We start from the raw sequence: 230,686 nt of genomic DNA on the forward strand, positions 1-230,686 counted from the left end.
CGCGAGCACTAGGCTTAATAACAATTTCGGACTATGCAATGTTTTCATTGGCTTATCCTTTTCCTTAACGGGTTGGGCTAATTTGAGGTTTTAATCAGTATAGCGCTACATACAGGTTTTTAATCAGTTATAACTCTTTGAATATTTATGATTATTTAACTGCGCGTTCAATCTGGTTCTGTAAATTGTCACCTATCTGTAAACTTCTGAGCAACTGTATCATGTTCTCCTCTTGAGAGTAGTTGAAGTGGATAGGTCGTTCAATACCCTGGCTACGTCCTTTTACATTCACTTTCAATTTAGCATCGCCTTGAGCGTCCATATCGAAACTACTTGAGAGTTCTGAGTAGTTAAGGTGTTCTAGTGCTGAGAAAGCAAACTCTAGGTAGGGTTGGCTTTGGCGCATCTTCTCAACGGCGGGATTATTACCTATAGCGATATAGCCGCCTGGGGGGCGCGCAGCGAGTCTTCCTCCGCTGATACTGGCTTTACCTTTTTCGATGCTGACGGGGAGAACGCCATCAAAAATACCGTCAGCGGAAATACCGACTAAAGGGTGAATGGCTAATACCTTAGTTAAATCAATATGCTGTAAAACAAAATAGGCTGATGATGGTTTTCTAAGGTTTAATTGAAACTGTGGGATAAGCAGTTGGCCACCGAGTAAATCTCCTTGGGCAGTCAGCCTGACAGAGGCTTGCTTCACGCCTAAAAGTAGTTGTGCAAGCGCTAAATTTTGCTTGCTGTTTGTGCTTGTTGGCTGGGGGGCAACATCTGATCCAGTACTGAAAGAGACTGCGGCTTCAGCTTTGATATCGGTGATCATTACGCCAGGATTAAAGGCCAGCAGCGACAGTTTTATATTGTCGCAAGCAAATGAGCTTGCATGCTTTTTCGCGCTATTTTGTTGCCAACGATACTGGCATTGCGTATCCATATTGCCCCCATCGAAGGGCAGGTTGTAAAGGCTGCCTTTGATATCGTTAACCTTTGGGTCAATCACCATGTTGAACGCCAGCTGCTGGTTCTTTTTAAGCTGATAATGCATAACCAGCTCAGTATTACCTTGGATGTCTAGCGTGTCAGGTAAACTGTCTGTTTGGCTTAAAAAAGCCAGAATTGGGGCGAATTTACTACTAAATTGCCAATCTCCGCTTAAGTTAAAGCGAGTCAAATTGCTTAATTGCGGCACAAACTGATGCTGACTAGTGAAGAAAAGATCATTAATCTGCCAGTTTTCATCGCTACTTAACCGCTGCTGATTTAGTGTCAGCTGCTGGCTTAATTCAACGGTGTCGAGCTGAACCAATTTTTGCTTGATGCGGCGTTGATTAAGTTGGTTGGCATTGTTATTTTTTGTCTGACTGACAGGGCTATAGCCAGACTTGTCGAGACTAAGCTGTTTAAGGGTTAAGCTTATTTGATTATGTAGTTGCTGGGTTAGCAGCTCGCGAGTAAACGATAAATTTTTAGCGTTACTATTTTTATAGTTAGCACTTTCGTTATTACTGGCGTTAGCCGTTGTAAATGTTAGCGGCATAGGTTGTTTAAGTGCAAAATCAAGATGATCAAGTCGAAGCTTATATTGCTCTTCACGCGTATTGCTTAGCTGCAGGTCACCGTCAATACCAGTGACTTGATAGCTAAGCGCTGGAAAGGTGAAGTGGGTGACTCCCTGCTGATAACGGTATTCGATAGGGGAGTTAATTGAGAGTTTAGTTTGCTCAATATGGCTACTGAGCACTGCAGGCTTAGCTTGTGAAATAGCTTGTGGTGTAGCGTCTAATGCTGATCCAGCGTTAACAGCTAACTTTGGGCTGACTATTGTTATGCCATTGGTGATTTGTGCCGCGTTACTTGCGACCTTAATACTGTAACTAGTCTGTTGATTAGACTTAGCAGCGGTCATTTCCCCCTGCATTGTCAATGACGCCTTGCCTATCTTAATCTGGTAGGGGAGTTCTCTGAGCTTAGGCCACAATTGGTTAAGAGTAATGCTTTGGTCATGTTTAACATCAAGTTGCCAATCGGCGCTCAGTCGGTAATCACCAGCGGTAGAAGTAGCAGTTGATACCGAGTTAGAGCCAAGCAGTTGATAGCCGAGCTGCGAAACGAATATTTTCGCATCTAAGCGGCTGTCTTTTATCGATAGTGATAGTGCAGGTATTTTTAGCTGCGGCGCAGCTGGCGATGGTTGTCCTATCTGATAGCTCAAGCCTTCGTCAACGCTAAGTAACAGACTTGGACCTTTATGTTTGTTTAAGGTGTTATAGCTTAACTCTTGATACAAATTGCTCAGCGCTTGTTCGAACGGTTTGTCATTGAGCAGATGTAATAGCTGCTCATGTTGCTCCAGGCTAAGTGGCAGTTTAAAAGGCATGACCGTTAAAATCGGTGTGCCAATATGGCCAGTTATATCAAAGTTAAGTGTGCCTAAGCTTTCTTGGCTCTGTTGTTCAGCACTAAGGTTATAACTGACAGGTTGCAATGTGACATCAGCAAGATTATATAAAACTAATTTTGTGCCGCGCAGACTGTGCTCAGAGGTTAAGATTGCGGTTGTTAAATCCAGTTTCAGTGTTGAGTCCAAAGTGGCATCAAAGCTGATATTTTTGTCGTCTATTGACTGGGTCAGTCGATACAACGGCGATAATAGACTTGTAGGTTGCGCGCTATGGGGTGTTTTAGCTTGTTTTGCATAAAGCATTTTCTCTGTTGCTGCTAAGCGGCGACTAAATGATTGCAGCAGTGTTAAGTCAATACTAGAGGTCGCACGCCATTGCTCAGTGGTTAGCTTGGCTGACAGGCTAAGTAGAGGCTTATTATCTAGCACAATTTGGCTTTTAAGTTCGCCTTGCTTGTTTAAGCTCAGATTATTTAGCTCAATGATTGGGGCGTTAGCTTTTGCTCCTTGCAAAGCGATGCGTGTTTGTGTGAGCTCAATATCGGGAAAGGCGTCAAAGTTAAGGCCAATTGTCGGTCCTGCTTCATTATCAGTTTGTCTTGAGACTGATAAGGCATTTAGCGCAAGTTTTACATCTATTTCTTCTACAGATAATGCCAACAGATCGCTAACTTTCAAAGCCCAGGGTTTGGTTTTTTTATCAAATAAGATATTGAGGTCGGTAATTTTTATATCAGTGCTATCAACCGTCAATTCTGTGCTCGATACATGCCAATGAGTTAAGCTTTTTGGGTTAAAGCTAAGTTGATTTATTTGGGTGTTATAAGGCGCTAGAAACTGGTTTGCTAAATCTATGGTGACTCTTTCGTAATTGCACAATACGACCCCACCAAGGATAGCAGCAAGCGTAACTATGGTTAAGAGTAAGATACCTGTATATCGTGCGGCTTTATGTCGCCAGCTTTTCAGTCCTGCCTGTTGCACTTGAAAGGTTCCATCTGTCGTTGGCTAAAGGCGATATTTGCCTGCTCGCTTTCAGTATAGTCTGAGGATTCTAACATCTTAACTCTAGAGCTGAATAGGCGATGACTGAGAATTAAAAACACTCGCTTTTAGTTGTATAACCGACTTAAAACATAAGGGAGAGACTTATGCAGACAACTTATATCTGACCTAGTCATTTATAGATTTTAAAGGTCATGTGTAATGGTCACTGTGCAGTGTCTGAGTCTGAGGTGAATATGAACTCAATAGGCTTATTAACTCAGTGAGAGCTACGGACTCATTAAGAAGTATAAGTAAGAGAGAAGATCTGTGATTAGACCTTCTCATGCTAAACGTTTACGCTTTCCAAGCGATATGGGTTGTCAATGTATGGCTCTCGTTAGGCGCCAATATCACTTTATCTTCTAATACATTTGCCGCTTCTAGACACACCATCGTTAGGTAGTCATCACTATTGAAACGAGATAAACGCTCAGACTTCTCTATCCAAGGGTTCCAAAGCACGGCGCTCTTGCTGTTTTCGCGGCGCACTTCAATTACACCATCTGGTGTATGTAATTCTTGGCAATCACTTAAATCTGTATAAACCCGGTCAGTTTCACGGGTAAAATCAACGCTATCACCTTCTTGTGGGAAGGGGCCTTTAGCAAATTCAATATACTTAGACGCACTAAAGCCTGTCGCTTTTAATTGGTGAATATCGCTGATTGGAAAATAGCTGTGCAACGCCTGAGTTAGACTGACATCATAATCACTATGGTTGGTGTTGATGAGACTGACACTGAGCGTGTCGCTTAGGGTAAACAGCATCGTTACGTCAGTATCGTGAGGCCAAAACTGTTTATCCTCCTCGCTAATTTTCAAGGTGAACTTTAAATCAACGAGTTGATTTCGCATCTTAACTGACTCCAGAGACCAGATGCGGGTACGAGCAAACCCGTGCTGTGGAAAGTCTGGGTTATCACTCATACCAAACCAAGGCCAACACACTGGAATACCGCCCCTAATACCATTACCAGGTTCATAGTCGTCGGCGCTAGACACCCAAAGTAATGGCTTTTTGCCTACAGGCTCAAAGTAATCAATTTGCGCCCCTTGCATAAAAATCCTGGCCTTACACAAAGGCGTATTGACGTCGACATATTCTAGTCCGTTAGCATGTTTTTTGGTGGTGACCGAACCCATGGGGAGTTGTCCTTTCATAGCGTTAGCACGAATAATTGATTCAGCTTACCCGTTTTTCAATTTAGAGATAAGCCTTCTTTTGACTGTATTTACGGTAATGCTGTTCTCTTGTACAAACAAAGTCAGATTATTGCTGAGTTTTTGTGCAAACTTAGTTATGGTGGTCAGAGCACTGACCATTACTCATAACTATTAATAAGAGATGAAAGGGACGACATTATGCCTATTTATCAAGCGCCAATACGTGACTATCAGTTTGTTCTTGGCGAACTTCTCAATGTTTATCAACAAGAAAACCTAACTGGCTTTGATGAATTTGACCCGGAATTGATTGATGCCGTTCTGCAAGGCGTCGCAGACTTTACCACCGATATTATGCTTCCATTAAATGGCAGTGGGGATGTGGAAGGTTGCCGCTTAGTTGATGGTAAAGTGGTCACACCTAAAGGCTTTATTGATGCTTATCAGCAATATGTTGACAACGGTTGGGCAACTCTCACCTGTGATCCTGAGTATGGTGGCCAAGGTTTACCCGAGGTGGTTGGCGTTTTCGCCACTGAAATGAAAACGGCTACCAATATGGCATTTGCTATGTACCCAGGCCTTACTCATGGGGCTTATGCTGCGATACATGCTCATGGTAGTGAGGCGTTAAAAGCTAAATATTTAGAAAAACTAGTCAGTGGTGAATGGACCGGCACCATGAATCTAACTGAATCCCATGCTGGTACTGACTTAGCACTGCTGCGAACTAAAGCGTTGCCTGTTGGCAATGATAGCTACTCGATCACTGGTGAAAAGATATTTATCTCATCTGGCGATCATGATTTAACCGACAATATTGTGCATCTGGTATTAGCCAGGCTTCCCGATGCTCCTGAGGGGGTTAAAGGGATCTCCTTGTTTGTGGTGCCAAAAGTGCTAATTAATGATGACGGTAGCCTAGGTGAGAACAATAGCCTTTGCGCCGCCAGTTTAGAGCATAAAATGGGGATCCATGGTAACTCGACCTGTGTAATGAATTTTGATGGCGCTATTGGTGAACTCGTCGGCGAGCCGCACCAAGGGCTTCGCGCTATGTTCACCATGATGAATCAGGCAAGACTCGGAGTCGGTGTACAAGGTTTGGGCGTATCTGAAATCGCTTATCAAAATGCATTAGCTTATGCCAAAGATCGTATTCAAGGGCGAGCATTAAGTGGCCCTAACCAGCCAGAACAGGCAGCAGACTCTATCTTGGTGCATGGTGATGTACGTCGAATGTTATTGTCACAAAAAGCCTTTAACGAAGGCACTCGAGCATTGATGGGGCAGCAAGCACTTTGGCTTGATGAAGCCGAGAGACACCAAGACCCAGAGCAAGCTAAAGCGGCGTCAAAGCTTGCGGCATTGTTTACTCCAATAGTGAAAGGTTTTGTTACTGACCAAGGTTTTAAGGCGTGTGTTGACGCTCAACAAGTCTTTGGCGGGCACGGTTATATTCACGAATGGGGCATGGAGCAGTTTGTGCGTGATAGCCGTATTGCGATGATCTATGAAGGCACCAATGGTGTGCAGGCGCTTGATCTTGTCGGGCGAAAAATACTATCAGATAAAGGCGCCACCTTGCAGGCATGGTCTGAGCAGGTTAAAGGCCTTATTCAGCACAATATGTCTAATGATGCGATGAAGCCTTATATTACCGGCTTGATGGATGCAGCGGGCGATCTTGAAAAAGCCACGGGCTACATAGCCGCGAATGCGCCAAAAAATCCCGATATAATTGGCGCGGCGTCTATGGCTTATATGCAAATATTGGGTATAACAGCGTTAGCATGGATGTGGACTCGAACAGCCGATAAGGCGTTGCAAGCTTTAGCCAGTGGTACTGATGAAAGTATATTTTATCAAGATAAGTTGAGCACAGCGCAATTTTATATGAACTACTGGGCAGTGCAGACTCGGAGCTTACGTAAGCAGATTCAAGCGGCAAGTGAAGGTATTATGGCCTTTGATGACAGTGCTTTTTAACGCGTAAAATGGCTTTAACGGATCACTCCTGACTGCCATAGCGGGAAGGAGTGTTTCCAGCCATCAAGGTCTAGATTGAATAACCTCACAATAATACCAATCAGTATAATAAGTTGATCTACTCAGAACGTTTTTTGGCAAACTAATTCAAGGCGAATAACTGAAAGAATGGTTGCTCCCTTGTGAAGTTGTTCAACGCAGAAGTAGGCAGCCAAAAACGCTCCTGAATGGCGAGTTTTAGCGGCTCTGATACTGTGAATCTTATGGAACAAGAGGGAGCTTAAACGTAGAATTACTATGCTCTTCACTCGTTGCCTTGTCTCAGTGCCGCTAAACTCTCGCTGAGCGACCAAATCTTTATACTGATTGGTATAACCAATCCTCATCCCTTCGCCGTACATTAGTTTGTCAAAAAATACGCTAAGTCGATCACCTTTTATTGGGCTTGCGATAGAGATTGAGATAGTGACTGAGATTGTAACTGAGATAGTAACTGAGATTGTGATTGCGATAGTGACTGCGATTAGACAACAGCACCTCTACTGCGCTAATCTTGCCGCACTTTACCGACTGCACTTTTCAATTGATTGCAATATTCACAATTGATTGCAGTATTCACAACAGTATTTAGCAGCGATGGCTGTATTCATTTAATAGGATAAACATGCAGTATAAATGGGTACTTTTTGACGCAGACGAGACCTTGTTTCACTTTGATGCTTTTCAAGGCTTACAATTAATGTTCTCCCGTTTTGATGTGGATTTTACCCGTCAAGACTTCCTTCAGTATCAAACGGTAAATCAACCGCTTTGGGTTGACTATCAAGACGGTAAGTTAACCGCTCAAGAGTTGCAGAATATTCGTTTTGAATCATGGGCAGACAAGCTCACCGTTTCAACACAAAGACTCAATAATGATTTTCTTGCTGCAATGGCTGAAATTTGTCAGCTGCTACCAGGTGCTCAAGCGTTAATTGACTCGCTAACGGGGCGCGTCAATATGGGGATTATTACCAATGGATTTACCCAATTACAAACCATACGTTTAGAAAAAGTGGGCTTAGCTGATCGTTTTTCGCCTTTGGTGATCTCTGAAGAGGTTGGCGTAGCTAAACCGGATGTGGGGATCTTTAATCATGCATTGCAGTTGATGGGCAATCCCGATAAGGACTCTGTACTGATGGTGGGTGATAACCCGCATTCAGATATCTTAGGCGGCATTAATGCGGGTCTTCATACCTGTTGGCTTAATAGCAATGGAGCAGAGAAGCCTGACGGTATTAACCCGCATTATCAAGTGGGCTCTTTGTGCGAACTTCGCCAGATATTAGCGACAAAGCTGGTGGCTTAAAGCTTATTAACGCGTTAGCTTTGCTTTTCAAAATGCAGCAGACGGTTATTAGCAGGCATGGGGTAATCAGTGATTAACACTAGCCCCTGTTTTGCTGCGAGTTCAATAATCCACTCAATATCTCGAATTGCGCTTTGTGGGTTTTGCTCAAACAACCACTGATCGAAGTTGCGATTACTGTCGCTGCTGTATTGTCTGTGATAGTTAAACGGGCCATAAACGCAAAATTGTCCGTTAAGCGCCAAATGCTTCCCTAGTCCGTCAAATAAATCTTCGACCATAGACTTAGCCATAATATGCAAGGTATTAGCGGTAAACACCGCATCAATCTGGCCATTTTCGAGTTTATCTATTGGCCAATTTTCTGTGACATCAAGTACCAAGGGAGCGTGTAAATTGTCGCTTGGCTCTTGGGTTAACCAGGCATTGATCCCCGCGTGATAACAGAGTTGATCGCTGGTTTGCCAGGTGACATGGGGCAAGAGCTTGGCAAAGTAGACTGCATGCTGCCCCGTGCCACTACCAATTTCGAGTACTTGACTGGCTTGGCTAAAGCTATGCTCTAACACTGCACCTATAGCTGTTTTATTGTTTTCACAAGATTGAGAGTAAGGTAATGAGCTCACTGTTGATGCTTTGTTATCGAATTAGGCTTACTGTTTTACCGCGTCTATTAACTAAATTCAATGATTTGCTTAAGAAAGCGCTCTACTCAATAAATCATGCTGTTAACACGCAATATCCCCCGCAATAACCCTTAGGCGTTGTAGATAAAAAGCGTTAATATCTAAGCACAATTTTGAGGTTAACAGGCATTATTTTGGCTATAGAACAAAATGAGATCGTTTCACTCTTGAGTGAACTTGAGTGCAGAACTAATTTTTCAATCAAGAAAGTTACCGAGTACATGCTTCCTAAGTTGAAAGAACCGTTTTATCTGTATGTGGATGGCAAGCAAGCACAACTGGTGATCCGTCCCGCTTATGAAGTGTTTAAAGCTGACTTTAGCGCGATTGAAGGCGTGAATGTCAAAGACCAATATTGTCATTACTCTGAGATGACGCGATTTCCTAAACGAGTGCAAAAGAGCGTGAATGGTATTCACTACGGGTTAGCCTTTAGCTTCGGCTCTAAAGACGCTCTAAAAGCCTTTATTAAGAAACTGATAGCGATTAATCAAGGTCAGTAATCGTTAAAGCGGGAAAGGAGACTGCGTTGAGAAAAACCGATAAAAAAATTGATAACACTATTCGCATTATCCTGACTCAGGTTTGTGAGGCCGCTAAGGAGCAAGTTGCAGGGTTTATGTGGGTGACTCACCAAGTTAATTTTGCAAAAATGCCAGACAGCTTGATGATAAGCTTTATATTTGAGTCACAAAGCTTATTGGATAGGGCGATCCGCAGCGGTGAGACTGCACGAATACAGACATTGACCCAAAAGCTCTTGCAAGCAGAGGGTATAAGCTTGAACAAAGTCAATAAACAGTGCCGGTTTCACGTTGCGCCCGCTAAATAAAGCGTGCTTATTGCGTGTTAGCAGTCGTTCGTTGAAGTATTAGTAAACGTATTCGCAGTCGTTCGTTGAAGTATTAGTAAACGTATTCGCAGTCGTTCGTTAAAGTATTAGCAAACGTATGAACTGACGCATTAGCTTGGCTGCCCAACTTTGCATTCGCACTTATTTTAGCCGTTGCATTATCTTTTTTAGACCAGACACACCAATGGATGTTTGACTCCGTATGGAATGTTTAGAAACATTCTTATACTAAAATCTATATCTGCAGTTAACTTAATATGGTTTACACTGTTACATAATAAGTGATGAATAGGACAAGGAGTCGAATAGACATGGAGCCTAATAAGGTAAGGTCTCAAGAATCGATGCATGATTCTGATATTGAAGCGCTTTTATCTGACTTGAATCATAAGAGACTGAAGTTTTTTGCGTTAATGGTTGCAATTATCGCAGGCATTCCAGCAGGGTTTTATGGTGCACGCTGGGTCTACCAATTGTTTTTTCCCGCAAACTAGTGACTGGCTTAAGTTAAAAGCTTAAGCATTTGTTTCAGTCTAAAAGAAGCGCCCAGTTATTGAGTATAAAAAACCCTACTTATCGCTAAGTAGGGTTTTTAGTTTATTAGAGCTTTTATTTAAGTTTTAATTTAACCTACTTTAAAGGCGCCTTATTCACTTTGTGTTAGCTACTTTGTGTTAACTACTTGGCTTTAGCCGCGCAGTTGAACTCACCGCTGTAGTCAAAGTTAAAGTGGAACTTAGTAAAGCCTTCAGTACCCGCTTTAGTTTCTTGTTCTTTTTCTGTAGAAAGACCAGTGATGCCGTTGTCTACACAGCGGAACGCTTCATCTAGTGTTGCAGATGCAAACCAAACGCCACCTTTTGCTTGTGCTTCTGGTGCTACAAGCTTAAACACTTCAGCATTCGGGAATGCCAATGATGCATCACCTTGGTTGTCTGCTAGCGAGTCTTCTAGATAGTATTGCACTAACTCACGGTTATTAAATGCCGCTTCTTCTTTAACTAGAACGGCTTTATCAACACCTGGCATTTTCACGTTAGACGCGCGGTAGTTGTTAGTAATGACATAGATTTCTGCATCATCAGCAATTTCAACGCCGTTATAAGTTAGGCTGTCAATCTGCTCACTAGTGGTAGTCTCATACTCAAAGCCATTAATCTTGATGTACTTTGATTCGTTTTCTACGTTTACAGTGTACTTCAGTAGGCCTTCACCAGCTTGGCTGAAACCACCAAAGAATACGTCAAAGTTATAGCCTGGGAATGATTCATTTAGGAAGCGTTCATCAGCTGCTAAAGGTAGGCTGTTGTATGCGTTTGAGTTAACCCACTCAATCCAGTTCTTCATATCAGAACCCGTCATCTTCAATACAGCTGGTGTATTGTTATCAAATACATAGATATCAGCAACAGATGCGTTAGTTAGCTCGCCTTCTTGGATGTTGGTAAAGTCTTGTGGACCGTTACGGCCAGACTTGAAAGGTGCAGAAACTGACAAGAAGATAGCGTCGTCAGCAGCATCTTTAAACTCACCTTCAGCTTTCCACTTCATTAACTGGTGCAGTTGCGCTTCGTTAACAACCTGAATAGATAAATCAGGTACCACTTGTGGGAAGAAACTGTTCATGTTCACATCGATTGAAGCAATAGATGTAGACATGTAATCAATCGTGCCTTGGTGCTCTTTAGCCACTAAGTCTTCGATGATTGGGTCAGAGCTGTTTGGTACTAGTGAACGAAGCTCTGAAGTTGACTGAGTATGGTCAACGCTCCAGCTTTCGCCGTTATCTTTAGTTGTTAGGGTTAAGTCGATAACACCTAACTTAGCGCCCCAGAAACCAGGCATAACAGCTGGAACACCATTAATTAGACCAAGCTTAGCATCGACACCTTCGATTTCACCGTATTCACCCGTTGTATTTGGGAATTCACGGTGATCGTGGCCAAACATGATTGCATCAATATTATCGACATAGGCAAGGTGTAATGTTGCGTTTTCAGCAAACTCATTGTCATTGTCATTTAGACCTGAGTGAGGAATCGCAACAATAATGTCTGCGCCTTCAGCTTTCATCTTAGGCACATAATGTTCAGCAGTTTTCTTGATGTCAGACACCATCACATTACATTTTAGTAATGATGCATCCCAGCCCATAATGTTTGGCGGGGTAAAGCCAATTACACCCACTTTAATTAAGTAAGACTCGCCGTTACTGCTCTTAAATTCACGATCTAAGATCACATATGGCTCATACTTATGCTCAGCTTGGTCGTAGAACTCTTCAGTAATGCGAACTTCACACTCTTGTGCAGCATTGCTTACTTTCTCTAGCGAGTTATCAACTTTCCATACGTTAGCACTCACATAAGGGAAGTCTGAACCTTTAAGTGACTCATCAAGGAACTCTAGGCCGTAGTTAAACTCATGGTTACCCAAGTTAGCGGCATCGTATTGCAATTCATTCATTGCTTTGTAAACAGGGTGAGTATTTTCTTTAACGTGCTCAGTACCCAGCGACGCCATATAGTCGCCCATTGGGCTACCTTGGATTAAATCACCATTATCAAACAGCATGCTGTTTTGAACTTCATCACGCGTTGCTTCGATAACCAAAGATGTACGTGCTAAGCCCCATTCAGGTAACTTAGTTTCGTTGACTTCTTCGCTGACAAAGTAATTGTACGGCATCACGTTGGTGTGGATGTCAGTCGTCTCCATCAGGCGAACGCTGATGGTATTGTCTTTATTATTGTCATCATCATTATCGAGCCAATCACAGCCAGTGAGTCCCAGTGATGAAGCGATAACAACGGCTAGCACTTTCTTATTTAACATATCCATAACTCTTATATTTGTTTAGACCCCGAGAAGGAGTGCTCCTTCCCAAAAAACTAATAGGTTTATTTTTGGCATAACTCACTATTAGCGGGGTCAGAGTATAAAGATAATTGATGAGAGATTTGTGATCTTGACTGGGTTTCGCTTGTATCAATTTGTTGCGCTATGTTCTACTGGTTAGTTGGTTTAAGGGTGGTGTAAATGTCTATTTTTCCGAGTATTCTTAGATGTTGTAGCTGGCGTAAATAATGGCGAACGACATTTTTATGGCACAAAAAAAGACACGCTAAATACGTGTCTTTTTATTGAGCATTAACGCGTTACTTAGCTAAAAAACCACGGCTGCGTAGCAGTGGGTCAATGCCCGCTTCTTTACCACGGAACTGCTTGTACAGTTGCATCGGATCCTCGCTGCCACCTTGAGAAAGAATGTTATTTCTAAATGCATCGGCAGTGGCTTTATCGAAAATACCATTCTCTTTAAAGGCCTCAAACGCATCGGCGCCTAAAATATCAGACCAGATATAGCTATAGTAGCCAGCAGAGTAGCCGCCAGAGAAGATGTGTGAGAAATAAGTACTGCGATAGCGTGGTGCTATTTCAGTGATAAGTCCCATATTGTTTAGCGAATCGGCTTCAAACTTAGCCGCATCTTTTGGCGTGAAGTCAGTCACTGTGTGCCAATCTAAGTCAAGCTTAGTCGCAGCCATATATTCAACGGTGGCAAAGCCTTGGTTGAACTTGCTTGCGGCTTGAATTTTCTTTACGAGCTCTTGCGGGATCACTTCGCCTGTTTTGTAGTGTGTTGCAAATTGCGCAAGCACTTCAGGTTGCGTCATCCAGTTTTCCATCACCTGTGATGGGAACTCAACATAGTCACGTGGCACAGAGGTACCTGCTTGTGAACGATACTCAACGTTTGAGAGCATACCGTGCAGCGCATGACCAAATTCATGAAATAGCGTGCTAGCTTCATCGAATGTTAACAATGCAGGCTCATCACCCGCTGGGCGAGGGTAGTTAAGCACGTTGACGATGATTGGCGTAGAGTCAGTGCCATCCATGTTGTACTGTTGACGATAAGAGTTCATCCAAGCGCCGCCACGTTTGCTATCGCGAACAAAATAGTCGCCCATAAAGATAGCCAATAGCTCGCCATTTTTATCAAACACTTCCCAAGTGCGTACTTCATCATTGTACTTAGGTAGATCGGTACGCTCTTTTACCGTGATCCCGAATAAGCGGTTAGCGGTATAGAACACACCTTTAAGGGTATTTTCTAATGAGAAGTAAGGACGGGTTTGTTGCTCATTAAAGCTATATTTAGCCACGCGGATCTTATCTGAATAATACCACCAGTCCCAGGCCGCTAGCTTAAAGTCACCGCCTTCGTCGTTGATAAGCGCTTGCATGTCAGCCACTTCAGCTTCTGCTTGTGACAATGCCGCTGGCCATACTTTGTTAAGTAGCTCATACACATTTTCAGGTGTCTTTGCGGTGCGCTCTTCAAGCACAAAGTGTGCATGGGTCTTATATCCCATCAGTTGAGCACGTTCGGCGCGAAGTGCTGCCATCTCGGCTAAGATTTTCTTGTTGTCATTAGCATTGTTGTTATTACCACGCTCTACATACCCCTTGTAGAGGGCTTCACGCAGATCGCGATTGTCGGCATAGGTAAGAAACGGGGTAATAGATGGACGTGACGTGGTAAATACCCACTTACCTTCGTGACCACGTTTAGTTGCAGTTTGCGCAGCAGTATTAATCACGTCATCAGGTAGGCCGGCTAAGTCAGCTTTGTTATCAATGACTAACTCAAATGCGTTGGTTTCAGCAAGTAGGTTATCGCCAAACTCTAGGCTAAGTTTGCCAATCTGTTCGTTAAGCGCCCGAAGCTGAGTCTTATCCGCTTCGCTCAAGTTAGCGCCGCCACGGGTAAATGACTTGTATGTGTCTTCTAACAGTTTTGCTTGAGCAACATTAAGAGACAAGCTGTCGCGTTGGTTATAAACCGCTTTTACTTTTTGAAAGAGGGCATCATTAAGCAAGATATCGTCGCTAGCAGATGACAGCATTGGCGAAACGTCTTTAGAGATGGCTTGCAGTTGCTCGTTAGTGTCTGCGCCCGTTAGGTTGTAAAACACGCTAGCCACTTTAGTGGTTAAGTTACCAGAGAACTCCATTGCTTCAATCGTGTTAGCAAAGGTTGGCGCTTCAGGGTTATCAATAATGGCCTGAATTTCAGCCTGGTGTTGTGCAATCCCCGCCTTAAATGCAGGTAAATAATGTTCAGGTTTAATTTTGTCAAAATCAGGAATACCTAAATAGGTATCATACGGCTTGAAAAATGGGTTGCTGGCGTTATTGTCAATGATTTGCTGTGCAACAACATTAGGAGCGACTTGTATTTCAGCGCTGGTATTAGTGTTTGTATTTGAAGCGCCACATGCACTCAGTGCTAATGCGAGTGCGACGGCAGAAACGATTGGTTTGAGGGTTAATCCCTTCATATTTATATCCCCGAGTATGCTTGTTATCGTTTTTTGTCAATTGTATTGCATTGACGTTAACCCCTTTAAGTATCACGACTCAATGTGGTAAATCTATTGAAAATAGGTGTTGTTTGTAACAAATCGTGCGTTTAGCGATTTTTTACACGTTATTAGGCTTATTTATACTGTGCTATGTGAGTTTGATGAGAAAAAAGCAATCGAGTAACTTGAGAAAAACTGACTCTCGTATACCAAATATAGGGCTTAGCTGGAATAGGCTGATAAGCTAAGCGGCTAACCCGTAATAGGCCGCTTATGGGCTTACTTACAGAAAGTAAATTGAGCCTAACAGTATTTTCGTGATAGTAATCAATCCTTTCCTTGTAAATATTTGCAAGAATGGCGTACGTTTTTTTACGCGATAAGACTGATAACAATGCGAAATAACCAACCTGTGACCCAAACAGAAAAAAACCTCACCGATAACTGCATTTTGCTATCGACCACCAATCTCGATGGCAATATAAAATACGCGAATGAAGGCTTTATCAAGGTCAGTGGCTACAGTTTCGATGAGTTGCAACGCCAGCCCCATAATGTCGTTCGCCATCCTGATATGCCAGAGGCAGCATTTAAATCACTTTGGGAGCGAATTAAACAAGGTAAGCCATGGGTCGGTATTGTTAAAAATCGCACCAAAAACGGTGACCATTACTGGGTGAATGCATATATCGCCCCCGTCTATGAAAATGGCAAAATTCACGAGTACCAATCGGTGCGCCGTAAAGCCACGCCAGAGCAAATAAGCCGTGCCGAAGGGATCTATCAGGGGATTCAAGCGGGAAAAACACCTCAAGCATTACGTAAACCGCTGTTAGGTTTTGGCGTAAAACTATACGCATGGTTAATGTTGTCTGTTTTGTGTGCAGTGCTACTTGCTAGCTATTCACCAATAATGGCGGCTCTTGTGGTGGGCTCGGCTGCAGTTGTTGGACTTAAGCTGATCTTAAAACCCTTTAACCACTTGGTGGCACAGGCAACCAAAACGGTAGACGACCCATTAGCAACAGGGGTGTTTACTGGGCGACAAGATGAAATAGGTAAGGTGAGTTTTGCCCTGCAATTTCTACTCACCGAAACCGGTGGTGTGGTTGGACGTATGGCCGATTCTGCGGGTTCAATAGAGTCTCTTAGCGGCAGCTTAAACGACACGATCGCCAATACTCGCCAGCGTGCAGATAGCCAGAGCCAACAAACGAGCCAAGCAGCAACCGCAATGGAAGAGATGAGCGCTAGCTTTAATGAGGTGAGCCAAAACATTCATAATGCGGCTCGTGAAATGTCGATGAGTAACCAGTCGGCTGAAAAAGGCCATGAGTTACTCGTGCGCGTTATTGACTCTATCAATCAACTTAAAGATGAGGTGGGTAACTTTGCTTCAGTAGTCGCATCGATAGAGCAAGATAGCCAAGATATCAATAAGGTATTGGATGTGATTCGTGGTATTGCCGAGCAAACAAACCTGTTGGCATTAAATGCAGCCATTGAGGCCGCAAGAGCTGGAGAGTCGGGACGAGGCTTTGCCGTTGTTGCCGATGAAGTGCGTCAACTTTCAAGCCGAACTAGCGAGTCGACATCGCATATTGAAGCGATTGTGAGTAAATTTAGAGACAGCACTGAAAGGGCGGGTATAACAATGGCTGCAGGGCAACGTAAGGCTGAGCAGTCAGTGGAGCTTGCCAAGCAAGTCGATGAGTCTTTTGAAACGCTGCGTGAGTCTATCATTAAGATGAATCTAATGAGTGACGAAAATGCCTGTGCAATGACGCAGCAAACAACCGTAGCCAATGATATTAGCCACTCGATACAGGTGATAAGTGAGCTGTCGTTAGAGAGCTTGGAGCAAACAATGGATGCTACAGAGCGAGGCGAGCAGGTGTCGAGGCTATCGACCAAGACCCATAATTTGTCGAAGCAGTTTTGGGAGCAAAGCGTACAGAGAAAGATATGATTTAAAAGAAGGAAGAGCAGGTCATAGGTTCTAGGTCTTAGGTCTTAGGTTCTAGGACCTAGGTTCGAGGAAAAGTTTAAACGGTTAGGGCTAAGACGGATAATGCTGCTTTGTGTAGCTTGGGCTTTAGCCCATCGTTCCTGTGATTTAGATTAAGATGGTACAAGCTGGTGGGTGAACCGTAGTGCTAATCGCTACGGTTCACCCTAACGTGTATCACTAACTTGGATGTTTGCTGGCTCGATACTTGTGTCTTAGCGCAGGTAGAGCTTCAAGTGAACATAGCAGTAGTCCGGTCCATATCAAGGCGAAACTCACCGCTTTAACCTGATCAAAAACTTCATTAAATAAAATAACAGCAATAAGGAATTGTAAGCTAGGTTCGATATATTGCATTAGCCCTATCATTGACAAGCTTGTCGCCCTGATGGCCAGCGCAAAGAAGACTAGAGGCATTAACGTTACAGGAGCTGAGCCAATATACAGCAGCAATACCGATGTCTGTCCTGATAACGCAGAAGATATTGCCACACTTTGATCTGAACTCCACAACCAGACTAAATAGATCGCGGCAAATGGCATTAATAGAGCGGCTTCAACAGTGACAGAGGTCAGTGAGTCAAAGCGAATAAATTTTTTGCACAAGCCGTAGAGTGCAAAGAAACTGCCCATACTGAGTGCAAGCCATGGAAGTTCTCCATAGCTATAGACCATATAGCTGATACCGCAGAACCCCAAAAATACCGCCATTTTTTGTGCTGCAGTTAATTTATCTCCAAGAAACAGTACACCCAAGCCGATAGCAAAAAGTGGGTTAATAAAAAAACCTAAGCTGGCTGCAAGCACTTGTCCATGGGTGATAGCCCAGGTAAAGCTGTACCAAGAGACGCACATAATCAGTGATGCCAACCCACACAGCAGCACAGACTTTTTGTCGGCTTTAAGCTGTGAAATAGAAGGCATCTTGCGACCCATAAGTAGGAATACCACTATCATAAAAGGGACTGAGAACAAGATCCTAAACGCCAATAATTCATTAATATTGGCATTTGGCAAAAAATGATAATAGAGCGGCATCAAGCCCCATAATAGAAACGAGAAAGCAGCAAGTGCGTTGCCTTTAAATGTAGAGGCAGCGTTTTGTGAGGTTGTGGATTGCATATGAATTTGGCTAGAACGGATTAGGCTATGAAAGGCGCTATTTTCTCATTAGCTGAGCGCAAAGAGTGTGATTTATATCACTTTGTGCTGTTGATTCAGTAGTTAAGTAAGGTATCGATGTTGCTAAGGATTGAGCTTAGTCGAACTGTTTTATCGTTTAGGCCCCCAGTGTCAATGTCTTACGAGGAAACAATCTAAAGTCGCTATTTATCACCTGAAGTGCAGCAAATAAGTTAACGGTTACCGCTAGTCTTGGAGAATGTAGATGAATTAGTCGTCAAATTCATAAGCTTTAAGATTGATGCTTGAGCTGAGTCAATACAAACCATAAGTAAAATGAATACTGGAAATGAAAATTTACCCCAAGAAAATATATTTGCTTGAGTCGCATCAACACCTACGCTCTCTATTAATAAAATCGATAAAAATGTAGAAACTATACATACCAAAAAAATGCGAGTGATGTTTTTAATTTTGCTCATAGCGGTAAAGTACTCAGCTGATAAAGAATGATATCTGTAAGGGAACAGACGACAAGTGATAATTTATTACCGGGCGGTTGAAAATCCAGCTAATAATCATGGGTGTCACAGTTAATTCTCGTTGTGATTAACTTCTCGAATAACATGATGAATCCTCCTTGAAAACATCGAACAGCTTATTATCCTGCGTCTCGGATAAATATTAACCGCTGATTGATTTGCACTCAACATATCAATGTAACCTATTGATGTAAAGCGAGTATTTTTCAGTGTTTTGACGTTTGCAGCGAGCCTCTGTAACGTCTGCACATAAGCTCGTTTCTTCAGGTCTGACCCATAGGGAGTTGGGAGTGTCATTATGAGGTAAGGTTCATCTGTGACCATCTGAGCACATCATTCGATTATCCCTGCTGCCGCGTCGCTGAGCTTTTTACTCAAAGGTAAGCACTTTTTAGGCAATGCCTAAAGTGCAGCTGCTAAATCAAGCTATCATCTGCTAATTTTCGGGTTTTTATTTAGTACATTTGCTAGAATCCCTCATTATTTTTTTGGCTGCGTTTTTTGCTGCCACACTCTTTATAAACTGATGGCATTTACTGAAGCTATTTAGTGGCGGGTGTAACGGAAGCTTAGTGACCGTTTTCATTGATGGCTTTCATAGGCCAACTTTACGGACTTATCACTGTCCCGTCGTCACTGGTACGTTTTCCAATGGACTGTTGTATCAAACCGTTCAGTTTCTAACAGAGTATTCAAGTTTTACTATTTAAAGGCAGGCTATGACCGTTCTTCTAATGACTCCACCTATGACCCAGCTCAATACGCCTTATCCGGCAACAGCGTATTTAACGGGTTTTTTACGCTCTCGAGGTTATGAGGCGGTGCAGCGAGATCCTGCTATTGAGCTTTTCCTAGAGATGATGACAGCGCCTGCGCTGGAGGTTATTCGTCAGCATGTGGAAGAAAACTACGAGCATTTTGAAGATGATGAGCTGCCTGATGTTATTTTCAATTTTCTGGCCGAGTATGACCGCTATCACCTTGCCGTTGAACCTGCTATTCGCTTTTTACAAGGCAAAGATCCCAGTCTTGCACTGCGTATTAACTCGCGCCGCTTTTTACCTGAAGGCCCTGCGTTTGACACGATTGCCCAGATGGAAGCGGTATCTGGCGATGTGTTGCAAGCGGCTTTTGGTAATCTTGGTGTACAAGATAAAGCCAAATATTTAGCCACGCTGTTTATTAACGACTTATCGAACGTTATCACTCAAGGGGTTGATCCTTACTTTGAAGTCAGCCGTTATGGCGAGAAGCTTGCTGCGGCCAACCCAAGCTTTGATAACCTTTACGATACCTTGATGGACGAGCCAAGTTTTAGCTCAGAAATTCTAGAACAGTTAGTCGAGCAATATTTAGAAGAAACCCAGCCTAATGTGGTCGCATTAACCGTGCCTTTCCCTGGCAATATGTTGGGCGCGCTGCGTATTGCACAAACCTGTAAAGCCATCAATCCAGAGCTTCCTATTGTAATGGGCGGCGGTTTTATCAACACCGAGCTACGTGCGCTTAAAGATCCCCGTGTGTTTGAGTTTGTTGATTTTATCTGTCTTGATGATGGCGAGCGTCCATTTATTACCTTGCTTGAATATTTCCAAGGACAGCGTGAGATTGATGATTTGGTGCGTACCTATTTCCTTGCTGAGGATGAAAATGGCGAGCCTTACGTACACTTTAACGAAAACACTGAGCTGCACGATATTCCGCAAACCGATGTGGGTGCACCTGTGTATGACGGCCTGCCATTAGGTGAATATCTATCTTTGTGTGAAATGCTTAACCCAATGCACCGCATTTGGAGCGACGGACGCTGGAATAAACTTACCATCGCCCACGGCTGTTACTGGCGTAAATGTAGCTTTTGTGATGTCAGCTTAGATTATATCGACCGTTTTGATGCCGCTAGCGCCGATGTGTTGGTGGATAGAATAGAGCAATTGATTGAAGAAACTGGTGAAACAGGTTTCCACTTTGTCGATGAAGCGCTACCGCCAAAGCTTTTGTTTACACTCGCTAAGCGTTTAATTGAGCGCAATGTCGTGATCAGCTGGTGGGGCAACATTCGTTTTGAGAGAACCTTTAGCCAAGCGCGTTGCCAGTTACTCGCTGATTCTGGCTGTATCGCAGTGAGTGGTGGCCTTGAGGTGGCGTCAGATCGTCTGTTGAAACTGATGAAAAAAGGCGTGAGCGTTGAGCGCGTTGCCCAAGTCACCAAAGCCTTTAGTGATGCCGGCATATTGGTTCACGCTTATTTGATGTACGGTTTTCCGACTCAAACGGAGCAAGAAACGGTTGATTCGCTGGAAATGGTACGTCAGATGATGAGTCAGGGGTGTTTTCAGTCTGCATACTGGCACCGTTTTGTGGCGACTATCCATAGTCCTATCGGTATTAATCCTGAGCAGTTTGGTATTACGCTTTGCGAGCGCCCTGAGATTTTATTTGCTGAAAACGATGTCGACTTTACAGATCCAACGGGCACAGATCATGAAATGCTCGGCGAGGGGCTGCGTAAAGCGATTTACAACTATATGCACGGTATTGGTTTTGAGCAGCCGATGAGCTTTTGGTTTAACCAAAAAGTGGCTAAAACGCAGATGAAGAAAGATCTGATCTCAAAAGCGATTAATAATCTAATTGAAACTAGCGAAGACTAATCGTCATTCTCTAGCTAAATAGCGATAAGTTTTAATGCTAAAAGGCCACTTTCTGCTGCAGAAAGTGGCCTTTTCATTTTTATAAATAAACGCTTATGAAGTTATAACCATAAATCTAGTGCTATCAATCTAGTGCTATCAATCTAGTGCTATCAATCTAGTGCTATCAATCTAGTGCTATCAATCTAGTGCTATCAATTTAGTGCTATCAATATAGCGCTATCAATATAGCGCTATCAGTACAGCGTTAGCGATAACAGGCTAGCTGCAGCTCATTAGCTAAAAATCATTAGTTATATGCGTTTAAGCATTCAACGATTAAATCAACAAAACCTTGTCGATCGAGTTTACATAACACTTGAGTATTGTGAGGATTATTGGTCAATTGGTAACGATCCACTACCGTCATGCCTTGGGTGTATTCGCCCTTAGTCTCTACGCCAACCCAGCAGTCGTATGAGGTGAATAGCTCAGGTTTAAGTAGCCAAGCGATAGTACAAGGGTCGTGTAGTGGAGCGCCCTCAAAGCCCCACTTAGGATCTCTGTGGTAGATCATAAAGAAGTCGAGCAACTCTGCAACGCACTTGGCTACAGGGTTAGGTATTTTACGAATACGCTCAATATCTTCATCCATAATTTGTGCTTGGTGAGTTATATCAAGGCCACACATGGTGATAGGAATACCAGACTTAAACACCATGTCGGCGGCTTCTGGATCAACAAAGATATTGAACTCAGCTGCTGGTGTCCAGTTACCCGCTTCGGCAGCGCCGCCCATCAACACGATCCGCTCTACCTTGCAATGAAGTTCAGGGTAGGTCGCTAAAAACAGTGCGATATTGGTTAACGGCCCAGATGGCACTAGCGTTACCGCTTCGTCACTTTCACGTACTTTTTGCGCCATCAGCTCAATGCCTGATATCGATTGCGGTGCAAAAGCTGGATCGGGCAGTTTTGGGCCATCTAAGCCACTTTCACCATGCACATTGTCGGCAATAATCAGCTCACGAGCTAACGGCTTAGGTGCGCCTGCGGCAACGGGGATATCGTGACGCTCAAGTAAGGTTAAAATACGCAGCGCGTTGTTTAAGGTTTTATCGGGAGTTTGATTGCCTGCGCTGGTGGTTACCGCTAAAGGATTAAGCTTATTGCTGCTCATTGCTAAAATTAATGAAATGGCATCATCATGGCCAGGATCGCAGTCAAGAATAATCGGGGTAACTTTATGGGAGTGTTGGTTGTGTAGAGTAGGGCTCATTGTTAGGCTCCGCAAAATGAAGGTTTATTAAAATGTTATTTCGATTCTTGCTAAGCATCCTAGAGCGTTATTAAGCCAAATACTGTGACTGAGTAATCGCTTTTAAGCTGCTGATTCATAAGCTGCTGAATCAATAGTGCGGTTTTGCTCTATCCACAAAAAGGCCCTTAGCTATGCACTATGCTAAGGGCCGGTTTTGTATTAAACGGCTTAGTCTAAACGCCTATTGCAATGACGTTAATAGCCAGCGGTCTCGCTACCAGCTCGGCGAGGGTCGCTCGCGCCAAAAATACCTTGTTCAGTAACCATAATCGATTGCGTCGAACCCATGGCATTATTCACTTTGACCTCATGACCTTTGGCTTTAAGTAAGGTCTGTGTATCTCGATTGAGCGTATGCTCAACCCGCAGCACATCTGGCAGCCATTGGTGATGAACGCGCGGCGCATTGGTGGCCTCGGCAATATTTAAATCGTGGTCAATCACATTCATGATGATCTGCATCGTAGTGGTAATAATGCGTGATCCCCCTGGGCTACCAGTGACGATATAAGGTTTGCCATCTTTCATCACAATGGTTGGGCTCATCGAGCTTAAAGGACGCTTGTTTGCCTCTACCGCATTCGCTTCACCGCCAACCAGACCATAGCCGTTAGGCACGCCCGGTTTAGCCGAAAAGTCATCCATTTCATTATTGAGTAAAATCCCCGTGCCTTTAGCTACTAGGCCTGAGCCATAGCTAAAGTTGAGGGTATAAGTGTTTGATACAGCATTGCCCCATTTATCCACCACAGAGTAATGTGTGGTTTGATTGCTCTCATAGGGGGCAAGTTTGCCGGGCTTAATGTCAGTGCTTGGCGTAGCCTTATCTAATGAGATTTGCTTGGCTAATTGCTTAGCGTAATCCTTACTCACTAATGCGTTAACAGGCACATCATAAAAATCAGGGTCGCCTAAGTATTCGCTGCGGTCGGCATAGGCGCGTTTCATCGCCTCAGTCATCAAATGCAAGGTGGCTGCCGTGTTAAGGCCAAGCTCTTTTATGGGGTAGCCTTCTAGCATATTGAGCATTTCGATAATGTGAATGCCGCCCGATGAAGGCGGTGGCATAGAGACTACTTGATAACCTCGGTATTCACCGACAACGGGCTCACGCTCAATAACCTTATAGTGTTTAAGATCGCCTAAGGTCATGATCCCGCCGGCAGATTGGATGGCGTGAACCAGCTTTTCAGCAGTCTCGCCTTGATAAAACCCTTTACTGCCTGATTTAGCAATCAGTGACAGTGAGTGCGCTAATTCTGGCTGCTTTAATAGTTCTCCGGTTTGGTAGTCACTGCCATCGGCTTTGTAAAAAATCTCGGAAGAACTCGGCCATTGGGCGATGCGGCGTTTAAGGCCAGATAAAGAGGCATGCAGATCTGGGGTGACTTTAATTCCGTCTTTAGCCAGGTTAATCGCAGTTTGAGTCACCTGTTTCATGGTCATGGTGCCGTATTTTTCTAATGCAAGCTCCATGCCCATCACTGTGCCCGGTACGCCGACAGCTAAACCGTGTTCACGGCTTAACTTATTCACTGGGTTACCTTGTTCATCGAGGAAAGTATCACGATGGGCTTTAGCGGGCGCCATTTCGCGATAATCGATAGCGATGGTTTTATTAGGCTCGCTTAGGTGAACTAGCATAAAGCCACCGCCACCGATGTTACCCGCTCTTGGCAGTGTTACAGCCAAGCTAAAACCAACAGCCACCGCGGCATCAACCGCGTTGCCGCCTTGTTTTAAAATTTCAACCCCCGCCTGAGTCGCAAGCGCCTCCTGACTCGATACCATGCCATGCTGTGCCCAAATAGGTTGAGCGGTCGCCATATGGCTATAAATCGATGTTTCTTTAGCTGTTGCTTGTAATGGGAAACATGCAGCAAGCGTTAGAGTAGTCAAGGGGATAGCCATCGAAATGGTGAAGGCTAATACTTTAAAGCCAGATATTTTAGGGTAAGAAGTTTTAAAGTCTGAGGTTTTAAGGGCTAGGGTCTTGTCAGCTAGAGTCTTAAAAGCGCGCATTTTCAATCCTTTGTATTTATTGTTATTGCCCAAATATGATGATTAACGGTTATAAAAGCAAGGAAACGAGTGAGTCGTAGTCGTCACAGAAGTGGCGCTAAATGTTGTTGATTGAAACCTGTGTGGTTCAAATATCGTGACAGCAATGTGACGTTTATTGGTGTTAAATGCAAGTCGATGGGAAAAATCCTAGCGAGTTTGTATTATGAGCGGATTAACAAAGCAATGAGGCGGGTTATTATATGTTTGCAGATCTTTGGTTAATGGGTACTGCGCTGTTAGCTTACACTATTAAGTGCGCACTATAATTTCACAATAGTAAGTCCAAAATAGTAAGTCAAAATAGTAAGCCCACGATATTGTATGTTTACACCATAAGTAAAACTACTGAGGCAACGTGGTTAGCTTAAACGATGGGCAAATGTAACAGTAATAGCCATATTAACCATAACAGTAACGGCAAAGGGAGATGAGTTTGGATAAACATGCTGCAGCGACAAGTGAGGAGGGGACCGCCCTGTATGAGGTTGATCTCATCGATGCTATCGACAAGGTGCCTGCCAACACTTGGAATGCGCTCATGCACGATAGTAATCCATTTAATCAGCATCAATACTTGGCAGCGCTTGAGTCAAGCGGCTGTGTTGGCAGTCAAAGTGGCTGGACCCCGTTACATGTAATCATTAGGGAGACGACAACGGATGAGAGTCGCCGCGTTATAGCGGTGATGCCTTTATATATTAAAAGCCATTCTTATGGTGAATACGTTTTTGATTGGGCCTGGGCAGAGGCGTATGAACGCCACCAGTTGCCCTATTATCCCAAGTTAGTATCAGCCATTCCGTTTACGCCAGTAACAGGAATGCGCCTCGGAGTCGCTAAAGACGCTAGTATTGAGGCTCAGCAAGCCCTCTGGCAGCTTATTAACCAGACTCTGAATAACTGCTTATCTGAGTATGGTTTTTCTGGCTGGCATTGTTTGTTTCTACCTCAATCACAGTTTACTGATTTTTCAAAGCAGGACAACTTACAGCGTTTAGGCACTCAGTTTCATTGGTTTAATCGCGAGTACGATGACTTTCAAGCTTTTTTACAGTCACTTACGTCGCGTAAGCGAAAAGACATTAATAAAGAACGACAAAAGCTCTCGCCTTTAGGCCTGAGCTTTGAGTTTATTGAAGGAGAACAAATTTCTGCCGATCTGTGGAAGATGTTTTATCGCTGTTATCAGCAAACTTATGCTAAACGTTCTGGGCATTATGGTTATCTTAACCTGGCATTTTTTGAGGCGTTAGCTAAGACCATGCCCGAGTCAATCGTGCTTTTAGTGGTTCGTAATCAAGATAGAGAGTGTATTGCGTCTGCACTGTACTTTAAAACAGAGACTCATTTATATGGCCGTTATTGGGGCTGTTTAGTTGAAGTAGACGGCTTACATTTTGAAACCTGCTATTACCAAGGAATAGCGTATTGTATTGCCAATAAGCTACAGGTATTTGATGCGGGAGCTCAGGGAGAGCATAAAGTCCCAAGAGGGTTTGAGCCGGTGGAGACTTTCTCAAATCATGAAATCTGCCATGATGAGTTTAGACTGGCAATTGACAGTTTTACTCGTCAAGAAGCTGAGAATACAAAGATTTATATGCAGCAACTTAAGTCAAAACTGCCATACAAAAACAGAGCCTAACGAGGCTCTGTTTTATCACAATTGAATGCGACGGCTATGGCTATGGCTGAGTCTGCTATTGCTAATGGCGAACTAAGCATGAACTCAGCGCCAACTAATCATGAACTCACACCAGCTAAGCGCTAACTAATACCAACTAAGCATTAGCCAAGCGCTAACCAGAGGCCCACACCTATCATCAGGCTACCTGCAATACGGTTCATCCATTTTATGTTATCACCGCGGCTTAAGAATATTCTTAAGCTTTTTCCACCTGCGGCGTAAGCCATCATACTGGTTAATTCGGTAAATAGAATAATGCTGACTAGCGCCAAAAGTTGCGGCGCGACTTCACGCTCAACACTAATAAATGGCGGCAATAATGACACCATAAACGCCCAGCCCTTAGGATTAGCGATTGCGGTGAAAAAGCCTTGAGAGATAAGTTCAAGGTTACTGACGCTAGATGTTTGTTGACCTTCAACAATCGCCATCTTTCCCCTTGAACGCCACATATTAATGCCGATGTAGACCAAATAGAGTCCGCCAGCCCATTTAAGAATTGAAAACAGCTCAGGATAGTTAAGCATGATGCTGGCAACGCCCATGACTGCAGCGACGGCCACCAAGGCGACGCCAACGAGCTCACCAAGCATCATCCATAGCGTGCGGCGAAAGCCAATACTCATACCTAAAGTCATGGCAAGAGTCATGCACATTCCCGGGGTAATGGAGACAAAAAAGAAGGTCGGTAAAAACACGGCTAATAAAGTTAAATCTGGCATTATTTAATTCAAATCGAGATTAATCGAGCATGGATAGAAAAAGGTGGCACAGTGTAGAGAATAAACGCGAGTTAGGGTAGAGCTGAGAGCATAAAAACCAGTCGGTGAGCTAGTTTTTAGTCATATAAAATAGCGCTCCTAAGCACGTACGGTTTAGCCAGCATTAGCTGGCTCTTTTGAATTCAATCTGTCAGCGCCCAAAACAAAGATCTTTAGAACTGAGATTTTTTGGTTTGTGTTACCAAATAGCGAATTCTGGATCGTAGCTTTAGAGTTATCAATCGCCTGCAGCGGGTGCTGGACAGGACGTCCGAATATCGTGATCACATGGTCAATGATGTTCCCTACATCATAATGACATTTCCCATATCCCTATGGGTCAGATGTGAAGGAACGACCTTATGTGCAGACACTGCCGTGACACGCAACAAGTCCATCCTTGGAAGCTCGGCCATGACGAATAGCATCCCTGCTAAAAAGCCAGTTCGGCATCCTGCCTCTCGTTCGAAAACTTGATAACTCCGTTACCTCTCACCAAAACATGGACGGTCACGGCCGTATCTACACTTGATAATTGGCGCCTTCATTTAGCCATGGTGGTTCGATTTCTAAATTGAAAATGCCCCAAAACGTGTTTGCCTTTGCGTAAAGGTGGAACTAATCGCCTCCAGCGGGGGAATGTGCAGATACTGCTGAGGCTCGCTGCGAGCACGTCCTTGTGAGCTCAACGAAAACGTCCCTGTTTTCGACGGCCTCAGCCGCATCTACACTGGTAATTGGTGCCTTCATTTGGGCCGTATAGGTTTGAGTACTAGCTTGGAAATGCCCCAAAGCTTGTTAAAGCAAAATATTAATCACCGATTTTATTCTAGGGTTAACGATAGAAAAAATAATGAATGAGCAAAAACTATCTAATAATCCAACCTGTAGCGGACAAAGGTCACAATAACCCTTGCACTATCACTACGAAAACTAGCTTGCGCTTCAGTCGATTTAATGAAGCTAGGAAAGCGAACTATTTAATGGTAATCCTAACTTTTACATAGACAGTATGGTTGCTTTTTAGTAGAACTAAGTGCGACATTTTTAATGTAACTTATTAATATTAAATTAGGTTTCTGACTATTAGAAATCTTTGCTGGGGGCGAAATGATTAATCGAGGTTCAGAGTGGAATCGATGGGAACCGCATATACATACACCTGAAACTGTTTTCAATAATCAGTTTAAGGGAAACGACCCATGGGGGAATTATCTAGACGGACTTGAGAAGATATCTCCTAGAGTTAGAGTTCTGGCAATAACCGATTACTACTTGACTGACAAGTATGAAAAAATTGTTGAATATAAAAGGGGTGGCAGATTACCTGATGTTGATCTTATATTTCCAAACGTGGAGTTGAGACTTGATATATCAGCAAAATCAGGGTTTGTTAATATACATCTCCTCGTTTGCCCTGATGATACAGATCATGTTGAACAGCTAAGTAGATTTTTGTCACGGTTAACTTTTGAAGCACATCAAGATACATTTTCATGCACAGCGAATGACCTTACCCGACTTGGGAAGCTGTGTGATCCCAATATTAAAGATAACCGAAAGGCGCTTGAGCATGGAGCAACCCAATTTAAAGTAAATTTTTCTTCCCTTAAGACGAATTATGCAAAGAGTGATTGGGCAAAGAATAACATTCTATTAGCTGTTGCTGGTGCCCAGTCTGATGGAACTTCCGGTGTTCGAGAAAGCGCTGATGCCACTATAAGAAGGGAAATAGAGAGTTTTTCACATATTATCTTCTCTAGTAGTGCCGCTCAGAGAGATTTTTGGCTTGGAAAGAAAAAACTATCTCCGAGAGAAATTCGACAGCAGTATAGCGGACTCAAACCATGCCTTCATGGCAGTGACTCCCATGGGTTCAAGAACCTGGGTGTTCCAGCAGAGGAACGGTATTCATGGGTAAAAGGAGAGCTGATATTTGATTCACTACGTCAAGCATGTATTGACCCTGAAGGTCGAGCATATGTTGGTAGTGAACCACCTGTGTCAGCAAGTCCATCTCAAGTAATTTCCAGCGTATCTATTGTAAATGCTCCTTGGTTAAAAACGGCAGATATACCATTGAACCCGGGGCTCGTAGCCATAGTCGGTGCAAGAGGATCTGGCAAAACAGCTTTAGCAGATATGATTGCAGCGGGTTCAGACTCTATTCCTCTCGATGCGTGGGCTGCTGATGAAAACTCAAGTGCATCCTTTTTAACTCGAGCGAGACCGCTCCTAGCTGATGCACAAATAACTACCACTTGGGCTGGCTCTGATGAAAATACTAGATTTTTAAATGGAAAAGATGCGCAAACTAGTTGTTCATATCCCCGAGCTAGATACCTTTCTCAACAATTCGTGGAAGACCTGTGTTCTTCAAAAGGGGTTTCAGATGGGTTGATCGAGGAAATTGAAAGGGTGATTCTAGAATCTTATCCATGGGAAGATCGTGACGGTGCAGTAAGCTTTCCTGAGTTTAGGAGTATTAAAACCAGCCGTTTTCAAAAGGTTCGCGAACGAGAAGTCAATTCTATTGCTGATTTGTCAGATAGGATCGCAAATGAAATTGAGAAGGATAAAGAAATATCTAATTTGGAACTAGCTGAACGTCAAAAAAGAAAAACACTTGAAGGTTACAATTTTGATAAAGGTAAGTTAGTTGAAAAAGTAACCGAAGCCGAAAAAGCACATCATAAAAATATTAGTGAAGTAGCTGAAAGAAAGAGAGAAGTTGTAAATGACCTGAAAGCTTCCTTAAGAGCCTTAGAATCTCTTCAGGATGAGGTTGCAAGTACACGCGACCATTTAGCTCCAGAAAACCTTAGGGCTATCAAAGAAAAGTATGAAAGAAGTGGACTTAATCCCGAAGAGTGGGATGAGTTTCTTCTTATTTATAAAGGGAATGTAGATTCTGACTTGTCGCTTTATATATCAAACGTTAAAAAGAAGATAACTCGACTTGAAGGCCCTGAAGCCGAGATTGATAATCAACAAATACCACCAATAGCTGAAGGCATGGATTTAAACTCGCTTACTCTAAATGTACTTTCTGCAGAGGTGGGAAGACTAGAGAAGCTCTTTTGTGAAGATGAAGCAGTCGCAAAAAATTTCAAAGCTCTCACTACAAGAATCAGAAAAGTGACTGCAGAGGTTAAATCAATAGTAGTAAAGCTTGATGATGCAAAAGGTGCAAAGGCAAGATGGAAAGCATTGCAGGAAGATCGCGATGTTGCATATTTTAGAATATTTGAAGCAATCATTTCTGAACAAAATGAGTTAGCAAAGCTATATGCACCACTTATGGAAAGAATAGAGAATACGACTGGCACCCTGAAAAAATTAGGTTTCAATGTCAAAAGGGTGGTTGATATAGACATGTGGGCTGGTTTTGCAGAAGATAATCTCTTAGACCTACGAAAGTCAGGGAGTTTTAATGGTAAAGGTTCACTGAAAGCACTTGCTACTAATAAATTAAAAAGAGTTTGGGAATCTGGAACTGCAATTGAGGTACAGCAAGCGATATCAAGTTTTTTGAATGAAAATATGAAAACGTTGTTCGCTCATGCTCCATATGCTTCAAATCAAAAAGTAGAGTACCAAAACTGGCTCAAACAGTTTGCTCACTGGCTCTATGGTACTGAACATATCAGTGTTAAATATGAAATTGTCTATGATAATACAGATATTCGTAAGCTTTCTCCTGGAACCAGAGGAATTGTTCTCTTACTTTTGTATTTAGCGCTAGATGAAGATGATGATCGCCCTTTAATCATCGATCAGCCCGAAGAGAATCTTGACCCTAAGTCTGTCAATGATGAGCTTGTTCCTCTTTTTATAAAAGCTAAAAGTAAGCGGCAAGTAATCATGGTGACGCATAATGCAAATTTGGTTATAAATACAGATGCCGACCAGATTATTATTGCTGAGGTAGGAGCTCAACAAGTTGGAGAGTTACCTCCGATAACATATATAGCTGGCGGTTTAGAAAATAAGGACATCAGGAGAGGTGTTTGCGACATATTAGAAGGTGGAGATAGGGCATTTAAGGAACGAGCCAGGCGTTTACGTGTACGGTTAGAACGGTAATGAAACACTTCCCTATGGCATAAAACATACCAAATAATCTGGATTAGGCATCAGCCAAGTCCAACAAGCGATTTATGCCCTGCAAACAGCGAAACGCATAAATACTAAGACGTTAGATTTCCAAGGAGTACATACCGAGTGTTAGCATTTTTTCTAGGTGCAGGAGCCTCAGTAGAGTGTGGGATGCCACTTGTTTGGCCATTTACAGCCACATTTAGCGAGAATATTTTAAAGAGAATTAATACAGATCTATTCGATTTTTCAAATAATAAGGAAATTAAAGATCGGTTTGTGGCTATCATAGGCAACAAAGATATGCACTATGAGCAAATGGTAAGCGAGCTAGAGAAATGGAAACTATCTAAGGTTGGAAATGAGCAAGGAATTGTTGATGGTTTAATTAAGCAAACAACAGAATGCATCCAGTTATTGCTCTTTGAGTTACAGGAAAAATGTGATCCTAGAATGCACTTGAGATTTGATGACTATTTTGGTCTGAAAGAGATCATTAAACAATTTGGCAGTTTGGATATCTATTCACTCAACCATGATTTAATCGTAGAGGAGTTATGCTCCTTCTATGAAATTCCGTTGAAAGATGGCTTCTACGCTGATCGTGAACATGGATATAGTCGATTTGGCTCTTTCAAAGTTGTTACAAAATTGGAACTCCAGCAGCACTGTTTAGATTTCCATGATCAAAACGAGTATGGCGTTAATCTTATTAAATTACACGGATCATTTGATATTTTTGCAATAGAAGATAAAGGTAAATATCTGAAGTCTGTCGGAGATTCCGAGTTTGGATCTTACGTTAGAGCAGTTCGAAATATCGAAAGGCTTAGTTTGGAGGAAAGCCAAAAGTCTGGCACTCGATGCGTTAATGAGCTTTTTGTTACGGATGATTCCGGTGAGCAGCAATTTCTAAGGCGATCCCTACTTTCAGGTGGACACAAATTTTCAGATAAATTTGAACAAATTGCACCTAGAGAATTGTTTGAAGAGTTTAAGACCAGAATTAAGTCTATTCGTGAGCTTATTGTCATTGGTTATGGCTTCGGAGATGAGCATGTGAATTTGGTCTTTTGTGATTGGCTAAAGTTATCTGGTACAAAGTTAATAATTTGCGATCCATATAGAATCGAAGTTCCAGAATGCTTATCTGATAAAACAGAACAAATCGAAATTAGAAATGTTGGATTTACAGATCTGCTTTTAGCATTTGCCCCTGAAGGTGATACTGCGGATAAAAAGAAAAAAAGAGCGCTTATTAAACACCTTGAGTCATTGTCTCAATCAGAAATTGAAAACCTAACAAAGTTTTTAAATCTTATTAAAACAATTGGTTAAGCCAAGCTTCGCTACACATTGTAATCAACCATTTTAGTCCGCTTAATGCGGCGTTATATTTTTGTCTATTGAAAGGAATGCCTGTGGACTCTTCAAAAGGAACATTTGATACAGTTGAGAGAAACTATGTTTTTCATTACGATGAATCAAATAATGTTAGATCATTACTAATTAATGACGATAATTATAATATTGACAATGATTCAAACCAAAAAATATCTATGAACTTTATATTAGCTGGGATAGTTCATAAACCAAATGGCTCTGAAGTTGATTTTACCCAATTAGTAAGAGATTTGACCCTCCAAGATAATATCAAAGAAATAAAGTTCAAGCACATTGGTAAAGGGACATTCGAGAAAGTTTTGAAGTCTGAAAAAATCACTATTTTTCTGAATTGGATTTTGAAGAGCGACTGCTTTATTCACTACTTCAATCTTAATATGGAATACTGGTCTTTTGTTGACTTAATTGATGACGCATTTTCTTATGCTGTAGAAAAAAATCCTAGTTCATTTGATCACTCAATAAACGCTCGGAACTATTTAGATTATTACAAAGATGCTCTTTACAGGTTGATCAAACTAGAAAAAAATAAGTTTTTAAATTTGGTTAAAAGGTATGGTTACCCCAAAATTAAATCAGGATTTGAACGAAAACTCATAAGTGAGATAAACGCTCTTCTTAAAGAAAACTTGAGATATAGTCGGTTTATCCATACAGGTATTGATGAACAGACAAAAAGAGAATTTAGAGATTTGTCTGAGCTATTTCAGATGTGTAGAGACATTCCTAAACTCGAACTGACTTATGATTTAGATGAAGACTTACTGTTAAATGGTTTTGAAACTTTTTATCACAATCGAGGAGTTAGTTTTGGGAATTCGGTTCATAATTTTGATATTGAAAGTGTAATTGAAGAAAAATTTGAGGTTCTTAAAAGAGCTGGTGATAATAAATTAATACAACTCAATTATAGTTTTGTCGATTCAAAAGGTTCTCTATCAATTCAGTTTTCAGACGTAATAGCGGGGTTGTGCAATAAATATTTTAGTTATATTGAATCTGCAAGCCTTGAAGAGATAAAAACCATAAGAAACAAGCTAAGTAATAAGCAACTTGAAAACCTAAACCTATTTAGAGACGTCATCAATAAATCTGATGAGGAATGTCAACATTTCCTTTTTCAAGTTGCATCATTAAGTGAGCATGAGAAACATAATATGCTGTTGTATGAAAAATAAAAATATACACGTTGCTTAATCGGAAAAGAATAGTTGGCCATCGCTTCACGATTATATCCAACTATTCTTTTCCGCTTAGCAGCGGCGTTAATATCTGGTGACTTACATTTCCTAATCCAAATACCCAGATTTAGAGTCTTAGCACTAACGTATTTCTGTCCAAAAACGAGCTAGAGCTTTAGCCGTAACTCTAAACATTAAAGATTATGCTGTTCCAACTCGGTGTAGATACAGCTGAGACCGTCGAAAACATGGATGTTTTCGTTGAGCTCACATGGACGTGCTTGCAGCGAGTCTCAGAAGTGTCTGCACATGCGCTGGCCGCAGGCCATTGGAACCACTTTTGTTGGATGCCACTCTTAACCAAAATATATCGAGTCTTTTGGGGCTTTGTAATCAAACGAAGTTTGATATCGCTGTAAGGGCTAGTCGAGCTGTAAGCTCCAACTGACTTTTGTCCAGAAACGAGTTAGCGAACGCTGAAAGTATCGTATAAGCATAACTTTTTTAAAAGCATTAATCTCACCCCGTAGCGCTTCGCTTTCACGAAGAACACGGAGGTAAAGCTCAAGCGCTTAAACGGCTTGAGCAGTTACCTTTGTGCGTACTCTTAGCGTCTTTGATGGTGAGACGAGTGCTAAATCATTCTTCTATTTACAGCACGCCACGGCGTTTTTGGTCACGCTCTATCGACTCAAACAGTGCGGTAAAGTTGCCTTCACCAAATCCTAAATTGTTTTTACGCTGGATGATCTCGATAAAAATTGGCCCAAATAGGTTTTTAGTGAAAATTTGCAGTAGATAACCGTCTTCGTCACCGTCGACTAAAATCTGATGATGCTTAATTCGTTCACGATCCTCGGTAACCTGAGGCAATTTTTCAAAGATGGTATCGTAATATTCAGGAATGATATCTAAGGTCTGAATAGAGGAGCCTTCCATCGCGTCGAGTGAGCCCACAATATCACGGCTTCTAAAGGCAAGGTGTTGTACACCCGGGCCATCGTATTCACGTAGATACTCATCAATCTGGTTCTTGTCGCTGCCTTTACCTTCATTGATTGGAATACAGAAACTGCCATCTGGCGAACGCAGAGCATAAGAGATAAGCGCTGTTTGTGAGCCTTTAATGTCGAAGTAGCGTACTTCAGTAAAACCAAAAATGTCTTTATAGAAATTTGACCAGTGCTCCATGGTGCCTTTGTAGACATTATTGGTGAGGTGGTCGACTTCGATAAAGCCTTTCTCCTGAACAATGACTTGTTCGTCCAAATCCTCAAAATCGGTGGCATAGATATTGTCGGTTTCACCAAAGGTGTCGATGAAATAGATAAGGCTATCGCCAATGCCGTAAATTGCGGGATAAGGCATGTCTTTGGCTGCATCGTCAGCAGGTTTAGCGCCACGAGCAACCGCACCTTCAAAAGCTAATTGGGCGTCTTCAACGCGCCAGCCCATTGAGCAAATTGCTGGGCCATGGCTTTTAGCAAACTCGGCAGAAAAACCTTTACGTTCGGTATTCAACAGAAAGTTAATGTCATTTTGTTTGTAGTACAAAATCTCTTTAGATTTTGACTTTTTCAGCAATGAAAAACCGAAATCAATAAAGACCTGATGCATATAGTCTTGTTCAGGTGTGGCAAACTCGGTGAATTCGATGCCGAGTAAGCCTAGTGGGTTTTGTTCGCTTGCCATTGTAATGTCCTCTGTCAATTTGATGCTACATACCAGCCACTCTATTGGTGGCCTTAATTCATGAACTATCGCGTTAGCTTTCAATCCAAGAACGGTTGTAGTCGTTGCTCATGCAATGCTTTACATGTTCCGTTAGTTTGAGTGGGGCGAAGGTATCGACCATCACTGCGTATTCGTAGGTTTCGGTTTTACCAATAGAGGCTTCAGTACGGCCTGGTTGAGGTCCGTGAGGCACGCCTTTTTGGTGTAGTGTCATATAACCCGCTTCAATGCCTGTACGGCTCATAAAGTCGCCATCGACGTAATAGAGCACTTCATCACTGTCGATATTGCTGTGATAGTAAGGTGCAGGTATAGACTGCGGGTGAAAGTCGTACGGGCGTGGTACAAAATTGCAGATAACAAAGTTGTGCGCGGTAAATACGAGGTGGTCCGATGGTGGCAGGTGGATTTTACCCACTTTAGGGGCGTATTCCTGGATATTAAAGGCCCATGGGTACACACAGCCGTCCCAGCCGACTAAATCAAATGGGTGCCATTCAAGTGATGTCAGTTGATACTTATCACCAAATTTACACACTAACGGGAAGTCGCCTTGCTCTACGATGGCTTCTTGTAACTCGGGCGTGCGGATATCGCGCTCACAGTAGGGAGCCGATTCAAGCATCTGGCCGTATTCGTTACGAAAATGCTTTGGCACCTCAACCATGGTTGATGACTCAATAACAAACAGTCTTACATTGCTGTAATCATCGAATTTTAACTGATAAGTTGTGCCGCGAGGGATCACTAGGTAGTCCCACTTTTTAACGCTAAGCGCGCCATACTCACTATAGAGTGTACCTTCACCTTCATGAACAAATACCACTTCGTCTGCATAGGCATTACGATAAAACTCGCAGGTATCTTCAGTAACATTTGCCGTGTACATGGCCACATCATTATTAAAGAAGATTTTATTGCGGCTATTAAAAAAATTACCACAGCAGTCTGCTAACTTTGTGTCGAGTTTATAGTTCTGTACTAATGAGTCTTGCCAGTCTTCGCCATGAGATAGCATGTAAGGGCTAACAGCAAGCGCCTTGGTCGGCATATTGTGGTGATACTTATTCGAGTAGATATTGGAAAAGCCATGAGTGGAGAACAACTCTTCACGGTAGAGTTCTCCATTGTCTTTTTTGAATGTGATATGTCGCTTAGCGGGAATAGTTCCTTGCTTCACATAAAATGGCATAGTTGCTTTTCCTTCAGTGTGCTCACGCACTTATTGATAATGTGATCTAGCTTCAATTTAGTTGCTTAAACAAACAAAAAAAAGAATAATAATTGGCTCAACACTATCTAAATATTAGATGGTATATTTTGATTTACGCAAAGGAAGCAATATGCGAATCGATGTTGATGCGTTTAAAGTACTGCAGGTTTTAGTCGAAGAGGGCAGCTTTGCTAAGGCTGCAGAGCGTTTACATAAGGCTCAGTCTGCAGTGAGTTACCAGGTTAAAAAGCTTGAGCAACACCTTGGCGTAAATCTTTTTTGTCGCGACCAGTATCGAGCAGAATTAACACCTGAGGGCAAAGTTATCTTGGCTGAAGGGCAAAGGTTACTGCAGTACCTTGCCAATATTGAGCATTTAGCGAGTCGCTTTAGTGAAGGCTGGGAGCCTAAACTTGAGATTGTTATCGACGGCGCTTTGCCAATGAAACCTATTATGCGCGCGTTAAAACGTCTTGCTGAGTTACAGATCCCTACCAAAGTCCAGCTCAACATGGAGTTTCTAGGCGGTGTTCAAGATAGGTTTGAGCGCGACAGTGCCGATTTAATGTTGGTGAAAGATTATCGAACGGGGCCAAATTATCGGCCGCAAGCCTTACCTGATATTACTAGTGTTTTAGTTGTTGCTGCAGACCATCTATTGGCAAATGAGAAAAAACTGAGTCTGTTTGAGCTACAACAGCACGTAGAATTAACCATTGAAGACTCCTCATCAGATAAACACTATCGAGATGAACTGCAGTTTGGTGGCGATAAAGTGTTTTATCTCTCAGGGTTTATTATGAAAAAAAATGCACTGTTAATGGGCTTAGGTTTTGGCTGGATGCCTGACTTTTTGATTGAATCGGAGCTTAAAAGCGGTGAACTGGTAGAAGTGGATTTTAGCGGTGGCAATCGTTACAGCTTTACTCCTCAGCTAGTGTCGACCATGGAGCGACCGCTTGGCCGAGCAGGGCGCTTATTTACCGACCTGATTATGGAAGAGTTTGCTTGTGAAAAACATCACATCTAATGATTGGGATCACGTTAACTGACCTGATTGCAGAATGAATAGATAAATGCAGATTATCGGTAGCGTTTTGCACTCAACACACGTTTGTATTTGGCTGCAGTAAAAAGCTTTATTGGCTATCGAACTCATTCGCTAGTACATGCAGGTTAGGTTTGCTACAGATTAAGTTATTGATTTATTTTGGTATTTAAGTGGCATTTAAGCGGTTTTGTTGTGGTGTGACGTTAAGTTTGGGTTCAGTTTACTTAGATTAGAATAACCTTCATCGAACTTGGTACAGCATATGCAACGTTAAAGACATCGCCTTTCGGGCTGGTATTTAACGTAATGCCATGCAAGTAGCTATGCAAACATTTATGTAAAAATTTATGCAAATAGCTATGTTAGTTGGAGGTTTAAATGAAGAGCTCAATTTTGCAAGGTTACCTAGCGAGCCTATATTCCAAGTATGCAACGGATCTAAAACTCGGTGTTCACTATGTTTCCGATCTGCGTTTACAAGAGTTTGTGGCAGATCTCGAAGCCGACGGTATCTTGTTAACGTCATTTGATTGGGCTGAGTGGTATCAAAACAGCTATATGGTCGACAGGCCAGAGTGTATTGCTGACGCATCATTTTACGAATGCCAGCTATTGTTAACGGCAATGGCGCGTATCGATAGCTTTAGTCCTGGTATTTTAAGTAATATGCGTTGCCAAGGCGTATTAATTGCCATTGTAGAACGTTTCCAAAGTTTGAATTATCAAGCAGCGGTGTAATTCCAATTGCTAAAAGGATAAATCAAGATATTAAAAAAGCCGCATTAAGCGGCTCTTGTTATTTTAGTTACTCTTGTTGCTCTTAACAGAACAAGGGAGAAATTAGCCCTCGAAAGGCACAGGCCTTGGGGTGTTTTTATTCGATGGCGGTAAAATAGGTAGCACGATTTGTGGCTGCTCACCTGTCAGTGAATTTAAGAATGCCACCATCTCTTTAACTTCTTTATCAGACAGCTTTTGACCTAGTTGAATATCAGCCATGGTGTTAACTGCTTCTTCAAGTTCCCAAACACTGCCATCGTGGAAGTACGGGTAGGTAAGTTCGATATTACGTAGTGTTGGCACCTTAAATACAAACTTATCAGCTTCTTTGCCTGTTACAGCCTTTCTGCCTTCAGCTGGGTTATCGGTATGGAATGGTTTAACAAGACCCATTTTCATATACATAGTGCCGCCAACAGCAGGACCGTTGTGACAGCTTACACAGCCTTTATCTTTAAATAACTGGTAACCGGCTTTTGCTTGCTCGCTAATCGCGTCTTTATCACCCTGAAGGTATAGATCGAATGGCGCGTTTGGCGTGACTAAGGTTTTTTCAAATTCTGCTATCGCATCGGTGATCATATCCATGCTGATAGTTTTTGAGTCATAGACGGTTTCAAAGCGTGCTTGGTATGCAGGCATAGAGCGTACGGTATCGACTGCAAGTTCATGGGTAAAGCCCATCTCTTTAGGGTTAGCGATTGGGCCCGCAGCTTGCTCTTTAAGATCTTTCGCTCTGCCATCCCAAAATTGTGCTAGTCCATATTCGGCGTTTAGAACAGTAGGCGAGTTGATTGGACCTTCTTGCCAGTTGTGACCAATTGATGTTGGTAACGCATCAACGCCGCCAGTAGATAAGTTGTGGCATGAATTACATGAAATAAAGCCTGATTTAGATAATCTTGGTTCGAAGAATAACATCTTACCGAGCTCAACTTTTTCAGGGTTAGTAATAACCGCCGCAGGAATGATTTCAATGGGCTCACTAGATGCATTTGAGCTAACAGACAAAGTAGAAAGAAGAGCGATAGAGAGCAAACTAAGCTTATTCATTTTAGCCTCAATTAAACATTACAATTTATAGGGTTAATTTAAGAGACGATAATAATGTAGTTTTATAAAATAAGGTAACGCTTTGTTTCGATTAGGACTATCGTTGATTTGGATTGATAATTTGAGAGGTTGGTCGCAGACAGACTACCTAATGTTAGGTAGGTTTGGTAGTTCTTCATCTGATTGTGTTGATTTTAATTTTCGGGCGACCCTAATAACAGCTAAAACCGTTTAACCTTCACCACTGTTTTACGGCTTTTTATTTTAATTCCCCATTAAAACCTTTCTATCGCATCTGCGACGGCGCTGATTTCAATACGACTGACGCTGTTTTAGACTGACGCTGTTTGAGATAGGGTCTATTTTGATAGAGGCTGTGCTAGATAGGGCCTATTTTAGCCTGGAAGGCTAGATTTTTGGCGTTATTGTGGGGATTGACTAAAATCTTGGATAGGTTTAAAAACGCGGTCATCGGACTCTTAGCTTTGAAAAGTAGCTTTGAACAGCAGCTTTGAGTACAGGTGTGTGGCGTTGAATATAGAAAAGGCAAGGTGTGAAAACGAGTCTTTGCGTTTTGAGATACAAGAGCACGGCTTGGGCAGGCTTTTTTAAAAGGCAGGCTAAAGCTGCTGTGTGCCTATTGGCTTTATGCTGTGCCGGTGGAGCTTATGCCGATACCCTGTATTTGACTTCTGTTCATTGGCCCCCTTTCTCGGGAGGGCAATTAAAACATCAAGGCGCATGTATTGCTGTGACTCGAGCGGCGCTAAAAGCGGTAGGCCATAATGTTGTTGTAGATTTCTACCCATGGAGTCGAGCGGTGAGAATGGCATCACGTAATAATTCTAAGTACCTTGGTTACCTTCCTGAATATGCATATCCAACAGATAAGTTTGTTTTTTCTGAGTCTATGGGGCGAAGTGGCTTAGGTTTAGTAGAGCAAAAGTCCCATCCTATCAGCTGGACGCAGCAGAGCGACTTGAATCACTATACTATCGGAGTGGTTGAAGGTTATGTCAATACTCCAGAACTGGATGGGATGATGGCACAAGGAGTGCAGCCTTTTGAGGCGGTGGCATCGGATCAACATAATGTGAACAAGGTGGTTACTGGTCGAATCGACGGTGCGATAATTGATGAGCATGTTCTGCAGTATATTTTGGCGCAACCGAATATGAAGGCGCTAAAGCATAAACTGCAATTTAATAAGAAGCTTTTGACCTATAAAGAGTTATTTATCGCATTTAAAAATAATGAAGCGGGGCGTAAGTGGCGTGAGCGATTTAATCAAGGTCTTAGCAAAATTGATGTGAAGGCTATTCTAGAAAAAAATATGGTTCAGTGATGTTATTTATCTGAGTTAACCGGTATGAAACCTCAAGTCTTTTTCTCCCCAAATCGTCTTTATTAAAATACTTATTTATTAAAAACTGTCTTTATTAAAAGTCTTCTTTATCAAACTATCAATGAGAACAAATGAAATCAGCGACTTTTGGGCCACATCGCTGAGCAGTTAGCTCCTACATGATGAATGATATTGAGCGAAATCAAAGCCTGACAGGTTCGCCTTGAATGCGTAAAAGCTTGCTCAATATTATTGAGCAAGCTTAGTTAACTTTTTTCATTAGTTAACTGATTACACAAGATAAGCATTCAAGATAGATTTGAGTTTCGACTCGCCACAAAAACCTTGCTGCAATACCTATTACTTAACAAGATCATTAGGCCTTTGCCACTACGGTTTGGCCGATAGGGGTTAAACTCAATATCGCTAATTTGAGATGTTGCAAAGCAAATGGGATCCCGATAATCGTGACCGCACAAGCTAATGCATGAGCAATGTGCCCGATAGCTAGCCAGATCCCAAAAAATAGGAACCAGATAATATTACCCACCATGCCAAATGCGCCGGTACCTATATCTTCACTGCCCGTTAGTGTGCGTCTATTGATTGAATCTTGTCCAAATGGCCAGAATGTCATTTCACCTATTACAAAGCAGGCTCTACCGAAGGGAATGCCGATAATACTGATAAAACACAGTAGCCCTACAAACCACCATGCTAGACCCATAACAAAACCACCTAAAACAAACCAAGCAATATTAAACACTAAACGTAGTACTGCCATTAACGGCTCCTTAATTTTCATTCCCTCTTTAGGGTATGTTTTTATCTAAGCGATTTTCGTGCCAACATGTAAGGCATTGTATTTAAGTGTTTTTAATTGTAATTTGCTAGCGAGTAGAAAGTATCGGTAAGCCTTTTGACTAATAATTAGTGATTTTTACATTGAGTCTTCAGCAGGCTTACTTTGCGGCTATGAGCAAAAATTGAGTTGTTGCTACTTTTAACCCTGTGGATAGGTTATTAATTCTCTTACCTCAAATGGGGCAAAGGATTAGAATAGACTGGGAAAAATTATTAATTAACCGTCAGGGATCTGAGTGAGTACTTCTTTGTTAGCTAACACACCGGTAGAAACCATCTCTTTTAATGGCAATCATGTTTATGTGAAACGTGACGATCTGTTAAGTGAGGCATTTTCTGGAAATAAAGCGCGTAAATTTGCCTATTTTCTTGATAATGAATTTCCAGGTAAGTCTGGTTTAGTCGGCCATGGCTCGCCTGTAGCCAATTCTCTGTATTCGATGTCGGCATTAGCCAAAATTAAGGGATTAAGGCTCGATTTTTATGTCGACCATATTGCGGAACAGGTATTGAGCTCGACGGTTGGTAACTATGCCGCGGCCATCGCTAACGGTGCGAATGTCATTGATGTGTCAACGTTGTCGGATAGGCAAGATTTGAGCTGTATTGAGTATATTGAGCAACATGTTTTACCCCATCATGATGAACTACTGTTTGTTCCTGAAGGAGGGCGCTGTGAATATGCACGCTATGGGGTACATAAATTGGCACAAGAAGTGGTTGATTGGTGTGCGAGTGAGCAGCTAAGTGAGTTACGAGTGTTTCTCCCCTCGGGAACGGGCACAACGGCGGTATTTTTAAGTGAATATATGGCGTTATATGCGCCACACATCGAAGTATTAACGTGCGCCTGTGTCGGTGATAACGATTATCTAAAACAGCAGTTTAGGCTTCTGGTGAGTAATGAGCAATTACACCCTAGGATTGTTGATATAGGCAAAAAATATCATTTTGGTAAGCTGTATAAGCCTTTTTACGATATGTATAACAAGGTGTCAGAGTCAGGTATTGAGTTTGAACTACTTTACGATCCACTTGGCTGGATGTGTGTTGAAAAACTACTTGATACAGAGCCGTGCTTACCAATGCTTTATATTCACCAAGGCGGGTTACTCGGTAATGCAACTATGCTCCCCAGATATAAACGTAAATACAGCTTCTGAGATATAAACGTAAATATGACTGGTAAGATTTAAAGATTTAGCGGTAACAGACGCTTTGGAATATGAGTTAGGAAGAGATTATTCCATTTGGTTAGGCTAGATACCTTTCAGTTAAGTAAAGCAGTTAGGTAAAGCCTAAACCAAATGAATGTGACTAAATAGCTGAGTAGATGTGTCAGTCCTATTCGTTTGCCTATGAAGACAAACATTCGATACGAGTGAGAGGAGGTGTATCGAAGAGTCGTTTTTTACTATTTTAGCTTATTTATTGCTAGACAATAACCATTTCATAAATTGAAGCGCTTCAGTACGCTTAGAAAATGTTTGTCTATTTTTGCCTTGACTGTCAGTAAAGGCGATTGATGTTTTGTTGACTGAAATAGAATCAACTGGAAAGTTAACTGTAATTTCATGTCCATTTACTTGGTATGACATATGCCACACTCCTTTTATTTTAAGCTACCTAATCCAGGTAGTGCTTTTTAACAATAAGATATCCTTAGCATTTTTGCGAAAGATGAATTTTAAGTTCTATTCGAGATTACTCATCTTTTAATGCTTATACAAGTCGCTTGCGTTTAATTATGTATGTGAATGTGTTTGCGATGTCACAAATTTCACATATAAACAAGCTGCTTAGCAGTTAAGCATAATGTTATGACAGTAGCATGACTGTAATAAAGATGATTTTAACCAGTTGAGATAACGCTTATGTGGGGATCAAACGACGAGTCGTGGATTTTACAAAAAGGCGGTGATTTCTATCTAAAAGGGTCTATCTGAAAAACTGAGCGAATTATATTCAGTGTGGTTTTAATGTCAAGCCTTTAATTGAACAATTTCTGCTTTTTTTACACTCAATTGAGTGTTAACAGTGGGTTAAAGTTTGCTAAGGTGTGTAGCACTTGTTCTGCTAGCGCAAGGAATCGTCCTTCTAATGGAGTCTTCATGTTACGGTTTACCTCAGTTTTAGTCTTATTTATCGCACTTATCACTCCTTTTGTTGCACATAGTACGGGCGTTATCACGGCTGCGCAGCAACCAGCCAAGGATCCCCAGACACTACCTGCCAAAGAAGAGTTATACGATTATAAAGACAGCTTATTTCGAGATACCCCAAGGGGGACGCTGGCAGGATTTTTCGAAGCCGCATTTGAGCAAAATTATGATAAAGCGGCTAAGTATTTGGACTTACGATACTTACCTGATGGAATGAATGCCGAGCAGGGGCCTGAATATGCCAAGCAGCTGATAGCCATCATTGAACGAAATCTTTGGGTTAACCTGCAAGAGATAAACGATACCCCAAATGGTAGAAGTGGAGACCAACTGCCAAATTATCGTGATGCCTTTGGCAGAGTAGAGATTAAAGGCAGTGAGATAACGCTCTTGTTGCAAAAGGTACCAAGTAAGCAGCTTGGTTCTATTTGGAAAGTGTCTAATGCCACGGTTGCAAAAGTGCCGTTGCTTTATAGTGAACTCGGTTATGGCCCTGTCGTTGAGTGGTTTGTAACACATATTCCCGAGGGGCACCTGTTTAAGCTGAACCTGTGGGAGTGGGCATTACTGGTTTGTTATTTGATACTAGCCTTGCTGGTGGTCACTCCGATTACATGGATTGCTAAAAAGTTTATTTTACGCAGCGGTTATCAGTACAAAGAGGATGTTGCTTCTCTAGTCGTTGGTCCATTTAGGTTGTTAGCTGCATTACTGCTTGTTAGAGGCTGGATGTCGCACACAACACTTTCTGCAAATGTTATTGAGATAGTCAATACAGGCGTTTTGCTGCTTATTGCGGTCATCTGGTTTATCTGGTCTCTGACTGACGTGGTTCAAAATAGCTTACGGCTTCGATGGATTAACCGTGGTAATAGTGAAACGGCGTCATTATTAAGGCCGCTTGCCAATTTCACTCGAGTGATCCTCGTAATGCTATCGGTGCTTATTTGGCTTGAACATTTAGGCTTTGATGCTTCAACTATTCTTGCTGGTTTAGGCATTGGTGGTATTGCCGTTGCGTTAGCGTCTAAACAGACGATTGAAAACTTTATCGGTACTATCACCTTGTATTCCTCTGCGCCCATTAAGGTGGGTAACATAGGACGGTTTGGCAGTATTACTGGCACGGTTGAAGAGATAGGGCTCAGGTGCACTCGAATACGGACGATTGAACGCTCGGTGATTAATGTGCCGAATGCTCGATTATCTGAAATGGATATCGAGAATATCTCTGAGCGAGAAAAAATAAGACTAAAAACAGATATCCGTTTGGATTATCGCACCACAACCGAGCAGATCCATAATATTATTGATGATATCCGTACCTTGCTTGAGCAACATGAGAAAGTAGAGGAGAGCCCGCTCAGGGTTACGTTTAAAGGTTTTGGCTTGTATGGTTTGCAATTAAATGTATTTGCTTATATTGGCACCACTGACTTTGCCGAGTTTCAGTTAGTTTCAGAAGAACTTCATTTTGGCATTATGAATATTGTCGCTGAACATGGCTCAAGAATAGTGCCTGTGGTACCTGTTGCTGCGGCTCAGGGTTAGCTTAAGGTTCTACACTATTTTTCTAAACTTATCTAAGCTATATCTAAGCTATTTTTAAACAATGGTCCCGCTCTGCACTGTGATGCTCGCGCAATAAAAAAGGTCACTTAAAGTGACCTTTTTTATTGCTGATTGACAGTAAGCATCATTAATAAATGAGCTCTCCAATTGGATTGAGTATTTTGCTAATACCTTTAGTAAAATGCAGCGGAGCATCGACAACCGTGTAGCATAAACAGCCTGTCATTGATTTAGGCGAGTGTTGATGGTTAGCATCTAACTCAATAAAATCACCAGGTACATATTGACTAAACTCATCTTCAAAAGTCCCCTCAAGAAGCAAAGTTATCTCCTGACCTGTATGGGTGTGTTCAGGGATCTCACCGTCTGCATCGATATGCAATAAACTTGCTCTAGCACTGCCTTCATCAGCATCGAGTCGCATACGGCTTATCTTGCCAAATCCACTCCATGATTTCCCCGCTTGTTGCTTAAAAGCGCGCGGTAGTGCAAATTTAACCCCCTTAACTTCAACGACGGTTTTTGAATCATTACTTGTTTTGGTTGTGACATCTATGACTGGGGCTAATCTTGTAATTTGATTTAGCATGTCGCTAAAATCCATCGATGCAAAAGCTCCAGCTTCAGAGTTTGCAGACGAAGCTAAACTCATTTGAGCTTGTTGTTCGGTGTAGTTTTTTAGTTTTTTATTACACACAGCACATAGTTCACAATGAGCCGAAACGGCGGTTGCTAAGCCTAAATGTAGTTGTCCCTGTGCATGCAAGATCAACATTTCATCTTTGGGGTGGAATTTAATCATAGTGTTTCTCCAAGATACCTTTCAGCTTGACGAGGCCTAACCTAAGTCGTGACTTTACCGTTCCTAACGGTACGCTCAATTTACTCGCAAGTTCTTGTTGGCTTAGCTCTTGTAAATATATTCCCTTGACCACTTGTCTTTGAAGAGGTGGTAAGTCGTCTACGTGTTTTAATAACTTGGCAGTAAGTATGTGATCTTCATGCTCGCAGGCTTCAGCAGAGTCAAATACAGGCCAAATATCATCTGCAAAAGTGTCTTCTTTGTTGTGTTGAACTTTACGCAACATATCAAAGCAGCGATTTCGCATGATAGTAAATACCCAGGTGGTAATTGAACCTTTCTCAGCGTTAAAGAGGTGCGCTTTGGTCCATACGGTTGTCATTGTTTCTTGCACTAAATCCATGGCAAGACCTTGGGTTGAAAGCTTTTGGCTGCCAAAGTTTAAAATCTTGGGCGCAAAATAACTAAATAAGTGCGCATAGGCTTGCTTGTCACGATCAGTGGCAACGTTAACGAGATGTTCTGTGAGCTGAGCTAGCAGAGCGTCTGGGTTGGTATTATGCATAGTTTGCTTAGTTTGCTGAACATAAGCTTTATCATAACCACTTTGGTAACGTTGTGATTGAATATTTTGCATTATTCTCACTCTGTTATGAAAAGGGCACTATTAGTTAGTTGTTAATCAATAGTTGCCGAACAAGATGTTTTAGATAGATACGGAAAGGATTAAAAATAGGATCAATTTATTTTATGACATCGTTTATCATTGATAAGGCTAACAGGTGATCCTTGGCTGCAATACAGTACTGTTTGTCCGCTAGAGGCAGTGGCAAAATCTCGAGCCATCTCTGGCAGACCCATGTTAGGTCGTTAAAATTTTCATTTTTATAATGTCGCAAATGTTCTGGATATTCAGTTAATATCTCTTTTAATATTGTCGTGTACTTTTTTTGTTGCTCTTCTACAGGCTGCGAGTGCCATGAAGGCAGCAAGGTAGCCTGTCCTTTTTTTAGTCCGTCAGCCTCTATGACATAAGTGCCGAGCTCAAAGCGCTTAATGCCTTTTATGGTTACCCCTAGTAACCCCCCCTCTAAGGTTTCGAAGTCCACTATTTTGCAAAGGGTTCCCAAGGGGAGCAAGGTTTTGTTATCAATGTCTAACATACAAGCACCGAACCCAGAGTTATCTAGCAATGATTCTTTAACGAGCCGTAGGTATCTAGGTTCGAAAATTCGTAGCTGAGTAAAGCCACCGGGTAAAATACATATTTGGAGAGGGAAAAGTGGTAATTTCATGATAATTGATGCCTTAGGAAACTAATGTCCTATACGGCATTACCCATTTCTTCGATCAATTTTTTAGCAGACTTTCTGCGCTTTAAACATAAATAACTTAGCAGCGTTATCAGTTTGTCTGATGATGTTGATATTTAGATCGCTTTTCTGTGGCATAGACAAATGATTTAAGCGTATAAATCATTATAATCATAGGCAAAGAATTATAGATTAAGGGATGCTCATGGCTCAAATGTTGGCAAGTGTCGATCAACGAACCAAGCTGGTCGGTGAAAATCGTCTCGAGTTATTATTATTTCGAATAAGTGCGACTCAGCTGTTTGCCATTAACGTTTTTAAGGTCAAGGAAGTCGTTAAAGTACCACCTCTAAGTGCAATGCCTGGTAGCCACAGTAGTATTATTGGCGTCGCGAACCTTCGAGGTCTATCTATACCCGTTATTGATTTACGTAAGGCGATAGGGTTTCGTCCGTCAGTCATACAGCCTGAGAGTAATCTTATCGTTACTGAGTATAACCGCTCGGTACAAGGCTTTTTAGTGGATAAAGTCGAGCATATCGTTAATCTGACTTGGGGGGATATTATACCGCCACCAAAAACGGTTGGACGAGATAATTATTTAACTGCAATAACGCGAATTGAGTACCAAGATAAGCAAGAGTTGGTGTCAATAATCGATGTTGAAAAAGTGCTTGCTGAGATTATACATTACGACATTAGATTATCGGATGGTGTGCTCGATGAGCAGCTGTTGCCGTCAATGAGCGGGCGTAAAGTATTGATTGCCGATGACTCTGCTACGGCAAGAAGGCAGGTACGTGAGACGCTTGAGCAGCTAGGGATTGAAGTCATTGAGGCCACTGATGGCCTTGTGGCACTCAATCAGCTAAAAAAATGGTGTGACGAAGGCAAAGTGATAACCGATCACATTTTAATGCTGATCACCGATGCTGAAATGCCCGAAATGGATGGATATAAGCTCACTCATGAAGTGCGCAGCGATAAACGTATGGCAGACTTGTTTATTACGTTAAATACCTCATTGAGTGGTAGCTTTAATAATGCGATGGTCGAGAAAGTCGGTTGTAATCGATTTATTTCAAAATTTCAACCGGACTTACTCGTAGAAGTGGTACAGGATAAATTAAGAGAGACATTAATGGGCTAGTTTCAGCTAGTGCAATCGAGCACTAAGATTAACAAGTTTGCTTGTTAGTCTGCGTGCTCTTCTCTTAAGTCGCCCAATACTTGCTTTTTTAGCTCTGGTACGGCGGCGATATTAATTTGTGCGATACGAACGGCAAAACCGAATCTCTCTTTACCCACGATGGCGACAACATCTTCTAAAAACCGTTTATCTAAGGTGAATTGTTTGGCATAAAATGCGATGGCCTGGCTTACTGAGCGATAATTAACGCCATCGAAACTAAATGAGGCATCATAGCCGTAGTCATCAATTACTACACCGTTTAAACTTAACGGCCAGCCGCTATAATTGACTCTGTCTCGGGCGATTTCATACATCATCCAGCCGCTCTTTTTAAAGCCACCAAAGACTTTATCTTCAAACTCTGACTCTTCAAGTTCTTGCTTGGTCCAATTGACCCCAATGGCTAAGTGCTTCTCATAGATCCGCATTAACTCGTCTTTAACGGCCATTTTACAGTCCCAAATAGAGGTGAGCTTATGCTGTTTAGCCAGCCTTAAGCATTCGCTACAGCAAGGAACTGTTAGGGAAGGGTGCGGAGTATAGGTTTCTTTTAGATAGCCCCACTCTTGATTGCTTGGCTCGCCACAAAACCAGCAATGATGTCTGCGATCAAACGGGATATCGATTAATGGGGTTATCTGCGACACGGGATATTTTCCTTCATGATAAAACAAAGCGCACAATGGATTAGATTGTGCGCTTTGATGTAGCAATAACTTGGTCAGTACAAAAAGAGGTTGTTTATTACTCTTTTTCAACATCGACTAGCGATGTAGCCAATACGATTGGGTCGACTTCTTGACAGTCTTGATCGGCAATCCAGTCAACGCCAATTAATACACCATCGTCATTTAAATCACTCACCCAGAATTCTAAAAACTCTTCAAGAGTGATGGCTACTGCTTGGTAACCTTCCCATTCGTCAGTGCAGTGACTTTTGGCTTGAGCTTCTTCAGACCATAAAGGCATCACATCAGTGGCTTCGTATTCAGACGAGTCACAGACTACCCAACCTTCACCGGTTTCATCTTGAAGGCCCCAAACAACCTGGGATTGTTTTACGTTATTGATGAAACTTTCTACTGCTGGAGTCATTTCAGTCATGATTAATCTCTTGTTTGGTTAGGTGTAAATAAGCCATATTTCAATGTGTATTAGTCTGCAACTGGCTTAGCATTTTAGCAAGTCATTTAAGGTAATTATCTCTAGCTGAATATAGCAACAGTATCTTATATCAGCGACTTTAGGTCGCAATTTAAGCATTTGCTACACATTCGTCATTTCGGCGTAATATTAGCGTGAATTTAGTCTATATTATGCTGCTAGCATAGTATGCTATTTTACAAGGCTTGCTAAAACCTCGCGAAAACTCTTAAGAAGTCACTCAAGGCTCAATGCTTGAATGAATTTCAGCCAAGATGAAGCGAGTTTAAGGTAAGTTTAATCAAGCCACGTCATTTTGTACGTTACAGTCATTCATTTTGGGAGTCTTCTATTGTTTAAATCAATCCCCCTGGCTACAGCGCTTCTACTTACAAGTTCAGCTGTATACGCAACGTCTGAACAGCCTAATTGGGCAAGCTGTGTTGCTGAGCTACAACAAACCGCAAAAGCTCAAGGTATATCACAACACACTATCGATACGACGTTGGCAAACGTTAAATACGTGCCAAGAGTCATAGAGCTTGATCAAAAACAACCAGAGTTTAGCCAGTCGTTTGAGAACTACTTTACTAAACGTGTTACCGATTGGCGTGTGGAGCAAGGTCGCAAGCTCTATCAAGAACATAAGGTCTTGTTAGATAAACTGGCAAAAGAGTACGGCATTCCGCCTCAATATCTTTTAGCATTTTGGGGGCTAGAAACGAATTTTGGCTCCTATAAAGGCAAGATGTCAGTTCTTGATTCTTTAGCAACACTAGCCTGCGATCCTAGACGTAGTCAGTATTTCACTACCGAGTTAATGCAGGCGCTAAAGCTTAAAGAGCGCTATAACTTTGCTGAAACAGACATGGTCGGCTCGTGGGCTGGTGCTATGGGTCATACACAATTTATGCCTTCTGCTTATGCAAAATATGCGGTTGACGGTAATGGGGATGGTAAAGCTGACCTGTGGAATAGCACCGAAGATGCGTTGACCTCAGCTGCTAACTTTTTACAAAATCTTGGTTGGAAGCGCAATGAGCGTTGGGGGAGGGAAGTCACCTTGCCAGCCAACTTCTCTTATGCCCATTTGGGTAAGGCTGAAGCGCAGCCTCTTGTTCGATGGGCCGAACTGGGTATTACTCAAACTAACGGCTCGCCGCTGAGTACACCCGACATGCAAGCTGCACTTTATTTACCATCAGGTCATACCGGCCCTGCATTTCTCGGCTACGACAATTTTGATGTGATTATGCGCTGGAATCGTTCGACATTTTATGCGATAGCGGTAGGCCATCTTGCTGATAGAATTAATGGTGCCGTAGCGTTAAAGGTTGCACCACCTAAGATGCCAAGCTTAAGTCGATCTCGCGTTAAAGAGCTACAAGTTCAACTTAATAGTTTAGGTTATGATGTTGGTAAGCCTGATGGCATATTGGGCGCTAAGTCTGTAAAAGGGCTGCAGGCTTACCAAAAGAGTCAAGGGCTTGTCGCCGATGGTTATCCTGATGAAGCGACTTTTAAGGCGCTGAAGGTTAAGTAAATTATCCGTTAAGTCAGTTATCAGTTAAGTCAGATACCGATTAAGTAAGCCAAAACTAAGTAAAGTAACCCCAGTTCAAAGTGAGTGAATTTATTTAATTTTGACAAAGATGTATTCAAAACGAATGCATCTTTATTTTATCTAGTTAGATAACACTAGAGGCTTAAGGCGAGTTTTGCTAAGCTGCGGCCACAAAATTAGAGTTAAGGAATACCATGAGCATTAAAGATGATTCAGTCGTGCAGTTTAACTACACATTACGTGATTCGCAGGGCGAAGTATTAGAAACCAATGAAGGTTTAGACCCTATTGCATACCTTCATGGCCATGACAACATGATGCCTGGTGTTGAAGATGCTCTGACCGGTAAAGACGTTGGTGCTAAATTCTCTGTAACGCTGCCTGCGAGTGAAACTTATGGTGAGCGAAATGACGATGCTGAGCAGCGTGTTTCTGTTAAGCACCTTCAAGGTGCGTCGGTATGGAAGCCAGGTATGCGTGCACTGATCAATACCGATGAAGGTCAACGTCAAGTCACTATTATTAAAGTGGGCAAGTTCATGGCAACTGTGGATGTTAACCACCCACTAGCAGGCCGTGAATTGACTTTCGATCTTGAAGTGATCGACGTACGTGATGCGACCAATGAAGAGATTGCTCATGGTCATGCCCACGGTAAAGGTGGTCACCACCACTAAGCTAGAAGCTGGCGCAATCGCAATCAGCCGTTCTGAGCCCAACATTGGTTGGGCTTTTTTGTTATTTTAAACCGTGTAGTTTAAAACATATTGTTTTAAACCTGTAGTTTTTAGAGATGCTACCCCTTATGATTATTCACTTTAGCGCTGGGAAATTGGTTGTTTCACCTTTTGAAATTCAAGTGCGTTTAGAAAATGGCTGTCAGCTATATGCTATGGTTGATGACATTAAATTTCACCAGGATGCTTTGATACTTGTTGCTGATGCTGGCGCAGTGCGGTGGAATATCAAATTAGATTCAACTGAGCAATTGCAACAAATAATGCAGGAGCTGGGGATCGGCGAATAAACTCATTCGCCAGTTCCGTTGAGCTTTACATGACTCTTTTGTAATTTATTATCGTTTCGATATTAGCCTCGACCATGAGCAGACATTAAATCCAATTCAGGCCCGTTGGGCACAATTCGGCTTGGGTTTATCGTGTCATGGCTAAAGTAATAATGTTGTTTAATATGCTCAAAATTAACGGTTTCAGCTATTTTTGGTAGCTGATAGATGTCTTTTAAATATCCCTGAAGGTTGGGGTAATCAACAATGCGTGTTTTATTGGTTTTAAAATGGCCAACATAAACAGCATCGAACCTAATGAGCGTGGTAAACAGCCTGATATCGGCTTCGGTGAGCTCTGAGCCGGTTAAATAGCGTTTGTTTTCGAGTAACAATTCAATTTTATCTAGTGCATTAAACAGATCGTTATAAGCCTCATTGTAAGCCGTTTGCGTGGTAGCAAAACCTGCACGGTAAACGCCGTTATTAATTGCCGGGTAAATAAAGTCATTGAGCTCATTAATTTGTTGACGCAGATGTGCAGGGTAAAAATCTTTAGTGTTACCCGTTAAATGATCAAACTCGCTGTTTAACATGCGTATTATTTCTGATGATTCGTTACTGACAATCGTTTGGTTCTGTTTGTCCCATAATACGGGCACGGTAACGCGACCATTATAGTTGGCTTGGGCCTTTTGGTAGATCTGGTAAAGGTAGTCGGTTTGATTAAGTGTGTCTTTGTCTGCACCATCAATATGCAGGGCAAGCTGACTTTGTTTATCACCAGCAAATTCCCAGCCGTTACTGAGCATATGCGGTTCAACAATGCTCAGACTGATGATGTCTTCAAGACCTTTCAGTTTACGAAAAATGAGCGTTCTATGTGCCCAGGGGCAGGCCAGTGATACGTATAAATGATAACGATTCTTTTCGGCTTTAAAGGGGACAAGCCTTGAATCAATAGTCTGTTCATCGGCGGTGATCCAGTGACGAAAGCTTGACTCCTGGCGCTGAAATTGGCCATCGTTATCTTTAGTTGAGTACCATTGATCTACCCATCGTCCGTTTTGAAGAAGACCCATCTTGAATACTGCCTTATTTTTGATTATTCACCTAACAAGCTTATGTGCTAAATAGTGATAAATAAAGTCGATAAAATAGGATTAACCATTCTAAAACTGTGAACATAATTAAGGCTTTATGGTTTATGATTTTATCAGCTTGAGTTGTAAACTTGGGTCAGAGTCACTATAGGCTAACGGATTGTAGGCTGGTATTATCACTGCCTATTTAACAATTCTAATTGCAAAGGGACACTATGTCAGACTCCAAACTTGAGCGTATTACCATTGAACCCACCCGAGAAGCCAAAGCCTGTGTCATTTGGTTACATGGCTTAGGAGATTCAGGTGCAGGATTTGCTCCTGTTGTCCCCGCGCTGGGATTAGGTAATGATCATTGTATACGGTTTGTTTTTCCCCATGCACCAGAGCAAGCGGTGACAATTAACGGTGGTTATGTCATGCGTGCCTGGTATGACATTAAGAGTATGGATTTGCATGATCGGGCTGACATGGTTGGTGTAAAACAGAGTGAACAAGCGATCATCGGTTTAATTGAAGAACAGGTCGCATTGGGCATTTCAACAGACAATATTGTGTTAGCTGGGTTTAGCCAAGGTGGCGTAATGAGTTTATACACTGGCTTGAGGTTACCCCTGAAATTAGCCGGGATCATGGCTCTGTCTTGTTATTTACCCAGTGGTGACTCTTTGCCAGATGGGATCTCAGGTGTAAACCAAGAGACGCCAATTCTTCAGCATCACGGCATAGATGACGATGTCGTTCCCGTCACTGCAGGCGCAACAGCACATGAATTGTTGAATAAAGCAGGTTTTAACACCCAATGGAAAACCTACCCAATGGCGCATAATGTGTTGCCTGAGCAGTTACGTGACATCTCTATTTGGTTACAGCAAGTCCTACCAAACGCAAAATAAAATCTGTTCGATGCTTTTTTGAGCAGGTCTTGTCGATGTTTTATCGTTAGGCCTGTTCGCTATTGAGGATAATCCGATAATTTACGCCTTATGCATAATCTTATGTATTGTTTGACTTTATTTTACTATTTACTGCCAATATTTCTACCCGCTTGGTTTATTCCCCTTGTTGCTATCCCCCTTGTTTTTTGGTTAGAACTATCTCTGTCATAATTTGTATATAAAAGAGTCGCTTAGATCACGATGTGTAATAATTGTGACACAAATTACGCCTAAGCTTTGATAAGATGGCTTGGCGCAAAAGGAAATGATGCCTTTTGCTAGATAACGATAAAATTACAAAATATAAAAAATAATCAAGGGGTTGATTGTAATGAATAAGATTTTACTAAAAGGACTCGTCGCGACGGCTGTTGTTACAGCGTTAACGGCTTGTGGTAGTGATAATAACGATGACAACAAGTATATCTCAACTGCCTGTGCTGAAGCGGGTGATGCTTGTACTATTTTTACCGTGATTCATACCAATGATAACCATGGCCGTTTTTGGGCTAACAAAGATGGTGAATACGGTATGGCTGCACGTAAAACTGCTATTGACAATATTCGTGATGAAGTCGAGCGCGAGGGCGGCGAGACTATCCTGCTTTCTGGTGGGGATATTAATACAGGCGTACCAGAATCAGATATGCAAGATGCGGTACCTGATTTTATCGGTATGGGCATGCTAGGTTATGATGCGATGGCTGTTGGTAACCACGAGTTTGATAACCCACTAACAGTATTGGATATGCAGGCCAATATTGCTAAATTCCCAATGCTAGCTGCGAACATCTATAAAAAAGATAGCGAAGGAAACCCAACGCAAGAGCGTTATTTTGAACCATACCGAGTGTTTGACATTAACGGCCTAAAAGTCGCGATCATTGGTTTTACTACAGTTGATACACCAAAGGTTGTAAGCCCTGACAACGTAGAAAGCCTGCATTTCACCGATCCTAAAGCTGAACTTCAAACTGTTATGGCAGAAATTGAAGCTAATGAAACAGTCGATATGGTATTTGCGTTAACCCATATGGGTCATTACGCAAATGGTGAACATGGCACTGAAGCACCTGGCGACGTTAAATTAGCTCGTTCTTTAGCTGGCACTCCATTTGACGGTAAACTCCAAGCTATCATAGGTGGCCATTCACAAAATCCAGTTTGTATGGAAGGTGATGGTTATGCAGACTTCAAACCTGGTGATGAGTGTAAACCAGATCAGAAAAATGGTACTTACATCATGCAAGCCCACGAATGGGGCAAGTATGTTGGTCGTGCTGACTTTGAATACATCAATGGCGCATTGACATTAGCTAGCTATAAGTTGATCCCAATTAACCTAAAAGAAGAAAATGAGCAAGAAGAGCTTGTTTTCATTACTGAAGAGATTGAACAAGACCAGTTAGTTATTGATGCGCTGCAACACTATCAAGATCTTGGCCAGGAGTTACTTGATGTGGATATTTCAAGCACAGACGGTAAGCTTGAAGGTGATCGTGCGGTTGTTCGTGCAGAGCAAACTAACTTAGGTCAGCTGTTGACGCGTGCCTATGCGGATTGGGTTAGCGCAAACTTTGACGCTTCTGTCGATTTCGGTGTAATGAATTCTGGCGGGATCCGAGATTCTATTGCCGAAGGTACGATTTCATACCGCGATGTGCTAACTGTTCAACCATTTGCTAATGATGTTGCTTTTGTCACTATGACGGGGGCAGAGGTTCAAGATTACCTTGCCAACGTTGCTCTGAAAACAGGTGGCGGTATGGCTCAGCTATACCCTATGGAAATGAACGTTGCTTGTGATGCCATTGAAATTAACCCTGATGCAACTTCTGCTGATATCGTTAATATTTCATCTCTAGGCGGACGGGAGTTTAACCTAGCCGATAATTACACTTTCTCATTGATTAACTTCAGTGCAAAAGGTGGCGATGACTATCCAGTAGTGACTGCTCACGCTAACTACATAGATACTCAACGTAGTGATGCATCAGTTCTTCGTGAATACTTCGAGAAGAATCCAAGCATTAAAGTAGCTGAATACGCACCTCTAAATGGTGGGCATCCTAAATTCTTCCGTGGTGGTTCAGAAGTTAAGAGCTGTGCAAAATAACCGCTTATAGTCTTTAGTTTTACTTAGTCGGTAAATTAGACAATCTAAATTTAGTGGCTTTAAAGTTTAATAAGTTCCTAAAATCCAGTACTTGCCTTTGTGCGTACTGGATTTTTTAATTTTGGGTGCTTGGAGAGACGGTAGCTTTTTACCAACCAATAAAATTTTTATTTAACCCTTGAAAAGGGAATATTCGATCCACATATTAGTAATAAGGTCGCTCAATGAGGGCCTAAACAAACTATTTAAAAGTTGTGCCTTCGGGGCAACATTTAAATAAGAAGCGCGAATTAGCGCTTCACAATCGGTGCGACACGTGTCGGCCAACATACTTTCATATTGCTTAATACAAGGATATACTCATGAGAAACTACGACTTAACCCCACTATACCGCAGCGCTATTGGATTTGACCGCTTAGCTCAACTTGCAGAACACGCGGCATCTAATAAAGGCAATTCCGGTTACCCTCCATACAATATCGAATTGATAAATGAACATCGTTACCGCATTACTATGGCCGTAGCGGGCTTTACGATGCAAGAACTTGATATTACCAGTGAAGGCGACAAGCTGTTAGTGAAGGGCATAAAGGCTGAAGAGAAAGAAACTCGTAAGTACCTTTATCAAGGCATAGCTGAGCGCGGTTTTGAGCGTACCTTCCAACTAGCAGACTATGTTACTGTGGTTGGCGCAAACTTAGAGAACGGCTTGTTGAATATTGATCTGAAGCGTGAGATCCCTGAAGCGATGAAACCAAGAAAGATTGAAATCGCTAGCACGAGATTACTCGACGCAGAGTAATCGCGCGAACTCATATAGCCTATTCAATAGGTCACATTCAATAACTGAATTTAAAAAGGGAGCCAATTGGCTCCCTTTTACTATTGGGTGATGCGCGTCCTAAATTGGATGATGCATTTAGTCACTAAAAATGAACACAGACTATGCTTTCATCGCCTTTTCACCGCGGGCAAGACCGACAACACCTGAGCGAGAGATCTCAACCACCTTGGTCACATCTGCTAGCGCCGCAATACAAGCATCGAGTTTTTCTGTTGTACCAATTAATTGCACAGTATAAAGACTTTGAGTGACATCAACAATTTGGCCGCGGAAAATATCGGCTAATCGTTTCACTTCTTCACGGTTGTCACCGTGCGCCTTTACCTTTATCAATGCCAGTTCACGCTCAACATGTGCTGATTCGGTAATGTTAGAGACTTTAAGTACATCAATAAGCTTATGTAACTGCTTCTCTATTTGCTCGAGTACATATTCGTCAGCATTTACAGTAACGGTCAATCTTGACAAGGTTTTGTCTTCTGTTGGCGCGACCGTTAGGGTCTCAATGTTATATCCGCGCTGTGAAAATAGTCCTACAACGCGTGAAAGGGCGCCGGATTGGTTCTCAAGTAATACACATATAATTCGACGCATTAGCTTTTCTCCGTTTTACTTAGCCACATTTCATTCATTGCACCACCACGGATCTGCATTGGGTGAACGTGCTCGGTCTCATCGACATGAATATCCATAAACACCAGTTTGTCTTTCATGCTGAGTGCTTTTATAAGACCTGCTTCCAAGTCAGCTGGATTGCTAATCGTCATTCCTACATGGCCGTACGCTTCAGAAATCTTGGCAAAATCAGGTACTGAGTCCATGTAAGACTGTGAGTGACGGCCTGCATAGATCATATCCTGCCACTGCTTAACCATACCCAAAAAGTGATTGTTTAGGTTAATAATAATCACCGGAATATCATATTGTAGCGCGGTAGAAAGCTCCTGAATATTCATCTGAATTGAGCCGTCACCGGTAACACAGATAACGGTTTCATCTGGCATTGCGAGTTTAACGCCTAACGCGGCAGGTAGACCAAAGCCCATAGTTCCTAGGCCACCAGAGTTGATCCAGCGACGTGGCTTATTGAATGGGTAATAAAGAGCGGCAAACATTTGATGCTGGCCAACATCTGATGCGACATAGGCATCACCGTTAGTTAGCTTATGCACGGCTTCGATGACCTGTTGCGGTTTGATCTTTTGGTCATTCGTTGAATATTTAAGGCTATCAACAGCTCGCCACTTGGCAATATCACTCCACCACGCATCATTGGCACCTGGATCGGTAATACCATAGTCGTTGGTTTCGATCTGCTTGAGCATATCGTCTAGGATTTTTTCGGCAGAGCCTACAATAGGAATATCGACCCGAATTGTTTTTGAGATTGAAGAGGGGTCAATATCAATATGTAAAATTTTGGCATTTGGACAGTACTTTTCAACATTATTGGTCGTACGATCATCAAAACGTACACCAATACCAAAAATAAGGTCGCTATTATGCATGGCCATATTGGCTTCATAGCAGCCATGCATACCTAGCATGCCGACACTATTTTTGTGGGTTCCAGGAAAGGCGCCTAGACCCATTAGTGTACTTACCACTGGGATCCCAAGCTTTTCTGATAAAGCAAGAATTTGTGCATCGCAACCAGAAATTACCGCACCACCACCGACATAAAGTACTGGCTTCTTAGCTTCAAGTAGCGCTTGTAGGCCACGACGAATTTGACCTTTGTGTCCGGTTGTCGTTGGGTTATATGAGCGCATGCTGATATCTTCAGGATATTGATAATCATGCAAAATTGCCGGGTTCATACAGTCTTTTGGAACATCAACTACTACCGGTCCTGGGCGACCACTTGAGGCGATATAAAACGCTTTTTTGATAATGGCTGGAATGTCTCTTGGATCGGTGACCAAAAAGCTGTGTTTAACCACTGGGCGTGAAATACCAATCATGTCGCATTCTTGGAATGCATCATTACCAATAAGATTACTGGGTACCTGGCCTGAAATAACAACTAATGGAATAGAGTCCATATACGCGGTTGCGATGCCGGTAATGGTATTGGTTGCACCCGGTCCGGAGGTCACAAGTACCACACCAACCTCGCCAGTTGCACGGGCGTAACCATCAGCCATATGCACTGCAGCTTGTTCGTGACGTACTAGAATATGTTCGATATTGGATTTTTCGTGCAGAGCGTCATAGATATCCAGAACAGATCCGCCTGGATAGCCAAAAATATGTTTTACACCTTCATCAATAAGAGAACGGACAACCATACTGGCGCCAGATAACTTCTCCATAATACTTCCTCTTAAGTTACCGCGACGGTATGCAGTATCTCGATACAGCGACGGTAATCGCTCTAATAGTTAAGCTCAGACGGTAATCTTCACTCGTGAAATGCCGAAAAATGCTGTTAGAAAACTAACTACAGTATTAAATTGCTCGGCAAACATTCAAACTGAATGTATTTTCATCATATAAAACCCTTGGTTTATTACAAGTGATTTAATTGAAAAACTGTTCTAATTGAAGAATTTTCATTATCGCTGCAAAAATAGTGAATAAAAATAGAGTATTTATAGGGAGGTAGTGCTCGCAACATTACTGCGAGGAGGTTAATGATAGGAGGTCGATTAATGATGGCAGAGCAATTATTTTGAGTTTGGTTATTTAAGATGATTAGGTATGAGGGCGGTTATTTAAGAGTACGATTATTGAACTTTGGTAGTCTAAGTGGAGTTTTTGGGCGTTATTGAGGAGAATGGCAAATGAGGTTGCTGATATAGAAAATACTAAATACTGAGCCTTGCTGTGGATACAAGGCTTAATGCATACACTTTTAATAACGAGATTTATCAGTGATATTTCCCTTATGCTTGTTCATTAGTCTCTATAGGCTCATGGCTGCTTAAAAACTGACAACAAGCGACTAGTATCACCGCCGAAAGCATTAAGGCTGAGAACGGCACTGCTGTACCTGTATAAAATAGGGCTAACAAGGGGCCTGCTAACGCGCCAAAACCAAACCTTAAGGTACCAATTACAGCTGTTGCAGTACCTGTTTCCTTTTGAAATTTCATCAGCACAATCGCATCAGCGTTAACCGACATCACACCTAGGCAAGCCATTAAGGGCAATAACATCATCACTGTAAACAGGTAGTTTAGTCCTAATAGGTTAACTATTAGCAGAGCTGTACCTGCTATAGCGCCGAAAAAGGTTGCTACTTTGAGCATACGTTTTGAACCATAACGTCCAACGATTTTGCTATTAATCACATTGGCTAGCATTAATGCGCCTACGTTAGTACTAAACAAAATTGCAAACACTGATTTATCGAGTCCAAACACTTCCATATACACAAATGGTGATGCGGTTAAGTAGCAGAAAAAAGCAAATGAGGTTAATACGCCACTGGCTATATTGAGTTTAACTCCCTTCTTAGTAAACACGGTGGCATAAGCACCAAAAAAGGATTGTTCACTTCTACTTGAAGGATCTTTATCGCTTGGCATATTCAGCTTTAGGCTTACTAAAATAAGCAAGGTTAGTGCATAAAATGCCAGGATAAAAAAGATAAGCTGCCACTCACCAAACTCTAGAATTAAGCTCCCAATGCTTGGGGCTATTAATGGTGCTAACATCATGATTAAGCTGACATAAGACATGCCTTTAGCGGTGTTTTTCCCATACAGCTCTTTGATATACCCCGGAACAACAACCGTGGCTGCAGCGCCGATAAAAGCCTGAAAAAAGCGTAAAGCCAAAAAGCTTTCTATCGTGGTGACGAACGCAAGACCTAAACTTGTGAGCATAAAGCCAGTTAAACCAAGAATGACCAATTTTTTTCTGCCAAACCTGTCGGCTAGGGGGCCGAAACAGAGCATGCCTAAGGCGTAACCTGCTAAATATAAGCTTAATGATTGCTGTACTAAGGTAATGTCAGTATGAAAACTCGATGCAAGTGTAGCCATTGCGGGGAGATACATGTCAATGGCGAGTGGCGTGATAGCGACAATAGCCGATAGCATAGGGATCAACAGCGTTAGGCTGGCACCAAAAGGATATTTATTCGTCGTCTGGTTATTTGCTGAGTTGTTCAACGGGACCTCTACATCTTGTTGCTTAATTGTGTAAATAAAACGAAAACTATCATTTCAATAGCTGAAAACTGTTTGCTTATGGCAAAAGACTTTGCGGAGAAATTTCAATTTAACGCTAAAAGTGTATGTACTCGATCTGGTGGTACTTACATTGCGGTCTAAACAGGTAAATAACGGGTTTAGCGAATGAAAGGAACACTTTAATGTAAGGAATAACTAAAGTGTCAGATGCCATTATATTAGCGTTTTAAACTTAATAATCAATCCTTGTTGAGCTTTATTTTCCGCGTTAGCCCAGGCAATTTGTAAGCAAACATCTTTGTCTTTCCAGTGTCTCTTTTCTGTAGCGAGTACCTTTATTGTCCGTTAAAGATTGTCTTAAAAATGTCTTTTAGCTGTCATCTTAGCGTCTTTTATTAGACCTAAATTGGGTGGCTTTAAACAATGCTTGTGTTTACAAGTCGTCGATAATGCCGGCTTTCTTACCCTGAAGATGGATGAAAGGAATAATAATGAATAATCAATTTAAGCTGCTCCCTGTTTTACTTGCAGCTTGTTGGGTTACCGCTTGTAGTGATGATGGTGATCAGGGCGCGGCTGGCCAAGATGGAATGAATGCGCTCGTGTCAGTCTCTGAACTTGCACTAGGCAATGACCAATGTCCATTAGGCGGACAAATGCTGACCACAGGATTAGATTCAAATTCAAATGGTATGTTAGATGACAGCGAGATTGATACGACTCAAACTCAGTATCTTTGTAAGGAAAGTACCAATGGCTCTCAAGGGGGGCTGACCGCAGAGTTGATTGGCCGCTATCAGAGTCATATTTACGGGTTAAGTGCTGCAGAGATTGTTGATTTCCATGTGGACTCACAACGGATCTTTGTCGTGAACGCTAAAAGCGGAAAAGTCGATGTTTTAGACGGTGCAAGTTTGAGTTTAGATGATGCAGTGACTGGATCGGGGGCATTAGCGCTCAATAACATCAATAAACTTACCGATATTGATGTCAGTGCGGATTTAAACTTGCAAAGGTTGGGGGGTGTAAACAGTTTAAGCGTATATGGTGATCTACTTGCTGTAGCGGTAGAGCGCGCAGATGATAAAGGTAATAGTCGGCAGGGACGCGGCTATATTGCGTTTTATCGTTTAGACAATAGTGGTGAAAGTGAATTGATCCAACAGGTTGAGGTTGGTTATTTGCCTGATAATGTTGTCTTTAACCGAGATGGGTCATTGCTGTTAGTGGCTAACGAAGGTGAGCCTAACTCGGCGTACAGTGTCGATCCTGAAGGGAGCATTTCAGTGATTGAAATCAAAGATGGCACTCCTGAACCTACTGCGACAGAAATGGGCTTTACAGCGTTTAATGTTGGCGCTTTAAGAGAAGATGAACTGAGTCCATTAATTAAAGTGAATGGACCCGGGGCGAGCGTCGCTCAAGATCTTGAGCCTGAATATATCGCAGTGAGTGAAGATAATACTAAAGCTTATGTGTCATTACAGGAGAATAATGCCATTGCAGTGATTGATCTAAAGAGCAAAACGATTGATTCAATATTGGCGCTCGGGCTTAAAGATTATGGTATTGAGCAAAATAAAATTGATGCCAGTGATAAGGATAATCGAGTTAACTTCGTTGCCTATAAAGATGTTTATGGCATGTATCAGCCAGATACTATTCAAAGCTACCAATGGAAAGGTGCTAATTTTGTTGTCACTGCGAATGAAGGCGATGCACGAGATTATGATGGTTTTTCTGAAGAAGCACGAGCAGACGATTTAATCTTAGATCCTGCACACCCGCAGCTTATTGCCGCGCAAGATAAAACTCAACTTGGCCGTTTAAAAGTCACCACAAGTATGGGCGATAGCGACAATGATGGCGATATGGATCAAATCATTAGTTATGGTGCGCGTTCATTTTCTATTTGGGATGAGCAAGGGGAGCAAGTCTTTGACTCAGCATCTGATTTTTCCAGAATCACAGCCGCCGTTCTTGGTGAGCAGTTTAATAACAATAATGATGAGAACAAAGGTGATAGTCGAAGTGATGATAAAGCCGGAGAACCTGAAGCGTTAGCTATCGGCAAGATTGCTGGCAAGTATTACGCTTTTATAGGCCTTGAGCGCAATGGTGGCTTTATGATTTACGATATCAGTAACCCTTTCGAGGTCAGCTTTGTTGATTATCTTGTTAACCGAGATTTCGATGCCGATTTTGAAATTAATACCGATACAGGTGAGGTGGTAGGCGATGCGACCTTAGCGGGCGATTTAGGTCCAGAAGGAATGAAGTTTATTGGAGCAGAAAACAGTCCAACAGCACAGCCTCTGTTAGTGATTGGCAATGAGGTTAGCGGCACAACTAGCGTTTATGGGTTAACGTTTAAACAAAATTAAAAATTGCTAATGTTTTAACGTATTAGATAATAAAAAACTCCGTTACCCTAAAGTGACGGAGTTTTTTATTAATCGAAGCTAGCAAGGGGGATTGCCTCTTCAATCAGTCTTAATCAATGAAGCTTAGAAACCGCGAGGTAGTTGACCTTTACCCGCTAGCTTTTCACGCCAAAGTTCTTTTGGTGTTTTACCACCGTTTTTGGCTGCAGGTTTAGCCGCTTTTTTCACTGTTGCTTTCTTCACAGTCGCTTTCTTAGCGGCTGGCTTAGCCGCAACGGTCTTTGTTTCTACTTTAGCTGCTACAGGGGCACTATTGCCGCCAACTTCAGCTAACATCGCTTCTAACTCACTAAAGCGTAAAGATTTACCGCCATCGATTTTGTACCAGCTACCTTTCTGTTCAATCTTAACAGCTTGGCCATCACGCTGAGTTAGTGCTGTCTCAAGTGAGCTGATAACTTCTTCTTTGGTCAGTTTTGACATAATAATAACCTGTTTATTTTTGTGTGTACTTGAAGGTTTGTAATGATTTTATCGTTTAATGTACCGTAAAGTCCAATTTTAGCCGGATCTGGCTGAATTTCTATGATGTTTTGAGCACTTTAGCCTAATTGGTGAGCTAAGTCGGTGTGATTTTTGAGCAATGATTATAAATGGCGTGTTTCTGCTTCAACTATATATTTGTAGTAACAATAGGTTAAAATGCATTTTTGAGTATTCTTGGCGGATTTATGACTCGGACCGAATTAAGCCAATATTTGGCAAGTTTTTTACAAATTTCGAACTTTAAAGACTATGCACCAAATGGATTGCAGGTTGAAGGTAAGCTACAGATCAATACCATAGTAACAGGTGTCACAGCTTGTCAGGCGTTGATTGATGCTGCCATTGAGTTGAACGCGGACGCTATTTTGGTTCATCATGGATTTTTCTGGAAAAGTGAACCAGAAGTGATTGTAGGCATGAAACAAAAGCGTATTAAGGCCTTGCTGACAAATGATATTAATTTATTTGGCTATCACTTACCGTTAGATGCGCATCCTGAGATTGGCAATAATGTCCAGTTAGCAAAAGTGTTGGGGATCGTGGAGGCTGAAGTTATCGACAATGTAGCCCAAGGTTTAATTTGGCGAGGAAAGCTGGCAACGCCCACAATGGCTAGTGACTTTAATCAACAGATCTCTAATAAGCTAAACCGTCAATGCCAGCATTTAGGCTGCCAAGATGCCATGGTTAGCACTGTGGCTTGGTGTACCGGCGGCGCACAGGATTATATTGATATTGCAGCAAGTATGGGGATTGATGCCTTTATCAGTGGTGAAGTGTCTGAGCGCACTTATCACTGCGCAGTAGAGCAGGGCGTACAGTATTATGCTGCTGGCCATCATGCTACCGAGCTTTATGGTATTCAGGCGTTAGGCGCACATCTAGCAGAGCAGTTTGGGGTTAAGCATCACTTTGTTGATATCGTGAATCCGGTATAACAGCTTAATATAACAAACATTTGATAATAAAAAAGCCGCTAATTAGCGGCTTTTTTTGTTTTGAATGACTCTAAACCCGATATTGGGGTTACTTCACTTTCATGCCAGGCTGCGCGCCTTCATGTGGCTCCATGATCCAAAGCTCTTTGCCACCAGGCCCTGCGGCCAATACCATGCCTTCAGATACACCAAAGCGCATTTGACGTGGGGCAAGGTTAGCGACCATGACAGTAAGCTTACCTTCTAGATCTTCTGGAGCGTAAGCTGACTTGATACCGGCAAAGACTTGCTTGGTTTCACCGCCTAAATCTAGCTCTAGTCGTAAGAGCTTGTTGGCTTCTTTAACGTGTTCAGCTTTTGCAATGCGCGCAATACGCAGATCAATTTTAGCGAAATCATCAAAGCTTATCTCTTCAGCGATAGGATCTTGCTCAAGCGGAGTCTTAATCTCTTGCTGCACTTCAGGCTCTGCAGTCACTTGCAGGTTTTCTTTTGACGCTTCGATAATTGCTTCAATACTCTTCATCTCAACGCGTTGCATCAAGGCTTTGAATTTAGCAATTTCGTGATCAGCAAGATCGACATCTAAATTGTCCCAAGTCAATTCCATCTGTAAGAAGGCTTCAACATCTTGAGCAAGTTTAGGTAGCACAGGCTTAAGGTAGGTCACCAAGATCCGGAACAGGTTAAGTGCATTACTGCAAACCTGATGTGCTTCTTCTTGCTTATCTTCTTCTTTAATTAACTGCCATGGCGCTGAGTCAGCGACATAAGCGTTAGCGATATCAGCAAGTGCCATGATTTCACGCATCGCTTTGCCGTATTCACGGGTTTCATAGAAGTTCGCAATGATTTCTTGCTTAGCTAAGAAACTTGTCGTCAGGCTAGTGTCTGCAATTTTAGCGAGCTTGCCGTCAAAACGCTTACTGATAAAGCCTGCGGTACGTGACGCCAGGTTAACCAACTTGCCGACTAAATCTGAGTTTACGCGCTGGGCAAAATCTTCTAGATTCAAGTCTAAATCATCGATTCTGCTGCTAAGCTTAGCCGCGTAGTAGTAACGAAGATATTCTGGATCTAGGTTATCAAGGTAAGTACGTGCCTTAATAAAGGTACCTTTAGACTTTGACATCTTAGCGCCGTTTACTGTCACATAACCATGTGCATAAACACTGGTAGGCTTACGCAGACCTGCACCTTCAAGCATGGCTGGCCAGAAGAGACTGTGGAAGTAAACGATATCTTTACCGATGAAGTGATAAACTTCAGCTGTAGAATCTTTGCTCCAGAAATCGTCAAAGTTTAGATCATCACGCTTATCACATAGGTTTTTAAATGAACCCATGTAGCCGATTGGCGCATCTAACCAAACGTAGAAGAATTTACCGGGTGCATCTGGGATCTCAAAGCCAAAGTAAGGTGCATCGCGAGAAATATCCCACTGCTGCAGACCTTGCTCAAACCACTCTCCCAGCTTATTGGCCATCTCTTGTTGTAGAGAGCCTGAGTTGATCCACTCTTTTAACATGCCTTCAAATGCTGGCAGGTCAAAGAAGAAGTGTTCAGTGTCTTTCATGATTGGTGTCGCACCCGATACAGCAGACTTAGGATTGATCAAGTCAGTGGTGCTGTAAGTGGCGCCGCAGTTATCACAGTTGTCGCCATACTGATCTTCTGACTTACAACGTGGGCAAGTGCCTTTTACAAAACGGTCAGGCAGGAACATTGACTTTTCAGGGTCAAATAACTGTGAAATGGTTTTGGTTTTAATATAACCCGCGTCGCGTAACTTGATATAAATTTGACTCGCTAGCTCACGGTTTTCATCACTGTGAGTGCTGTGGAAGTTGTCAAATTGAATATTGAAGTCAGCAAAATCCTTTTCATGCTCTTTTTGAACTTGAGCAATCATCTCTTCTGGTGCAATACCCATCTGTTGTGCTTTAAGCATGATTGGCGTGCCATGAGCATCGTCAGCGCAGATGTAGTGACATTCGTGCCCACGTAGCTTTTGGAAACGTGACCAAATATCGGTTTGAATATACTCAAGCATGTGACCCAAATGGATTGGACCGTTAGCATACGGAAGTGCACTAGTGACGAGGATTTTACGTTGTGAATTTGCCATCTTTTCTCAAAATCGCTGGGAACCTAATTAGAATGGCATAGATACTAACCGATCCAATAGATAGTTTCATCAAAAGCTCGCACAAGTGGATTAAATCTAGACTAATGTTTGCCAGAATATCTGGTACAATTGCGCAAATCATATTTAGGGGGTCTGCATTTTGTCTTCAACTCATCCAAATTATCATCTTGATGATGATCTACTCAGCCAGGTATTAGCGATTCTAGATACGTTTCAAGACACGTATTTGAACAAGAGTTTGTTAAGCGCTGGTATGGTAACCAAGCTTGCCATTGAAGGTAAGCGACTACAGCTCGGCCTATGTTACGCGTACCCGTGCCAGACACTGTACCGTGATATCGTTATGGCTGTGACTAAAGAGTTAGCTGTATTGGATGCAATTGACGAAGTTGAATGTGAAATTGACTTCCAACCAGAAACCGTTTCAGCAATTAGTGCAGTTGAACCTTTGCCAAACATTAAGCAAGTGATTGCTGTGGCATCGGGCAAAGGCGGTGTGGGTAAATCAACTACAGCCGTTAACCTAGCGCTAGCGTTAGCTGCAGAAGGTGCCAGTGTTGGTATTTTAGATGCTGATATTTATGGCCCATCAATTCCTATGATGTTAGGTGTTGAAGATTTCAAGCCTGTATCGCCAGATGGCAAGATTATGACGTCGGCAATAGCTCACGGCATTGTAGCGCAGTCTATTGGCTTTATGCTTGATGGCGACCAAGCTGCGGTATGGCGTGGTCCTATGGCGGCGGGTGCATTAGTACAATTGCTGACTGAAACTGAGTGGCCAGAGCTGGATTACTTAGTGATTGATATGCCACCAGGAACCGGTGATATTCAATTAACACTTTCACAAAAAGTACCAGTGAGTGGTGCTGTGATTGTGACGACCCCTCAGGATATCGCCTTGGCGGACGCTAAAAAAGGCGTGAGTATGTTCCAGAAAGTGAACATTCCTGTACTGGGTATTGTTGAAAACATGAGCTTCCACCTTTGCCCTGAATGTGGTCATAAAGATCATCCATTTGGTGCTGAAGGCGGCCAAAAAATGGCAACTCGCTACAATGTGCCATTGCTTGGTCAATTGCCGCTGCAATTGAATATCCGTGAAGATATGGATAAAGGTACGCCAACAGTAGTGGCTGATGAGTCAAGTCAAGTCGCTGGTATATATCGTGAAATCGCTAGAAAGGTCGGGGCACAGCTTGCTTTATGTCAAGCACAGCCTAAAGTATCAATTAGCATGTCTGATGACGAATAAGGTCTATTTTAATGAATTCTAAAGATTGTGTTGTAATTGGTATCGCGGGCGCGTCTGCGTCAGGTAAAAGTCTTATCGCTAAAACGATTTACGAAGAACTTTGCCGTGATTTAGGTACAGATCAAATTGGTGTGATTGCAGAAGATGCGTATTATCGCGACCAAGGCCATCTGTCGATGGATCAACGTGTATTGACTAACTATGACCATCCTAAAGCATTGGATCATGAACTATTATGCACGCATTTGCGTGAGCTTAAAGCAGGTCATGCAGTTGATGTACCTGTTTATAGTTATACAGAGCATACTCGTACTGAACAAAAAGTGACACTTACCCCTAAGAAGGTCATTATTCTTGAAGGGATTTTGTTGCTAACCGATCCTGCTCTGCGTAAAGAGATGGACGCATCTGTGTTTATGGATACACCACTAGACATTTGTTTTATGCGCCGTTTATCTCGTGATGTCGCTGAGCGCGGAAGAACGATGGAATCGGTTATGCAACAGTATACTGAGACTGTGCGTCCAATGTTCCTACAGTTTATTGAGCCATCTAAGCAGTACGCTGATATTATCGTGCCTCGTGGTGGTAAAAACCGAATCGCAACTGATATTCTCAAGGCACGTATACAGCACCTGCTCGCGAAATAAGGCAATTTTAAATATAAGGGACTCTAGCGAAACATGGGTTTAACAGAACTAGAGAGTGAAGCCTGCTTTGCTAATGCCTAAGGTTTGGGTAAATGGACAGCCCGGCATAAATGTTGATCCCCTTGATAGGGGATTAGCTTATGGTGACGGTTTATTTGCGACTATGCGAGTAGACCAAGGTGAGATCCTGTTTTTTACCGCACATATGGAGCGTCTTACTCAAGGCGCTTATCGTTTAGGGTTTCACTGGGCAGTTTCGCCTGCGCTTCAACAGCAATTACACACATTAGCGCAAGCCAATCCGCACTCTTGTATCAAACTTTTACTTACTCGAGGTATTGGCGGACGAGGTTATAGTGCGCCTGTAAATAGACCGAATTTAGCAGCAGATATAATCACTGCGGAGTTGTCGAATCAATCCGCTAATGCCTGCAGTGTTTCGACTCCGCAAAATAGCGCTCATAACACTGATCGCTCTGAGCCGCTAAACGTAACTGAAATTGTGTCTGTGAGTGATTTTCCTGCACACTATAAAAAGTGGCAACAGCAGGGGGTAGGGCTAGCTCTTTCGCCTGTGTCATTGGGTAAGCAGCCCAAACTTGCGGGGATAAAACACTGCAATCGCCTAGAGCAAGTGCTTATCAAGTCAATTGAATTACCTGAAGGAATACATGACTGGTTAGTCATTGACTTTGAAGATAATATTATTGAGTCATCGATGGCTAACATCTTCTTTGTTGTCGATGAAAAGCTCGTTACACCACGAATGAGTTATGCGGGAGTGGCGGGTATGATGCGAGAGCAAGTCATGCACCAGCTTTTACAAATGGGTCATAAAATAGAAGTAACAGATATCCAGTACAGTAGGCTTAACCAGGTAAAGCATGCGTTTATCACTAATAGCCTTTTTGGACTTGTCGATATTGTAAGGATTGACGATTTTACATTTACACCAGCAACTTGGACTCCAAGCTTAAGAGAACAACTCAGTTTGACACTATGAAAAAAATTATAATCAGCGTCTTCGCAACCGGATTTACTCTTGTTACTATCGCAGCCATGGCGGGATATTGGTGCTACCAAACACTACTTGCCTATGGTGAACAACCAATAAAAGCCACCTCTGTACAAGAGTTAACGATTAAACGGGGAACCACATTTAATCAATTTATCTCTGTTTTGGAAACTGAACAGTTAATCGACGAAGGCTGGAAACTTAAATGGCTTGTACGTTTAAAACCAGAGTTAGCACACATTCGCTCAGGCCTTTATGAAGTTACACCAAACGAAAGCCTCAATAGTCTGATGGCTAAAATCATTAGCGGTAAAGAGAAGTCTTTCGGTGTGACCCTATTAGAGGGGCAAACGGTTAAAGAGTGGTTACTCATACTGGAACAGCAAGCAAGGTTGCAGCAAGAGCAAGATGTGTTTAACCAGGTACTTGTTGCCAATGGTGATGACTCCGGTTTGCCTGAGGGGAAGTTTTTCCCAGACACTTATCATTATCGAGCTGGCTCTACTGATCAGGCCTTACTCAATAAAAGTTATTTGAAAATGAAGCTTGAGCTTGAAAAAGCCTGGCAAGGACGTCAGCAAGGCTTACCGTTAAAATCGGCTTATGAGTTACTCATCTTAGCCTCAATTATTGAGAAAGAAACAGGTAAAGCAAGCGAGCGCCCCTGGATAGCTGCAGTATTTGTCAATCGTTTACGTAAAGGCATGCGATTGCAAACGGACCCAACGGTTATTTACGGCATGGGCGACAGATATGCTGGCAATATCACTCGTAAAGATCTGCGTGAAACGACCGCATTTAATACATACAGAATTAATGGGTTACCACCCACGCCAATTGCTGCACCCAGTTTAGCAGCAATACAAGCCGCCGCGCATCCCGCTGACGTTGATTATTTTTATTTCGTATCACGAAATGATGGTAGCCATATTTTTTCTAAAACACTGACAGAGCATAATCGAGCAGTGAATAAATATCAGAGAAATCGATGAATACACAAACTGAACATTCCGCCAAGTTTATCGTGATTGAAGGGCTTGAGGGGGCGGGTAAATCAAGTGCAATCGCATTGGTTAGAGATTTTATTGAAAAACATATAGGGCAAGCTCCTGTTTGTACTCGTGAACCGGGAGGAACGCCACTCGCTGAGCAGATGCGTGACTTAGTTAAAGTCGCCAATGACAGCGATCCCTTATGTGATGAAGCTGAGTGTTTGCTGTTTTACGCAGCAAGAGCACAATTGGTTGCAAACGTTATCAAACCTGCTTTAGCTAACGGTGAGTGGGTATTAGGTGATAGACACAACTTGTCTTCACTTGCATATCAAGGTGGTGGTAGAAGATTAATGCCATTAGTCTCAGCTATCAGTGATGCCACGCTTAAAGGTTTTAAACCAGACCTGACCCTTTACCTAGATATTGACCCTAAGTTAGGGCTTGAGCGCGCAGCTCGACGGGGTGAGCTTGATCGTATTGAGCTGCAAGAAATTGAGTTTTTTGACCGTGCTCGTGCCACTTTCTTATCATTTGCAGATAGCGATGATTCAATAAAAATTGTCGATGCCAGCCAAAGTATGGCTCAGGTGCATAAGGACATTATTGCCATTCTTCAGCAGCAGAGTTGGTAATATGACACAGCTCCCTTGGCTGCAACATACAATTGAAACGTTTTCAGAGCAATTGAAAACGGCTCGTGTTGGCCATGCTTATCTGGTTGCGATGGATGTGGGTTACGGCGGTGAAGCGTTAACGCTTGAGCTTGCCAAGGCTGCGTTATGCAAACAAGTTGGCCGAACTGGAAGCTGTGGCTCCTGTAAGCCTTGCCAACTTGTTGAGGCAAATAGTCATCCTGATCTATACCGAGTTGAAGCAGATGGCGCACAGATTAAGGTAGATCAAATTCGTGAGCTGTGCCAAAAGCTAACCACAACGCCACAACAGGGCGGAAGGCGGATTGCGGTTATTTTAAACAGTGAACGTTTGAATCAGGCATCAGCGAACGCATTGCTTAAAACATTAGAAGAGCCCGGCAAAGATACCATTTTGTTTTTACAAACCAATTCACCCAGTCGCTTACTCGCAACGATTAGTAGTCGTTGCCAGAGACTTCATCTGGAAATGCCAAGCAAATCAATTGTTAAGCAATGGTTACAGCAAGAGTTATCGACTAATGAAGATTTGACCTGGTGCTTACCTGTTGTGGGAGGGCCCTTAGCTATCCTTTCGGCAGTCGAGAGCGGCCGAGATAAGACATTGGTATCATACAGAAAAGGCTGGATACAAAGTTTGTCGTCAGGACACCTGTGTGATAGTTTAATAAATGTTAATGAAAAGCAAATTTCTGACGCGCTTAACGTTTTATACTTAGTGGTGCATCGAATATTAGTGAAAAAGCAAGAAATCGACCCTTTGCTCAGAGCTAAGCTGGCAAATTTTGCAGCAAAAGTGATGCAATTAGAAACACGCTTGTCGGTGATGCCAAACGTTAATTCGTTGGCATTGTTTGAAGGATTAACAATTGAGTATAACCAGCTAATGAGCCAATAAAAATCTATGATGAATCTTGTTGTCAAATTTGAGTCTTTACAGCAGCTTTACCGCGCTTATATGCCATTTATCAAACCGATAGGTATGTTTGTTGCTAGTGTTGAACGCTTCAGTCTTGGACAAGAGATCATGGTTCGTTATCAACTCCCGAGTGGCTCACAGCATCACGACTTCAAAGGTTCGGTGATCTGGATTAATCCTTTAGGTGCATCGGGAGGGCGTCCTGCAGGAGTCGGCATAAAAATTTTATCCGAGCCTGATTTTCATAAACATCATATCGAACAGCTTCTTTCTCGTGAACTGGCCTCTGGAGATTTGACCTGCACTATGTAGCTGGTTAGACTTGCTGTCCTTTTTGTTGTTTGTTGGACTTTCACTGTGCTTATCGATTCACATTGTCATTTAGACCGTCTTAAAACCGCGCCAGATCAGGCTTCACTACAAGAGATCATTACCGCAGCAAAAGCCCGCGATATTGCTTATTTTCTTTGTGTGAATGTCAGGCAGCAAGGCTTCACCGAAATGAAGCAAAAAATGGCGGCCTTTGATGAGGTTTTTTTGTCTGCAGGTGTACACCCGTTAGATGTGCAAGAAGGTCTAAACATCGAAGAGGTTGAGCAGTTTGCCCGTGATGAGAAAGTCATTGCTATTGGCGAAACAGGGCTCGATTACTTTTATGCCAATGAGACAAAAACACTGCAACAAACTTGTTTTGAGCAGCAGATAGATCTGGCTGTAAAGGTTAATAAGCCTCTTATTATTCATACTCGCGATGCCCGTGAAGATACTATTAACTTTTTAAAGCGAGGCAATGCTGATTCTGTTGGTGGTGTCTTACACTGCTTTACTGAAAGCTGGGAAATGGCGAAACAAGCTTTAGATCTAGGCTTTTACATCTCGGTTTCAGGTATTGTTACATTCAAAAATGCTGGCGATCTACGTAATGTGATCCGCAAGGTACCAAAAGACAGATTATTGGTAGAGACGGACTCTCCTTATTTAGCACCGGTTCCTCATCGAGGTAAAGAGAATCAACCTGCATTTGTACGTGATGTCGCGGAATTTGTCGCTGAGCTTAGAGGTGAGAAATACCCTGAACTGGCACAGTATACAACGGATAATTTCTTTAATTTGTTTAAAGACGCTGCAAAACTCGCTGGACGCTAACCAATACTAGCCTGCATACTTTAATGCTGAGGTTTAGGCTAAATTACAGGCAAAAAAAGACCCAAAACTATTCCAATTGTTCTGGGTCTAGGGGAATGGCTCACTGGGAGCCGTGCGCTACTGTTGATTACCACTACCGTTGATAACCATAATGGTAAAATAAGGCTAATCAGCATTTATCTAATGACTAATGATATAGAGTGTAGACCAGCCTTACAGATTGTGGGTGGTTATTTTTTAATGCTCGCCACCCAAATGTAACTATTTATGTATAGATGAGACTGGTATTACTGATATAACGCAATCTTATCTTTAACTAAGTCTCTGGGAAGATTGTTTTTTAATTTATTGCCTAGGTGCTTTGCTACACCAAGAGGGTTACCGGCATAACTGACAATCACTTCTCCCTGAGGTTTAACTTTTTCGGCTAAACTGATATCGCGGCCCATTAAGAACTCTTTCGCTTGCTCGTCGCTGAGTTCAAACCGAGTGGGTGATGAGAGTGCCAAGACCGCTTCGTGTCGAACCTTATAGCCTTTCTTTAATGCGTCCGCGAGCTTAATCCCTATTCGCTGAAATCGCATTTTACCTATAAGTGGCATAACCGCTTTTGGGAACAACCAAAACTCTAAATCACGTACCATGATCTCTGCATTCGTAGGTAATGTAATGGCAAATGAATCTTCAAAATAAGCCGTTAACTCTTCAATTTGCTTGGTCTTTGCAGCTGTAAATGGAAAGTTCTTTTGCTTTTTAGGTTCAGGTAAGATGCGCTCTACAGCTGATACTTTGCGGATCTTTGCGACAAAAAAGCCCTCACTATCATAAATCTGCGGCCATACATGTAAAAATCCTTCTTCGGTACATGCTTTATCAGCGCCGGAAAATAGCGCAGTTAACGAGGCAAATTCAACCGCCTCGCCAAAGACACTTTTTAAATGATGGCAAACATCTTGGTTTTCTTGACGACTCAATGCACAAGTGGAATAAACTAAGCTTCCGCCAACCTTTAATGCAAGAAAAGCGGATTCAATTAACGCTTTCTGAGTGACTACAATGCCTTTATTGTCATTGTTATCCCAGTTTTTTAATGCGTCTGGATCTTTACGTATTGTGCCTTCGCCACTGCAGGGGGCATCGAGTAATACTGCGTCGAATGTTTCAAATAGATACTCACCGAAAACTCTAGCGTCAAAATGGGTGAGGGCACAGTTTGATACGCCCATTCTCGCCACGTTAGCATGCAAGACTTTTACACGGCTGGCTGAATACTCATTAGCGACTAAAAGCCCCTGGTTGTTCATCAGTGCGGCTATTTGCGTTGTTTTGGAGCCCGGCGCTGAAGCCATGTCTAAAACACAGGTTTGCTCTAATAGGCCAAGAGCATTCTCATTTTTGGCATGTGAGTTAAACAGCGCTGTAGGCGGTAGCATTGAGCTGGCTTCTTGAATGTAAAATAAGCCTTGTAAGTGCTCGACAGTATTACCTAACTGTATATCACTGCCTATCGTCACCCAGAAACCTTGGTCACACCATGGAATAGGCTCAAAGCTCCAGCCTTTTTCTGACATTAAGTCAATAAAGCTTGCGGTACTAATTTTGAGTGTATTGACCCGAATAGAGAGACGTAACGGTTTATTGCTGTAAGCAATAAAGTCTTCCATTGAAAGGTGAGAAGGGAGATCACGTTCAATATTGTCGAGAAAATTCTGATTAAAATGAGCCATATGTCGAAGATAATGCGGTAAAGTAGCGGGATTATAACAGATTTACCAAATGATAAGAGGGAACTTGAGTGCTAAATAAGATCTGGTTTGGCTTTTTTGCAACCGCATTATTCGCTATTTTGGCGCAGGTGCTAACAGGCCATACTCAAGTACTTTCAGAAAGTGTCAGTGCCATTTTTTCGAGTTCAAAATTAGCCGCTGAAATCGCATTGGGCTTAATCGGTGTATTATCACTGTGGATGGGCTTGATGCGTGTTGGCGAAAAGGCGGGGGTCGTTGGCTTATTCTCTAAAATGTTTGAACCTTTACTCGCTAAACTGATGCCAGAGGTACCTAGAGGGCACCCGGCTTTTGGTAGCGTCACCATGAATTTGACTGCCAATATGCTGGGTTTAGATAATGCTGCAACGCCGTTAGGCCTCAAGGCAATGCAAGATCTACAAACCTTAAACCCTAATAAGAGCGTTGCGACTAACGCCCAGATCCTGTTCTTAGTGTTAAATACCTCTTCTATAACTTTAGTGCCTGTCACAGTATTTTTGTATCGTGCTCAGCAGGGAGCTGTCGCACCAGCTGATATTTTTCTGCCGATTTTACTGGCAACAACGGCATCGACACTGGCAGGTCTAACGGTAGTCGCGATAGTACAAAGGTTATCTTTACTCAATACTGTGGTACTGGGTTATGCCGGTATCATTTTATCTTCCATTATCGGCTTGGTATTTTATTTAAGTACCTTATCTGTATCGGCTATTGGTGAAATCAGTACCAGCCTTGGTAACGGTATTTTATTGCTGCTTATTTTTAGTTTTGTACTGGTTGCTGGTATCCGAAAGGTTGCAGTTTATGATGAATTTATAGAAGGTGCGAAAGAGGGCTTTGCGCAGTCCATAAAGCTAATCCCATACTTACTGGCGATGTTACTCGCTATTGCGTTACTCAGAGCTTCCGGTGCGCTCGATTATTTGCTACAGCTTATAGCAGGCTTAGTCGCTTTTGCTGGAGGGGATGTACGCTTTGTTGATGCCATGCCTACAGCTATCATGAAACCTTTTAGTGGCTCAGGGGCGAGGGCTATGATGCTTGAAACCATGCAGCACTATGGAGTGGATTCATTTGCTGGTCGCTTAACTGCAATATTGCAAGGCAGCACCGAGACGACATTTTATGTATTGGCCGTTTATTTTGGTGCTGTTGGGATCCGTAATGGCAGGCACGCGTTAGCTTGTGGCTTATTTGCAGATTTAGCGGGGATCATCGCGGCGATACTGGTCTGCTACCATTTTTATGGTTGATGATACCAATCAAAATAAGTAGTTGTTCTACTCAGAGTGTTTTTGGGCAAACTAATTCAAGGCGAATAGATGACATAATTGCTCGGCGATCACATGGCATTTTCCCATTAGCAAACATGCTGACAGACATAAAAAAACGAGGCCTTATAGCCTCGTTTTTCTATTCAGTTGCTAGATAATCGTTATTAACTATCATTTCCAAGTTATCAACTGTTAGTTAATATTTCTTAGCAGCTGAATCGTTAGTCTGCTTTAGGTGTTTGTACTGGTGACCAAGTCATCCATTTTGCATCAAAATCAGACTGAAGCGTAAATGTTTGGTCGTTGTTGATGGTGTTTGCTACCGTGGTGGTTTCTTGTGTTGCGACCCCGATGCCACCGGCTAAAATTGTTTCCAACGAACCCGTCTCGATTTGCGCGCCTGAGAATAGGCCAAGATCAACTTTTACGCCTGAGAGATCCCAAAACACACTGGTTTGGTTTACAAGATGTTGATACTTATTTTTAATATGAACGTGCATTACAACGCCAGTGCCTTGATCTGAAAGAGCATAACTATCGACTTGGCCAATGTTTATCCCTCTAAAGAAAATGGCTGTTCCTGACTTAACCGAGCCTAAGGTGCTATTACTTAAATTAAAGGTTAACGCACCATCGATATTATGAAATGGCGTATCAACTTGTCCAACAAAGGTTGTCGCCTTGATGTTGCTTTGTCCCGGGAAGACTTCAATATAGGCACCGGTTATCAGGGTTTCAGGCGCTTTAATCCCAGCTAAAGAAATATCCGCATCGACAACAGAATACGAGGCATCTTTTTGATTAAAATTAGTGGCATATTCACCATATAAATAAGCAGTAACATTTAACTGCTTTAAATTGGCGGCTAAGGTTACCGACTCAATTTCACCGACTTTATGGCCTAAATACCGAATGGCTGCTTTGCGGGTTAATTTTACGGTCGCAGGGAAGGTGAGCTGAATGGGTACCGCCTGGCTGAATGCAAGGAACTTACTTTCATAAAGCGCGGTGCCGTTTGCGACGGTATTACCTTCAAGCAAGCCAAGGCTTATTCCGCCTTTTAAAGCTCCCATTAATGGCGCGACTTCGACCTCAACGCCACTTAAACTGGCATTGATTGATACTGCACTGTTACGCCAAAAGATTGTTTGATCAGTGAGTAAACTTTTAAAGTCACGTTCGATAGCGATATCAATTGCAAAGTCATTATTTGTGGCTTGCCACTCTACGCCAGACACCTGGCCTATTTGCATTTTCTTGTAATAGATAGGAGAGCCAGCAGTGAGATCTGCGCTATCTTGATTGTAGAGTCTTCTTTTTATAAGCTTTTGATTATTGAAAAAAGACGTAGCCTGTTTGCTGTTGCCAAAAACATACAGCGAGTCGCCGCTCTTTGCCAAGGCTTTGTTTGTGCCTCTAACTAAGCTTAACGCGCCACTAGTCAAAGTCGTCAGATCACGGGTACTGACTTTAACACCATCGAGACTCGCATCTATGGTTAATGCAGACTCTGCAATAAAGTGGCTATTTGCGCTGATAAGCGTCGCAAAGTCAGCGTCTATTTCAGCTTGATATTCTACTTGAGTAAAAGTGTTATTGAGCTGACTGGATAGTACGTGACCAATCTTGATCTGCTTATAGCGAATTTCTGCACCGGCGCTAATACCTGGGTTGCTTTTTGCGTGCAGCGTGAGGAGCAGTTTACCAGTATTTGTGGGCTCAGGTTGCTGTGTTAACAATGTATATTGTTGTTTTGCAGCTCCTGTACCTGGAATGAAGTTAATTACACTACCTGTGATTAAACGTTCAGGGTGCTTTATACCGGATAGAGATATATCGGCGCCTTCCAACCAGAAATCAGCACTTTCAGTGAGTAACTCTTTATAGGCGTTATCAATTCTTGCAGATAACACAACGCCATCATCACTTAATGCTTTATGAGTTACCTGGCCTATCTGGATCCCACGATAAACAATGGCGGTATTTTGAGATACGGCGTCGGTACCACTTGCGAGTAGGTTAAATTGCAATCCGCCTAAGGCGTCATCTTGGCTGTCATATAACGTGAATTCATGCTTATTTTCCACGGGTTCAGATAAGGTATTGGAGCTAAAGCTAATGCCACCAGCAAGTATCGAGGCTAAACTTTCGCTACTGACTTTTACACCAGATAAGGAGGCATCGATGCTGATCCCCGAGACATTCCAAAATTGAGAGTCGGTTTTAACTAGCTCAGCATATTGCTGTTGAATAAATGCTGTTACTAGAATTTGTTCCGCACTTTCAAGATGATAACCAACTACTTGTCCTACTGGGATCTGTCTGTAAAAGATAGGAGAACCCACATCAAGAGAACCTAATTTGTCAGAAGTGATATGGACAATTAGTCCTTCTACGCCGGGTGTGATGACGGGGGCAGTTGTTTCTGCTTCAAAATAGGATCTTGAGTCGCCGCCACCGGGTAACATACTAATGTAATTACCAGAAAAAAGGGTATCTAGACCTTCGATGCCGGTGATTGTTGCTTTAGGTTTAACCAACCAAAACTTGGTCCCCTGGTTGATAAATGGTGCGGCACGATAATCCATGAGAACTGAGACGTTTACGCCTTGAAGATCATCATCAATACTCATATCAACGACTTTACCCACTGTAAGCCCTTGGTACTTGACTAAGGTTTTACCTATGTCCATTCCTGTGGCACTTGGGAAATGAATCGTAATTTCAATTCCCGACTCGCGTATGCTCTTCACCCCAAGCCACGCGCCTAATGCAAGTGCAATAATGGGTAATAACCAAATCGGTGAGAATAACTTTTTCTTTACGACTTTAGGCGTTTGTACTTGAGTCATCTTTTGCTTCCAATCTATCCCAGAGTAATCGGGTATCTATAACTTTTGCAGCGAGCTGCGTGAGTAAAATAACTAAGGCGAATGCAGTTGCTGCTGGAGCCGGCTTAGCGTCGAGTAACTGTCCCATATTAACGACAGCTACAGTAAGTGAAATAACAAATAAGTCGAGCATCGACCATCGACCAATCCATTCAATAATATGAAAGCCAGTCATTAACTTCTTTTTCGAAATAGGGAGTTTGAAACTGATTGCAGATAAATAAATCGTTAAGCCTACAATTTTTAAGATCGGTACCAAAATACTCGCAGTAAACAAAATGATTGCGATGGGGATCATGTCCGTTTTAACGAGGTGAGCGATCCCAGAAAAAATGGTGTCTTGGGTCACTCGTCCCTGATTCGTCAGCGTTGTAATGGGGTAAATATTGGCAGGGATCAGCAAAATAGCTGCGGTGATTAGCAGCGCCCAACTTTTTTGGACACTGTCATAATCTCTAACCTTAAGTGGAGCATCGCAACGACTACATGTTGCAGACTTACTGCAGGTCACCTTGTGACATGTTGGACACGAGGTTAAGCCGATATCTTTCCCAAGCGTTGCAGAGTCATTTGTGTTCATCAAGAAAGCTCCACATATGTTCTAAATCGTACTCGCGCATTAAAAATAACGTCATTACAAATAACATGGTGAAACAGAATGTACCAAAACCAAAAGAGACACTGGCAAAATCTGCTAGGTTGAACGCCGCGACGAGGAAGCTGATGACATAGATTTCAAGCATGGTGAGCTGGGTGAGCATTCCTTGAATTTTTAGTAATTGTTTGAGTGTCGTCCTCAGTATGACAGAACTGAGCCCGAACTTAATAATGAGTGTTTGAGACAAAATGGATAATAACAATAGCCCCGGAGCGACAACGGCAGAAACCAACACCGCAATACCCACTAACCAATAACCTTGCTGGTAAACAGATAACGCCCCCTCTATGACTGTAGTTGTCCTAATACTTCCAAGAAACTCAAGCTCTAAGACCGGGTATAAATTTGCAGGTGCGAAAAAGAAAACCGCCGTTAAACACAGGGCTAACATACCGTTGATAGAACAGTATGGCGTATCGTAAAGGGGGGTGTGGCACCTTGGACAGATAGCACGTACGCCAGTTGGCAGTGCTCGCTTCCTAATGACTAAGTCGCAGGACTGACACAAAGTAATACTATTATCTACTGCTTCCATAGCCATCTTTTTTTAATATCCAAGTTTGCGATATAAACGGTTAATCGAGTACGCAAGGTGAGTATTTTCACGTATGCGATTGAAAATACAGAGCCATTAACCGAATAAGTTTATCAGATATTCAAGAAAACTTGCATAAGAAGTTCAATCTATGAGACTCTCTACTGTATATAAAAACAGTGTGAGGTTGAATATGGCCGTTGTAACTCAATTTGTAGTTGTTAGAGAAGGGGTTGAAAAGATGACTTTTACATCTAAGAAGGAGGCTGATGCCTACGATAAGATGCTAGATATCGCTGATAACCTAATCCCGTTTTTAAGTAAGAGTGACTTAGGTTTGGAGGAGGTTAATATTGAAAAGTTAAGCTTTTTCTTGGCCGAGAACAAAGATGACCTGCAAGTGTTACTTAAAGGTGGATCACTAGAGAAAAAAGCATCGGTTAAGAAAACAGCTAAAAAAGCTGAGGACAAGGCAGAAAAATAAAACTCCTTGTTAATGCAGGTAGGTTTGTTGTTAGAATGTTGTAAGTATGCTTTTTTGTTTTAGATATAACGGTTGGATAGTATTAATGGAAGACGCTTTTTACGGCACGCTAGAACGTCAGGTGCGGGCATTATTTACAGATGAAGATGACACTATTGCAGCATTGGCAAATTTTTCAGCTTTTATCAATGACAACCTTGATGATCTTAATTGGGTTGGCTTCTATCTATTGAAAAATGATCAATTAGTATTAGGGCCGTTTCAAGGTAAGGTAGCTTGTTCTCGCATTCCAGTCGGTAAAGGTGTCTGTGGTACCGCGGTGGCATTAAATTCAACACAACGAATTGATGATGTTCACCAGTTTGCAGGTCACATTGCATGTGATAGTGCCAGTAACTCAGAATTGGTTGTACCTTTACGACAAAACGGATCTGTTATCGGTGTGCTGGATATTGATAGCCCATCGTTATCAAGGTTCAGTAAAATTGATCAACAAGGGGTCGAAACTTTGGTAAAAAGTCTCGAATTTTGCCTATTTGGTTAATCTACGACCAATTATCGCTAATTGGAGGTCGCAATCATTTGAAGCCTCTCTATAATAAGCGGTTTGAGTAATGAAAAAAACAAACACGTTTACATTCAAGATATGAATGCTTAGAGTTTGTGTATTATTGTTGCTAAGGTAGGTTTGATTTTAGGTATAAAAACAAATGTTAACGATTTTTCATTTGTTGTTTATGCGCAGATCAGACAAATATAAACGACACTTAACTGATACGAGTGATAAAGCTCTACGGTGGTGTCCCTTTTTTAAACTGTGGAAGTAAAGATGGAATCAACAGAAAAGTTGACCGATACCAACGCTATTCTTGCGTATTTGTACGAAACATTTCCTTTATGCTTTATAGCTGAAGGTGAAACTAAGCCATTAAAAATTGGGTTGTTTCAAGATTTAGCGGAAAGGTTAGCTGATGATTCTAAAGTCAGTAAAACTCAGCTCAGAATCGCGTTAAGAAGATACACGAGTAGCTGGCGCTACTTAAAGTGCGTGAAAGCAGGCGTACAGCGTATTGATTTAGACGGTAATGCTTGTGGTGAATTAGAGCAAGAGCACATTGATCATGCTCAAGCTACACTAAAAGAGAGCCAAGACAAAGCTAAGGCGAAAAGAGTTGCACAGGCCAAGAGTGCTAACCCAGCTGCAAAAACGGCTAAGAAGCCTGTTAAGAAGCCAGTTGCTAAACGTCCTAAGCAAGCTCAAAGCAGCAAACCTGCAAAAGAGCCTGTTGTGGCAGAAAATTTAGTACCTGCGGTTTTAGCTGAACTGAAACCAAAGCAGCGTGTTAATGTCAAATTAGGTAAGGCACCAGTAGCTGGTGTGATTTTGGACATCAAAAAAGAAGATGTTCAAGTTCAGTTAGACTCTGGTTTAACCATCAAAGTTAGAGCTGAACATATACTGCTGTAATGGCTTATTAGCACCTAAAGGAGTAACTTGTTGATGCGAAAACTTTCTCTGGCTGTATCCATTGCCGGTATTTTTGTCGGATTCTCGGCGTGGGCCGTAAGCCCTACTATTCAATTCAGCGAGTTGCCCGCTCTTAAGCAGGAACCGCAACATAAGGTTGCCAGTAAACGAGTGACAGGTTTATTCACTCGCTCCCACTATCATCGTTTTGATATGGATGACGCCTTCTCTGAACAGGTATTTAATCGATATCTAAAGCAATTAGATTATCGCAAGAATGTATTGTTGCAGTCTGATATCGATAGTTTCAAAGGCTATTCATCTGAATTTGATGATATGTTGAAAAGTGGTGATTTGAATCAAGCTTATAAGATGTTTGAGCTTGTTCAAAAGCGTCGCTATGAGCGATTTGCTTATGCATTGTCTTTGCTTGATGAAGAGATGGCATTTGACGTTGCTAATGACGTTTATGAATACGACCGCGAAGATGCAAACTGGCCAACAACCGAAGCTGAGTTAAACGAGCTTTGGCGTCAACGTGTAAAATACGATGCATTAAACCTCTCTCTTACTGGTAAGAATTGGGATGAAATCGTCGAAGTCCTTGAGAAACGTTATAACAATGCGATTAAACGTTTAAGCCAAACCCATAGCGAAGATGTCTTCCAAGGCGTAATGAATGCATTCGCCCGCACAGTGGAACCTCATACAAGCTATCTTTCCCCACGAAATGCTGAGCGTTTCCAAATGGAAATGAATTTGAGCTTAGAAGGCATTGGTGCAGTGCTTCAAGTCGATGATGACTATACAGTGATCAAGAGCCTGGTTGCAGGCGGCCCGGCAGCATCAAGCGAAAAATTATCACCTGAAGATAGAATTATTGGTGTAGGTCAAGAAGGCAAAGAGATCGTTGATGTCATCGGCTGGCGTCTTGATGATGTTGTCGAACTGATTAAAGGTCCAAAGGGCAGTAAGGTTGTTCTTGAGATTTTACCAAAGAAAGGCGGCACCAACGCGAAAACGTTCGAATTGACAATTGTTCGCGATAAAATTCGTTTAGAAGATAGAGCTGCAACGTCTAAAGTGATTGAGCCAACAGACGGCCCTTACGCAAATCGTAAAGTGGGTGTGATTCAAATACCCGGTTTTTATATGGATTTGTCAAAAGACGTTTCTAAAGAACTTGCCGAATTAAAAGAAGCTAAAGTCGAAGGTATTATTATTGACCTTCGTGGCAATGGCGGCGGTGCATTAACTGAAGCAACGTTGTTAACAGGCTTGTTTATTGAACAGGGTCCAGTGGTTCAAATTCGAGATGCGAACGGTCGAGTATCACAAAATCGCGATAATGATGGACGAGTCACTTATGATGGTCCGTTAACCGTGATGGTTGACAGATACAGTGCATCGGCTTCTGAAATTTTTGCTGCAGCACTTCAAGATTATGACCGTGCACTTATTGTTGGCGAGTCTACCTTTGGTAAAGGTACGGTGCAGCAACATAAGAGCCTTGGTCGTATCTATGATATGTACGAAAAGCCTATCGGGCATGTGCAGTACACGATTGCTAAGTTTTACCGCATCAACGGTGGAAGTACTCAGCTTAAGGGTGTTACACCAGATATTCCATTCCCGAGCGCTTTAGAGCCAGGCGAGTATGGTGAAGCTGAAGAAGAAAATGCATTACCATGGGACAAAGTACCAGTAGCACAATACGGTACACTTGGTGAAATTTATCCGCAGCTTATTCAGAACTTGGACGGTAAGCATAAAGATCGTATTCAATCTGATGTTGAATTTAGTTATATTTTCCAAGATATTGCTGAGTTTAAAGAAAACCATGATGATAAAACGGTTTCTTTAGTTAAGACGGAACGTCTAGCTGAACGAGAAGCAAACGACAAGAAACAACTTGATCGTGCTAACGACCGACTCGTAAGAGAAGGCCAAGAAAAAGTTAAGTCATTGGATGATATTTCTGATGATGTCGAAGTAGCCGATGCTTTCTTAGATGAAACAGCCTTTATCACGCTAGATTTAGCGGATATTGAAAAATTGGCAAAGAATCAAAAAAAGTAAAATCGACTCAATAAAAAAACGCGCTTTATGCGCGTTTTTTTTAATTCAAAATTAATAAATTAGAGGTTTATTCATGTCACAGCCCCAAGCAAAATTCCTCAAAGATTATCAACAACCACAATTTAAGATCAGCCATATCGATTTAGCATTTTCACTTGCAGGAAAAGAAACACAGATCATTGCGACCAGTCAGGTTGTTCGTCACGGACAACATAATGAGGCATTAGTCCTCGTCGGTGATGAGATTGAGCTGCTAAGTGTTACCGTCGATGGGAAAGATACTGCTTTTCAACAGCAGTCGGGTGAGCTGATTGTTGATACCAAGCTTAATGAATTTGAATTAAAAATAACGACTAAGTTAGATCCTGAGGCAAATACCAGTCTGGAAGGCTTATATATGTCGGATGGTGCATACTGTACTCAGTGTGAGGCTGAAGGGTTTAGGCGTATAACGTACTTTTTAGACCGCCCAGATGTATTGGCTATCTATACTGTGCGTATTGAAGCAGATAAACAGGCCTTCCCTTATTTATTGAGTAACGGAAACTTGGTCGATTCAGGTGACACAGAAGATGGTCGGCATTTCGCACTGTGGCATGATCCCTTCCCAAAGCCTGCTTATCTGTTTGCGCTAGTAGCAGGTGACTTTGACCTGTTGGAAGACAGCTTTACTACCTGTAGTAATCGTGAGGTTAAGTTGCAGGTATTTGTTGATAAAGGTAATTTAAATAAAGCTCACCATGCAATGGCATCACTTAAAAAGTCGATGGCTTGGGACGAAAGTCGCTTTAATTTAGAATATGACTTAGATATTTACATGATTGTGGCGGTCGATTTTTTCAATATGGGTGCCATGGAAAATAAAGGACTCAATGTATTTAATACTAAGTTTGTATTGGCGGATAAAGCTTCTGCGACTGATGATGATTACCATGGAATAGAGTCTGTTGTAGGGCATGAGTACTTTCATAACTGGACTGGTAACCGGGTAACTTGCAGAGACTGGTTTCAGTTAAGCTTGAAAGAGGGCTTAACCGTATTTAGAGACCAAGAGTTTAGTTCTGATCTTGGTTCTCGCGCGGTAAACCGTATTCATGCCATTAAAGTAATGAAGAACCAACAGTTTGCAGAAGACTCTGGGCCAATGGCACACGCTATCAGACCCGAGTCAGTGATTGAGATGAATAACTTTTATACGGTTACTGTTTACAATAAAGGTGCTGAAGTTATTAGAATGATGCATACCTTATTAGGCGAACAGGCATTCCAAAAAGGCATGGCCTTATATTTTGAGCGTCATGATGGACAGGCTGTGACTTGTGATGATTTTGTGTCAGCAATGCAAGATGCAAGTCAAGTTGATTTAAGTCAGTTTAAACGCTGGTATAGCCAAGCAGGCACACCGCAAGTTGAAGTCGAAGAGCACTATGATGCTGCAAATAACAGCTACAAGCTAACATTGTCTCAGTCGACCCCTGATACACCTGGCCAAACTGATAAGCAGCCCTTACATATCCCATTTGATGTGGAGATGATCAGTGCTCATGGTGATTCAGTTATTAGCGAAGTTCTGAATTTTACTGATAAACAACAAACCTTTACTTTTAGTGGCATGACTTCAAAGCCTATACCGTCGTTACTGCAAAATTTTTCTGCGCCAGTTAAACTGAGTTTTGATTACTCCATTGAACAACTTGTTCATATTATGCGTTTTGCTACTAGCGAAGTCGCCAAATGGGAAGCATCAGTTTCACTATTTAGTCAATCTGTGTGGCAAAATGTTGAACGATTACAACATAAGCAAGCAATGTTTATCGACCCAAGGATCCTTGATGCTTTTAAAGGGGTCATCCTGGCACAAGATCTTGATAAGGCACTCATGGCTGAGATCCTAACCCTGCCAAGCGCTGGTTCACTGATTGAACAGAAAAGTGCCGTTGACCTAGATAACCTCGCATTAGCAAGAGAGTTTGTTGTGCTTGAGATTGCGTCAGACGGTGAAGATGAGTTATTGGCTAAAGTGCGTGAGTTAAGCAGTATCGATGAGGCTGCAGCTCGTTCATTAAAAAATATCTGCCTAAGCTTACTTTTAAAAATAGAGAAAAGTTACGGCGAAGTGGCTAAGTCACAGTTCGATTCGGCTGATAATATGACTGACAGTTTAGGCGCTCTATCGGCATTAAATTGTGAGTCGTCAGCTATTCGTAATGAATTGATGAGGAAATTTGAACAAGAGTGGATCGATACTCCTTTGGTCATGGATAAATGGTTTGCTTTACATGCGACCTTAAATAGCCATGATTGCATCGAAAAGTTGCAGTCTTTATTTGAGCATCAAGCATTTAGTTTTAATAACCCGAATAGAGTTCGTTCTCTAATCGGCGCATTTGCAGCTGGCAATACGCTTGAGTTCCATCGAAAAGACGGGCAGGGCTATCAATTTTTGGCCGATGCCATTATTAAGTTAAATAAACTTAACCCGCAAGTCGCAGCTAGGATTATTACGCCGCTGATCCAATTCAAAAAGTTTGATAATCAAAGACAAGCATTGATGAAGAACGAACTGCAGCGAATCTTAGAAATTAAAGCACTTTCGAAAGATCTATATGAGAAAGTCACTAAAGCACTGGTTTAATCTTCGATAAAGTTATGGGGTCTTAGCCTGTTAAGACGATTACTGCAGGTCTAAGCCCCTATGTTAATGAGAATGTCACCGTGGCACCCAATAAAGTATTTAATTTCCCACTCAATATCAGTTATCAAACATTCTTACCTTATTATCGAGGCGAGATAAATAAAGTTGAAGTCATCGACCTTAATGGCCAAACATTATGGATTAACGCTAGGCATTTTCGGCCCTTTTTGACTCGTGAGGGTATAAAGGCATATTTTACTATGACTGTAGATAGCCAAGGAAACCTAATTAGCCTTATTAAAAGTTAGAGTAATTACTTCAAACGGTCGATTGCTTTAAACATGAATTCTTTATTGGCTATCTAACTTATAAGTTATTGTAATTACATAGTATATAAGCTTAAAAGTAGACGCATACCACTTCATCAATTACTGATTTAAATACAGCAACAAATTCTTGCTTGCTTACCTCCCTTAAGTGACGAAATCTTTTAAAGATTTCCATGTTTCAACCTTGCTCGCCTCGTAAAAATGCTGTAACAATAGTGTTACCTGTAAGCTAACAGCATGTTGGTTAACAATTCCTATAACAAAAGAATCCAGCAGGTTACGGAGAGAAGCTAAAATGAAAAAGGTTAAAAACGGCTTAAATAAGTCGACGCTTGCTTTGGGGATAGTCGCGGCGCTCGGTTTTGGCATAACAAATCAGGCCAATGCGGTCTCATTTAATTGGGGAGAAGTAGAAGGAACATTCGATTCGACATGGACTGCTGGTGCTAGTTGGCGTGTTGAAGGTCGAGATTGGGATAATCAAATAGGTAAGGTGAATCACCCACAATTTGATTGGTCTGGATATTCAGCATTCGGTAACACTAAATACAGTGCCGCTGAGATTTGGGCGCAACCAGGTTCTTATTCTAGTAATGGCGATTTAGCCGATCTGCTATATACGCAAGGTGATACGACTGCAGAGATTGTTAAAGGACTACATGAGCTTTCTTTAAAGTATAAGAATTTCGGTGTATTTGCTCGTGGTATGTATTTTTACGATCGTAAGGCAAATGATGGAGATTATGGCTATAGCAATCCATTAACAGGCAAAGAGTACGATCCTTGTGAAGATAAAAAAGCTTCAGAAGTACAATGTAAAGATATACGTCTACTAGATGCGTTTGTTTATGCTGACTTTGACTTTAATGATGGTGCAAATCCTCTTTCAATTCGTGTGGGTAATCAGGTTGTCTCTTGGGGAGAAAGCACACTGATTGCACACGGAATTGGTGTCATCAATCCAGTTGATTTAAATATTCTTAATGCACCAGGTGCAGAACTTAAAGAAGCATTTAGACCACAAGGTATGGTTTGGGTTTCTCTTGGGGTGACCGACAATTTATCTGTTGAAGGTTTCTACCAATATGATTGGGAGCCTGTTTGGGTACCAACACCAGGCTCATTCTTATCAACTAATGATTTCGCCGGCTATGGCGGCTATTACCAAAATGCACAGCTAGGTTTTAACGCAAACCCAGATATGGATCTCGACTTCTTGTTGTCTGAATACAATACCCTCGTTGGTATGGTCGGCTCAGGTGCTGTTGATCCCGCAGATTTGGCTAAACTTGCACTGGCTTATCCAACAAAAGCAACGTTAGTTGAAGATCCTGCATCGGCAAGTGATGATGGTCAATGGGGTATAAAGCTCGGTTACTACGCACCAGAATTGGGCGAGACTGAATTCGGTTTGTATTACATGAATTACCACAGTCGTCGTCCACTCATTAGTGGTACTACTGCTAACTTCTCTGAAGAGGCTATTGGCCGCGACTTACAACGTCTAGGCGGCAAAGCACAGTCTGGCGAAGCCATGACGCGCGAAGACTTGTTAGCGTTAGAAACATTCTCTAAGGCGCAGATTGTTTACCCTGAAGATATCCAATTAATGGGTGTGAGCTTTAATACACTGCTTGGTGACACTTCTGTTGCGGGAGAAATTGCTCACCGCCTAGATGAACCATTACAAATTGATGATGTAGAGTTACTATTTGCGGCAATGCCACAGCAGTTAGCGAATGCAGGTTTGCGCCCAGATTTGGACGGTATTTCTCAAGTTGAAAATTACGGCCCAGGCGAATATGCAGAAGGCTTTATCCGCCTAGATACCACTCAAGCACAGACGACATTTACCCATCTATTTGGCCCGACATTGGGCACCGATAATCTTACTATGTTAGCTGAAGTTGGTGGCGTGTGGATCCATGATATGCCAAGCCATGATGAACTTAGATTAAATGGTCCTGGTACTGCGCGCTCAGGTGGTAACCCAGATATGCCGGGGATCATTGAGGCACTTCATAACGGACCTGAAACGAACCCTTTCCCTACTGACTTTGCTTGGGGTTATCGCCTCGTTGCGAAAGCGGACTATAACAACGTGTTGGGTGGGGTAAATATTGCGCCTCGGATCATTTTCTCTCATGACGTTGATGGTATTACGCCAGATCCGATGTTCCTGTTTACCGAAGGCAAAAAATCAGTGGCATTAGGCGTGAACTTTGATTATCAAAGTCGTTGGGGCGCAGATATCTCTTATAACACCTTCTTTGGTGGCGTCGGCACGACAAATTCATTAGCTGACCGAGATTACGTTTCGTTCAACCTTAAGTATTCAATCTAAATCACAAGGACAATAACAATGAATAAACTTGCGATATTGCCTGTAGCAGTGATGTTTGCTTTAAGTGCTCCAAGTGCTTTGGCTAAAGTCTCTGAAGCAGATGCAGCTAAATTAGGCACTGAGTTGACGCCACTTGGCGGAGAAAAAGCGGCAAATGCAGATGGTTCTATTCCTGCATGGGACGGTGGCATCACTAAACCTGTAGCAGGATATAGCCAAGGAATGCATCACCCAGATCCATTCCCAAGCGATAAAATAGAATTTACTATTACTAATGCAAATAAAGATCAGTACAAAGAGTTTCTCTCTGATGGTCAAATTAAGTTGTTTGAGTTGTATCCTGAGACATTCAAGATGAATGTCTATCAGACTCGCCGCTCAGCTTCTGTACCGCAGTTCGTCTATGATGCGACTAAAGAAAATGCAACCCGTGCAGAGTTAATTGATGGTGGCAACGGTATTACGGGAGCCTCAATTGGTATTCCGTTCCCAATGCCTGAAAATGGTTTAGAAGTTATCTGGAACCATGTACTTCGCTTTCGCGGTGTAGATATTAAAACATCTCGTAGTCAGGCTGCACCGACTGCTGGGGGTAGCTATACCTTAGTTGAAACGGCAGAAGAAATTCGTTTCCAATACTCTCGTCCAGAAATGACACTGGATAAGCTGTCCAAAGATAATACGCTGTTTTTCTTTAAACAAGTTGTTACTCAGCCTGCACGTTTAGCGGGTACCGCATTGTTAGTTAAAGAAACCATGGATCAGGAAAAATTGCCTCGCCAAGCCTGGACCTACAATACCGGCCAACGTCGAGTGCGTAAGGCGCCAAATGTTGCTTTTGATACGCCTGGTACCGTGTCAGACGGCCTGAGAACAACAGATGATTTTGACATGTTTAACGGCTCGCCCGTGCGCTACAACTGGGAGTTAGTAGGTAAGCAAGAGCTGTTTATTCCATACAATGACTACAAGTTGCACTCGGATAAGCTTAAATATGACCAAATCATTACGCCTGGACATATTAATCCTGACCACGTGCGATACGAAAAGCACCGTGTGTGGGTCGTAAAAGCAACGCTTAAGGAAGGAATGCGTCATATCTATAAGGCACGTACTTTCTATATCGATGAAGACTCATGGCAGGTATCCGTTGCCGATCTTTACGATAACCGTGATGAGCTATATCGCGTGGCAATAGCCCATGGCTTGAACTATTACGAAGTGCCGACTCAGTGGAGTACATTGGAAGTGTTCCATGATCTTCAGTCACGTCGTTATATTGCTATGGGTCTAGATAATGAAGGCCGTATGTACGACTTCGATGCAAAATTGAGTGAAGCAAACTTTACTCCAGCTGCATTGCGCCGTGCAGGTATTCGTTAATCCACCATAAAAGAGGGGCGCAAGCCCCTCTCTATTTAAAGGAAGTTTGTATGTCGTTTAGCATGCTTCGATTAATCTCAATATTGAGTGTATTAAGCCTTTTTCTGTCTTTTTCGTTACTAGCACAAGAGGCAACATTCGAACAACAAATACAGCCTCTTGCCGCAGACTCACTCGTTTTAGATATTACAAAAAATCAACATACCTTAGTTGCAGTTGGTGAGCGAGGCCATGCCTTTGTTTATCAAGATGCCTGGAAACAGGTTGAGACTCCCACACAAGCTTTATTAACCAAAGCGTTTTTCATCACGCCCAAAAAAGGTTGGGCGGTAGGGCATGACGCCACAATTTTGCATACCGAAGATGCAGGCCAATCTTGGCAGTTGCAAATGCAGTCAGCAGAGATAGAAAAGCCATTGTTAGATATTTTATTCTTTAATGAGCAACAAGGTGTCGCAGTCGGTGCGTACGGTTTGTTTTACCGTACTGAAGATGGTGGAAACAGCTGGAACAGCGAATATCATCAAGAATTACTATTCGAGGAGGATGTCGCCTATTTAGAAGAGCTTAAAGCCGAAGATGAAGCATTGTACTTATCTGAGCGAAGTACATTATTGCCGCACTTTAACCGTATTATCCCGGTAACGGACGATATGCTGATTATGGTTGGCGAGCTTGGCTTAGTTGCCACCTCAGTTGATCAAGGTCGCAGCTGGATTAAACAGGATTTTATCTACGAAGGTTCATTGTTTAACGCCGCTATTGTCGATGACACTGCATATGTAATGGGCCTTAGAGGCAATGTTTTTACCTCTGACTTAACTCTTATTGATTGGAGAAAAGTAGCGCTTCCAGTTGATTCCACCATTAATGCAGGTATTAAGTTGGGCGAGGGCACATTACGGGTTATTGGTAATGCAGGAGTCATTATCGATATTTCAGCCTCTGGTGAAAGCCAGCTAGTGGAGCAACGACAGGGTGAAAATCTAGTCGCTATTGCTGAAGACTCAGAAGGAAACTTATGGGTCGCAGGTAATAAAGGTCTCATCAAATTAGAACAAAAAAAATAGGACCTTACTATGTTAGATAAATTAGTTAATGGATTTGAATCTTATCTATTTCGTCATAGAGCTTTTGTCATATTTCTATTTGCTATCGTAACCCTCTTTTTAGGCTTACAAGCAAGTAACCTAAAAATGGATGCGGCATTTGTAAAGAATATCCCGCTTAATCATAGTTATATGCAGACCTACCTTAAGCACCAAAAGCAATTTGGTGGTGCTAATAGCATTATGGTGGCAGTCGAAGATACTAGCGGTGATATCTTTAACGCTAACTTTTTTGATGCGTTAAAGAACGTACATGACCAACTGTTTTTTATTTCCGGTGTAGATAGAGCTCAGGTTAAATCGCTGTTTTCTCCCTCGACTCGGTTTACTGAAGTGGTTGAAGATGGTTTTGCTGGGGGGCCTGTTATTCCTGCAGATTTCTCAACCACAGAGCAGGGCTTAAAAATTGTTCGTGGAAATATTGAAAAGGCAGGCATTGTTGGTCGTTTAATTGCTGAAGATTATTCAGCGGCCATGGTTAGCGCCCAATTAATGGATTTTGACCCACAGACGGGTGAGGCGCTTGATACCTTAGCATTTGCCGCGCAACTTGAAAAAGAGTTACGTGAGCAGTATGAAACTGATGACATAAAAATTCATATTATCGGTTTTGCAAAGATGGCTGGTGACGTGGCTGATGGCGCAAAAGGTGTGCTGCTGTTTTTCTTAATAGCCATCCTAGTGACGGCAGTCATGGTGTACTTCTTTTCAAAATCGGTTGCACTGACTATTTTACCGCTTGTTTGTAGTTTAATCGCGGTTATTTGGCAATTAGGCTTATTAACCGTTGTTGGTTTTGGTTTAGATCCAATGTCGATACTCATACCATTCTTGGTATTTGCGATTGGTGTCAGCCACAGTGTGCAGATGATCAATGCGGTGAGGAGGCGGGTAACAGACGGGCAAACGACGAAAGCTGCGGCGGCATTAGCCTTTAGAAGCTTGTTGATCCCAGGTGGTGTCGCATTGCTATCAGACACCATTGGTTTTATGACACTACTGGCCATTGATATTGGAATTATCAGAGAGTTGGCTATTTCTGCATCGCTTGGTGTCGCTGTCATTATTTTAACCAACTTAATGTTATTGCCGCTGCTTATTTCATTTACTACGGTAACGCCAAACAAAGATGCGCAAAATGCACAGCCGAGTAAAATCTGGATAACACTATCAAATTTTGCCACGCCAAAATATGCGGTTTGGGTGCTTATCATTACAGGGATCCTTTACGGAGTGGGCCTACAGCAGGCCAACAAGATGAAGATTGGTGATCTGCAAGGTGGCGCGCCAGCTTTGCATTTAGACTCTCGATATAATCAAGATACGTTTTTTATTACTGATAAGTTTTCAATTACTACCGATGTCATGACCATTATTGTGGAAGCATTCCCTGAGGCGTGTACTTATCACTCGGTATTGACGCAAATTGATGACTTTGAATGGCAAGTGAGTAATACCCCAGGCGTTGAGGCGACAGCGAGCCTGGCATCTGTCGCTAAGCGTGTTAATGCTGGTTTTAACGAAGGTAACCCTAAATGGAGTGTATTGCCGCGTACAACTGCGAGTTTGGTACAAGCCGTTGGACGGGTTCCTACAACTTCAGGTTTACTTAATAGCGACTGCTCGGTAATGCCTGTGTATCTGTTTCTTAAAGATCATAAAGCTGAAACCATAGAAGTTGTTATTGATAAAGTTAATCAGCTTAAAAAGCAGATGGATAACGATAAGATCCAATTTAAGTTAGCATCTGGTCCTGTTGGTGTGATGGCTGCAACTAATGAAGCGGTAGCTGAAGCGCAATTGCCTATGATGTTATATGTCTATGGCGCGGTCTTTATTCTTTGCCTAATTAGCTTCCGTTCATTACGTGCCACGATAGCAGTGATTTTACCGCTATATGTAGTGTCTACATTAGCTCAGGCATTGATGACTCAGCTCGATATTGGCCTTGCGGTAAGTACTTTGCCTGTTATTGCACTCGGTGTTGGTATCGGGGTCGATTACGGGATCTATATTTTATCGACGATGGCGGTTCGTTTAAGAGACGGCATGCCAGTTCAGCAAGCATATTATGAAGCATTAGTTGAACGCGGGAGTGCGGTTATTTTCACAGGCCTGACTTTGGCAATAGGTGTGAGTACTTGGTTCTTCTCGGCGCTTAAGTTCCAAATGGACATGGGAATATTGCTAACATTTATGTTTTTGGTAAATATGTTGGGGGCAATAATTATCCTACCGGCCATCGCCGCGATGTTTTGGCGGCAGCCCAAGTAGAATCGACTAAAGAGGAGCATTAGCTCCTCTTTTTTTATGCATAAAAAAACGTTATATACGATTGTTATGTCATCAGTGTGAATAAAATCGGTACAAGGTTAATATTGATGAGGATGTACCACTAAAATAGTTCTCGAAATATAGGGGATTTAGTAATAAACTTCGCGCTATGACCTAGGTCACAGAAATAGCTCAGGTCCGTTTGATAAGCATCCATAAAAATTAAAAAGCGCTGCCATAGCCCCCTAAGGAAATAGCAACATGGCCTTGAAAGATGCAATGCCTTCAGTACTGCTCGAAAATGTAGTCAACCTAATTCACGCTAAAGTACCCAATTCACAAGCAAAACAAGTAGAACAGTTCGCTACTTGCCTCTATGCGCACATGTCAAAAGATGACCTCAACGCGCGTAATGACAGTGACCTATATGGTGCTGTTTTGAGTCAATGGAATGCACTAAATAAGACCGCCGTCGGGGAAGGTCATATTAGAGTATTTAACCCTAGCCAGTCTAAGCATGGTTGGCAGTCAAGCCATTCAATTATTGAGATCATTCAACCCGACATGCCATTTCTTGTTGATTCTGTTGGCATGGCAATTAATCGTCTCGGTATTACGGCACATATGATGTTGCATACACCGATGGCAATTGAGCGAAAAGACGGCTCAGTGACGCATGTAAGCTATAGCTCAGATGATCAAAGTAATGTTGATAAAGTCGCTGTATTTCTAATTGAAATCGATAGACAAAGTAGCGACGCTGACATTAAAGCACTCACTAAAGAGATTGAATCGGTAATTGGTGACGTAGGCGCCGCGGTCAATGACTGGCAAGCTATGTCTACTAAGCTTTGCGATACAATTGCTGAGCTCGACGAGCGTCCGTACCCTGGCACTAAAGAAGAGCTTAACGAAGCGAAGAACTTTTTATCTTACCTAAATGATCACCACCTCACCTTACTTGGTTATCGTCGCTATGATTTGCATAAAGTTGAGGGTGATTTAGAGTTAGTCGCTGATAAGTCGACCAGTTTAGGTTTAATGACTAAATCAGCCAAAGCTAAAACAGAAACAGGCTTACTGCTGTCTAATTTCTCTGAAAGTGCCCGTAAAGAAGCACTTGATAAGAGTTTATTAGTATTAACCAAGAGTAGCGAGAAAAGCCGAGTTCACCGTCCTGCTTATGTTGATTATATCGGTGTAAAGCGTTTTGATGAGCAAGGTAATGTGATTGGTGAAGACAGATTTATAGGTCTTTACGCATCTAACCTTTATAACCGCAGTCCTCGTGAAATTCCGCTTTTAGCTCAAAAAGTTCAACGTGTACTCGACAACTCCGGTCTTACCCCACGTTCGCATGACTATAAAGCACTGATGCATATCCTTGAGACCTTGCCACGTGATGAGCTTATTCAAGCAAGTGTTGAACAGTTAGCCTCAATTGCTCATGGTGTTTTAGAGATGCAAGATCGCGACAAACTTAAATTGTTTGTCCGTAAGGATGGCTTCGGCCGGTTCTTCTCTTGTCTCGTTTATGTCTCAAAAGATAGATATAACACTAAATTACGTGAAGATACTCAACGCATCCTTGCTCAACACTTTAATAGTTCAGAGGACGTTGAATTTACAACTTATTTCTCAGAGTCTACTTTGGCAAGAACCCATTACATCATCAAAGTTGACAACAATAATATGGACGTCGATGTGGCAGCGATAGAGAATAATTTGACTGAAGCAGCTCGCTCTTGGGAAGATAAACTTGCAAGCGCTGTATACAGCGCTCAAGGTGAAGAGTTAGGTAATAGCCTAATTAAGCGTTATGTAGACGCGTTCCCACGTAGTTATAAAGAAGATGTGTTACCAAGTTCATCAGTGGTTGATATTCAGCACTTAGAAGAACTTGATGATGACCATAAGTTGGGAATGCTGTTTTATCAGCCGCAAGAGACTGCTCTCAATAACAGCAAAGTTCGCTTAAAACTTTTCCATAAAGATGAGCCTATCCATCTTTCTGATGTGTTGCCTATGTTAGAAAACTTCGGCTTACGGGTTATCAATGAGAGACCGTACGAAGTTAAAACAGCTGATGGAGCGACTTACTGGATCTTAGATTTCTTGATGACAACCCAAAATGTTGCCTCAGATGATTTAGCAGACAGTCAAGAACGCTTCCAAACTGCCTTGTCTCAAGTATGGAAGAAAGAGCTTGAAGACGATGGCTTTAACCGCTTAGTACTGTCTACCGGTTTAACTGGCCGTGAAGTTTCTGTGCTGCGTGCATATGCTAAATATATGCGTCAAATCGACTCTACATTTAGCCAAGCTTACATTGAAGAAACATTCTCAAGCTATCCGCAAATTGCTGATCTGCTAGTTAAAATGTACATACGAAAGTTTAATCCTAAGCTGAAAACACGGACACTAAACAAGTTTATAGAGCAGATAGACATTCGTCTTGACGATGTATCTAGCCTAGATGATGACCGTATCATTCGCCGTTATCTCGATTTAATTAATGCGACCAGTCGTACTAACTTCTATCAGTTAGCTGAAACGGGTTTACCTAAAGCATACATTTCATTCAAGTTTGAGCCAGCATTGATCCCTGAGATGCCTAAGCCTCTGCCTAAGTATGAAATCTTTGTCTATTCACCACGCGTTGAAGGTGTGCACCTTCGTGGCGGTAAAGTGGCTCGTGGTGGTCTACGTTGGTCTGATAGACGTGAAGATTTCCGTACCGAAGTACTGGGTCTGGTTAAAGCGCAGCAGGTAAAAAATACGGTTATTGTTCCTGTTGGTGCAAAAGGTGGTTTTGTTTGTAAACAATTGCCAACGGATGGCGGTCGTGAAGCTTTCTTCGCAGAAGGACAAGAGTGCTATCGTCTATTTATTCGTGGCTTACTTGATATCAGCGATAACATCATCAATGGTGAAGTGGTTGCCCCCGAAAATGTGGTTAGACACGATGAAGACGATCCGTATTTAGTTGTTGCGGCCGATAAGGGCACGGCAACCTTCTCTGATATCGCCAATGAAATCGCTATCGAATATAACTTCTGGTTAGGTGATGCATTTGCCTCCGGTGGCAGTAACGGCTACGACCATAAGAAAATGGGTATTACCGCACGTGGTGCGTGGGAATCGGTTAAACGCCATTTCCGCGAGATGGGGGTTAATTGTCAGACGACTGATTTCACCTGTTTAGCAGTAGGCGATATGGCGGGTGATGTATTTGGTAATGGCATGTTGTTATCTAAGCACACTCGTTTAGTTGCTGCCTTTAACCACATGCATATCTTTATCGATCCGAATCCTGATGCTGCGACTAGCTATGTTGAACGTGAGCGTTTATTTGCGCTACCTCGTTCAAGCTGGGAAGATTACAACCAAGCGCTTATCTCTAAAGGTGGCGGCATATTCTTGCGTTCTGCTAAGTCAATTCCGTTGTCTGCAGAAATGAAGAAAATGCTGGGTAGTCAAAAAGCGTCAATGGCGCCACTTGAGTTACTCAAAGAGCTACTTAAGATGCAAGTTGATCTTATTTGGAATGGCGGTATTGGCACATACGTTAAGGCGACAAGTGAATCGCATGTTGAAGTTGGCGATCGAGCTAACGACGCAATTCGTGTTAACGGCAATGAAGTTCAAGCTAAAATTATTGGTGAAGGTGGAAACTTAGGGTGTACCCAATTAGGCCGTATTGAATACTGCGCTAATGGTGGCCGTATGAACACTGATTTTGTTGATAACGTAGGTGGTGTCGATTGCTCTGATAATGAAGTTAACATTAAGATTTTGCTTAACGCTTTAGTCGCTGACGGTGAGATGACGCTTAAACAGCGAAATCGCTTGCTAGAAGAGATGACTGATGAAGTTAGCCGCATCGTACTGCAAGACTGTAAAGATCAAACTCGTACGATTTCGGTCACACAAGTACGAGGTGCGGAGCAACTAAAAGAGCAAGTTCGCTTCATTCACTATCTTGAGAAAGAAGGTAAGTTGGATAGGGCTCTTGAGTTCTTGCCAAATGAAGATGAGCTTGCCGATCGCCTAGTAAATGGTAAGTCTCTTACTCGTCCAGAGTTATCTGTACTTGTTGCTTACGCTAAGATGGTCCTAAAAGAGCAGTTGCTAACATCAGAAATTACTGAAGATAGCTTCTTAAGTCAGCTTTTAGTTGAGTACTTCCCTAAGCAACTGCAAGAGAAGTATATCGACAACATGGCTGCGCATCCGTTACGCGGTGAAATTATCGCCACGTCTTTAGCCAATGAATTGGTTAATGATATGGGACTTAATTTCGTTCAACGTATGCAAGATGAGACAGGTGCCTCAGTAGCAGAAGCTGCCATTTGTTATACTATGGCTCGCGAAGTATTTGGTTTAGCTGATTTAACTAAATCTATTACTGATTTAAATGGTGTTATTCCAGCCGTTGTACAGTGTGAAATGCTGCATCAGTTGCGCCGTAATATCCGTCGTGCGAGTCGTTGGTTCTTGCGTCATCGTAATCGTAGCTTGAATATTGAACAAACAATTGAGTTCTTTAAACCTGTATTTGATGAATTAAAAGCAAGTGTTCACCAATATATGGTTAATGAAGAGGTTGAGGGTATTCGAGCTGAATCGAACGCATTGATCAAAGAAGGTGTACCTGAAGATGTCGCTATGGTAGTGGCTAATGTCAGCACCTTGTTCTCTGCATTGGATATTGCACAAATCTGTGCTCTAGAAAACAAGCCCGTACCATTAGTTGCTGAAACGTACTTTAAGCTTGGTGCTAGTGTTGATTTACACTGGTTCCTTGAGCAAATTAGTGCGCAGCCTGTGACTAACCATTGGCAAGCATTAGCAAGAGCGGCCTTTAGAGAAGAGCTTGATTGGCAGCAGCGTTCATTAAGTTCAGTCGTTTTAAGAACTTGTACTGAAACATGTGATGCGAATAAGATCATTTCAGAATGGATTGAGTCAAATCAAAGCCTATTGGAGCGTTGGTTCCATATGCTTGCTGACTTCAAGACTTCGCAAAGCCATGAGTTTGCAAAGTTCTCTGTAGCCCTACGTGAACTTAATCTTTTGATCCTTCACTGTGAAGGTCAAAAGTAATCTGATTTAAATCAGAAGCCCTGGCAAATGCCGGGGCTTTTTTCGGTCTAGGAGAAAACATGTTTTATAAAATCGCACAAAAGTTCATGTTTCAGATGGATCCAGAACTGGCGCATAATTTCGCTATTGGCAGTTTAAAATCTACTGGTAATACGCCTTTAAATTGCTTTTATGCGCAAAATATCAAGCCAGCGCCTGTCACTATGATGGGACTGACATTTCCAAATCCAGTAGGTCTTGCCGCTGGCATGGATAAAGACGGTGAATGTATTGATGCATTTCATGCTATGGGTTTTGGCCATATTGAAGTCGGCACAGTAACACCGCGTCCACAGCCAGGTAATGATAAGCCACGCTGCTTTAGACTAAAGCCTGCTAAAGCGATTATTAATCGCATGGGTTTTAATAACAAAGGGGTAGATAACCTAGTTGAAAACCTCAAAGCAGTTAAGTCTAATGCGATGGTCGGCGTCAATATTGGCAAGAACAAAGATACACCTGTAGAGCTGGGTAAAGAGGATTACTTAATCTGTATGGATAAGGTGTATGCTTATTCAGCTTATATTGCAGTAAATATCTCTTCGCCAAATACGCCTGGTTTGCGATCGCTTCAATATGGCGATCTATTAGATGATCTGCTTGGCTCTCTAAAGGCAAAACAAAAAGAACTCGCTGAAAAACATGGTAAGTACGTACCCATTGCTTTAAAAATTGCACCAGACTTGTCAATTGAAGAGATTGAAAAAATCGCTGAAGCACTTATAAAGAGTGAATTTGACGCTGCTATTGCTACCAATACGACGCTAACTCGTGACGGTGTTAGCGGTTTGTTGAATGCTAATGAAGCTGGTGGGTTAAGTGGTAAGCCATTGAATTCATTGTCAACAATGGTTATTAAGCAATTGGCTGACTGTTTGAAAGGTAAACTTCCGATTATTGGCGTCGGTGGTATTAATGCGGCTGAAGATGCATTAGATAAATTAGATGCTGGTGCTGAAATGGTCCAGATTTATTCAGGATTTATTTATCAAGGACCAAAACTAATTAAAGATATTGTAGAAGCATATCGAATTAAGTAATCTGACTTCGATCTAATATTATTTATTAGATCATAAAACGATCATTAAGATCCGTAAAGGATCTCAGTGATCGTTTTTATTCCACTATTAATTATTATCTCGAATTAAATTTATTTTGATATTGGTGAAATAATCATCTATTATTCAATTGTATCTAAATAAAGGTAAACGTTATGTTATTAATGCCAAAAAGGGATTGGCAGTGGGGATATAATGAAGCGTACGGAGTATTAAGCGTTTCGTTAGGGGATGATATGGAATTTTTATCGCCTTATAAATTAAAATCCTTAATACCTGATGCCAAAGAAACAATGGAGTTTAGCGTAGAGCACGCTAAGTTCTATATTGACTTGGTCGACCGTTTATCAAAGTCCATGTCGTTAAATGATGCACTATTAGTGCAAATTGCATTGAATGCTACCGCTGCTCATTTCTTACTGAAACCTCAGATGCCTAAATCTTGGTTTTTTAATGTCTCACATCAATGTGCTTATAGTGAAGTGGGTAAACTCTTTCAGTTAACCACGAGTCAGCATACTGTCATTGCTATGGTTATCGAGTCTGGTTTGCAAGCCTCATTGGTGATGATTATGTCGACAGAATGTCGATTAACCGACTCTAAAAAGCTTGATCAATTTGACACGATAAAAGTGATGCATGACAGGCTTTCACCTATGTCAACTCAAAGACAAGTTAACGCAGCTTAGAACGATTCATAGCATTATTTACTCTTGAACTTAAGCTGTTTTTTGGCAGGATTTTCTCTACAGCCTTTAATAATTAGCCAAGATAACTAGCTTGGCTTGGTAAGTAGTTTGGCTTGATAACTAGCTTGTCTGATAACTAGTTTGCTTTGAAAATTAGCTTGGATAGTTTTGGGGAATTTTTATGCCGAGGAGACTTTCACGGTGCCTTGCTTATGAAAAGTCGAATCCAGTTGACTGTTAATCCATTAGATAGATTATTGGCCATCCAATAACAAAAATTGTTTGCCCGTTCCCTTAATGATTATGAGCCAACATAACTGACGATAATATTAATGAGGCGCTTGCAGCATAATTAAACGCCTCATTATTACTGCTTAATTACTTGAACAACTCGTTTCAATAACTGAGTTAATCAAGATTTCTGATAAAGGTACGTCATTGGCTCCAGTTTTTACAATGCTTATTTGATCGACCACATCCATTCCTTCAATGACTTTCCCAAATACCGCATATCCATAATTTGAGGCAGAGGCATCAAGTTGTGGATTATCGAGTACGTTAACGAAGAACTGAGTCGTGGCAGAGTCCGGTGCGTTTGTGCGCGCCATTGCAATCGTGCCGCGTACATTGCTAATGCCAACATGAGCTTCATTAACAATTGCTTCTTTTCCCGGTTTGGCGACTAAGCCAGTGTTAAAGCCACCACCTTGGATCACAAAGTTGTTTATGCTGCGGTGAAATAGTGTTCCTGGGTAGTAATCACTATCGACGTAATCTTTAAAATTATTCCCTGTAATAGGCATATTGGTTAAATCGATGGCAAATGTCATCTCTCCCATCGTTGTAGACATGATATAGCAGGCATCGGCTTGTAGCTCAGGCACTTGTACTGGAGGCGGAGTTGTTTCATTACTATCGCTTCCGCCACAAGCGGTTAATCCAAGACAAAGTAGTAGAGGAAGTGTTGTTTTCATAAAAGTACTCACTTTTAAAACTCGCACCACGCATGTAGTGAAAGTGTGTTTGTTGTTGTTTTTATGTGTTAATTATGGTGCTGGTGTGATTTTATCTATTTCAGTCTATAGATCAATCAAATGCCGGTAATGGTTACAAAGTGTCGCATCTTGGTGTTAATAGAGGTAAGGCTTATGCGGCCAATGAGCTGGCGGCGTATGTTTTAACAATATACCCTTGCGGGTTCGGCGATCATGTATCTCTGGATATTTCTGGAGAGTGTCAAAACGGCTGGCCTTCTTTTTAGCTGTGTTCTAGTGGTGGCGGCTGGCAACGTTAGGCCTTGCTGTCAGTTATATTAAGCCAAGCTCAGCGCTGCTTATAAGTGTGCATTGCACGGCAGCTGGATATTTTGCAAGTATCTGCATAAAACTTGGAACTTTATGAGGTGCTGCGAGATACATGATATGGCAAGTCTTTGATACCCGAGCAATACCTCAACTTCTAGAAGCCAAACTTTCAGTTTTTTTGCCGGTGATTTGAAAGAAACGAATCAAGGCATATGTTGCCTCAATCAGTTGCTTAAGGGATTAAATTTCGCTTTAGCCAATAACTTTTATCATTTAGTAGTACTAACAGGTATAATGTCGAACTAATTTTTACTGTGTGTCGACTTAATCAATGTTAAATTTTTTTGCTGCAGCTCCTCGGGGCTATGAATATGCGTTATCACTTGAACTCGCTGAGCTTGGCGCTTCTAATATTAAAGAAAGTGTAGCGGGCGTTTATTTTTCTGCTTCGCTAGAGCTGGGATATCGTATTACGCTATGGTCACGCTTGGCGAGCAGAATCATTTTTGTCATTTATAAAGGTCCATGCGAGTCACCTGAGCAGCTATATAACGCCGCTTACGGTATCGATTGGCAGATGCAGTTTTCAAATCGCAGTACTTTTAGTATCGACTTCCATGGCTTGGGTGGTTTTATTAAGAACACTCAGTTTGGTGCGTTAAAAATTAAAGATGCGATTGTAGATCGTTTTCGCGATGATGATTTTTCTCGTCCAAACGTTGAAAGAGTTGATGCCGACTTTAGAATTGATGCCCACTTTAGACGTGGCGAGATCACTATTGGTATTAATTTCTCAGGTCCTGCACTACACAAGCGTGGATACCGCTCTACTACAGGTGAAGCACCACTAAAAGAGAACCTTGCAGCCAATATGCTGGTCCGAAGTGGTTGGCAGGCGGCACAAGTAGATTTGCTCGATCCTTTCTGTGGTAGTGGTACCATTTTAATCGAAGCGGCGATGATGGCTTGTGATATTGCACCTGGTATTCACCGTGAGCGTTTTGGTTTTGACCATTGGTTACCTCACAACAAAAAGGTATGGGAAGAGTTATTAAACGAAGCAAGTGCTCGCGCATCCATCGGTAAAACCCGTTGCGAAATTAAGTTCTACGGCTCAGACATCGATTCTAGACTCGTTGCGCTTGCGAAGCGCAATGCTGAAAATGCAGGCGTGCTTGATTTAATCGACTTCAGCGTGGCAAACGCATTAGATATTAAGGTTCCAGCTGAATCTGGTTTCCTAATATCTAACCCACCGTATGGTGAACGTTTAGGTAATGTAACCTCATTGCTTCAGCTTTATTATCAACTGGGTGATAAGTTCAAGGCCGACTTCGGTGGCTGGAGTATCGCTATTTTAAATAGTGATGTAGAGCTTTTATCTGCACTTAAATTGAAAGCAGATAAGCAGATGAAGATGAATAACGGCGCTTTAGAGTGTGCGTTTAACCTTTATACTGTTCATGCTGAAAATACTCGTCGAGTCGATCCTACCAATATCAAGATTGAAGGTGATGTGAGTGACATCGCAGTGCCTTTTGCTAACCGTATTAAAAAGAACTTTAAGCAGTTAGAGAAGTGGGCTAAGAAAGAGGGTATTGATAGCTACCGTTTATATGATGCTGATCTGCCGGAATATAATGTTGCGGTTGATAAATACCTTGATTACGTCGTTATTCAAGAGTACTCAGCACCTTCTGAAATTCCAGAAGCCGTGACTAAGCGTCGATTAACCGACGTATTGATCTCTTTACCTAGTGCGATAGGTATTGACCCTAATCACATCATTTTGAAAACCCGTGAGCGCAAGAAGGGTACTAATCAATATGAGAAATTAGCCGCGAGTAAGCTTGAGCTCATCACGACAGAATATGGTGCTAAATTCAAACTAAACCTGAGAGAATATTTAGATACAGGCTTATTTTTAGATCATCGATTAACGCGTAAGTTAGTGGGTGAAAAATCAAAAGGTCGCAGTGTATGTAACCTGTTCTCATACACCGGCTCAGCATCGGTACACGCAGCTTTAGGCGGTGCGGCTTCTGTCACAACTGTTGACATGTCTAACACTTATATTGATTGGGCAAAAGAAAACTTCGCATTAAATGGCTTAAATAGCGATAAATATCAGTTTGTTCAGGCGAACTGCCTACAGTGGATGAAGCGCACACACGACAGGTTTGATCTGATTTTTATCGATCCACCGACCTTCTCAAACTCAAAGCGTATGGAAGACTCATTTGACGTGCTACGTGATCACGTGGATATGTTAGCGAATGTGTTTAAGTTGCTAAATCCGGGTGGAGAAATCATTTTCTCAAACAACAAGCGTAAATTTAAGATGGAAGTTGAGCAACTTGAAGCCTTTGGTATGTCAGTTAAGAATATTGATAGCCAAACTCTGCCAATGGATTTCAAGAGAAACCCGCATATCCATAATACTTGGCTAATTACTCATGCCAAGTAATGTTTCAGTAGTCTTGTTTCACACAGATGCTTGCCATCTGTGTGAGCTGGCAGCTGAGCTGCTTGAGCAAACCGATGTTGCTTATAGCATGATTGATATTTGTGATGATCAAAATCTAGCAGAGCAGTACGGCATTCGTATTCCTGTTGTCAAAATAGTCGACACCCAAAATGAACTAAATTGGCCGTTTGATCTCGCAGCATTAAAAAAATTTTTAGGAGCGTAAGTTGAGTCTAGTACGTATTAATAACGGCTCTTTAGCCTACGGTTACACCCCATTATTGCAAAAAGCTGATTTTACCATTGAACCCGGTGAACGTGTTTGTATCGTAGGCCGTAATGGCGCAGGCAAGTCTAGTTTGATGAAAGTATTGAGCGGTGATGTGCTGCTTGATGAAGGTGAGTTTAACATTGCCACTGACGTTAAGGTGAGCCGTTTACAGCAAGATCCCCCTAAAGCTGAGCAGGGCTCTGTATATTCATATATTGCTGCTGGCTTGCAAGAGGTTGGAGAAAAGTTAGAACGATATCATCAACTTTCTCATGATGTCGGCACTGCGTCTCCAGATGAAATGGATCGAATGCTAAAGCAGATGGAACGTTTGCAAGATGATATCGATCATCTTAATGGCTGGCAGCTTGATAACCGCATTAATCAAAACTGTGAGCTATTAGGATTAGACCCCGACGCGGCACTATCTGAATTATCAGGTGGTTGGCAACGTAAAGTGGCACTAGCGCGTTCTTTAGTCAGCGATCCAGATCTATTGCTTCTTGATGAGCCGACCAACCATTTAGATATCGATACAATTGAGTGGTTAGAGCAGTTTCTACTGAGCTACCGTGGCGCGATAGTATTTGTCAGTCACGACCGTGGCTTTATTCAACGTATGGCGACTCGAATTGTTGATTTAGATCGCGGCGTAGTCACCTCTTGGCCCGGCAATTATCAAGCTTACTTAGATGGTAAAGCGGAATGGCTACGTGTTGAAGCTGAGCAAAATGCCCACTTCGATAAAAAGCTAGCTGAAGAAGAAGTGTGGATCCGTCAAGGCGTTAAAGCGCGTCGTACTCGTAACGAAGGCCGTGTTCGAGCACTTAAAGATCTGCGTGTAGAACGTATGGCTCGTCTTAATCGCCAAGGCGGTGCTAAAATGGCCGTTGCTGATACAGACCGCTCAGGAAAGCTCGTTTTTGATATTGAAAATCTTGAATACAATTTACCAGAGAAGAATCTGGTTAAGAATTTCAGTACAACAGTGATGCGTGGTGACCGTATAGCGCTAATTGGCCCTAACGGTTGTGGTAAATCGACGTTAGTTAAGTTGCTTATTGGTCAGTTAGAAGCACAATCGGGTAGTGTTAAAGTCGGTACTAAGCTCGAAATCGCTTATTTTGACCAATACCGTGAAGCATTAGATCCTGAAAAAACGGTTGAAGACAACGTTGGCGAAGGTAAGAAAACGGTAACGATTAATGGCCAAGACCGTCATATTTTAAGTTACTTACAAGACTTTTTGTTCTCGCCTATGCGCGCTAGAACACCGGTTAAAGCCTTGTCTGGTGGCGAGAAAAATCGTTTGTTGTTAGCACGTCTATTACTAAGACCTGCAAACCTTATTATTCTCGATGAACCAACCAACGATCTTGATATCGAGACCCTAGAATTGCTAGAGTCTCTGCTTGCGGATTATAAAGGTACCTTGTTGTTGGTCAGCCACGACCGTGCCTTTATCGATAATACCGTAACCAGTAGTTGGTGGTTTACCGGCAATGGCGGCTGGAGTGAGTACGTTGGTGGTTACGAAGATGCAGTTTCTCAAGGTGCAAGATTTTACTCTGAGGAACCTCAAGGCATAAATGCTGTCAAAGCTCCTGTTGTTGAAGTAAAGCCAGTAGTACAGCCTGTTGCTAAGAAAGTAGAAAAGAAACTTTCTTATCAATTACAACGCGAATTAGAGTCTCTACCTGCTTTGATGGAGCAGTTAGAGCAAGAACTTGAAAATTTACAAGCCATTGTCAGTTCACCTGAGTTTTACGCTCAGGAGCAAAAAATAGTGAATGAAAACTTGAAAGCATTGTCCGATAAGGAAAGTCAGCTTGAAAGTTGCTTTGAGCGATGGGAAGAGCTCGAATCATTGAAGTAATACTAATTAATTAGACTGATGGTGTGTTGATGACAAAATGGGCTTATATACAATGTGGTTCGAATTACTAGCTTGCTAGTTATGAATTTACGATGTAACAAAGCCCATTTTAACGATTAAAAGCGGCCAGATGATTAATATGATTGGTATAAGCTAAAAATAAGAAATAGGAAGCGAGTTAATGAAGTTTAAGTTGGATAAAACCCTATCGTTAGTAGCTGTTGGTGTATTAAGCGTACTTCAAGGTGTTCAAGCTGCACCTGTTTATGAAATTATTAATATCGATCTAGACACTTATAACCTAAACGGCACTATTGATAACACGCGTAACGGTTATGGGATGGCCGTTAATATTAATAATGAAGCCGTCGGTGCCGCTAAAGGTAAAAAGAAACTAACGGTTTCTGAAGATGATGATGGTGTTATTGATATCGAAGACGGTGTTGCCGATTCTGAAACCATTACCTATTCAGTTAACCTTCCAATTATCGCAAATAATTTTACTTTCACTTCAAATGGTAACGCTTGGATCCCAACATTTGAAAGTGTAAACGATACGACAGCGCCAACCTTTCCTGAAGACGAATCTACCGTCAACTCTATAGATACTTTCTTCTACGATATCAATGATAGTGGCCTTCAAGTGGGCGCTATGACGTCAAAGCAGCAAACACTGCCTTATGATGGAAGTAATGAAGAACAAGAGTTTTGGTATTACCGTGATTATGAGCAGCGTGGCTTTGTAAAACAAGGAGCCGATGCCGAAATTGCGTTAATTCCAGCTTATTCCGAGTATGTCTATAAAGCGGGTGAGGCCGAAGAACAAACGATTATCGTTGGTGGTTTCTCAAGTGCTGCAGCCGTTAACGATAGCGGTTTAGTCGCCGGTTACGCCAGTACAGACATTAGTGATAATAGCGCAAATATCATCAATTCTTGTGTTGATAATAATAGCGATACCGCGCCGCAGAATATTTGTATTCAATCAGCACAATTTCCAAATCAATATGGTTATAGCGATATTCAATATCAGATCCGTGGCTATGTTTGGCAATATGAAGCAGGTAACAATACACCGATAGCGACCATGCTGCCATTAGGTCTTGAAGTGACTAATGACAGTGTTTATAGCGCACAGGGTCTTGGTGTAAATAATGAGGGCGTTGTTGCAGGTCGCTCTTATGTATACCGTCAAAATGATAAAGACAGATTATATTATGACGCAGCCTACTGGACTAAAGATGCTAATGGTGAGTACAAGTACAACTGGGTCAATGTCGATGAGGCTCGAGATGTGTATTCCTCTATCGCTTATGACATCAATGATGCCGGGATCTTAGTTGGTAGCTATAACAAATATATCGATGGCTACCGTAGAGATAAATTCTTCTACTTTGACACCAACACCCCAGAAACTGCACTGGTGACACCAAACGACTTTTATAACAATATCTCTGATTTAAGTAGCCGTGGCCGTGATATAAACAATAAGGGCCAGGTTGTTGGTTATATTGACACCACTCATGACAAGGAAAAGCCGCGTCCAAAGGCTGGTTTCCTGTATCAACTGCCAAATAGTGAGTTTCCTGATGGCGAGTTTAACAACGTCAATAATCTACTGACCTGTGAGTCGAAAGGTTATGAGAAGAACGCTGAAGGAAACTGGCAACGTCACCTGGTTGAAGTACAAGATGGTTCAGGCAAGACACTAACCTATAAGAGCGAAATCCTTGTTGTTGAAGGCAATAGCATCAATGAAGACGGTACGATTGTTGGTACGGCGTTTATCCGTAAACCATCGTATAAGTTTGATGCTTTAGGCAACATAGTGATTGGTGATAATGGCTTACCATTCTTTGAATTAAACGGCTATGGCGATCCTGTGACCTCTTTCTTACCACGTATGGTGGTATTACAGCCTGCAGTCTCAGGCGCAGAAGCGTGTACTGTTATTGATGATGATGGTAGCAATGACAACTATGAGCGTAAAGGCGCAGCTAGCTTTGCGTGGATCTTGATGTTGCCTCTATTGTGGTTTAGACGTCGATTCAATTGATATTGTTTAAGTAATCAATAATCGAGGCTACGGCCTCGATTTTTTTGCAATAAATTTGTAAGATATCTCAGTAGCTTAAATAATAACCGTATTCAAGGCCGTTTTTTAGGATTGATCTCAACTTAAAAAAGCTTTATCAATGTAGGTGAAGCGTTAGCTTCTTTTGTTATCGAAGAGAGGGTGCTTGCATGAAAAGACAGAAAAGAGATCGATTAGATAGAGCTTTTTCAAAAGGCTTTCAAGCAGGAGTTGGAGGCCGGTCGAAAGAGATATGTCCCTATTCGACGCTTGATTCTAAATCACAATGGCTTGGCGGGTGGCGTGAGGGCATTGACGGTCGGCTGAGCGGCTTATTTAATAAGTAAGACTGAGTAACCTATTCTAATAAACTTTTCACTTTAACAATTGAATGATTTAAACAATATTATGCCCTCTGTTAAAGAGGGCATTTTTCTTTTAGCAATCTAACTTGGTTTTTGAGCGAATTAGAAGCTTGTTGTATCAGTAAATATACCGACTTTAAGATCTTTAGCGCTATAAATTTCTCTACCATCAACTTCCATCGTGGCATCTGCAATACCCATAACCAACTTACGATAGACCTTACGCTTAATGGTAAGCTTATAGGTGACTTTTTTAGCGTCAGGTAGAACTTGGCCTGTAAATTTCACTTCGCCAACGCCTAAGGCTCTTCCTTTGCCTTCCGCACCTTCCCAGCCTAAGAAAAAGCCTACTAGCTGCCACATCGCATCTAAACCTAAACAGCCTGGCATAACAGGGTCGCCTGTAAAGTGGCAGTCAAAAAACCAAAGGTCTGGGTTAATATCGAGCTCTGCAATAATCTCACCTTTACTGAATTCACCACCGTCAGAGTTAATTTTTAACACTCGGTCGATCATCAGCATATTGTCTTTTGGCAGTCTCGGAGAATTAGGCCCGAATAGTTTGCCAAGTCCACAGGCAATAAGATCTTCTTTGGTAAAACTATTTGCGTTACTCATTATTTTTGATACTCCAGCAATTTGAGCTGCCAAGGTTAGCGAACACGTGTACGCTAAACAACTCCGATCAGCTAGAAAATCTTAGTTTTTCGATCAATCTTGCAAAAAGACCTTTTTCTTCTTCCTGGTAGCCCGCCAAGCTTTCTAAGCGAGATTGCACTAATCCATAGATTGAATCGTCTGGAAACTGATTATCTTCATCAGCATTACCAGCCTGCGTCTGCATTAAGATCTCCACAGCCTCATCAATATGCTTTACTTGGTATAAGGTGAACTTACCCGCAGTAATGGCTTCAACAACATCGTGATGTAGATTCAGTTGTTGCATATTAGAGCTAGGGATAATCACGCCTTGTTGGCCAGTGAGCCCTCGACGTTTACATAGTTTAAAAAAGCCCTCAATTTTTTCGTTAACACCGCCGATGGCCTGTACATTACCAAATTGATCGATGGCACCGGTAGCGGCTAAACTTTGTTTAATTGGCTTTTCTGAAATAGCTGAAATTAAACTGCAATATTCAGCAAGAGAGGCACTGTCACCATCAATCTCCTGATAAGATTGTTCAAATACGATATTAGCATTGAGGTGGAGTGGGGCATCTTTACCAAAGATCCGGTACAGACATGCCGACAGGATCATCATACCTTTGGCATGAATATTACCGCCCAATTCAGACTTACGCTCAATATCGGCCACTTCACCATCACCGTAATGAACAGAAGCTGTGATTCTGGCTGGCTCACCGTAACTGAATTCTGCGTTTTCAATTACGGTCAACCCGTTAATTTGGCCTACGATTTCATCTTGAGTGGGTAGGTTAATAAATAGGTCATCAAAGTTTTGTGCAGAAAGTTGTTCAGATGCATTATGACGTTGGTTAATCATGGTAATACTGTGCAGTAATACCTGCTCTGAGATCTCATAATCTTGAGCATAGGCTTTGGCTTGAGCCAACAAGTGTTCAATATTGACAGCCATTAGACTAAGGCGCTGCTGATGGTCGGCAAGTTTTGCACTGTATTGCAGTAATAACAGTAAAGCAGAGCGAGTCAAACTGACATTAAGATTATTAAATATACTCGCTAACCAATGGCAGTACTCTAATGCTGAATGCTCAGTGAGATCTACCTCATTGATTAACTCCCCAAGAAGTGGGAAGTGCCTTGAAAAGCTAGGTTCACCTAACCAACAGCTACCATATTGATGGCTGGACCCAATCAGGATGATTTTGCAGTTTAATGCTAGAGCCGGTAACTGCGAGTGGACTTGATAAGTCTGTTTATCGAGGATCTCAAGCAATAGGTCCCACAAATTCTCCCTCTTCCAAAGGGAGTCCGCACAGATAAACAGATAATGACAGCTGGCAAGTAAGCCAGCTTCATAAGTTTGTGATTCACTATGGTAGCGACCGACTAAATCGACTTTACGTATTGAACCGGACAGATACTGATACTCGTGAGTCTTAGTCGCAAGGCGATTGTCGCTATGTTCATCATGCTCAACCCAAGCTGTAACTTTATCATCAAGTACTAAGCTAAGGGGAGGGAACTGGCCTTGTTCTTTTACTAAGGCATCGATAATCCGCTTTCGATTGCAACCAAAATAATCAGCTAAAAACATGTGCTGATTATCGGTTACAGTAAGTAGTCGAAATGCATCGAGACTGCGTTCTTGACCTAGAAGATCGGCCTTTGGGCTGGAGGTGAACGCCTGTTCAGCTGGAAGGTTGAAACTGGGAACAAGAGCAGAAGCAGGAATGACGTTTGAGTTCATAAAAGTATATGTCTATTTTTAGTAGGGTGATACTAGCACATTTTTCGACAGGCTTTGACAGTTAACGATTTGCCAGTGTGTTTAAGACAAGGGTTAACTTTCTCTAGGCTCATTTAAGCTGCCCAGATAACGGTTCTTATCTGTCGTCCAATAGTTAAGCGGTAGAGCGGGTTGAGTCGCTATTTTGTTGGAAATGGGTTTACAAGATTATCGGAAACGAATAATATCTACTTCGTTCGGAGAGATGGCAGAGTGGTCGAATGCACCGGTCTTGAAAACCGGCATGGGTTTATAGCCCATCTAGGGTTCAAATCCCTATCTCTCCGCCACATTTAGAAAAGGCAGCCTTATGGCTGCCTTTTTGCTTTTTAAATTAAGTCATTGTTATTTGGTGATATTTTCTGTGACTATCTCTATAGGATTAGAGAGATTTTACTTTCTATATGCAGTTAGATGCGATAAATTAACCTTTATAACATTATTGACTTGAATCTTTTTACATGGATTTAAATCAAGCATCTAAAGGTAAGACGGCTTTGATTTCTGTATATTTAGTTGATGACCATGAATTAGTGAGAACGGGTATTAGACGGATCCTCGAAGATGAACGAGGCATTAAAGTCGTGGGTGAGGCTGGTGATGGCGAAACCGCAGTCCAGTGGTGTCGAAAAAACGAAGCCGACGTGATTTTGATGGATATGAATATGCCGGGTATTGGTGGGTTAGAAGCAACTCGCAAAATTCTTCGCTTTCAATCCCATGCTAAGATAATCGTACTTACTATTCATACAGAAGACCCTTTTCCTACAAAAGTGATGCAAGCAGGTGCTTCTGGCTATTTAACAAAAGGGGCGACTTCACCAGAGGTTCTACAAGCCATTAGACAGGTTGCTCATGGGCAAAGGTATTTGTCACCAGAAATCGCACAGCAGATGGCACTGAGTCAGTTTAACCAATCTGAAGAGAACCCTTTTAAGTCTTTATCAGAAAGAGAGCTGCAAATAATGCTGATGATCACCAATGGTGAAAAGGTGAGTGAGATCTCAGAGCAGTTAAACCTTAGCCCCAAAACGGTCAATAGCTACCGATACCGCTTGTTTGCCAAGTTAGGTATTGGGGGAGATGTAGAGCTGACTCGTTTAGCTATTCGATATAAAATGTTGGATACAGGACAATTTTAAATAACTGGCTTACAAATTTATGCCTGAAGCGTTTAATGCAAATGAGTTTTTAAAAACAGTGACATCATCACCCGGTGTTTATCGGATGTATGACGCCAAAGCTGTTGTGATTTATGTGGGGAAGGCCAAAGACTTAAAAAAGCGGCTTTCCTCCTATTTTCGCAAAAACCTCGCCAATGTGAAAACCCAAGCTTTAGTGTCACATATCGCTAATATTGACGTGACGCTGACACACAGTGAAACTGATGCGTTAATTTTAGAAAATGACTATATCAAGCAGTACATGCCTAAATACAATGTATTGCTCCGAGATGATAAATCCTATCCATACATTTTACTCAGTAATCATAAGCATCCACGCTTAGCCTATCACCGTGGTCCCAAACGAGATAAAGGTTTGTACTTTGGGCCTTATCCCAATGGTGGCGCGGTGCGAGAAAGCTTGCACTTAATGCAGAAACTCTTTCCCATAAGGCAATGCGATGACCTCTATTACAAGTCACGTTCACGTCCATGTTTGCAATATCAAATAGGTCGTTGTAGTGCGCCTTGTGTAGGTAAGGTGTCTGCTGAGGATTATCAAGAGCAGGTGCGGTTGGCAACCTTATTTTTAAAAGGTAAAGATCACCAAGTTATGTCTGTTCTGGTGGGTAAAATGGAGCAAGCGGCCAGTGATATGCGCTATGAGCAGGCGGCACTATTTAGAGATCAAATTACCGCATTAAGACGGGTGTCAGAGCAGCAAGAGGTGTCGAATGCCACTGGTGATATGGATGTTATCGGCGCTTACTATGCATCCGGCGTAGCGTGTTTTCATCTGTTATTTATTCGGGAAGGAAAAATATTTGGCAGCCGCAGTTATTATCCGAAAGTACCTGTTGATACGGAAGTCTCAGAAGTTTTACGCTCGTTTATGCTGCAGTTCTACCTAAACTCGGATAGCCAACGCATAACACCGAAAGAAATTTTGATCAGCAATGCTTTCGAAGAACAAGCAGAATTGGCCGAGGCGATAGAGGCCGCGCAACATAAGAAAGTGGAAATAAAGACTCAGGTTCGTGGTGAAAGAGCCAGTTTCTTACGCCTAGCACTCACTAATGCGACCAATGCAGTCAATACTCGCTTATCCCATAAAAACACCGTAGAGCAACGTTTCTTATTGTTAGAAGAAGCAATTGAGTCGACCAATAAAATCCAGCGAATGGAATGTTTCGATATTAGCCATACTATGGGAGAGAGCACGGTAGCATCTTGTGTGGTGTTTAATCGAGAGGGACCAAGCAAGGCTGATTATCGGCGCTATAATATCTCTGGTATCACCCCTGGTGATGATTATGCTGCGATGAAGCAAGCTATTAGTCGTCGTTTTGACAAAATCAGTAGCAGCGGGAAAATTCCCGATATTCTGTTTATCGACGGTGGTATAGGGCAGTTGCGGATTGCTCAAAAAGTCGTAGATGAAAAGTTTGTGGCACTGGACAATGCCCCAACGTTAATTGGTGTCGCTAAAGGCGAAGGACGAAAGCCAGGTTTAGAAACATTAATCTATGGCGAGAATGAGGAGTCATTCACTTTACCTGCAGATTCTGGCGCGTTACACCTAATCCAACACATTCGTGATGAGTCCCATCGCTTTGCGATCACAGGGCATCGTAATAAAAGACAAAAAACGCGTAACACTTCAACGTTAGAGTCCATCGCTGGCGTTGGTCCTAAGAGACGTAAAGCTTTGTTGCAATATTTAGGTGGTTTGCAAGAAGTGAAAGGCGCAAGTGTGTCTGAATTGGTAAAAGTTCCCGGTATTAGCTTAGAAATGGCACAAACGATACATGATGCATTGCGAGGGTAACAAAATTAAGGCAAGATTGGCGCTGCTTTTGAATATTAGGTTCTACAATGCCGTTTAACATTCCTATTGCGTTAACACTTTTCAGGTTAGCTCTGCTTCCTGTTTTTGTTGTACTTTTTTATATACCAGAACCCTGGTCTCCTTTTGCCGCTGCATTTGTCTTTTGGCTCGCAGCAGTGACTGACGCACTAGATGGTTACGCTGCGCGAAAGTTGAAGCAATCGACTCGTTTTGGTGCTTTTCTTGATCCCGTTGCCGATAAAATCATGGTAACAACGGCGTTAGTCTTACTTATTTCCGAATACAGCAATATTTGGTTAACATTACCGGCTTTATTTATGATTGGCCGCGAAATAGTCATTTCAGCATTGCGTGAATGGATGGCTGAGATAGGTAAACGAGGTGCAGTTGCCGTTTCTTGGATTGGCAAGTATAAAACCGCTGCTCAAATGGCGGCCATTACCGGTTTAATTTGGCAGCCAAACGAGTTGATAACTTATGCTGCTTTCGGCTTGTTCTATATTGCAGCTGTACTGACATTTTGGTCAATGGTAAGTTATATTTTGGCCGCTTGGGCCGATTTAACTGCGGAATAGCTCGTTAAAGGGACAATGAGATCAATAAGTGGGCAAACAGTCATTTATCGATAAATATAGCGTTGACTCTTGGTATTTTATCGGTAGAATGCCATTCCGTAGTCAAGGGGAAGCGAACTAAGCAAGAACTTGAATACAGTTTAAATTGAAAAGCGACATTAGCTCAGTTGGTAGAGCGATACCTTGCCAAGGTATAGGTCATCGGTTCGAACCCGATATGTCGCTCCAATTTAAAGTTATGGCGCGATGGCAGAATGGCTATGCTGCGGATTGCAAATCCGTCGATCTCGGTTCGACTCCGGGTCGCGCCTCCATAACTTTTTAGAGTTATAAAGAACAAGAGTTTGGTGAGTTTGACACTTAATCATTAAGAAGTCAGGCAGTATTGATACCGACAATACGTATCGTCAAAGTCAAAGAGTTTGCCCGTGTGGTGGAATCGGTAGACACAAGGGATTTAAAATCCCTCGCTGAATAAGCGTGCCAGTTCAAGTCTGGCCACGGGTACCAAATAATTCTCTACGGAGAGTTGCAGATAAGCCTCGACAATGTCGGGGCTTTTTTGTATTTTAAATTTAACCCTGAATAAGCGAAAAGGGATTTATTTTTTGTAAGAGATGCCTCGTTAAATAAGCGTGCCACTCATTTGATAAAACAGGTCTGGCCACGGGGACCATCTACATACGAAGAGTGACTAAACCAGCCATTGAGCTGTTTTTTTTACGTCTAGAGCTTGAGTAGATAATTCTGAAGCATGAAATAATCGACAAGGGATTTATTTCTTATAAAAGATGCCTCGCTGAATAAGCGTGCCACTCATTTGATAAAACAGGTCTGGCCACGGGTACCAAATAATCCTCTACGGAGAGTTGCAGATAAGCCTCGACAATGTCGGGGCTTTTTTGTATTTCAAATTAAGCCCTGAATAAGCGTGCCACTCATTTGATAAAACAGGCCTGGCCACGGGGACTATCTGCATACGAAGAGTGACTAAACCAGCCATTGAGCTGTTTTTTTACGTCTAGAGTTTGAGTAGATAATTCTGAAGCATGAAATAATCGACAAGGGATTTATTTCTTATAAAAGATGCCTCGCTGAATAAGCGTGCCACTCATTTAATAAAACAGGTCTGGCCACGGGTACCAAATAATTCTCTACGGAGAGTTGCAGATAAGCCTCGACAATGTCGGGGCTTTTTTGTACCTAAAATTTAGCTCGTTAAATAATGGTATACCTTAAAATCCAGACGCCCTCACTGAATAAACGTGTCACTCTTTTTGATAAAAGCGAGTCTGGCACGGGGACTGTCTTCATCAAGTCATCAACAGAGAAAGCTAACACATTAGAAGCTGGGTTTGTTTTTGTACCGTTTTCATGCGAGTGTTATGTTGCTAAAATCACATAGAATGACCTACTTTGAAATGACTTAATCTCATGTAGGTTAATCTGAAATGAGTTAATTACACGCTATATGGTGGTGTTTACTCGTTAAATTCTCGTCCATCTTAATGCCGTGGAGTGTGTTATGAAAGTAATGGCTAAAGGTTTTACCCTAATTGAACTTGTCGTTGTGATCATTGTTTTAGGGATATTAGCAGTTGTAGCAGCGCCAAGGTTTATCAATTTGACTCAGGATGCTCACGATGCATCAATCAAGAGTGCATTTGCTAGTTTTACCACGGGGGTGAAGCTCTATCATAGCTGTTGGCTCACTTCAGGTAAAAGCGGTTATCAAATGAATTTAGCTTGTTATGGTGATGGAACTCTAGATTCTTCTGTTACTGGTTATCCTTTAGGCACAGATACTTCTACCAGTAAAAACGGTACACTTTTAAACGGTGATAATTGCAAAGAAATTTGGCAGGGCTTGCTTGATAATGATGAATATACATTAGAAAGCCACATCAACAATACCTTTGATAAAGGCGATGATATTATTTACTGGTACTCTGGTGGGCCTATGACTGATGCTAATACTTACTGCTACTACAACTATATTGCAGATGACCGCTCTAAAGGTGCTGAGAACTGGGAATTGAAATACTATCCAGCAACAGGAAAGACCGAAGTTGGTCGAAGTGCTTTGAGTATTTAATCAGCTTACATATTCTTTAAAAGTTAATAAAATCAAGCTCCTTTATATAAGGGGCTTTTTATTTTTTGTCAGATAGAAAATTTGCTTACTTATATACTGCCTAACGTCATATACAAAACATAATTGTTTGCCATACTTGAAATAGAGATATTGAAAGGGGGCTTGATGCGCTTTTGTAGTTATTTATGCTGTTTTACCTTGTATTGCGTCACCTTTGTTAGCGTTGCTGATGAGCGACTCATGCGGGCTCAAAACATGCTGTATCAGCAAGTGTCTTTAATGGCATTAGTCGGCAGTGAAAGCAAGTTTGACCAATATAAACAACTACTTTCTCAACCTGACCTTTCTCAATCCGAGTTGCAACCGATTGAGCATGAGGTTGCGCAATTTTGGTTGACGCGGCATATTCCCATTCGCAATTCCTCAGCAAATCAATTCGAAGATCCATTCATGAGGGCTATGGCATTAGAGCCAGAGCTCAATGGTTACCTTGAGATTCAAAACAGAATTCGTCATTTACAATGGTTAGCGCAGCAGGGCTGGTGGCAACCGATAATCATCGACGAGCTGATCCGCCCAGGAAAAAAGCACCCGAGTATTCCAACTATCGCTAAACGTTTGTGGTTACTCGGGGACGCAGAGGGCTCTGCAACAACATCTACTATGCTTGATGAAGAGCTAGCATTGGTTATAAAACGATTTCAACGAAGGCATGGTTTACAACCAGACGGCATTATTGGCCCGGAAACAATGAAATGGATAAATGTTCAACCCAATGAAAGGGCGAGGATGTTAGCTAGCAACTTTGTGTTGAAGGCTGAATTTATGGCTCAGCGAGATGAGCGCTTTTTAGTTATTAATATACCTGCATTTGAAATGGCTTTGTTTAATAAAGGTAAAATTGAACTGGAGTCCAGAGTCATCGTCGGTAAACCTTATAGAGCAACGCCCTTACTAAGCGGCGCAATATCAAATGTTGTGATCAATCCAAGTTGGCGAGTACCGAAAAATATTCTTTATAAGGACTTATTACCGCAAGTGAGGTTAGATGGTAATTACATCACAAACAGAAATTTTGATGTATTTGACCGTAATAATAATTTAGTTGTAAGGACTGCTCAGCAATGGAGTGACTTAGCTAGAGGTCCATTCCCGTATCGATTTGTACAGCGTCCGGGCAATAATAATACATTAGGTCGTTATAAATTCTACTTTCCCAATGATTTTAGTATCTTTCTTCATGACACATCAGATCCCAAGCTATTTGAGCGTAGCAATCGTGCTCTATCGTCAGGGTGTATACGTGTGGAAAATGTGGAGGGGCTTGCTAATTGGATGGCTGCTCATTTAATAAAGGATAAGCAGACTTGGGTTGATAGGCATGCAGAGAGAACGCGAACGCAGTGGTTTGCGCTAAATTCGACATTAAATGTTCATTTAGTGTATTGGACCGCTTGGATCGACGATGACAATCAAGCCCAGTTTAGAAATGACATCTACCATTTACAAACTTCAAATACCCTTGCGGGCAGTGCCACTGCTGAAATCAAAGACTTATAAAACAGTTTTAACTAATTTACCCTGATTACTTGCTTTCTTCAATTCTTCGGGTTAATTTGCCTGCCAGTTGTTGGAAAAGTAATCGATGGTGAAAGTGTGTCAGTAGTATGTTCCTCTCGTAGACAGTTATTATTGGGTTTAGGTGGTGTTGCAATGTTTTCAATGTTGCCATCTAAAGCTCACGCAAGTCGTTCAACTAAAGGCGTTAGAAATTTAGGTTTTTATAACCGCCATACAGGTGAACGCGGGCAGGGAAGCTACTGGATAGATGGTGATTATCAAAACGAAATATTGACAGACTTCAGTCAAGTTCTTCGTGATCATCGTCAAAATGAAGCTGCGCCAATGGATAAGCGCTTATTTGATTTTGCTTATCAATTGAGAGAGTCACTTAGTTTTGAAGATGAATTACACGTAATATCAGGCTATCGTTCGCCAAAAACGAATGCCATGTTAGCGAAAAGAAGCAATGGTGTAGCGAAAAAGAGCTACCATATGAAAGGTATGGCACTCGATCTTGCTTTGCCCGGCGTAAAGTTGGCTGATATACGCGAGGCTGCTATTGAGCTTAAGCTTGGCGGCGTGGGTTACTACCCAAGTTCAGGCTTTGTCCATATTGATACGGGCCCCGTAAGACACTGGTAAGGTCGCTTTAGCGTGGTGAAAGAATACGGGCATTATCATCTTTGTTAAACGGGATATTCTATGGTAGAATCCGCCCCGCGTTTAGCTGGTCATGGTTGGTCGAAAATCATAACCTTAAATTTTATGTTATTTTTTATTAAGTGAGTTAAATATGTCTTACACTATCGCTGCACAAGTTCGTACTGAAATCGGGAAAGGTTCGAGCCGCCGCCTACGTCACGCGAACAAAGTACCTGCTGTTATCTATGGTCCAGGTAAAGAGCCTATCTCTATTGTTTTTGATCACAAAGATATCATCAACATTCAAGAGAACCAAGATTTCTACACTTCTGAGCTAACTATCGCTCTAGAAGGTAAAGATGTTAAAGTTCGCGTTCAAGACATGCAACGCCACGCGTTCAAGCCAATGATTGAACACGTTGACTTCAAATTCGCTTAAGTTTTAAGTTGATTTGATAAAAGCGCCTGATTAGGCGCTTTTTTTATACCTGCAGCTAGGCTTAGCTTTTTTGTTCCTCAAGGACTTCAGGGCAGGCTGCGATGATAGTCGTTTTACTCTCATCGTTATATTGCTCGAGTTTTACATCAAAGCCCCAAAGGCGGTGGAGGTGTTTAACGACTTCTTGGCAAGTGCCTGCTAGCGGGATCCTAGCGCTTGGGATATATCTCAACGTTAAAGATCTATCCCCAGTCACTTCAACTTTTTGAACTTGAATATTAGGTTCCAGATTGGACAAGTTATATTGTTGAGATAGTTTGTGCCTGATCTCTTTATAGCCCTCTTCATCGTGAATAGCTGAAACACTGATATGATTTTTCCTATCATCGTCTAATATAGAAAATAACTTGAATTGCCTAATAATATTTGGCGATAAGTATTGACTGATAAAGCTCTCATCCTTGAAGTTTTCCATTGCAAAATGCAGCGTGGTTAACCAATCACTTCCAGCAATTTCCGGGAACCACTGTCTATCTTCATCTGTTGGGTTTTCACAGATCCGTCTAATGTCGACAAACATATTAAAGCCTAGTGCATAGGGGTTGATCCCGCTGTAATGAGGGCTGTTGTAGCTAGGCTGTGCGACAACGTTAGTGTGGCTTTGTAAAAACTCCAACATGAAACGGTCTGTTACCAGTCCATCGTCATATAGGTGATTGAGAATGGTATAGTGCCAAAAAGTGGCCCAGCCTTCATTCATGACTTGCGTCTGTTTTTGAGGGTAGAAGTACTGGCCCATTTTTCTGACGATACGCACTATTTCCCGTTGCCAAGGCTCAAGCAGAGGCGCATTTTTCTCTATAAAATAGAGTATATTTTCCTGCGGCTCAGCAGGGAAGCAAGCTTGCTTCTCTTCTGCTTCTTCTTGCGGAAGTTCGGGTATGGTTCGCCATAGTTCATTGACTTGGCTTTGTAGGTAAGCTTCTCTGTCTTTTTGGCGAATCTTTTCTTCCCTGAATGAGATTTCACTAGGGCGCTTATACCTGTCGACACCGTAACTCATGAGTGCATGGCAAGAGTCGATGATACTTTCGACCTTTTCAATGCCATAGAGCTCTTCGCATTCGCTAATGTAATTTCTAGCAAACACTAAGTAATCAATGATCGAACTTGCATCGGTCCAGGTTTTAAAAAGGTAATTACCTTTAAAAAAACTATTATGGCCAAAACTCGCATGTGCCATCACCAGCGCTTGCATAGTGATGGTATTCTCTTCCATTAGATAGGCGATACATGGATCTGAATTGATAACAATTTCGTAGGCGAGCCCCATTTGGCCACGTTTATAACCTTGCTCGGTCTCTATAAAGCGTTTACCAAATGACCAGTGTGTGTAACCAATAGGCATACCAATACCGGCATAGGCATCCATCATCTGCTCAGCAGTAATAACTTCAATCTGATTTGGGTATGCATCTAAACGATAAATACCCGCTACTCGTTCAATTTCGGTAAGGTAGGTCTGTAACAGATCAAAGTTCCAATCTGGTCCATCATCCATTGGTGTTCTTTTATTTGGACTATCCATAAACGCCCCCTAAACAGCCTGTTTCTTAAATAACTCTCTAAAAACGGGATAAATGTCTTCTGCCTGTTTTATGTGTTGTACTGCAATATTGGCATGAGACTTTTTAAGATCTTCATATTCGCGCCACAGTGTTTGATGGGCGCGGTTAGTGATCTCTATATAGCTAAAGTATCTAACAACAGGTAGTAACTTCTTCTCTAAGAGTTCATGGCATGAAGGGGAATCATCGGCCCAATTATCCCCGTCAGATGCCTGAGCTGCGTAAATATTCCATTCATTTTCTGGATAACGCTTCTGTTGAATTTCATGCATAAGTTTAAGTGCACTCGATACAATCGTTCCGCCGGTTTCTTGAGAGTAGAAGAACTCGTGCTCATCAACTTCTTTTGCTTGGGTATGGTGACGTATGTATACCACTTCTAAGTTTTTGTAGGTACGGGTGAGAAAAAGGTAAAGTAGAATATAAAAGCGTTTTGCCATGTCTTTGGTTGCTTGATCCATTGACCCAGACACGTCCATTAAGCAAAACATTACCGCTTGGCTTGAAGGCACTTCACGTTTGGCATAGTTGTTGTAACGTAAATCAAAAGTATCAATAAAAGGTACTTTCTTTATACGTTCTTTTAAGTCTTTAATTTCACACTTTAGAGCTAAAATTCGTTCAGCTTCAGAGCCTGGCGTATTTTCCAATTCATTAAGCTCTTGTTCTAGAAGTTTCAATTTAGATCTTTTCGTTGACGTCATTGCGGTTCTTCGTGCAAGTGATGAACGAAGAGATCGTACAATATTGATATTTGCGGGCACGCCATCATTAGTAAAGCCTGCTCTGTAAACTTGGTACTCTACTAATTTATTTAAGCGGTTATTTTGAAGATTAGGTAACTCAAGATCTTCAAACAACAATTCTAAATACTCATCTTTTGAAATTTGAAATACAAAGTCATCTTCACCTTCACCAGAGTCAGATGCTTCTCCAGAACCTGCACCTTGCCCCGGTCCTGAAGGTGGTCGCTCAATTTGATCACCCTTGGCAAACTTGTCATTTCCTGGATGGACTCGTTCTCGAACGCCGCCATTACCCTGATGAAAAGTGGGTTCACTAATGTCTCGGGTCGGAATACTAATTTTCTCGCCCTTATCAACATCGGTAACGCTACGATGAGTCACGGCGTCGCTTACCGCCTTTTTAATCTGTTTCTTATATCGATTAATAAAGCGCTGTCGATTAACAGTGCTTTTCCCTTTAGCATTGAGTCTTCTATCAATGAAACTTGTCATGCGCACCTCCTAGCCTATTAGAAGGGGAGTAAACTCCCCTTAGGGCTTATTAAGAAGACTTTCTAACTCTTAAATACCATTCTGAGAGTAGTCTTACTTGTTTTTGGGTGTAGCCTTTTTCCATCATTCGATTCACAAAGTCATCGTGCTTACGTTGATCATCAGTAGAGGTTTTGCCATTGAAAGAAATGACGGGTAACAGATCTTCAGTATTTGAGAACATCTTTTTCTCGATGACCGTTCTGAGCTTTTCATAACTTGTCCATAATGGGTTAGTGCCTTCATTATTGGCCCTAGCACGCAGGACAAAGTTAACGATCTCATTTCTGAAATCTTTAGGGTTGCTAATTCCTGCTGGTTTCTCTATTTTTTCAAGCTCTGAGTTTAGCGCTGCTCTATCGAATAATTGACCGGTTTCAGGGTCGCGGTACTCTTGGTCTTGGATCCAGAAATCTGCATAAGTCACGTATCTGTCGAAGATATTTTGACCATATTCTGAGTAGGACTCTAAATAAGCCGTTTGGATCTCTTTGCCGATAAATTCCACATATTTAGGGATGAGATAACCTTTTAGAAACTCTAAATAACGCTCAGCAGTTTCTGATGGAAATTGCTCCTGCTCTATTTGTCGTTCTAATACATAAAACAGATGCACTGGGTTTGCGGCAATTTCGGTATGATCGAAGTTAAACACCCTAGAGAGGATTTTAAAGGCAAAGCGCGTTGATAGACCTTGCATCCCTTCGTCTACACCTGCGTAATCGCGGTACTCTTGATAGGATTTAGCTTTAGGATCGGTGTCTTTTAGACTTTCACCGTCATAAACCCGCATTTTTGAATAGATTGATGAGTTCTCAGGTGCAATTACACGTGAAAGAACACTAAATTGTGCGAGGGTTTCTAGTGTACCAGGTGCACAAGGGGTGTTAGCCAGTTCTGAATTGGACAACAGCTTTTGGTAAATCCGTACCTCTTCTGTCATTCTGAGGCAATAAGGTACTTTAACAATATAGACCCTGTCTAAAAACGCTTCGTTGGTCTTGTTGTTTCTAAAGGTTGTCCACTCAGATTCATTCGAGTGAGCCAGAATAATGCCACTAAAAGGTAGGGCTGATAACCCTTCTGTTCCGTTGTAGTTACCTTCCTGTGTCGCCGTCAGTAATGGGTGAAGCACCTTGATGGGTGCTTTGAACATCTCTACAAACTCCATCATACCTTGGTTCGCTCGACATAATGCGCCGGAATAAGAGTAGGCATCGGCATCATGTTGAGCAAAGTGTTCTAACTGTCGAATATCGACCTTACCAACTAATGATGAAATATCTTGGTTGTTCTCATCGCCGGGTTCCGTTTTAGCAATGGCGAGTTGATCTAGGATAGAAGGGTAGACCTTTACCACCTTAAATTTGGATATATCACCACCAAAGTCGTGTAAGCGCTTGACGGCCCAAGGAGACATGATTGTTTTTAAATACCGGTCTGGAATGCCGTACTCTTCTTTTAACAGCTTTCCATCTTCATCAAGATTAAATAAACTAAATGGGTGATCATTAACAGGACTGCGCACGCCATCGGCAGTCAGTACATATACAGGTACATCTTGCATTAAAGCTTTAAGTTTTTCGGCAAGTGAAGATTTACCACCCCCTACTGGTCCAAGTAAGTAAAGGATCTGTTTTGACTCCTCAAGACCTTGAGCCGAGTGTTTTAAATAAGCAACGATCTGCTCAATCGCTTCCTCCATACCGTAAAAATCTTTAAATGCTGGATAACGAGAAATAAGTCGATTGGAAAATAGTCGACTAAGTATGGGATCTTTAGATGTGTCTACGAATTCTGGCTCTCCAATAGCCATTAATAAGCGCTCTGCAGCAGATGCATATGCACTTCTATCATTTTTACAAATGGTTAAAAAGTCTTCTAATGAATATTCTTCATCAAGCTTTCTCTCATAGCGCTGTTGGTAATGCTCAAATATACTCATAACCGGCCCCCTGAAACGCACAAATGGTAAGTTTAGAGGCTAATTAATTTGGCCCCCTATCTTTAATGTTAGACGTTAAATGTGAGCCGTGTAGTAAAAAAGTAAATAAAAACAATAAGAAATAGTTGCATTTGCAATAGTTGCACTTGAGATAAAGCAAGCTGGGGATGTAAATACACAATAAAAAAGGAGCCTAAAGGCTCCTCTTTATTATCTGAGAAATTAAATGATTAACCAGCGAAGTTTGCGTTAACAAATTCCCAGTTAACAAGTTCCCAAAAATGCGCTAAATAGTCAGGGCGCACGTTACGGTAGTCGATGTAGTAAGCATGTTCCCATACATCAACAGTCATAATTGGAGTTACACCTTCATCTGTAAGAGGTGTCGCTGCGTTGCTTGTGTTAACAATAGCAACAGTGCCGTCAGCGTTCTTTACTAGCCAAGTCCAAGCGCTACCGAAGTTGTTGACTGCAGAATCAGTAAACTGTGCTTTAAATGCTTCAAATGAGCCGAAAGCCGCTACGATTGCATCTGCAACTGGACCGGTTGCTTCACCACCGCCATTTGGAGATAGACAGTTCCAGTAGAAAGTGTGGTTCCAGATTTGAGCTGCGTTATTAAAGATACCACCAGTAGAGGTCTTAATGATCTCTTCTAGGCTCTTTTGCTCAAGGTCAGTACCTTCAACTAAACCGTTAAGCTTAACAACATAAGTGTTGTGGTGCTTACCGTAGTGGTAGTTAATGGTCTCTTCTGAGATATGTGGCTCAAGTGCGTTTTTTGCGTAAGGTAATGCTGGTAATTCAAAAGCCATTAGTTTTCTCCGTTAACTTCTAGTTTGTTATTTGTGCGTTCTTGCTCACTGCGGAACATTTTACCTAATAAACTTGTGAAGTGTATCATTGTTTATTCAAATTGAGCGATTATCTTAATCGTTTATTTCTATTAGTTATTGTCCCTATTAAAAGTAGGTTTTTGTTCTGCCAAAGACTGGCGTACAATGTCGAGATTGTAATGAAGTTCTAATCAGGAAAGAAAAATGGAAACAGTAGAAAAGATCAAGCAGCAAATCGCCGAAAATCCAATTATTGTATATATGAAGGGTTCACCAAAGTTACCAAGCTGCGGTTTCTCTTCTCAAGTTGCTCAAATCATGATTAATTGTGAAGAGCAATTTGCATTTGTTGATATCCTCCAGCATCCAGATATCCGTGCTGAACTACCAAAATATGCTAACTGGCCTACTTTCCCTCAGCTTTGGATTGAAGGCGAGCTAATTGGTGGTTGTGACATTCTGACTGAAATGTTCCAAAAAGGTGAGCTACAAACGCTTATTAAAGAAACTGCTGCTAAATATAAAACAGAAGACGATCAAGCTTAACTTTGATTATGTCTGTAAAAAGCCCCTAACGATGTGAGTCGTTAGGGGCTTTTTTATGGCCTAAACGTATATGAGCAAACGTCTAGACTTTTACAAAGATGGATTGATCTCTTCATTAATAATTTTTGTATGCGAGGCCGCATTATCTGGCAGTACGAGGTTCATAACGATAGCTAAGATCCCGCAAAGGCTGATCCCGGTTAAGCTAAATGAGCCGATACCAAATGCCATACCACCAATGCCAAACACTAACGTCACGCCAACAATACTAAGGTTGCGTGGCTCATTCATGTCTACCTGATTCTTAATTAAAGAGTTAAGACCGACAGCAGCAATAGAGCCAAATAGCAAACACATGATCCCGCCCATAACGGGTACTGGAATCGTTTGCAGTAGTGCACCTAGCTTGCCGACAAAAGAGAATAAAATGGCTGTAACAGCTGTCCATGTCATTACCACTGGGTTGAAATTCTTAGTAAGTGTTACAGCGCCAGTCACTTCGGAGTAGGTTGTGTTTGGCGGTCCACCAAATGCTGATGCGGCAATAGTCGCCACACCGTCACCTGCTAAGGTGCGGTGTAAGCCTGGCTTTTTGAGGTAATCTTTACCTGTTACATTTGAGATAGCTAAGATATCGCCAATGTGTTCAACCGCTGGGGCAATTGCAACGGGGATCATAAATAAAATAGCATGCCAGTTAAATTCTGGCGCCACAAAGTTGGGCATAGCAATCCAAGCTGCTTCTTTAACTGGCGTAAAGTCAACAATACCGAAAGCCAAACTTAATCCATAACCTACCGTAATGCCGGCTAATATTGGCATTAGTTTTAAAATGCCTTTGGCAAATATAGCGACGGCGATGGTGGTAAATAAAGATGCTAGAGAGATAAGTAATGCAGTATTTTGCTCGATAAGCACAAGGCTACCGTCGCCGCTTTTACCGACAGCCATGTTGACAGCAACAGGCGCTAAGCCCAAGCCAATAACGATGATGACTGGCCCTACAACAACTGGAGGCAACAAGCGTTTAATGAAGCCACCACCACGAACTTTAATGACGGTTGCTAAAATTACATAAACAACACCTGCAGCCATTAAACCGCCCATGGTCGATGGGATCCCCCAAGTTTGTACGCCGTACATAATAGGTGCGATGAAAGCGAAAGAAGACGCTAGAAAGATGGGGATTTGACGTTTTGTGATTAATTGGAAAAGCAGAGTGCCGATACCAGCGGTAAAGAGTGCAACGTTAGTATCTAGGCCTGTTAGCAAGGGCATTAATACCAGCGAGCCAAAGGCTACGAACAGCATTTGTGCTCCTTGCAAAGGCATTGTCAGGTTTTTCATTATTTCTCTCTTATTTTAAGTAAACCTATCAATGATAACTGTTTTTAATGTTTTGGTATGTGAAGTGGAACATGAAAGTGGGGTTTAGCCTTTAATGAGGATGTCTCTTTATCTCGGCAAAAGTGATAATAGATGTGATACAATTTTATTTATCGAGCCGTCTTTGAATCTAAAACATGTTAAAACTCATTTTACGTACTTTTATTACTGTCTCTTTTCTCGTTGGCTTCTCAACGCATGTTACTGCGGCCGAGGTAAAGTTCCTCGATGAAGGTGTTGTGCCCATCGATTCAAGATCTACGGCACTTAGAAGTCAAGGGATCAAACAAGCCTTTGAAGAAGTGATTTTAAAAAATTCAGGGACTCAGAGCGCGCTTTCAAACGAAGCAATAAAAAAGCAGCTTGGTAATGCGAGCTCATTGATGACGCAATACGGTTATTTTGAAGATAATGGTGAACTGTTCTTGAAAGTAAACTTTGACCACAAACGTATTATTGCACTGTTACGAGAAGCGGGGTTGCCAGTTTGGGGCAAACAGAGACCGTTGACTTTAGTCTGGTTAGTTATCAATGAACATGGTGAACGTGAAATAATAAGTGATGCATCTAGCAATGTTAGCCGCCAGGTTTTTGATCGTGAGTCAGCGACTCGAGGCGCGCCAGTGTTGTTTCCGTTAATGGATCTTGATGACTCGATGAAGGTCGGTGTAAATGATATTCGTGGTAACTTTAGCGACAATGTGGCTGATGCCTCTTTACGTTATCAATCCAATTACTTCATCATGGCTGCGATTGAGCCACAAGGCAGTACATACCGTTATCAAATGAGTCTTTACCCACGTAAAAAAGCGGCTCAATCGCTGCAATTAACAGCTGTTATTAATAAGAGTGGCGAGGCTGCTACGATTGATGAGGCTGTTGCCGCTATGGTTGCAGCGACCAGTGAGTATTATGTGGGGCAGTATGCGATAGCCGACTCTGGGGAGCAGAAAACCACCAAGATTTCTTTTGCTGATATATCTGATATGAAGCAATTAGTTGCGATTGAGCGTTACTTAGATCAGCTAAGTGCCATTAAGTCGGCAAGCATTAGCCGTATTGAAGGACAGACGATTGAATTTAATTTGCGCCTTTTTGGTAATGAAGCAGACTTGCATCGATTAATGGCTCTTGACCCTCGAATTGAGTCGGTATCGAGCAATAGCCTGCAAAACTTGGACTATTCAACAATAGAGACCCAAGTTCAAGCTCAGAAAGAGACACAGATCTATTATTGGAAAGGTCAATAACTCCCAATCAAGTGACACACATGCTACCATGTGTGTCTAATATAGAAATATTGCGTCGTTGAGAAGCACCTGAGTGAAGTCAAACTCTCCTTTACAGTTATCATTACCAGTTCATCTACCTGATGATGAAACCTTCAATAGTTATTATCCTGCAGCGGGTAACGATGAGCTTATTCAAAGTTTACAAGCTTGTGCCGAGGGTAGGTCAGAAGGTGCAGTTTTTTTATGGGGTCCAGAAAAGTCCGGACGCACCCATCTTATGCACGCCGCCTGTGCTCATGCAAATGATCTAGGCCGAAGTAGCTTTTATATTCCTTTAGGGATCCATGCGAGTATTTCTACAGCGTTATTAGAAGGCTTAGAGAAACTCGATCTCGTCTGTATTGATGATGTCGATGCGATTGCAGGACACCCTTTATGGGAGGAGGCGATATTTGATCTCTATAATCGGATTTCTGAGCAGAAGACCTGCTCGCTGATTGTTAGTGCAAGTGTTTCACCAAGTGATAGCGGTTTCTCTTTACCGGATTTAGTCTCTCGAATGCAGTGGGGGCTTAATTACCAGCTACAACCTATGGCTGATGAAGAAAAACTCGCGGCACTGCAACGCCGTGCTGCGATGCGAGGCTTACAGTTACCTGAAGATGTAGGGCGCTTTTTATTAAACCGCTTAGCCAGAGATTTAAGAACATTGTTTGACGTGTTAGATAGGCTCGATAAAGCATCTATGGTGCATCAACGTAAATTGACTATCCCTTTTATTAAAGAGATGCTGCGTTTATAAACTGAGAACCTAGCTTGATGAACATAAGCTTGATGAACATAAGCTTGATGAACATAAGCTTGATGGGTTTGAGTTTGCTAAACTTAACTTTGTGCTACTAAGCATTAGGTTAATAGTTAATAAACAGATATTAAAGCCTCTGCCTAATGAGACTGAACAGATATAACAAAAAGCCCAGATGAGATGTCTGGGCTTTTTTGTGTCTGCTATTGCTCAAATACAAGTTCTAATCCATGGGCTTAGTGTGTCGGTCTCCACTAAATCTAAGCTTGTGTACAAAAGTAGGCTCTGAGACGTTACCACTTAAGGCTAAAGATTTTTCTATTGCATTATTGACTGGTGATATGGCTAAGTTATCCGCCCATGATTGTCCTTGCTTCATGGCAATGGGGTCTGGGAGCTGGTTCACTAATGATGCACCATCAAGGTCAGGCATTATTTGATTGATAACAAATGCAGCGCGACTTTCAAGTTTTGCATCACCAATTCGTCCACGCTGTCCCCAGTTAACACTAATTGAGCTTGCTGTGGGATTATCAGGTTTATCTGTTACGGCTACATCACGCTGGATTGAGTATCTATGACTCATTAAGGCTTCTTCAAACAGCATGGCGGCATCTTCGCGTTTGGTCGAATAGGCGTAATAGTCACTGGCTCTATCGGGAGAGAAGAAACTGGTGATATCTGCAGCGATGTAGGCTTTTTGGGGATCATTAGCCGTTTCCCCTTTAAAGCTGACCTCTGCTAAATTTGTCATTTCCTGGCTATTTAGAGGGTAAAGAGCAGTAAGTTGATCTGATACTAACTGCTTTGCATCACTTCGACGGAAGTAATCATCGAGTAATGTTGGACCTGATAGGCTGGCATGTACACTATTTGGGAAGAAATCGTTGGCGTGAGCCAATTCATGATAGAGCAAGGATGCTAAATCCGGCATCATTTGTTCGGCCGTGCGGTCAACTCTTACATTTCTAGGCGTTATATAGGATGTATAGCTGTTGTTTTTAACATATCGCCATGGCATTAAAAAATTCAAATCATTACCAAAGGCACTTCGATAATCAGGCGCTTCATTAATGGTGTCCCGCTCTTGTGCAAGTAACCATAGATCGTTTGGGTCTAGATAAATTGCCCCAGTGACTACCCAATAAAATGATGGCCTTACATCATAACTAATAACTACAGCGGTTACCGACTGTAATAGTGTTGCAAAATCACTATTCGGATCTAGGTTTTCAAGAAAGTGCTCGAAATTCTCCCCCATCCATTGGTGCGAAACCAATACTCTGTCTAAGATTGCTTGTTTATCTATCCCTGATTTTTGTCCAATCAGAGGCAGGCGTGAAATGTTACAGCTCTGCTGTAACTGATTTGAATAAACGCAGGGTTGTAGTTCGTTTTTATAGGGAGAATCAGCATTATAGGCAAAGGTCTTAGCCACTCTCTCATCGAAATAAGAGGACGTAATAGCGGCCTCTTTCGTGATTAAAAGTTGCACGTCATCGGTTACAGTTTCGCCGTTGATGACAGCAGTGGCTCTAAGGATACTGATGGTGTCTTCGTTGACACTTGGAGCGGTAAGTAAGGCTTGTTCCGGCGTACTGATGTCGACTGTTAAGCTTGGACCCGCTGCTAGACACCAATTAATCTCAGTGGGTGGATTTGTCTCTGGAGTATCAAGCCTAAAGCTAACCGAGTTACCTTCACTTGCTTGATGATCAACACGAGCTGATAATTGTTCTGCACTGGCAGCAGTTAAATTTATTTCGATTGACTCAATATAGGTTATGTCATTTTTACTAGCCGTTACTTCAAATTTGTAACTACCACTTTCGCGGGCGGTAAAGGCTAATACTGGGCTTTTAATACTTTTTAAGATTAACGTAGGGCCGGATAGTTGAGTCCAGTTAAAGCTAAAGTCACTCACATTATTTCCGTTAAGCGTTACCGTTATTGCTCCTGGTTGCTCGGTAAGGTATTGGTCTTCAGTATAAAAGGTAATCGCTGAGGTTGTTGCAACAGGATTGAGTTCAGTGGGTATATCACACCTAGCTAAACCTTGAGGAATGACGGGAGGAGGAGTGAGCTCTCCAGAGGAGTCATTATTGTTACTACTGCCACCACATGCGGTAAGGCTAATGACACCGATTAACACGTAACCTAAGGACCTTTTCATCTATTTATCCTTTATTCTTATTATGTTCAGCGACAAGCTTTAAATTTATTCATCTGAATATAGCATGTGAGTTGTTGCGCAAACAAAGGGTTGTTTAATAAATTGTTGTCGAATGTCGAATGTCGAATGTCGAATGTCGAATGTCGAATATTGAATATTGAATATCGAATGCTGAAGATCAAGGGGAACAAGAGTATAACAAGGCTTTATAACGAGAGAAGATGAAGTATTGGTGAATAGAGCACTGGCGTAGGTCCGGAACCGCCAGTGCTAAAAAGCTTACTTTTTCTTTTTCAATCCAAGCCCTAGCTCACGCCCTCGGATCCTGGCGTAAAAAGGAAAACCAATGAGTAAACTGCCAATCAGCAAGGACTCCACGACAGCAAAAAGTGTGTCGGTTTCGGTAACATAAACCAAAGTGAGTGCATGCAACATATAAAGGCAAAGAATAAAACTTGCCCAAGCATAGGTATATGGCTTACCTGTTAAAATGCCTTTCAGTGGCAACAATAGAGGAATAAGCCAGAGTAGACTAAATAGCATGGAGTATTCGCCGGTTAACCCTTGGCGTATGAACCATGCCCCTAACAACATTACCAATGCCACATAACCAGTGCGGCAAAGCTTAAATAGGGTGGTCGAGTTCATTACTTACCTCGTTTATAAAATTGTAAGAACATTCTCTGGCGGACGTCCAATTGCAGCCTTATTATTGGCGAGAACAATAGGGCGTTCAATAAGTTTAGGGGTATTGATCATCGCCTGAATTAACTGCGCTTGAGTTAAAGACGGATCACTTAAACCTTGTTCTTTATATTCAGTTTCCTTAACCCGCATCATATCTCTTGGCGCGATATTGAGCTTTGTTAAAATATCGGTAATTTGCTCTACTGATATTGGTGTTTTCAGGTACTCAATAATGTCGATTTGGCAGTTGTTATCTTCTAATAACGCCAAGGTCTGGCGGCTTTTTGAACATCTTGGGTTGTGATAAATACTAACGTTTGTCATAGTCTTTTTATTGTTATTAAAAGTTGCGCTAATGATACGTTAATTTGTGACTGGAGTCACAAATTAACTGTGCTTATTGTAGCTGCTCTAGTGCTCTGTCAGCTTGTCTAAATTGCCTGATCCGGGCTTCTATTCGAGCTAGCTGCAGAGAATCTCCTTTAGCTTCTCGGTATGCAAAATTGAGTTGGTCGATAGCGGTTTTATAATCCGCTACGAGCGCTAGAGACTCTGCTTTAACAAAGTACTCCATCGCTTTATTACCATTTTTCTTGTATGCCTGATGTAGCAAGATATAAGCAAGCTGATCTTGTTTATCGAGGAAAATAAGGTCTTCAAGCAAGGGGATCGCTTTATTGACCTGATTATCTTCCAGGTAAATGTTGGCCAGATTGGTATTCACAACTGAAGAGGTCGGTTTTAGCTGCTTTTGCGCTAATAATAAGGTAATCGCATCCTTATTAGCACCTCTTTGGCTGAGCAGATCGGTCTTAGTATCAATGTAAAATAAGTTATTAGGACTCTTAGCTAATAACTCATCAATAATTTTTTCAGATTCTGTAAACTTCTTCAATCTAAATAAAGCCAATGCTTTACCGTACTGTGCTGCACTTTTGTAACTGTAGCGGTTATGCTTTAACTGTTTTTCAAATATAGAAAGGGCAGCTTGTTCACTATAGCCGGAGAAGCGCACTTGGATCCGTGCTTTAGCAAGTTGGAAGTTTAGGTTATCTGGTACATGCCTTAGAGGGTAGCGTTCGGCACGAATACGGGCTTCTGAGATCCGAGACTCAGGTAACGGGTGAGTCAAAAGCATTTGTGGCGGTTTAGTGGTAAATCGGTAGCGTGTGGCCAGTTTACCAAAAAAGTCAGCAGCGCCATTAGGGTCAAATCCGGCGTCGACCATGATCTGCATGCCTATTCGGTCAGCTTCTTTCTCGTGTAAACGGGTATAGTTAATTCGAGACTGAGTGGCCAAGGCTTGAGTTGTTGCTAATGCCGCCATACCCGCTTGCGGAGAGGCAATGGTTAATAAGATAGCGCCAAGCATACCAGCGATAGTGGCAGTGGAGCTTTTTTGCTGCGCTTCTAGTGAGCGTGCTAAGTGACGTTGAGTAACGTGAGTTACTTCGTGCCCAAGTACTGAAGCTAGCTCACTTTCGGTGTCGGCATTTAAGAATAATCCTGTATGAACACCCACGTGGCCACCGAAAAATGCAAATGCGTTAATTTCATCATTTTGTAGCAAGAAAAAATAAAATGGCGTCTTTACACCAGTTGCATGGGCTACCAGTTTATTACCAAGTTCAGTTAGGTATTGATTTAAAACGGGATCATTAAGCATAGGCGCTGAGCCACGGATAACTCGCATATATGCGTCACCATACTCAGTTTCTTTTTCTAAGCTGAATGTATTAACTGCCGCTGTACCTAGGTCAGGTAAATCGTTATTTGCATAACTTACAGGTGAACTAGTGCATAAAATAAATGAAAGGGCACCAGCAATGACGGATTTAGACAATGTTAATTTACTCAAGCGGATCCTTAATTTGGGCTATGCTTCTGTTATCACTTAGTCACAATGCTTACTTGTGGTTTGTGTCGCTTATTAGGATAATAGCCTTAGATTGTTTATAGCAAGTTCATTATGATTATTATTGATTTAACTCCATACCGTTGTCCGTTACCGTTAGTCAAAGTCAAACTTGCGTTGCAGCAACTTTCAGCGGAGGAGTGCATGCGTGTCTTATTATCCGACCCCGGTTCTAGGCAAGATGTTCCCCGCTATTTAAAAAAAGTGGGATTCTGTTATACAGTAACTGAAGATAATGACACCATTTTGTCGCTAACTGTGACCAAGTAAAAGAGACTTTATAAAATTTTACATAAAGTAAATATCATTATAACGATGGCTACCAAGGACTAGAAAGGTCGTCGAACTAGGGAGTTTGAATGTTATCTGTTTTAAGCCGTTGGTATAAAGAACGTTTTAGTGATCCACAAGCCGTTACCTTAGTCCTCATCCTTGCGGGTTTAGCCTTAGCAATTTATTTTGCTGGTGGTTTACTCGCTCCATTATTAATTGCACTCGTTCTAGCGTTTTTACTTGAGTGGCCTGTTGCACAAATGTCGCGAATAGGTATCAATCGAACAACGGCAGCATCTTTAGTTTTAGTATTGTTTATTGGCTTAATGCTATTGATTAGCTTTGGCTTAGTGCCAAGTATTTGGAAGCAGGGCGTGAGTCTAATTGCCGATCTTCCGAGTATGATTGATAAAGGCCTCATTACTGCGCAAAGTTATATCAATCAGTACCCCCAATTTGTGAACCCCAGCCAGTTAGATACCATGGTTGCAGAGTTGAAAAAGATGTTGGATACCCAACACTTACTTGATATCGGTAAGCAATTGATAGGATATTCAGCATCGTTACTTGTGTTGATGGTATATGCGATTTTGATCCCTCTATTAGTATTTTTCTTCTTAAAAGATAAAGATCAACTTATTCAAGGCAGTAAACGCTTCTTTCCAACCAATAGAGAGTTAGCCCGTAAAGTTTGGAATGAGATGAATCAGCAGATCTTCAATTACATTAGAGGCAAGGTGATTGAGATTGTGATTATTGGTGTTGTCAGTTACATCTTCTTTGCTTTTATGGATTTACGATATGCAGCTTTACTGGGTGTATTAACCGGACTGTCAGTACTTATTCCCTATGTAGGCGCCACTTTAGTCACACTTCCAATAGCATTGGTGGCTTTTTTCCAGTGGGGCGTCAGTCCTGAGTTTGGTTACCTGATGGTAGGGTATGGGATCATTCAAGCATTAGATGGTAATGTGTTAGTGCCTATTTTGTTCTCTGATGCGGTCGATCTACACCCAGTATTTATTATCGCTGCGGTGTTGGTGTTCGGTGGATTATGGGGAGTATGGGGAGTCTTTTTTGCAATACCTTTAGCTTCTTTAGTTAAGGCCGTGATTAACGCTTGGCCGGTACCAAAATCTGAAGATGATTCAAGTCAGGTTGTGACAGTTGAAAAGGTTTCTTGAGTTAAAAAGCTAAAATTTTGCGGAAAGTTTTAAGTGTAATAAAAAGCAGCCCTAGGCTGCTTTTTTAATAGGATTATCGCGTGTAACAATGGGTTACTCTGTTGGCTTTAAAGGTATATATGCCCTTAAACTAATATGAGTATATCCATAAAGTAACACGGGTATAGCCTAAAACAGCTGTGATAGATTTGAGCTAAGCTGCTTTCGGCTACATGATCAATGTGTGGTTAGCACTTGCTGCTAATGAACGATAAATAACGCTTGTTTGTTTTGCTTTGATATTCCAATGTTGCCAATACAGTGGAACTTGCATCTTTTTTTCTGGAAATATTTCGATAAGTTGACCCGTTTCGAGTAAGTCTTGCGCTTGCAAATGGCCAACTAATCCATAACCTAGGCCCATTTTAATCGCTTCTAAAAAGCTCTCAGAGGAGGGGATTTTATGTTCTCTCCAGCTGTTATCACTAATCCCGAAATAAAAATTCAAAAATTTGTCGTGAAGCTTATCTTTAGTTGAGAAGACGACCGCTGGCGCTAAGGCTATGTCTTCTATGGGGGAGTCGGATGTAAAATATTGGCTTGCAAACTCGGGTGTCGCAACACACAAATACTCCATGTTACCCAGAAACTCACTGCTACAGCCTGATAACGCAATTTGAGACGTGGTTACGCAGCCAACGGCTTCACCATTTTTTAACAGGTGGTGGGTGTAAGCTTCATCATCAATGATGAGTTCTAATAACCATTTATGGCGTTTAAATACCTCAGCTAATGCTGGTAGAAACCAAGTCGCTAAGCTATCTGCGTTTACAGCAATTTTTACGATGGTCGGTAAGGAGGGATCATCTACATCCATTTCTGAGCGCAGCTCACTTTCAAGTAGCTGTACTTGTGCATAATGTCTGAGTAACCTTTTTCCTGTTTCAGTTGCACGCACAGGATTTGTTCTTACCAATAACGACTGTCCGACCTTATCCTCAAGCTGTTTAATTCTTTGAGAAACCGCTGATTGGCTAATGAATAGATGCTTCGCCGCTTTATCAAACCCCCCTTGAGATACAACTATCGAAAGTGCTTTAAGGTGTGCGTAATCAAACATAGTTTGCTGCCTCTGCTTTAGTATCGCTTGCAGTATAAGTTTTACTTATACCTGATTAATATTAGTAGTTGTACTTATTTTTGAAGGCGAACTATTCTTGCGGCTTATTAATTTAGGTCGTTTTGAGGCAGTTATGCAAACAGCATTTATACAAGGTATGGGAATTGGCGGTAGCTTAATAATGGCTGTGGGCGCGCAAAATGCTTTTGTTTTAAAACAAGGCCTTAAACGTTCTCATTCGTTACCTATCGCTGCAATTTGCTCATTTATTGATGCGGTTATGATCACTGCTGGTGTTGCAGGTTTAGGTCACTTAATTCTAGCGTTTCCATTGATTAAAGATATCGCAAGCTTTGGTGGTGCTATTTTTTTATTGTTTTATGGCTTTGCCGCCTTAAAGTCCTCTTTTAACGATAACCGTATGGAGAATGATGAAGAACATGCTGCTGATAGCCTTAAAAAAGCCGTATTTACAACGTTAGCCATTAGCTTATTAAATCCTCATCTGTATTTAGATACAGTGGTGTTACTAGGCAGTATTAGTGTGCAGTTTGAAGGGACAGAAAAGCAGTGGTTTGGTGCTGGTGCTGTTTTGGCTTCTTTTGTGTGGTTTTTTAGCTTGAGTTTAGGCGCTAAATATTTAAGCCCTGTCTTTAAAAAGCCTAAAGCCTGGTGTTACCTAGACCGTTTTATCTGTATTACAATGTGGTCGATTGCTGGCGCATTAATCTATCCCTATATTGTTTAGTATCTAAGATACTATCTGAAGTAGAACCTTAGAAAGTACCCGATATCGTCCCGGAAAAAAAGGAGCCTAAAGGCTCCTTTTTTTGATGGCAGAAATATCCAAAAATTTAACGCCGTGAGTTAATTACTCTTTAAATGAGCGAGTACAACTTCATGATGATCTTTGGTTTTAAACTTATTAAATACATGTGCCACTTTACCGTCTTGACCAATTAAGAAGCTTAAACGGTGTATGCCGTCATAGATCTTACCCATAAACTTCTTTTCTCCCCACACGCCAAAGGCATCGGCAATGGCATGATCTTCGTCGCTCAGTAGTGAAAAGTTAAGCGATTGCTTATCGGAGAACTTAGCCAGTTTGGCCACGGGATCAGGACTTAATCCAAATACCGTTACCGAGAGGTTTTCAAGCGCTTGTTGACTGTCTCTTAAACCACAGGCCTGCACTGTGCAACCGGGAGTAGAGGCCTTTGGATAGAAATATACAAGCACTGGGCCGGTTTTTAGCGCTTCAGCTAAGCTAACGGTTTCGTCTTTTTGGTTTTGTAGGTTAAAAAGTGGCGCTGTATCGCCAGCGGTTAAGGTTTTCATATTTTTATCCATTATCAATATTAACTTTCAACACCTTGCATACGTTCAATAGTGCACTCTAGGGTTAATTCTGCTGCTAGTTCATTTATGCTAACTTCGAGTTTATCTAAGTCGACTTTTTCTGGCACATTAACGGTGAGGTTAATATTTTGAGTGGGTTTGCCTGTCGCATCTTCTTCCGCATGGGATTTAACCGCAGCCAAATCGAGTGATCTATCTGCTAAGAATTGAGTGATTCTTTTCATTGTTCCACGTTGGTCATGGCCACTAAAGTTGACCTCTAAACGAGAAATGTAGTTTTGTGGAGTATGTTTTGAAGTACGCTTCATTACTGTTAATAACTCAAGTTCAACACTTAAGCTTGGTAATGTGGTTTCCATCTTGGTAATTGACGGCCACGAACCTGAAAGCATCATAATTAAGGTAAATTCATTACCAAACAGTGCCATGCGACTATCAACGATATCGCAGTCACACTCACTCGCGAGTCGTGCAAACTTACTCACAATACCTGAGCGATCGGCCCCCATTGCAGTAACGACCAAGTGATTGGACATTTCATACCCCATATTATTATTGTTTAGTCTGAAAAATAGACAATTGAATGACAGATTTTTCTCGTGGTCAGTAATGCTATCACAAGTTAATCAGTTTGCGATCCTTGTCATTGTGATCCTTTCACTTATTTAATATGTTTCAAGTTGATGATGAATATGCTTAAGTCTTGCGTAGTAGAGCTTGTTTTTAGTGGATTGCATCAGTACCATAGCCAGTCCTGAACCCTTGGGGAATACACATGATATACGGAAGCATCGTTGCCTTAATCACACCAATGAACAGTGATGGCACAGTAGATTATAAGAGTCTTGAAAGTTTAGTTGAGTACCATATCGCCCAAGGTACAGATGCCATCGTTGCCGTTGGCACCACTGGTGAGTCGGCAACACTACCAGCAAAAGAACATATTGCCGTTGTCGAGCAAACGGTAAAATTTGCTGCAGGTCGACTACCGATTATTGGTGGCAATGGCGCTAACGCAACGGCAGAAGCTATTGAGTTAACTAAAGGCCTCTCAAATACTGGTGTGGCTGCAATGCTAGGTGTCACACCTTATTATAACAAGCCAACACCAAAAGGGCTTATAGCACACTATACCGCTGTTGCAGCGAGTACCGATGTGCCACAAATTCTATATAACGTTCCTGGACGCACCGCTGTTGATATGCTGCCAGAAACGGTGGCTGAACTTGTGAGTGTCAAAAATATTATCGGTGTTAAAGAAGCCACCGGCGATCTATCTCGCGTTAAAGAATTACGCCGTTTATGTGGCGATGATTTTATGCTGTATAGTGGCGATGACGCGACAGCAAGAGAATTTTTAACTCTCGGCGGTAATGGCGTTATTTCTGTTGCGAACAATATTGTTCCAAAACAGTTTAAAGCTATGTGTGACGCTGCGTTAGCGGGTAATCTTCCTGCTGCATTAGCTGCTGAAGAGTCGATTAAAGCGTTGTTTAGCGCTTTGTTCTGCGAAGCCAATCCTATTCCCGTAAAGTGGGCCGCTCACCGAATGGGACTAATTAGTCAAGGTGATATTCGTTTACCTTTAACTGAACTTTCTACAGAGTTTCATGGTCTGTTGCTAGAAGCGATGAAAAATGCCCGAATCGAGGTTGAATAATAAATGCTAAAGCAAATATCTCCACTTATTTTAGTTGCAGCTGTTACTGCATGTAGTACACCCATTGACAGAAGACAGGCTAATGACATAGATCAGAACTATCAAGATCTCGTCGTAGCGCCTGAATTAGTGATCCCAGCGGGGTTGAATAAGCCAACTTACAGTAAGGAATATAATATTCCTGATGTAGGTAGTAAGGTTGACCAAAATGCCGTTGGCACTCAGCTTGATATTCGACCGCCACTACAAGTGTTACCAATGGCAGAGGGGACGCGTGTAGAAGAGGGCGATGACAATATTAAAATTGTTATTGAGTCGATTGATAATGATATTGATTTAAAGCAAGAGATATTTGATGTTTTAAAAGAATACTTTGCGAGTAAATCTATTCCATTACGTAGTGAAAACTATGAGCTAGGAACCATTGAGACTGATTGGATCGAAAGCTCGCAAGTGATTGAGTCGAGTTTCTGGGGTAGCGATAAAGTTTATAGTCTAAAGCAGCGTTATTTGTATAAGGTCGATGTTCGTCCTCATGGCCGTAGCGGTAATTTAACGATTGAGCTAATAGAACATGAAGAAAGCTATGATGGCGATCGACAGGATATTTTATTAAGTGGTGAAGATAAGCGCCGTTATACTATTGATAGATTGAATGATTCAATTAGTTATATCAGTATCGAACGTGCTAAAGCACTTAAAGCTAAACGCTTGAAGCAAAGCCTGGGTATTGATGTAAACCTTATAGCTGATGCTGAAGAACAAGCTTATTGGTTAGCTGATGCTAAGTATAAACGTACCTGGGATCGCTTACGTATTGTGTTACCTGAAATGGGCTTTGAAATTGTCGATATGGACAGTAACAAAGGTCTACTTTATATCAATATAACGGATGATTCTGGTTTTTGGAGTTCGTTATGGAGCGAAAAAGAGCTACCGCTTGAAGCGGGTTCATATCGTATAGAGCTTAAAGATGGCATTGATGATAAGACAGAGATCCACCTGTTGAATGCTAAAAATGAGCCGCTTTCTAACGAGGTTGTTACTGCAGTCTATGAAGGCTTCTCAGAATTGATGCAAGAAGACCGTAAAGTACGCTAGTCACAATAACTAAAATGAAAAGGAGCCTCTTGGCTCCTTTTTTGTTGACCGTTAAAAAATGAATGTCACCCAAATGTATTATTTGTAAGAAAAAGTAAAACGTATTGAAGCAAAGTTATGACTAGGTAAACTAACGGCAATTGAAAAATATAGTTTGCTAAGGCTGTCATGAAAAAAATAATAATAATAATTGGTGCATTGTTGCTCTTAGGCACATATTTCTATCTGCAACAACCTCCGGCAGAACAAGTCACAAAATCTCGACCTATACCAAATGTAGTTGTTACGAAAGCAGCGATACAACCGATACGCGACGAGGTTGAAGCCCTTGGTACGAGTAAGGCAAACGAGTCGATTACTGTGACCCCCAAGGTCACAGATGTGGTGACAAAAGTTAATTTTAATGATGGCGATCTAGTCCAGAAGGGACGTTTACTGATCCAACTTCAAGACAGTGAACAGCTTGCGCGTGTTACCGTTGCAAAAGTGAAAGTTAAAGATCACCAACGTGAACTTGAACGCATTCGCACCTTAGTCACCAGTCAAACAATTGCAGAACTTGAACGAGACAGGTTGCAAACGTTAATCGATACCGCTAAAGCTGAGCTGGCCCAGGCGCAATCGGCCCTAGGTGATCGCAGTATCAGGGCACCTTTCACTGGTGCGTTAGGTTTGCGCCAGGTCAGTGTCGGAGCTCTAGTCTCACCAGGTAATCCCATTACCACTTTGGATGACATCTCAGTTATAAAGTTGGACTTTTCTGTGCCAGAGCGCTTTTTACAAGCATTGGCTCTAGGCAAAAAAGTTGAAGCAACGGCTGTAGCATTTGACGGAGAAGTGTTTGTAGGAAAAGTGGTGTCAATTGATAGCCGTATTAATCCGAAAACTCGTGCGGTAATCGTTCGTGCCGAGATCCCCAATCTAGATCAACGATTACTTCCTGGCATGTTGATGAAAGTGAAGCTTATCAAGACAAGCCGGGAAGCACTTATATTACCTGAGTCAGCGATAATACCCATTCAAGATAGGCACTATGTCTATGTGGTCAATGACGAGGGCATTGTTGAGCAAAAGCAAGTTACGCTTGGACTACGTAAGCGTGGTTGGGTAGAAATTATTAATGGTGTCGTCCTTGATGAGCAAGTTGTGATCCGGGGGTTGCTAAAAGTGCGCCCAGGAGATCACGTCAAAGTGACCTTTAGCGAACGTTTTAGTTTTCTAAAGCAGGCTAATGTGGAGCCCGTAGCATGATCTTAACTGATATCTCGGTTAAGCGACCGGTCTTCGCTTCAGTTATTAGTATTTTACTGATTGTTTTTGGCTTAGTGGCATTTGACAAGTTGCCGTTAAGAGAATACCCAAATATTGACCCTCCAGTGGTCTCAATTCAAACCAACTATCGCGGCGCCAGTGCGGCAGTAGTTGAGAGTCGAATTACTCAGCTCGTTGAAGATAGGATTAGCGGTGTTGAAGGCATTAAACATATTAGCTCCTCGAGCAGCGATGGGCGCTCGAATGTTACATTAGAGTTTGATGTTGGGCGAGATATTGAAGCTGCAGCCAACGATGTACGAGACCGAGTATCAGGTCTTCTGAATAATTTACCTGAAGAAGCTGATCCACCAGAAGTGCAAAAAGCGAACGGTGGCGATGAAGTGATAATGTGGCTCAATCTCGTGTCAGATCAGATGACTACGTTACAGCTAACCGATTATGCCAGACGCTATTTAATCGACCGTTTCTCGGTGATCGACGGGGTCGCGAATATGCGACTTGGTGGTGGCAAGGTTTACGCCATGCGTGTGTGGATCGATAGACAAGCCTTAGCTGCAAGAAACTTAACTGTTGCCGATATTGAGTCAGCACTTCGCTCGGAAAACGTAGAATTACCTGCGGGCAGCGTAGAGTCAAAAGAGCGCCATTTTACTGTAAGGTTGGAGCGAAGCTTTAAAACATCTGATGATTTCGCCAATTTAGTGTTAGCTGAGGGGGAAGATGGCTACCTGATTAAACTGGGTGATGTTGCAAAAGTTGAAATAGGTTCTGAAGAGGAGCGTATCACTTTTAGAGGCAATCGCGAGGCCATGATTGGTCTTGGCGTGTCAAAGCAATCAACGGCTAACACATTGGATGTCGCCCGCGCGGCGAATAAATTAGTCGATCAAATTAACCCAACCCTACCAGCAGGTATGGAGATAAAACGCTCATACGATAGCTCAGTCTTTATTGAAGCGTCGGTTAAAGAGGTTTATCAAACCCTGTTTATTGCCATGTTTTTAGTCATCGTGGTGATTTATCTGTTCCTTGGTAGTGTGCGCGCTATGCTTATTCCTGCGTTAACTGTGCCGGTGTCTTTAATGGCGACATTTATCGTACTGTTTGCACTGGGCTATACGATTAACCTGTTAACCTTGCTAGCGATGATCTTAGCAATTGGTATGGTGGTTGATGATGCAATTGTGGTACTTGAGAACATTCACAGGCGAATAGAAGAGGGAGATTCACCGCTAAAAGCAGCTTACCTTGGTGCCCGTGAAGTGGCATTTGCGGTTGTGGCGACCACATTAGTTTTGGTTGCGGTATTTATGCCAATCACCTTTTTAGAGGGAGATTTGGGTAAACTATTTAAAGAGTTTGCGGTTGCCATGAGTGCAGCGGTTATTTTCTCAAGCATTGTGGCATTAACGTTAAGCCCAATGATGTGTTCTAAGGTGCTAAAACCCTCTGGGCAGGACTCTTGGTTAGTTCGGAAAATTGACTCGGGAATGGACAGCCTCTCTAGTCACTATCGAATGATTTTAGTCAAGGCGATGAAGCACCCATTTTTGGTGTCATCATTGATCCTAGTTGCACTCGTGAGTAGCGCATTTTTGGCGAAAGAAGTGCCGCAAGAATTTGCGCCAAGAGAAGATAGAGGTTCAATGTTCTTGATTGTCAATGGACCGCAAGGGGCCAGTTTTGAATATATTGAATCTTATATGGATGAGATTGAAAATCGCTTAATGCCATTAGTTGAAGCTGGAGAGATTAAACGTTTGCTTATCCGTGCGCCAAGGGGGTTTGGTCGCAGCGCTAATTTCTCTAATGGTATGGCTATTATTGTACTTGAAGATTGGGCCGTTAGGCGCAGCGCATTTGAAATCATAGGTGATATCAGAGGGCGACTGTCAGATTTAGCAGGCGTACGTGCATTTCCTGTAATGAGGCAAGCCTTTGGCCGTGGTGTCGGTAAGCCTGTGCAGTTTGTATTAGGTGGACCAAGCTATGAAGAGTTGGCGAGATGGCGAGATATTATTATTGAGAAAGCCAAGGAAAACCCTAACCTTGTTGGCTTAGATCATGACTACAACGAGACTAAACCACAACTTAGAGTAGTGATCGATAAAGACAGAGCATCAGATCTTGGAGTATCCATCTCTCATATAGGGCGCACGTTAGAGTCGATGTTAGGCTCTCGTTTAGTCACGACGTTTATGAGAGATGGTGAAGAGTACGATGTGATTATTGAGGGTAATCGAGATAATCAAAATACGGCTAACGATCTTGAAAATATTTACGTTCGATCAGAGCGTAGTAAAGAGCTTATTCCGTTATCTAATTTAGTGCATGTCGAAGAGTTCGCCGATGCAAGTCAGCTAAACCGTTACAATCGTATGCGTGCGATTACGATTGAAGCGAATTTGGCTGATGGCTATAGCTTAGGCGAAGCGCTAGATTATTTAAATGGCTTAACTTATGAGTACCTACCTGCTGAAGCGATAGTGAGTTACAAGGGGCAGTCATTAGATTATCAAGACTCGGGTAACTCGATGTATTTCGTATTCATCTTGGCTCTTGGCATTGTGTTTCTAGTGTTAGCGGCACAGTTTGAAAGCTATGTTCACCCGTTGGTGATTATGCTCACGGTACCACTGGCCACGCTGGGGGCACTAATAGGACTCTGGGTAACGGATCAAAGCCTGAATATTTACAGCCAGATAGGCATTATCATGTTGGTGGGCTTGGCCGCTAAAAATGGTATTTTGATTGTCGAATTTGCTAACCAACTCAGAGATAAAGGCATTGAGTTTCAGCAATCAATAATTCAAGCATCGAGCCAACGATTGAGACCTATTTTAATGACGGGGATCACCACCGCCGCGGGGGCTGTGCCGTTAGTGCTTTCAGAGGGCGCAGGAGCTGAAACACGCTTTGTTATTGGCGTCGTAGTGTTATCGGGCATTACACTGGCAACCTTCTTTACATTGTTTGTGATCCCTGTGGCTTACTCGTTATTAGCGAAGAATACGGGCTCACCTGAGCTGATTGCTAAGCAGTTGGAAAAAGAGCTCGCAGAGTAGTTCATTTTCTTCTACTGATTGCTAGAAATAAAAAAGGCGCTTTAAGCGCCTTTTTTGTTTTCCAAATAGTTAAGTATATTACCTAGCTACTTTTTGTCAGAGTCAGCTTGCTGGTCCTGATCATCTTTGTCAGCCACATTTTTTTCTTTAGTGGTTTTCTTATGATGATCTTTACCAAATTGAGACATTTTGAATTTGGCGCTATATTTCAAAACCGCTAAATTACTGGCGATAATACCAACAACTAATAAAATGAGTAATCCAACTTCAAGATTTGACATAACGCTTATCGCCTTATCAATTAGTCAACAGCAAGTCTAGCTTCACAAATACGGATATCTTCAGGGGTATCGACCTCTGGTGAATCAAACGCACTGATTGCAACTTTAATTTTGTAACCATACTCAAGCGCACGAAGTTGTTCTAATTTCTCCAAATCTTCTAAACGGCCCAGAGGGAGTTTAGCAAAGGTCTGGATAAACTTGCGGGTATAAGCGTAAACACCAAGGTGCTTATAAACCGGGTAATCGGTCGTATCACGGCCATAAGGAATGCGGGCACGTGAGAAATATAAGGCGTTAAAATTGTTATCGAAAACCATTTTAACATGGTTAGGATCGTTGAGCTGTTCGTCATCGCTGATCTCATAACCTAAGGTTGCCATGTCGAACTCACCTGGATGACGTTCAAATAGGCTAATGATCTGCTCAATAGAGATAGGATCAATTAACGGTTGATCACCTTGTAAGTTAATCACAAGATCATCATCGGCAAGACCGAGTTGTGTAATTGCATCGTCGATACGGTCTGTACCTGATGCGGCATCTGCACCTGTCATAACAACTTTGCCGCCAAAACCTTCAACGGCATCTTTAATGCGATCGTCGTCAGTTGCAACATAGATGTCTTTAAGCCCTTTTGCTAAAGCAGCGCGCTCGTATACATGCTGGATCATTGGTTTGCCATTGATTGGTGCCAATGGTTTGCCAGGGAAACGGCTAGAGCCGTAACGAGCAGGGATTAATAAGGTTACATTCATTCAATTTACCTACTTAGAAAAAGTATCATGGGCTTCCATTTGAAGCCCATTCTTGCTTACGCGAGAGTTTAGATACGACGGAATAACTTAGTTAGCATTTCGTCGGTGACTTTCTCTTCCCAGCCTTCACCGTAAACATTATCCCAAAGTGGGCCCATGCTCTTAGTGACGGCAACCATCTTAGCGATAGTTTCGTCAGGAAGATCTTTACAGATGTTCTTAGGCAGAACGATATTGTGTTTATCCATCATCTGACGGAATTCAGCAACGCCTTCTGGGTAGAACTCCTCAAGTACATCAAATGCTAAGCAATTACCGATCCCGTGATGGTAGCCTAATACATAGCCTAGACCATAAGAAACAGCATGACACGCACCAACCTGGCTATAAGCGATACTCATACCGCCCATATAGGATGCCATCATTAGTTTGTCATCTTTCTCTTCATGATCGTCTATGAAGACTTCACGGCAAAGATCCATCGATTTTTCGGCAAATGCTTTTGCAAATTCATTTAGATAGGTGCCTTCGAGTGACTCGACACAGTGGATATAACAATCCATACCCGTGTAGAACCATTGGTCCGTTGGTACACCTGCAATCAGCTCAGAATCCATAATGATCTGATCAAATACTGTGTAATCTGAGTTTAAGCCAAGCTTTCGCACAGGACCACATAGTACAGCGGTACGTGACGCTTCTGCACCCGTACCTGATACGGTTGGAATACCGATATGGTGAATAGCTGGGTTCTTAATAAGATCCCAACCTTGGTATTCAGCACTGCCACCCGGGTTGGTTAGCATAAGTGATACAGCCTTTGCGAGGTCCAGAGTCGAACCGCCGCCTAAGCCAACTACGCTAACAGGAAGTTTACTGTTAAACGCTTGAACTTGCTCGGTGAGTGCATCAACTTGTTTTGTCGTGGGTTCATCATCCACATTGACATAAATAACCAAGTCATGTGCTTTAGCTGGAACACGATCACTTAGTGATTTTGATTGATGAACGTCATCAACCAAAAACACTACAAAATCGTCCTCTACTTGGCGCTCTTCAGCTAAAACTTGATCGAGCTGTGCAAATGAACCGCGACCAAAAATCATTTTTGGTACACATTTGAAGTTCTTAAAACTCATTACGACATTCTCCGTTGGGGCCATTAAATTAAAATGTGCTATCGCGCCATAATTGTATGACGCGACGGATACGTGTGGTTAATTAAGCAAAAGCGCGTTTAATGTTTTCGATACGCTGCTTAATTTCTTCTTCCGTCCATGAAAGTTTGATAAGCATTGAAATTGTGCGGCTCATGATGGCATCAGACTTAGGCACAGACACCTTAGTATAATCGGGTCTGTCTTCAATAAGTGTTATCGGAAGCGCAGAAGGTGACTTAAGTTCTTGGATATGTTTCCAGTTTGACAGATAGTGCCAGTTGTTTACATACCAGTAGAAACAACCATCGACGCCATTTTCGGCTAACTTTTTGTTGATTTCGATGGTGCGTGCTTCAGTAGGCATAAAGAAGGTTAAAAATCCTGCTGAATCACCGTCTGCATCAGGGATTTCTCGGAAGGTGACTTCTGGAATTGCTGACATGGCGTCTTTAATGAGCTTTTTGTTGCTGCGCTGGATTTCAATAATTTTGTCTAGTTTGCGCAATTGAGCTAAGCCCATTGCCGAGTTCATTTCTGAAATACGGAAGTTAAGCCCCATAATTGGGTGACCTTCCGCGCCGCGGTCATTGCCTACATGATCATGACCATGATCTGAGAACATATGTGCATGGTTGTAGATAGTTTCGTTATTGGTGATCACTGCGCCACCTTCACCACAGGTGATGGTTTTAACTGAATCGAATGAGTAACAGCCAACATCACCAATAGTGCCGAGCGCCTGACCTTTATAACTACCGCCGATAGCTTGACAAGCATCCTCAAGAATAATCAGGTTATGCTTAGCACATACGGCTTTAATTTCATCCATTTTAGCCATAGAGCCACACATATGGACTAGGTTAATGGCCTTTGTTTTAGGCGTAATGGCTGCTTCGATACCTTCTGGTGATAGACAAAGCGTTTCATCGATTTCAGCAAATATCGGTACAGCTCCTGCCATGAATACCGCTTCTACAGAGGCTACGAAGGTGAAAGGTGGCACAATGACTTCGTCACCAGCGCCAATGCCTGCGGCTGCCATTGCGGTTTGCAGTGCAGCAGTACCACTGGAAACAAGGTGTGCATGCTTAGCATTCATTTTTTCGCACAGTAGTGCTTCCATCTCACGGGTTTTCCAGCGGTCGTTGCGCATATGATCAAAGTTATAACGGAAGGTAAAGCCATTCTCCATTACATCCGCGACTTCTTGTTTCTCTTCAGGACCAAATAATTCAAAACCAGGCATGGATATTTCCTTAGCATTCACTGCGCAAAATTGCGCTAAAAATAAATAATCGATTATAACTGTGATGGGCAACAAACTGCGAGAATTCTTACTCTTTTTCTCATATTTTGTAAAAATTTAGTAACGATTGCTAAAAAAAAAGGCTACCTCAGCAAAATGCTTGAGATAACCTTGATGTTGGTGTTTAGAAACTAAACGTTTCTAACGTTATTCACTCGTCGTGTCTTTATTAACCGTTACATCTAAATCTGATAGTAAACCGTTCTCTACGCTGTAGATCCAACCATGAATGGCCACATCTTGGCCTCGTGCCCAAGCATCCTGAACAATTGTGGTACTGGTGACGTTTGCAACCTGTTCAATGACATTGAGCTCACACAAACGATCGAATCGCTTATCTTCATCCATGTTTTCAAGATCGCGTTTATGTAATCTGTGTATGTCTCGAATATGCCCGAGCCAATTATCGATGAGACCTAAGCGCTCAGTGCTCATTGATGCTTTTATACCGCCACAACCATAATGACCAACAACCATAATGTGTTTTACTTTAAGCACTTCAACAGCATATTGCAGCACAGATAAACAGTTCAAATCTGTGTGAATAACCATGTTGGCGATATTGCGATGAACAAATACTTCACCAGGCATTAAATCGATTATCTGATTTGAGGGTACACGGCTGTCGGAGCAACCAATCCAAAGATACTCAGGATTTTGCTGCTTAGCGAGCTGCTCAAAAAATTTTGGATCTTCTTTTAAGATCCGCCCAGCCCAGCGTCGATTATTATCAAAAAGTGGTTTTAGTAGTTTCATTAGATCTTATGTTAGCTCAGTTAAGAACTGGCTGATCTGTTGATTAACAAATTCGGCCTGCTCTAAAGTTGATATATGGCCGCACTCAGCAATATGGACATATTTACTGCCATCAATTGCATCATGCATTAAGTATCCTTCGAGTACTGTACGCGCTTTATCTTCTACACCGGTCATGATTAAGCAGGGAAGAGTTAATAAATGCACATCATCCATGGTATCGCGACGGCCGAAAATCATTCTGCCTATTTGGTATAAGCAGTCAATATTGTTGCTATCAAAATGATTTAGCTTTTGTTTAAATAATTCAACGAGCTCTGCATTAGGCTCAGTTGCAAAAAAGAGTGGGGTGATAGCGTCAATGATTGTTGGTGAAATGACTTGTTCTGCTTTAATAATATCCAGCATCGCGTAGTATTTGTCGCGGGTTATCTCTGGTTCATAACCAATAAAGCTGCCTAACATAATGAGATGTTGCACTCGTGCAGGCACTTTAAGGGCGAGCTCAGCTCCCCACATCGCACCAACCGATAAGCCCATTACGGAGAAAGAGTCTACGTTTAATTTATCCATGAGTTCAAGCATTTGAGCCGCAATATCACGCAAGTTTCTGGTCTGTTCTGGAAGCTTACCTGAAAAACCATGGCCCCAAAGATCTGGCACAATACAACGGTAGTTTTGACTTAAGTGGGCTATCTGTGGCGCCCACATATCAGCGTCCCATAGATAGCTATGACCCATTAATAGCACGGGACCTTGGCCGATATCTAGATAGCTTAGCGTGCTGCCATCAATGCTGATTTGTTGTCTGTTTGCTGCAAAGTTGCTGGTAAAGTCGGTTATGTTCACAGTGTTATCTCTAATATATGTGAAGAAATCTGGTTTTGGTTAACGGCTATTTCTGCGTAGGAATGGGGGCGACGCGTAACACATACTCATTAACCAGTGGCACTATGCGCTCAAGTATTGTGTCTTTGTGTAAAATATCACAACTGGCCAAGATTGCTTTTACTGCATCGATATCGTAAGTATTAATATAATCTTTCGACATTGGAAAGTAGCTTAAGTGCCACGGTTCTGGGCTTACGCCACTTAACCCCTGCTGATAAGGTAGGTAGAAGCCGAATTTATCTGCGTGGGAGTGTAACCATTGGCTCAAGTGGAAACAAGGTCCACCTTGCTGATATTCTGTAGGAACTAGCTGTAACTTTGGCTTTTCTATGCCGTTGGCATCAAAGATATCGATGTCTGTGCCCCAGTGGTGCCTTGACATTCCCGGTATCGCCGACCATAAAAGGATAGTATCGATTAATTCATTTGAAGAAAGATGCTCAATTGATACCGGCATAGAGGATTTGTCTAATACTGCCCGTCGACCACTGGCTTTGGCGTTCCAAATCCCTAGCTGTCTATCGAAATTTCGATGTCCAGAGCAGATCTGAATATCAAGACCTGCAGTTAACGCAGCTTGCTGCATTGTTAAAAATGCAGCCGCTGTGTTTACTTCTAAAAGGTGACCTAAGCATTCAACCAGGTGTTGGTCTTCAAGGCCATATAAAGAAGGCTGTGTTACTTGCACAGCAAGTTTTCCAAAATGGCTTCATAACAATCAGTCAGTAACTCAAGATCTGAGATTTTCACGCACTCGTTGACTTTGTGAATAGTGGCATTAACTGGGCCAAGCTCAATAACCTGTGCACCCGTTGGCGCAATAAAGCGACCATCTGACGTGCCACCCGAAGTTTGTGGATCGGTATCTGTACCTGTGACTTTTTTGATTGCCGCTTTGGTTGCCTCTAATAACGGTCCATCGCCAGTTAAAAAGGGTAAGCCATTGAAGACCCAATCGATATCGTATTCTAAACCATGAGCGTCTAAAATATTGAGTACTCGTGCGATTAAGATCTCGGCGGTGACTTCAGTGGAGTAACGAAAGTTAAACATCACCTCTAACGCACCTGGGATCACGTTTGATGCGCCAGTGCCACCATTGATATTTGCGATTTGAAAGCTAGTCGGCGGGAAAAATTCATTACCATTATCCCATTTCATTCTTGCAAGCTCATCCAGTGCTGGAGCGGCTTTATGAATAGGGTTATCAGCAAGATGAGGGTAAGCAACGTGTCCCTGGATCCCTTTAACGGTTAAATTGCCTGTTAGGCTGCCTCGGCGACCATTTTTAACGATATCACCCAGTTTATGGGTAGATGAAGGTTCTCCCACCAGCGACCAGGTGATTTTTTCATTGCGCGCTTCGAGGGTATCGATGACGCGAGTTGTACCATTAATAAAAGGACCTTCCTCATCACTGGTAATGAGAAAGGCAATAGAACCTTGATGATCTGGAAATCGTTTAACGAATCGTTCGGCTGCTACCATCATTGCAGCGAGTGAGCCTTTCATATCTGCGGCGCCTCGGCCGTGAAGATAATCATCGATAACAACAGGCTCAAACGGCGGCGTGTGCCATTGTTTTAAATCGCCTACTGGCACAACATCAGTATGGCCGGCAAAACAGAAAACAGGAGATTGAGTGCCTCTACGAGCCCACATATTGGTGGTGTCTTCAAAGACCATAGATTCAATATTAAAGCCTGCATCGGCTAATCTATCAGCCATGAGTTGCTGACACCCTTCATCTAAAGGGGTGACCGATTGACGAGAAATTAAGTCTTTGGCCAGTGACAGTACTGGCGAGTCTGTAGTTTGGCTCATAGGTTGAACCACGTGCGATAGTCTGCTTCTTTAAAACCAACCTGGACTTGTCCATTCACCACTAAAACAGGGCGCTTGATCAAGGTTGGGTAGAGTGCCATCAAGGCTACAGCTTTCTTCTCATTGATGTCATTCTTTTCTGTATCCGTTAGATTTCTATAACTGGTACTTCTTTTATTGAATAAGGCTTCCCAGCCGATAGCACTGACCCATTGTTCTATTTGCTCAGTACTGAGCCCATCTTCACGAAAATCATGAAAAGCAACTTCAAGTTGGTTAGCTTCAAGCCATTTACGGGCTTTACGTACAGTATCGCAATTCTTAATTCCGAAAAGTGTCAAAAGGGTACTCCAGTTTGTTTTTATAAGTTGTCTGCATTGTGTCATTGCTTTTGGCTCTGCTCAAGGGGGAATTGTTGTCATGTTTCCCTTGTTGAGCGTAATTCAATGCCCAATGGCCAGCTTGAATTGCAATGATGAAAAAGCCTAATAAATATTAGGCTTTGGTTAATATGTAATACGGGTTAAGGCGTTAAAGTTTGACTGAAAAAATGATGTCTTTTCCTGCTTCTAGATGGCCTTGTTTTTTATCTATGGATTGAATGTCTTCCATATTGGCGATAAGCACAGGTGTAAGAAGGCTATCTGCGTGTTCTTTTAAATAGTCGAGATCAAATTCTAGTATTGGCTCGCCCATCTTAACTTCTTGGCCTTCTTCGGCTAATCGTTTAAAACCATTGCCTCTGAGTTCGACGGTACCAATACCAAAATGTACAAATATTTCGAGCCCTTGTGTAGATTCGATGCTAAACGCATGGTTTGTTTCGAATATTTTTCCTATGGTGCCATCAATTGGAGCTAAAATAAGGTGGCCTTTTGGCTCGATTGCCAATCCGTCACCGACAATCTTCTCAGAGAATACGGCATCGGGTACCTTTTCAACGTCTACGATTTTTCCACTCACTGGAGCATACACATTGACTATGCCCGCTATGTCACTCTGTCCAGAAATAAGGCGTCTAATACGGCTCAAAAATCCCATTTAATTTGCCCCTTGGAATCATTATTATTATCGAGTAAGGCTACTGTTACTATCATAGCTATTAAGACCGACCATTAATGTAAAGTTTTAATTCGTCAATTCTTTTTATTTTTAGCGCATGTTCGGCTATCGTCAAGCATGTTTGATAACTTATATCACGTAATGCCGACTTAACCTCTAATAATGAACCTAAATTAACGCTGAGCTCGTCTATTCCCATTCCAACGAGTAAAGGCGCTACATTTGGATCGCTTGCTAATTCACCGCACAGCGACACGGTGATTTGGTGTTCTTTGGCGATATCTATGGTGGTTTGGATAAGATTAAGCACCGCAGGGGACAGAGAAGGGTATTCTTTGGTCAGTAATGGATTGGTTCGGTCGGCGGCCATGGTGTATTGAGCGAGGTCATTTGTACCAATACTGATAAAGTCAAGATATGGCAACATAGACTCAAGGTTAAGTACGGCAGCAGGCGTCTCAACAACGATGCCATAGGTTAGCTCTCCAAAGCCTTTCTCTGCTTCAATTAGCCTTACTTTACACTCTTCAACGTAACCTAGTAATTGCTCTAACTCTTCAATCTGATTGATCATTGGAAACATTAGGCGAACAGAGCCGTGATTGGCAGCGCGTAAAATTGCACTCACTTGTGTCTTGAACAGTTCTGGATGCGCCAAGCTGTAACGGATCCCCCTTAAGCCTAACGCTGGATTATCTTCAATGATTGTTCCAAGGCAGGGGATCTCTTTATCGGCACCGACATCTAGGGTGCGTAAGGTAAACGTCTTACCTTCCATTAAATGCAGCGCATCACAATAGAAGTGATATTGAGTTTTTTCATCGGGCAAAACACTGGTATTCATTAACATGAATTCAGTTCTAAATAAGCCAATTCCTTCGGCGCCCACATCGGCTAAATGACTGACCTCGTTTAGATTACCTACATTAGCTAATAAGGAAATGCGGTGACCGTCCAAGGTTTCTGTGGGCAAATCTTTAAGAGTGAGTAATTGTTGTTTACGCTGAAAGTCTAGTTGCTTTAGGGCTTGTAAATGAGCCCGCTGTTTTTTGTTGGGGTCAACAACCAACTCACCTTTATTCGCATTTAACACTACCTGAGTGCCATTGTTAATCTGAGCGGCTTCATATTGGCAACTTAACAGGGCAGGGAGCCCAGCACTACGAGTTAAAATTGCAGTATGACTTGTCAGGCCGCCGGTATTGAGCACGACACCGGTAATATGCTCAAGAGGTAGCATGGCAAATTCAGCAGGGGTCAAATCGTGAGAAAATATTATCGTATCTTGAGTGAGTTGACTTAGATCTAGATGTTGAGCTCCGTTTAAACGAGCAATGAGTCGACTACCGAGGCATGTTACGTCTTGAGCTCGATTGGCAAGATAGGGATCATCTAATAGTGCTAATTCGCTGGCTTGCTGGTCGAATACTCTCTCTATGGCGAATGCTGCGCCAATTTGTAAACTTGAAATGGTATGTTCAATGTGTTCTAACAGATCCTCATCGTCTAATATAAGCAGATCAGCTTCAATTAAATCAAAGTGGCTGGTTTCAGGTTGAAGCTTCTCTAGACCTTGAGTTAAATGTTGTTTTTGAAGGTCAAATGCGTGCTTTAGTCTGTGTATTTCGATGGGAACTTGAGATTTTGGAATTAACCGGTAATCAATCTTTTCATGATGTAAATTAAGGTGTAACGCTTGACCAAAAGCGATACCCGATGAAACAGCGATCCCTGTAATCGACATAGCTAAACCCTTAACTTAATGTAATGAGTAGTTCTGACACTTCTTCTACAGCTTGTTGTGCTTGCTCTCCCTCTGCGAAGACTCTGACCGATACGCCATAATAAAGCCCTAAGGTTTGCAGTTTGAATAAGCTTTTAGCACTCGCGTGCTTACCATCACATTCTACAGTGATATTGCAGTCAAAAGATTTGGCCTTTTTCACTACAAGAGCTGCAGGGCGGGTATGGATCCCATGTTTAGCTGTAATAATCACGCTCTTTTCATACATGAATGAAACACTCTAAAGTTGGTGCAATTGTATTTTTGCTATTTGGGCTAACTCAAAAAGACAATAACTAATAACTAATAACTAATAACTAATAATCAATGATTTGGTAATTTTTCTTTTTAAGTGCTTTAGTTGCCGCCGATAAAGTGTCTTTTTTGACTAAGATATAATCGGTATCAAAAGTCGATATGGCAAAAATACTTATTTTTTCGTCAGCCAGAGTGCTAGAGACATTGGCTAAAATGCCCGTCATTGAAAAGCCTAAAGGACCGATGACTTCAAGGCAGCGCCAGTCATCTTCTTGCTCGATGCTATCGAGTATTAACGTCGCAGGGACGACAACAGAGATCTCATCTTTGGTTTTACCAATGAAGTACATATCTTGTTGAAAAATATCAGGCGAGATCCCACTGTCTGTTGAAAAACTATGGATAGTGTAGAGTTCCGGATGGATAGCTAAAGTCATGCGAGCCATAATTTCAATTCACTTTTAAAGATATCTCTTCAGTGAATTTAGCTTATCATAATTTCAAAAGAGCGTAAGGGGCAATTACAGCCCCTCACGCTCTTGTAACTTTAGCTTATTTTGAATTGGCCTAACGTACGGGCGCAATCTTTACTAATAGTTTGCAGTGACATTGCAGCATTGTGGTTACTTTCATTCGCTTTGACTGACACCTCCGTTAATTCGGTTATCGAACAGATGTTGCGATTAATCTCTTCAGTAACGATAGATTGCTCTTCTGTTGCACTGGCAAGCTGGGTGTTCATGTCACTAATATGCGCAATCAAGCCTAAAATGTCAGTCAGCGAATCGCTCACCTCTTTAGCTTGAGTCTGCACTTGTTGAGACTGACTTTGATTTTGCTCATTACTGGCAACAACACTGTTTACACCAGACTGGATCTCTTTAATGATGTTTTGGATCTCATTAGTCGAATCTTGAGTACGGTTAGCTAAGGCACGAACTTCATCTGCGACGACCGCAAATCCCCGTCCATGACTACCAGCTCGGGCAGCTTCAATTGCTGCATTAAGCGCAAGTAGGTTAGTTTGATCGGCAATGCCTCGAATCACATCTAAGATGTTGCCAATCTGAGATGACGAGCTACCAAGCGCGTGAGTGATCTGCTGAGCATTTTTAAGTTCGTCAGCAAGATGCATAGAGTTATCAAGCGTAGCATCCATCATAGACATACTCTGCTGGGCTTGATGTTTTACACTATTAGCCGCTTCTGCTGCCTGGTTAGTATTACTGGCCATCTCTTGAGTCGTCGATAGCATCTGATTGATTGCCGTGGCGACACTGGAGGTTTCTCTATGAAGGTGCTCGACACTATCATTTGATTCTTCTGCGGCGTTAAGTAACCGTTGGGCATCTAGGTCTAGATCTTCCCCAATAGGCTGAAGCTGTGCGACCATATCTCTAATTTTGATGACAAATAAATTAAACGCTTCGGCAAGTTCAGCGACTTCATCTTTACCTTTGGTAGGCAATTTTTTAGTTAAATCGCCTTCTCCTTGAGCAATATCTTTCATGGCGCTAATTGCTTCTTTTAACGGGGAGGTGATAGAGATGTTGAGCACCAAGAAAAACAGGAAAATAGGAATGGAGATCATTAACATAATGACGAGGTAGTCGAACGCCATTGAATACATGACGCTATGAATATCACTCATGTAACTGCCGGTAATAATCGTCCAGCCCCAGGGTGCATATTGTCTGGCCTCTATGAGTTTAGCGTCTAGTAGACCGGTTGTGGGGTTAGGGAAATCGATTTGAGCCTTAGCGAAAGACTGACTGGTTGATAAGTTTAACAATGCTTCAAGTTCACTCGCAGCTTGTGAGTGAAACAGTGAGTTTATATTTTTAGAAATAGCGCTTGGATCTGCACCATTAGCGATAATGGTATGGTCGCTATCTAAAATCATAAAGTAGCCATCATTGCCAAAATGTATTTGGTTAATGAGTTCCGTTGTCGTTACTTGTGCTGCCGCTAAACTGACTTTTTGAGCATCGACTTGTTTTTTACCTGCTTCAATTAAACTGATTGCAGTGTTTATTTGACCGTCGTTTTGCAACCATTTTTGCGCCACAAGGTTATTGTACTGTTCGTTTATTGAAAAACTGGCAAAGCAAACAGTGCCGATTGCAGCCAGCATTAGCATTAAAATTAAACGTTGTAGAATCGTAAATTGTCTGAGTAGAGCGATCATATAGTTCTTGTTCTGCCTACGAATACGTGGGTTCAATTTACCCTTTATGCCGAGGTAGGGGAACAGTAACAGTATGTTTATTTTAAAAATGTTAACTCAATCCTTTCATCACTTTATACGTATTTATTGCTGATGTTTTCGGGTTTTACTTTGTTTTGTTAATGTTGTGGGGCAATATAACGTCGATTATTTTTTCATAGGGTCTTTTTATGCAATCCACAGTCTCCGTTAGCACCGACGATATTTTATTAAAGCTATGCCACTCCGTTTCTCATGTGTTATCAAGCACCACTCATAGTCAAATTACCCACGCAGGTATGGTTCAATCTATTACTAGAACTTGTTTAAAGCCCGATTTAGGGTGCTTTTCAATTTTTGATGGCGGCTTCTCTGGACTGGTTGTGATTAATTTTTCTGCGCCTGCGGCATTAGAGATCTACCGCGAATATATGTTGAACATGGGCATGCCAGAAGCTGAGTTAGCCCTCTCCCATACCTCTGATGAAGTCGGTAACGTCATGGGCGAGTTGATGAATCAGATTTTGGGTGACTTCATTAATAAAATCAGTAAAGAATTACAAACGAGTATTAGCCAAAGCCAGCCAAAGATGCTGACAATTAATAAAGAGCTGACAATCTCTATCGATACAAATTTAGACGAAGCAGTAGCAAGAAGAGTGTCTTTTAAGACGCAACGTAATCATGTCTTTTATCTTGAGTTTGCTATGGATAAAACGGAGTTTATCAAGTTAAGTGAATTTGAAACTGATGAAGAGTTTGATTTAGATGAATTGCTGGCTGAGCATGGTCAATTAATGGGCACAGAAGTCAGAGCCCATAAATCAGCAAAGGTCACGTTAGCCAAAACGGATGCCGATGATTTACTCGACGAGTTAGGCATTTAAACTTGGCAATTTGAATTCCAACCATTTGAAACTTGAGTATTTAAACGTTAACTGTTTAAGTCTATAGAGTTTAGTCGTTATAAGTGCTGATTAGGCTCATCGAAGTGATTTGTATCGTTGTGTCTGAAGATGAGAAACACAGTATTAGCTGTAGTCGCTCAAATTAGAGATGACAGTTACCTGTTTTATTACGGTACCTGTCAGCTCTGGTTTGAACTCTGATTAATCAGCTATTTAACAGTGGGAGGGGTTAGCGCTGACGCGCTAAATATTGACTAACACTGGCTTTGCTTTGTTTGCCAATGGCTTGTAATAAGGAAAAGTCAGGTCGCTTGATCTGGTATTTTGAGTGTAAATCTTCAAGCATGGCTAACCACAGGTCGGCGGTCATCTCACTATCAGCTAAAGCACGGTGAAATACACCATCATGTTGGATGTTTTTATAATGGATTAAACTGCCAAGTTTATGATTGGGTGCGTCTTGATACAACCGACGAGCAATTAACATTGAGCAGGCAAATTGACCAGGATAATGACAGCCAACCCGTTGTAGTTCCGCATCCAAAAAGCGTTGATCGAATGAGGCATTGTGGGCGACGAGATTGTAGCTACCGATGAAGTCTGCAAATTGCGTCATCACAGTTTCGCAAGCATCCGCGTCACTCAACATCTCATTACTGATCCCGGTGTAATTTTCGATAAAGCCACTGACTCTAAAACCAGGGTTCATGAGTTGTTGGAACCTATCAATGACTTTACCATCTTTTAGCATGACGGCACCGATTTCAATTGCTCGGTCACCTTGAGTAGGAGATAGACCTGTTGTTTCAAAGTCGAGCACGATAACGGTGTCGGCAGGCTGAATTGGGCGTGAGAGAGTTATATTGGCCAAGTTGAATCATCATCAAAAATGTTTGCTCGCTATTGTATTGATCCTCAATAGACAGTCAATCAAGTTATTACTCAGTTTCAAGCTTTGGGCTGATTAGCCCAATAGCTGTACAAATTAAGCATGTTTTCATGATCTACCCGAGATTTTTTGTTGGGCTTTTTTGGTAGCATTCACACAAATTTTAGTGAGTATGCAACATGCAATTAGATATAAACGGCTTAACCCCAGAGCAGTTTCTTAAAGAATACTGGCAAAAGAAACCATTAGTGATCCGCCAAGGATTTAAAAACTTTCAAGATCTGTTGTCTCCAGATGAGATGGCGGGCCTTGCGTGCGATGAAATGGTGGAATCTCGCAGAGTGTATCAACAAGATGGCAACTGGCAGGCTGAGTTTGGGCCTTTTGAGTCTTATGAACACTTAGGTGAAACAGATTGGACTTTAATTGTTCAGGCGCTTAATAACTGGGTTCCAGCAGCTGAAGATTTACTAAAATGTTTCGACTTTATTCCACGTTGGCGTTTAGATGACGTTATGGTCAGTTATGCTGTTCCGGGTGGTGGAGTCGGTCCGCATATCGACCTATATGATGTATTTATCTGTCAAGGCTCGGGTCGTCGTAGATGGCGAGTAGGAGACATAGGGCCACATAAAGAGTTTGCGGCGCATCCGGCTTTGCTACACACCGAAGCATTTGAACCTATCATTGATGTTGAATTGCTACCTGGCGATATTCTTTATTTGCCACCGGGGTTTCCTCACGATGGTGTCACTTTAGAGCCTTCAATGAGTTTCTCAGTTGGTTACCGTACGGCTTCTGCAAAGGATATGGTGAGTGCACTTGCCGATCACCTCATTGATAAAGAGATGGGCGCACAGCAAATTCGCGATCCTGAGCGCAGCTTAAGCCAGCATTCTGGTTTGATAGATGAGCAAGACTTAGTCCGAATTAAGCAGCAGCTTATAGAAACCTTGGATGATACCTTGATCAGTGAGTTTAGTGGCCGTTATTTGACTCAATCTAAGTGCGAATTGGATTTACCTGAAGGCCCACTTGGTTTTGATGTTGAAGATATTAAGGCTATTATTGAAGAGCAACCCCTTAACCGCTTAGGCGGCCTGCGTTGTCTGTATTTTTCAGCAACCTTAGCGGCAGGTGTCATGTATCTCAATGGCGAGCAAATCCAGTTTAGTGTAGGCAAACCTGGACTAATTGAAACTCTTTGTAATAAGCCAATGTTAACGTTAGATGACATCTCAAACTGGCTGGAAGACAAAGAAGTTATGGAACTGCTGACTCAGTGGGTTAATGCCGGTTTTTGGTACTTTGATGACGTTGAATAACGGCTATTGAGTATTGCTTCTTGAATACAGCGGACGGAGCGAATATTCAGGCAGCAGAATGAATGACAATCAATAAAGCTCAGTAGTATTGGGTTACTGAGCTTTATTTTTAGGATAGACATTCAGCCTTTAAAATCGGTATTGCCACAGAGCACCAAAGGTATCAAAATCGTTTCCTACCTCAGTGATAACACCTGTATTGGCGTACAATTTAACACTGTGCTGCAAAGTAATAGGAAAAGAGTAAGTCACTCCAAAACGCGAATTACGTTGTTCATCTAACGATTCGATTTTATCTCTACTCGTCTCGCCACCAAAAAATAGGTTGCCATTGACCGAGAGCCAATGACCAGAATTGAAATTGTAGATAAGATGCCCTTGGAGTGTATATTGGGGCGCTTGTTCTAAAGTCACATTGCTAATATATTGATTATTATCACCGTATAGTCGAACGGAGGCGATCAAATCATAATACCAGTTACCAAGTTTATGCGACATTCCCACCCCAGGCCTCAATACCCAGCGATTACTGCCCGCATTTAATAACCTCGCAGGATCATAGCTTCCAATAGGCAAGCTAATTTGAACACTTGTGCCAATAACGATCCCTTGTTTCCAACTCGCAAAATCCTTAGCCTGTAATGCAGGAGCGCCATAAAAATTCCAAGTAAGTCGCATCGTAGGATCGCCATATCCACAACGATCGGCTGTTAATTGTTCATTATTATATGTTGCGCTGCCCTTATAACAGACTCGTGTCGTAGACATATCGAATTTTGCAGAGCTACCAGCCAAAGCAAAGCTATGGGCATAGCCAACTACCGCTGCATTAATGGTTAAGTTGGCGTCAGTTATTGGTGCCGATGGCGCAGGAGATAGCTCGCCTTGAGAATGCACCATGCCAGCGGCGATAAAGTTCATACCAATAGGAATATTGGTATAGCTGCGAGGCTCTAAATCTTGCGCTGCACAATAGGAGGTAAAGAGAGTGATTGTTAATATGAACCCTGTAAAGCGCCCACGCACGAAAGTGCAGCGCTGTGCGCTAGGCCTTAGATTATCAGTGTTATTGTGTTGATCCTTTACCAATCTTATTCCTTTAAATCGACTAGGCGAGGTGGATATATGACTCCAGGCGACTTCCTGTTTGCTCAGTTGATGACTATTGCTGCTTTTAGACTAAGTTAGCGAGTTTACAGGGATTATCAAGCGGCAATATAGAATAAAAATGAATTTAATCTCAGTTTTTGTTGTATGAGTTTGTTAATCTAAGTGTAGTCTGTGCTTTTTACTCAAGGTAACAAAACGTGTTATCAATTAATAAGTTAAATGTACGAATAATGGCAGCATTAGAAAGTGCCTATGCTAGTGCTATAGTTGCTGCAAATCGTGCCCATGAAACAGCAACGGGCAGTGAAAGTGTTGCAGAGAATAAATATGATACATTTGGCTTAGAGGCTTCATACCTTGCTCACGGGCAATCAATGCGTGCGGCGCAGTGCAAAGCGGATTTAGAAGCATTTAAGCACCTTTTCGCCAGTATTACTGGTTTTGATATGCCAGATGATATTGTCAGCAGTGGGCTAGCTAATGAAGTGCGCTCTAAACTGGATTGCAATAAACAACGGCAAGTTAGTCTAGGGCGAGTTGTTGTGTTAATTGATGACGATGACAAACGTCAATATTTGTTTGTAGGGCCAAGTGCTGGTGGCTTAAAGATAGAATTCGATGGCCTATTGGTGATGATAGTGACGCCAGCATCCCCCTTAGGCGCTGCTATGATGAATAAACCGCAGGGCGAAGAGTTTAGTTTGACTCTTGGTGAAACTAAACGTTATTTTGAAATCGTCAGTGTAATGTGACTATTGGTGTGGTCTGACTGAGCTTTTTCCTTGAATATATGATTAAATTCAATATTTAAGTTGGTTTAATATTTAGGTGACTTGAATGTTTTGGTTACTTTAGCATTGGCGTAACTTGAGTACAGGCGTAAGCGTGTAATCAACATTTCTATTAAAATGCTCTAGTCACCATATACAAAATAACTTTTAGAAACAGGAACAACCATGACAAGACCGAGTTCAAATATGGCCTTATCACTGCTTTTGATAGTATGCGCGGGGCTTACGGGCTGCAATACTGCAAATCACGGCTCGTTTGTGACAAAAACCTATCAGGACAAAAAATTAACTGACACCTTGGTCAATCTTGGACCCGTATTAGGGCAAAGTTGCCAAACTCAATTTTTATACCTATTGCCTTTGGGTGACAGCGTTTCATCTCCCGATGCGATTGCAGCTGCAAAGAGTGCTATTAAAGGCACTGCTATTTTAACGGATGTCACGATAGACGATACGTTATCAATTGGTTTCGGTTATTCCGAGCAGTGTATTAATGTTCAGGGGATAGCATACGGAACTATCGTTGGTTCTTAAAAATGACGCTGACATTAAATGAAGCTGACATTGAAATAGGCTTATAAACTCGATAAAAGTATTGTTGCCAACAGCTGACAAATATAATTAACAGCTGTTGGCAAGGTTAACTTACTCAAGGGTAGATAGTGTCAAAGTTATATCAATCCTCTTCGAGGCAAAGTGACTTTCCAGCCTCATAACAGCTCGGTTGCCTTGGGCAAACTGCGCCTCTTGCACAAATTAGGCGTGCATCGTTTTCGATACCTCGCTCAATCCAGTTAATGTTCAAAATTTTTGCAACACTCATTAGATCTTTCTTAATATTAACAGGCATCTCTACCGACCCACCATTTGCTGCGCAAGACTGTTTTAAATCCGCCGCAATCGAAGCAGCATCGCCACCCTGAGCATCAATTGCAGGGTTGAGATCGATTCCTGCACACAACACGTGATTATTGCCCGCCATATCTTCTACTTTTATAGATTCACAGCAGTAAATTCTTGGCTCATCAGCGACGTCGAGAATTGAAATTTGCGCAGATGTGCCTACTTTTGGCTCATTGATCATTCTAAACACTGCCCAATGTTGGCAGGGATCTTCAACTAACCTCATATTGCCCCAAGGCAGCGGGATCCCATTGCCTCGATAAACCGCTTTTAACTTACCCGGTGCATAAGCATCGAAATAGTGCCAGTGGGGGTAGGGTGATACAACGGTCATTCTTCGCATGGCTACTGAAGCCGAAACACCCATAAGTTTGTTTACGTTGATCTCATAACCATGGCGATCAAGCAACTGCCTAAAGGGGACTTTGGGGCAAAGCAATGCACCGGCAAAGAAACTCGACTCGAAATCACGCCATGCATGTAATATATCTTGTGCATTAAGCGTGGATGAAGCTGGTGTAGGCTGCTCACCATGTGATGCTGTATGGCGTCTACCTGCAGTTAAGACACACTTTAAGCCATCTTTATTGTGTAATACGCAATGGCCTATATGCACGGCAAGGTCATACTTAAGCCGTGTTGGAAATGACTTAAGCATTTTATTTAAATGGATTGTAGAAGGCGGCTCGAAAAAAGAGGTGACGACGTGAGCCGTACTGACGCCCATTTCATCGACAACCTCTTGGGGTGTTCTATCCACCCATTTAAGCTTTAATCCTAGTGATTTAGCGATATCTTTTAAATCATCTAAGGCCAGTGGTAGGCGCTTGTGGCCAACCTCTTCCGCTGCTCGTTCTAAATCTGGAAAGTGATTTTGATGGTGCTCTTGATGAGCTCGGATCAAAAGGTGGGCAAATTCTCTGCCAGTGGTGCCGGTTTGCGATAACATTTCAGGGATCGCAATTTGTAAAATATCATTAGAAAAAAGGAAACTTGGCTCTAATGCCATGCCACTAATTCCACCTCTACGTCCCTTATCTGGTGTAATCGCATCATCTTCAGGGACATCATCGAGAAACCAATCGACCTCTTTTTGAAACACTGCAGCGATGACGGCAAGCATGCCTGAACTTGGGACTCTTTTTCCTCGCTCAATCATAGATAAATATGACACAGACGGTGCAGAATCTGGGTCGACACGAACACAACGAGCGGAAAGATCTTCCATGGTGAGATGGTTTCGCTTCCTTAAGTTTCTTATCTTTGTACCCAAAAAATGTGACTTTCTGATCAAGCTTTGATTGTTTTTCATCTTGTAAAATTCACAGTGTAAAATTTTTATTGTGAAATTGTAATGAAAATTGCACTAGACTACAAATCAAGCAATCGAAAAACGTATTATTTTTGATTACGACTGAAACGGATAACGACCCACGATTAACACGTAAGAGGATAGGGCCATGGATATATCAACAATTAATAGTACTCAAGTAAATCAGAATAACAATTTTATTGGTGCCGATCTTGTTGATGTGAATGTCGTCGAACTGGCGTCTAGCGATACAACGGCCCCCTGTGCAAAAGCATTTTTAGATGCAAAATTCCCTTTAGCGAAAGGCTCCCATAAAAATGCATGTAGTTATGTAATCTACTATCAGCAACTGCTCGTTTTTATGGCGGATGGAAGCCAAACGGGTTTACGCCAACCAAAGCAGTTTGTTGCGTTAAATGGTCACAAAAGTGAGCCAACGGCTATCTTGTTACAAGATAATGGCACTCATGTTGAGCTGAGTTTTGATAGAAAAAATGAGACAGCCAGCCAAGATTTAGCCAACATTAAAGATATCCAGCTTGAAGGTCACGATTATTGGATAAGCTTAATTAATATTGAAAATACTGCAACAACATCTGTTACACGAAAGCTTGTACGCGAATTCACGGCAAAAGATGGCAGCGATTATCAAGTAAAAAGCTAACTTGTGCAGATAGTTTCAAAGAGATAAGTTTATTTAGCCGCTGCCTTGTGTAGCGGCTTCTATCTGTTATAGGTGTAGTAGATTGTTTAAAAATGTGTGAGTTATCCCTCTGCTTATTTTAAATTCATGCTTTTCGAAGGGCTTAGCTTGCGTATTGGCTACTTTGCTCCTATGATCGCAGCGTTTTCTTTTCAGGGTAACTTTTTTAATGTTGAAATCTCCGCTTTCTCCTAGCTCAAATGAACTTGTGATCAGTATTCTCGATCTGGTTTTATCTGACGGTAAACCGTTAGACCGCGCCTATTCTCAGCATTTTTCGGGTCTAAAACTAGAGCCAACTGAACAAGGTCGTATTACCTTTGTCGTTGGAGATATTCTGAGAAGACTGAACCTATACTGCTATCTTTCTGATGTAAAACCAGAAGAGATGGCACGCTTGGGCACTCGCTTATTAAACGTATGGCACCTATTTAATGAATTACCTTTGCCGAAAATGCAGTATGCATTACAGGTAGATGCGAGTGAGCTGGCTTCACGTATTGAGTCTGCCAAGCAGCAACCAGTGTTATGGGATGGTTGCCCTGACTGGCTAAATGAGATGGGCCAGAAGCAGATGGGAGAGGCCTGGGCAGCAGAAAGAGCCGCGCTAAATAAACCTGCAAAGCGTTTTATACGTACTAATACTTTAAAATGTACGCGCGAAGAGCTCGCCAATTCATTGCGTAAAGAAGGTGTACAAACGGTTAATGTTGAGGGGGTTGATACCGCTTTAGAGGTGACGTCTGATTCTGCACTGTTTAGAACCGAAACGTTTAAAAAAGGTTGGTTTGAGCAGCAAGATGCGGGTTCACAGCTAGTTGCGTTAGCACTTGATGCAAAACCTGGTATGCGAGTTGTTGATGCTTGCGCAGGCGCTGGTGGTAAGACATTATCTATATCTGCACAGATGCAAGGTAAGGGACGATTACTGGCCATGGACGTAGAACAGTGGAAACTCGATAACCTAAAGCAACGTGCACGCAGGGCTGGTGCTCATAACGTTGAAACTCGAATTATTGCCAGTAGTAAAACCATTAAACGCTTAAAGCTGACCGCAGATAGAGTGTTATTAGATGTGCCATGTTCTGGTCTGGGGGTTTTGAAGCGTAATCCCGATGCAAAGTGGCGTGATACCCCAGAGCGTTTACCGGTACTTGTAGAACTTCAAAAGCATATTCTACAAAGTTATAGCCGTATGGTAAAAGTGGGTGGCATGTTAGTTTATGCGACCTGTTCTATTATGCCTGAGGAAAATCGCGATCAAGTGGATGCCTTTCTTGCCGAAAATAAGCATTTTAGATTCATCGAAGATGAGACTATTAGTCCGGCTAAAACCGGTTTTGACGGTTTCTATTTAGCAAAGCTTGAGCGTATTGCAGAGGCTTAATGATCAGCCGGGTACAGTAATACAAAAAAGAGCACTTACGTGCTCTTTTTTGTGGAGTGATGTTTTAGCAACGCCAACGTTCATTTATCGAATGGATAACGCTTGTATGCAAAATGCTTAAGTTAGCCGTCTTAATACATTAACAATCTAGCTGGTTACTTGTTTTGTCATCCATATGGTTTTAGACAGCTTATTCACCATTTAGCGTAATAAGGATTCGTCTACTTCCCCCATTATCTCGATGTTCGCCTAAATATACACCTTGCCAAGTACCCAAATTAAATCGACCATTTGTTACTGGAATCGTCACCGAAACCCCTAAAAGGCTAGCTTTAAGGTGGGCTGGCATATCGTCATCCCCTTCATAAGTATGAGTGTAATAAGGCGCATTTTCTGGAGCTAATCGATTGATATATGATTCGAAATCCAATCTTACACTAGGATCTGCGTTTTCATTAAGAGTGAGAGATGCTGAGGTATGTTGAAGTAAAATATGTATAACTCCAATTTTGATGTGTGATAGCTCGGAAATTGATCGCTCTAACTCCTGAGTGATCAAATGAAAACCGCGAGGTCGAGCTTGTAGGTTGATTTGTTTTTGTAGCCACATAACGATAGTTCTTTGTAGACAGTTATGCCGTGTATTGTATACCTAGTTTGTTGCCGATGGCGTAGTGTTTTGAGTTTGTACCGCTTTAGCGAGTAAGACTGCAGACGCGAGTATTAGGTAATATAAAGGCTGAGCGTGATAAAAAGTACCATCAACAAGACCATGAATGGATAAGCTTACAATAACAATTAACGCGATAGTAGATTCGAGTTTAGAACCTGTCGTGTTAGTCCATAGCTGCTTCATTGCTGTTTTAAGTATCCTGTAATATAAGTAAGCTATCAGCGCTCCGCCAATGATCCCGTAGGTGATAAGCAGTTGTAATATTACGTTGTGAGGCTGTAATCCAAACATATGATCTGGATGAAACCTGTAACCCTCAGGACCTAATCCAAACCAAGGGGTTTCAGTTATTGCAATAATTGTTTGAGTCCAGATGGCAATTCTATTAGACGACAATTTATTCAAGCCTTCCTCAACATTATTGAGTTCTATAGAGGTAAAAAATCGACCTGGCCCATTCCAGTTAAAAATAGAAACCCAATCGGCCAGAAATATTGAGCAGATAATTAGTATGACTATAAAAATTAGATGCTTAAGCACTAATTGCCGTTGATACAGTAAGTAAGCGATATAAATTGAGAGGGTAGAAAAATAAGCAATAACTGAGCCTCTACCGCCTAACCAAATAAGCAGCGCTAGATTGACCATATAGACAATACTGATGGCTACTTTGATTGAGAGATTTCGCTGCTGAATCTGAAGTAGATAAACAGACAATATAGAGGTACTAGCACAGCAAAGATATCCTAGGTATCTGATATTGCAAGCGAAAGGAACTGATAAAGTGTTTTCATACAGTGTTGATGGAAAGCCTGTGATCTGCATGATTACAAAAATAGTGGCAATAAAGTAAATGGTACCTGCAATCGCATTAAAACAGCTTAATATACTGTAACGGTATTGAATTAGGCTATAGGTTAACGTTGCACAAAACAAAAGGTGAATGCCTGTAAATAATACTGAAAAACTCACAATGGTGTATTGAATGTCATTTGCTTTATTTGGAAAGTTAATGAATGTAGAGGCAAGCAAACTCATTAACAATAATGAGCCAATTACAGCGAATTTAGGTGCGATTGAAATTTGCTGATGTGAGCAGTGTTTTTGATATTGTGTAACACGTAAGAATAGATAAAGAACAATAAATATTAGCTCAAACTTTGCAACGGTAAAGGCCACAACAAAGGGAGCGGATCCACCGATTAATGTTATTGCGATTGTTATGGATATAAGTAGAGTTTTAAAGATGGTCACTATTGGAGGGCAAGATAAGAAGGGTACCGATCTGATAATACTCATATTATCTGCCGCTATAAAAGGAGTTTGCTTGATTGCACATCAAGTGTGGGTCAAAGCCTGGGTCTCCGGCATAATGCCGACAAAGTGCAGTTAACATCGGCATCCAGTCAAAATCACCATCATAAGTTTTTTCGGTATAAATTTTGTTTTTGGTAATATCAAGTAACACTAAGTCTTTGTAATTAGGGAGCATAGTTAACTGCCAGTTTTGAAAGTACACAGCACGCTGCTTCTTTTTAATTAACTCTTTGTAGTTAGCGAGCTTCATATAAGCTCTGCCATCTCCTCGAAGTTCGTAATGAGAACCGGTTTCAGACATAACCTCTTTTTTATCAATAAAGCTTTTGTTGATAGATTTTACCGGAAGTGATGACTCAACAAAAATGAATCTGTTATCTTGAATGTTTGTCTGCTCATCAGGTAATGGCAGGCCATCTAAATTAGCGAGTTGAGTAGAGGCGCCCCCCATTTCAGAGAGTATACTCGGAACGATATCGACTAATGAATAAGTTCCCTCTAAAGCATTGGGTGTAGTTACCACCTTGTCATTTTTGAACTTCATCTTAGCCATTAATATGTGAGATTGTTGTTGATCTAAGATGTTTGTACCGTGCCCCCAGGACTTAGTATTTGGGATAGAAGATTTAGACATCTGAATGGGGGAATGTTGTGCTTGATTAAAGCTCTCCCCATGATCAGAGATAATGTAGACAACAGCGTTTTTTAACCGGCCTGTAGTCTTAAGCTTGGTAAACATATCATGGAGTTGGTTATCCATATTTTTAAGCATTTGTTTATACATGTAATGATTATAATTGCCATCCCAATGCTCATTGGGTTCAGAAATAAAGTTTTTAGAAGTATATGGCCAATGAAGCTGACAGTAATGCAACGCTAAAAAATTCGGTTTGCTAGTAGATAAACCTCTGATAACGCTATTGTTGAATGAGGTAGGGGAGTAAGCTTTACCGTAAGCTCGATTGTTATAAAGGTAGGGGAGCAAAAAAGATCCATACGGGTGCTGTAAAAGAATATTCAAAAATGGTAAATCGCCAAAACCACTGATAATGGCATCAGCCACACCGATTTTTGGACCAACTACGGTATCAAAACCATAACCATAATCGATTTGATTAAATCGGCGCTCATCAATAGCATAAGAAGTATGATACCCCTCTGATTTAAAGTGCTCAATGACTGGAAGGTGCTTATCGACGACCTCAGGTGGTGCTAGATTAAACCTTACGCCATTATTAATTGGGTATTTTCCTGTTAATAAGCTCATCCATGCTACGTAAGTGCGTCCCTGGGGCGTGTAAGCATTTTTATAAACGATACTGTTTTCTAGTTGGTTATTTAAAAAGGGAGAAAGGTTTTTATCGCCGCCAAAAATGGCCAAATGGTCTGGCCTTAAACCATCGACCCCTACAATTATAATGTTAGGGCTAGACTGAAGAGTTTGATGTTTATCTGATGAGATCAGGAGTGGCGCTATGAAAAACAATATTAACAATGTTGACGTTGTCAGCACTGTTATCTTAGTGCAAAGGCTTAACCAACCTCTGAAAAATAAAAATAACAATGTGATCGCCATAGTCAACAACATTATCGGCTGGGATAAAAAGCTACTCCTTAAGTATGATGTTAAAGAGGTTGGGTAGAGATAGGAGCAAACGGCTACAACGAACGTAATGTTAGCGGTAACGATAATTAACCAATACAAATCTTTCTGAGTCGTACTTTTTAGTTTTAGAACGGGAGAAATGGTTGATATGACGATAAAAACAGACCAAATAATTAAAGTTATCAATAATACTAAAATAAAATAAATTAAATCAAAGAGTAAGCCGCTACTAGATAGAAAGTTATTATCTATGTTACTCATTGTGCTTGCCAGTGAAAGAACAGAGTAATGTTGAATTGACGCTTTAAAGTTAAAAGTTAATATTACAAAAAGTAGTAAGGTCGCAAAGGTCCTCAACAAGACACGTAGACTATAAGGGGGGGGATTCAACTTTTTATTAGTCATTATTAGTCGGGATGTCCTCTATGACTTTACGTGTATGTATAGGATACTTTCCTTTTAACCCCATAAGGTCTTGCTCTTGAGACGCGGGCCAGTCACCCAAAATCAAATATCGTTCTACCAAAGTAGACCCTGAAGGGTTATCAGATTTTATCGCTGCGGCTATTTCATAGCTTTGCCACATAGCAGAAGTATTTACTAGTATTAGTACACCAAGCACAATACTTAATGCAAACGATGTGAAATCGTAGTTGAGAATACCAAGTTTCAATTGAATATCTCTCTTTAATTAATAATGATTCAATTATCGTGACTTTAGCTATGCCACACATTATTAAAGTATAGAAGAGTTTTTAAGTGAAGTAGAAAATTAAGAAGAAAAATTTTGTGCTCTGCACACGTAAACGAAGCTTTTTGGCTAAGTCATAAAATTATTCGTTTATTTATTTGTAAATCATACTGTTTATGTACTAAAACTATTAGATATTCGCATGGATGTTGATAAACAAAATAAAGTTGCAGTAGCCTTTATTTGTCAGTTATGGACGAGATTTTCAATAATACTTATGAAAATGGACATTTAATTGGCCACTAAATCAGTCACTAAATATGTTTTTTTCGCCATAAACCTGTCTATATGGCTTGCGATCACGCCTGCTGTGGTTGCAAGCACAGAAAGTGATGAAGGGCGTCTATTAGAGCTAAAAGCATTGGCTGCAGATATGGGAGTGGCTAAGAGTTCACTTGTACGAAAAAATTATGAAGAAACTCTAGCATTACTCAATAGTGAAATTTTTCATGATGCTGAGGATGTTAATTTTGACGCCTCACTTTATCAGCAAGCTATAAACAGCAAAGAGATCAACAATGTTAGGCTCAAAATCAATGAGTACAGTGATTATGCTCGCTATCAATGGCCTAAGATTAATTTTATAGAACTTAAGCTAGGTTACAGACACCAAGAGGTGGCTAAATTACGCTGGGTTCTTGCTCAATTAGGTGATATTAAGCCTTACTCATTAACGGCATATCGAGAGCGTATTGTTGATCCATCTCTCGAGCTCGGCATAAAACGATTTCAACGTCGACATGGCTGTGAGGCCACTGGGAAGTTAGATAAGCGGACATTAGATTACTTAAATACAGTGCCAACAGCCAGAGTTGAACAGTTGCAGATGACATTAAAAAACTTAATCGTTACAACAACTAGTGCTCACGAGTATGTAGAAGTCAACCTTGCTGAGTTTATGCTACGAGTCAAAAAAGGAGGAGTTGAACAATTATCCATGCCGGTTATTGTTGGTAGCTTATCAAACAGTACCCCTTTACTTAGGACTTATGTTAGCAGAATAACCATTAATCCTGATTGGACTCCACCATATAGCATCATTGCTAATGAACTTAGCGCGACAGTCTCTAAATCGCCGGATTACATTAAAAATAATGGTTTTGTCTTTAAGAACCGAAACGGTGAAATCGCTGATGTGGACTTGGACAATATAGATATAAAATCATTTAGGGAAAACCTAAAGAGATACAAGTTAGTTCAATTGCCAGGTCATAGAAATGCACTTGGCAAGTACCGTTTCTCCATCCCTAATAAACACTCAATATATTTACATGATACTCCAAATAAAGTCTTATTTAATAGACAGAATAGAGCGCTAAGTCATGGATGTATAAGATTGTCAGAATCAGCCGTTTTTGCAAAGTACTTGATAGATAGCGAAACTGATGTAGTGAAAAATAAATTTTATAAATCAATTAACCGAAAAAGTACCTCGTATTTTAGATTGAATCAAAAAATCCCCATATATATTGTGTCTAACTCTGTTTGGGTAGACAAAGAAGGTCTGTTGCAAATTAGAGATAACTTTTAGTAGTTACACATTTGAAGGTTGATTGAATTGAGGTGTTGAATATGGATAGCTTATGTTATGACAATAAGACATTAGTAAAATTGATTAGAAAAGAAAAAAACGCCAGGATGAAGCTTAAGTTATTGGCTGTACTACACTTTCAAGACGGCAAATCAAGGTATAAAATTGCTGATTACCTTAAAGTTAGTCGAACGAGCGTTAATCGTTGGATTACTAATTATCTTTCATCTGGATTAGAAGGCTTAAAAGAAAAACCGCACTCAGGTAGACCCAGCATCTTGTCGAGTAAGCAACTCGAACAAGTTAAAAGCTATATCAACAACCAAGCTAAACGAGAAAGTAATGATAAAGTGACTGGCGGAGATGTTAAAAGGTTTATAGAAAAAAACTTCGGCATTAAGTATGAGATCTCAAGTATCTATAAAATGATGGAGCGCCTTTAATTTTATTTAATTTTATTTCCAACCAAAAATGTCAATTCAATTTATGTCCCGTTAAGTCAATAAAAACGTAAACAAAAAACAAACAGTAACCTGATGCACATCTCTTCTATATCTCATTTGTTAATGATACCCGCTATCCTAGTCTCACTGACTACTTATATTTTATAAATATCCAATAGTGAATATTTAGAGTTAATGCTTCACTATTTATAATACAGTGTGTTACATGACTAGGTAACATTTACAGTCGATATAATTGGAAAAATTTTATGGTCTGTTTTCACATTGTGGCTACTTTTTTTTAAGAAGTTATTAGCTCTGTAGCTTTGTGGTATCAACTGAAATATGACTCATTTTGAGAGTTAGCAACCCACATTACAGATGTTTAAACTCAAGATTTGGTTTTTGTTGAAGTATTATGCTGAGAATCGCGATTAAAATGATACTCATTATCGCAACCCGCTCTCTCGCTTCTATGACAATACTGGCTGATTTCGCCGCTGATAGATTTTAACTAGATCAGTAAATTATTCAAGGTAGAGGTAAGGTGATCCCTTTGCTACTTTTATAAGTAGCGTTACGCGGGGAGTAAATCAGACTTGCTACCGTAACGATAAATAATTACCCATTCAGCTAATGACTTTTTTGGTTATGGATTGCGGTAATGAAAACTTTATGGTGGAGATTATTATGGATGTTAAAAGTTTACTAAAAGATTTCATTGAAGATGAAAGCGGTCTAACTGCCGTTGAATACGCTATTGCAGGCGGATTAGTTGTTGGTGGGATGATCGCTGCATTCAGTGAGTTGGGCGATAATGCAACAAGTAGGATTGAATGTTTGGCATCTGCAGTTAATGGTGATAGTACCAACTGTTAGGTTAAGTGCTATTGATAAAGGTTACTTAAGTGTTTCAATAGTAATCTTTATCAAGTTTCAAGAGGTACCTATGAACAATCATCAACTTTTTTTTCAGGTAATGGCTTCCGGTATTTTCTTTTTAACCGCTATAGTAATTGATTTAACGAAACAAAAAATACCAAACTGGCTTTGTATTATTACGATTTTCTGTGGTTTTGTAATCAATAGTTATTTTGCTCATTTAAATGGTTTACTAATTTCTTTTCTTGGGTTCTCTTTAGCATTTATCGTGCTGTTCCCTACATTTATTCTAAAGGTCCTTGGTGCCGGTGATATTAAATTGATGATGGGTATTGGGGCTTTAATGGGGCCAACACTGTTAATGTGGAGTATTGTTTACGGCATTGTAGCTGGGGCATTAACGAGCCTATTACTTATTTTATGGAAAACTGGATTTAGTGGTTGTTATAAAACACTAAAAAGATACTGGGATTGTTTTTATTTAAGAACGTATTTTAAACCTGAAGCTGATGAAGCTGCAGGACAAAGAGTTCCTTACGCTCCGGCGTTAGCAATCGGTTGGTTATGGGCTTGTTCGGTTAACCCTGAAATTAGTCATCTCTATTCTACAGTTAGCCAATCCTTGATCTCATAGGAAGTTGGAAAACATGACTCCTACTAAAAATAATACTCAAGATACAAAAGTACTTTCTATAGATAGTTTAACTAATGCGTTTGCAAGCAATTTAGCACCTCGCCCGATCAATATAGAGCAAACAGGTTTAAGTGAATCACTACTCCTAGACTTAATGACAAAACACCTTTTATCGTCTGGTGTGTTAACTAAAGAGTTGCTCACTAAGTTGATGGGAGTGACCGGTGGCATCATTCAACAGCTACTTGATTCAGCAAAAACCTTAGCATGGGTTGAAAATAGACAAACTACAGCCGATGGACAGATGCGTTATGCATTAAGCTTAGGAGGTGAAACTCATGCAAAGCAAGCCCTATCTAGGAATGGATATGTTGGTCTAGCTCCTATTCCACTTAATCAATATTCACGTGTATGTAAGGCGCAATCAAGCCGAGCCAATCCAATTACTTTCGAAATGTTAGAGAAAGGCTTATCGGCACTAGTATTACCAAAAGATCTTCTGTTTAAAATTGGTCCGGCAATGAACTCGAGTCGTCCTGTTTTAATTTATGGACCTCCTGGCACAGGAAAAAGTTATCTCTGCCGACATTTAAATTTAACCTTAGGCGATTCAGTTCTTATTCCGTATGCATTAGCCATTGGTAATGAAGTCATTCAAGTTTTTGATCCTGAATTACATCATAAAGTTAAAAAGGAAGACATTAATACTTTAAAGCTGGCAGAAGGCAATGACCCCCGGTGGTTAAGGTGTGAAAGGCCATTGCGAATTACGGGGGGGGAGTTAACCGCGGAGATGCTTGAAGTGCAGTTTGATAGTCATAGTCGCACTTATATGGCTCCACTGCAATTAAAGGCGAATAACGGAATTTTATTATTAGATGATTTAGGTCGTCAAAAAATTAGTGCTAAACAGTTATTCAACCGCTGGATTATCCCAATGGAAGAGAGAAGAGATTTCTTGAGTCTGCAATCTGGTGAGCATTTTGAAATACCTTTTGAACTTATTCTTTTATTTTCTACTAACCTTGATCCCAAAGAGTTAGTTGATGAAGCTTTTTTAAGGCGTCTTGGCTATAAAATTCATTTTGATGCTTTGGACGAAGAGTTATATAGAAAGATATGGTTCCAGGTGTGTAACGATTTAAATTTAAGTTGTACTGAAGAAGTTTTTCAATACCTATTGATTGAATACCATAAGCGTTATAGCAAACCCTTGATCCCTTGCTATCCGCGTGACTTACTTGGAATTATGTCAGATCAAATAAGCTTTATGGAGTTTGAACCTGTAATCACTCCGTCTCTGGTTGATTCTGCTTGGTCTATATATTTTGTATAATATTTTTTGAGTTGAATTAGGAGCGACAAATGAATAATAAAACGGTCTTATTTGTCATTTTGTCTTTAGTGTTTGGGGTAACAGCTGTTTATCTGGCGCAAAACTGGCTTAAAACAAACACAAAAAATGAAACGTTAGGGACAACATCAAATGTCATCACTATGGTTACAGAGGTTCCTTTAGGCACCATTATAGAAAGAAAACACCTTGCATTAACCCCTGTGCCTGAAAACTTAGTACCAAAAGGTGCAATCTTGGAGATTGCTGAGGCTGAAGGTCAAGTTGTTAAGCATCGGTTATATCAAGGGGAAGTATTACGTAAAGAGCGCATAACCCCTAAAGGAGAAGGGAGTACCTTAGCCAGTTTGATTACTCCTTCAATGCGTGCAGTGACCATACGTGTAAATGATGTTGTTGGTGTGGCAGGTTTTCTTCTTCCAGGTAACAGAGTCGACATCATCAACATCATCACAAGTGGTGGTCTAAGAACCGACATTGTCCTTTCAAATGTTAAGATTTTAGCGATTGATCAACGTGCTTCTAATGATGAAAACAAGCCCGTATTAGTCCGAGCTGTAACGCTAGAGCTCAGCCTAGAGCAAGCAGAAACATTAATGATAGCAAGAAGTCGTGGCTCTCTGCAGTTAGCCCTACGAAATCCAAATGATACAGCTGTAATTGAGCTTGCAGATATAGAAGCAGAGCAAAGTAACACTTCAGAATTATCGTTAGATAATAGTGCTCCACCAGTGAACGTTGCTCAGGTCACCACTGAAAAAAGTAATGATAAAGAAAAAGTACTATTGCTTAAAGGGATGAATGAACAAGAGATTAAAATTGAAAATTAATATTAGTTAACAACAAACATAAGATTCATGTTTTAAGGAGATTAACATGTCATTTATTCGCCATTGCAAAATTGTTTGTTTGTTAGCAATGTTGTTTGCCTCATTTGTTAATGCTGGAGGGCCTACGGCAGGAATAAGAAATGATGTTCAAGTTATACCCATTTTTAAGTCACGGGTATTGATGTTAAGCGGTCCTGTACACCGAGTTTCTGTAGGTAATCCGAGTATTGCTGATATCAAATTACTACCAAATAATGAACTTTATATATTAGGTAAGCAGTTAGGCAGTACTAATATTATGATTTGGGATAAAAATGAGCAGTTATCAAGGATCATGGATATAGAAGTCACACATGATTTAAATGGCTTAAAGACCCGTTTGCATCAGTTTTTACCGACTGAAGAATTAGGCGTACAGACTTCACAAGGACAACTTTTACTCAGTGGACAAGCTTCTAATCTACAAAAAATGAATACTGCAGTAGAACTTGCTCAAGGATATGCTGAAGCTGCTGCTGGAGGGCGAGCACCTAGCAAAGTACTGAATATGATGACGGTAGGTGGAGATCATCAAGTAATGCTAGAGGTGGTTGTTGCCGAGGTACAAAGAAATGTAGCAAGGCAGTTTGATTCTAAGTTTTTAATTTTTAATCAGGGGTCAAATCTATCTGGTGGTATTGTCGGTGGTGGCGGTTTTGATCCTGGCAGTATCGGTGGCGTGAGTGGTAAAGGTATTTTTGCGCAATACATTAATGGCGATTTACTAATGAATTTTGCACTCGATGTCGCTAAACAAAATGGCTTAGCAAAAGTGTTAGCTGAGCCCAATGTTACTGCAATGAGTGGCCAAGCTGCAGAGTTTTTGTCTGGCGGAGAGTTCCCCATTCCTGTGCCTGGTGAAAATGGTAACACTACCATTGAGTACCGTGACTATGGTGTTGGGGTAAAATTTGTACCCACAGTCTTAGATTCAGGGCAAATCAATCTCAATCTTAATGTAGTTGTAAGTGAAGTCAGTACGGCGAACGGTTTTTCAATTTCTGGTAATACCTCAACATCATTGGTTGTTCCCTCACTGGTTAAGCGCAGTACCGCCACTACGGTTGAGTTGGCGGACGGTCAAACAATTGCGATTAGCGGACTGATCAGTGACACACTTAGAGAGAACATAGACAAACTTCCGGGAATAGGCGATGTCCCTGTACTAGGGCAATTGTTTACGAGTAAGAGTTTTCAAAGTGGTCAAAGTGAGTTAGTCATTTTAGTCACCCCTAGACTTGTTAGAGCGTTTAACCGTAAAGATATTTCCTTACCCACTGATGGGTTTGTATTACCGTCAGATGTCGAATTCTACTTGTTAGGCAAGCTTTCACATAAAGAGAAAAGTGCAGATGCCAATGAGACCCTTTATGAGCCTGCTACATCAGATGCAAAGCTAGATGACACCGGTACTCAGCAAAAGTACGGTCATTCACTTTGATATGAGGAGAACTCCTAATGAAATTTTTGAACAATAATGGTTATTTTGTTGTAATTTCTTTTGTACTTATCAACATCAATGGTTGTACAAAAATCAATGACTTCCCTATGGGAGAGAGCCATTACCAGATAAAGCAGGTACAAATACTCGATCCAGAAGCAGCAGAAAGAAATGACGGTATTATACTTACTCTTGACGGTAACTACGGACGTAAGGTGATGCAATCCTACCGAGCTAGTTCTGTTTCGCCACAAACCGCTAAGAGTATAGGCTCTGTTACTGGTGGTAGTTCGAATTAATTAGAGGCTACAGTTATGGCTGGCAAGAGTTCTAATTTATTTTCATCTCAACTATTCTGTAAAAAACAGTCTGGCGCAATAATTGTCATGTTCACCATTGGGTTATTTGCAATTGTTGCTGTTGCGGCATTAGCAATTGATAGTAGTCATATGTTGCTCAATAAAGGGCGGCTTCAAAATGCAGTTGACTCAGCAGCGTTAAGTGCTGCAAAAAAACTCCAGGACGGCGGTACTCTTACTGAAGCAAGACAAACAGTCGTTGCTATATTAGCCCAGAACTTTAACCATAGTGAAAACAACGAAATACAGGATGTTGTCACACTTTCGACCCCTGATTATGGTGCCACGCAAGTGACAGAACATGTCAGTATTGAGTTTTCTGAAACCCCAGATCCTTTTGTCCCAGGCGCTGATGAAACTTATGAGTTTGTGAGGGTCAGTGTAGAAGATGTCGCATTAGATAACTTTTTGGCTCAAATCTTTAATTTCGATAAAAAAGTCAGAGCGTCAGCTGTAGCAGGTAGAAGCACTGACATTGAGTGCTTGAATAAAGTCGTACCATTACTTGTTTGTGGTGATATGTCTAAGCCGACCGATTATGGGATGACCCACGGTGGGCTTCATGTCATGAAAATAGGATCCAAACAAAAGCCTACCGATCCTGATATTACCCTGGGTCCAGGTAATTTCCAGCTATTAGATTTAGGTGGCCCTGGTGGTAAAGGGATTGAACAGGGGTTAGCTGGTGAGTATTCACCTGGTGCATGTGTAGGTGTCGGTCAAACTGTACCAACGCAACCTGGCAATAAAGTCGGCCCTGTAGCGAGTGGCTTAAATACCAGATTTGGAGAGTGGCCAAATGGGAATAAGTTGAACTCAACAGATCACCCAAGAGATCTAAATACCTGTGAAGGTGATAAATTATTAGTTGACGGAAACGCAAGTATTACCAATCCTACGGCGCAGTATTACAGTTATGCAGCATATTACGGGCAAGACGCGAGTGAAAACCCTGTATCTCACGATAAGTATTGTAAAACAGGTAATATATTAGACCCTTCTACTACGACTAAGGCTGATAGAAGAAAACTACCTGTGGTTATTGGAGATTGCACTGGTAAGGTAAATGGTAAAAATGTCGTCACAGTTAAGTCAATTGGGTGTTTTTTTCTAACTCAAAAAGTTGAACATACTGGTAATACCTCAATCATCATCGGTGAGTATATTTCTGAGTGTGGCTCATCAGGTAATGCCTCATTAGACCCTGATTTTAATAGTGATAACTTTACTATTGTCTTGTACCGTGACCCAGATAGTCCTGACTCATAGGGGGCATTATGTTTTATAAAAAGCAGCAGGGTATAGCCGTTATTGAGTTTACCTTGGTTCTCCCCATATTAGTGTTGATTATTTTTGTCACGGTAGAGATTGGACGGCTATTATTTCAATACAGTGAGTTAACTCGAATGGCTAGAAGCGCTGGTCGTTTTATATCCAATACCGCAATTGTTAATACTACTGGTAATTTGCCTGATGTATTATCCGATGTAAATTGTGACTTTTGCATTACAAAAATGAAGCGAGTGCTGTTAAGTGGCGATACGATAAATACATCATCTAACCTTGACGGACTTTCTGCCACTGACATTACTGTTACTGAGTACCCTGCAGATAGTGGAATCTTAGTCGTAAATGTTAGCTATGATTGGACACCGCTTTTTGCAGAGAAACTGAATACACTCTCTTTTGGTAATGATATTGATCTCAGCTTTAATTTAAACGCAAGTTATGCGGTTACTGCTTTATGAAAAAACAAGCAATGAAAAAACAACGTGGTGTTTATGTTATCGAGTTTACTCTCGTCGCGGCTGTTTTTTTTGTGTTGCTGTTTGCGGCTATTGAGTTTGGCAGATTATTGTTTACCTATAATGTGCTTCATGAAGCATCTAGAAGGGCTGCGAGACTCGCAAGCGTATGTCAGGTTAGTAGTGATATAAACTCTATTTCTCTTTTTAATGATGCCGCTATTCTCCCAAATTTGAGCGCAAGCAATTTAACCATAAGTTATTTAGCCTACGACGGTACTGTTGCAACTGGCATTGATATCGATCTTGTAAGGGCTGAAATTAATAACTACCAGCACCAGTTTTTAGTACCTGGACTATATCGGACAATTAACTCCCCGACTTTTTCTACCACATTACCTCGTGAAAGCCTTGGTGTATTTAAAGGAGGAACAACAGATTGTAGTTTATAAGAAAAATATAAAAACAATGTAGGAATATTGTCTATAGTCAATATAGCGATAAAAAATTTAAGGGAGGTAAGGTGCAAAATGGATAAGTCGCTTGAGCTATGTGTCTCTAATAATAACCAAGAGCAACAAAAACCAATGCATATAAGTTTACCTTTTCCTATTGAGGCGATTGTTGTCAGTAATGGAGTTCAATCTCTAGATTGGCTAAAACAAAGCTTGTTATATATTGATAACTTGAAAGCCAAAGCATCTTGTTATTTGGAACCCTATTTAGCACAAGAACAAAACCAGTTTAATTTAGTGATTTTGTTGTTGCCTAATGACGAGGCTGAGGCGCAAACGGCATTAGCTTATGCATCAAATTTTGACTGTGATATCGTTTTAATCGGTGTAAATACTCCTCAAAATATTTTACGCCTTGCTTTTCAATACGAAGTCACTGACTTTGTGCCATACGGTGTTCCTAGTGACGAACTTCTTACATCAATAACAAAAATATCTAACCGTTTGGTTGAACAGGCAGACTTAGCGCCTGTTATCGCAGTGCTTAATGGTAAGTCGGGCTCTGGTGCAAGTTTTATATGTGCAAGTTTGGCTGATATTGTCGCGCAAAAAAGTGGCAGTGATGTTGCCATGTTGGACTTAGATCTTCATCAAGGCACGCTGTCCCATATGCTAGGGCGCGACTCAAAATATTCGGTTTGTGATGTTTTAAGCTCAATTCAGGAACTTGATGAAGTCGCTTTGAAAAGTACCATGACTAAGAAGGGGAATTTAAGCTTACTTGCTGCTAAGCCATTTGAGCTTTTAATGTTAGAGAAAAAAGTCGACTTTACACAAATTAAAGGCCTTATCTGGAAGTATCGTCATTTTTATAAGCAAGTGATTTTAGATTTTTCAAGAGGACCGGAGGAATGGAACTATGAACTTCTTTCTGACGCGACTATTTTATTGATCACCCAGCAAAATATTATGCACCTTCAGCAAACGAAGGAGCTTGTTGCTCAATTGACGAAAGAGTTAGGGATTTCAATTGATAGCATTCATTTAGTGGTTAATCGCTACGATAAGCATTCTAGTATATCGCTTTCAGATATTAAAGAGGCGATCGGAGTTGAGAGCATTGCAACCATTGTTAATGATTATAAGTTATCAAGCGAATGTGTTGAGTTGGGAAAACCAATTACTGAATTGGCAAAAAAGCAAAAAATTGTACTCGATATAACATACTTAGCAGATAAGTTTTTACCTAGTAGCCAACAAGAAAATGACAACAAGAAAGGGTTTTGGAAACGGATATTAGGGGGGTAATATGGATATTAATCAGCACGATAGTAAGCTTTATGAATTTCAACCTTTAACGCTAGAAGAACAAAGTATTAAAGTTACGCTTTATGAGAAGTTATTGAGCGTAATGGATCTGTCCTTAATTGAAACCGTATCAAAAGAGCAAGCTCAACTTCAAATAAGTGAGATAAGTGATCAAATTTTAAGTGACCTTAACTTACCAATTAATTTATCGACTAGAAAGCGGATCATCAACCTTATCATTGATGAAGTTCTTGGTTTAGGCCCATTAGAAACACTGCTAGCAGACCCGTCTATTTCCGATATTCTGGTTAATTCTTTTGACCGAGTTTATGTTGAACGCCACGGTAAGCTTGAACCTGTCGATATTAAGTTTCACAGTAACGCACATCTTTTAAATATCATCGATAGAATTGTTTCAAGCGTAGGAAGACGGATTGATGAGTCTTCCCCTATGGTTGATGCAAGGCTTGCTGATGGCTCTCGTGTTAATGCCATTATTCCCCCTCTTGCATTAGATGGTCCCTCACTTTCAATCAGACGATTCTCTGTTGATAAACTAAATGCAAAGCAGCTTATTAATATTGGTTCGGTCACAGAGTCTATGATTGAGCTCCTCAAAGGGGGCGTGAAGGGAAAGCTAAATATATTAGTATCAGGTGGTACGGGTAGCGGTAAAACAACGTTACTTAATATGTTATCAGGTTTTATTCCTCGTGATGAACGCATTGTTACTATTGAGGATTCTGCAGAACTTCAACTTCAGCAACCCCATACAGTAAGGCTAGAAACTCGGCCGCAAAATATTGAGGGAAAAGGGGAAGTTTCGCAACGTGATTTGGTCAAAAATTGTTTACGTATGAGGCCAGATCGAATCGTTATTGGTGAGGTTCGAGGTGGTGAAGCATTAGATATGCTCACCGCTATGAACACAGGTCATGAAGGCTCGTTAACTACGCTCCATGCGAACAGCCCAAGGGATGCACTAGGAAGACTTGAATATATGGTATGTATGGCTGGATTTGACATGCCAGTAAGCAATATCCGTACACAAATTGCTTCAGCAATTGATCTAGTGGTTCAGCTAGAGCGACAAGAGGACGGACGAAGAAGGGTAACCAGTATTCAAGAAATTAATGGTATGGAAGGTGATATTATCACTATGTCTGAAATTTTTCGTTTTGCACGTAAAGGTATTGATGAAAAAGGCATGATTATTGGTGAGTTTGAAGCTACAGGTGTAATTCCAGGATTCCATACTAAATTAAAGCAGCACGGTATTGAGTTGCCATATCATCTTTTCAATTGTGGCGATCCATTCGCTGAATTTTAGGGAGCTGATTAATGTTTTCTAATCAAGTTATTTTTCTCGGGCTGGTTTTTGTAGCGGTGCTATTTTTGTCTCAAGCACTATTTTTGCCAGTATATAGTCCGCAAAGAGCCAATACCGCTCTGGTTCGCAAACGATTAAAAAAGCTATCGGAAGAATCAGGTGATATTACCTACGAGACTTCTCTTTTGCGTAAGAGTCGTTTAGGTAAGTTGGGGCCCATAGGTCGTTGGTTAGAAAGTTTTGAAGTAATTGAAAGCCTAAGTTACCGACTTGAGCTTGCTGACTATAAATTGATGGGTCATCAGTTTATTGGATTGGCATTATTTACAGCAAGCTTAGCTGCAGTGTGTTTGTGGGCTTATTTGGGGGAGTGGATCGCTGCCATATTTATGTTTGTGTTAGTTATTTTTCTGTTTAATTTCAAATTAAACAGAGATACCTCTAAACGAATGGATAAAATTGAAGAGAGCTTCCCAGATGCTTTAGATGTACTCAGAAGGGCGCTACAGGCGGGCTACTCATTTTCTGACGCTGTTAAATTAGTTACTGAAGAAATGGAGGGGCCATTGGCGAAAGAATTTAGCCTAATGTTCGCCAACATTAATTACAGTAAAGATACCAAAAGAGCCCTTTTAGCTTTTATTGAGCGAGTACCGAGTGTATCGGCCATGGCCTTTGCTAGTGCTGTTATGGTTCAAAAAGAAACCGGCGGTAATTTAGCCGAAAATATTAATAATTTAGCGAGAGTTATCCGCCTTCGTTTCACTTTTAGACGCAGAGTAAGAACTTTGTCCGCAGAAGGCCGACTATCAGCTTGGATCTTAATCTTACTTCCTTTCGTGTTGTTTGCGGTCATCTATCTTCAAACTCCAGGATATGTCGGTGAGTTAACGGGGACGGAAGAAGGTAATAAATTATTAATGTGGGGAGCCATCGGCATGTTTGTGGGTGGTATGTGGATCAGCAAACTTATAAGGATAGATATCTGATATGGACTTCCTAATTGGTTTATTTGAACAGTTTTTTGATGATCCCCAGCATGTTGAATGGGCTATTTATGCGGTCGCTGGTGTGGCTGGTGTCATGCTTGCTATTTCAATATCATATCTGATAAGTGGTGTATATTCACCGGTTAGAGCCAGACTGAAATCGTTAAATGAGGGGAACACAAAGAGCTCTATGGCCAAAGATGTTACAGGTACCTTAGAGCATGGCATTGGGGAAATGGCTAAAAAACCCTTTTTTAACTTTTCTAACCATGAAACCAGACGACTACTGATTCATGCGGGCTTTCACTCTGAAAATGCATTAGCGGTATTTAATGCTGCGCGCTTACTTCTTCTCCTGCTCGGTGCTGTAGTGTCTGTTGTGCTACTAAATATTTTCCCCGAAATAACAGGTATTTGGATCATATATATTTTCTGCCTATTTATTGGTGGGGCATTTATTTTACCATCAATGGTGTTACAAACACTTGCCAACAGACGAATGCGCAGATTACGGATTGGTTTTCCTGATGCGTTAGACCTGCTTGTGGTGTGTTGTGAGGCTGGCTTAGGCTTAATGGCGGCGATGCAGAGAGTGGCTAAGGAGTTGGCGATAAGTCATCCAAGCCTAGCGGGTGAATTAGATTTAGTTTGTAGCAAAGTCAGGGCAGGATTAACGGTTAAAGTTGCGCTTCAGGAGTTTACCGATAGAACAGGACTTGAAGATATTAAGGGGTTGAATTCTGCCATATCGCAGAGTATGCGCTTGGGTACAGGGATAGCGGAAACGTTACGGGTTTTTTCAGATGAATATCGTGATAAGCGATTACAAGCAGCAGAAGAGCAAGCTGCAAAACTTGCCGTTAAGATGATATTTCCCATGATGTGTTGTATTTGGCCTTCATTCTTTATCGTTGCAGTAGGACCTGCGGTATTAAAAGTGATGAAGGTTTGGGGACAAGCATTTTAACATGGCTGGTAAGTGACCGTTACTCAAAATTTTACAGTTAATAAGTCTTTGGGGGGGCTATTATGATTTTAAAACAATTATTAAACGTTAAGGCTAAAACGATGATAAGAACATTATTAGTAATTAGCGTATTAACAATTCTTCAGGCTTGCAGTTCGACTTCAGACACAGACCAACACGTGCCGATTAAGGCTCCTGATAGACAAGATTTATTGGATGCTGGGTCACTTTCATCCATTACTAATGATTTGACTGCGCCTCAAACGGAACAGGATGCGTTAAATAAAGCGCACTCAGAAGAACAGTCCGGAAACTTAGAGAAGGCTCTGTATGCCTATATTCAAGCATTGGATTTTAATGCTAAAAATCCTGAAACTTTCTATCAAATTGGTCGGATTCATACTATGAGGGGCAACCCGGATATTGCTTCTAAGGCTTATAATGAGGCTTTAGCTCTCGAACCTAATTTTATGATGGTTCATGCTGATTTAGGGGTTATAAGCATGGATAAACGTCAGTATAGAGAAGCGCGTCAACATTTAGAAAAAGCAATTGAGTTGGATCAAGAAAGGCTTTCTTCACTTGATATTAAGCGTAAAACAGTCGATTTTTGGGTGCCTAATAGAGAGTCTCCAGCTCGAGTATATAATGCCATCGCCATTTTAGAAGATGTTGAAAATAATCATCAACAAGCTCGGGCTTACTTTAAGCTAGTATTGGAGTTACAACCACATTCGCCGATCCTGATCACTAACCTCGGATACTCGTATTATTTGACGGGGGAGCTTGCTATGGCAGAAAAGTACTTACGTAAAGCGCTACAAGCAGACTCAAATTTTGATAGAGCCTGGACAAACCTGGGTTTAGTCTATGTTCGTAAGGGCCTACATAAGCGTGCACTTGCAACTTTCGAGCAAACCATGTCACCAGCAGATGCACTTAATGATTTGGGTTACTTTTTGATGTTAGAGGGGCAATATGAGAAAGCGATTGGACTATTCGAGCGTGCTATTGATACTTCACCTAGTTACTTCGAGCAGGCGCAGAAGAATTTAAGGCGCGCTAAAGCTGAGCTGTCCGATGAATTTCAACATGCTGGTAACTAGCTTTAGATAAATAGCTCGAGTTACTAACTTCAAATAGCCAATTTGAAATAACTATTTTGAAATAACTATTTTTAAACAAGGAACTTTAGATAATCGAAGTGCTAACCGAGATTTATTGTCAATTAATTCCCTTCGGTATAAGAGTAAGTAAAAAGCCCTAGACATCTGTCAGGGCTTTTTTCTTTATGGTTAAGTGGCCATTAATTTACTCAACGAGTTAATTTTAATTCGTTTTGCTCTAACTCTAATTGCATAAGCATCATATCCTCGCCGTCGAGCACTGTGGTATCTGCACTTTGGCAATGACTACAAATCACATTACGCAGTTTGTGCTCTGTTTTACTACCACATGTGGAACAGCTGATGACTAAAGGCTGTATATTTATCACAAGAGAAGCATCATGGCATATGCCTTCTAGCTTAAAGGTGTCAAATGCTGTTTTAAGTAGGGCAGGTTCAACCCCGCTTAAGATCCCGAGCTTTATCACAACTTGAGTCACTTTAGAGGCCTGATTAGCACTAGCATACTGCTCACACTGTTCAATTAACGCAGTAACGATTGAATACTCATGCACTAGCAGATCCTCGGAAGCAGTTCACCCTGAGGTAAGTCAAGATAACGGCTGCTGCCCCAAGGTGTATTGAGCACTACTTTTCCTAATCTTTGTTCTGTTACTTGCCCAATCACCGCCGCTTGTTCACAGTGACAAAAGCGTTTCATTATCTCCAACGTGGCATCAGCACTCTCTTTTGGTACTGCGAGAATAAAGGTGCCTTCATTAGCGAGATCAAATGGCTCAAAGCCGTAAAGTTCACAAAGACCTTTGACCTCGTCGCTTACTGGAATCGCTTCTTCAACTACATTGATGCCAACATTCGATGCGCTAGCCCATTCATTTAGTACAGCAGAAAGGCCGCCTCTGGTTGCGTCTCGCATCGCATGTATTTCGATATTTGCGGCAATGAGTTGCTCAACTATCGGCCAAAGCGTTGCACAATCACTGGTTAATGCAGACTCAAGTGACAAACCTTCTCTTGCCATTAGAATTGCTGCGCCGTGACGACCAATGTCGCGAGACACAATGATTACATCATCTGCTTTTAGGTTCTTTACTGATATACCGTTATGTAAAATACGGCCAACGCCTGTGGTATTAATAAAAACTCCGTCAGCACAGCCTTTTGGCACGACTTTGGTGTCACCGCAGACAATCCGTGCTCCTGAGTTTTTAAGTTCTGTGGCCATACTGCTGACAATTGTTTTCAAGTGGCTAATTTCAAAGCCTTCTTCAATAATAAAGCTACAACTTAAGTATTGTGGCTCCGCGCCCATCATCGCCAAATCATTAACGGTACCTGCGATTGATAATTTACCAATATCGCCACCAGCAAAGAATAGTGGCGATACAGTAAAGGAGTCGGTGGTAAAGGCTATTTTTCCATTAACATTCAGTACGGCAGCATCTTCCTCGCTGCGTAATATCGGGTTGTCGAAGGCTTTAAAGAATAGGTCAATAATTAAACGGCTCATCTCTTTGCCACCACCACCGTGGCTGAGCTGTACTCGCTTCTTGCTATTTAATTCGCTCATTAAATGACTCCATTATATCGATAATACGCATTACAAGCACCTTCAGAGCTGACCATACAACTACCTAGTGGCGTCTCGGGGCTACACCCTCGGCCAAAGACTTTACAGTCTTTGGGTTTACACAGTCCTCTCAAAATATCACCACACTGGCAAGCTTTATGATCGTCTATTTCTTGAGTCGGTAATTGTTTAGCGTAAATTCGCTCGGCATCTCTATGAGCAAATTCTTCTTTTAACATGAGCGCAGAGTCAGCAATCGGCCCAAGTCCTCGCCACCGAAAATGTGGCCTAAGCGTTAAGTAGTGATTAACCATAGCTTGCGCGGTTAGATTGCCGTCTTCAGAAACAGAGCGGCTATATTGGTTTTCAAGTTGTGTACTAGAGGCTACTTTCTGGCGAACAATCATTAAGATAGATTGCATGACATCAACCGGTTCAAAGCCAGATATGACCAAAGGAGTGTGGTAATTATCCACCGTAGGACGATAAACCTTTGCACCGCTGATAACGCTAACATGAGCTGGGCCAATGAATGCGTTAACCTTAACGTTGGGATCCGCCATTACGGCATCAATGGCTGGTGGCACAAGTACGTGATTAATATGAAAGAGCAGGTTATTAATATGTCGTTTTTCTGCTTGGTCAATCAGTACCGCAGTCATTGGTGTAGAGGTTTCAAAACCAATGGCGAAAAATATCACTGTTTTATCTGGATTCGTCGTCGCGATGGTTAAGGTATCTAAAGGGTCATAAATAGGTCTAATATCACAACCTTTGGCTCTGAACTCCGCCAGACTTCCCTGTGAACCAGGAACGCGGATCATATCTCCTAGTGTCACGAGAATGGTGTTAGGTAGGCTAGCCAGCGCCGCCGCATGGTCAATCCGCTCTTTAGGCATAATGCACACTGGGCAGCCTGGACCATGGATAAATTCAATATTATCAGGCAGTAATTGATTTAGGCCATATTTCATGATGGTGTGGGTATGGCCACCACATACTTCCATGATCTTGATCTTGCCTTCAACCTGAATGGCTAATGAGGCGATTTCTGTGGCAAGGGAACGGATGACATCTGGGTCTCTGAAACCTTGGTAAAGATCGTTTAAGGCAATCATTAAGACTCCTTAGCTTCTTGTTCTAGCTTTTCAACAATCTCTTGATATAACGCTAAACTTTCCATGGCATCAGCTTTGTCAATCTTGTTCATAACAAAACCGATGTGAATAAGTACATAATCTCCAATGTTAAGCGGCTCTGCAATAAGATGGCTGCTGACTTTTCGTTTAACACCCATCGTATCGACAGTGACCGCATGCTCATCTTGATGGATCGATACAATCATAGAAGGGATAGAAAGACACATTAGGCTGCCACTCCTGTATGTTTTGCAAGCCAAGCTGTCACTTGATTGAGTGATTGCGGGTCTTTAACTGACACTTCCATTAACTCGACATTTGGATTGAGCTTTTTAAGCTGAGAGCGTGCTTCATCAATACTAAAATCAAAGTAAGGCAGTAGATCTGATTTAGTGATGAGCACAAGATCGGCCCGGCGAAACATTACCGGATATTTTTCTATTTTGTCATCACCTTCCGGTACTGATAGTAGAACGATGTTTTTGTGGGTGCCGACATCATAGCTCGCTGGACAGACGAGGTTACCGACGTTCTCAACAAAGCAGATATCCAGAGGGTCTAAATTTATATGGTGAAGGGCTCTATGGACCATAAATGCGTCTAGGTGGCAGGCTGCGCCAGTTTGGATCTGATAAGCCTCAATACCTTTAGCTTTGAGTCTATCGGCATCTCTAGATGTTTCTAAATCACCCTCAATGACCGCATATTTAAGGTAAGTATGTTCATGTAAATGTTCAAGAAGCGTGGTTTTTCCACTTCCAGGGCTACTCATTATGTTAAAAGCTGCCACTCCTTTGGCATCGAAGTGATCGCGATTATGCTGAGCTTCAATATCATTCTTATCCAAGATTTTGTGGATAACAGACAGTGTTGTTTTGTCATTAAGTTGCGGATTACTTGCGATATTATCGTCAACTTTAGAGTGCGAATGATCCGATGTTAAAAGGTGATCGTGACGGGTGATAGAACAGCCACAGTCTTGGCACATAGGTAACTCCGTTTATTGGTATGTTGTCTCATTGTCGGTTACGCATGGCTAATCGACCTTGATGTAAATCAGCTTTGCTTCTATTTATTTGTGATGTTGCTCGCATTTTCTCTAGGGGTGTGAATAGCGTGCCATAACTGGCCGAGGGAGATCCCCCCATCATTAATTGGGACGTTGTGGCTTGAAAGTAGGAGGTTTCCCTGTGCGGTTAACCGTTTCTCGCAACGCTCAAGCAGATAACGGTTTTGAAATACCCCGCCACAAAGTACGATAGGAGTATCGAGGTAGTCTTTAGCGTATGTACATACCCAATGGCATATGGTGTCCATGAAAGTCTTTGCAATTAACCCTATGCGCTGCTGATTAAGGGGCGAATGTGTCACTGCGATAACAATCTGTTGCAACAGAGCTGCGCTATCCCAGAGTGAAGTAGACTGTTCAATATTTTTCAACCCTGTATTTAAGCCAGTATAATTCGAGCCTGCATTAATCAAGTCGGTATTGGTCGTCACACTGTTGGCAGCCGTTTCGATTAGCATTCCAGCCTGGCCTTCATACTGTATATGTGTAACTAGCCCGAGTGCCACGGCCACTGCATCAAATAGCCGTCCTACTGAAGAGGTCCTAATACAGCTGTTTGTCTGCCATATCTTAACTAAATTATTAAATGTTGCAGGAGGTAGCGCATTTATTGCTGGAATATTGAGGTTTATAATCTCTTGCGGTGAATATTTTTCAAGTAAGATTGCCAGTAAAACTCTTACTGGTTGCTTGATAGCCTGTTCACCTCCAATAAGCGCAAAGCTTTTAACGCTGTTGATACGTTGATACTGATTAATATTACAATGCAGCACTTCTCCGCCCCATAAAGTATTGTCATCACCTAAACCTGTTCCATCAAAGCTAAAGCCTAGCACCGGCGTTGTGAGCTTATTGGCAGCCATTACGCTTAACACGTGAGCATAGTGGTGTTGCAATGAGCTTGTTTTGTTTATGGCTTGCGACAAAGCCCATCGACTGGTGGTGTAATCAGGGTGGCTATCGTGGACTAATTGGCTGGGAATAAATCCGTATAATCGAGAGAAGGTATCGAGGGTGTGGTGAAAGTATTCTTCAGCTTCTATCGATACCAGATCGCCGATGTGAGGGCTAAGAAACAGGTTGTGATTAAAGCCAAAGCAAATCGTGTTTTTTTGCTGAGCTCCAAGTGCAAGAATGCTTTCTGTTAGAGGTTGATCACTATAAAAAGAAAGTGGAGCATAGCCTCTTGCTAAGCGAAGCACTTGTTGTTTGTCATTTATCAACTGTACCACGCTATCGTCACAGCCATTTAAGATAGGCCTGTTGTGATCTAAAATATTATCCACAACATGGGCAAGTTTACTCTTAATGGCTTCGCTATCTGTAATGATTGGTTCACCAGCAAGGTTTGCACTTGTCATGACTAAAGGCCGCCTAACACCAGTGAGTAATAATTGGTGTACAGGGGTATAGGGTAGAAATATTCCGAGGCTGTCTATATCTGGTGCAACTAGGTCACTAAGTTCTGTACAAGGACTGTTTTGGCTATTGAATGATTGATTATCTATTGTTCGACTAGCTGTTAGGTGGCTATCTATTAATTGCTTATCTAATTGTTGTCTATCTAGTGCTAACTTGTCGAATGGCTGTGTAGACTCAGCAACGGACAGAACACGATTGTTAGTAGATAGTTTAGTCGTTAGGTCTGCACTTTGATTAGTAGCTGGATTAGTCGTGATTTTACGCATCAGCGTAATAGGGCGCTGAGCGCTGCATAGCGTTTGCCATTCAGCTGCACTCCCCGTGACTAGCTTGGCTGCAGCTTCAATATCTTCAACCATAACGGCAAAAGGTTTCGCTGGTCGAGTCTTTCGCTGGCGTAATAGGCTAACACTGTTGTGATTTGTAGCATCGCAGACCAGATGAAACCCACCGATCCCTTTAATGGCTAATATCTTGCCTGCAATCAGTGCATTAATCGCATCTTCCAGTGCGCGTTCTTTAGTGCTTTGCACCGTTAGATCGTTTGTTTTAAAACTTAACTGTGGTCCGCACTGAGGGCAGCTGACGGGCTGCGCATGGTAGCGCCTGTCCATAGGGTCCAAATATGCACGTTTACACGCTTCGCACATGTAAAAATTTGCCATTGCCGTATTGGGTCTATCATAGGGCAAGGCGTTGATCAGTGAATATCTAGGTCCACAATTAGTACAATTGGTGAACGGGTATCGATAATGGCGATTATTGGGAGCGGCGATTTCATCAAAGCAGTCTTTGCAAGTGCATATATCTGCTGGCACGGCAACGGCAGCTGAGCTCTCTTTTTCACTATGGACAATATTAAAGTCAATACATGTATCGATAGTTGTCATTGAAGTGACAAGGATATTGTCGATACGTGCGAGAGGGGGCGGTTGATCTCGAAAGGCGGCTTCGAACTTAACCAGGTCAATAGGGCGCCCCTGCGCTTCAATTGTGACGCCTTCACTGTTATTGAGCACGCTACCGGTTAAGTTCAGTTCATGAGCTAAACGGTAAACATAGGGGCGAAAACCGACGCCTTGAACGATGCCGGTGATCTTTATGTGTAAACGATTTTTGCTCAGATTCTTGGTCATAGATCCTGTCACAGGTATTTTTATGAGTACTGTTTATGAGTCGTCACTATAAGTACTTATTATAAATGGCTAATATTATCTATGTTAGCCAGTGCTATTATTCAGTCTTGTTTTGCAGTCATGATATGTGTACTTAGTGTCTACGCTGTTTAAGGTACAAAGCACCAGCAGCAAGGTTTAGTCCATCAAGATCCATTAGCGTATTAGTATTGAGATTAAAGTTTTTACCCAGTCGTAGAGCGACCCTTTCGGCCAAAACTTCATTGGCAAAACTACTGCCTGCGATCACCACTGACTTAATGCTGATATTTTGATCTAAGTGCTCAATCCAATTACAAATATAATCAGCAAAAGAATCGTGCATACCAAAAGCAAGTTTATCGATATTATCCGCTTCAGCGAGCCTAAAGCTGATAATCGTGCCCAATGTTTTACACCAGTTTAGACTTCTAAATGCTTCGCCTCTGGTTAGAGGAAAATCAATTCTAGGCGCATTTGCTCCTTTGTGGCACATAGCGCGAGCAACGACAAAGTCACAAAGTGCAGTTTTAGTTAAAAGAGCCGTTTTGCTTAATGGCGCACTGTGACTTGGCTGAGTTGCTTGTATTTGACTTGCTGCGCCAAGAAAAACGGCAGCAATGGCCCATAAAGACTCAATATTGTTGGTAGGCTTGGCAAGTTTTAACGACAACAGTTTCAAGTAATCATCAGGATATTGAGTTTTAAATTTATCCAATAAGGGCTTTTGCGGTGATAACTCAAGCTGATGCACTATGTCGTAGCCGTTGTCAGGCATGCTTGGAAATTCAAAAAATAATTCAAGCTGTTGTTTGCCATCTAAAGAAACTATTTGACTCGTACTTGTTTGACTAAAAAACAAAGCAGCCACGCACTTAGGTTTTTTCTCAGAGATGGTCGCGCTATGAAGTGCACAACTAGCAGCACTACTTACCGCTGTAATTGCATTGTCTTTATTTGTTTCGCCTTCATTAATGTTGGTTAGATTAATGCTGGGGTGATTAGAGCTGATTTCAATCTGTTTATCACGCCAAAGAGCTTTGTAATGACCAGCCACGGCATCATCATGTAAAGGTTGACGCACTGCATCAAAAATTTGTGCGTGGTTTGATGCTGGTGTTTGAATAAGCGACCATTTTGCTTCAACCATGGCAATCTTGGGATGAGTGCTGTTAGCGATATAAAGGTAATCGACACCTTGTTGTCTAAGAATTTCGCAGATAACCAACAATAAGCGTGAGTTTGCAAAACTGATTTCATATAAGGGTTGGTTTAGTCGAGGGTGGTTGTGGATAGGTCGAGCTTTAATCAATGGTTTTTCGATACTTGAGAGTGCAAGTATTTGGCTATCGTTAACACAAAAATGTGCATGTAGATTATTTGGGTTGCAGATCACCAATTGTTGGCGAGTGTCTAACGGCGCATTTGCGATAGGATTAAAACTAATAATAGGGCCAGCACCAATACTTTCGATAATACTAGCGCCAATACTCTTGCTAATGTTATCGCCAACATTATTGTTAATATTATCGCTCATGCTAGCGTGGGGCAGTGCTATTGCACCTAGCATATCAAGTTTTTTCACTAAGGCTTTAGCATCACTTAAAGAAACAGCTTGCTGGACAGGAGAGATCCGGGTGTGAGCCTGACAACAGGGGCAATTAAATCCAATGTTTCCAAAGTGTGCAGCTTGGTTATCGCCAAACTGAGGTTGGCAATGCTGACAATACTCAAGTTCAAGTTTTGCCGCTGGAAGGAGTTTTTTAGTGCCAACAGGGCTGTCAATTACAATGATTTGAGGCTTTACAAGCCACGCTGAAATCAAGAAGTCTTGAGCGATGGCATCGGCTAGTTGTTCAAGTTGTGCCTGCTCACCTTGCGCCTCAATATAGTAAAGATTATCGTGTTTTCCTATGGTTACATCATATTGATCATTTTGTAGGTATTGATTACAGAGGTGCCCATAAAAGGGCACTTCTCGGGTACAATTAAACTCAAATCTAATATTCTTCATCTGAAGTTAAGCCACGTTTGTAGGAATCGGGAATAAGGCTGTTGATATCAATGTGTGCAATGCGTTGGTGAGTGAATCCTAGAGAGTCCATATGACGCATTAAGGTTTGTTCCATCAAAGGCACCGCAGCCTGGATCTGTGCCGTCAATCCAAGAGTCATAGGTTCAAGTACTGTGGGTGTTACACCTAACACAAAGGTTTTTGGTCTGTCGCCAACCATATCCATCATGATCAGGGTTTGTAGCATTTCAACTTCATGGGCACTGCCTTGCCAATCAATTTCAGGCGGTGCTTTATCAAAATCGAAAAAATAGACTTCTCCTGGGGCAACACCGTTCGCGTTTACTGTATCAACGACGATGAGATAGTCATATTTACACAGTGTTGGAATGAGTCCTTGGGCAAGTGTTCCACCATCGAGTAAGTCGAGTTGATCTACGGGGTGGTGGAAACGATAGTTTTCTTGGATATAATTGACGAAATGTACGCCGATGCCCTCATCGGCGTACAGGACATTGCCAATACCAAGTAGCAATATCTTCATGTTTTCCTTTTATTTTTTCTTATGGTAATCGTAGCCTGAGACAATAGAGTCGACAGAGTTATGCTTAAATCGAATGCCTGACCAAACTGCCATATACACGTGTATTACCACAAAGATGATAAATACCCAGGTAAGGTAGTGGTGCCAAATTCGTACTGGTGCTAATCCACCCATCAAAGCCGTTAACCAATTAGCCATTGGCGCAAGTAAACCACCTAGACCTTCGTGATATACATTGGCATATAAGACTAGGCCTGTAATGCTGATCAGCAATGCAACCACTGATATTGCAAAGTAAGTCACGAACTGCAGCGGACCATAAACCCCAGCTTTGTCTAAATGTCCCATCCAAAGGTAAGACTTAAGCTGAGTGATCCAGCTTTTTACACTCATGACATCTTTAAACGAACGACGCTCGATATCACTCTTACCAAAAAAGAACAGGTAAGCGCGCACTATTGTTATCGCGACTAACAAAAAGCCAAAGATCTGGTGAGCAGCACGAATATACCCTTGCACTAATATGTCAGAACTTTCTGGCGCGACTAAAAATGGCCAGGAAATATAAAAACCAGTGACAATGAGTACAAAAATGGCTAAGGCTCTTAGCCAGTGGAATATTCTTATCGCAGCACCAAAAATCAGTTCCCTTTGGTAGAGCGCAGATTGAGTTGCCATGTTATCCCCCTTGATTAGAATCCGTTGGGATCAATTTTAAATTCACCGAGGTTTTGCCCTTTGTAGTCCATGACATGCACTGCGCACGCCATACAAGGATCAAATGAGTGAATTATGCGGATAACCTCTAAAGGTTTGGTTGGATCTTCAAGCTGTAAGCCAATAAGCGAGGCTTCATACGGTCCCATTTTTCCTTCGGCATCAATGGGCCCGGCATTCCAAGTCGTTGGTACTACCGCTTGATAGTTTTCAACTTTGCCATCTTTAATTCGGATCCAGTGACTGAGCATTCCTCGCGGCGCTTCGATCATGGCATGACCCACGTACTCTTTGCTTGAATCGATCTCCGGTTTCACGTAAGTCGTTTCATCTGACAGCATATTGGTTAACATGGCATCGAAGGTTTTAAGGCCTTCTTGTGCAACGATTACCGTTTGCAACATACGTGCTGCGGTGCGGCCGAGCGTTGTGAATAACGCTTCAACAGGCAAGCCCGTTGTTTCTAGTAAATCATTTACTGCATCGACGACAACGGGATTACCTCGAGCATAACTCACTAATAAACAGGCTAACGGTCCGACTTCAACTGGCTCGCCGTTATATCGTGGAGACTTAACCCAGGAGTATTTACCATCGCCATCAATTGTCGGCAATTTGCCATAGACAGTTTCTCTTTCAACAAAGCCGGTATAGTCAGGAATTGTAGTCCCATCGTATGGGTGCTGCGGCGCATCGGCTTTGTACCAAGCATGGGTAACATCTTCTTCTATTTGCTGAGGGTCTAAGTCGCTCACGTTAGCAAGATCGCCGTTCATGATAACGCCCTGATTAAACAGGTATTGACCGTCACCTAGTAAGAAGTCATCAGTCGCGAGGAAGTTTGTTATATTAACGCCACCTAGCACACTAGGTTCAGTACCAAAGGCCGCAGCGGCCATAACAATGTCCGCCTTGTATGCACGAATGATGAAATCATTAACGAACTCATGCTTCTGCTTCCACTCTTGTAAACGAGCTGGGCTCAGCATGTCACGTACAGAGGTGACGCCACCGACGACAACAGATTGTGGGTGAGGTGATTTCCCGCCAAATATGGCCAGCATCTCAGCGGCAACACGTTGAACTTCTAGCGCTTTAAGGTAGTGAGATAGGGCGATTAGATTCTGCTCTGGTGTAAACCTATAGGTACCGTTGCCCCAATATGCATTGGCAAAAGGTCCCAATTTTCCTGTTTCAACAAGGCCTGCAACGCGCTCTTGTACGGCTCTGAGATCACCTTCGCCCGCTGCGATAGGATTCTCGGTATACTTTAACGCTTCTTGAGCTGCCAATGCTGGGTCTGCGCTCAGTGCTGAGACAACATCGACCCAATCTAAACCATGAAGGTGATAGAAATGGACAATATGGTCGTGCATGTACAGTGATGTTTGCATTAAGCTACGAAGATACTTTGCATTTAGCGGGATCTGCACGCCTAGTGCATTTTCAACGGCTTCAGTACCACAGCGATAATGTGAATAGGTACATACACCACAAATTCTCTGTACGATTAAGCCGACGTCCATAGGCGTGCGGCCTTTGAGGATCACCTCAATACCACGCCATAATGTAGATGATGACCACGCTTTGGTAATAACATTGTTTTCGTCGACTTCGACTTCGACTCGTAAGTGTCCTTCAATACGAGTGATTGGATCTATGACTACACGTTTGCTCATGATTATTCCTCTTCAGGTTTGGCAAAAATACTGGCTACAGCATGTGCGCCAATTCCGACAACAGTTGCACCTAAAATGACCGCACCTACAGTGTCTGCAGTGGCATCAAGGCTATGCAATTCTTGCCTTCCCAAGGGTTGTTCAAAGTCAGCCATTTCGTCCCAAAAGTTGGGCTCAGAGCAACCAATACAGCCGTGACCTGCAAGCACTGGCCAGCTCGTATGGTGATTAAATCTTTCTGTCGGACAGTTGTTATAGGTGTATGGGCCTTTGCAGCCAACCTTATATAAGCAGTAGCCATCTTTAGCGCCTTGATCGCCAAACTCCTCAACAAATTCACCAGCATCAAATCGACCTCGACGTTCACAGTTATCATGTACTCGAGCGCCGTATGCCCACTTAGGACGATTGAACATATCAAGTGCAGGCAGCTTGCCAAACATAATGAAGTACATCAGTGTACCGACAATGTTCTTTTCACTTGGTGGACAACCACCTAAGTTGATGACGGTTCTATCAACCACTTCATAAACGCCTTTTGCCCCAGTAGGATTAGGGGCTGCGGCTTGAACGCCTCCAAAAGCTGCGCAGGTGCCGACAGATATAATGGCGGCAGCGCCTTCTGCTGCTTCTTTAACAATGTGCATCCCAGTGTGGCCTTTACAACCAACCGTTAAATAAGCACCATTATTTGCCGTCGGTATCGCACCTTCAACCGCCAGTAAGTAGTTACCTTTATAGGCCTCAAGTGCATGCTCAAGATTCTCTTCTGCTTGCCAACCGGCTGCAGCCATTAATGTTTCGTGGTATTCAAGAGAAACGTAATCGAAGATTAATGTATCTAAATTAGGGGTATCGGTTCGAATAAGAGATTCAGAACAGCCAGTACACTCAGCCATATGTAACCAAATGAGCGGCACTCTATCTGCCAGTTCTGCCGCTTCTGCTACTAAGGTACTAAAAGGCAGTGGCAGGGCGAGCATTGCTGTTACAGCTGCACTCCATTTCATGAAGTCACGGCGAGTGATGCCGTTTTGTTCCATTTTTTGCTGTAGCGTTTCACCATTTCGAGGCTCTAGCTTACGAAGTTGCTCTATTCGCGCCAAACCTTGTTGATAAAGGGCTTCATGTGTTTCCATGGTTAAACCTTTTTAATTTATAAGGAATGTGTTCAACGAAAACCAGTTTAGGCCACAAAAAGCGAGTTATTGTTGATGTGCGTCAAACTTTGCCGACCTTTGAGCCATACTACACAGACCAGTTTTGGCTCACTTGAGCTAGATCATTAAAATATAACTAATAGGGACAAAATGACCCGTAACGCCATGGTGTGTGATCTATGTCACGCTTATTCTAGGTGCAATATCTGACAAGATATTAACAATCTGGCTGATTTTAAGTGATTGATTCATCTGTGGGAGCTTGTTTTTGCTGGAGGTTTGTCAACGAATTGTTGCATTTGAGGGCTGTAAAGTGTCAGTGTAAGTCGACGATTTATTAGTAGAACATGTTTTAGTTGGCAGTGCGCTAGTAGAGTTTATTCCAGTGGTCTTTGATTCAGTCGACTTTATTTCAGTGGGCTATATTTTAGTTGGCTTTGATTTGTTTTGTCGGGTATCCGCGGTATTTTAGTTGACAGTAATGAATGAAAAATGAACAGGTATTTACATCGTAAAAAAGCCTCTCAAATGAGAGGCTTTTTTTTAAGCGTAAATCTGCGCTATTTTTTCTAAGCAGTTAGCTTAGAAGTTTGCAGACTTTGGAGAGCGTGGGAATGGGATCACGTCACGGATGTTAGAAACACCAGTAACATAAGAGACCAAACGCTCGAAACCTAGGCCGAATCCAGCATGAGGTACTGTGCCATAACGACGTAGGTCGCGATACCACCAGTAGTCTTCTTGGCTAAGTTCCATTTCAGCAAGGCGTGCATCAAGTACATCTAAACGTTCTTCACGCTGTGCACCACCGATGATTTCACCAATACCTGGCGCCAATACGTCCATTGCAGCAACTGTTTTACCGTCGTCATTTAAGCGCATGTAGAAGGCTTTAATGTCTTTCGGGTAGTTTTTAACAACAACAGGCGCTTTGAAGTGCTCTTCAGCAAGGTAGCGTTCGTGCTCTGAATGTAAGTCGATACCCCATTCAACGTCATACTCAAAGTCTTTGTCGCACGCTTTAAGAATTTCGATCGCATCAGTGTAATCGATTTGAGCAAAGTCGCTGCTTACAAATGCTTCTAAGCGCTCAATAGCTGTTTTCTCAACACGTTGAGCGAAGAACTCAAGATCATCACGGCGCTCTTCAAGAACGGCTTTAAAGCAATACTTAAGCATATCTTCAGCAAGCTTAGCGGCGTCATCTAGATTGGCGAAAGCCACTTCAGGTTCAACCATCCAAAATTCAGCTAAGTGACGGCTAGTATTTGAGTTCTCAGCACGGAATGTAGGACCAAAGGTATAAACCTTTGATAGTGCACACGCGTAAGTTTCAGCATTAAGCTGACCCGATACCGTTAGGAACGACTCTTTACCAAAGAAATCTTCGCCGTAATCAACTGTGCCTTTATCGTTACGAGGTAGGTTTTCAAGATCTAGAGTAGAAACACGGAACATCTCACCAGCACCTTCGGTATCAGAAGCTGTGATTAGTGGCGTTGATACCCAGATATAGCCTTGCTCGTTATAAAAGCGGTGGATAGCTTGTGATAAGCAGTTACGTACTCGTGCAACTGCACCAATAATGTTAGTGCGCGGACGTAGGTGTGCAAGCTCACGTAAATGCTCAATTGAGTGGCGCTTAGCAGCCATTGGGTATGTGTCTGGATCTTCAACCCAGCCAGCAACCTCAATGTTGGTCACTTGCATTTCAAACGCTTGACCTTTACCTGGAGACTCAACAACTTCACCTGTCATCACGACAGAGCAACCAGCAGTAAGCTTTAACACTTCGTTGGTGTAATTTTCTAGATTATTCGGCACAACACCCTGGATAGGGTCGAAACATGAACCGTCATAAACAGCTAGAAATGAGATCCCAGCTTTAGAATCGCGGCGGGATCTTACCCAACCACGCACTGTGATTTGCGAACCGATCGCAAAGTCACCTTTAAACACAGAAGCGACAGATGTAATGCTCATTGTTGCTTAGTTCTCCAACGAAACGTTTTTGTAAATAATTTGGAGGTTTATATTACCTGTATAAACGCTTTTCTCAAGTGGAAAGTAGGGTATCTTCGTACCTAAATTGTTATTCTGACGACAATCATGACAAAAACTAAGGATAGTAAGCATGAATAGAACAAAATTGTTTCAGTTTATCCTGTCGGCGCTATCGATTATCGGCTGGTCATTGGCGATTTATGCACTAATGATTTTTGATAAGGCTCGGCCTGATACGGCAATTGGATACTATCAAAGTCATGGTGCATCCGTACGATTTGAATGGGACCCGACACAAACGGTGCTCCTTGAGCATATTATTTGGGTCTGTGCGGCAGTGAGTTTTATCAATATGGGGTTTAACTTGTATATTTCACGTCAGAGCCATATTAGCTGGTGGGTAAACATCCCTTTGTTATTTTTGTGCTCGTTAGCGGCGGGTTTATACATTCGCTTTGTCGTGTAGAAGGTTACGGCTTTCATTTTAAACTGTTGTCGCTATGTTCTATTTAGATTTAATGCGCTATAGATATTAGCAAGCTTTAGGTATAAAGAGCTTAAGATTCAGAATGTTTATCATGTAGAGAAGCTTAGAGAAGTCTAGATAAATGTAGCGAGCCTTAGGTTTTGAAGCATAGATGCAGCCTCTGTATAAAAATTAACGTTCCGCTCTGGTGCTAAGTTGCCGACAAAGGAGGTCGATCATCGCAGCAGTCGCTCCCCAAATAAAATGCTGCTTATAGGGAATAAAGTGAACAGGGTAGAGAATACCCTTACGGCTAAACCTTTGTGTATGGCGGTTATAAGCCTGCATTAAAAAAGTCAGCGGCACAGTGAAATACTCATCAACCTCCCCGGGATCAATAATAGGCGTAAATGTTTGTTTAACGATGCCGACAAAGGGGGTGATCTCAAAACCCGTAAAGGTTTTATGGGGCGGGAGAGCACCAATCACCTCCACATTGTTGCTGAGTAAACCAATCTCCTCTTCGGCCTCTCGTAATGCCGTTGCTTGATAGCTTGCATCTGATTGCTCAACTTTGCCGCCAGGAAAACTAATCTGCCCTGGGTGGGCGCGAAGGTGTGTGGGTCTACGGGTCAATATAAGCTCGAGTCGATTATTGACTTCATACAAGGCGATTAGTACCGCGGCTTGACGAAGGTCGTGATCTAACTCTATTAAATCAAGATCTGGTAAAGCATTAAGAGTGTACCTGAGCCTAAACTCCACCAGATCCATAATTTGTCCTTTACGATGACTCCTTAACGGAGTGTTAATATCCGACTTATTAACGGTTTAAGTTAGCAAGAACGGGCAATATACGGCTGATTTTATCAAAACTCTCCTGATACTCAGCATCGACCTCTGAATCAGCGACGATACCGCCTCCAGCCCAGCAATGCATTATTCCCTGAACACTGTTATAAGTCCCGTTATGAGGAGTCAGAGCCGTGGCATTGTCCCTTTGCGCAACTAAAGTGCGGATAGTGATGCTGGTATCCATAGTACCGTCTTGGCTTATATAGCCTATAGAACCACAATAGAGACTTCTCCTAGAGGGTTCAAGCTCTTCAATAATAGACATCGCTCTAATTTTTGGGGCACCTGTTATCGAACCACCAGGAAAACAGGCCCTTAATAGATCGGTAGGATTGAGTTCGGGTTTAAGTCTCGCGGTAACGGTGCTAACAAGGTGATGAACTGCAGGAAAGCTTTCAACCTCAAATAAGTGAGGTACAGCAACACTGCCAGGGGTTGCTACTTTACCAATGTCATTACGAAGAAGATCGACAATCATTACATTCTCAGCCCGATCTTTTTCTGAAGCCTGTAGTTGAGCGGCAAGCTCATTATCACGGCGAGGATCAGCACTTCTTGGCAAGGTACCTTTAATCGGCTTGGTTTGAACCTCACCCTGTTTGTGCTGAATAAAACGCTCTGGAGAGATGGAAAGTAGTGCGTGGCTCTTTAAACGAATAAACGCTGAAAAGGGAGCACTATTACTCTCGCGCAATGCTTTATAAGCCTGCCATTCATTACCCGTATACAAGGCACTAAAACGTTGAGTTAGGTTAATTTGATAACAATCGCCACTAAGTAGATAGGCCTGCACCTGAGCGAATTTCTGTTTATATGCCTGTTCAGAAAGCTGATTACACCATTGGCCGTTAAGTTTAAAAGGCTCATTAATGGTAGGGCTATCTTGCTGGCCTTTAAGTTTACGACCTGTATGCTTTTGAATGGCTTTATTTAATGAACCGGTTGCAATTAGCTGATTTAATCTCAGTTCAAGTGCTTCTAAAGCGTGTTGCGATTGATAATGAACCAGTTGCCAGTTTTGGGTTTTATAGTCAAAAATCAGCGCCCAGTCGTAACACCCTAGATTCATCTCTGGTAGCGAAGTATCGTTTTTCGCAATGTCGGGTAGGTTTTCAATGCACCGAGCAAGATCGTAACTAAAACTGCCCATCAGCCCGCCACTAAAGATGAAGGGGCTGCGTTTTTGCGTAGGATAGTATTCTGTTAATAAATCATTTAATAGCACAAAAGGATCGTGACTCGATACAGATTGCATTACATTGATTGCTGTCTGATTTATTGCTATCTGGTTTGTATCATCACTTACGTGGTGCTTATCAAACGCAAACAGCGGCTGTCTGTTCGTTGAGCGAGTAATAGTAGTTGATTGACCATGGTTTACTATGGTGGCTACAGGCTCGGCGCAGATCACATCGAATTTAGCATCAATGTGATTGGCATTCGCGGAGTCGAGTAAAATAGCCCAAGGTAAATCTGAAAAATACTCAAATAATTCAGTAGTGCTTAAATTCCAATCAAGACGCTTAGAAAAAACTGCATTTTGCGCCAATGTGTTCATCTATTAACCCTATCTAAAATGTGATGTTTAACTCAAAGTCGCGAAAGAGTATCATATTGCTTACACAAGTAATAAAAACAAAACACGTGAGCGTTAATGGTGACTGGAGTCATTCATACATCACAAAAGCTGATGTGATTTCAGCCGATTAAATAAGTGTCTGATAAAAAAGGAAGTGTCTGTGAGCAAAGAAGTCCCTGTAATCAAGCAAGCCGATCTCATTGAAAGCGTTGCTGATGCCCTACAATATATCTCTTATTATCACCCAAAAGATTTTATCGATGCGATGAACGATGCTTACGAACGTGAGCAAAGTACAGCGGCTAAAGATGCAATCGCCCAAATTCTTATCAATTCTCGTATGTCTGCAGAAGGTAAACGTCCGCTTTGCCAAGATACCGGTATTGTGACATGTTTTGTCAAAATCGGTATGGGTGTGCAATGGGATAAAACGGACTTAACTGTTCAAGAAATGGTTGATGAGGGCGTACGCCGCGCGTATACCAATCCTGATAACCCGCTGCGTGCATCAATTGTTGCCGATCCTGCTGGTGGCCGTAAGAACACTAAAGACAATACACCGTCAGTTGTACACGTTGAAATGGTGCCTGGTAACCATGTTGATGTGGCCATTGCAGCCAAAGGCGGTGGCTCTGAAAATAAGTCCAAAATGGCGATGCTAAATCCGTCTGATGATATTGCCGCTTGGGTAGAGAAAACCCTTCCAACAATGGGAGCGGGTTGGTGTCCACCAGGTATGCTGGGTATCGGTATCGGTGGTACAGCAGAAAAAGCCGCGGTTATGGCAAAAGAGTCATTAATGGATCCTGTTGATATTCATGAACTACAGGCGCGCGGCGCCGAAACAACAGATGAAAAACTTCGTTTAGAGATTTTTGAACGCTCAAACAAGTTAGGTATTGGCGCGCAAGGGCTTGGCGGTGTGACAACGGTACTTGATATTAAGATTAAATCTGCGCCAACTCATGCGGCATCAAAACCTGTAGTGATGATCCCAAACTGCGCTGCAACTCGTCATGTTCATTTCCACTTAGATGGCACAGGTCCTGCTGAATTGACTCCCCCGTCACTAGCTGATTGGCCTGAAATTACCTGGGAAGTGGGCGAGAGTGTACGCCGTGTTGATTTAAACACTGTCACTCAAGCTGAAATGGAGCAGTGGCAGAGCGGTGATACTTTATTGCTTAACGGTAAGATGTTGACCGGTCGAGATGCGGCACATAAACGAATTCAAAGCTTAATTGAAAGCGGCGAAGGTCTGCCAGAAGGCGTCGATTTTAAAGGCAAGTTTATTTATTACGTTGGCCCTGTTGATCCTGTTGGCGATGAAGTTGTGGGTCCAGCTGGCCCAACTACTGCAACACGTATGGATAAGTTTACTGACCTGATGCTTGATAAAACGGGCCTAATGGGCATGATTGGTAAAGCTGAACGTGGTCCTGCAACCGTTGAATCGATTAAACAACATAAATCATGTTACTTAATGGCTGTAGGCGGCGCTGCTTACCTTGTTTCTAAGGCGATTAAGAAAGCGCGTGTTGTGGCGTTTGAAGACTTAGGTATGGAAGCGATTTATGAGTTTGACGTTAAAGATATGCCTGTAACGGTAGCTGTTGACTCTGAAGGCGTAAATGCACATGAAACTGGGCCTGCTATCTGGAAGGTCAAGTTAGAAGGCTAATGTTGAGTTAACACTCAACATTCGTCCGTGACGACAAACTAGAGGACATAAGTTTCGTTAACCACCTAGCGAATTGAGTCAGGTTAATAGTTTACTGACGGGTTATTCTAGTGGTGATAATGCTAGTGTAATTTTTTATATCCCCTTAATAATAATGGCTTAGGCGTATTGCTTAAGCCATTTATTTTGGCTAATGTGTCGGACATCTAGCAAAACATGCTGCCTAGTTTTAGTCGGCAAAATCAATCACAAATTGAACACTTACATCTTTTAACTATAAAAATAAGATTATAATGATGAAAAAAACTGCAATCATAATGGCGCTTGCGTCTGCAGGCATGGTTTTTAGCGCACAAGCCGCAACACCTACGCCTTTTACCGTTCAAGATTTAGTTAAAATGAATAAGCTGCATTCGGCGGCACTGTCAAATGACGGCACTAAAATTGTTTATGCCGTGAAAAATATTGATGCAGAAGGTGAGGCGACGACTGACCTTTATCTGCAAGATTTAAGCTCTACCACTGCTCAAGTAAAACAGTTAACCAGTGCAGCGGGTACCGAGCATAGCGTTACATTTGGTCCAAATGACAACAGCATTTACTTTTTAGCGGCACGTGATGGTTCAAGTCAGATCTATAAATTAGCACTCGATGGTGGTGAAGCCGTTCAGGTAACTGATTTTCCTCTCGATGTTGAAGGCTTTAAATTATCGCAAGATGGTCAGCAAGCTGTTGTAAACATGCGTGTGTTCCCTGAGTGTAAGGATCTTGCTTGTTCTAAAGATAAGTTCACAGCAGAAGCGGAGCGTGACACTACTGGGCGTGAATATAAGCAGCTTATGGTGCGTCACTGGGATACGTGGAGCGATCATTCAAGAAGCCACCTGTTTGTGGCCCAGTTAAATGGTGAGAATGTAAATGGTGAGAAAGTGTCAACAGCTGTAGATGTGACAGCCGGCCTTGATACTGAAACACCGCCGAAGCCGTTCTCTGGTATGGAAGAGGTTACATTTACACCTGATGGTAAGCACGTGGTTTACAGTGCAAAGGCACCAGGTAAAGATCAAGCTTGGATCACTAACTACGATTTATGGCAAGTGAGCGTTGCTGGTGGTGAGGCTAAGAACCTAACTGAAGCGAATAAGGCATGGGATGCACACCCTACGTATTCTGCTGATGGTCGTTATTTAGCGTATTTCGCCATGACAAAACCGGGTTTTGAAGCTGACCGTTACCGCATCATGCTGCGCGACACGGTAACAGGCCAAGAAAAAGAAGTTGCACCACTTTGGGATCGTAGCCCAAGCTCTTTGGCATTTGGTAAAGACAACAAGACGTTATACGTTACCGCACAAGATCTTGGTCAGGTATCAATCTTTGAAGTGAACACCCAATTTGGTGATGTTAAAACTATCTACAATGAAGGTAGTAACAGCATTGTGGGCGTGAATAACGACAAGATTATCTTTAGTCATAAATCACTCGTAGAGCCAGGCGATCTTTATACGATTAACCTTGATGGTCAAAACCTTAATCGTTTAACAGATGTCAATAAAGACAAACTCGCTGAGATTAAATTTGGTGAATACCAGCAATTTAGCTTTAAAGGCTGGAATAACGAAGAGGTTTACGGTTACTGGATTAAGCCTTCAAACTACAAGGCGGGTGAAAAATATCCTATCGCTTTCCTAGTCCACGGTGGTCCACAAGGGTCATTCGGTAACTCGTTCAGCAGTCGCTGGAATGCACAGTTATGGGCTGGTGCTGGTTATGGCGTAGTGATGATCGATTTCCATGGTTCTACGGGGTACGGTCAAGCGTTTACCGATTCAATTACTCAGGATTGGGGCGGCAAGCCGCTTGAAGATCTGCAAAAAGGCCTAGCAGCTGTCACTAAGCAGCAAAAATGGTTAGATGCTGATAACGCTTGTGCGCTAGGTGGTTCTTATGGCGGTTACATGATGAACTGGATCCAAGGTAACTGGAATGACGGCTTTAAGTGTCTAGTCAACCACGCTGGTTTGTTTGATATGCGTTCTATGTATTATGTTACCGAAGAGCTATGGTTCCCTGAGTTCGAGTTTGGCGGTACTTATGACAAGAACAAAGAGCTGTATGAGAAATTTAACCCAGTTAACTATGTCGAGAACTGGAAGACGCCAATGCTAGTGATCCACGGTGAAAAAGACTTCCGCGTACCGTATGGTCAAGGTCTTGCTGCTTTCACTTATATGCAGCGCAATGGTATTCCATCAGAACTATTAATTTACCCTGATGAAAACCACTGGATTTTGAATCCTGACAACCTTGAGCAATGGTATGCCAACGTATTGGGTTGGATGGACCGCTGGACAGAGAATAAGTAAGCCTCTAGCGGATTTTTGATAAACAAAAAGCCAGAATTTAATTCTGGCTTTTTGTTTGAAAGAATAACTTAAGAGCGGTTTCTAGCAGTCTTTATCATATACTCGAACGCTATAGTCACGTATTAGGGTTGGCGAGCTATATTCAACATGGCATTCAAACTTCCCAGCTGTTATATCCCTGAGCTTTTCTTGCCACTTTATTGGAACAATAGCCGTTGCCGATATGTGTCTCGGTACACTGGTGAAAACAAACTCTGATGCGGGTAAGCCAAAGGCGATACGATAGTTTTGGTTGACGATGTCGCTAGAGGATAAGGGTGCTAATGGATAACCTAAACTGACATATAGTCGAGTCCCAGAAACATCGACAAAGTATTCACCCACCAATACGTCCCAGTTTTCATTGCCTCCACACTGGTAACTACAGCCTTTAAGTCGTTCAATGTTATCTATAGTGCTTTTACTGTAAACCAATTGATTTTGGGCACTGAGTTCTGCGGCAATACCTTGTAGCTGTGTAACTTGAGCATCACGGCTAAAATCGATAAATTTGCTGGTAGCAACAACGCTGATAATCCCCATAATAACGATGACGACCACCAACTCTATCAAGGTAAAGCCAGAATCTTTTGCTGGAAGGCAGGATTTTCGTGTCTGAAGCATCTTTTAAAGCTCAATATATGTAAAGCGCGCAAGGTTAACGATCAAACCTGCGGCTAACAAGTTACAAGTGATACATTGTGATACAAGTTCGTTGAAGTGTTAATGTGATCACGTTTTCAGTTGGCAATACTGGAGTGGATAGGCATGTGAGTCAGCTGCTAACAAGAGTTGCCATCACAGTTCTGGATGCCGTTACTGTACATATGTTCAAGCTGTGTTTTAGTTTTTCTTTTGCCGCCGTATGTTCTGAATGTTGCTAGCGTATTCTTGAGTATAAATAGGAGTGAAATAAATTGATTGGCAAATAGATTTATCACATATATTTAACTATTACTAATCAAATAACAAAATATTAGGGTTCTATATTTTTGATTGAACTGCTGATGTTGTGCCTGATAACAGCAAAAACCTTGATTTGGATCGCGTCAAAATAAAAAGGCCTGCTATCAGCAGGCCTTTCATAATTAGCTCATATTAGCAATCTAGTCCACTTCAAAAACTGATTGCCATAATGACAGCTTAGCTAAATTGGTTCATGGTGTTATCTTTACCCGATGCTTTCAGTGCCTGGTCGCCAGAGAAGTACTCTTTGTGATCATCACCCATATCAGAGCCGGCCATGTTTTGGTGTCTAACACAGGCGATACCTTGACGGATCTCCTTACGCTGTACGTTCGCCACATAACCTAGCATTCCTTGGTCACCAAAGTACTCTTTGGCTAAGTTGTCAGTTGAAAGCGCTGCAGTATGGTAAGTCGGTAGCGTAATCAAGTGATGGAAAATACCCGCTTCGCGAGCAGCATCTGACTGGAAGGTACGAATTTTCTCATCGGCTTGTACCGCAAGTTCAGTATTGTCGTAATCAACGCTCATTAGCTTGTCACGGTCATAAGCTGATACGTCTTGTCCTGCATCGTTCATGCTATCGAATACCTGCTGACGGAAGTTTAGCGTCCAGTTAAACGAAGGTGAGTTGTTATAAACAAGTTTTGCATTTGGCACCGTCTCGCGGATCTTATTAACCATTGCACCGATTTGAGCTACATGAGGCTTCTCTGTTTCAATCCATAGCAGATCGGCACCATTTTGTAGCGAGGTAATACAATCAAGTACACAGCGCTCTTCACCTGTCCCTGCACGGAATTTAAATAATCCGTTAGGAAGACGTGCAGGCTTAACAAGCTTACCGTTTTGCTGGAATACAACGTCACCGTTGGCGAGATTAGCTGGATTAACCGCTTCAACTTCTAGGAAAGAGTTGTACTTATCACCTAAATCTCCAGCCTCACTTGTGACGGCAATCTTCTGGGTAAGACCTGCACCTAAAGAGTCGGTACGAGCAACGATCACGCCATCATCGATACCTAGTTCAAGGAATGCGTAACGAACGGCATTAATTTTAGCGAGAAATTCAACATGAGGCACGGTTACCTTGCCGTCTTGGTGGCCACATTGCTTCACGTCTGATACTTGGTTTTCTAACTGAATACAGCAGGCACCCGCCTCAATCATCTGCTTAGCCATCAGGTAAGTGGCTTCTTCGTTACCAAAACCTGCATCAATATCGGCGATGATCGGCACAACGTGAGTTTCAAAGTTATCAATTTTAGCTTGAATTGCTGCTTTATCACTTGCGTTAGCGGCGTCTAGTTGACGAAATAGGCCACCTAGTTCACGAGCGTCGGCTTGACGAAGGAAAGTGTATAGCTCTTTAATTAACGCAGCGACAGAGGTCTTTTCGTGCATAGACTGATCTGGCAATGGACCAAACTCGCTGCGAAGCGCTGCAACCATCCAGCCAGAAAGGTAAAGGTAACGACGCTTTGTCGTCAGTAGATGTTTTTTAATAGAAATCATTTTCTGCTGAGCAATAAATCCGTGCCAACAACCTAACGACTGAGTGTACTGCGATGAGTCCTTGTCGTAGTTTTCCATGTCTTCACGCATTATTTTTGCTGTGTACTTCGCAATATCTAAACCAGTTTGAAAACGATTTTGTAGACGCATACGGGCTACAGACTCAGGGTTAATTGCGTTCCAAGTACTACCTTCAGCATTAATCAAGGTAGCAGCTTCATCGATGTTTGATCTGTAATTTGTCATGTGTCTATTCCTTTAACAATATGATTAGCGGCGATTGATTACGTTGAAAATATTAGTTAGATTTGCTTAAATAAGTCTAATTTATAGTTTCTATTTTCGGTATTTACCTTATGAATATATCTCGTATTGATTTGAATTTATTAGTTTATTTGGATGTTTTACTACGTGAACGAAATGTTACAAGGGCGGCGGATCAGCTAGGAATAAGCCAACCAGCTATGAGTAATGGACTAAAAAGGTTACGAACGCTATTTGATGATCCGTTGCTCATACGTACAAGCCAAGGCATGACGCCAACTGAGCGAGCACAGGAGTTACAACCGACAATTAGTGAGCTGATTATTGGCTTAGAAAAAGCAGTTCAACCTAGAGCTGAATTTAATGCTGCAGAAAGTGAGCAAGTCTTTCGTGTGATGGCAAGTGACTACGCAGAAGCGACACTGATCCCGCCACTTATTGCTCGGCTTCGAACCGAAGCGCCAAATGTTATCTTAGATATTATGACTCCAAGTGACGTCAGCTTTCCTGATGTTGAACAAGGTCGAGTCGATATGGTGATTAACCGGTTTGACAGTATTCCTCAGTCATTTCATCAAAAAGTGCTCTGGAGTGATGACTTTAGTTGTCTGATTAGTAAAACAAATCCAGTACTCGAAAAGTTTTCGCTAGACAGTTACTTAAAAGCTAATCATGTCTGGGTCAGTAAAACGGGTATGGGGGTTGGTGTAGGAATGGATCCCGGTGATGTGCAGCGCTTAGGTTGGGTTGATGAAGCATTAACTCGGATAGGGGTACAGAGAAGGATCACCGTATTTACTCGTCACTATCAAGCGGCCTGTTTGTTGGCAGAACAACAAGATTTGATCGCAACCATACCAAGTAAAATGGCAAAGCAACATGAGAATAATGACCGTGTTTGCATCGTGCCACCGCCCTTTATTATTCAGCCTATAGCGTTAACTATGGCCTGGAGCCCTTTATTACAGCACAACCCTGCACATAAGTGGATGCGCAAACTTATCACACAGACGGCAGACAGCTTTGGGCGAGGCAATTTGCTTTAAGACACTAAAGTACTTTACTGATGTTTTATTACTCCAAAAGTGCATTTTAAATAACTTTGGTGAATAGTCAGAATAGAAACGATAAATTAGATAAATTAAGCTGTTCTAGTATAGGGTGAGTAATCATAGAGCGTGTTTCTTAATGCCCTGACAAGGTTTTGAGTAGGAATAACAATCCGCAGACACGGATAAAGGAAGCATTGAACTGGCCATATTGAACTGACAATAACTCATATACAGGGATAGATGGCCTGATAAATCAGAGAAAAAGGGCAAATTATGACAGCACGTATTCAAGTTGGCGGCCTACAAGTAGCGAAAGAACTTTGGGAGCTCGTAGACAAAGAGATCTGCCCCGGAACAGGGATCAACTCAACCAACTTCTGGAATAAATTTGAAGAGCTCGTCAATGATCTTGGCCCGATTAATCGTGGATTATTGGCTAAGCGAGAGCAGTTACAGTTACAGATTGATGAATGGCATCGCGGTCACTGTCATCACGAGCATGCAGACACACTTCAACAAACAAGCTCTACGATCTCTAATCCCAATACGGCACAAATATTCGCTGAATATAAAAGCTTTCTCTTTGACATTGGTTATTTGGTCGAAGAAGGCTGCCCTTTTAAAATTAGTACTGAAAATGTAGATCATGAGATCGCAAAACAAGCTGGACCACAGTTAGTTGTGCCGGTTAAAAATGCACGTTTTGCGTTAAATGCGGCCAATGCTCGTTGGGGAAGCTTATATGATGCACTTTATGGCACTGATGCCATTCCCCAGACCGCAGGGGCTGAGCTATCAAAGGACTATAATCCTGTGCGTGGCGCTAAGGTCATTTCATTTGCTAAGGCCCACTTAGATAACGCTGCACCTTTGGCCATTAGCTCCCATAGCCTTGTGACTCAATATTTTATTGAAAATAACAGTCTACAAGCCAGGCTTGAGAATGGAACGCAAACAGGGCTTGCTAACCCTGAACGATTTGCGGGTTTCCAAGGAAATGAAGACAAGCCAACGGCTGTACTCATTGTGAATAATGGCCTGCATATCGAGATCCAAATAGACAGTAACCATCAGGTTGGAAAAACTGATTTAGCAGGGGTAAAAGATCTTTTAGTCGAAGCCGCTGTGACGACCATTATGGACTGTGAAGATTCAGTCGCTGCCGTTGATGCTGAGGATAAGGTTGAAATATACCGTAATTGGCTAGGTCTAATGCAAGGTAACCTTACGGCTACACTGAATAAAAATGGCCGTGAAATGGTTCGTCAATTAAATGATGACAGAGTTTATACCTCCGCCAGCGGTGAGCGCCTTACACTTCCTGGACGTAGTCTGTTGTTTGTTCGTAACGTCGGTCATCTTATGACAATAGATGCTGTGTTAGATAAGAACGGCGATGAAGTGCCAGAAGGCTTTTTAGACGGCATGGTGACAGTACTTGCAGCGATGCACGATCTTCAAGGCAATAACAACCAGCGAAGTAATAGCCGTAAGGGATCGGTAAATATCGTTAAACCCAAAATGCACGGCCCAGAAGAGGTGCAGTTTACCTGTGAGCTATTTACACGAATAGAAGATGCACTCAAGCTTTCTCGTAATACCATTAAAGTGGGAATTATGGACGAAGAGCGCCGAACAACTGTCAACCTTAAAGAATGCATACGAGCAGCATCTGAGCGAGTGGTGTTTATTAATACAGGCTTTTTAGATAGAACCGGCGATGAAATTCACACATCGATGCTGGCAGGGCCATTCGTTGCTAAATCCGTTATGAAGCAGCAAGCTTGGATCACAGCCTATGAGGATTGGAATGTTGATATTGGGCTTGAATGTGGCTTGCAAGGTCGGTCGCAGATTGGCAAAGGTATGTGGCCAATGCCAGATGAAATGGCGGCGATGTTAGATCAAAAAATAGGTCACCCAAAGGCGGGGGCGAACACTGCATGGGTTCCCTCGCCAAATGGCGCGGTATTGCACTCAACTCATTACCATCAAGTGAATGTGGCCGAGGTTCAAGATCAGTTAAAACAACGCTCGCGCGCGAGCCTAGACGACTTGTTAACGATTCCCTTAATGGCTCCCGGCACAGCATTAAGTGCTGAGCAAAAGCAATTCGAACTGGATAATAATGCCCAGGGTATTCTAGGTTATGTTGTGCGCTGGATTGATCAGGGAGTGGGGTGCTCAAAGGTGCCTGATATCAATAATGTAGGTTTGATGGAAGATAGGGCTACTTTACGAATTTCATCACAGTACCTTGCTAACTGGCTACACCATGGCGTGTGTACTGAAGAAGAAGTGATGGCATCGCTTAAAAAGATGGCGCTGGTTGTTGATAAGCAAAATGCGCTCGATCCTGCGTATATCAATATGGCACCCAATTTTGATGGCATTGCCTTTAAAGCAGCTTGTGACCTAATATTTAAAGGTACTGAACAGCCGTCAGGATACACAGAGCCGTTACTGCATGCCTATCGTAAGCAGGCTAAGTTAGCTCTAAAAAGTAGCAAATAAGTCAGCAAAAAATTAACCTATTTAAGCAGATGTTGGCCACTTTATAAGTGAGCTTAATAAATAGTTGTAACTAAAAAGCCCTCAATCCTGATTGAGGGCTTTTATGATGAGTTATTAAGCGCTTAAGCTAACTTGATAGCTTAGTTTAATCGTCTGTGTAATCAGTACCATAATAACTAGCGAGCAATACTTGCTTAAGTTCGGCAATCAATGGGTAGCGCGGGTTTGCGCCGGTGCATTGGTCATCAAAGGCATCTTCTGCTAACTCGTCAAGTTTTGCGATAAAATCGGCTTCGTTGACGCCAGCTGCTTGGATCGAGCGTGGAATGCCAATCGTCTCCTTGAGCTCATCAATTTTTTTAAGCAGTGCCTCGACTTTTTCCTCATCACTAATGCCTTCGCCTGTAGCGCCTTCAAGTTTTAAATATTCTGCAATTTTTGCATAACGACAGAGTGCTTTAGGTCTGTCGTATTGACTAAACGCTGCCTGTTTCGTGGGTAAATCTGTTGCGTTAAAGCGGATCACATTGGTGATAAGTAACGCATTGGCTAAGCCATGGGCTAAATGGAACTCTGCACCTAGCTTGTGAGCCATAGAGTGGCAAATACCTAAAAAGGCATTGGCAAACGCAATTCCGGCAATGGTTGCACCATTATGTACTTTTTCGCGAGCCACTGGCGCATTTGCACCATGTTCATAGGCATCAGGCAGATACTTAAACAGTAAGTCTAGTGCTTGTAATGCTTGACCATCGCTATATTCGTTAGCCATTACACTCACGTATGCCTCTAATGCATGGGTCACCGCATCTATGCCACCAAAGGCCGTGAGTGACTTTGGCATATCCATTACCAGATTCGGATCAACGATTGCCATGTTTGGGGTTAACTCATAATCGGCAATCGGATACTTCATACCCGTTTTTTCATCTGTTACTACGGCAAAAGGAGTCACCTCAGAGCCTGTTCCAGATGTTGTTGGTATAGCAACCATTTTAGCTTTCCTACCCAATTTAGGAAATTTATAAATACGTTTTCTAATATCCATAAAGCGCAGTGCTAAGTCGGCAAAATCAACATCAGGATGTTCATACATTACCCAAATAATTTTAGCCGCATCCATTGGCGAACCACCGCCTAAGGCGATAATGACGTCAGGTTGGAAGCTTTGAGCAACTTTGGCACCTTGTTTAACGATCTGCATGGTTGGGTCGGCCTCTACCTCGTAGAAGACTTCAGTTTCAACCCCTTGGCTTTTTAAAATCTTGATGGTCTCATCACAGTAACCGTTATTGAACAGGTATTTATCCGTTACAATAAGCGCACGTTTGTTATCGCTGAGCTCTTCTAGAGCGATAGGTAAGCTACCACGGCGGAAATAAATAGAAGAGGGAAGTTTGTGCCACAACATATTTTCAGCTCTCTTAGCGACCATTTTCTTATTGATTAAGTGGCTCGGGCCGACATTTTCTGAAATGGAGTTACCACCCCAAGAGCCACAACCTAAGGTTAACGATGGAGCGAGCTTGAAGTTATATAGATCGCCAATCCCGCCCTGTGAAGCTGGGGTATTGATTAAAATGCGCGCGGTTTTCATTCTAAAACCGAAGGCCTTAACTCTTTCGATTTGTGTATCTTGATCGGTATACAGACCCGATGTGTGCCCAATGCCCCCAAGGGTGACTAAGGCTTCAGCTTTATCCATTGCATCGTCAAAATCTGCTGCTCGGTACATAGCAAGTAGTGGTGATAGTTTTTCATGGGCAAAAGCTTCAGCTTCATCAATATCAGATACCTCACCAATGAGCACCTTAGTGGTGTGGTGCACCTCTATTGCAGCCATCTTGGCAATACTCGCGGCGCTTTGACCAACGATATCGGCATTTAGCCCACCATTTTTTAAAATAACATCTTGCATAGCAGCAGTTTCTTCGGCATTTAATATATAACCGCCATGGCTTGCAAAACGCTCTTTAACCGCTTCGTAAACCTCATCTACAATGACAACCGCTTGCTCTGAAGCACAAACTACACCGTTATCGAAGGTCTTGGACATTAAAATAGAACTGACTGCACGTTTTATGTCAGCTGTCTCATCAATGACAATTGGCGTGTTACCTGCGCCGACACCAATAGCGGGTTTACCTGAAGAGTAGGCGGCTTTTACCATTCCTGGTCCACCTGTCGCAAGAATAAGATTGATCTCTTTATGGGTCATCAATTGATTAGATAATGCCACGGATGGCTCATCTATCCAGCCAATAATATCTTTAGGTGCACCAGCAGCTACCGCAGCGTCTAATACAATACGTGCAGCTGTGGTTGTTGAATTTTTTGCTCTGGGATGCGGGGAGAAAATAATGCCGTTTCGAGTCTTAAGGCTGATCAGCGCCTTAAAAATGGCGGTAGAAGTTGGGTTTGTTGTTGGCACTATGCCGCAGATAATACCGACTGGCTCGGCAATGGTGATGGTTCCAAATGTAGGATCTTCTGATAGGATCCCGCAGGTCTTTTCATCTTTATATTTGTTATAGATATATTCTGAGGCAAAGTGGTTTTTAATCACTTTATCTTCAATGACTCCCATTTGAGTTTCACTTGCAGCCATCTTGGCAAGGGAGATCCGCGCATCTGCAGCGGCAAGGGCGGCGGCTCTGAAAATCTTATCGACTTGTTCCTGAGAGTAGTTAGCGAACGCCAGTTGCGCCGTTCGCACTTTATCTACTAGGAGGTTGAGTTCTTGCTCATTTGATACAGTCATAATCGCAATCCTGAAAAAATTTAGCCAAACCGTATTTGGCTAAACATTCTCCGGTGCTCTAAAATCCATTTGATGAAGAAAAATTACACGCAAAAGCACGGCTATGCCGTGATGAATGCCACAGTTTCGGGGCAATCTGTAATTTTACAACTAACTTAACCAACTCTTGTTGCGGTTTTGGGTCAGAGTTTTGAATAATTAATTAGAAAATTTTATTCAAAGTTGTGATTCAGGATAGAAAATCTCATTTTTTGTTTTTAGGGTCATGAGTTAGAGTAGCGCAACATTTTTTAGAACAGATAACGCCTTGGGTGCGTTGAGGATAAGACGTTGGATTTAACACTCTATGTTAAATTTTTTCTCGGCTTAGTCGCGATAATTAATCCATTTGGTTTATTACCGGTTTTTGTGAGCCTAACCAGTCATCAGACTGAAGTTGAACGTAATCAAACGGCCAAGGTTGCTAACTTCGCTGTTGTGGTGATTTTACTGGTAACGATATTTGCAGGGCAACACATACTAAATCTGTTTAGTATTTCGTTGTCAGCATTTAGGATCGCAGGCGGTACGCTGATTGCCATCATTGCGATGTCGATGCTTCAAGGTAAATTGGGTGAAGTTAAACGGAACAAGGAAGAGGGACGAGAAGCCTCGGCTATGGACTCGGTCGCCGTAGTTCCATTAGCGCTGCCATTAATGGCTGGCCCTGGTGCGATCAGTTCTGTGATTGTTTCTTCTGCTGAGCATAGCAGCATAGAAAACCTTATCGGCATGTCAATTTCCATCATAGTGTTTGGTATATTGAGCTTTTTGCTGTTTAGAATGGCGCCGATAATTTTTAAATTACTCGGTAATACTGGCATTAACGTGATCACCCGTTTAATGGGCTTGATAATGTTGTCTATTGGTATTGAAGTGATAGCCGCAGGCGTTAAAGGTTTTTATCCTGGCTAATAACGAGCTAATAGATAGCTAAAGTTGCATAGGTATACTAAATGAAAGGCACTCGATGAGTGCCTTTCTTGTAAGTTTTAATCAATGAGCTAATCAACAACAAAATAGCAGGTTATGGTCGTAATTAGTAAGAGCATAAGCTAGGACTAAAACTCGCAATTAAGCTCCATCATAGAACCCGATTTTGGACTAAATAGGTGCTGATGCAATCTGGCGGCAAACTCGTCTGTCATGCCTGAAATATAGTCAGCTATCACTCTATGACTGTTTTCTCCTTGTTTTTCACTGGCAAGCCAACGTTCTTGGGTATTGAGTGGCAACAAGCGCTCTGGATCTGAAATAAAGGCTTCAAAGAGCTCCATCACAATCTGCTGTCCTTTATATTCAAGCATCTGGATCTCAGGCTTTCTAATCACATACTTAAATACAAACTGTTTTAGCACGTTAAGCGCAGCATCAAATGCTGGCTCTAATGCTGCATTATATTTTAATAAAGGCTCAGTAAATCCTTCGATTTCATTGATTGCTATTGCGGTGACAAAACCATTAACTAAGGTGCCAATTGCATCTTTACGTTGATGATGTTTAGCAGAGAATAAGCGTTGGCTTATTGTGGCAAACTCATTTTTTAGCCATGCATCTTCGCTATTACACAGCACTTGAGTGACGTCGTTGTTCCACTGATGTTCGCTGACAATGCCCATGACTATAGCATCTTCTAAATCGTGCACCGCGTAGGCAATATCGTCGGCTAGCTCCATGATTGAGCAATCAAGTGATTTATATCGGGTTCGTTTGTGCTGACCCTCGCTGACAGTATAGCTAGACAGAAATAACTGTTTGTCCTCTTTAGAAAGCGGTGCTAATACCCAATCTAAGATCTCTAGGTCATCATCAAAAATACCTTTTACGGGCGGCCACTGAGATGGCTTTAGTTGCCTAAAATGTTGGACAGATTCAATTGATTGTGCTCGACAAAGTTGTGAATAAGGCGCGGGATATTTTAAGATCCCAAGTAAGGTTCGCCTACAAAGGTTCATGCCGTAAAATTCGGTATAGGGTTCTAGGCGGGTTAATATTCTAAAAGTTTGTCCATTCCCTTCGAAGCCACCGTGGGCGCGCATCATATAGTTGAGGGCGACTTCACCTCCGTGTCCAAAAGGAGGGTGGCCAATATCGTGAGCTAAACATAAGGATTCGATTAAACTCATAGAATCGAGTAGAGGATTGAACTCAGGCTGTTTTTGCTTAAGCTGTGCCCTAATGCCAGTACCTATTTGAGACACCTCTAAAGAATGTGTCAGCCGAGTACGATAAAAATCGTTCATGCCCACACCAAGTACTTGAGTTTTAGCTTGAAGTCGCCTAAAAGCGGCAGAGTGCAAGATCCGGGCACGATCACGCTGATAAGGACTACGATGATCATTGCGTCTAAGTTTATCTTCCCCTAAACGTCTTTCATTCCAAACCGAGTGTGTCATAGTCGAACCTCAAAAGGTGTTAAAGCAGTTTATTAATATCGTCGAGATCGAGAGTGAAGCTAGGAATAAAACATTCAACAAAGTATCTGACTGCAGGGTTAGCATCATTATTAATACTGTGTTCAAGTCTCTTTTGCGCGGTGTTGAACTCGGTATTTCCAGCGCGCTTTTCTTCAAGGCATTTAAGGTAGGCACACAAGGTATCAGCAGACTTCACCAGTGCTTTATATTGCGGATCGGCATACTCACTGGTGAGCAAGGCCTGATAATCACTTTTAAACTCATCTGGCACCATTTCAAGCAAACGGTGCTCAGCAATCGCTTCAATCTTTTTATATTCAGCTTCTATTTCTTTATTGAAATACTTAACGGGAGTTGGCAGATCGCCAGTTAATATTTCGCTGGCATCATGGAATATGGCGATGGTTGCAGCTTGGTATGGGTCAAACTTCCCATCAAATTTTTTGTTGCTAATTAAAGCAAGTGAATGCGCTACCATTGCGACCTGAAGAGAGTGTTCTTGAACATTTTCAGTTCTAATATTGTACATGAGTGGCCAGCGTTGAATTAATTTCATTCTAGCTAGGTGGGCAAATAAGTGGCTCATCGCATTCCTTGTAGGCATGTATACTTCAATGAATTCAGATTAGCATAGTTGTTATACAAAAAAACGACCCGAGGGTCGTTTTATCTATCTAGTTATTATAAATAATAATTTGATTAGCCACTTAGTCCACTTAGTCCACTTAGTTCACTTAGCTTAAGTGCTATTGCTTATAGTTTCCTAAAAAGTCGCCAAATTCCGACAGCGCCTTAGTTAACTCTTCTTTATGAGGCAGAAAAACGACGCGAACATGATCAGGCTCTGGATAGTTAAAGGCTGAACCTTGTACGAGTAAGATCTTGCGGTCTTTTAACAGGTCGAGAACCAAACGCTCATCATCACGTAAGTTAAACTTCTTTTGATCCAGCTTTGCAAAGGCATACAATGCGCCTTTAGGCGTTTTTACACTCACACCCGGAATCGAGTTAAGCATTTCAACACAGGCGTCACGTTGTACACGCAAGCGTCCGCCAGGTTGTACTAACTCCTGGATGCTCTGATAACCACCTAATGCTGTTTGAATCGCGTGCTGACTTGGTACGTTTGCGCATAGGCGCATAGATGCAAGCATATCCAAGCCTTCGATATAGCTCTTAGCCGATTTTAAGTTGCCTGTAAGCATCATCCAGCCTACGCGGAAACCTGCAGCACGATAAACTTTAGATAAACCGTTAAAAGTGACCGTTAAGATGTCGTCAGAGAGACTTGCTGCAGGAATATGTTCAGCTTCATCATATAGAATTTTGTCGTAGATCTCGTCAGCAAACAAAATCATATCGTTTTGGCGGCATAGTTCAATCACTTCAAGGATCAGTTCTCTTGAATAAACGGCGCCCGTTGGGTTGTTCGGGTTGATAAGAACGATACCACGGGTTCTAGGCGTAATTTTACTCTTGATATCTTCAAGATCAGGGAACCAGTCAGACTCTTCATCACAGCGATAATGCTGCGCTTTACCACCAGAAAGGTGTACAGCAGCGGTCCATAGAGGGTAATCAGGTGACGGAACCAGTATTTCATCGCCACTATTAAGTAGGCCTTGCATCGCCATAACGATCAGTTCTGATACGCCATTACCGATATAGATGTCTTCGATATCAACACCGAAAATACCTTGAGACTGATAATGCTGCACAATCGCTTTACGTGCTGAGAATAGTCCTTTGGACTCGCAGTATCCTTGCGCACTTGGTAGGTTCAGAATAACATCACGAACGATCTCTTCAGGCGCTTCAAATCCAAATGGGGCAGGGTTGCCGATGTTAAGCTTTAGAATTCGATGACCTTCATCTTCTAGTCGACGGGCTTCTTTATGCACCGGACCGCGAATGTCATAACAAACAGAATCTAATTTATTGGATTTGATAATAGGGCGCATCTACACCTCGAAAATGCTGAAAATTTTAGCCAAACATACCTTTGACTTAGTTGCAGGCACAATAGCTAATTTCGATCGACAAATAAAGGATTAAATCACTAATTTGACGGCGTTAAAAAGTATATGATCTCAATTATCAGCTGCCGGATATTCATATTTAGATTTTTACACTGTTCCGGTGCCAATCTGGCAGTGCTAAGTTTGGTCTGTTCTACTACTAACACCATATAAAAACTAATTGATTAATTTGTTAACTTGATCGGACTTCAGTATGAGCAAACTCATTTCAGGACAAGACACAGCCAATAAAAAAGCCAGCGTATATACGCTGGCTTTTTTAAAGCAATGTTTAAAAACTTAAACGCGCTTTTTGAACTCGTTAGTACGAGTATCAATTTCAATCATGTCACCAGTTTTCACGAAATCAGCAACACTTAATGTACCGCCGCCAGTGATGGTAGCTGGCTTCATTACTTTACCTGAAGTATCACCACGAGCAGATGGCTCAGTGTAAGTCACTTCACGTACCACTGAAGTTGGTAGTTCAACTGAAATTGCTTTGCCTTCGTAGAAAGTAACTTGGCAATTTTCTTCCATACCGTCAACGATGTATGCTGCTGCATCGCCAAGGTTTTCTGCTTCAACGTCGTACTGGTTGTATTCAGCATCCATGAATACAAACATAGGGTCAGCAAAGTATGAATATGTACAATCTAGACGCTCTAGAATGATGTCTTCCATCTTGTCTTCACCTTTGAAGGTGCTTTCAGTAGAAGAGTCTTGTAGAACATGCTTAAGCTTTAATTTAACGATTGCAGCGTTACGGCCAGAACGAGTTGTTTCAGTTTTTTGAACAACCCATGGGCTGCCATCTAACATGATCACGTTACCAGGACGGAGTTCATGAGCAGTTTTCATTACACTATTTCCTATTTTAGGTTTTTCTATTTAAACGTAGTATCTTAGCTATTTTTGACAAATTGAACTAGTCGAGAAACAAGATCTACATCATTTATTGCATCAATTGGCCATTGTTTAGCGTGCTGCAACAGTGGCAAACCGACTAAATTTATTTTTTGCCAGTAGCTAGCTGTTTGTTCTTGCTGTTCTTTATTAAAGGCAAGATTTAATGCTTTCCAGCTTATCGCTAATTCTGGCGGCAGATTATTACAGTAAAGCTGCATAAAGGCATCTAATTTTATTAGATGATAGTCATCTTCTTGTGCATATATGTGCCAAATGAAGGGTTTTGCGGCCCATTGGGCTCTTAAGAATGAATCTTCACCGCGCACAATATTAAAATCACAGCTCCAAAGTAACTTATCGTAACCTTCTTGATCTGTCATTGGCAAAATATGGATTACTAAATTCCCAAGCTTTATCTGCATTCCTGCACTGAGCTCTGCAATAGAGCAGGGGAGTATTGTTTGTAAGCTATTAAGGCTCCGCCCCTTAGGAAACAAAGCATGAATCGTTTGTTGGCTATCTTGCCATGTTTCACATAAAGCGAGTAACGCATCAGACTCATAGCTAAAAACGCTAACGACATTATCTTCAGGGCTTATGCCCCTAAGCCCGAGGCTTGCAAATAAATTGTGCCGATTTTGTGAGTCTTGCTGCCAAGCATCGCGCTGTTCAAACAGTTTATTTTCGCAAATGAGCCCACCAGTTTTAGCTGTGAATCCGGGGAAATAAAAGTATTTCTTCAATCCACTGGCTTGCATCGAAGGAAGTCCGTGACAGCCTTCTACCCAAGACTCTGCACTCAGGTATTCAAGATTAAGCCATAAAGGCGGTTTTGCTGCACTTGAATCGAGTTTGTATACCTGATGGATGGCGATTAAGTTGTTTTTAACAGACTCAGGCAATTCACACGCAAAGGCCTCAATAAGCACAGTACCGGCTTGATAAGAAATCGCTAATGGCTCAGACCACTGATTGATGGTGACACCAAAATGAACCTGGCTTATCAAGTTAGGATCGAGTGCGGGCAATATGTGTGAGAAGCTTTTTAAATCATCGACCCATAAGGTGATAGCAATAGGTTGCTCTGCAGACAATTGTTTTGCAAGTCGCCATGTGACGCCAATGTCACCATAATTATCAACGACCGCACAAAAGATATCCCAACGTTCTGGGCTATTTTGACTTGTCATATTACAAAACTCACTCTATCTGCTCAATGCGAGACGGTTAAATCGGCTATTGAGCCTTATTAATGAGACAAAAAAGCGGCATAATAATATGCCGCTTTTATAGAATTACGCTAAAAGTAAATGATTACCTTTAAGGTGTGATTCTTTAGTCTTCAAGCTCAGCTAAACACATCTCTTCATAGATCTGCTTAACCCATGCATCAACGCGCTCTTCTGTTAGCTCAGGCTGACGATCTTCGTCGATACCTAGACCTACAAAGTGCTTGTCGTCTGCTAAACCTTTTGATTCTTCGAAATCATAGCCTTCAGTAGGCCAATGGCCAATAACGACCGCGCCACGAGCTTCAACGATTTCGTTGACCATGCCCATAGCATCAAGGAAGTACTCTGCGTAATCTTCCTGATCGCCACAACCAAAGATTGCGACTAATTTGTCTTCGAAGTTGATTTGCTCAAGTTCAGGGAAAAAGTCGTCCCAGTCACATTGTGCTTCACCATAGTACCAAGTTGGAATGCCGAAAATGAGCAGATCGTAATCTGCAATTTGTTCCTTGGTACTTTTGGCAATATCTTTTACCTCAACCATTTTTTTACCCAGTTTCTTTTGGATAATCTTGGCTACGGCTTCGGTGTTGCCTGTATCAGACCCGAAAAAAAGACCTACAGTTGCCATTGTTGTTCCTTTAATATCTAGTTAACTATTAATGGTATGCGTGCATTTAAAAGTGGGTTAGTCACTAACCTGCTTTTGAAGTATAGATTCGATTAGTTGGCTACGGCTGATATTACTGGCCATAGCTTGTTCATTCAAGGCGTCGTACAAATCTTGTGACACCTTTAACTCTATTCGTTTTAATCCGTTTGCTCGATCACGCTGAATTTGGTTTCTTTTATTAATTTTAAGCTGTTGGTCCCGAGGCAAAGGATTGCTTCGAGGCCTACCACGTCGCTTTTCTGTTGCAAACAGATCAATGGTGGTTCTATCTGATGTTTCTTTTGCCATTGAGTTCGTATTTACCCGATGCCTGAGCTTTCCCAGGTCATCTGTATAATCCCTTTTGCAATAAACCCGGCGCAGCCGAGAAATAAAACTAGCCAAACAATGTTTCGCCCAAACGTCGGCACATTGCCTTGCTTGAGTACATCTCTAATGGCCATACCAATAAAAAAGAAAATGGCTGCAAAAAACAGGTTTAAGCCGAGAGCTTCAATCTGTTCCATATACTGCATCAACATTCGCCATTCCTTTCTAGGCTAAAAAAAGTTGCGCGAATATACCATATAAGTTTTCAAGCGGCTATATGCTTTACCGCTTTCTGTGGTGAAAAACAGCTTAACATTGTGTAATAAAATCTTTGACTATACGGTTAAAAATGCTGGCTTTTTGAGCGTGTAACCAATGACCCGTGCCTTCGATTGTTTTGGCTTTAACCGTTGGAAATTGTGACAGTATTGCTTGTCTGTGTTCAGCCGTCACATAATCTGAATCCCCTCCACGTATAAATAGACAAGGGCCTTGGTAGGAGTGATTAAAGGTTGGCCAATCAATAATATCGGCGTAACTGGCTTTTAAGCCGTCTAGGTTCATTTTCCATATAAAACCTTGCTCTGTGCGAGCAAGAGATTTTAATAAAAACTGCGCGGTACCCTCGTCAATATCACAAGATTGCATATAGGCGAGCGCTTGGCGTCTATCTTTAATCTCTGATAATGGCATGGATGCTAATGCAGTAAAGACTTTGTCATGGCGACTTTGGTAAGCTACCGGCGCGATATCTGCAACGACTAGCTGGCTAACACGCTCTGGGTAACTGAGTGCGGTTGCCATGGCTATTTTCCCCCCCATAGAATGTCCAATAAGAATCGCATCCTTGCAGTTAAGCTCATCAATCAAGTTAACCATGCTATCGGCTAGTGATTGATAACTCATATTGGCTACTTGGGGGCTGCTGCCGTGATTGAGTACATCAATGCGAACAACGGTAAAGTTTGCCTCGAGCTCTTTGCCCAAAGCCTTAAGGTTATCAAGATCACCAAATAAACCATGAATAAGGATAACTACGGGGCCTTGACCGCTTGTCACATAATGCATTGTCTTTCCACTTACTTGAATCGAATGGCGCAGATTGTGCCTTGGTTTACGCTAAAATCCAACAAAGAGCGCACATACCCGTGATTAGCGCTTAAAAAGTAAACATTGTTTGTTTAGTAAATAGGATCTTTCTCCTCTGGATCGCAGTTTTCATTTAATGACGCTTTATCAAGGCTCTAAACCTCGCTACACTGGGCGGATAATTCGGGACAGTTATGCGATCTTTTTGCATTTTAGAACACCGATCCGCTTTTCTACTTAAGGAAGATAACCGTTATGAAATATATCGAAGTTGATGAAGAGCTTTATCGACACATCGCCAGCAAGACTGAACATATTGGCGAGAGCGCTTCGGATATTTTGCGCCGTATATTGGGATTACAAGTTGAATCAGTGGTTCAAGAAGCACCTGAAAAGATCAGTCATCCGAGTCTTGAGCACTCTTCACCTAAGCCAGTAAAGGTCGCTAAAGTAGCAACTAAGGCCGTTTCTGATTTTACCCGTTTGATCGATGTCGATGCGTTGGCAGCCCAAAAGGGCGCGGTAGGGCGTTTTCTATTTATTCTAGATACGGTTTATAGAGCATCAACGACACAATTTGAGCAGGTGTTACAAATTCAAGGGCGTGACCGCTTATACTTTGCGACGTCAAAAGATGCACTGTTAAAAGCCAGTAAATCAGCAAATCCAAAAGAGATAGGCCAAAGTGGTTTCTGGGTCACGACAAACAACAATACCGCTAAAAAGCGCACAATTCTTTCTGAAGTTTTGCTGCAGTTCGGTACGAATGAAGAGCAAGTGGCTCAAATTATAGAAAAAATTTAACGACATAAAGCGTTAACGTAAAATGTATAAACTTGCTGTGACGACATTAAAAACACGGTAAATAAAGGAGAGGGTAATTGGCTACACACAAGAGAGCAGGATTGATTGCTGAGCAAAAGGATTTGGTCAATATCCCCAAACTCGTTAGCCTATATTATAGCTTAACGCCCGATGTGAGAGATGTAACTCAAAAAGTGACATTTGGTACCTCGGGTCATCGTGGAAGTGCGATGCAAAAAAGCTTTAATGAAGCACATATTGTTGCCATTGCTCAAGCAGTTGCTGATTATCGAAAGCAAGCCAATATCACGGGTAAGTTGATATTAGGTATTGATACACATGCCTTGTCACAACCCGCAGCCATTTCGGTTGTTGAAGTGTTAGTGGCTAACGAAGTTAGCGTTGTGGTTCATAAAAATGATGGTTTCACACCGACTCCAGTGGTGTCTCATGCGATTATTTGTGCCAACAATAATCCAGTAGACGGTTTAGTCGATGGCCTCATTGTAACGCCTTCCCATAATCCGCCTCAAGATGGTGGTATTAAATACAATCCTCCCCATGGTGGACCCGCTGAAGGCGAAATCACCAGCTGGATTGAAGGCAGAGCCAACGAATATCTTGCTAAGCATTTAGCGGGCGTTAAGCGTACTCCATACAGCGCCGCGCTTGATAGTGGATATATAATAGAAGCCGACCTTATTTCACCTTATGTTGAAGACTTAAGTCAGGTCGTTGATATGCAGGCGATTGCAGATGCGAAACTCCGCTTGGGCGTCGACCCTCTCGGTGGCTCTGGGGTTCACTATTGGTCACCGATAGCAAAGTATTATGGTATCGACATCACAGTGCTTAACGACAAAGTCGATCCAAGTTTTAGCTTCATGCCTCTGGATAAAGACGGCAAGATCCGCATGGACTGCTCATCACCTTATGCAATGGCCGGTCTTTTAGAGCATAAAGATAATTTTGATCTTTGTTTAGGTAATGACCCTGACTTTGACCGTCATGGCATTGTCTGCCCAGGCAGTGGATTAATGAATCCCAATCATTTCCTTGCGGTTGCGATTGATTACCTAGTGACCCATCGACCTCATTGGACCGAACAGATGGTGATAGGTAAGACTTTAGTATCTAGTGCGATGATTGATAAAGTTTGTCAAATGCACAATAAACAGATGTCTGAAGTACCAGTAGGGTTTAAGTGGTTCGTTGAAGGCTTAGCCAATAGTGATTTTGCTTTTGGCGGTGAAGAAAGTGCTGGCGCAGCGTTTTTAAGAACAGATGGCAACACCTGGTGTACCGATAAAGATGGCTTTATTTTATGCTTGTTAGCGGCTGAAATTTTGGCTGTGACCGGTAAAACACCACAACAACGATACGATGAACTAGAAGCGCAGTTTGGTAAGAGTTTTTATCAACGCATCGATAGCCCTGTGAGCCTTGAAGACAAAGCTAAGTTTTCGAAGATTTCAGCAGATACGATTGCGGCGAATACCCTTGCCGGAGACGTTATCTTACAAAAGTTGACCCATGCACCGGGCAACGGCGCTGCTATTGGTGGTATTAAAGTTGTCACTGAAAAAGGCTGGTTTGCCGCTCGCCCATCGGGTACCGAAGCCTTATTTAAACTTTATGGTGAAAGTTTTGTTAGCCAAGCCCATCTGGCTAAGCTGTTAGACGATGCGCAGCAGATTGTCGCTCAAGCATTAAAGTAACAAATACAGCAAAAAATATACTCATCAGTAATGACTAAAAAAGGCACCTTGCGGGTGCCTTTTACTGTTTATAAGCATTAGTGAGCATGTTGGGGTTAGCGCCTTTGCTTCATTTGGCGTTGGGCGATGACTAGTAGCTGATGTGGCAGCTCGGTAATTCGTTCTTAGCGAGGTAATTCTGATGGTACTCTTCGGCGTGATGAAACTGCTGGCAAGGGACGATTTCAGTTACCACGTGTCTCGCACCCCATTTTTGGCTTTTAATCAAAGCCAGTTTTGAGATCTCAGCCAGTTGTTTCTGCTGCTTATCGTGGAAAAAAACAGTACTTCGATACTGCGTTCCTATGTCTCCACCCTGTTGATTAAGGCTAGTTGGGTTATGGTTTTGCCAGAAAACATTGAGCAAATCATCAAACGACACAATGGCAGGATCGTATTTAACTTGTACGACTTCTGCATGACCGGTTGTGCCGGTTTTTACTTGCTGGTAGCGAGTGTATTGATCCTTACCGCCCATATAACCGCAAGTACAATCAATGACACCTTCGACTTCTCTAAAGAAATATTCAACTCCCCAAAAACAACCTGCGCCGAA

191 protein-coding genes and 4 tRNA genes (2 of these 195 running past the window's edge) are annotated in these 230,686 nt (G+C 41.9%); 103 read left to right on the forward strand and 92 right to left on the reverse strand.

The window, feature by feature from the left end:
• The 3 genes from ACVBIU_RS00300 to ACVBIU_RS00310 all read right to left on the reverse strand — a co-directional run.
• Positions 1–48 carry the beginning of a YnbE family lipoprotein gene (locus ACVBIU_RS00300; protein WP_447162003.1) on the reverse strand. It extends 153 nt beyond the left edge of the window, so 48 of the gene's 201 nt are visible here — the first part of the coding sequence; its start codon is at positions 46–48; its stop codon lies off the left edge, out of view.
• Between the two features lie 103 nt (positions 49–151).
• Positions 152–3,388, reverse strand: coding sequence for a YdbH domain-containing protein (locus tag ACVBIU_RS00305; protein WP_447162871.1), 3,237 nt, complete (start codon positions 3,386–3,388; stop codon positions 152–154).
• Positions 3,389–3,745: 357 nt separating this feature from the next.
• Positions 3,746–4,594: a D-hexose-6-phosphate mutarotase gene (locus ACVBIU_RS00310; protein WP_447162005.1), complete on the reverse strand. Its 849-nt coding sequence runs from the start codon at positions 4,592–4,594 to the stop codon at positions 3,746–3,748.
• A gap of 219 nt (positions 4,595–4,813) precedes the next feature.
• On the opposite strand from ACVBIU_RS00310, the gene ACVBIU_RS00315 reads away from it, so the two are divergent.
• Complete coding sequence (locus ACVBIU_RS00315; protein ID WP_447162870.1) at positions 4,814–6,604, forward strand: acyl-CoA dehydrogenase C-terminal domain-containing protein; 1,791 nt, start codon at positions 4,814–4,816, stop codon at positions 6,602–6,604.
• A gap of 664 nt (positions 6,605–7,268) precedes the next feature.
• The gene (gene yjjG, locus ACVBIU_RS00320) at positions 7,269–7,955 is read left to right on the forward strand and encodes a pyrimidine 5'-nucleotidase (protein ID WP_447162007.1); all 687 of its coding nucleotides are present in this window, start codon (positions 7,269–7,271) and stop codon (positions 7,953–7,955) included.
• A 14-nt stretch (positions 7,956–7,969) separates the two neighbouring features.
• Here the strand turns inward: yjjG and ACVBIU_RS00325 are convergent, their stop codons facing one another.
• Positions 7,970–8,581: a DUF938 domain-containing protein gene (locus ACVBIU_RS00325; RefSeq protein WP_447162008.1), complete on the reverse strand. Its 612-nt coding sequence runs from the start codon at positions 8,579–8,581 to the stop codon at positions 7,970–7,972.
• A gap of 194 nt (positions 8,582–8,775) precedes the next feature.
• Between ACVBIU_RS00325 and ACVBIU_RS00330 the strand changes: the two genes are divergently transcribed.
• From ACVBIU_RS00330 to ACVBIU_RS00340, 3 genes are all read left to right on the forward strand, one after another.
• Complete coding sequence (locus tag ACVBIU_RS00330) at positions 8,776–9,144, forward strand: hypothetical protein (protein ID WP_447162009.1); 369 nt, start codon at positions 8,776–8,778, stop codon at positions 9,142–9,144.
• A 26-nt stretch (positions 9,145–9,170) separates the two neighbouring features.
• On the forward strand, positions 9,171–9,473 hold the full coding sequence (locus ACVBIU_RS00335) for a Fis family transcriptional regulator (protein ID WP_447162869.1): 303 nt from the start codon (positions 9,171–9,173) through the stop codon (positions 9,471–9,473).
• 332 nt (positions 9,474–9,805) lie between these two features.
• On the forward strand, positions 9,806–9,988 hold the full coding sequence (locus tag ACVBIU_RS00340; RefSeq protein ID WP_447162868.1) for a hypothetical protein: 183 nt from the start codon (positions 9,806–9,808) through the stop codon (positions 9,986–9,988).
• Between the two features lie 184 nt (positions 9,989–10,172).
• Here the strand turns inward: ACVBIU_RS00340 and ACVBIU_RS00345 are convergent, their stop codons facing one another.
• On the reverse strand, positions 10,173–12,329 hold the full coding sequence (locus ACVBIU_RS00345; RefSeq protein WP_447162867.1) for a bifunctional 2',3'-cyclic-nucleotide 2'-phosphodiesterase/3'-nucleotidase: 2,157 nt from the start codon (positions 12,327–12,329) through the stop codon (positions 10,173–10,175).
• Between the two features lie 323 nt (positions 12,330–12,652).
• A complete protein-coding gene (locus tag ACVBIU_RS00350; protein ID WP_447162866.1) occupies positions 12,653–14,842 on the reverse strand; it encodes a M3 family metallopeptidase in 2,190 nt (729 codons plus the stop codon).
• 418 nt (positions 14,843–15,260) lie between these two features.
• Here ACVBIU_RS00350 and ACVBIU_RS00355 point away from each other — a divergent pair, with 418 nt between their 5' ends.
• The gene (locus ACVBIU_RS00355; RefSeq protein ID WP_447162865.1) at positions 15,261–16,835 is read left to right on the forward strand and encodes a methyl-accepting chemotaxis protein; all 1,575 of its coding nucleotides are present in this window, start codon (positions 15,261–15,263) and stop codon (positions 16,833–16,835) included.
• 219 nt (positions 16,836–17,054) lie between these two features.
• On the opposite strand, the gene rarD is transcribed toward ACVBIU_RS00355, so the two are convergent.
• Positions 17,055–17,996, reverse strand: coding sequence for an EamA family transporter RarD (rarD, locus tag ACVBIU_RS00360; RefSeq protein ID WP_447162864.1), 942 nt, complete (start codon positions 17,994–17,996; stop codon positions 17,055–17,057).
• Positions 17,997–19,257: 1,261 nt separating this feature from the next.
• On the opposite strand from rarD, the gene ACVBIU_RS00365 reads away from it, so the two are divergent.
• Positions 19,258–21,192, forward strand: a complete 1,935-nt coding sequence (locus ACVBIU_RS00365; RefSeq protein ID WP_447162863.1) for a B12-binding domain-containing radical SAM protein — start codon at positions 19,258–19,260, stop codon at positions 21,190–21,192.
• 289 nt (positions 21,193–21,481) lie between these two features.
• Here ACVBIU_RS00365 and rihA read toward each other — a convergent pair whose 3' ends face one another.
• Complete coding sequence (gene rihA, locus ACVBIU_RS00370) at positions 21,482–22,450, reverse strand: pyrimidine-specific ribonucleoside hydrolase RihA (protein WP_447162017.1); 969 nt, start codon at positions 22,448–22,450, stop codon at positions 21,482–21,484.
• 237 nt (positions 22,451–22,687) lie between these two features.
• Positions 22,688–24,403 carry a gamma-glutamyltransferase gene (gene ggt, locus ACVBIU_RS00375; RefSeq protein ID WP_447162021.1) on the reverse strand — a complete coding sequence of 572 codons (1,716 nt, stop codon included), beginning with the start codon at positions 24,401–24,403 and terminating at the stop codon, positions 22,688–22,690.
• Positions 24,404–24,989: 586 nt separating this feature from the next.
• On the opposite strand from ggt, the gene ACVBIU_RS00380 reads away from it, so the two are divergent.
• Positions 24,990–26,201, forward strand: a complete 1,212-nt coding sequence (locus ACVBIU_RS00380; RefSeq protein WP_447162862.1) for a GNAT family N-acetyltransferase — start codon at positions 24,990–24,992, stop codon at positions 26,199–26,201.
• A 143-nt stretch (positions 26,202–26,344) separates the two neighbouring features.
• Here ACVBIU_RS00380 and ACVBIU_RS00385 read toward each other — a convergent pair whose 3' ends face one another.
• A complete protein-coding gene (locus tag ACVBIU_RS00385) occupies positions 26,345–26,965 on the reverse strand; it encodes a LysE family translocator (RefSeq protein ID WP_447162861.1) in 621 nt (206 codons plus the stop codon).
• A gap of 1,149 nt (positions 26,966–28,114) precedes the next feature.
• Here ACVBIU_RS00385 and ACVBIU_RS00390 point away from each other — a divergent pair.
• From ACVBIU_RS00390 to ACVBIU_RS00400, 3 genes are all read left to right on the forward strand, one after another.
• Positions 28,115–31,090: a TrlF family AAA-like ATPase gene (locus tag ACVBIU_RS00390; protein ID WP_447162860.1), complete on the forward strand. Its 2,976-nt coding sequence runs from the start codon at positions 28,115–28,117 to the stop codon at positions 31,088–31,090.
• 138 nt (positions 31,091–31,228) lie between these two features.
• Positions 31,229–32,440, forward strand: coding sequence for a hypothetical protein (locus tag ACVBIU_RS00395; RefSeq protein WP_447162859.1), 1,212 nt, complete (start codon positions 31,229–31,231; stop codon positions 32,438–32,440).
• Positions 32,441–32,523: 83 nt separating this feature from the next.
• A complete protein-coding gene (locus tag ACVBIU_RS00400) occupies positions 32,524–33,684 on the forward strand; it encodes a hypothetical protein (protein WP_447162858.1) in 1,161 nt (386 codons plus the stop codon).
• Positions 33,685–34,338: 654 nt separating this feature from the next.
• Here the strand turns inward: ACVBIU_RS00400 and hppD are convergent.
• Positions 34,339–35,379: a 4-hydroxyphenylpyruvate dioxygenase gene (gene hppD / locus ACVBIU_RS00405; RefSeq protein ID WP_447162857.1), complete on the reverse strand. Its 1,041-nt coding sequence runs from the start codon at positions 35,377–35,379 to the stop codon at positions 34,339–34,341.
• Positions 35,380–35,452: 73 nt separating this feature from the next.
• Positions 35,453–36,613, reverse strand: a complete 1,161-nt coding sequence (locus ACVBIU_RS00410) for a homogentisate 1,2-dioxygenase (protein ID WP_447161373.1) — start codon at positions 36,611–36,613, stop codon at positions 35,453–35,455.
• Between the two features lie 151 nt (positions 36,614–36,764).
• Here ACVBIU_RS00410 and ACVBIU_RS00415 point away from each other — a divergent pair, with 151 nt between their 5' ends.
• Together ACVBIU_RS00415 and ACVBIU_RS00420 are read left to right on the forward strand one after the other, a co-directional pair.
• Positions 36,765–37,664 carry a LysR family transcriptional regulator gene (locus ACVBIU_RS00415; RefSeq protein WP_447162856.1) on the forward strand — a complete coding sequence of 300 codons (900 nt, stop codon included), beginning with the start codon at positions 36,765–36,767 and terminating at the stop codon, positions 37,662–37,664.
• A 399-nt stretch (positions 37,665–38,063) separates the two neighbouring features.
• Positions 38,064–38,423, forward strand: a complete 360-nt coding sequence (locus ACVBIU_RS00420; protein ID WP_447161371.1) for a DUF6508 domain-containing protein — start codon at positions 38,064–38,066, stop codon at positions 38,421–38,423.
• 102 nt (positions 38,424–38,525) lie between these two features.
• Here ACVBIU_RS00420 and ACVBIU_RS00425 read toward each other — a convergent pair whose 3' ends face one another.
• Positions 38,526–39,518, reverse strand: coding sequence for a cytochrome-c peroxidase (locus ACVBIU_RS00425; protein ID WP_447162855.1), 993 nt, complete (start codon positions 39,516–39,518; stop codon positions 38,526–38,528).
• A gap of 631 nt (positions 39,519–40,149) precedes the next feature.
• Between ACVBIU_RS00425 and ACVBIU_RS00430 the strand changes: the two genes are divergently transcribed.
• The gene (locus ACVBIU_RS00430) at positions 40,150–40,863 is read left to right on the forward strand and encodes a substrate-binding periplasmic protein (RefSeq protein WP_447161382.1); all 714 of its coding nucleotides are present in this window, start codon (positions 40,150–40,152) and stop codon (positions 40,861–40,863) included.
• A 376-nt stretch (positions 40,864–41,239) separates the two neighbouring features.
• Here the strand turns inward: ACVBIU_RS00430 and ACVBIU_RS00435 are convergent, their stop codons facing one another.
• Positions 41,240–41,647: a YccF domain-containing protein gene (locus ACVBIU_RS00435; protein ID WP_447161369.1), complete on the reverse strand. Its 408-nt coding sequence runs from the start codon at positions 41,645–41,647 to the stop codon at positions 41,240–41,242.
• Positions 41,648–41,975: 328 nt separating this feature from the next.
• Between ACVBIU_RS00435 and ACVBIU_RS00440 the strand changes: the two genes are divergently transcribed.
• Positions 41,976–42,890: a pyridoxal-phosphate dependent enzyme gene (locus ACVBIU_RS00440; RefSeq protein WP_447161381.1), complete on the forward strand. Its 915-nt coding sequence runs from the start codon at positions 41,976–41,978 to the stop codon at positions 42,888–42,890.
• A gap of 261 nt (positions 42,891–43,151) precedes the next feature.
• Here ACVBIU_RS00440 and ACVBIU_RS00445 read toward each other — a convergent pair whose 3' ends face one another.
• The gene (locus tag ACVBIU_RS00445; protein ID WP_447161368.1) at positions 43,152–43,325 is read right to left on the reverse strand and encodes a hypothetical protein; all 174 of its coding nucleotides are present in this window, start codon (positions 43,323–43,325) and stop codon (positions 43,152–43,154) included.
• Positions 43,326–43,838: 513 nt separating this feature from the next.
• On the opposite strand from ACVBIU_RS00445, the gene ACVBIU_RS00450 reads away from it, so the two are divergent.
• A complete protein-coding gene (locus ACVBIU_RS00450) occupies positions 43,839–45,440 on the forward strand; it encodes a mechanosensitive ion channel family protein (RefSeq protein WP_447161367.1) in 1,602 nt (533 codons plus the stop codon).
• A 148-nt stretch (positions 45,441–45,588) separates the two neighbouring features.
• On the opposite strand, the gene ACVBIU_RS00455 is transcribed toward ACVBIU_RS00450, so the two are convergent.
• The 3 genes from ACVBIU_RS00455 to ACVBIU_RS00465 all read right to left on the reverse strand — a co-directional run bounded on the left by ACVBIU_RS00455 (position 45,589) and on the right by ACVBIU_RS00465 (position 47,558).
• Complete coding sequence (locus tag ACVBIU_RS00455) at positions 45,589–46,263, reverse strand: ChrR family anti-sigma-E factor (RefSeq protein WP_447161366.1); 675 nt, start codon at positions 46,261–46,263, stop codon at positions 45,589–45,591.
• On the reverse strand, positions 46,256–46,828 hold the full coding sequence (locus ACVBIU_RS00460) for a sigma-70 family RNA polymerase sigma factor (RefSeq protein WP_447162897.1): 573 nt from the start codon (positions 46,826–46,828) through the stop codon (positions 46,256–46,258). Before ACVBIU_RS00460 ends, ACVBIU_RS00455 begins: the two co-directional genes overlap by 8 nt.
• Positions 46,829–47,006: 178 nt before the next feature.
• Positions 47,007–47,558, reverse strand: a complete 552-nt coding sequence (locus ACVBIU_RS00465) for an LON peptidase substrate-binding domain-containing protein (protein ID WP_447161364.1) — start codon at positions 47,556–47,558, stop codon at positions 47,007–47,009.
• A gap of 223 nt (positions 47,559–47,781) precedes the next feature.
• On the opposite strand from ACVBIU_RS00465, the gene ACVBIU_RS00470 reads away from it, so the two are divergent.
• Positions 47,782–48,726 (forward strand): chemotaxis protein CheV, encoded by a 945-nt coding sequence (locus ACVBIU_RS00470; protein WP_447161363.1) that lies wholly within the window; start codon positions 47,782–47,784, stop codon positions 48,724–48,726.
• Positions 48,727–48,770: 44 nt separating this feature from the next.
• Here the strand turns inward: ACVBIU_RS00470 and ACVBIU_RS00475 are convergent, their stop codons facing one another.
• Positions 48,771–49,415, reverse strand: coding sequence for a hypothetical protein (locus tag ACVBIU_RS00475; RefSeq protein ID WP_447161362.1), 645 nt, complete (start codon positions 49,413–49,415; stop codon positions 48,771–48,773).
• Between the two features lie 97 nt (positions 49,416–49,512).
• Positions 49,513–49,872, reverse strand: a complete 360-nt coding sequence (locus ACVBIU_RS00480; RefSeq protein ID WP_447162854.1) for a DUF2750 domain-containing protein — start codon at positions 49,870–49,872, stop codon at positions 49,513–49,515.
• A gap of 391 nt (positions 49,873–50,263) precedes the next feature.
• Between ACVBIU_RS00480 and ACVBIU_RS00485 the strand changes: the two genes are divergently transcribed.
• The 3 genes from ACVBIU_RS00485 to ACVBIU_RS00495 all read left to right on the forward strand — a co-directional run bounded on the left by ACVBIU_RS00485 (position 50,264) and on the right by ACVBIU_RS00495 (position 52,502).
• Positions 50,264–51,454 carry a lytic murein transglycosylase gene (locus ACVBIU_RS00485; protein WP_447161360.1) on the forward strand — a complete coding sequence of 397 codons (1,191 nt, stop codon included), beginning with the start codon at positions 50,264–50,266 and terminating at the stop codon, positions 51,452–51,454.
• Positions 51,455–51,669: 215 nt separating this feature from the next.
• Entirely contained in the window at positions 51,670–52,152 is a 483-nt protein-coding gene (locus ACVBIU_RS00490) for an FKBP-type peptidyl-prolyl cis-trans isomerase (RefSeq protein ID WP_447162853.1), read from the forward strand.
• A gap of 128 nt (positions 52,153–52,280) precedes the next feature.
• The gene (locus ACVBIU_RS00495; RefSeq protein WP_447161358.1) at positions 52,281–52,502 is read left to right on the forward strand and encodes a DUF3389 family protein; all 222 of its coding nucleotides are present in this window, start codon (positions 52,281–52,283) and stop codon (positions 52,500–52,502) included.
• A gap of 62 nt (positions 52,503–52,564) precedes the next feature.
• Here the strand turns inward: ACVBIU_RS00495 and ACVBIU_RS00500 are convergent, their stop codons facing one another.
• Positions 52,565–53,563 carry a glutathione S-transferase family protein gene (locus ACVBIU_RS00500; RefSeq protein WP_447162852.1) on the reverse strand — a complete coding sequence of 333 codons (999 nt, stop codon included), beginning with the start codon at positions 53,561–53,563 and terminating at the stop codon, positions 52,565–52,567.
• Positions 53,564–53,799: 236 nt separating this feature from the next.
• Here ACVBIU_RS00500 and ACVBIU_RS00505 point away from each other — a divergent pair, with 236 nt between their 5' ends.
• The 3 genes from ACVBIU_RS00505 (at position 53,800) to ACVBIU_RS00515 (ending at position 57,441) form a co-directional block, all read left to right on the forward strand.
• Positions 53,800–54,480 (forward strand): alpha/beta hydrolase, encoded by a 681-nt coding sequence (locus ACVBIU_RS00505; protein WP_447162851.1) that lies wholly within the window; start codon positions 53,800–53,802, stop codon positions 54,478–54,480.
• A gap of 373 nt (positions 54,481–54,853) precedes the next feature.
• The gene (gene ushA, locus ACVBIU_RS00510; protein WP_447162850.1) at positions 54,854–56,638 is read left to right on the forward strand and encodes a bifunctional UDP-sugar hydrolase/5'-nucleotidase UshA; all 1,785 of its coding nucleotides are present in this window, start codon (positions 54,854–54,856) and stop codon (positions 56,636–56,638) included.
• Positions 56,639–57,000: 362 nt separating this feature from the next.
• A complete protein-coding gene (locus ACVBIU_RS00515; protein WP_447161354.1) occupies positions 57,001–57,441 on the forward strand; it encodes an Hsp20 family protein in 441 nt (146 codons plus the stop codon).
• 141 nt (positions 57,442–57,582) lie between these two features.
• Here the strand turns inward: ACVBIU_RS00515 and ilvN are convergent, their stop codons facing one another.
• The 3 genes from ilvN to ACVBIU_RS00530 form a co-directional block, all read right to left on the reverse strand.
• Positions 57,583–58,077, reverse strand: a complete 495-nt coding sequence (ilvN, locus tag ACVBIU_RS00520) for an acetolactate synthase small subunit (protein ID WP_447161353.1) — start codon at positions 58,075–58,077, stop codon at positions 57,583–57,585.
• On the reverse strand, positions 58,077–59,798 hold the full coding sequence (locus ACVBIU_RS00525) for an acetolactate synthase 3 large subunit (protein ID WP_447162849.1): 1,722 nt from the start codon (positions 59,796–59,798) through the stop codon (positions 58,077–58,079). Before ACVBIU_RS00525 ends, ilvN begins: the two co-directional genes overlap by 1 nt.
• 573 nt (positions 59,799–60,371) lie before the next feature.
• Positions 60,372–61,604 carry a multidrug effflux MFS transporter gene (locus tag ACVBIU_RS00530; RefSeq protein WP_447161351.1) on the reverse strand — a complete coding sequence of 411 codons (1,233 nt, stop codon included), beginning with the start codon at positions 61,602–61,604 and terminating at the stop codon, positions 60,372–60,374.
• 512 nt (positions 61,605–62,116) lie between these two features.
• On the opposite strand from ACVBIU_RS00530, the gene ACVBIU_RS00535 reads away from it, so the two are divergent.
• Positions 62,117–64,009 carry a choice-of-anchor I family protein gene (locus tag ACVBIU_RS00535; RefSeq protein WP_447162848.1) on the forward strand — a complete coding sequence of 631 codons (1,893 nt, stop codon included), beginning with the start codon at positions 62,117–62,119 and terminating at the stop codon, positions 64,007–64,009.
• A gap of 123 nt (positions 64,010–64,132) precedes the next feature.
• Here the strand turns inward: ACVBIU_RS00535 and ACVBIU_RS00540 are convergent, their stop codons facing one another.
• On the reverse strand, positions 64,133–64,492 hold the full coding sequence (locus tag ACVBIU_RS00540) for a hypothetical protein (protein WP_447162847.1): 360 nt from the start codon (positions 64,490–64,492) through the stop codon (positions 64,133–64,135).
• Positions 64,493–64,740: 248 nt separating this feature from the next.
• Here ACVBIU_RS00540 and ACVBIU_RS00545 point away from each other — a divergent pair, with 248 nt between their 5' ends.
• Positions 64,741–65,493: a Nif3-like dinuclear metal center hexameric protein gene (locus tag ACVBIU_RS00545; protein ID WP_447161348.1), complete on the forward strand. Its 753-nt coding sequence runs from the start codon at positions 64,741–64,743 to the stop codon at positions 65,491–65,493.
• Between the two features lie 88 nt (positions 65,494–65,581).
• On the opposite strand, the gene metG is transcribed toward ACVBIU_RS00545, so the two are convergent.
• Positions 65,582–67,621 (reverse strand): methionine--tRNA ligase, encoded by a 2,040-nt coding sequence (gene metG, locus ACVBIU_RS00550; protein WP_447162846.1) that lies wholly within the window; start codon positions 67,619–67,621, stop codon positions 65,582–65,584.
• 160 nt (positions 67,622–67,781) lie between these two features.
• On the opposite strand from metG, the gene apbC reads away from it, so the two are divergent.
• The 8 genes from apbC (at position 67,782) to ACVBIU_RS00590 (ending at position 74,275) form a co-directional block, all read left to right on the forward strand.
• On the forward strand, positions 67,782–68,897 hold the full coding sequence (gene apbC, locus ACVBIU_RS00555) for an iron-sulfur cluster carrier protein ApbC (protein ID WP_447161346.1): 1,116 nt from the start codon (positions 67,782–67,784) through the stop codon (positions 68,895–68,897).
• A gap of 11 nt (positions 68,898–68,908) precedes the next feature.
• Entirely contained in the window at positions 68,909–69,547 is a 639-nt protein-coding gene (gene udk, locus ACVBIU_RS00560; protein WP_447161345.1) for a uridine kinase, read from the forward strand.
• A 73-nt stretch (positions 69,548–69,620) separates the two neighbouring features.
• Positions 69,621–70,550: an aminodeoxychorismate lyase gene (pabC, locus tag ACVBIU_RS00565; RefSeq protein WP_447162896.1), complete on the forward strand. Its 930-nt coding sequence runs from the start codon at positions 69,621–69,623 to the stop codon at positions 70,548–70,550.
• The gene (gene mltG, locus ACVBIU_RS00570) at positions 70,547–71,554 is read left to right on the forward strand and encodes an endolytic transglycosylase MltG (protein ID WP_447162845.1); all 1,008 of its coding nucleotides are present in this window, start codon (positions 70,547–70,549) and stop codon (positions 71,552–71,554) included. The genes pabC and mltG overlap by 4 nt, the downstream gene beginning before the upstream one ends.
• Positions 71,551–72,189, forward strand: a complete 639-nt coding sequence (gene tmk / locus ACVBIU_RS00575) for a dTMP kinase (RefSeq protein WP_447162844.1) — start codon at positions 71,551–71,553, stop codon at positions 72,187–72,189. The genes mltG and tmk overlap by 4 nt, the downstream gene beginning before the upstream one ends.
• A 1-nt stretch (position 72,190) precedes the next feature.
• The gene (gene holB / locus ACVBIU_RS00580) at positions 72,191–73,108 is read left to right on the forward strand and encodes a DNA polymerase III subunit delta' (RefSeq protein WP_447162843.1); all 918 of its coding nucleotides are present in this window, start codon (positions 72,191–72,193) and stop codon (positions 73,106–73,108) included.
• 6 nt (positions 73,109–73,114) lie between these two features.
• Entirely contained in the window at positions 73,115–73,441 is a 327-nt protein-coding gene (locus tag ACVBIU_RS00585; RefSeq protein WP_447162842.1) for a PilZ domain-containing protein, read from the forward strand.
• Between the two features lie 45 nt (positions 73,442–73,486).
• Complete coding sequence (locus tag ACVBIU_RS00590) at positions 73,487–74,275, forward strand: TatD family hydrolase (RefSeq protein WP_447161340.1); 789 nt, start codon at positions 73,487–73,489, stop codon at positions 74,273–74,275.
• A 287-nt stretch (positions 74,276–74,562) separates the two neighbouring features.
• Here ACVBIU_RS00590 and rsmF read toward each other — a convergent pair whose 3' ends face one another.
• Positions 74,563–76,002 (reverse strand): 16S rRNA (cytosine(1407)-C(5))-methyltransferase RsmF, encoded by a 1,440-nt coding sequence (rsmF, locus tag ACVBIU_RS00595; RefSeq protein ID WP_447162841.1) that lies wholly within the window; start codon positions 76,000–76,002, stop codon positions 74,563–74,565.
• A 68-nt stretch (positions 76,003–76,070) separates the two neighbouring features.
• Here rsmF and ACVBIU_RS00600 point away from each other — a divergent pair, with 68 nt between their 5' ends.
• The gene (locus ACVBIU_RS00600) at positions 76,071–77,297 is read left to right on the forward strand and encodes a nucleoside recognition domain-containing protein (RefSeq protein WP_447162840.1); all 1,227 of its coding nucleotides are present in this window, start codon (positions 76,071–76,073) and stop codon (positions 77,295–77,297) included.
• A gap of 242 nt (positions 77,298–77,539) precedes the next feature.
• Here ACVBIU_RS00600 and ACVBIU_RS00605 read toward each other — a convergent pair whose 3' ends face one another.
• Genes ACVBIU_RS00605 through ACVBIU_RS00615 form a run of 3 tightly spaced genes read right to left on the reverse strand, consistent with a single transcriptional unit; the run spans position 77,540 to position 81,408 of the window.
• Positions 77,540–80,170, reverse strand: a complete 2,631-nt coding sequence (locus ACVBIU_RS00605) for an MlaD family protein (protein WP_447162839.1) — start codon at positions 80,168–80,170, stop codon at positions 77,540–77,542.
• Positions 80,148–80,789 carry a paraquat-inducible protein A gene (locus ACVBIU_RS00610; protein ID WP_447161336.1) on the reverse strand — a complete coding sequence of 214 codons (642 nt, stop codon included), beginning with the start codon at positions 80,787–80,789 and terminating at the stop codon, positions 80,148–80,150. Before ACVBIU_RS00610 ends, ACVBIU_RS00605 begins: the two co-directional genes overlap by 23 nt.
• Positions 80,776–81,408, reverse strand: a complete 633-nt coding sequence (locus tag ACVBIU_RS00615; protein WP_447161335.1) for a paraquat-inducible protein A — start codon at positions 81,406–81,408, stop codon at positions 80,776–80,778. The genes ACVBIU_RS00610 and ACVBIU_RS00615 overlap by 14 nt, the downstream gene beginning before the upstream one ends.
• A gap of 187 nt (positions 81,409–81,595) precedes the next feature.
• Between ACVBIU_RS00615 and ACVBIU_RS00620 the strand changes: the two genes are divergently transcribed.
• From ACVBIU_RS00620 to ACVBIU_RS00680, 13 genes are all read left to right on the forward strand, one after another.
• Positions 81,596–81,886: a YebG family protein gene (locus ACVBIU_RS00620; RefSeq protein WP_447161334.1), complete on the forward strand. Its 291-nt coding sequence runs from the start codon at positions 81,596–81,598 to the stop codon at positions 81,884–81,886.
• Between the two features lie 85 nt (positions 81,887–81,971).
• Entirely contained in the window at positions 81,972–82,430 is a 459-nt protein-coding gene (locus ACVBIU_RS00625) for a GAF domain-containing protein (RefSeq protein ID WP_447161333.1), read from the forward strand.
• Positions 82,431–82,715: 285 nt separating this feature from the next.
• Positions 82,716–83,354 (forward strand): RNA chaperone ProQ, encoded by a 639-nt coding sequence (gene proQ / locus ACVBIU_RS00630; protein WP_447161332.1) that lies wholly within the window; start codon positions 82,716–82,718, stop codon positions 83,352–83,354.
• Between the two features lie 33 nt (positions 83,355–83,387).
• Entirely contained in the window at positions 83,388–85,433 is a 2,046-nt protein-coding gene (gene prc / locus ACVBIU_RS00635) for a carboxy terminal-processing peptidase (RefSeq protein ID WP_447162838.1), read from the forward strand.
• 73 nt (positions 85,434–85,506) lie between these two features.
• Complete coding sequence (gene pepN, locus ACVBIU_RS00640; RefSeq protein ID WP_447161330.1) at positions 85,507–88,068, forward strand: aminopeptidase N; 2,562 nt, start codon at positions 85,507–85,509, stop codon at positions 88,066–88,068.
• Positions 88,069–88,148: 80 nt separating this feature from the next.
• Positions 88,149–88,376 carry a DUF2835 domain-containing protein gene (locus ACVBIU_RS00645; protein ID WP_439267608.1) on the forward strand — a complete coding sequence of 76 codons (228 nt, stop codon included), beginning with the start codon at positions 88,149–88,151 and terminating at the stop codon, positions 88,374–88,376.
• A 316-nt stretch (positions 88,377–88,692) separates the two neighbouring features.
• Entirely contained in the window at positions 88,693–90,741 is a 2,049-nt protein-coding gene (locus ACVBIU_RS00650) for a DUF1302 domain-containing protein (RefSeq protein ID WP_447162837.1), read from the forward strand.
• 18 nt (positions 90,742–90,759) lie between these two features.
• The gene (locus ACVBIU_RS00655) at positions 90,760–92,124 is read left to right on the forward strand and encodes a DUF1329 domain-containing protein (protein ID WP_447161328.1); all 1,365 of its coding nucleotides are present in this window, start codon (positions 90,760–90,762) and stop codon (positions 92,122–92,124) included.
• A 50-nt stretch (positions 92,125–92,174) separates the two neighbouring features.
• Positions 92,175–93,194, forward strand: coding sequence for a YCF48-related protein (locus ACVBIU_RS00660; RefSeq protein WP_447162836.1), 1,020 nt, complete (start codon positions 92,175–92,177; stop codon positions 93,192–93,194).
• Between the two features lie 9 nt (positions 93,195–93,203).
• Entirely contained in the window at positions 93,204–95,507 is a 2,304-nt protein-coding gene (locus ACVBIU_RS00665; protein WP_447162835.1) for an efflux RND transporter permease subunit, read from the forward strand.
• Positions 95,508–95,768: 261 nt separating this feature from the next.
• A complete protein-coding gene (locus tag ACVBIU_RS00670; protein ID WP_447162834.1) occupies positions 95,769–100,613 on the forward strand; it encodes an NAD-glutamate dehydrogenase in 4,845 nt (1,614 codons plus the stop codon).
• Between the two features lie 59 nt (positions 100,614–100,672).
• Positions 100,673–101,692: a quinone-dependent dihydroorotate dehydrogenase gene (gene pyrD, locus ACVBIU_RS00675; protein WP_447161324.1), complete on the forward strand. Its 1,020-nt coding sequence runs from the start codon at positions 100,673–100,675 to the stop codon at positions 101,690–101,692.
• A gap of 173 nt (positions 101,693–101,865) precedes the next feature.
• Positions 101,866–102,399, forward strand: a complete 534-nt coding sequence (locus tag ACVBIU_RS00680) for a cell division protein ZapC (protein ID WP_447161323.1) — start codon at positions 101,866–101,868, stop codon at positions 102,397–102,399.
• Between the two features lie 374 nt (positions 102,400–102,773).
• On the opposite strand, the gene ACVBIU_RS00685 is transcribed toward ACVBIU_RS00680, so the two are convergent.
• Positions 102,774–103,373, reverse strand: a complete 600-nt coding sequence (locus tag ACVBIU_RS00685; RefSeq protein WP_447162833.1) for a peptidylprolyl isomerase — start codon at positions 103,371–103,373, stop codon at positions 102,774–102,776.
• A 661-nt stretch (positions 103,374–104,034) separates the two neighbouring features.
• On the opposite strand from ACVBIU_RS00685, the gene rlmKL reads away from it, so the two are divergent.
• The 5 genes from rlmKL to rmf all read left to right on the forward strand — a co-directional run bounded on the left by rlmKL (position 104,035) and on the right by rmf (position 110,738).
• Entirely contained in the window at positions 104,035–106,170 is a 2,136-nt protein-coding gene (gene rlmKL, locus ACVBIU_RS00690; protein WP_447162832.1) for a bifunctional 23S rRNA (guanine(2069)-N(7))-methyltransferase RlmK/23S rRNA (guanine(2445)-N(2))-methyltransferase RlmL, read from the forward strand.
• Positions 106,160–106,396, forward strand: coding sequence for a glutaredoxin family protein (locus ACVBIU_RS00695; protein WP_447161320.1), 237 nt, complete (start codon positions 106,160–106,162; stop codon positions 106,394–106,396). The genes rlmKL and ACVBIU_RS00695 overlap by 11 nt, the downstream gene beginning before the upstream one ends.
• Position 106,397: 1 nt before the next feature.
• Complete coding sequence (locus ACVBIU_RS00700; protein ID WP_447162831.1) at positions 106,398–108,317, forward strand: ABC transporter ATP-binding protein; 1,920 nt, start codon at positions 106,398–106,400, stop codon at positions 108,315–108,317.
• 181 nt (positions 108,318–108,498) lie between these two features.
• Positions 108,499–110,373 carry a DUF3466 family protein gene (locus tag ACVBIU_RS00705; protein WP_447162830.1) on the forward strand — a complete coding sequence of 625 codons (1,875 nt, stop codon included), beginning with the start codon at positions 108,499–108,501 and terminating at the stop codon, positions 110,371–110,373.
• A gap of 188 nt (positions 110,374–110,561) precedes the next feature.
• Positions 110,562–110,738 carry a ribosome modulation factor gene (gene rmf, locus ACVBIU_RS00710; protein WP_202289406.1) on the forward strand — a complete coding sequence of 59 codons (177 nt, stop codon included), beginning with the start codon at positions 110,562–110,564 and terminating at the stop codon, positions 110,736–110,738.
• A 120-nt stretch (positions 110,739–110,858) separates the two neighbouring features.
• Here the strand turns inward: rmf and fabA are convergent, their stop codons facing one another.
• On the reverse strand, positions 110,859–111,374 hold the full coding sequence (gene fabA / locus ACVBIU_RS00715) for a bifunctional 3-hydroxydecanoyl-ACP dehydratase/trans-2-decenoyl-ACP isomerase (RefSeq protein WP_447162829.1): 516 nt from the start codon (positions 111,372–111,374) through the stop codon (positions 110,859–110,861).
• Between the two features lie 67 nt (positions 111,375–111,441).
• Complete coding sequence (locus tag ACVBIU_RS00720; RefSeq protein WP_447162828.1) at positions 111,442–113,148, reverse strand: S16 family serine protease; 1,707 nt, start codon at positions 113,146–113,148, stop codon at positions 111,442–111,444.
• A 238-nt stretch (positions 113,149–113,386) separates the two neighbouring features.
• Here ACVBIU_RS00720 and ACVBIU_RS00725 point away from each other — a divergent pair.
• The 11 genes from ACVBIU_RS00725 to rplY all read left to right on the forward strand — a co-directional run bounded on the left by ACVBIU_RS00725 (position 113,387) and on the right by rplY (position 121,513).
• A tRNA-Ser gene (locus ACVBIU_RS00725) sits at positions 113,387–113,477 on the forward strand.
• Between the two features lie 207 nt (positions 113,478–113,684).
• Positions 113,685–114,329: a UvrY/SirA/GacA family response regulator transcription factor gene (gene uvrY, locus ACVBIU_RS00730; RefSeq protein ID WP_447161379.1), complete on the forward strand. Its 645-nt coding sequence runs from the start codon at positions 113,685–113,687 to the stop codon at positions 114,327–114,329.
• Positions 114,330–114,348: 19 nt separating this feature from the next.
• Positions 114,349–116,178, forward strand: a complete 1,830-nt coding sequence (gene uvrC / locus ACVBIU_RS00735) for an excinuclease ABC subunit UvrC (RefSeq protein WP_447161315.1) — start codon at positions 114,349–114,351, stop codon at positions 116,176–116,178.
• A 47-nt stretch (positions 116,179–116,225) separates the two neighbouring features.
• On the forward strand, positions 116,226–116,774 hold the full coding sequence (gene pgsA, locus ACVBIU_RS00740) for a CDP-diacylglycerol--glycerol-3-phosphate 3-phosphatidyltransferase (RefSeq protein ID WP_447161314.1): 549 nt from the start codon (positions 116,226–116,228) through the stop codon (positions 116,772–116,774).
• A gap of 152 nt (positions 116,775–116,926) precedes the next feature.
• Positions 116,927–117,002 (forward strand) — tRNA-Gly (locus ACVBIU_RS00745).
• Between the two features lie 12 nt (positions 117,003–117,014).
• Positions 117,015–117,088 (forward strand) — tRNA-Cys (locus ACVBIU_RS00750).
• 110 nt (positions 117,089–117,198) lie between these two features.
• Positions 117,199–117,284: transfer RNA gene (locus ACVBIU_RS00755), tRNA-Leu, on the forward strand.
• A 1,015-nt stretch (positions 117,285–118,299) separates the two neighbouring features.
• Positions 118,300–118,869, forward strand: a complete 570-nt coding sequence (locus tag ACVBIU_RS00760) for a type II secretion system protein (protein ID WP_447161313.1) — start codon at positions 118,300–118,302, stop codon at positions 118,867–118,869.
• A 279-nt stretch (positions 118,870–119,148) separates the two neighbouring features.
• On the forward strand, positions 119,149–120,429 hold the full coding sequence (locus ACVBIU_RS00765; protein WP_447162827.1) for a L,D-transpeptidase family protein: 1,281 nt from the start codon (positions 119,149–119,151) through the stop codon (positions 120,427–120,429).
• 153 nt (positions 120,430–120,582) lie between these two features.
• Positions 120,583–121,074: a DUF882 domain-containing protein gene (locus ACVBIU_RS00770; RefSeq protein WP_447161378.1), complete on the forward strand. Its 492-nt coding sequence runs from the start codon at positions 120,583–120,585 to the stop codon at positions 121,072–121,074.
• A gap of 151 nt (positions 121,075–121,225) precedes the next feature.
• Positions 121,226–121,513, forward strand: coding sequence for a 50S ribosomal protein L25 (gene rplY / locus ACVBIU_RS00775; RefSeq protein WP_447161311.1), 288 nt, complete (start codon positions 121,226–121,228; stop codon positions 121,511–121,513).
• Between the two features lie 61 nt (positions 121,514–121,574).
• Here the strand turns inward: rplY and ACVBIU_RS00780 are convergent, their stop codons facing one another.
• From ACVBIU_RS00780 to sodB, 4 genes are all read right to left on the reverse strand, one after another.
• Positions 121,575–123,101 carry a SpoVR family protein gene (locus tag ACVBIU_RS00780; RefSeq protein WP_447162826.1) on the reverse strand — a complete coding sequence of 509 codons (1,527 nt, stop codon included), beginning with the start codon at positions 123,099–123,101 and terminating at the stop codon, positions 121,575–121,577.
• A 9-nt stretch (positions 123,102–123,110) separates the two neighbouring features.
• Positions 123,111–124,379, reverse strand: coding sequence for a YeaH/YhbH family protein (locus ACVBIU_RS00785; RefSeq protein WP_447162825.1), 1,269 nt, complete (start codon positions 124,377–124,379; stop codon positions 123,111–123,113).
• A gap of 49 nt (positions 124,380–124,428) precedes the next feature.
• Positions 124,429–126,363: a PrkA family serine protein kinase gene (locus tag ACVBIU_RS00790; RefSeq protein WP_447162824.1), complete on the reverse strand. Its 1,935-nt coding sequence runs from the start codon at positions 126,361–126,363 to the stop codon at positions 124,429–124,431.
• A gap of 230 nt (positions 126,364–126,593) precedes the next feature.
• On the reverse strand, positions 126,594–127,178 hold the full coding sequence (gene sodB, locus ACVBIU_RS00795; RefSeq protein WP_447161307.1) for a superoxide dismutase [Fe]: 585 nt from the start codon (positions 127,176–127,178) through the stop codon (positions 126,594–126,596).
• Between the two features lie 225 nt (positions 127,179–127,403).
• Between sodB and ACVBIU_RS00800 the strand changes: the two genes are divergently transcribed.
• The gene (locus ACVBIU_RS00800) at positions 127,404–127,745 is read left to right on the forward strand and encodes a Grx4 family monothiol glutaredoxin (protein WP_447161306.1); all 342 of its coding nucleotides are present in this window, start codon (positions 127,404–127,406) and stop codon (positions 127,743–127,745) included.
• A 90-nt stretch (positions 127,746–127,835) separates the two neighbouring features.
• Here ACVBIU_RS00800 and ACVBIU_RS00805 read toward each other — a convergent pair whose 3' ends face one another.
• A complete protein-coding gene (locus tag ACVBIU_RS00805) occupies positions 127,836–129,092 on the reverse strand; it encodes a uracil-xanthine permease family protein (RefSeq protein ID WP_447161305.1) in 1,257 nt (418 codons plus the stop codon).
• Between the two features lie 176 nt (positions 129,093–129,268).
• On the opposite strand from ACVBIU_RS00805, the gene ACVBIU_RS00810 reads away from it, so the two are divergent.
• On the forward strand, positions 129,269–130,381 hold the full coding sequence (locus tag ACVBIU_RS00810) for a DUF2066 domain-containing protein (protein ID WP_447162823.1): 1,113 nt from the start codon (positions 129,269–129,271) through the stop codon (positions 130,379–130,381).
• A gap of 73 nt (positions 130,382–130,454) precedes the next feature.
• Positions 130,455–131,165 carry a DnaA inactivator Hda gene (gene hda, locus ACVBIU_RS00815; RefSeq protein WP_447161303.1) on the forward strand — a complete coding sequence of 237 codons (711 nt, stop codon included), beginning with the start codon at positions 130,455–130,457 and terminating at the stop codon, positions 131,163–131,165.
• A gap of 226 nt (positions 131,166–131,391) precedes the next feature.
• On the opposite strand, the gene ACVBIU_RS00820 is transcribed toward hda, so the two are convergent.
• The 4 genes from ACVBIU_RS00820 to bepA form a co-directional block, all read right to left on the reverse strand.
• On the reverse strand, positions 131,392–133,341 hold the full coding sequence (locus tag ACVBIU_RS00820; protein ID WP_447162822.1) for a hypothetical protein: 1,950 nt from the start codon (positions 133,339–133,341) through the stop codon (positions 131,392–131,394).
• 279 nt (positions 133,342–133,620) lie between these two features.
• Positions 133,621–133,989, reverse strand: a complete 369-nt coding sequence (locus ACVBIU_RS00825; protein WP_447162715.1) for a DUF2069 domain-containing protein — start codon at positions 133,987–133,989, stop codon at positions 133,621–133,623.
• 12 nt (positions 133,990–134,001) lie between these two features.
• Positions 134,002–134,352, reverse strand: coding sequence for an arsenate reductase (glutaredoxin) (gene arsC, locus ACVBIU_RS00830; RefSeq protein ID WP_447162714.1), 351 nt, complete (start codon positions 134,350–134,352; stop codon positions 134,002–134,004).
• Positions 134,353–134,425: 73 nt separating this feature from the next.
• On the reverse strand, positions 134,426–135,886 hold the full coding sequence (gene bepA / locus ACVBIU_RS00835; protein ID WP_447162821.1) for a beta-barrel assembly-enhancing protease: 1,461 nt from the start codon (positions 135,884–135,886) through the stop codon (positions 134,426–134,428).
• Between the two features lie 111 nt (positions 135,887–135,997).
• Here bepA and ACVBIU_RS00840 point away from each other — a divergent pair, with 111 nt between their 5' ends.
• Positions 135,998–136,213, forward strand: a complete 216-nt coding sequence (locus ACVBIU_RS00840) for a sulfurtransferase TusA family protein (RefSeq protein WP_447162712.1) — start codon at positions 135,998–136,000, stop codon at positions 136,211–136,213.
• 89 nt (positions 136,214–136,302) lie between these two features.
• Positions 136,303–137,400 carry an AI-2E family transporter gene (locus tag ACVBIU_RS00845; protein WP_447162820.1) on the forward strand — a complete coding sequence of 366 codons (1,098 nt, stop codon included), beginning with the start codon at positions 136,303–136,305 and terminating at the stop codon, positions 137,398–137,400.
• 208 nt (positions 137,401–137,608) lie between these two features.
• Here the strand turns inward: ACVBIU_RS00845 and ACVBIU_RS00850 are convergent, their stop codons facing one another.
• Complete coding sequence (locus ACVBIU_RS00850) at positions 137,609–138,499, reverse strand: LysR family transcriptional regulator ArgP (protein ID WP_447159142.1); 891 nt, start codon at positions 138,497–138,499, stop codon at positions 137,609–137,611.
• Positions 138,500–138,632: 133 nt separating this feature from the next.
• Here ACVBIU_RS00850 and ACVBIU_RS00855 point away from each other — a divergent pair, with 133 nt between their 5' ends.
• Positions 138,633–139,247 (forward strand): LysE/ArgO family amino acid transporter, encoded by a 615-nt coding sequence (locus ACVBIU_RS00855; protein ID WP_447159143.1) that lies wholly within the window; start codon positions 138,633–138,635, stop codon positions 139,245–139,247.
• A 119-nt stretch (positions 139,248–139,366) separates the two neighbouring features.
• On the opposite strand, the gene bcp is transcribed toward ACVBIU_RS00855, so the two are convergent.
• Entirely contained in the window at positions 139,367–139,837 is a 471-nt protein-coding gene (bcp, locus tag ACVBIU_RS00860) for a thioredoxin-dependent thiol peroxidase (protein WP_447162819.1), read from the reverse strand.
• Between the two features lie 20 nt (positions 139,838–139,857).
• Positions 139,858–140,394 carry a glycine cleavage system protein R gene (locus tag ACVBIU_RS00865; protein ID WP_447159145.1) on the reverse strand — a complete coding sequence of 179 codons (537 nt, stop codon included), beginning with the start codon at positions 140,392–140,394 and terminating at the stop codon, positions 139,858–139,860.
• Between the two features lie 239 nt (positions 140,395–140,633).
• Here ACVBIU_RS00865 and dapA point away from each other — a divergent pair, with 239 nt between their 5' ends.
• The 4 genes from dapA (at position 140,634) to ACVBIU_RS00885 (ending at position 146,959) form a co-directional block, all read left to right on the forward strand.
• Positions 140,634–141,518: a 4-hydroxy-tetrahydrodipicolinate synthase gene (gene dapA / locus ACVBIU_RS00870; protein ID WP_447159146.1), complete on the forward strand. Its 885-nt coding sequence runs from the start codon at positions 140,634–140,636 to the stop codon at positions 141,516–141,518.
• 3 nt (positions 141,519–141,521) lie between these two features.
• Positions 141,522–142,619 (forward strand): outer membrane protein assembly factor BamC, encoded by a 1,098-nt coding sequence (bamC, locus tag ACVBIU_RS00875; RefSeq protein ID WP_447159147.1) that lies wholly within the window; start codon positions 141,522–141,524, stop codon positions 142,617–142,619.
• A gap of 168 nt (positions 142,620–142,787) precedes the next feature.
• Positions 142,788–143,870, forward strand: a complete 1,083-nt coding sequence (locus ACVBIU_RS00880) for an efflux RND transporter periplasmic adaptor subunit (RefSeq protein ID WP_447162818.1) — start codon at positions 142,788–142,790, stop codon at positions 143,868–143,870.
• The gene (locus ACVBIU_RS00885) at positions 143,867–146,959 is read left to right on the forward strand and encodes an efflux RND transporter permease subunit (protein ID WP_447159149.1); all 3,093 of its coding nucleotides are present in this window, start codon (positions 143,867–143,869) and stop codon (positions 146,957–146,959) included. The genes ACVBIU_RS00880 and ACVBIU_RS00885 overlap by 4 nt, the downstream gene beginning before the upstream one ends.
• 86 nt (positions 146,960–147,045) lie before the next feature.
• Here the strand turns inward: ACVBIU_RS00885 and ACVBIU_RS00890 are convergent, their stop codons facing one another.
• The 14 genes from ACVBIU_RS00890 to ACVBIU_RS00955 form a co-directional block, all read right to left on the reverse strand.
• Positions 147,046–147,240, reverse strand: coding sequence for a DUF2897 family protein (locus ACVBIU_RS00890; RefSeq protein WP_447159150.1), 195 nt, complete (start codon positions 147,238–147,240; stop codon positions 147,046–147,048).
• A gap of 20 nt (positions 147,241–147,260) precedes the next feature.
• A complete protein-coding gene (gene kdsB, locus ACVBIU_RS00895) occupies positions 147,261–147,998 on the reverse strand; it encodes an 8-amino-3,8-dideoxy-manno-octulosonate cytidylyltransferase KdsB (protein ID WP_447159151.1) in 738 nt (245 codons plus the stop codon).
• Between the two features lie 68 nt (positions 147,999–148,066).
• On the reverse strand, positions 148,067–149,137 hold the full coding sequence (gene kdnB / locus ACVBIU_RS00900) for a 3-deoxy-alpha-D-manno-octulosonate 8-oxidase KdnB (RefSeq protein ID WP_447159152.1): 1,071 nt from the start codon (positions 149,135–149,137) through the stop codon (positions 148,067–148,069).
• 82 nt (positions 149,138–149,219) lie between these two features.
• Positions 149,220–150,404, reverse strand: a complete 1,185-nt coding sequence (kdnA, locus tag ACVBIU_RS00905; RefSeq protein WP_447159153.1) for an 8-amino-3,8-dideoxy-alpha-D-manno-octulosonate transaminase KdnA — start codon at positions 150,402–150,404, stop codon at positions 149,220–149,222.
• Between the two features lie 207 nt (positions 150,405–150,611).
• The gene (gene can / locus ACVBIU_RS00910; protein WP_447159154.1) at positions 150,612–151,220 is read right to left on the reverse strand and encodes a carbonate dehydratase; all 609 of its coding nucleotides are present in this window, start codon (positions 151,218–151,220) and stop codon (positions 150,612–150,614) included.
• 6 nt (positions 151,221–151,226) lie between these two features.
• Entirely contained in the window at positions 151,227–152,069 is an 843-nt protein-coding gene (locus ACVBIU_RS00915) for an alpha/beta fold hydrolase (protein ID WP_447159155.1), read from the reverse strand.
• Positions 152,070–152,115: 46 nt separating this feature from the next.
• Entirely contained in the window at positions 152,116–152,799 is a 684-nt protein-coding gene (locus ACVBIU_RS00920) for a M15 family metallopeptidase (RefSeq protein ID WP_447159156.1), read from the reverse strand.
• Positions 152,790–153,935 (reverse strand): succinyl-diaminopimelate desuccinylase, encoded by a 1,146-nt coding sequence (gene dapE, locus ACVBIU_RS00925; RefSeq protein ID WP_447159157.1) that lies wholly within the window; start codon positions 153,933–153,935, stop codon positions 152,790–152,792. Before dapE ends, ACVBIU_RS00920 begins: the two co-directional genes overlap by 10 nt.
• Positions 153,932–154,321: an ArsC family reductase gene (locus tag ACVBIU_RS00930; RefSeq protein ID WP_447159158.1), complete on the reverse strand. Its 390-nt coding sequence runs from the start codon at positions 154,319–154,321 to the stop codon at positions 153,932–153,934. The genes dapE and ACVBIU_RS00930 overlap by 4 nt, the downstream gene beginning before the upstream one ends.
• A gap of 145 nt (positions 154,322–154,466) precedes the next feature.
• Entirely contained in the window at positions 154,467–154,976 is a 510-nt protein-coding gene (gene crr, locus ACVBIU_RS00935; RefSeq protein WP_447159159.1) for a PTS glucose transporter subunit IIA, read from the reverse strand.
• A gap of 61 nt (positions 154,977–155,037) precedes the next feature.
• A complete protein-coding gene (gene ptsP / locus ACVBIU_RS00940; protein WP_447162817.1) occupies positions 155,038–156,741 on the reverse strand; it encodes a phosphoenolpyruvate--protein phosphotransferase in 1,704 nt (567 codons plus the stop codon).
• Positions 156,742–156,751: 10 nt separating this feature from the next.
• Positions 156,752–157,009 (reverse strand): HPr family phosphocarrier protein, encoded by a 258-nt coding sequence (locus ACVBIU_RS00945; protein WP_442529487.1) that lies wholly within the window; start codon positions 157,007–157,009, stop codon positions 156,752–156,754.
• 88 nt (positions 157,010–157,097) lie between these two features.
• Complete coding sequence (locus tag ACVBIU_RS00950) at positions 157,098–157,484, reverse strand: ACT domain-containing protein (RefSeq protein ID WP_447159161.1); 387 nt, start codon at positions 157,482–157,484, stop codon at positions 157,098–157,100.
• A 101-nt stretch (positions 157,485–157,585) separates the two neighbouring features.
• Complete coding sequence (locus tag ACVBIU_RS00955; protein ID WP_447162895.1) at positions 157,586–159,226, reverse strand: methyl-accepting chemotaxis protein; 1,641 nt, start codon at positions 159,224–159,226, stop codon at positions 157,586–157,588.
• 209 nt (positions 159,227–159,435) lie between these two features.
• On the opposite strand from ACVBIU_RS00955, the gene ACVBIU_RS00960 reads away from it, so the two are divergent.
• Positions 159,436–160,131: a DUF3334 family protein gene (locus ACVBIU_RS00960; RefSeq protein ID WP_447159162.1), complete on the forward strand. Its 696-nt coding sequence runs from the start codon at positions 159,436–159,438 to the stop codon at positions 160,129–160,131.
• Between the two features lie 250 nt (positions 160,132–160,381).
• On the opposite strand, the gene ACVBIU_RS00965 is transcribed toward ACVBIU_RS00960, so the two are convergent.
• On the reverse strand, positions 160,382–161,023 hold the full coding sequence (locus ACVBIU_RS00965; protein WP_447162816.1) for a 3'-5' exonuclease: 642 nt from the start codon (positions 161,021–161,023) through the stop codon (positions 160,382–160,384).
• A gap of 197 nt (positions 161,024–161,220) precedes the next feature.
• Here ACVBIU_RS00965 and ACVBIU_RS00970 point away from each other — a divergent pair, with 197 nt between their 5' ends.
• Positions 161,221–162,366: a ribosomal protein uL16 3-hydroxylase gene (locus ACVBIU_RS00970; protein ID WP_447162815.1), complete on the forward strand. Its 1,146-nt coding sequence runs from the start codon at positions 161,221–161,223 to the stop codon at positions 162,364–162,366.
• A gap of 129 nt (positions 162,367–162,495) precedes the next feature.
• On the opposite strand, the gene ACVBIU_RS00975 is transcribed toward ACVBIU_RS00970, so the two are convergent.
• Positions 162,496–163,455 (reverse strand): transporter, encoded by a 960-nt coding sequence (locus tag ACVBIU_RS00975; RefSeq protein WP_447162814.1) that lies wholly within the window; start codon positions 163,453–163,455, stop codon positions 162,496–162,498.
• 251 nt (positions 163,456–163,706) lie between these two features.
• Between ACVBIU_RS00975 and ACVBIU_RS00980 the strand changes: the two genes are divergently transcribed.
• Both ACVBIU_RS00980 and ACVBIU_RS00985 read left to right on the forward strand, forming a co-directional pair.
• Complete coding sequence (locus tag ACVBIU_RS00980; RefSeq protein ID WP_447162813.1) at positions 163,707–164,228, forward strand: GreA/GreB family elongation factor; 522 nt, start codon at positions 163,707–163,709, stop codon at positions 164,226–164,228.
• A gap of 204 nt (positions 164,229–164,432) precedes the next feature.
• Positions 164,433–164,801 carry a hypothetical protein gene (locus tag ACVBIU_RS00985; RefSeq protein ID WP_447159167.1) on the forward strand — a complete coding sequence of 123 codons (369 nt, stop codon included), beginning with the start codon at positions 164,433–164,435 and terminating at the stop codon, positions 164,799–164,801.
• 142 nt (positions 164,802–164,943) lie between these two features.
• Here ACVBIU_RS00985 and ACVBIU_RS00990 read toward each other — a convergent pair whose 3' ends face one another.
• Positions 164,944–166,482: a DUF3612 domain-containing protein gene (locus ACVBIU_RS00990; protein WP_447162812.1), complete on the reverse strand. Its 1,539-nt coding sequence runs from the start codon at positions 166,480–166,482 to the stop codon at positions 164,944–164,946.
• A gap of 148 nt (positions 166,483–166,630) precedes the next feature.
• On the opposite strand from ACVBIU_RS00990, the gene ACVBIU_RS00995 reads away from it, so the two are divergent.
• Complete coding sequence (locus ACVBIU_RS00995; protein WP_447159169.1) at positions 166,631–167,146, forward strand: malate synthase; 516 nt, start codon at positions 166,631–166,633, stop codon at positions 167,144–167,146.
• Between the two features lie 208 nt (positions 167,147–167,354).
• Positions 167,355–168,572 carry an RsmB/NOP family class I SAM-dependent RNA methyltransferase gene (locus tag ACVBIU_RS01000; protein WP_447159170.1) on the forward strand — a complete coding sequence of 406 codons (1,218 nt, stop codon included), beginning with the start codon at positions 167,355–167,357 and terminating at the stop codon, positions 168,570–168,572.
• A gap of 190 nt (positions 168,573–168,762) precedes the next feature.
• Here the strand turns inward: ACVBIU_RS01000 and ACVBIU_RS01005 are convergent, their stop codons facing one another.
• Genes ACVBIU_RS01005 through ACVBIU_RS01015 form a run of 3 tightly spaced genes read right to left on the reverse strand, consistent with a single transcriptional unit; the run spans position 168,763 to position 172,429 of the window.
• Complete coding sequence (locus ACVBIU_RS01005; protein WP_447162811.1) at positions 168,763–169,182, reverse strand: secondary thiamine-phosphate synthase enzyme YjbQ; 420 nt, start codon at positions 169,180–169,182, stop codon at positions 168,763–168,765.
• Positions 169,183–169,224: 42 nt separating this feature from the next.
• Positions 169,225–170,544 (reverse strand): O-antigen ligase family protein, encoded by a 1,320-nt coding sequence (locus ACVBIU_RS01010; protein ID WP_447162810.1) that lies wholly within the window; start codon positions 170,542–170,544, stop codon positions 169,225–169,227.
• A gap of 1 nt (position 170,545) precedes the next feature.
• Positions 170,546–172,429 carry a sulfatase-like hydrolase/transferase gene (locus ACVBIU_RS01015; protein WP_447164935.1) on the reverse strand — a complete coding sequence of 628 codons (1,884 nt, stop codon included), beginning with the start codon at positions 172,427–172,429 and terminating at the stop codon, positions 170,546–170,548.
• 725 nt (positions 172,430–173,154) lie between these two features.
• Between ACVBIU_RS01015 and ACVBIU_RS01020 the strand changes: the two genes are divergently transcribed.
• The 16 genes from ACVBIU_RS01020 to ACVBIU_RS01095 all read left to right on the forward strand — a co-directional run bounded on the left by ACVBIU_RS01020 (position 173,155) and on the right by ACVBIU_RS01095 (position 188,332).
• Complete coding sequence (locus ACVBIU_RS01020) at positions 173,155–174,450, forward strand: L,D-transpeptidase family protein (protein WP_447162809.1); 1,296 nt, start codon at positions 173,155–173,157, stop codon at positions 174,448–174,450.
• A gap of 41 nt (positions 174,451–174,491) precedes the next feature.
• Positions 174,492–174,893, forward strand: a complete 402-nt coding sequence (locus ACVBIU_RS01025) for a helix-turn-helix domain-containing protein (protein WP_447162808.1) — start codon at positions 174,492–174,494, stop codon at positions 174,891–174,893.
• A 690-nt stretch (positions 174,894–175,583) separates the two neighbouring features.
• On the forward strand, positions 175,584–175,772 hold the full coding sequence (locus ACVBIU_RS01030) for a Flp family type IVb pilin (RefSeq protein ID WP_447162807.1): 189 nt from the start codon (positions 175,584–175,586) through the stop codon (positions 175,770–175,772).
• A 70-nt stretch (positions 175,773–175,842) separates the two neighbouring features.
• The gene (locus tag ACVBIU_RS01035; RefSeq protein ID WP_447162806.1) at positions 175,843–176,409 is read left to right on the forward strand and encodes an A24 family peptidase; all 567 of its coding nucleotides are present in this window, start codon (positions 175,843–175,845) and stop codon (positions 176,407–176,409) included.
• Positions 176,410–176,422: 13 nt separating this feature from the next.
• Positions 176,423–177,745, forward strand: a complete 1,323-nt coding sequence (locus ACVBIU_RS01040; RefSeq protein ID WP_447162805.1) for an AAA family ATPase — start codon at positions 176,423–176,425, stop codon at positions 177,743–177,745.
• Between the two features lie 29 nt (positions 177,746–177,774).
• Positions 177,775–178,593, forward strand: coding sequence for a Flp pilus assembly protein CpaB (gene cpaB / locus ACVBIU_RS01045; RefSeq protein WP_447162804.1), 819 nt, complete (start codon positions 177,775–177,777; stop codon positions 178,591–178,593).
• Positions 178,594–178,639: 46 nt separating this feature from the next.
• On the forward strand, positions 178,640–180,073 hold the full coding sequence (locus ACVBIU_RS01050) for a type II and III secretion system protein family protein (RefSeq protein WP_447162803.1): 1,434 nt from the start codon (positions 178,640–178,642) through the stop codon (positions 180,071–180,073).
• 17 nt (positions 180,074–180,090) lie between these two features.
• Entirely contained in the window at positions 180,091–180,372 is a 282-nt protein-coding gene (locus ACVBIU_RS01055) for a hypothetical protein (protein ID WP_447162802.1), read from the forward strand.
• A 15-nt stretch (positions 180,373–180,387) separates the two neighbouring features.
• The gene (locus ACVBIU_RS01060; protein WP_447162801.1) at positions 180,388–181,701 is read left to right on the forward strand and encodes a pilus assembly protein TadG-related protein; all 1,314 of its coding nucleotides are present in this window, start codon (positions 180,388–180,390) and stop codon (positions 181,699–181,701) included.
• A gap of 8 nt (positions 181,702–181,709) precedes the next feature.
• Positions 181,710–182,180, forward strand: coding sequence for a TadE/TadG family type IV pilus assembly protein (locus ACVBIU_RS01065; protein WP_447162800.1), 471 nt, complete (start codon positions 181,710–181,712; stop codon positions 182,178–182,180).
• Positions 182,177–182,629, forward strand: coding sequence for a TadE/TadG family type IV pilus assembly protein (locus ACVBIU_RS01070; protein ID WP_447162799.1), 453 nt, complete (start codon positions 182,177–182,179; stop codon positions 182,627–182,629). Before ACVBIU_RS01065 ends, ACVBIU_RS01070 begins: the two co-directional genes overlap by 4 nt.
• A 78-nt stretch (positions 182,630–182,707) precedes the next feature.
• Positions 182,708–183,940 (forward strand): AAA family ATPase, encoded by a 1,233-nt coding sequence (locus ACVBIU_RS01075; RefSeq protein WP_447162798.1) that lies wholly within the window; start codon positions 182,708–182,710, stop codon positions 183,938–183,940.
• A 1-nt stretch (position 183,941) separates the two neighbouring features.
• Positions 183,942–185,270 carry a CpaF family protein gene (locus ACVBIU_RS01080; RefSeq protein ID WP_447162797.1) on the forward strand — a complete coding sequence of 443 codons (1,329 nt, stop codon included), beginning with the start codon at positions 183,942–183,944 and terminating at the stop codon, positions 185,268–185,270.
• An 11-nt stretch (positions 185,271–185,281) separates the two neighbouring features.
• Positions 185,282–186,259: a type II secretion system F family protein gene (locus ACVBIU_RS01085; protein WP_447162796.1), complete on the forward strand. Its 978-nt coding sequence runs from the start codon at positions 185,282–185,284 to the stop codon at positions 186,257–186,259.
• 1 nt (position 186,260) lies between these two features.
• A complete protein-coding gene (locus ACVBIU_RS01090; RefSeq protein ID WP_447162795.1) occupies positions 186,261–187,226 on the forward strand; it encodes a type II secretion system F family protein in 966 nt (321 codons plus the stop codon).
• A gap of 62 nt (positions 187,227–187,288) precedes the next feature.
• Positions 187,289–188,332 carry a tetratricopeptide repeat protein gene (locus ACVBIU_RS01095; protein ID WP_447162794.1) on the forward strand — a complete coding sequence of 348 codons (1,044 nt, stop codon included), beginning with the start codon at positions 187,289–187,291 and terminating at the stop codon, positions 188,330–188,332.
• A 209-nt stretch (positions 188,333–188,541) separates the two neighbouring features.
• Here the strand turns inward: ACVBIU_RS01095 and ACVBIU_RS01100 are convergent, their stop codons facing one another.
• The 12 genes from ACVBIU_RS01100 to asnS all read right to left on the reverse strand — a co-directional run bounded on the left by ACVBIU_RS01100 (position 188,542) and on the right by asnS (position 202,804).
• Positions 188,542–188,907 (reverse strand): hydrogenase maturation nickel metallochaperone HypA/HybF, encoded by a 366-nt coding sequence (locus ACVBIU_RS01100; protein ID WP_447162793.1) that lies wholly within the window; start codon positions 188,905–188,907, stop codon positions 188,542–188,544.
• Entirely contained in the window at positions 188,907–189,923 is a 1,017-nt protein-coding gene (gene hypE / locus ACVBIU_RS01105; RefSeq protein ID WP_447162792.1) for a hydrogenase expression/formation protein HypE, read from the reverse strand. The genes ACVBIU_RS01100 and hypE overlap by 1 nt, the downstream gene beginning before the upstream one ends.
• Positions 189,923–191,041, reverse strand: coding sequence for a hydrogenase formation protein HypD (gene hypD / locus ACVBIU_RS01110; protein WP_447162791.1), 1,119 nt, complete (start codon positions 191,039–191,041; stop codon positions 189,923–189,925). Before hypD ends, hypE begins: the two co-directional genes overlap by 1 nt.
• Complete coding sequence (locus tag ACVBIU_RS01115; RefSeq protein ID WP_447159175.1) at positions 191,041–191,289, reverse strand: HypC/HybG/HupF family hydrogenase formation chaperone; 249 nt, start codon at positions 191,287–191,289, stop codon at positions 191,041–191,043. The genes hypD and ACVBIU_RS01115 overlap by 1 nt, the downstream gene beginning before the upstream one ends.
• Positions 191,289–192,050, reverse strand: a complete 762-nt coding sequence (gene hypB / locus ACVBIU_RS01120) for a hydrogenase nickel incorporation protein HypB (RefSeq protein ID WP_447162790.1) — start codon at positions 192,048–192,050, stop codon at positions 191,289–191,291. Before hypB ends, ACVBIU_RS01115 begins: the two co-directional genes overlap by 1 nt.
• Positions 192,051–192,130: 80 nt before the next feature.
• Positions 192,131–194,689 carry a carbamoyltransferase HypF gene (locus ACVBIU_RS01125; protein ID WP_447162789.1) on the reverse strand — a complete coding sequence of 853 codons (2,559 nt, stop codon included), beginning with the start codon at positions 194,687–194,689 and terminating at the stop codon, positions 192,131–192,133.
• Between the two features lie 133 nt (positions 194,690–194,822).
• Positions 194,823–196,721: a Kae1-like domain-containing protein gene (locus tag ACVBIU_RS01130; RefSeq protein ID WP_447162788.1), complete on the reverse strand. Its 1,899-nt coding sequence runs from the start codon at positions 196,719–196,721 to the stop codon at positions 194,823–194,825.
• Positions 196,708–197,265, reverse strand: a complete 558-nt coding sequence (locus ACVBIU_RS01135; protein WP_447159179.1) for a HyaD/HybD family hydrogenase maturation endopeptidase — start codon at positions 197,263–197,265, stop codon at positions 196,708–196,710. The genes ACVBIU_RS01130 and ACVBIU_RS01135 overlap by 14 nt, the downstream gene beginning before the upstream one ends.
• A gap of 9 nt (positions 197,266–197,274) precedes the next feature.
• A complete protein-coding gene (gene cybH, locus ACVBIU_RS01140) occupies positions 197,275–197,943 on the reverse strand; it encodes a Ni/Fe-hydrogenase, b-type cytochrome subunit (RefSeq protein ID WP_447159180.1) in 669 nt (222 codons plus the stop codon).
• A 14-nt stretch (positions 197,944–197,957) separates the two neighbouring features.
• The gene (gene hyaB, locus ACVBIU_RS01145) at positions 197,958–199,661 is read right to left on the reverse strand and encodes a nickel-dependent hydrogenase large subunit (RefSeq protein ID WP_447162787.1); all 1,704 of its coding nucleotides are present in this window, start codon (positions 199,659–199,661) and stop codon (positions 197,958–197,960) included.
• A gap of 2 nt (positions 199,662–199,663) precedes the next feature.
• Positions 199,664–200,800, reverse strand: coding sequence for a nickel-dependent hydrogenase small subunit (hyaA, locus tag ACVBIU_RS01150; protein WP_447159182.1), 1,137 nt, complete (start codon positions 200,798–200,800; stop codon positions 199,664–199,666).
• 603 nt (positions 200,801–201,403) lie between these two features.
• Positions 201,404–202,804 carry an asparagine--tRNA ligase gene (asnS, locus tag ACVBIU_RS01155; RefSeq protein ID WP_447162786.1) on the reverse strand — a complete coding sequence of 467 codons (1,401 nt, stop codon included), beginning with the start codon at positions 202,802–202,804 and terminating at the stop codon, positions 201,404–201,406.
• Between the two features lie 151 nt (positions 202,805–202,955).
• On the opposite strand from asnS, the gene ACVBIU_RS01160 reads away from it, so the two are divergent.
• Positions 202,956–203,291, forward strand: a complete 336-nt coding sequence (locus ACVBIU_RS01160; RefSeq protein WP_447159184.1) for a hypothetical protein — start codon at positions 202,956–202,958, stop codon at positions 203,289–203,291.
• A 192-nt stretch (positions 203,292–203,483) separates the two neighbouring features.
• On the opposite strand, the gene ACVBIU_RS01165 is transcribed toward ACVBIU_RS01160, so the two are convergent.
• A complete protein-coding gene (locus tag ACVBIU_RS01165) occupies positions 203,484–204,065 on the reverse strand; it encodes a CoA pyrophosphatase (RefSeq protein WP_447162785.1) in 582 nt (193 codons plus the stop codon).
• Positions 204,066–204,114: 49 nt separating this feature from the next.
• On the reverse strand, positions 204,115–205,704 hold the full coding sequence (gene pabB, locus ACVBIU_RS01170; protein WP_447162784.1) for an aminodeoxychorismate synthase component I: 1,590 nt from the start codon (positions 205,702–205,704) through the stop codon (positions 204,115–204,117).
• A gap of 181 nt (positions 205,705–205,885) precedes the next feature.
• Between pabB and ACVBIU_RS01175 the strand changes: the two genes are divergently transcribed.
• Together ACVBIU_RS01175 and ACVBIU_RS01180 are read left to right on the forward strand one after the other, a co-directional pair.
• Positions 205,886–207,406, forward strand: coding sequence for a fumarate hydratase (locus tag ACVBIU_RS01175; RefSeq protein ID WP_447162783.1), 1,521 nt, complete (start codon positions 205,886–205,888; stop codon positions 207,404–207,406).
• A gap of 296 nt (positions 207,407–207,702) precedes the next feature.
• The gene (locus ACVBIU_RS01180) at positions 207,703–209,772 is read left to right on the forward strand and encodes a prolyl oligopeptidase family serine peptidase (RefSeq protein ID WP_447162893.1); all 2,070 of its coding nucleotides are present in this window, start codon (positions 207,703–207,705) and stop codon (positions 209,770–209,772) included.
• An 81-nt stretch (positions 209,773–209,853) separates the two neighbouring features.
• Here ACVBIU_RS01180 and ACVBIU_RS01185 read toward each other — a convergent pair whose 3' ends face one another.
• Both ACVBIU_RS01185 and ACVBIU_RS01190 read right to left on the reverse strand, forming a co-directional pair.
• Positions 209,854–210,435 carry a prepilin-type N-terminal cleavage/methylation domain-containing protein gene (locus ACVBIU_RS01185; protein WP_447162782.1) on the reverse strand — a complete coding sequence of 194 codons (582 nt, stop codon included), beginning with the start codon at positions 210,433–210,435 and terminating at the stop codon, positions 209,854–209,856.
• Positions 210,436–210,954: 519 nt separating this feature from the next.
• The gene (locus ACVBIU_RS01190; RefSeq protein ID WP_447159189.1) at positions 210,955–212,538 is read right to left on the reverse strand and encodes an isocitrate lyase; all 1,584 of its coding nucleotides are present in this window, start codon (positions 212,536–212,538) and stop codon (positions 210,955–210,957) included.
• Positions 212,539–212,648: 110 nt separating this feature from the next.
• Between ACVBIU_RS01190 and ACVBIU_RS01195 the strand changes: the two genes are divergently transcribed.
• Both ACVBIU_RS01195 and ACVBIU_RS01200 read left to right on the forward strand, forming a co-directional pair.
• Positions 212,649–213,602 (forward strand): LysR family transcriptional regulator, encoded by a 954-nt coding sequence (locus tag ACVBIU_RS01195; protein WP_447162781.1) that lies wholly within the window; start codon positions 212,649–212,651, stop codon positions 213,600–213,602.
• Between the two features lie 279 nt (positions 213,603–213,881).
• A complete protein-coding gene (locus ACVBIU_RS01200) occupies positions 213,882–216,122 on the forward strand; it encodes a malate synthase G (RefSeq protein ID WP_447162780.1) in 2,241 nt (746 codons plus the stop codon).
• Between the two features lie 145 nt (positions 216,123–216,267).
• Here the strand turns inward: ACVBIU_RS01200 and adhE are convergent, their stop codons facing one another.
• On the reverse strand, positions 216,268–218,883 hold the full coding sequence (gene adhE, locus ACVBIU_RS01205) for a bifunctional acetaldehyde-CoA/alcohol dehydrogenase (RefSeq protein ID WP_447162779.1): 2,616 nt from the start codon (positions 218,881–218,883) through the stop codon (positions 216,268–216,270).
• A gap of 330 nt (positions 218,884–219,213) precedes the next feature.
• On the opposite strand from adhE, the gene ACVBIU_RS01210 reads away from it, so the two are divergent.
• Positions 219,214–219,837, forward strand: a complete 624-nt coding sequence (locus ACVBIU_RS01210; protein WP_447159193.1) for a YchE family NAAT transporter — start codon at positions 219,214–219,216, stop codon at positions 219,835–219,837.
• Between the two features lie 146 nt (positions 219,838–219,983).
• Here ACVBIU_RS01210 and ACVBIU_RS01215 read toward each other — a convergent pair whose 3' ends face one another.
• The 9 genes from ACVBIU_RS01215 to ACVBIU_RS01255 all read right to left on the reverse strand — a co-directional run bounded on the left by ACVBIU_RS01215 (position 219,984) and on the right by ACVBIU_RS01255 (position 227,548).
• Positions 219,984–221,318, reverse strand: coding sequence for an anti-phage deoxyguanosine triphosphatase (locus tag ACVBIU_RS01215; protein ID WP_447159194.1), 1,335 nt, complete (start codon positions 221,316–221,318; stop codon positions 219,984–219,986).
• A gap of 19 nt (positions 221,319–221,337) precedes the next feature.
• The gene (gene yfbR / locus ACVBIU_RS01220) at positions 221,338–221,925 is read right to left on the reverse strand and encodes a 5'-deoxynucleotidase (protein ID WP_447162778.1); all 588 of its coding nucleotides are present in this window, start codon (positions 221,923–221,925) and stop codon (positions 221,338–221,340) included.
• A 160-nt stretch (positions 221,926–222,085) separates the two neighbouring features.
• Positions 222,086–223,300: a pyridoxal phosphate-dependent aminotransferase gene (locus ACVBIU_RS01225; protein ID WP_447159195.1), complete on the reverse strand. Its 1,215-nt coding sequence runs from the start codon at positions 223,298–223,300 to the stop codon at positions 222,086–222,088.
• A gap of 357 nt (positions 223,301–223,657) precedes the next feature.
• Entirely contained in the window at positions 223,658–224,218 is a 561-nt protein-coding gene (gene efp, locus ACVBIU_RS01230; protein WP_447159196.1) for an elongation factor P, read from the reverse strand.
• A 44-nt stretch (positions 224,219–224,262) separates the two neighbouring features.
• Positions 224,263–225,456, reverse strand: a complete 1,194-nt coding sequence (gene earP / locus ACVBIU_RS01235; protein ID WP_447159197.1) for an elongation factor P maturation arginine rhamnosyltransferase EarP — start codon at positions 225,454–225,456, stop codon at positions 224,263–224,265.
• Positions 225,457–225,601: 145 nt separating this feature from the next.
• Positions 225,602–226,129, reverse strand: a complete 528-nt coding sequence (gene fldA, locus ACVBIU_RS01240) for a flavodoxin FldA (protein WP_447159198.1) — start codon at positions 226,127–226,129, stop codon at positions 225,602–225,604.
• A 57-nt stretch (positions 226,130–226,186) separates the two neighbouring features.
• Entirely contained in the window at positions 226,187–226,459 is a 273-nt protein-coding gene (gene ybfE, locus ACVBIU_RS01245) for a LexA regulated protein (RefSeq protein ID WP_012277331.1), read from the reverse strand.
• 11 nt (positions 226,460–226,470) lie between these two features.
• Positions 226,471–226,692 (reverse strand): DUF2788 domain-containing protein, encoded by a 222-nt coding sequence (locus tag ACVBIU_RS01250; protein WP_012277330.1) that lies wholly within the window; start codon positions 226,690–226,692, stop codon positions 226,471–226,473.
• Between the two features lie 97 nt (positions 226,693–226,789).
• Entirely contained in the window at positions 226,790–227,548 is a 759-nt protein-coding gene (locus ACVBIU_RS01255) for an alpha/beta fold hydrolase (RefSeq protein ID WP_447162777.1), read from the reverse strand.
• Positions 227,549–227,824: 276 nt separating this feature from the next.
• Here ACVBIU_RS01255 and seqA point away from each other — a divergent pair, with 276 nt between their 5' ends.
• Positions 227,825–228,373, forward strand: coding sequence for a replication initiation negative regulator SeqA (seqA, locus tag ACVBIU_RS01260; RefSeq protein WP_447159200.1), 549 nt, complete (start codon positions 227,825–227,827; stop codon positions 228,371–228,373).
• A gap of 77 nt (positions 228,374–228,450) precedes the next feature.
• The gene (gene pgm / locus ACVBIU_RS01265; RefSeq protein WP_447162776.1) at positions 228,451–230,091 is read left to right on the forward strand and encodes a phosphoglucomutase (alpha-D-glucose-1,6-bisphosphate-dependent); all 1,641 of its coding nucleotides are present in this window, start codon (positions 228,451–228,453) and stop codon (positions 230,089–230,091) included.
• A 130-nt stretch (positions 230,092–230,221) separates the two neighbouring features.
• Here the strand turns inward: pgm and msrA are convergent, their stop codons facing one another.
• Positions 230,222–230,686: the 3' portion of a peptide-methionine (S)-S-oxide reductase MsrA gene (msrA, locus tag ACVBIU_RS01270; protein WP_447159202.1), read on the reverse strand. Its footprint extends 15 nt past the window's final position; only the last 465 of its 480 coding nucleotides appear in the window; its start codon lies off the right edge, out of view; it ends in the stop codon at positions 230,222–230,224.

This window comes from Shewanella sp. 30m-14, assembly GCF_052977125.1.

What these genes read in the sequence shown, in the direction of transcription:
- tmk (WP_447162844.1), top strand. Translation starts at nt 71,551, where the DNA reads ATGAATACACAAACTGAACATTCCGCCAAGTTTATCGTGATTGAAGGG.
- ACVBIU_RS00315 (WP_447162870.1), top strand. Translation starts at nt 4,814, where the DNA reads ATGCCTATTTATCAAGCGCCAATACGTGACTATCAGTTTGTTCTTGGC.
- ACVBIU_RS00660 (WP_447162836.1), top strand. Translation starts at nt 92,175, where the DNA reads ATGTCGTTTAGCATGCTTCGATTAATCTCAATATTGAGTGTATTAAGC.
- ACVBIU_RS01005 (WP_447162811.1), bottom strand. Translation starts at nt 169,182, where the DNA reads ATGTGGCTACAAAAACAAATCAACCTACAAGCTCGACCTCGCGGTTTT.
- rihA (WP_447162017.1), bottom strand. Translation starts at nt 22,450, where the DNA reads ATGAGCCCTACTCTACACAACCAACACTCCCATAAAGTTACCCCGATT.
- ACVBIU_RS01035 (WP_447162806.1), top strand. Translation starts at nt 175,843, where the DNA reads ATGAACAATCATCAACTTTTTTTTCAGGTAATGGCTTCCGGTATTTTC.
- earP (WP_447159197.1), bottom strand. Translation starts at nt 225,456, where the DNA reads ATGACAAGTCAAAATAGCCCAGAACGTTGGGATATCTTTTGTGCGGTC.
- hyaA (WP_447159182.1), bottom strand. Translation starts at nt 200,800, where the DNA reads ATGGAAACACATGAAGCCCTTTATCAACAAGGTTTGGCGCGAATAGAG.
- ACVBIU_RS00610 (WP_447161336.1), bottom strand. Translation starts at nt 80,789, where the DNA reads ATGAACACAAATGACTCTGCAACGCTTGGGAAAGATATCGGCTTAACC.
- ushA (WP_447162850.1), top strand. Translation starts at nt 54,854, where the DNA reads ATGAATAAGATTTTACTAAAAGGACTCGTCGCGACGGCTGTTGTTACA.
- rsmF (WP_447162841.1), bottom strand. Translation starts at nt 76,002, where the DNA reads ATGGCTCATTTTAATCAGAATTTTCTCGACAATATTGAACGTGATCTC.
- ACVBIU_RS01080 (WP_447162797.1), top strand. Translation starts at nt 183,942, where the DNA reads ATGGATATTAATCAGCACGATAGTAAGCTTTATGAATTTCAACCTTTA.
- ggt (WP_447162021.1), bottom strand. Translation starts at nt 24,403, where the DNA reads ATGGCTATCCCCTTGACTACTCTAACGCTTGCTGCATGTTTCCCATTA.
- ACVBIU_RS00350 (WP_447162866.1), bottom strand. Translation starts at nt 14,842, where the DNA reads ATGAAGGGATTAACCCTCAAACCAATCGTTTCTGCCGTCGCACTCGCA.
- ACVBIU_RS00945 (WP_442529487.1), bottom strand. Translation starts at nt 157,009, where the DNA reads ATGTATGAAAAGAGCGTGATTATTACAGCTAAACATGGGATCCATACC.
- ACVBIU_RS00655 (WP_447161328.1), top strand. Translation starts at nt 90,760, where the DNA reads ATGAATAAACTTGCGATATTGCCTGTAGCAGTGATGTTTGCTTTAAGT.
- pyrD (WP_447161324.1), top strand. Translation starts at nt 100,673, where the DNA reads ATGTTTTATAAAATCGCACAAAAGTTCATGTTTCAGATGGATCCAGAA.
- ACVBIU_RS00680 (WP_447161323.1), top strand. Translation starts at nt 101,866, where the DNA reads ATGTTATTAATGCCAAAAAGGGATTGGCAGTGGGGATATAATGAAGCG.
- ACVBIU_RS00480 (WP_447162854.1), bottom strand. Translation starts at nt 49,872, where the DNA reads ATGACTGAAATGACTCCAGCAGTAGAAAGTTTCATCAATAACGTAAAA.
- ACVBIU_RS01060 (WP_447162801.1), top strand. Translation starts at nt 180,388, where the DNA reads ATGGCTGGCAAGAGTTCTAATTTATTTTCATCTCAACTATTCTGTAAA.
- holB (WP_447162843.1), top strand. Translation starts at nt 72,191, where the DNA reads ATGACACAGCTCCCTTGGCTGCAACATACAATTGAAACGTTTTCAGAG.
- metG (WP_447162846.1), bottom strand. Translation starts at nt 67,621, where the DNA reads ATGGCAAATTCACAACGTAAAATCCTCGTCACTAGTGCACTTCCGTAT.
- arsC (WP_447162714.1), bottom strand. Translation starts at nt 134,352, where the DNA reads ATGACAAACGTTAGTATTTATCACAACCCAAGATGTTCAAAAAGCCGC.
- ACVBIU_RS00885 (WP_447159149.1), top strand. Translation starts at nt 143,867, where the DNA reads ATGATCTTAACTGATATCTCGGTTAAGCGACCGGTCTTCGCTTCAGTT.
- pabC (WP_447162896.1), top strand. Translation starts at nt 69,621, where the DNA reads ATGCCTAAGGTTTGGGTAAATGGACAGCCCGGCATAAATGTTGATCCC.
- ACVBIU_RS00415 (WP_447162856.1), top strand. Translation starts at nt 36,765, where the DNA reads ATGCGAATCGATGTTGATGCGTTTAAAGTACTGCAGGTTTTAGTCGAA.
- ACVBIU_RS00515 (WP_447161354.1), top strand. Translation starts at nt 57,001, where the DNA reads ATGAGAAACTACGACTTAACCCCACTATACCGCAGCGCTATTGGATTT.
- ACVBIU_RS00890 (WP_447159150.1), bottom strand. Translation starts at nt 147,240, where the DNA reads ATGTCAAATCTTGAAGTTGGATTACTCATTTTATTAGTTGTTGGTATT.
- ACVBIU_RS00310 (WP_447162005.1), bottom strand. Translation starts at nt 4,594, where the DNA reads ATGGGTTCGGTCACCACCAAAAAACATGCTAACGGACTAGAATATGTC.
- ACVBIU_RS00720 (WP_447162828.1), bottom strand. Translation starts at nt 113,148, where the DNA reads ATGAACTCAAACGTCATTCCTGCTTCTGCTCTTGTTCCCAGTTTCAAC.
- kdnB (WP_447159152.1), bottom strand. Translation starts at nt 149,137, where the DNA reads ATGAGTTTTAAGAACTTCAAATGTGTACCAAAAATGATTTTTGGTCGC.
- ACVBIU_RS00535 (WP_447162848.1), top strand. Translation starts at nt 62,117, where the DNA reads ATGAATAATCAATTTAAGCTGCTCCCTGTTTTACTTGCAGCTTGTTGG.
- ACVBIU_RS00625 (WP_447161333.1), top strand. Translation starts at nt 81,972, where the DNA reads ATGGAAGACGCTTTTTACGGCACGCTAGAACGTCAGGTGCGGGCATTA.
- ACVBIU_RS00780 (WP_447162826.1), bottom strand. Translation starts at nt 123,101, where the DNA reads ATGGATAGTCCAAATAAAAGAACACCAATGGATGATGGACCAGATTGG.
- ACVBIU_RS01130 (WP_447162788.1), bottom strand. Translation starts at nt 196,721, where the DNA reads ATGAAGAATATTAGATTTGAGTTTAATTGTACCCGAGAAGTGCCCTTT.
- ACVBIU_RS01190 (WP_447159189.1), bottom strand. Translation starts at nt 212,538, where the DNA reads ATGACAAATTACAGATCAAACATCGATGAAGCTGCTACCTTGATTAAT.
- kdsB (WP_447159151.1), bottom strand. Translation starts at nt 147,998, where the DNA reads ATGAATGTAACCTTATTAATCCCTGCTCGTTACGGCTCTAGCCGTTTC.
- ACVBIU_RS00525 (WP_447162849.1), bottom strand. Translation starts at nt 59,798, where the DNA reads ATGGAGAAGTTATCTGGCGCCAGTATGGTTGTCCGTTCTCTTATTGAT.
- ACVBIU_RS00500 (WP_447162852.1), bottom strand. Translation starts at nt 53,563, where the DNA reads ATGGGTCTTCTTCAAAACGGACGATGGGTAGATCAATGGTACTCAACT.
- ACVBIU_RS00955 (WP_447162895.1), bottom strand. Translation starts at nt 159,226, where the DNA reads ATGATCGCTCTACTCAGACAATTTACGATTCTACAACGTTTAATTTTA.
- ACVBIU_RS00355 (WP_447162865.1), top strand. Translation starts at nt 15,261, where the DNA reads ATGCGAAATAACCAACCTGTGACCCAAACAGAAAAAAACCTCACCGAT.
- ACVBIU_RS00790 (WP_447162824.1), bottom strand. Translation starts at nt 126,363, where the DNA reads ATGAGTATATTTGAGCATTACCAACAGCGCTATGAGAGAAAGCTTGAT.
- udk (WP_447161345.1), top strand. Translation starts at nt 68,909, where the DNA reads ATGAATTCTAAAGATTGTGTTGTAATTGGTATCGCGGGCGCGTCTGCG.
- ACVBIU_RS01095 (WP_447162794.1), top strand. Translation starts at nt 187,289, where the DNA reads ATGATTTTAAAACAATTATTAAACGTTAAGGCTAAAACGATGATAAGA.
- ACVBIU_RS00930 (WP_447159158.1), bottom strand. Translation starts at nt 154,321, where the DNA reads ATGACACAATGCAGACAACTTATAAAAACAAACTGGAGTACCCTTTTG.
- ACVBIU_RS00760 (WP_447161313.1), top strand. Translation starts at nt 118,300, where the DNA reads ATGAAAGTAATGGCTAAAGGTTTTACCCTAATTGAACTTGTCGTTGTG.
- ACVBIU_RS01000 (WP_447159170.1), top strand. Translation starts at nt 167,355, where the DNA reads ATGTTGAAATCTCCGCTTTCTCCTAGCTCAAATGAACTTGTGATCAGT.
- ACVBIU_RS01070 (WP_447162799.1), top strand. Translation starts at nt 182,177, where the DNA reads ATGAAAAAACAAGCAATGAAAAAACAACGTGGTGTTTATGTTATCGAG.
- cpaB (WP_447162804.1), top strand. Translation starts at nt 177,775, where the DNA reads ATGAATAATAAAACGGTCTTATTTGTCATTTTGTCTTTAGTGTTTGGG.
- ACVBIU_RS01085 (WP_447162796.1), top strand. Translation starts at nt 185,282, where the DNA reads ATGTTTTCTAATCAAGTTATTTTTCTCGGGCTGGTTTTTGTAGCGGTG.
- ACVBIU_RS00365 (WP_447162863.1), top strand. Translation starts at nt 19,258, where the DNA reads ATGACCGTTCTTCTAATGACTCCACCTATGACCCAGCTCAATACGCCT.
- ACVBIU_RS00950 (WP_447159161.1), bottom strand. Translation starts at nt 157,484, where the DNA reads ATGGCTCGCATGACTTTAGCTATCCATCCGGAACTCTACACTATCCAT.
- ACVBIU_RS00705 (WP_447162830.1), top strand. Translation starts at nt 108,499, where the DNA reads ATGAAGTTTAAGTTGGATAAAACCCTATCGTTAGTAGCTGTTGGTGTA.
- bcp (WP_447162819.1), bottom strand. Translation starts at nt 139,837, where the DNA reads ATGAAAACCTTAACCGCTGGCGATACAGCGCCACTTTTTAACCTACAA.
- ACVBIU_RS01195 (WP_447162781.1), top strand. Translation starts at nt 212,649, where the DNA reads ATGAATATATCTCGTATTGATTTGAATTTATTAGTTTATTTGGATGTT.
- ACVBIU_RS00785 (WP_447162825.1), bottom strand. Translation starts at nt 124,379, where the DNA reads ATGACAAGTTTCATTGATAGAAGACTCAATGCTAAAGGGAAAAGCACT.
- asnS (WP_447162786.1), bottom strand. Translation starts at nt 202,804, where the DNA reads ATGAGCATTACATCTGTCGCTTCTGTGTTTAAAGGTGACTTTGCGATC.
- ACVBIU_RS01255 (WP_447162777.1), bottom strand. Translation starts at nt 227,548, where the DNA reads ATGCATTATGTGACAAGCGGTCAAGGCCCCGTAGTTATCCTTATTCAT.
- fldA (WP_447159198.1), bottom strand. Translation starts at nt 226,129, where the DNA reads ATGGCAACTGTAGGTCTTTTTTTCGGGTCTGATACAGGCAACACCGAA.
- ybfE (WP_012277331.1), bottom strand. Translation starts at nt 226,459, where the DNA reads ATGGCAAAAGAAACATCAGATAGAACCACCATTGATCTGTTTGCAACA.
- ACVBIU_RS01050 (WP_447162803.1), top strand. Translation starts at nt 178,640, where the DNA reads ATGTCATTTATTCGCCATTGCAAAATTGTTTGTTTGTTAGCAATGTTG.
- ACVBIU_RS00845 (WP_447162820.1), top strand. Translation starts at nt 136,303, where the DNA reads ATGTTATCTGTTTTAAGCCGTTGGTATAAAGAACGTTTTAGTGATCCA.
- ACVBIU_RS01135 (WP_447159179.1), bottom strand. Translation starts at nt 197,265, where the DNA reads ATGAAGATATTGCTACTTGGTATTGGCAATGTCCTGTACGCCGATGAG.
- ACVBIU_RS00340 (WP_447162868.1), top strand. Translation starts at nt 9,806, where the DNA reads ATGGAGCCTAATAAGGTAAGGTCTCAAGAATCGATGCATGATTCTGAT.
- ACVBIU_RS01225 (WP_447159195.1), bottom strand. Translation starts at nt 223,300, where the DNA reads ATGCGCCCTATTATCAAATCCAATAAATTAGATTCTGTTTGTTATGAC.
- dapA (WP_447159146.1), top strand. Translation starts at nt 140,634, where the DNA reads ATGATATACGGAAGCATCGTTGCCTTAATCACACCAATGAACAGTGAT.
- ACVBIU_RS00820 (WP_447162822.1), bottom strand. Translation starts at nt 133,341, where the DNA reads ATGAAAAGGTCCTTAGGTTACGTGTTAATCGGTGTCATTAGCCTTACC.
- ACVBIU_RS00850 (WP_447159142.1), bottom strand. Translation starts at nt 138,499, where the DNA reads ATGTTTGATTACGCACACCTTAAAGCACTTTCGATAGTTGTATCTCAA.
- pepN (WP_447161330.1), top strand. Translation starts at nt 85,507, where the DNA reads ATGTCACAGCCCCAAGCAAAATTCCTCAAAGATTATCAACAACCACAA.
- ACVBIU_RS00470 (WP_447161363.1), top strand. Translation starts at nt 47,782, where the DNA reads ATGGCTCAAATGTTGGCAAGTGTCGATCAACGAACCAAGCTGGTCGGT.
- rplY (WP_447161311.1), top strand. Translation starts at nt 121,226, where the DNA reads ATGTCTTACACTATCGCTGCACAAGTTCGTACTGAAATCGGGAAAGGT.
- ACVBIU_RS00650 (WP_447162837.1), top strand. Translation starts at nt 88,693, where the DNA reads ATGAAAAAGGTTAAAAACGGCTTAAATAAGTCGACGCTTGCTTTGGGG.
- ACVBIU_RS00385 (WP_447162861.1), bottom strand. Translation starts at nt 26,965, where the DNA reads ATGCCAGATTTAACTTTATTAGCCGTGTTTTTACCGACCTTCTTTTTT.
- hypB (WP_447162790.1), bottom strand. Translation starts at nt 192,050, where the DNA reads ATGTGCCAAGACTGTGGCTGTTCTATCACCCGTCACGATCACCTTTTA.
- ACVBIU_RS00450 (WP_447161367.1), top strand. Translation starts at nt 43,839, where the DNA reads ATGTTACGGTTTACCTCAGTTTTAGTCTTATTTATCGCACTTATCACT.
- ACVBIU_RS00465 (WP_447161364.1), bottom strand. Translation starts at nt 47,558, where the DNA reads ATGAAATTACCACTTTTCCCTCTCCAAATATGTATTTTACCCGGTGGC.
- rarD (WP_447162864.1), bottom strand. Translation starts at nt 17,996, where the DNA reads ATGCAATCCACAACCTCACAAAACGCTGCCTCTACATTTAAAGGCAAC.
- adhE (WP_447162779.1), bottom strand. Translation starts at nt 218,883, where the DNA reads ATGACTGTATCAAATGAGCAAGAACTCAACCTCCTAGTAGATAAAGTG.
- ACVBIU_RS00805 (WP_447161305.1), bottom strand. Translation starts at nt 129,092, where the DNA reads ATGAAAAACCTGACAATGCCTTTGCAAGGAGCACAAATGCTGTTCGTA.
- prc (WP_447162838.1), top strand. Translation starts at nt 83,388, where the DNA reads ATGCGAAAACTTTCTCTGGCTGTATCCATTGCCGGTATTTTTGTCGGA.
- ACVBIU_RS00460 (WP_447162897.1), bottom strand. Translation starts at nt 46,828, where the DNA reads ATGCATAATACCAACCCAGACGCTCTGCTAGCTCAGCTCACAGAACAT.
- ACVBIU_RS01180 (WP_447162893.1), top strand. Translation starts at nt 207,703, where the DNA reads ATGAAAAAAACTGCAATCATAATGGCGCTTGCGTCTGCAGGCATGGTT.
- ACVBIU_RS01250 (WP_012277330.1), bottom strand. Translation starts at nt 226,692, where the DNA reads ATGTTGATGCAGTATATGGAACAGATTGAAGCTCTCGGCTTAAACCTG.
- ACVBIU_RS00345 (WP_447162867.1), bottom strand. Translation starts at nt 12,329, where the DNA reads ATGTTAAATAAGAAAGTGCTAGCCGTTGTTATCGCTTCATCACTGGGA.
- ACVBIU_RS00980 (WP_447162813.1), top strand. Translation starts at nt 163,707, where the DNA reads ATGGCAGCATTAGAAAGTGCCTATGCTAGTGCTATAGTTGCTGCAAAT.
- ACVBIU_RS00615 (WP_447161335.1), bottom strand. Translation starts at nt 81,408, where the DNA reads ATGGCTATGGAAGCAGTAGATAATAGTATTACTTTGTGTCAGTCCTGC.
- ACVBIU_RS00840 (WP_447162712.1), top strand. Translation starts at nt 135,998, where the DNA reads ATGATTATTATTGATTTAACTCCATACCGTTGTCCGTTACCGTTAGTC.
- ACVBIU_RS00810 (WP_447162823.1), top strand. Translation starts at nt 129,269, where the DNA reads ATGTTAAAACTCATTTTACGTACTTTTATTACTGTCTCTTTTCTCGTT.
- ACVBIU_RS00670 (WP_447162834.1), top strand. Translation starts at nt 95,769, where the DNA reads ATGGCCTTGAAAGATGCAATGCCTTCAGTACTGCTCGAAAATGTAGTC.
- fabA (WP_447162829.1), bottom strand. Translation starts at nt 111,374, where the DNA reads ATGAGTAACGCAAATAGTTTTACCAAAGAAGATCTTATTGCCTGTGGA.
- ACVBIU_RS00410 (WP_447161373.1), bottom strand. Translation starts at nt 36,613, where the DNA reads ATGCCATTTTATGTGAAGCAAGGAACTATTCCCGCTAAGCGACATATC.
- ACVBIU_RS00765 (WP_447162827.1), top strand. Translation starts at nt 119,149, where the DNA reads ATGGCATTAGTCGGCAGTGAAAGCAAGTTTGACCAATATAAACAACTA.
- ACVBIU_RS00960 (WP_447159162.1), top strand. Translation starts at nt 159,436, where the DNA reads ATGCAATCCACAGTCTCCGTTAGCACCGACGATATTTTATTAAAGCTA.
- ACVBIU_RS00825 (WP_447162715.1), bottom strand. Translation starts at nt 133,989, where the DNA reads ATGAACTCGACCACCCTATTTAAGCTTTGCCGCACTGGTTATGTGGCA.
- ACVBIU_RS00455 (WP_447161366.1), bottom strand. Translation starts at nt 46,263, where the DNA reads ATGATTAAATTCCACCCCAAAGATGAAATGTTGATCTTGCATGCACAG.
- seqA (WP_447159200.1), top strand. Translation starts at nt 227,825, where the DNA reads ATGAAATATATCGAAGTTGATGAAGAGCTTTATCGACACATCGCCAGC.
- proQ (WP_447161332.1), top strand. Translation starts at nt 82,716, where the DNA reads ATGGAATCAACAGAAAAGTTGACCGATACCAACGCTATTCTTGCGTAT.
- ACVBIU_RS00425 (WP_447162855.1), bottom strand. Translation starts at nt 39,518, where the DNA reads ATGAATAAGCTTAGTTTGCTCTCTATCGCTCTTCTTTCTACTTTGTCT.
- yfbR (WP_447162778.1), bottom strand. Translation starts at nt 221,925, where the DNA reads ATGAGCCACTTATTTGCCCACCTAGCTAGAATGAAATTAATTCAACGC.
- ACVBIU_RS01160 (WP_447159184.1), top strand. Translation starts at nt 202,956, where the DNA reads ATGAATAGAACAAAATTGTTTCAGTTTATCCTGTCGGCGCTATCGATT.
- ACVBIU_RS00505 (WP_447162851.1), top strand. Translation starts at nt 53,800, where the DNA reads ATGTCAGACTCCAAACTTGAGCGTATTACCATTGAACCCACCCGAGAA.
- ACVBIU_RS00865 (WP_447159145.1), bottom strand. Translation starts at nt 140,394, where the DNA reads ATGTCCAATCACTTGGTCGTTACTGCAATGGGGGCCGATCGCTCAGGT.
- ACVBIU_RS00435 (WP_447161369.1), bottom strand. Translation starts at nt 41,647, where the DNA reads ATGGCAGTACTACGTTTAGTGTTTAATATTGCTTGGTTTGTTTTAGGT.
- hypE (WP_447162792.1), bottom strand. Translation starts at nt 189,923, where the DNA reads ATGAGCGAATTAAATAGCAAGAAGCGAGTACAGCTCAGCCACGGTGGT.
- ACVBIU_RS00420 (WP_447161371.1), top strand. Translation starts at nt 38,064, where the DNA reads ATGAAGAGCTCAATTTTGCAAGGTTACCTAGCGAGCCTATATTCCAAG.
- ACVBIU_RS00545 (WP_447161348.1), top strand. Translation starts at nt 64,741, where the DNA reads ATGACTCGGACCGAATTAAGCCAATATTTGGCAAGTTTTTTACAAATT.
- ACVBIU_RS01165 (WP_447162785.1), bottom strand. Translation starts at nt 204,065, where the DNA reads ATGGATCTGGTGGAGTTTAGGCTCAGGTACACTCTTAATGCTTTACCA.
- rlmKL (WP_447162832.1), top strand. Translation starts at nt 104,035, where the DNA reads ATGTTAAATTTTTTTGCTGCAGCTCCTCGGGGCTATGAATATGCGTTA.
- bamC (WP_447159147.1), top strand. Translation starts at nt 141,522, where the DNA reads ATGCTAAAGCAAATATCTCCACTTATTTTAGTTGCAGCTGTTACTGCA.
- uvrC (WP_447161315.1), top strand. Translation starts at nt 114,349, where the DNA reads ATGCCTGAAGCGTTTAATGCAAATGAGTTTTTAAAAACAGTGACATCA.
- mltG (WP_447162845.1), top strand. Translation starts at nt 70,547, where the DNA reads ATGAAAAAAATTATAATCAGCGTCTTCGCAACCGGATTTACTCTTGTT.
- ACVBIU_RS00665 (WP_447162835.1), top strand. Translation starts at nt 93,204, where the DNA reads ATGTTAGATAAATTAGTTAATGGATTTGAATCTTATCTATTTCGTCAT.
- ACVBIU_RS00685 (WP_447162833.1), bottom strand. Translation starts at nt 103,373, where the DNA reads ATGAAAACAACACTTCCTCTACTACTTTGTCTTGGATTAACCGCTTGT.
- ACVBIU_RS00490 (WP_447162853.1), top strand. Translation starts at nt 51,670, where the DNA reads ATGAGCATTAAAGATGATTCAGTCGTGCAGTTTAACTACACATTACGT.
- ACVBIU_RS00770 (WP_447161378.1), top strand. Translation starts at nt 120,583, where the DNA reads ATGTTTTCAATGTTGCCATCTAAAGCTCACGCAAGTCGTTCAACTAAA.
- ACVBIU_RS00495 (WP_447161358.1), top strand. Translation starts at nt 52,281, where the DNA reads ATGATTATTCACTTTAGCGCTGGGAAATTGGTTGTTTCACCTTTTGAA.
- sodB (WP_447161307.1), bottom strand. Translation starts at nt 127,178, where the DNA reads ATGGCTTTTGAATTACCAGCATTACCTTACGCAAAAAACGCACTTGAG.
- ACVBIU_RS01090 (WP_447162795.1), top strand. Translation starts at nt 186,261, where the DNA reads ATGGACTTCCTAATTGGTTTATTTGAACAGTTTTTTGATGATCCCCAG.
- ACVBIU_RS01075 (WP_447162798.1), top strand. Translation starts at nt 182,708, where the DNA reads ATGGATAAGTCGCTTGAGCTATGTGTCTCTAATAATAACCAAGAGCAA.
- ACVBIU_RS00970 (WP_447162815.1), top strand. Translation starts at nt 161,221, where the DNA reads ATGCAATTAGATATAAACGGCTTAACCCCAGAGCAGTTTCTTAAAGAA.
- ACVBIU_RS00585 (WP_447162842.1), top strand. Translation starts at nt 73,115, where the DNA reads ATGATGAATCTTGTTGTCAAATTTGAGTCTTTACAGCAGCTTTACCGC.
- ACVBIU_RS00620 (WP_447161334.1), top strand. Translation starts at nt 81,596, where the DNA reads ATGGCCGTTGTAACTCAATTTGTAGTTGTTAGAGAAGGGGTTGAAAAG.
- kdnA (WP_447159153.1), bottom strand. Translation starts at nt 150,404, where the DNA reads ATGCCTGGTTTTGAATTATTTGGTCCTGAAGAGAAACAAGAAGTCGCG.
- ACVBIU_RS01065 (WP_447162800.1), top strand. Translation starts at nt 181,710, where the DNA reads ATGTTTTATAAAAAGCAGCAGGGTATAGCCGTTATTGAGTTTACCTTG.
- rmf (WP_202289406.1), top strand. Translation starts at nt 110,562, where the DNA reads ATGAAAAGACAGAAAAGAGATCGATTAGATAGAGCTTTTTCAAAAGGC.
- ACVBIU_RS01125 (WP_447162789.1), bottom strand. Translation starts at nt 194,689, where the DNA reads ATGACCAAGAATCTGAGCAAAAATCGTTTACACATAAAGATCACCGGC.
- ACVBIU_RS00985 (WP_447159167.1), top strand. Translation starts at nt 164,433, where the DNA reads ATGACAAGACCGAGTTCAAATATGGCCTTATCACTGCTTTTGATAGTA.
- ACVBIU_RS01185 (WP_447162782.1), bottom strand. Translation starts at nt 210,435, where the DNA reads ATGCTTCAGACACGAAAATCCTGCCTTCCAGCAAAAGATTCTGGCTTT.
- ilvN (WP_447161353.1), bottom strand. Translation starts at nt 58,077, where the DNA reads ATGCGTCGAATTATATGTGTATTACTTGAGAACCAATCCGGCGCCCTT.
- dapE (WP_447159157.1), bottom strand. Translation starts at nt 153,935, where the DNA reads ATGAGCCAAACTACAGACTCGCCAGTACTGTCACTGGCCAAAGACTTA.
- ACVBIU_RS00540 (WP_447162847.1), bottom strand. Translation starts at nt 64,492, where the DNA reads ATGTCAAAACTGACCAAAGAAGAAGTTATCAGCTCACTTGAGACAGCA.
- ACVBIU_RS01025 (WP_447162808.1), top strand. Translation starts at nt 174,492, where the DNA reads ATGGATAGCTTATGTTATGACAATAAGACATTAGTAAAATTGATTAGA.
- ACVBIU_RS01015 (WP_447164935.1), bottom strand. Translation starts at nt 172,429, where the DNA reads ATGAGTAACATAGATAATAACTTTCTATCTAGTAGCGGCTTACTCTTT.
- ACVBIU_RS00605 (WP_447162839.1), bottom strand. Translation starts at nt 80,170, where the DNA reads ATGACTCAAGTACAAACGCCTAAAGTCGTAAAGAAAAAGTTATTCTCA.
- ACVBIU_RS00880 (WP_447162818.1), top strand. Translation starts at nt 142,788, where the DNA reads ATGAAAAAAATAATAATAATAATTGGTGCATTGTTGCTCTTAGGCACA.
- hypD (WP_447162791.1), bottom strand. Translation starts at nt 191,041, where the DNA reads ATGATTGCCTTAAACGATCTTTACCAAGGTTTCAGAGACCCAGATGTC.
- hppD (WP_447162857.1), bottom strand. Translation starts at nt 35,379, where the DNA reads ATGGCAAGCGAACAAAACCCACTAGGCTTACTCGGCATCGAATTCACC.
- ACVBIU_RS01055 (WP_447162802.1), top strand. Translation starts at nt 180,091, where the DNA reads ATGAAATTTTTGAACAATAATGGTTATTTTGTTGTAATTTCTTTTGTA.
- ACVBIU_RS00990 (WP_447162812.1), bottom strand. Translation starts at nt 166,482, where the DNA reads ATGAAAAACAATCAAAGCTTGATCAGAAAGTCACATTTTTTGGGTACA.
- ACVBIU_RS00695 (WP_447161320.1), top strand. Translation starts at nt 106,160, where the DNA reads ATGCCAAGTAATGTTTCAGTAGTCTTGTTTCACACAGATGCTTGCCAT.
- pgsA (WP_447161314.1), top strand. Translation starts at nt 116,226, where the DNA reads ATGCCGTTTAACATTCCTATTGCGTTAACACTTTTCAGGTTAGCTCTG.
- ACVBIU_RS01030 (WP_447162807.1), top strand. Translation starts at nt 175,584, where the DNA reads ATGGATGTTAAAAGTTTACTAAAAGATTTCATTGAAGATGAAAGCGGT.
- ACVBIU_RS01040 (WP_447162805.1), top strand. Translation starts at nt 176,423, where the DNA reads ATGACTCCTACTAAAAATAATACTCAAGATACAAAAGTACTTTCTATA.
- ACVBIU_RS00855 (WP_447159143.1), top strand. Translation starts at nt 138,633, where the DNA reads ATGCAAACAGCATTTATACAAGGTATGGGAATTGGCGGTAGCTTAATA.
- ACVBIU_RS00800 (WP_447161306.1), top strand. Translation starts at nt 127,404, where the DNA reads ATGGAAACAGTAGAAAAGATCAAGCAGCAAATCGCCGAAAATCCAATT.
- ACVBIU_RS01010 (WP_447162810.1), bottom strand. Translation starts at nt 170,544, where the DNA reads ATGAGTATTATCAGATCGGTACCCTTCTTATCTTGCCCTCCAATAGTG.
- ACVBIU_RS00445 (WP_447161368.1), bottom strand. Translation starts at nt 43,325, where the DNA reads ATGTCATACCAAGTAAATGGACATGAAATTACAGTTAACTTTCCAGTT.
- pabB (WP_447162784.1), bottom strand. Translation starts at nt 205,704, where the DNA reads ATGAACACATTGGCGCAAAATGCAGTTTTTTCTAAGCGTCTTGATTGG.
- ACVBIU_RS00995 (WP_447159169.1), top strand. Translation starts at nt 166,631, where the DNA reads ATGGATATATCAACAATTAATAGTACTCAAGTAAATCAGAATAACAAT.
- ACVBIU_RS00390 (WP_447162860.1), top strand. Translation starts at nt 28,115, where the DNA reads ATGATTAATCGAGGTTCAGAGTGGAATCGATGGGAACCGCATATACAT.
- can (WP_447159154.1), bottom strand. Translation starts at nt 151,220, where the DNA reads ATGAAACTACTAAAACCACTTTTTGATAATAATCGACGCTGGGCTGGG.
- ACVBIU_RS01215 (WP_447159194.1), bottom strand. Translation starts at nt 221,318, where the DNA reads ATGACACACTCGGTTTGGAATGAAAGACGTTTAGGGGAAGATAAACTT.
- ptsP (WP_447162817.1), bottom strand. Translation starts at nt 156,741, where the DNA reads ATGTCGATTACAGGGATCGCTGTTTCATCGGGTATCGCTTTTGGTCAA.
- cybH (WP_447159180.1), bottom strand. Translation starts at nt 197,943, where the DNA reads ATGGCAACTCAATCTGCGCTCTACCAAAGGGAACTGATTTTTGGTGCT.
- ACVBIU_RS01115 (WP_447159175.1), bottom strand. Translation starts at nt 191,289, where the DNA reads ATGTGTCTTTCTATCCCTTCTATGATTGTATCGATCCATCAAGATGAG.
- efp (WP_447159196.1), bottom strand. Translation starts at nt 224,218, where the DNA reads ATGAAAACTGCTCATGAACTCCGTCCTGGTAACGTGATCATGTTAGAT.
- yjjG (WP_447162007.1), top strand. Translation starts at nt 7,269, where the DNA reads ATGCAGTATAAATGGGTACTTTTTGACGCAGACGAGACCTTGTTTCAC.
- crr (WP_447159159.1), bottom strand. Translation starts at nt 154,976, where the DNA reads ATGGGATTTTTGAGCCGTATTAGACGCCTTATTTCTGGACAGAGTGAC.
- ACVBIU_RS01200 (WP_447162780.1), top strand. Translation starts at nt 213,882, where the DNA reads ATGACAGCACGTATTCAAGTTGGCGGCCTACAAGTAGCGAAAGAACTT.
- hyaB (WP_447162787.1), bottom strand. Translation starts at nt 199,661, where the DNA reads ATGAGCAAACGTGTAGTCATAGATCCAATCACTCGTATTGAAGGACAC.